204 protein-coding genes and 3 tRNA genes (1 of these 207 only partly in view) are annotated in these 230,686 nt (G+C 36.1%); 115 read left to right on the top strand and 92 right to left on the bottom strand.

Annotated elements, in window-relative coordinates:
- The 15 genes from ACAM30_RS06870 to ACAM30_RS06800 all read left to right on the top strand — a co-directional run.
- A protein-coding gene (locus tag ACAM30_RS06870) for a DUF2586 family protein (protein ID WP_369617805.1) crosses the window boundary here: on the top strand, positions 1 to 25 show its end. Its footprint begins 1,172 nt before the window's first position; 25 of the gene's 1,197 nt are visible here — the last part of the coding sequence; its start codon lies beyond the left edge, outside the window; it ends in the stop codon at positions 23 to 25.
- A gap of 2 nt (positions 26 to 27) precedes the next feature.
- Positions 28 to 441 (top strand): hypothetical protein, encoded by a 414-nt coding sequence (locus ACAM30_RS06865; RefSeq protein ID WP_369617804.1) that lies wholly within the window; start codon positions 28 to 30, stop codon positions 439 to 441.
- Between the two features lie 45 nt (positions 442 to 486).
- A complete protein-coding gene (locus ACAM30_RS06860; RefSeq protein WP_369617803.1) occupies positions 487 to 786 on the top strand; it encodes a hypothetical protein in 300 nt (99 codons plus the stop codon).
- A gap of 157 nt (positions 787 to 943) precedes the next feature.
- Positions 944 to 2,920, top strand: coding sequence for a phage tail tape measure protein (locus tag ACAM30_RS06855; RefSeq protein ID WP_369617802.1), 1,977 nt, complete (start codon positions 944 to 946; stop codon positions 2,918 to 2,920).
- A gap of 1 nt (position 2,921) precedes the next feature.
- Complete coding sequence (locus ACAM30_RS06850) at positions 2,922 to 3,593, top strand: DUF6046 domain-containing protein (RefSeq protein ID WP_369617801.1); 672 nt, start codon at positions 2,922 to 2,924, stop codon at positions 3,591 to 3,593.
- Positions 3,594 to 4,565: a hypothetical protein gene (locus ACAM30_RS06845; protein ID WP_369617800.1), complete on the top strand. Its 972-nt coding sequence runs from the start codon at positions 3,594 to 3,596 to the stop codon at positions 4,563 to 4,565. It abuts the gene before it with no gap.
- Positions 4,562 to 4,816 carry a hypothetical protein gene (locus ACAM30_RS06840; protein ID WP_369617799.1) on the top strand — a complete coding sequence of 85 codons (255 nt, stop codon included), beginning with the start codon at positions 4,562 to 4,564 and terminating at the stop codon, positions 4,814 to 4,816. Before ACAM30_RS06845 ends, ACAM30_RS06840 begins: the two co-directional genes overlap by 4 nt.
- Entirely contained in the window at positions 4,816 to 5,322 is a 507-nt protein-coding gene (locus ACAM30_RS06835) for a hypothetical protein (RefSeq protein WP_369617798.1), read from the top strand. Before ACAM30_RS06840 ends, ACAM30_RS06835 begins: the two co-directional genes overlap by 1 nt.
- A 1-nt stretch (position 5,323) precedes the next feature.
- Complete coding sequence (locus ACAM30_RS06830; protein ID WP_369617797.1) at positions 5,324 to 5,533, top strand: hypothetical protein; 210 nt, start codon at positions 5,324 to 5,326, stop codon at positions 5,531 to 5,533.
- A gap of 2 nt (positions 5,534 to 5,535) precedes the next feature.
- Positions 5,536 to 5,877, top strand: coding sequence for a hypothetical protein (locus ACAM30_RS06825; protein WP_369617796.1), 342 nt, complete (start codon positions 5,536 to 5,538; stop codon positions 5,875 to 5,877).
- Positions 5,867 to 6,157 (top strand): hypothetical protein, encoded by a 291-nt coding sequence (locus tag ACAM30_RS06820; RefSeq protein ID WP_369617795.1) that lies wholly within the window; start codon positions 5,867 to 5,869, stop codon positions 6,155 to 6,157. Before ACAM30_RS06825 ends, ACAM30_RS06820 begins: the two co-directional genes overlap by 11 nt.
- Before the next feature lie 3 nt (positions 6,158 to 6,160).
- Positions 6,161 to 7,024 carry a nucleotidyltransferase gene (locus tag ACAM30_RS06815; RefSeq protein WP_369617794.1) on the top strand — a complete coding sequence of 288 codons (864 nt, stop codon included), beginning with the start codon at positions 6,161 to 6,163 and terminating at the stop codon, positions 7,022 to 7,024.
- On the top strand, positions 6,999 to 7,475 hold the full coding sequence (locus ACAM30_RS06810) for a hypothetical protein (RefSeq protein ID WP_369617793.1): 477 nt from the start codon (positions 6,999 to 7,001) through the stop codon (positions 7,473 to 7,475). Before ACAM30_RS06815 ends, ACAM30_RS06810 begins: the two co-directional genes overlap by 26 nt.
- Positions 7,472 to 8,284, top strand: coding sequence for a hypothetical protein (locus ACAM30_RS06805; RefSeq protein WP_369617792.1), 813 nt, complete (start codon positions 7,472 to 7,474; stop codon positions 8,282 to 8,284). The genes ACAM30_RS06810 and ACAM30_RS06805 overlap by 4 nt, the downstream gene beginning before the upstream one ends.
- 2 nt (positions 8,285 to 8,286) lie before the next feature.
- Positions 8,287 to 10,185, top strand: coding sequence for a hypothetical protein (locus ACAM30_RS06800; RefSeq protein ID WP_369617791.1), 1,899 nt, complete (start codon positions 8,287 to 8,289; stop codon positions 10,183 to 10,185).
- A gap of 122 nt (positions 10,186 to 10,307) precedes the next feature.
- On the opposite strand, the gene ACAM30_RS06795 is transcribed toward ACAM30_RS06800, so the two are convergent.
- The 8 genes from ACAM30_RS06795 to uvrC form a co-directional block, all read right to left on the bottom strand.
- Positions 10,308 to 10,469 (bottom strand): hypothetical protein, encoded by a 162-nt coding sequence (locus tag ACAM30_RS06795; RefSeq protein WP_369617790.1) that lies wholly within the window; start codon positions 10,467 to 10,469, stop codon positions 10,308 to 10,310.
- A gap of 33 nt (positions 10,470 to 10,502) precedes the next feature.
- Positions 10,503 to 11,723, bottom strand: coding sequence for a peptidoglycan DD-metalloendopeptidase family protein (locus ACAM30_RS06790; protein ID WP_369617789.1), 1,221 nt, complete (start codon positions 11,721 to 11,723; stop codon positions 10,503 to 10,505).
- 22 nt (positions 11,724 to 11,745) lie between these two features.
- Positions 11,746 to 12,687, bottom strand: coding sequence for a tryptophan 2,3-dioxygenase family protein (locus tag ACAM30_RS06785; RefSeq protein WP_369617788.1), 942 nt, complete (start codon positions 12,685 to 12,687; stop codon positions 11,746 to 11,748).
- Positions 12,687 to 13,457: a DUF3108 domain-containing protein gene (locus ACAM30_RS06780; protein WP_017497442.1), complete on the bottom strand. Its 771-nt coding sequence runs from the start codon at positions 13,455 to 13,457 to the stop codon at positions 12,687 to 12,689. Before ACAM30_RS06780 ends, ACAM30_RS06785 begins: the two co-directional genes overlap by 1 nt.
- Positions 13,458 to 13,757: 300 nt before the next feature.
- Complete coding sequence (gene hppD / locus ACAM30_RS06775; RefSeq protein WP_369617787.1) at positions 13,758 to 14,918, bottom strand: 4-hydroxyphenylpyruvate dioxygenase; 1,161 nt, start codon at positions 14,916 to 14,918, stop codon at positions 13,758 to 13,760.
- Positions 14,919 to 15,091: 173 nt separating this feature from the next.
- Positions 15,092 to 16,249 carry a homogentisate 1,2-dioxygenase gene (locus tag ACAM30_RS06770; RefSeq protein ID WP_369617786.1) on the bottom strand — a complete coding sequence of 386 codons (1,158 nt, stop codon included), beginning with the start codon at positions 16,247 to 16,249 and terminating at the stop codon, positions 15,092 to 15,094.
- 317 nt (positions 16,250 to 16,566) lie between these two features.
- Positions 16,567 to 18,924 (bottom strand): patatin-like phospholipase family protein, encoded by a 2,358-nt coding sequence (locus ACAM30_RS06765; RefSeq protein WP_369617785.1) that lies wholly within the window; start codon positions 18,922 to 18,924, stop codon positions 16,567 to 16,569.
- Between the two features lie 8 nt (positions 18,925 to 18,932).
- Positions 18,933 to 20,726 (bottom strand): excinuclease ABC subunit UvrC, encoded by a 1,794-nt coding sequence (gene uvrC / locus ACAM30_RS06760; RefSeq protein ID WP_369617784.1) that lies wholly within the window; start codon positions 20,724 to 20,726, stop codon positions 18,933 to 18,935.
- A gap of 111 nt (positions 20,727 to 20,837) precedes the next feature.
- Here uvrC and ACAM30_RS06755 point away from each other — a divergent pair, with 111 nt between their 5' ends.
- A complete protein-coding gene (locus ACAM30_RS06755) occupies positions 20,838 to 21,818 on the top strand; it encodes a succinylglutamate desuccinylase/aspartoacylase family protein (protein ID WP_369617783.1) in 981 nt (326 codons plus the stop codon).
- Entirely contained in the window at positions 21,805 to 22,374 is a 570-nt protein-coding gene (locus ACAM30_RS06750; RefSeq protein ID WP_369617782.1) for a 5-formyltetrahydrofolate cyclo-ligase, read from the top strand. The genes ACAM30_RS06755 and ACAM30_RS06750 overlap by 14 nt, the downstream gene beginning before the upstream one ends.
- Positions 22,375 to 22,572: 198 nt before the next feature.
- On the opposite strand, the gene ACAM30_RS06745 is transcribed toward ACAM30_RS06750, so the two are convergent.
- From ACAM30_RS06745 to ACAM30_RS06705, 9 genes are all read right to left on the bottom strand, one after another.
- Positions 22,573 to 23,322 (bottom strand): tetratricopeptide repeat protein, encoded by a 750-nt coding sequence (locus ACAM30_RS06745; protein WP_369617781.1) that lies wholly within the window; start codon positions 23,320 to 23,322, stop codon positions 22,573 to 22,575.
- Positions 23,323 to 23,376: 54 nt separating this feature from the next.
- The gene (locus ACAM30_RS06740; protein ID WP_369617780.1) at positions 23,377 to 25,131 is read right to left on the bottom strand and encodes a BatD family protein; all 1,755 of its coding nucleotides are present in this window, start codon (positions 25,129 to 25,131) and stop codon (positions 23,377 to 23,379) included.
- Positions 25,132 to 25,229: 98 nt separating this feature from the next.
- On the bottom strand, positions 25,230 to 26,003 hold the full coding sequence (locus tag ACAM30_RS06735; RefSeq protein ID WP_369617779.1) for a tetratricopeptide repeat protein: 774 nt from the start codon (positions 26,001 to 26,003) through the stop codon (positions 25,230 to 25,232).
- Positions 26,004 to 26,045: 42 nt separating this feature from the next.
- Positions 26,046 to 27,080, bottom strand: coding sequence for a VWA domain-containing protein (locus ACAM30_RS06730; protein ID WP_369617778.1), 1,035 nt, complete (start codon positions 27,078 to 27,080; stop codon positions 26,046 to 26,048).
- A gap of 80 nt (positions 27,081 to 27,160) precedes the next feature.
- Positions 27,161 to 28,162, bottom strand: coding sequence for a VWA domain-containing protein (locus tag ACAM30_RS06725; protein WP_369617777.1), 1,002 nt, complete (start codon positions 28,160 to 28,162; stop codon positions 27,161 to 27,163).
- Positions 28,162 to 29,796, bottom strand: coding sequence for a transmembrane domain-containing protein (locus ACAM30_RS06720; protein ID WP_369617776.1), 1,635 nt, complete (start codon positions 29,794 to 29,796; stop codon positions 28,162 to 28,164). The genes ACAM30_RS06725 and ACAM30_RS06720 overlap by 1 nt, the downstream gene beginning before the upstream one ends.
- Positions 29,797 to 29,894: 98 nt before the next feature.
- Complete coding sequence (locus ACAM30_RS06715; RefSeq protein ID WP_369618645.1) at positions 29,895 to 30,152, bottom strand: four helix bundle protein; 258 nt, start codon at positions 30,150 to 30,152, stop codon at positions 29,895 to 29,897.
- 161 nt (positions 30,153 to 30,313) lie between these two features.
- Positions 30,314 to 31,177, bottom strand: a complete 864-nt coding sequence (locus ACAM30_RS06710; RefSeq protein ID WP_369617775.1) for a DUF58 domain-containing protein — start codon at positions 31,175 to 31,177, stop codon at positions 30,314 to 30,316.
- An 80-nt stretch (positions 31,178 to 31,257) separates the two neighbouring features.
- Positions 31,258 to 32,262, bottom strand: a complete 1,005-nt coding sequence (locus tag ACAM30_RS06705; protein ID WP_070906412.1) for a MoxR family ATPase — start codon at positions 32,260 to 32,262, stop codon at positions 31,258 to 31,260.
- Positions 32,263 to 32,474: 212 nt separating this feature from the next.
- Between ACAM30_RS06705 and ACAM30_RS06700 the strand changes: the two genes are divergently transcribed.
- The 3 genes from ACAM30_RS06700 (at position 32,475) to ACAM30_RS06690 (ending at position 35,536) form a co-directional block, all read left to right on the top strand.
- Positions 32,475 to 33,347 carry an aldo/keto reductase family oxidoreductase gene (locus tag ACAM30_RS06700; RefSeq protein WP_369617774.1) on the top strand — a complete coding sequence of 291 codons (873 nt, stop codon included), beginning with the start codon at positions 32,475 to 32,477 and terminating at the stop codon, positions 33,345 to 33,347.
- 182 nt (positions 33,348 to 33,529) lie between these two features.
- Positions 33,530 to 34,282 carry an SDR family NAD(P)-dependent oxidoreductase gene (locus ACAM30_RS06695; RefSeq protein ID WP_369617773.1) on the top strand — a complete coding sequence of 251 codons (753 nt, stop codon included), beginning with the start codon at positions 33,530 to 33,532 and terminating at the stop codon, positions 34,280 to 34,282.
- A gap of 102 nt (positions 34,283 to 34,384) precedes the next feature.
- Entirely contained in the window at positions 34,385 to 35,536 is a 1,152-nt protein-coding gene (locus ACAM30_RS06690; RefSeq protein ID WP_369617772.1) for an ATP-binding protein, read from the top strand.
- Positions 35,537 to 35,617: 81 nt separating this feature from the next.
- Here ACAM30_RS06690 and ACAM30_RS06685 read toward each other — a convergent pair whose 3' ends face one another.
- The gene (locus ACAM30_RS06685) at positions 35,618 to 36,361 is read right to left on the bottom strand and encodes a DUF4163 domain-containing protein (protein ID WP_369617771.1); all 744 of its coding nucleotides are present in this window, start codon (positions 36,359 to 36,361) and stop codon (positions 35,618 to 35,620) included.
- Between the two features lie 105 nt (positions 36,362 to 36,466).
- Between ACAM30_RS06685 and ACAM30_RS06680 the strand changes: the two genes are divergently transcribed.
- Positions 36,467 to 37,609 carry a cystathionine gamma-synthase gene (locus ACAM30_RS06680; RefSeq protein WP_369617770.1) on the top strand — a complete coding sequence of 381 codons (1,143 nt, stop codon included), beginning with the start codon at positions 36,467 to 36,469 and terminating at the stop codon, positions 37,607 to 37,609.
- A 79-nt stretch (positions 37,610 to 37,688) separates the two neighbouring features.
- Here the strand turns inward: ACAM30_RS06680 and ACAM30_RS06675 are convergent, their stop codons facing one another.
- Positions 37,689 to 38,474, bottom strand: coding sequence for a glutamate dehydrogenase (locus ACAM30_RS06675; protein ID WP_369617769.1), 786 nt, complete (start codon positions 38,472 to 38,474; stop codon positions 37,689 to 37,691).
- Between the two features lie 281 nt (positions 38,475 to 38,755).
- On the opposite strand from ACAM30_RS06675, the gene gdhA reads away from it, so the two are divergent.
- The 5 genes from gdhA to ACAM30_RS06650 all read left to right on the top strand — a co-directional run bounded on the left by gdhA (position 38,756) and on the right by ACAM30_RS06650 (position 47,351).
- Positions 38,756 to 40,099: an NADP-specific glutamate dehydrogenase gene (gdhA, locus tag ACAM30_RS06670; protein ID WP_369618644.1), complete on the top strand. Its 1,344-nt coding sequence runs from the start codon at positions 38,756 to 38,758 to the stop codon at positions 40,097 to 40,099.
- A gap of 134 nt (positions 40,100 to 40,233) precedes the next feature.
- Positions 40,234 to 42,516 carry a T9SS type A sorting domain-containing protein gene (locus ACAM30_RS06665; RefSeq protein ID WP_369617768.1) on the top strand — a complete coding sequence of 761 codons (2,283 nt, stop codon included), beginning with the start codon at positions 40,234 to 40,236 and terminating at the stop codon, positions 42,514 to 42,516.
- 163 nt (positions 42,517 to 42,679) lie between these two features.
- Positions 42,680 to 43,393, top strand: coding sequence for a DNA repair protein RecO (recO, locus tag ACAM30_RS06660; RefSeq protein ID WP_369617767.1), 714 nt, complete (start codon positions 42,680 to 42,682; stop codon positions 43,391 to 43,393).
- A gap of 130 nt (positions 43,394 to 43,523) precedes the next feature.
- The gene (gene ileS, locus ACAM30_RS06655; RefSeq protein ID WP_369617766.1) at positions 43,524 to 46,964 is read left to right on the top strand and encodes an isoleucine--tRNA ligase; all 3,441 of its coding nucleotides are present in this window, start codon (positions 43,524 to 43,526) and stop codon (positions 46,962 to 46,964) included.
- Between the two features lie 6 nt (positions 46,965 to 46,970).
- The gene (locus tag ACAM30_RS06650; RefSeq protein ID WP_017497677.1) at positions 46,971 to 47,351 is read left to right on the top strand and encodes a TraR/DksA C4-type zinc finger protein; all 381 of its coding nucleotides are present in this window, start codon (positions 46,971 to 46,973) and stop codon (positions 47,349 to 47,351) included.
- Between the two features lie 259 nt (positions 47,352 to 47,610).
- On the opposite strand, the gene ACAM30_RS06645 is transcribed toward ACAM30_RS06650, so the two are convergent.
- Together ACAM30_RS06645 and ACAM30_RS06640 are read right to left on the bottom strand one after the other, a co-directional pair.
- Positions 47,611 to 47,991: a hypothetical protein gene (locus tag ACAM30_RS06645; protein ID WP_017497678.1), complete on the bottom strand. Its 381-nt coding sequence runs from the start codon at positions 47,989 to 47,991 to the stop codon at positions 47,611 to 47,613.
- A 32-nt stretch (positions 47,992 to 48,023) separates the two neighbouring features.
- Positions 48,024 to 48,380, bottom strand: a complete 357-nt coding sequence (locus ACAM30_RS06640) for a roadblock/LC7 domain-containing protein (protein ID WP_369617765.1) — start codon at positions 48,378 to 48,380, stop codon at positions 48,024 to 48,026.
- A gap of 140 nt (positions 48,381 to 48,520) precedes the next feature.
- Here ACAM30_RS06640 and ACAM30_RS06635 point away from each other — a divergent pair, with 140 nt between their 5' ends.
- The 6 genes from ACAM30_RS06635 to ACAM30_RS06610 all read left to right on the top strand — a co-directional run bounded on the left by ACAM30_RS06635 (position 48,521) and on the right by ACAM30_RS06610 (position 58,479).
- Positions 48,521 to 48,775: a hypothetical protein gene (locus tag ACAM30_RS06635; protein WP_369617764.1), complete on the top strand. Its 255-nt coding sequence runs from the start codon at positions 48,521 to 48,523 to the stop codon at positions 48,773 to 48,775.
- A 124-nt stretch (positions 48,776 to 48,899) separates the two neighbouring features.
- Positions 48,900 to 49,499, top strand: coding sequence for a lipoprotein signal peptidase (locus ACAM30_RS06630; protein WP_369617763.1), 600 nt, complete (start codon positions 48,900 to 48,902; stop codon positions 49,497 to 49,499).
- 140 nt (positions 49,500 to 49,639) lie between these two features.
- A complete protein-coding gene (locus ACAM30_RS06625; protein ID WP_369617762.1) occupies positions 49,640 to 52,798 on the top strand; it encodes a UvrD-helicase domain-containing protein in 3,159 nt (1,052 codons plus the stop codon).
- A gap of 80 nt (positions 52,799 to 52,878) precedes the next feature.
- The gene (gene kbl, locus ACAM30_RS06620; protein ID WP_369617761.1) at positions 52,879 to 54,072 is read left to right on the top strand and encodes a glycine C-acetyltransferase; all 1,194 of its coding nucleotides are present in this window, start codon (positions 52,879 to 52,881) and stop codon (positions 54,070 to 54,072) included.
- Positions 54,073 to 54,186: 114 nt separating this feature from the next.
- Complete coding sequence (locus ACAM30_RS06615; protein WP_369617760.1) at positions 54,187 to 55,650, top strand: OmpA family protein; 1,464 nt, start codon at positions 54,187 to 54,189, stop codon at positions 55,648 to 55,650.
- Positions 55,651 to 55,713: 63 nt separating this feature from the next.
- The gene (locus tag ACAM30_RS06610; protein ID WP_369617759.1) at positions 55,714 to 58,479 is read left to right on the top strand and encodes a PD-(D/E)XK nuclease family protein; all 2,766 of its coding nucleotides are present in this window, start codon (positions 55,714 to 55,716) and stop codon (positions 58,477 to 58,479) included.
- Between the two features lie 364 nt (positions 58,480 to 58,843).
- On the opposite strand, the gene ACAM30_RS06605 is transcribed toward ACAM30_RS06610, so the two are convergent.
- On the bottom strand, positions 58,844 to 59,620 hold the full coding sequence (locus tag ACAM30_RS06605; protein ID WP_369617758.1) for an alpha/beta fold hydrolase: 777 nt from the start codon (positions 59,618 to 59,620) through the stop codon (positions 58,844 to 58,846).
- A gap of 167 nt (positions 59,621 to 59,787) precedes the next feature.
- Positions 59,788 to 60,591 carry a TIGR00266 family protein gene (locus tag ACAM30_RS06600; RefSeq protein WP_369617757.1) on the bottom strand — a complete coding sequence of 268 codons (804 nt, stop codon included), beginning with the start codon at positions 60,589 to 60,591 and terminating at the stop codon, positions 59,788 to 59,790.
- 179 nt (positions 60,592 to 60,770) lie between these two features.
- Between ACAM30_RS06600 and ACAM30_RS06595 the strand changes: the two genes are divergently transcribed.
- Together ACAM30_RS06595 and ACAM30_RS06590 are read left to right on the top strand one after the other, a co-directional pair.
- On the top strand, positions 60,771 to 61,127 hold the full coding sequence (locus tag ACAM30_RS06595; RefSeq protein WP_017497689.1) for a hypothetical protein: 357 nt from the start codon (positions 60,771 to 60,773) through the stop codon (positions 61,125 to 61,127).
- An 89-nt stretch (positions 61,128 to 61,216) separates the two neighbouring features.
- A complete protein-coding gene (locus ACAM30_RS06590) occupies positions 61,217 to 61,738 on the top strand; it encodes a ferritin (RefSeq protein WP_369617756.1) in 522 nt (173 codons plus the stop codon).
- A gap of 58 nt (positions 61,739 to 61,796) precedes the next feature.
- Here ACAM30_RS06590 and ACAM30_RS06585 read toward each other — a convergent pair whose 3' ends face one another.
- Complete coding sequence (locus ACAM30_RS06585) at positions 61,797 to 63,089, bottom strand: aminopeptidase P family protein (protein WP_369617755.1); 1,293 nt, start codon at positions 63,087 to 63,089, stop codon at positions 61,797 to 61,799.
- A gap of 467 nt (positions 63,090 to 63,556) precedes the next feature.
- On the opposite strand from ACAM30_RS06585, the gene ACAM30_RS06580 reads away from it, so the two are divergent.
- Complete coding sequence (locus ACAM30_RS06580; protein WP_369617754.1) at positions 63,557 to 64,594, top strand: hypothetical protein; 1,038 nt, start codon at positions 63,557 to 63,559, stop codon at positions 64,592 to 64,594.
- A gap of 261 nt (positions 64,595 to 64,855) precedes the next feature.
- Here the strand turns inward: ACAM30_RS06580 and ACAM30_RS06575 are convergent, their stop codons facing one another.
- A complete protein-coding gene (locus tag ACAM30_RS06575) occupies positions 64,856 to 65,254 on the bottom strand; it encodes a helix-turn-helix domain-containing protein (RefSeq protein ID WP_089077430.1) in 399 nt (132 codons plus the stop codon).
- Positions 65,255 to 65,443: 189 nt separating this feature from the next.
- Between ACAM30_RS06575 and ACAM30_RS06570 the strand changes: the two genes are divergently transcribed.
- From ACAM30_RS06570 to ACAM30_RS06560, 3 genes are all read left to right on the top strand, one after another.
- On the top strand, positions 65,444 to 66,787 hold the full coding sequence (locus ACAM30_RS06570) for a polymer-forming cytoskeletal protein (RefSeq protein ID WP_369617753.1): 1,344 nt from the start codon (positions 65,444 to 65,446) through the stop codon (positions 66,785 to 66,787).
- Entirely contained in the window at positions 66,784 to 67,374 is a 591-nt protein-coding gene (locus tag ACAM30_RS06565; RefSeq protein ID WP_369617752.1) for a hypothetical protein, read from the top strand. Before ACAM30_RS06570 ends, ACAM30_RS06565 begins: the two co-directional genes overlap by 4 nt.
- 136 nt (positions 67,375 to 67,510) lie before the next feature.
- A complete protein-coding gene (locus ACAM30_RS06560) occupies positions 67,511 to 67,948 on the top strand; it encodes a GNAT family N-acetyltransferase (protein ID WP_369617751.1) in 438 nt (145 codons plus the stop codon).
- A gap of 83 nt (positions 67,949 to 68,031) precedes the next feature.
- Here ACAM30_RS06560 and ACAM30_RS06555 read toward each other — a convergent pair whose 3' ends face one another.
- The gene (locus tag ACAM30_RS06555) at positions 68,032 to 68,214 is read right to left on the bottom strand and encodes a hypothetical protein (RefSeq protein WP_369617750.1); all 183 of its coding nucleotides are present in this window, start codon (positions 68,212 to 68,214) and stop codon (positions 68,032 to 68,034) included.
- Between the two features lie 183 nt (positions 68,215 to 68,397).
- On the opposite strand from ACAM30_RS06555, the gene ACAM30_RS06550 reads away from it, so the two are divergent.
- The 5 genes from ACAM30_RS06550 (at position 68,398) to ACAM30_RS06530 (ending at position 73,253) form a co-directional block, all read left to right on the top strand.
- A complete protein-coding gene (locus ACAM30_RS06550) occupies positions 68,398 to 69,138 on the top strand; it encodes a LytTR family transcriptional regulator DNA-binding domain-containing protein (protein WP_369617749.1) in 741 nt (246 codons plus the stop codon).
- A 101-nt stretch (positions 69,139 to 69,239) separates the two neighbouring features.
- Positions 69,240 to 69,830 carry a hypothetical protein gene (locus ACAM30_RS06545; RefSeq protein ID WP_369617748.1) on the top strand — a complete coding sequence of 197 codons (591 nt, stop codon included), beginning with the start codon at positions 69,240 to 69,242 and terminating at the stop codon, positions 69,828 to 69,830.
- A 43-nt stretch (positions 69,831 to 69,873) separates the two neighbouring features.
- On the top strand, positions 69,874 to 70,245 hold the full coding sequence (locus ACAM30_RS06540; protein WP_369617747.1) for a hypothetical protein: 372 nt from the start codon (positions 69,874 to 69,876) through the stop codon (positions 70,243 to 70,245).
- A gap of 387 nt (positions 70,246 to 70,632) precedes the next feature.
- Entirely contained in the window at positions 70,633 to 71,901 is a 1,269-nt protein-coding gene (locus ACAM30_RS06535) for a hypothetical protein (protein WP_369617746.1), read from the top strand.
- Positions 71,898 to 73,253 carry a hypothetical protein gene (locus ACAM30_RS06530; RefSeq protein WP_369617745.1) on the top strand — a complete coding sequence of 452 codons (1,356 nt, stop codon included), beginning with the start codon at positions 71,898 to 71,900 and terminating at the stop codon, positions 73,251 to 73,253. Before ACAM30_RS06535 ends, ACAM30_RS06530 begins: the two co-directional genes overlap by 4 nt.
- Positions 73,254 to 73,502: 249 nt before the next feature.
- Here ACAM30_RS06530 and ACAM30_RS06525 read toward each other — a convergent pair whose 3' ends face one another.
- Entirely contained in the window at positions 73,503 to 74,864 is a 1,362-nt protein-coding gene (locus tag ACAM30_RS06525; RefSeq protein ID WP_369617744.1) for a hydroxymethylglutaryl-CoA synthase family protein, read from the bottom strand.
- Between the two features lie 320 nt (positions 74,865 to 75,184).
- On the opposite strand from ACAM30_RS06525, the gene ACAM30_RS06520 reads away from it, so the two are divergent.
- The 3 genes from ACAM30_RS06520 (at position 75,185) to ACAM30_RS06510 (ending at position 78,703) form a co-directional block, all read left to right on the top strand.
- On the top strand, positions 75,185 to 75,850 hold the full coding sequence (locus ACAM30_RS06520) for a succinate dehydrogenase cytochrome b subunit (RefSeq protein WP_369617743.1): 666 nt from the start codon (positions 75,185 to 75,187) through the stop codon (positions 75,848 to 75,850).
- A gap of 15 nt (positions 75,851 to 75,865) precedes the next feature.
- Positions 75,866 to 77,866 (top strand): fumarate reductase/succinate dehydrogenase flavoprotein subunit, encoded by a 2,001-nt coding sequence (locus ACAM30_RS06515; RefSeq protein WP_369617742.1) that lies wholly within the window; start codon positions 75,866 to 75,868, stop codon positions 77,864 to 77,866.
- Positions 77,867 to 77,956: 90 nt separating this feature from the next.
- Entirely contained in the window at positions 77,957 to 78,703 is a 747-nt protein-coding gene (locus ACAM30_RS06510; protein ID WP_369617741.1) for a succinate dehydrogenase/fumarate reductase iron-sulfur subunit, read from the top strand.
- A gap of 226 nt (positions 78,704 to 78,929) precedes the next feature.
- On the opposite strand, the gene ACAM30_RS06505 is transcribed toward ACAM30_RS06510, so the two are convergent.
- Positions 78,930 to 81,233 carry a family 20 glycosylhydrolase gene (locus tag ACAM30_RS06505; RefSeq protein ID WP_369617740.1) on the bottom strand — a complete coding sequence of 768 codons (2,304 nt, stop codon included), beginning with the start codon at positions 81,231 to 81,233 and terminating at the stop codon, positions 78,930 to 78,932.
- A gap of 189 nt (positions 81,234 to 81,422) precedes the next feature.
- On the opposite strand from ACAM30_RS06505, the gene ACAM30_RS06500 reads away from it, so the two are divergent.
- Positions 81,423 to 82,199: a DeoR/GlpR family DNA-binding transcription regulator gene (locus tag ACAM30_RS06500; RefSeq protein WP_369617739.1), complete on the top strand. Its 777-nt coding sequence runs from the start codon at positions 81,423 to 81,425 to the stop codon at positions 82,197 to 82,199.
- Here ACAM30_RS06500 and ACAM30_RS06495 read toward each other — a convergent pair.
- The 11 genes from ACAM30_RS06495 to ACAM30_RS06445 all read right to left on the bottom strand — a co-directional run bounded on the left by ACAM30_RS06495 (position 82,196) and on the right by ACAM30_RS06445 (position 98,269).
- Positions 82,196 to 83,266: a dipeptidase gene (locus ACAM30_RS06495; RefSeq protein ID WP_369617738.1), complete on the bottom strand. Its 1,071-nt coding sequence runs from the start codon at positions 83,264 to 83,266 to the stop codon at positions 82,196 to 82,198. The genes ACAM30_RS06500 and ACAM30_RS06495 overlap by 4 nt on opposite strands.
- Before the next feature lie 91 nt (positions 83,267 to 83,357).
- Positions 83,358 to 84,473, bottom strand: a complete 1,116-nt coding sequence (locus tag ACAM30_RS06490) for a D-TA family PLP-dependent enzyme (protein ID WP_369617737.1) — start codon at positions 84,471 to 84,473, stop codon at positions 83,358 to 83,360.
- A 3-nt stretch (positions 84,474 to 84,476) separates the two neighbouring features.
- Positions 84,477 to 85,124, bottom strand: coding sequence for a bifunctional 4-hydroxy-2-oxoglutarate aldolase/2-dehydro-3-deoxy-phosphogluconate aldolase (locus ACAM30_RS06485; RefSeq protein ID WP_369617736.1), 648 nt, complete (start codon positions 85,122 to 85,124; stop codon positions 84,477 to 84,479).
- Positions 85,125 to 85,133: 9 nt separating this feature from the next.
- On the bottom strand, positions 85,134 to 86,165 hold the full coding sequence (locus ACAM30_RS06480) for a PfkB family carbohydrate kinase (RefSeq protein WP_369617735.1): 1,032 nt from the start codon (positions 86,163 to 86,165) through the stop codon (positions 85,134 to 85,136).
- A gap of 192 nt (positions 86,166 to 86,357) precedes the next feature.
- Positions 86,358 to 86,825 (bottom strand): RidA family protein, encoded by a 468-nt coding sequence (locus ACAM30_RS06475; protein WP_264531558.1) that lies wholly within the window; start codon positions 86,823 to 86,825, stop codon positions 86,358 to 86,360.
- Between the two features lie 4 nt (positions 86,826 to 86,829).
- Complete coding sequence (locus tag ACAM30_RS06470) at positions 86,830 to 88,149, bottom strand: GntP family permease (RefSeq protein ID WP_369617734.1); 1,320 nt, start codon at positions 88,147 to 88,149, stop codon at positions 86,830 to 86,832.
- A gap of 17 nt (positions 88,150 to 88,166) precedes the next feature.
- The gene (locus tag ACAM30_RS06465; protein WP_369617733.1) at positions 88,167 to 89,696 is read right to left on the bottom strand and encodes a SusD/RagB family nutrient-binding outer membrane lipoprotein; all 1,530 of its coding nucleotides are present in this window, start codon (positions 89,694 to 89,696) and stop codon (positions 88,167 to 88,169) included.
- A gap of 11 nt (positions 89,697 to 89,707) precedes the next feature.
- Positions 89,708 to 92,863, bottom strand: coding sequence for a SusC/RagA family TonB-linked outer membrane protein (locus ACAM30_RS06460; protein ID WP_369617732.1), 3,156 nt, complete (start codon positions 92,861 to 92,863; stop codon positions 89,708 to 89,710).
- A gap of 363 nt (positions 92,864 to 93,226) precedes the next feature.
- Positions 93,227 to 94,726 carry a SusD/RagB family nutrient-binding outer membrane lipoprotein gene (locus tag ACAM30_RS06455; protein ID WP_369617731.1) on the bottom strand — a complete coding sequence of 500 codons (1,500 nt, stop codon included), beginning with the start codon at positions 94,724 to 94,726 and terminating at the stop codon, positions 93,227 to 93,229.
- An 18-nt stretch (positions 94,727 to 94,744) separates the two neighbouring features.
- A complete protein-coding gene (locus ACAM30_RS06450) occupies positions 94,745 to 97,981 on the bottom strand; it encodes a SusC/RagA family TonB-linked outer membrane protein (protein WP_369617730.1) in 3,237 nt (1,078 codons plus the stop codon).
- Positions 97,982 to 98,146: 165 nt separating this feature from the next.
- Positions 98,147 to 98,269, bottom strand: coding sequence for a hypothetical protein (locus tag ACAM30_RS06445; RefSeq protein WP_369617729.1), 123 nt, complete (start codon positions 98,267 to 98,269; stop codon positions 98,147 to 98,149).
- A gap of 240 nt (positions 98,270 to 98,509) precedes the next feature.
- Between ACAM30_RS06445 and ACAM30_RS06440 the strand changes: the two genes are divergently transcribed.
- Positions 98,510 to 99,277, top strand: coding sequence for a nitrilase family protein (locus ACAM30_RS06440; RefSeq protein WP_369617728.1), 768 nt, complete (start codon positions 98,510 to 98,512; stop codon positions 99,275 to 99,277).
- Between the two features lie 15 nt (positions 99,278 to 99,292).
- Here the strand turns inward: ACAM30_RS06440 and ACAM30_RS06435 are convergent, their stop codons facing one another.
- Together ACAM30_RS06435 and ACAM30_RS06430 are read right to left on the bottom strand one after the other, a co-directional pair.
- Entirely contained in the window at positions 99,293 to 99,736 is a 444-nt protein-coding gene (locus ACAM30_RS06435) for a cytochrome c oxidase assembly factor Coa1 family protein (RefSeq protein WP_369617727.1), read from the bottom strand.
- A gap of 24 nt (positions 99,737 to 99,760) precedes the next feature.
- Entirely contained in the window at positions 99,761 to 101,455 is a 1,695-nt protein-coding gene (locus tag ACAM30_RS06430; protein WP_369617726.1) for an Ig-like domain-containing protein, read from the bottom strand.
- 173 nt (positions 101,456 to 101,628) lie between these two features.
- On the opposite strand from ACAM30_RS06430, the gene ACAM30_RS06425 reads away from it, so the two are divergent.
- The 5 genes from ACAM30_RS06425 (at position 101,629) to ACAM30_RS06405 (ending at position 106,291) form a co-directional block, all read left to right on the top strand.
- Positions 101,629 to 102,633 carry a hypothetical protein gene (locus ACAM30_RS06425; protein ID WP_369617725.1) on the top strand — a complete coding sequence of 335 codons (1,005 nt, stop codon included), beginning with the start codon at positions 101,629 to 101,631 and terminating at the stop codon, positions 102,631 to 102,633.
- Positions 102,593 to 104,950, top strand: a complete 2,358-nt coding sequence (locus ACAM30_RS06420) for a hypothetical protein (RefSeq protein WP_369617724.1) — start codon at positions 102,593 to 102,595, stop codon at positions 104,948 to 104,950. Before ACAM30_RS06425 ends, ACAM30_RS06420 begins: the two co-directional genes overlap by 41 nt.
- Positions 104,951 to 104,972: 22 nt before the next feature.
- On the top strand, positions 104,973 to 105,377 hold the full coding sequence (mce, locus tag ACAM30_RS06415) for a methylmalonyl-CoA epimerase (RefSeq protein WP_369617723.1): 405 nt from the start codon (positions 104,973 to 104,975) through the stop codon (positions 105,375 to 105,377).
- A gap of 147 nt (positions 105,378 to 105,524) precedes the next feature.
- Positions 105,525 to 105,598: transfer RNA gene (locus ACAM30_RS06410), tRNA-Ile, on the top strand.
- Positions 105,599 to 105,904: 306 nt separating this feature from the next.
- Positions 105,905 to 106,291, top strand: coding sequence for a helix-turn-helix domain-containing protein (locus tag ACAM30_RS06405; RefSeq protein ID WP_369617722.1), 387 nt, complete (start codon positions 105,905 to 105,907; stop codon positions 106,289 to 106,291).
- A 78-nt stretch (positions 106,292 to 106,369) separates the two neighbouring features.
- On the opposite strand, the gene ACAM30_RS06400 is transcribed toward ACAM30_RS06405, so the two are convergent.
- From ACAM30_RS06400 to ACAM30_RS06390, 3 genes are read right to left on the bottom strand one after another with little or no spacing between them, the layout of a single operon-like run.
- Positions 106,370 to 108,865: a TonB-dependent receptor gene (locus ACAM30_RS06400; RefSeq protein WP_369617721.1), complete on the bottom strand. Its 2,496-nt coding sequence runs from the start codon at positions 108,863 to 108,865 to the stop codon at positions 106,370 to 106,372.
- On the bottom strand, positions 108,855 to 109,811 hold the full coding sequence (locus ACAM30_RS06395; protein WP_369617720.1) for a FecR family protein: 957 nt from the start codon (positions 109,809 to 109,811) through the stop codon (positions 108,855 to 108,857). Before ACAM30_RS06395 ends, ACAM30_RS06400 begins: the two co-directional genes overlap by 11 nt.
- A 2-nt stretch (positions 109,812 to 109,813) precedes the next feature.
- Positions 109,814 to 110,395, bottom strand: a complete 582-nt coding sequence (locus ACAM30_RS06390; protein WP_369617719.1) for an RNA polymerase sigma-70 factor — start codon at positions 110,393 to 110,395, stop codon at positions 109,814 to 109,816.
- A gap of 138 nt (positions 110,396 to 110,533) precedes the next feature.
- Here ACAM30_RS06390 and ACAM30_RS06385 point away from each other — a divergent pair, with 138 nt between their 5' ends.
- On the top strand, positions 110,534 to 111,121 hold the full coding sequence (locus tag ACAM30_RS06385) for a hypothetical protein (RefSeq protein WP_369617718.1): 588 nt from the start codon (positions 110,534 to 110,536) through the stop codon (positions 111,119 to 111,121).
- A 273-nt stretch (positions 111,122 to 111,394) separates the two neighbouring features.
- Here the strand turns inward: ACAM30_RS06385 and ACAM30_RS06380 are convergent, their stop codons facing one another.
- From ACAM30_RS06380 to ACAM30_RS06370, 3 genes are all read right to left on the bottom strand, one after another.
- Positions 111,395 to 113,578, bottom strand: coding sequence for a TonB-dependent receptor plug domain-containing protein (locus ACAM30_RS06380; protein ID WP_369617717.1), 2,184 nt, complete (start codon positions 113,576 to 113,578; stop codon positions 111,395 to 111,397).
- A 143-nt stretch (positions 113,579 to 113,721) separates the two neighbouring features.
- Positions 113,722 to 119,760, bottom strand: a complete 6,039-nt coding sequence (locus ACAM30_RS06375; RefSeq protein WP_369617716.1) for an Ig-like domain-containing protein — start codon at positions 119,758 to 119,760, stop codon at positions 113,722 to 113,724.
- Between the two features lie 27 nt (positions 119,761 to 119,787).
- Positions 119,788 to 120,237, bottom strand: coding sequence for a hypothetical protein (locus tag ACAM30_RS06370; RefSeq protein WP_369617715.1), 450 nt, complete (start codon positions 120,235 to 120,237; stop codon positions 119,788 to 119,790).
- Between the two features lie 831 nt (positions 120,238 to 121,068).
- On the opposite strand from ACAM30_RS06370, the gene ACAM30_RS06365 reads away from it, so the two are divergent.
- Positions 121,069 to 121,281 carry a hypothetical protein gene (locus ACAM30_RS06365; protein WP_369617714.1) on the top strand — a complete coding sequence of 71 codons (213 nt, stop codon included), beginning with the start codon at positions 121,069 to 121,071 and terminating at the stop codon, positions 121,279 to 121,281.
- A gap of 35 nt (positions 121,282 to 121,316) precedes the next feature.
- Here ACAM30_RS06365 and ACAM30_RS06360 read toward each other — a convergent pair whose 3' ends face one another.
- Complete coding sequence (locus ACAM30_RS06360; RefSeq protein ID WP_089077199.1) at positions 121,317 to 121,907, bottom strand: riboflavin synthase; 591 nt, start codon at positions 121,905 to 121,907, stop codon at positions 121,317 to 121,319.
- 57 nt (positions 121,908 to 121,964) lie between these two features.
- Here ACAM30_RS06360 and pdxA point away from each other — a divergent pair, with 57 nt between their 5' ends.
- The 13 genes from pdxA to ACAM30_RS06295 all read left to right on the top strand — a co-directional run bounded on the left by pdxA (position 121,965) and on the right by ACAM30_RS06295 (position 130,737).
- Entirely contained in the window at positions 121,965 to 123,014 is a 1,050-nt protein-coding gene (gene pdxA, locus ACAM30_RS06355) for a 4-hydroxythreonine-4-phosphate dehydrogenase PdxA (RefSeq protein WP_369617713.1), read from the top strand.
- A 106-nt stretch (positions 123,015 to 123,120) separates the two neighbouring features.
- On the top strand, positions 123,121 to 123,663 hold the full coding sequence (locus ACAM30_RS06350; protein ID WP_369617712.1) for a DUF177 domain-containing protein: 543 nt from the start codon (positions 123,121 to 123,123) through the stop codon (positions 123,661 to 123,663).
- Between the two features lie 9 nt (positions 123,664 to 123,672).
- Positions 123,673 to 123,867, top strand: a complete 195-nt coding sequence (rpmF, locus tag ACAM30_RS06345) for a 50S ribosomal protein L32 (RefSeq protein WP_129434012.1) — start codon at positions 123,673 to 123,675, stop codon at positions 123,865 to 123,867.
- A 175-nt stretch (positions 123,868 to 124,042) separates the two neighbouring features.
- On the top strand, positions 124,043 to 125,041 hold the full coding sequence (locus ACAM30_RS06340) for a beta-ketoacyl-ACP synthase III (RefSeq protein WP_264531533.1): 999 nt from the start codon (positions 124,043 to 124,045) through the stop codon (positions 125,039 to 125,041).
- A gap of 23 nt (positions 125,042 to 125,064) precedes the next feature.
- Entirely contained in the window at positions 125,065 to 125,556 is a 492-nt protein-coding gene (gene accB, locus ACAM30_RS06335) for an acetyl-CoA carboxylase biotin carboxyl carrier protein (protein WP_369617711.1), read from the top strand.
- A gap of 85 nt (positions 125,557 to 125,641) precedes the next feature.
- The gene (gene accC / locus ACAM30_RS06330) at positions 125,642 to 126,991 is read left to right on the top strand and encodes an acetyl-CoA carboxylase biotin carboxylase subunit (RefSeq protein WP_369617710.1); all 1,350 of its coding nucleotides are present in this window, start codon (positions 125,642 to 125,644) and stop codon (positions 126,989 to 126,991) included.
- A gap of 298 nt (positions 126,992 to 127,289) precedes the next feature.
- Positions 127,290 to 127,586 (top strand): hypothetical protein, encoded by a 297-nt coding sequence (locus ACAM30_RS06325; protein WP_369617709.1) that lies wholly within the window; start codon positions 127,290 to 127,292, stop codon positions 127,584 to 127,586.
- Positions 127,587 to 127,659: 73 nt separating this feature from the next.
- Entirely contained in the window at positions 127,660 to 127,956 is a 297-nt protein-coding gene (locus ACAM30_RS06320; protein ID WP_369617708.1) for a hypothetical protein, read from the top strand.
- 29 nt (positions 127,957 to 127,985) lie between these two features.
- Positions 127,986 to 128,276: a hypothetical protein gene (locus ACAM30_RS06315; RefSeq protein WP_369617707.1), complete on the top strand. Its 291-nt coding sequence runs from the start codon at positions 127,986 to 127,988 to the stop codon at positions 128,274 to 128,276.
- A 29-nt stretch (positions 128,277 to 128,305) separates the two neighbouring features.
- The gene (locus tag ACAM30_RS06310; protein WP_369617706.1) at positions 128,306 to 128,602 is read left to right on the top strand and encodes a hypothetical protein; all 297 of its coding nucleotides are present in this window, start codon (positions 128,306 to 128,308) and stop codon (positions 128,600 to 128,602) included.
- A 46-nt stretch (positions 128,603 to 128,648) separates the two neighbouring features.
- Positions 128,649 to 128,954: a hypothetical protein gene (locus ACAM30_RS06305; RefSeq protein WP_369617705.1), complete on the top strand. Its 306-nt coding sequence runs from the start codon at positions 128,649 to 128,651 to the stop codon at positions 128,952 to 128,954.
- Positions 128,955 to 128,965: 11 nt separating this feature from the next.
- Positions 128,966 to 129,259, top strand: coding sequence for a hypothetical protein (locus tag ACAM30_RS06300; protein WP_369617704.1), 294 nt, complete (start codon positions 128,966 to 128,968; stop codon positions 129,257 to 129,259).
- Positions 129,260 to 129,387: 128 nt separating this feature from the next.
- On the top strand, positions 129,388 to 130,737 hold the full coding sequence (locus tag ACAM30_RS06295; protein ID WP_369617703.1) for a sigma-54-dependent transcriptional regulator: 1,350 nt from the start codon (positions 129,388 to 129,390) through the stop codon (positions 130,735 to 130,737).
- Here the strand turns inward: ACAM30_RS06295 and ACAM30_RS06290 are convergent.
- Both ACAM30_RS06290 and ACAM30_RS06285 read right to left on the bottom strand, forming a co-directional pair.
- Complete coding sequence (locus ACAM30_RS06290; protein ID WP_369617702.1) at positions 130,734 to 133,175, bottom strand: hybrid sensor histidine kinase/response regulator; 2,442 nt, start codon at positions 133,173 to 133,175, stop codon at positions 130,734 to 130,736. The two genes, ACAM30_RS06295 and ACAM30_RS06290, sit on opposite strands and share 4 nt — an antisense overlap.
- A gap of 177 nt (positions 133,176 to 133,352) precedes the next feature.
- On the bottom strand, positions 133,353 to 135,254 hold the full coding sequence (locus ACAM30_RS06285) for an alpha/beta fold hydrolase (protein WP_369617701.1): 1,902 nt from the start codon (positions 135,252 to 135,254) through the stop codon (positions 133,353 to 133,355).
- 272 nt (positions 135,255 to 135,526) lie between these two features.
- Here ACAM30_RS06285 and ACAM30_RS06280 point away from each other — a divergent pair, with 272 nt between their 5' ends.
- Genes ACAM30_RS06280 through ACAM30_RS06265 form a run of 4 tightly spaced genes read left to right on the top strand, consistent with a single transcriptional unit; the run spans position 135,527 to position 143,361 of the window.
- On the top strand, positions 135,527 to 136,639 hold the full coding sequence (locus ACAM30_RS06280; protein ID WP_369618643.1) for an NAD(P)/FAD-dependent oxidoreductase: 1,113 nt from the start codon (positions 135,527 to 135,529) through the stop codon (positions 136,637 to 136,639).
- A 51-nt stretch (positions 136,640 to 136,690) separates the two neighbouring features.
- Complete coding sequence (locus ACAM30_RS06275; RefSeq protein WP_369617700.1) at positions 136,691 to 141,589, top strand: choice-of-anchor J domain-containing protein; 4,899 nt, start codon at positions 136,691 to 136,693, stop codon at positions 141,587 to 141,589.
- Positions 141,590 to 141,644: 55 nt separating this feature from the next.
- Complete coding sequence (gene mtgA, locus ACAM30_RS06270; RefSeq protein WP_369617699.1) at positions 141,645 to 142,415, top strand: monofunctional biosynthetic peptidoglycan transglycosylase; 771 nt, start codon at positions 141,645 to 141,647, stop codon at positions 142,413 to 142,415.
- Positions 142,405 to 143,361: a lipid A deacylase LpxR family protein gene (locus ACAM30_RS06265; RefSeq protein ID WP_369617698.1), complete on the top strand. Its 957-nt coding sequence runs from the start codon at positions 142,405 to 142,407 to the stop codon at positions 143,359 to 143,361. Before mtgA ends, ACAM30_RS06265 begins: the two co-directional genes overlap by 11 nt.
- Positions 143,362 to 143,515: 154 nt before the next feature.
- On the opposite strand, the gene ACAM30_RS06260 is transcribed toward ACAM30_RS06265, so the two are convergent.
- A complete protein-coding gene (locus ACAM30_RS06260; protein WP_369617697.1) occupies positions 143,516 to 143,896 on the bottom strand; it encodes a hypothetical protein in 381 nt (126 codons plus the stop codon).
- Positions 143,897 to 144,164: 268 nt separating this feature from the next.
- Here ACAM30_RS06260 and ACAM30_RS06255 point away from each other — a divergent pair, with 268 nt between their 5' ends.
- Positions 144,165 to 144,341, top strand: coding sequence for a hypothetical protein (locus ACAM30_RS06255; RefSeq protein ID WP_369617696.1), 177 nt, complete (start codon positions 144,165 to 144,167; stop codon positions 144,339 to 144,341).
- A gap of 108 nt (positions 144,342 to 144,449) precedes the next feature.
- On the opposite strand, the gene ACAM30_RS06250 is transcribed toward ACAM30_RS06255, so the two are convergent.
- From ACAM30_RS06250 to ACAM30_RS06240, 3 genes are all read right to left on the bottom strand, one after another.
- Positions 144,450 to 144,698, bottom strand: coding sequence for a GIY-YIG nuclease family protein (locus ACAM30_RS06250; RefSeq protein WP_369617695.1), 249 nt, complete (start codon positions 144,696 to 144,698; stop codon positions 144,450 to 144,452).
- A 60-nt stretch (positions 144,699 to 144,758) separates the two neighbouring features.
- Positions 144,759 to 144,832 (bottom strand) — tRNA-Ala (locus ACAM30_RS06245).
- Positions 144,833 to 144,847: 15 nt separating this feature from the next.
- A tRNA-Ser gene (locus tag ACAM30_RS06240) sits at positions 144,848 to 144,922 on the bottom strand.
- 105 nt (positions 144,923 to 145,027) lie between these two features.
- On the opposite strand from ACAM30_RS06240, the gene ACAM30_RS06235 reads away from it, so the two are divergent.
- The 4 genes from ACAM30_RS06235 (at position 145,028) to ACAM30_RS06220 (ending at position 147,415) form a co-directional block, all read left to right on the top strand.
- Positions 145,028 to 145,792 (top strand): enoyl-CoA hydratase/isomerase family protein, encoded by a 765-nt coding sequence (locus ACAM30_RS06235; protein WP_369617694.1) that lies wholly within the window; start codon positions 145,028 to 145,030, stop codon positions 145,790 to 145,792.
- Positions 145,793 to 145,917: 125 nt separating this feature from the next.
- A complete protein-coding gene (locus tag ACAM30_RS06230; RefSeq protein ID WP_369617693.1) occupies positions 145,918 to 146,094 on the top strand; it encodes a hypothetical protein in 177 nt (58 codons plus the stop codon).
- 31 nt (positions 146,095 to 146,125) lie between these two features.
- The gene (locus ACAM30_RS06225; protein ID WP_369617692.1) at positions 146,126 to 146,578 is read left to right on the top strand and encodes a 6-pyruvoyl tetrahydropterin synthase family protein; all 453 of its coding nucleotides are present in this window, start codon (positions 146,126 to 146,128) and stop codon (positions 146,576 to 146,578) included.
- A gap of 93 nt (positions 146,579 to 146,671) precedes the next feature.
- Entirely contained in the window at positions 146,672 to 147,415 is a 744-nt protein-coding gene (locus ACAM30_RS06220; protein WP_369617691.1) for a UDP-2,3-diacylglucosamine diphosphatase, read from the top strand.
- A 42-nt stretch (positions 147,416 to 147,457) separates the two neighbouring features.
- Here the strand turns inward: ACAM30_RS06220 and ACAM30_RS06215 are convergent, their stop codons facing one another.
- The 7 genes from ACAM30_RS06215 to ACAM30_RS06185 form a co-directional block, all read right to left on the bottom strand.
- Complete coding sequence (locus tag ACAM30_RS06215) at positions 147,458 to 147,814, bottom strand: hypothetical protein (protein WP_017496256.1); 357 nt, start codon at positions 147,812 to 147,814, stop codon at positions 147,458 to 147,460.
- A gap of 143 nt (positions 147,815 to 147,957) precedes the next feature.
- On the bottom strand, positions 147,958 to 148,539 hold the full coding sequence (locus ACAM30_RS06210) for a hypothetical protein (protein WP_369617690.1): 582 nt from the start codon (positions 148,537 to 148,539) through the stop codon (positions 147,958 to 147,960).
- Positions 148,540 to 149,823 carry an MFS transporter gene (locus ACAM30_RS06205; protein WP_369617689.1) on the bottom strand — a complete coding sequence of 428 codons (1,284 nt, stop codon included), beginning with the start codon at positions 149,821 to 149,823 and terminating at the stop codon, positions 148,540 to 148,542. It abuts the gene before it with no gap.
- Positions 149,810 to 151,513 (bottom strand): single-stranded-DNA-specific exonuclease RecJ, encoded by a 1,704-nt coding sequence (gene recJ, locus ACAM30_RS06200; protein WP_369617688.1) that lies wholly within the window; start codon positions 151,511 to 151,513, stop codon positions 149,810 to 149,812. The genes ACAM30_RS06205 and recJ overlap by 14 nt, the downstream gene beginning before the upstream one ends.
- Before the next feature lie 81 nt (positions 151,514 to 151,594).
- Complete coding sequence (locus tag ACAM30_RS06195) at positions 151,595 to 151,939, bottom strand: HopJ type III effector protein (RefSeq protein WP_369617687.1); 345 nt, start codon at positions 151,937 to 151,939, stop codon at positions 151,595 to 151,597.
- Between the two features lie 134 nt (positions 151,940 to 152,073).
- Entirely contained in the window at positions 152,074 to 152,793 is a 720-nt protein-coding gene (gene rsmI, locus ACAM30_RS06190; protein ID WP_369617686.1) for a 16S rRNA (cytidine(1402)-2'-O)-methyltransferase, read from the bottom strand.
- 127 nt (positions 152,794 to 152,920) lie between these two features.
- Positions 152,921 to 154,051: a hypothetical protein gene (locus ACAM30_RS06185; protein ID WP_369617685.1), complete on the bottom strand. Its 1,131-nt coding sequence runs from the start codon at positions 154,049 to 154,051 to the stop codon at positions 152,921 to 152,923.
- Positions 154,052 to 154,287: 236 nt separating this feature from the next.
- On the opposite strand from ACAM30_RS06185, the gene ACAM30_RS06180 reads away from it, so the two are divergent.
- Both ACAM30_RS06180 and ACAM30_RS06175 read left to right on the top strand, forming a co-directional pair.
- Complete coding sequence (locus ACAM30_RS06180) at positions 154,288 to 154,878, top strand: thymidine kinase (protein ID WP_017496250.1); 591 nt, start codon at positions 154,288 to 154,290, stop codon at positions 154,876 to 154,878.
- A gap of 32 nt (positions 154,879 to 154,910) precedes the next feature.
- Positions 154,911 to 155,339: a hypothetical protein gene (locus tag ACAM30_RS06175; protein ID WP_369617684.1), complete on the top strand. Its 429-nt coding sequence runs from the start codon at positions 154,911 to 154,913 to the stop codon at positions 155,337 to 155,339.
- 276 nt (positions 155,340 to 155,615) lie between these two features.
- Here ACAM30_RS06175 and rpoN read toward each other — a convergent pair whose 3' ends face one another.
- The 3 genes from rpoN to ACAM30_RS06160 all read right to left on the bottom strand — a co-directional run bounded on the left by rpoN (position 155,616) and on the right by ACAM30_RS06160 (position 161,381).
- Positions 155,616 to 157,076: an RNA polymerase factor sigma-54 gene (rpoN, locus tag ACAM30_RS06170; RefSeq protein ID WP_369617683.1), complete on the bottom strand. Its 1,461-nt coding sequence runs from the start codon at positions 157,074 to 157,076 to the stop codon at positions 155,616 to 155,618.
- Between the two features lie 140 nt (positions 157,077 to 157,216).
- Positions 157,217 to 158,665: an asparagine--tRNA ligase gene (gene asnS, locus ACAM30_RS06165; protein ID WP_369617682.1), complete on the bottom strand. Its 1,449-nt coding sequence runs from the start codon at positions 158,663 to 158,665 to the stop codon at positions 157,217 to 157,219.
- Positions 158,666 to 159,014: 349 nt separating this feature from the next.
- Positions 159,015 to 161,381: an RND family transporter gene (locus ACAM30_RS06160; RefSeq protein WP_369617681.1), complete on the bottom strand. Its 2,367-nt coding sequence runs from the start codon at positions 161,379 to 161,381 to the stop codon at positions 159,015 to 159,017.
- Positions 161,382 to 161,559: 178 nt separating this feature from the next.
- Between ACAM30_RS06160 and ACAM30_RS06155 the strand changes: the two genes are divergently transcribed.
- The 4 genes from ACAM30_RS06155 to ACAM30_RS06140 all read left to right on the top strand — a co-directional run bounded on the left by ACAM30_RS06155 (position 161,560) and on the right by ACAM30_RS06140 (position 165,951).
- A complete protein-coding gene (locus ACAM30_RS06155) occupies positions 161,560 to 161,889 on the top strand; it encodes a multidrug efflux SMR transporter (protein WP_369617680.1) in 330 nt (109 codons plus the stop codon).
- 38 nt (positions 161,890 to 161,927) lie between these two features.
- Positions 161,928 to 162,686, top strand: a complete 759-nt coding sequence (locus ACAM30_RS06150) for a sensor histidine kinase (RefSeq protein ID WP_369617679.1) — start codon at positions 161,928 to 161,930, stop codon at positions 162,684 to 162,686.
- Positions 162,649 to 163,368 (top strand): LytR/AlgR family response regulator transcription factor, encoded by a 720-nt coding sequence (locus ACAM30_RS06145; RefSeq protein WP_369617678.1) that lies wholly within the window; start codon positions 162,649 to 162,651, stop codon positions 163,366 to 163,368. Before ACAM30_RS06150 ends, ACAM30_RS06145 begins: the two co-directional genes overlap by 38 nt.
- Before the next feature lie 312 nt (positions 163,369 to 163,680).
- Positions 163,681 to 165,951, top strand: coding sequence for a cation:proton antiporter (locus tag ACAM30_RS06140; RefSeq protein WP_369617677.1), 2,271 nt, complete (start codon positions 163,681 to 163,683; stop codon positions 165,949 to 165,951).
- A 154-nt stretch (positions 165,952 to 166,105) separates the two neighbouring features.
- Here ACAM30_RS06140 and ACAM30_RS06135 read toward each other — a convergent pair whose 3' ends face one another.
- The 3 genes from ACAM30_RS06135 to pyrH form a co-directional block, all read right to left on the bottom strand.
- Positions 166,106 to 168,601 (bottom strand): DUF5686 family protein, encoded by a 2,496-nt coding sequence (locus tag ACAM30_RS06135; protein WP_369617676.1) that lies wholly within the window; start codon positions 168,599 to 168,601, stop codon positions 166,106 to 166,108.
- A 120-nt stretch (positions 168,602 to 168,721) separates the two neighbouring features.
- On the bottom strand, positions 168,722 to 169,285 hold the full coding sequence (gene frr / locus ACAM30_RS06130; protein ID WP_369617675.1) for a ribosome recycling factor: 564 nt from the start codon (positions 169,283 to 169,285) through the stop codon (positions 168,722 to 168,724).
- 246 nt (positions 169,286 to 169,531) lie between these two features.
- Positions 169,532 to 170,239: a UMP kinase gene (gene pyrH, locus ACAM30_RS06125; RefSeq protein WP_369617674.1), complete on the bottom strand. Its 708-nt coding sequence runs from the start codon at positions 170,237 to 170,239 to the stop codon at positions 169,532 to 169,534.
- A gap of 188 nt (positions 170,240 to 170,427) precedes the next feature.
- On the opposite strand from pyrH, the gene ACAM30_RS06120 reads away from it, so the two are divergent.
- Together ACAM30_RS06120 and ACAM30_RS06115 are read left to right on the top strand one after the other, a co-directional pair.
- Complete coding sequence (locus tag ACAM30_RS06120) at positions 170,428 to 171,042, top strand: thioredoxin family protein (RefSeq protein WP_369617673.1); 615 nt, start codon at positions 170,428 to 170,430, stop codon at positions 171,040 to 171,042.
- 1 nt (position 171,043) lies between these two features.
- Positions 171,044 to 171,781 carry a phytanoyl-CoA dioxygenase family protein gene (locus ACAM30_RS06115; protein ID WP_369617672.1) on the top strand — a complete coding sequence of 246 codons (738 nt, stop codon included), beginning with the start codon at positions 171,044 to 171,046 and terminating at the stop codon, positions 171,779 to 171,781.
- Between the two features lie 549 nt (positions 171,782 to 172,330).
- Here the strand turns inward: ACAM30_RS06115 and ACAM30_RS06110 are convergent.
- From ACAM30_RS06110 to ACAM30_RS06090, 5 genes are all read right to left on the bottom strand, one after another.
- On the bottom strand, positions 172,331 to 173,629 hold the full coding sequence (locus tag ACAM30_RS06110) for an Ig-like domain-containing protein (protein ID WP_369617671.1): 1,299 nt from the start codon (positions 173,627 to 173,629) through the stop codon (positions 172,331 to 172,333).
- Between the two features lie 84 nt (positions 173,630 to 173,713).
- A complete protein-coding gene (gene truB, locus ACAM30_RS06105; RefSeq protein WP_369617670.1) occupies positions 173,714 to 174,409 on the bottom strand; it encodes a tRNA pseudouridine(55) synthase TruB in 696 nt (231 codons plus the stop codon).
- On the bottom strand, positions 174,409 to 175,206 hold the full coding sequence (locus ACAM30_RS06100) for an undecaprenyl-diphosphate phosphatase (protein WP_369617669.1): 798 nt from the start codon (positions 175,204 to 175,206) through the stop codon (positions 174,409 to 174,411). The genes truB and ACAM30_RS06100 overlap by 1 nt, the downstream gene beginning before the upstream one ends.
- A gap of 64 nt (positions 175,207 to 175,270) precedes the next feature.
- Positions 175,271 to 175,522: a DUF3098 domain-containing protein gene (locus tag ACAM30_RS06095; RefSeq protein WP_369617668.1), complete on the bottom strand. Its 252-nt coding sequence runs from the start codon at positions 175,520 to 175,522 to the stop codon at positions 175,271 to 175,273.
- 75 nt (positions 175,523 to 175,597) lie between these two features.
- The gene (locus ACAM30_RS06090; protein ID WP_369617667.1) at positions 175,598 to 176,473 is read right to left on the bottom strand and encodes a cell division protein FtsX; all 876 of its coding nucleotides are present in this window, start codon (positions 176,471 to 176,473) and stop codon (positions 175,598 to 175,600) included.
- Positions 176,474 to 176,932: 459 nt separating this feature from the next.
- Here ACAM30_RS06090 and leuS point away from each other — a divergent pair, with 459 nt between their 5' ends.
- The 5 genes from leuS (at position 176,933) to ACAM30_RS06065 (ending at position 183,197) form a co-directional block, all read left to right on the top strand.
- Entirely contained in the window at positions 176,933 to 179,848 is a 2,916-nt protein-coding gene (leuS, locus tag ACAM30_RS06085) for a leucine--tRNA ligase (protein ID WP_369617666.1), read from the top strand.
- A gap of 618 nt (positions 179,849 to 180,466) precedes the next feature.
- A complete protein-coding gene (locus tag ACAM30_RS06080; protein ID WP_369617665.1) occupies positions 180,467 to 181,312 on the top strand; it encodes an alpha/beta fold hydrolase in 846 nt (281 codons plus the stop codon).
- 5 nt (positions 181,313 to 181,317) lie between these two features.
- Positions 181,318 to 181,791: an RNA polymerase sigma factor gene (locus tag ACAM30_RS06075; RefSeq protein ID WP_202703224.1), complete on the top strand. Its 474-nt coding sequence runs from the start codon at positions 181,318 to 181,320 to the stop codon at positions 181,789 to 181,791.
- Complete coding sequence (locus tag ACAM30_RS06070) at positions 181,778 to 182,374, top strand: hypothetical protein (protein ID WP_369617664.1); 597 nt, start codon at positions 181,778 to 181,780, stop codon at positions 182,372 to 182,374. The genes ACAM30_RS06075 and ACAM30_RS06070 overlap by 14 nt, the downstream gene beginning before the upstream one ends.
- A gap of 136 nt (positions 182,375 to 182,510) precedes the next feature.
- The gene (locus ACAM30_RS06065) at positions 182,511 to 183,197 is read left to right on the top strand and encodes a zinc metallopeptidase (protein WP_369617663.1); all 687 of its coding nucleotides are present in this window, start codon (positions 182,511 to 182,513) and stop codon (positions 183,195 to 183,197) included.
- Between the two features lie 185 nt (positions 183,198 to 183,382).
- Here ACAM30_RS06065 and ACAM30_RS06060 read toward each other — a convergent pair whose 3' ends face one another.
- The 3 genes from ACAM30_RS06060 to ACAM30_RS06050 all read right to left on the bottom strand — a co-directional run bounded on the left by ACAM30_RS06060 (position 183,383) and on the right by ACAM30_RS06050 (position 185,534).
- Positions 183,383 to 183,853, bottom strand: coding sequence for an Lrp/AsnC family transcriptional regulator (locus ACAM30_RS06060; protein ID WP_017496220.1), 471 nt, complete (start codon positions 183,851 to 183,853; stop codon positions 183,383 to 183,385).
- 248 nt (positions 183,854 to 184,101) lie between these two features.
- Entirely contained in the window at positions 184,102 to 184,851 is a 750-nt protein-coding gene (locus tag ACAM30_RS06055) for a uroporphyrinogen-III synthase (protein WP_026109960.1), read from the bottom strand.
- A gap of 14 nt (positions 184,852 to 184,865) precedes the next feature.
- Positions 184,866 to 185,534 carry a DUF4271 domain-containing protein gene (locus ACAM30_RS06050; RefSeq protein WP_369617662.1) on the bottom strand — a complete coding sequence of 223 codons (669 nt, stop codon included), beginning with the start codon at positions 185,532 to 185,534 and terminating at the stop codon, positions 184,866 to 184,868.
- 105 nt (positions 185,535 to 185,639) lie between these two features.
- Between ACAM30_RS06050 and ACAM30_RS06045 the strand changes: the two genes are divergently transcribed.
- The 3 genes from ACAM30_RS06045 to ACAM30_RS06035 are packed head-to-tail and all read left to right on the top strand — an operon-like array spanning position 185,640 to position 188,187.
- Positions 185,640 to 186,365 (top strand): polyprenol monophosphomannose synthase, encoded by a 726-nt coding sequence (locus ACAM30_RS06045; RefSeq protein WP_369617661.1) that lies wholly within the window; start codon positions 185,640 to 185,642, stop codon positions 186,363 to 186,365.
- A 10-nt stretch (positions 186,366 to 186,375) separates the two neighbouring features.
- Positions 186,376 to 187,716 carry a dihydroorotase gene (locus tag ACAM30_RS06040; protein WP_369617660.1) on the top strand — a complete coding sequence of 447 codons (1,341 nt, stop codon included), beginning with the start codon at positions 186,376 to 186,378 and terminating at the stop codon, positions 187,714 to 187,716.
- Positions 187,717 to 187,725: 9 nt separating this feature from the next.
- Positions 187,726 to 188,187, top strand: coding sequence for a DUF4296 domain-containing protein (locus ACAM30_RS06035; protein ID WP_369617659.1), 462 nt, complete (start codon positions 187,726 to 187,728; stop codon positions 188,185 to 188,187).
- Here ACAM30_RS06035 and ACAM30_RS06030 read toward each other — a convergent pair whose 3' ends face one another.
- Complete coding sequence (locus tag ACAM30_RS06030; protein WP_369617658.1) at positions 188,188 to 189,189, bottom strand: NAD-dependent epimerase/dehydratase family protein; 1,002 nt, start codon at positions 189,187 to 189,189, stop codon at positions 188,188 to 188,190.
- Positions 189,190 to 189,344: 155 nt separating this feature from the next.
- On the opposite strand from ACAM30_RS06030, the gene tyrS reads away from it, so the two are divergent.
- The 3 genes from tyrS (at position 189,345) to ACAM30_RS06015 (ending at position 191,746) form a co-directional block, all read left to right on the top strand.
- Positions 189,345 to 190,640 (top strand): tyrosine--tRNA ligase, encoded by a 1,296-nt coding sequence (tyrS, locus tag ACAM30_RS06025; protein ID WP_369617657.1) that lies wholly within the window; start codon positions 189,345 to 189,347, stop codon positions 190,638 to 190,640.
- Between the two features lie 241 nt (positions 190,641 to 190,881).
- Positions 190,882 to 191,097: a helix-turn-helix domain-containing protein gene (locus ACAM30_RS06020; RefSeq protein WP_369617656.1), complete on the top strand. Its 216-nt coding sequence runs from the start codon at positions 190,882 to 190,884 to the stop codon at positions 191,095 to 191,097.
- 58 nt (positions 191,098 to 191,155) lie between these two features.
- A complete protein-coding gene (locus ACAM30_RS06015; protein WP_369617655.1) occupies positions 191,156 to 191,746 on the top strand; it encodes a uracil-DNA glycosylase family protein in 591 nt (196 codons plus the stop codon).
- Between the two features lie 65 nt (positions 191,747 to 191,811).
- Here the strand turns inward: ACAM30_RS06015 and ACAM30_RS06010 are convergent, their stop codons facing one another.
- The 4 genes from ACAM30_RS06010 to ACAM30_RS05995 all read right to left on the bottom strand — a co-directional run bounded on the left by ACAM30_RS06010 (position 191,812) and on the right by ACAM30_RS05995 (position 197,563).
- Positions 191,812 to 192,792: an acyl transferase gene (locus tag ACAM30_RS06010; RefSeq protein ID WP_369617654.1), complete on the bottom strand. Its 981-nt coding sequence runs from the start codon at positions 192,790 to 192,792 to the stop codon at positions 191,812 to 191,814.
- Positions 192,793 to 192,945: 153 nt separating this feature from the next.
- Positions 192,946 to 193,284: a T9SS type A sorting domain-containing protein gene (locus tag ACAM30_RS06005; RefSeq protein ID WP_017496209.1), complete on the bottom strand. Its 339-nt coding sequence runs from the start codon at positions 193,282 to 193,284 to the stop codon at positions 192,946 to 192,948.
- A 107-nt stretch (positions 193,285 to 193,391) separates the two neighbouring features.
- Positions 193,392 to 194,573: a hypothetical protein gene (locus ACAM30_RS06000; protein WP_026109957.1), complete on the bottom strand. Its 1,182-nt coding sequence runs from the start codon at positions 194,571 to 194,573 to the stop codon at positions 193,392 to 193,394.
- A gap of 215 nt (positions 194,574 to 194,788) precedes the next feature.
- Positions 194,789 to 197,563, bottom strand: a complete 2,775-nt coding sequence (locus ACAM30_RS05995) for a TonB-dependent receptor (RefSeq protein WP_369617653.1) — start codon at positions 197,561 to 197,563, stop codon at positions 194,789 to 194,791.
- A 230-nt stretch (positions 197,564 to 197,793) separates the two neighbouring features.
- Between ACAM30_RS05995 and ACAM30_RS05990 the strand changes: the two genes are divergently transcribed.
- The 3 genes from ACAM30_RS05990 to ACAM30_RS05980 all read left to right on the top strand — a co-directional run bounded on the left by ACAM30_RS05990 (position 197,794) and on the right by ACAM30_RS05980 (position 201,278).
- Positions 197,794 to 198,477 (top strand): response regulator transcription factor, encoded by a 684-nt coding sequence (locus tag ACAM30_RS05990; protein WP_133526253.1) that lies wholly within the window; start codon positions 197,794 to 197,796, stop codon positions 198,475 to 198,477.
- A 239-nt stretch (positions 198,478 to 198,716) separates the two neighbouring features.
- Positions 198,717 to 199,796, top strand: a complete 1,080-nt coding sequence (locus ACAM30_RS05985) for a sensor histidine kinase (RefSeq protein ID WP_369617652.1) — start codon at positions 198,717 to 198,719, stop codon at positions 199,794 to 199,796.
- Positions 199,797 to 199,970: 174 nt separating this feature from the next.
- Positions 199,971 to 201,278 carry a porin gene (locus ACAM30_RS05980; protein WP_369617651.1) on the top strand — a complete coding sequence of 436 codons (1,308 nt, stop codon included), beginning with the start codon at positions 199,971 to 199,973 and terminating at the stop codon, positions 201,276 to 201,278.
- Here ACAM30_RS05980 and ACAM30_RS05975 read toward each other — a convergent pair.
- The 5 genes from ACAM30_RS05975 to ACAM30_RS05955 all read right to left on the bottom strand — a co-directional run bounded on the left by ACAM30_RS05975 (position 201,275) and on the right by ACAM30_RS05955 (position 207,222).
- On the bottom strand, positions 201,275 to 202,351 hold the full coding sequence (locus tag ACAM30_RS05975; protein WP_369617650.1) for a glycosyltransferase: 1,077 nt from the start codon (positions 202,349 to 202,351) through the stop codon (positions 201,275 to 201,277). The two genes, ACAM30_RS05980 and ACAM30_RS05975, sit on opposite strands and share 4 nt — an antisense overlap.
- Positions 202,352 to 202,590: 239 nt before the next feature.
- Entirely contained in the window at positions 202,591 to 203,181 is a 591-nt protein-coding gene (locus ACAM30_RS05970; protein WP_369617649.1) for a hypothetical protein, read from the bottom strand.
- Positions 203,182 to 203,244: 63 nt separating this feature from the next.
- The gene (locus ACAM30_RS05965; RefSeq protein ID WP_369617648.1) at positions 203,245 to 206,676 is read right to left on the bottom strand and encodes a hypothetical protein; all 3,432 of its coding nucleotides are present in this window, start codon (positions 206,674 to 206,676) and stop codon (positions 203,245 to 203,247) included.
- 100 nt (positions 206,677 to 206,776) lie between these two features.
- On the bottom strand, positions 206,777 to 206,947 hold the full coding sequence (locus tag ACAM30_RS05960) for a hypothetical protein (protein ID WP_369617647.1): 171 nt from the start codon (positions 206,945 to 206,947) through the stop codon (positions 206,777 to 206,779).
- A 50-nt stretch (positions 206,948 to 206,997) separates the two neighbouring features.
- Complete coding sequence (locus ACAM30_RS05955; RefSeq protein ID WP_369617646.1) at positions 206,998 to 207,222, bottom strand: DUF5808 domain-containing protein; 225 nt, start codon at positions 207,220 to 207,222, stop codon at positions 206,998 to 207,000.
- Positions 207,223 to 207,600: 378 nt separating this feature from the next.
- Here ACAM30_RS05955 and ACAM30_RS05950 point away from each other — a divergent pair, with 378 nt between their 5' ends.
- On the top strand, positions 207,601 to 207,933 hold the full coding sequence (locus ACAM30_RS05950; protein WP_369617645.1) for a helix-turn-helix transcriptional regulator: 333 nt from the start codon (positions 207,601 to 207,603) through the stop codon (positions 207,931 to 207,933).
- Between the two features lie 294 nt (positions 207,934 to 208,227).
- On the opposite strand, the gene ACAM30_RS05945 is transcribed toward ACAM30_RS05950, so the two are convergent.
- Entirely contained in the window at positions 208,228 to 208,617 is a 390-nt protein-coding gene (locus tag ACAM30_RS05945; RefSeq protein WP_369617644.1) for a hypothetical protein, read from the bottom strand.
- Positions 208,618 to 208,749: 132 nt separating this feature from the next.
- Here ACAM30_RS05945 and ACAM30_RS05940 point away from each other — a divergent pair, with 132 nt between their 5' ends.
- Positions 208,750 to 209,124, top strand: coding sequence for a helix-turn-helix domain-containing protein (locus ACAM30_RS05940; RefSeq protein WP_369617643.1), 375 nt, complete (start codon positions 208,750 to 208,752; stop codon positions 209,122 to 209,124).
- Between the two features lie 69 nt (positions 209,125 to 209,193).
- Here ACAM30_RS05940 and ACAM30_RS05935 read toward each other — a convergent pair whose 3' ends face one another.
- On the bottom strand, positions 209,194 to 210,453 hold the full coding sequence (locus ACAM30_RS05935) for an aspartate kinase (RefSeq protein WP_369617642.1): 1,260 nt from the start codon (positions 210,451 to 210,453) through the stop codon (positions 209,194 to 209,196).
- 123 nt (positions 210,454 to 210,576) lie between these two features.
- Positions 210,577 to 211,065, bottom strand: coding sequence for an N-acetyltransferase family protein (locus ACAM30_RS05930; protein ID WP_369617641.1), 489 nt, complete (start codon positions 211,063 to 211,065; stop codon positions 210,577 to 210,579).
- Between the two features lie 171 nt (positions 211,066 to 211,236).
- On the opposite strand from ACAM30_RS05930, the gene fbp reads away from it, so the two are divergent.
- Entirely contained in the window at positions 211,237 to 212,244 is a 1,008-nt protein-coding gene (gene fbp, locus ACAM30_RS05925) for a class 1 fructose-bisphosphatase (protein WP_369617640.1), read from the top strand.
- A gap of 186 nt (positions 212,245 to 212,430) precedes the next feature.
- Here the strand turns inward: fbp and ACAM30_RS05920 are convergent, their stop codons facing one another.
- Positions 212,431 to 212,862: a TerB family tellurite resistance protein gene (locus tag ACAM30_RS05920; RefSeq protein WP_369617639.1), complete on the bottom strand. Its 432-nt coding sequence runs from the start codon at positions 212,860 to 212,862 to the stop codon at positions 212,431 to 212,433.
- 170 nt (positions 212,863 to 213,032) lie between these two features.
- Here ACAM30_RS05920 and ACAM30_RS05915 point away from each other — a divergent pair, with 170 nt between their 5' ends.
- From ACAM30_RS05915 to ACAM30_RS05900, 4 genes are read left to right on the top strand one after another with little or no spacing between them, the layout of a single operon-like run.
- Positions 213,033 to 213,626, top strand: coding sequence for a HupE/UreJ family protein (locus tag ACAM30_RS05915; protein WP_369617638.1), 594 nt, complete (start codon positions 213,033 to 213,035; stop codon positions 213,624 to 213,626).
- A 5-nt stretch (positions 213,627 to 213,631) separates the two neighbouring features.
- The gene (locus tag ACAM30_RS05910) at positions 213,632 to 214,063 is read left to right on the top strand and encodes a dCMP deaminase family protein (protein WP_017496187.1); all 432 of its coding nucleotides are present in this window, start codon (positions 213,632 to 213,634) and stop codon (positions 214,061 to 214,063) included.
- Positions 214,064 to 215,641 carry a S41 family peptidase gene (locus tag ACAM30_RS05905; protein WP_369617637.1) on the top strand — a complete coding sequence of 526 codons (1,578 nt, stop codon included), beginning with the start codon at positions 214,064 to 214,066 and terminating at the stop codon, positions 215,639 to 215,641. It begins immediately after the preceding gene.
- Between the two features lie 17 nt (positions 215,642 to 215,658).
- Entirely contained in the window at positions 215,659 to 216,024 is a 366-nt protein-coding gene (locus ACAM30_RS05900; RefSeq protein ID WP_369617636.1) for a nuclear transport factor 2 family protein, read from the top strand.
- A 50-nt stretch (positions 216,025 to 216,074) separates the two neighbouring features.
- Here ACAM30_RS05900 and ACAM30_RS05895 read toward each other — a convergent pair whose 3' ends face one another.
- From ACAM30_RS05895 to ACAM30_RS05885, 3 genes are all read right to left on the bottom strand, one after another.
- A complete protein-coding gene (locus ACAM30_RS05895; protein ID WP_369618642.1) occupies positions 216,075 to 216,680 on the bottom strand; it encodes an FAD-dependent oxidoreductase in 606 nt (201 codons plus the stop codon).
- 4 nt (positions 216,681 to 216,684) lie between these two features.
- On the bottom strand, positions 216,685 to 216,885 hold the full coding sequence (locus ACAM30_RS05890) for a hypothetical protein (RefSeq protein ID WP_017496183.1): 201 nt from the start codon (positions 216,883 to 216,885) through the stop codon (positions 216,685 to 216,687).
- A 107-nt stretch (positions 216,886 to 216,992) separates the two neighbouring features.
- Positions 216,993 to 217,571, bottom strand: a complete 579-nt coding sequence (locus ACAM30_RS05885) for a MarC family protein (RefSeq protein ID WP_017496182.1) — start codon at positions 217,569 to 217,571, stop codon at positions 216,993 to 216,995.
- Between the two features lie 556 nt (positions 217,572 to 218,127).
- On the opposite strand from ACAM30_RS05885, the gene ACAM30_RS05880 reads away from it, so the two are divergent.
- The 9 genes from ACAM30_RS05880 to ACAM30_RS05840 all read left to right on the top strand — a co-directional run bounded on the left by ACAM30_RS05880 (position 218,128) and on the right by ACAM30_RS05840 (position 230,353).
- The gene (locus tag ACAM30_RS05880) at positions 218,128 to 218,697 is read left to right on the top strand and encodes a DUF3109 family protein (RefSeq protein ID WP_173965948.1); all 570 of its coding nucleotides are present in this window, start codon (positions 218,128 to 218,130) and stop codon (positions 218,695 to 218,697) included.
- Positions 218,698 to 219,033: 336 nt separating this feature from the next.
- Complete coding sequence (locus ACAM30_RS05875) at positions 219,034 to 220,011, top strand: ribonucleotide-diphosphate reductase subunit beta (RefSeq protein WP_369617635.1); 978 nt, start codon at positions 219,034 to 219,036, stop codon at positions 220,009 to 220,011.
- A gap of 252 nt (positions 220,012 to 220,263) precedes the next feature.
- A complete protein-coding gene (locus tag ACAM30_RS05870; RefSeq protein ID WP_369617634.1) occupies positions 220,264 to 222,657 on the top strand; it encodes a ribonucleoside-diphosphate reductase subunit alpha in 2,394 nt (797 codons plus the stop codon).
- A gap of 358 nt (positions 222,658 to 223,015) precedes the next feature.
- Entirely contained in the window at positions 223,016 to 224,413 is a 1,398-nt protein-coding gene (locus tag ACAM30_RS05865; protein WP_369617633.1) for a DUF1800 domain-containing protein, read from the top strand.
- 11 nt (positions 224,414 to 224,424) lie between these two features.
- On the top strand, positions 224,425 to 225,591 hold the full coding sequence (locus ACAM30_RS05860) for a DUF1501 domain-containing protein (RefSeq protein WP_369617632.1): 1,167 nt from the start codon (positions 224,425 to 224,427) through the stop codon (positions 225,589 to 225,591).
- A 595-nt stretch (positions 225,592 to 226,186) separates the two neighbouring features.
- Positions 226,187 to 227,014: a prephenate dehydratase gene (locus tag ACAM30_RS05855; protein ID WP_369617631.1), complete on the top strand. Its 828-nt coding sequence runs from the start codon at positions 226,187 to 226,189 to the stop codon at positions 227,012 to 227,014.
- Positions 227,015 to 227,155: 141 nt separating this feature from the next.
- Positions 227,156 to 228,301 (top strand): pyridoxal phosphate-dependent aminotransferase, encoded by a 1,146-nt coding sequence (locus ACAM30_RS05850; protein ID WP_369617630.1) that lies wholly within the window; start codon positions 227,156 to 227,158, stop codon positions 228,299 to 228,301.
- 99 nt (positions 228,302 to 228,400) lie between these two features.
- Positions 228,401 to 229,258 carry a prephenate dehydrogenase gene (locus tag ACAM30_RS05845; RefSeq protein ID WP_369617629.1) on the top strand — a complete coding sequence of 286 codons (858 nt, stop codon included), beginning with the start codon at positions 228,401 to 228,403 and terminating at the stop codon, positions 229,256 to 229,258.
- 12 nt (positions 229,259 to 229,270) lie between these two features.
- The gene (locus ACAM30_RS05840) at positions 229,271 to 230,353 is read left to right on the top strand and encodes a chorismate mutase (protein ID WP_369617628.1); all 1,083 of its coding nucleotides are present in this window, start codon (positions 229,271 to 229,273) and stop codon (positions 230,351 to 230,353) included.
- Positions 230,354 to 230,686 lie beyond the last annotated feature (333 nt).

The following is a 230,686-nucleotide window of genomic DNA, read 5'->3' as shown; positions in this document are numbered from 1 at the left end:
AATCGGATTTAATACAGGTCAATAATTATGAGTTTCACATCGAGAGAATACGAATGGGCAGACTTAACGCTCGTTTTAGGTGGCCGCGATATCACAGGTTTTCGCGGTATTAAATATACCGAAAAGGCAGAGAAAGAAGCCATTTTTGGTAAAGGTCGAAATGCGCACAGCATCCAGACTGGAAATGTAACTGTAGAGGGTGAGATCACAATTTTACAATCAGAAGTAATCGCACTCGAGAAAGCCGGCAACGGATCTATTTTGGGGTTGAATCTTGATGGTGTTGTTTCTTACGGTGATCCCTCTACCGGAAGTGCTATGATAACCGACAGAATCGTTGGTATTTCTTTTACTGAAGCCCCAAAAGAATTGAAGCAGGGTGACAAATTTATGGAGGTCACAATTCCGTTTATAGCCCTGGCAATCAAAAAGCAATCTTAATTAGAACACTCCTTCGGGAGTGTTGTTTTAAAACACAAAAAATAAATGAAAACAGCTACACCAGAACAAATATCCGAATGGAAGAAAGAACATATTTATGTATATGGACTTAAAAGCAAAGCGGCAGATAAAATATGCTACTTGCGTAAACCAACACGTCAAGAATTAAGCTACGCTTCAACAGTAGGAACAACTGATCCGTTAAAATTCAACGAACACATTTTAAACTCATGTTGGCTATTTGGTGACGAAGAAATAAAAACTAACGATACTTTGTTTTTAGGTATTTGTCCGCAGCTCGATACAATCTGCTCCTTTGAAGAGTTTGAGTTGGAAAAGTTGTAGAGTCATTAGCAGTCGACAAAAATGACTGGCTCAGAATAGCGAACGCCCAATTAAGATACTATATGGGTCTTAATCCTGATGACTTGACAGATCATGAATGGGCATCAAGATACGCCGAACTAATTTACATCCGAAAATCTGAATACAATCAATTACAATGAGCAACACTTTAAGCTACATGATTCAAATCAACAGTAATGTTGATAAGGCCGCTGCCCGATTTACTAGCTTTTCGAATAAAGTTCAAAAGGAAGTTGATAAAATTCAAAAGAAACTCAATTCCATAACACTGGAATCCTTCATTAATAACGTGAATTCCGCTGCGGCTGGAATTACCAGCTTCAATGAACCAGGAATGAAGCTGAGCACGAGCATGTACGATTTACAGGCTATTACGGGAGTGGCCGGAGCAAAACTAAAAGAAATAGAAGGTTATGCCCGTCAAAATGCTAAAACTTTTGGGGGTGATGCTGCCGAATCCGCAGAATCATACAAATTAATTCTATCACAATTATCTCCTGAAATTGGTAAAGTTCCAAAGGCTTTAAAAGCAATGGGTAAAGAGACTTCTGTCACTTCTAAACTTATGGGAGGTGATGCCGTAGCCGCTACAAACGTTCTTACAACTGCTATGAATCAGTACCAGGTTTCCCTTGAAGACCCAATAAAGGCCGCTAAGGAAATGGGTAAAATGAACAATGTGATGGCAGCTTCGGCCAAAGAAGGTTCTGCCGAGCTTCCACAAATTGCGCAAGCTTTAGAGCAATCCGGATTGGCAGCCAAAACAGCGAATGTATCTTTTGAAGAAACAAACGCGTGGATTCAGGTGTTGGATAAAAACGGTAAAAAAGGCGCTGAGGGCGGTGTTGCACTTAGAAACGTAATGGCAACTTTGGCACAAGGAAGATTTTTACCAAAAGATGTAAAAGCAGAATTAAAGGCAGCAGGTGTAAACATTAATACCTTAACAAACAATTCTCTTTCGCTTGCTGATAGAATTAAACCTTTAAGAAATATAATGAATGACCAGGCATTGGTTACAAAATTATTCGGAAAGGAAAATAGTAATGCCGCAATTGCAATGATCTCCAATATTACTGAGGCAGAGCGATTGACAACCGCCGTAACCGGAACAAATGTTGCTTATGAACAGGCTGCCATTATAATGGAAAGCCCACTGGAAAAAAACAAGAGACTTCAGGCACAAATCGACGATTTTAAAATTTCGTTGTTTAACGGCACAAACGGTTGGTTAGGTTATGCCAATGTAGTAGGCACGACTGCACAAGATTTTGCTAATCTAATGCCGCTGATTTCAGGAGCCGGCAAAGTTCTATCAGTAGTGACTAGTGCCACAAAGTTGCAGGCACTATGGACTACAATTATGACCGGAGCAACTACAGCCTGGACTGCTGTACAAACAGCTTTCAATGCTGTTATGGCCATGAACCCAATTGTATTGATTGTTGCGGGTGTTATTGCTTTAATTGCTGTGATTGCGTTGGTGGTCTCTAAAACAGAAGGTTGGGGAAAAGCCTGGAAACATACCATCAATGGAGCAAAATTATTGTTTCTGGCCTACATACAAACCATTAAGGCAAATTTTAATCTGATGATCAACGGTTTTATGATTGGGATCAACAAAATACAAATAGCCTGGTACAAATTTAAAAATGCCGTTGGATTAGGAAACAAGGCAGAAAATAACGCTCAGATTTCGCAGTTAAACGCTCAGGTTGAAGCCCGAAAAAAATCAATTGCTGATGGCTACAAAAAAGCATACAACACTACAAAGCAGGCCGCAGGAGAATTTAAAGCTGCCTTTGATTCGGTAAAGTGGAAAAAGAAGCCCAAGGAGGAAGAAGAAGGCGGTATTTCAAGTCCAGGTATTCCGGGAGCTAACTTGGGAGGTGGTCAGAATACCGGTCAGGGAGGTGAAAGCATGAAAAAGAATAATGAAGCGGTTGCCACCGGAGGAACTAAGCACAATTACATCACTATAAAAGTTGAGCAGTTAATTGGACTTAAAGCCGATACGGTGAGCGGAGGAAAAGATACGGCAAAACAATCAGGCGAAGGTGTAGCCGATGAAATATTAAGAACATTAGCAATGGCCGCAAGTGCCACAGGATAATATGACTTTAGACAATCAAGATTTACTATTTGCGTCTTTAATGGGAAGCCGCGCAGTTAACCTACTTCAGAACACCAATATCATTAATAATGATTTAGCTAGTAAGGTTCTTCCGGTTATTCCTTTTGTCCCGGTAAAGAATAATCCAAATAACGTTTCCATTAAGCCAGGACACGCAATAAATGCAGAAGGCAACTGGACAGTTAATGATGGTGTTGAGGAACAAAAGCAGTTTTTTCCCCTAAGTTTTTCATTCACTGAAAATGGTCAAAGATGGCTTTTCCCGTATGAACCGATGATTAATATCAGTTCAGGAAACAATATTATAAAACGAAATGTTGCCAAACAGGGAGACAAGCTGATCGGAACAATAAAAGAACGTTGGAACAGAAAAGACTTTGAAATTACAGTAACTGGGGTACTCATTGGTAGCATTATGCAGGGAAAACCGGAAGATTGCTTTCCAAGAGAGCAGTTTGTAAAATTGTTTGAATTTTTAAAGTATGCGAAAGAAATTCACATTTCATGTCATCCATTGGAGTTGTTAGGTATTAATAAAATTGTTGTTGATGATTATAGTTTTCCATTTACCAAAGGCGAAAATGTTCAAGCCTATGAGTTAAAATTAACTAGTGATTATTCTTATGAACTTTTAATACCGGAAGATTTTTAAATGTATTTGATTAATTGGAATATCAGATTTAAAACAGAGGGTAAAGTTTATTCTCTTCAGACAGTCGAATCAATTGACATTGAATGTAGTGTTGATAATTTAAGTGACAAAGCAGTTATCACGCTTCCTGAAGCTTTCATGAACCAGGTATTCAATATTGGAAATGAGGTGAAACGCGGTTCTGAAGTAATCATAAAAGCAGGATATGACGATGATTTAAGAACTGAATTTGTGGGATATGTTGAAGATGTTACCAACAAAGACAATTCTTTAAAAATCAATTGTGAAGATGCTCTTTTTCTATTTAGAAAAACGGTCAAGGATGTCGTTTTAAAACCTACCTCCCTGCCAAAGCTCGCGCAGCTTTTAATTGATCAGATTGATCCATCGTACAAACTAATGTGTGATTATGACATTACCTATGAAAAATTTACCATTCACCAGGCAACGGCATACGATGTTTTGAAAAAGCTTGCTGAAGAAACAAAAGCAAACATCTATTTCAATACAGAAAAGAAAGAACTGCACATACACCCACCCTATATTGAAAAAGGAGGTGAAGCAATTTACTCAATGCAACGCAACATTGAAAATAGTGCCCTGGACTATAAAAAGGCTATCGATCGAAAGGTCGAGGTTACTGTTGAGAAAACAAACCTTTCCGGGAAGATTGAAAGTTATACAACTGGTACCACCGGAGGTGATAAGATCACCTTAAAAGTAGGTTCTGTCAGTACTGCTGATTTAAAGAAAATAGCAAATGCTGAGCTTATAAGACGTTCAGCAGATATGTACGAGGGAAGTATTGACGGTTGGGCAATTCCATTTGTACAACCAACATATTCAGTTAAAATAAAAGACGAAGATTACCCGGAAAAGGACGGAAAATATTACGCAGTAGGCGTTACAACCTCAATCAATGAAAGCGGTTTTAAAAGAACAGTAAAGTTAGGAGTAAAACTAAGTGTATGATAACAGAAAAAACTTGGGAAGAATTTAGAAAAACAGGTTTGCTATTACTAGTAAATCAGTTTCTACACATTTTCGGATGGGCAATTGTGATAAATGTTTCTGAAGAAGAAAAAGAGAAAATAGTTTCGGCTTATCCGGCACGAGTTAAATTTCGTGGATTTGATAACAAATCAACTTCTGAAGCATACAAAAATGTTTCAAAGTACATGACTGATAACTCAAAACAGTTATTGCAAGAATCTGAAGAGTAATGGACAAACCGGCACAAATAAAACAGGCGTTACGTGATGCTTTAGGCGTTAATCAAAATCTGCCTTTTACTGCTGAAGTAGTATCAGTTGAGAATACAACATGTACGGTGAAGTTGGACAGCGGACTTGTTATTGATGATGTACGGCTATGTGCGACAATAAATGAGAGTGAAGATGTTTTTCTAATGGTTCCTCAAATTGGTTCGTTTGTAGTACTGATCAGTCAAACAGGTGAGCTTTCAGGACTCATTGTAATGAAAGCTGATCACTTTGACAGCATGTTATACAAAAAAGGAAATTTTGAATTTAAAATTGATGCCACTGAAGGGAAATTGACTTTAAAAAATGGTAGTGAAAGTTTAGGCAAATTGGTTTCTTCTCTGATCAGTGAAATTCAAAACGCGATCATTGTTACACCTGCCGGAAGCGGCAGTATATCTCCAACAACAAAAGGTAAACTAATTGAATTGGACAACAAATTTAAAACCCTTTTAAACAGCAATTAAAATGGCATTAAACAAAGCAGGATTAAAAACAGCAATTAAAGCATTAATGACCGACATGCTTTCAAAAGAAGAAAATTCAATTGATGAGTTTGCAACCCGTCTAAGTGATGAAATTGAAACATTTGTTAAATCAGGAACGGTGACAGTTACAGTTTCAACAACGGGTACGGCACTCGCTCAGACTGGAACCGGAACCGGAGGTATAAGTTAATCATGAAAGATCGAGGCATTCAGTTAATTGATAATAATGACCAGGGAACTGTAATGGATTTAAAAATAGTTCCTGTTCGAAATACAGACAACAAAATTGTTCGCGGTCTGGTAACCGGTAAAACTTTGGAGCAAAATATCGCAATAATGCTTATGTCGCATCAGGGAGAGTTGAAATTCAGACCTGATCTTGGTGTGGGTATTCAGGATATTGCTCTAAGTGAAGATTATCTGGTTTTTAGACATCGAATCAGAGAACATCTAAAAAAAGACAATCTTATTGTGACAAAGCTTGATCTTTTTGAAAACAAACCTTTTAAAATTGAAGCTGAATATGGAAAGTAGTATTTATCAAGGTCAAAGTTTACTGGATAAAACAGTTGAAATGACAGGTACAATCGACAATATTTTTGAAATGTCCTTAGAAAACAATTTATCAATAACTGATAACTTGAAAATTGGTGATACTCTAAAATATCCGGGTAAACAGTTAAAAGTAATCACTGATTTGTTTAACAATAAAAACAGATGTGCTACTATGGTAACAGAAAAAGATTTCGAAGTAATAATCATAGACGATGGCATTGGGGCAATGGTGATTGAAAAAACATTTATAGTAAGATAAGTAATGGCACGAACAAAATCACAAATTAAAGCGGAAATGACCATGTCTTTTATGGCAAATTCAACTTTATCGAGTATTTACGGTTTCACACCAGGAACATCTTTTGAAGCTGAGTTCTCCCTTGTGAGTTTGGAGAATATTATTTTCGAAATTGTTGCTTTAATGGTTGAGTTGCACGAAAAAATGTTTGATCAGAATGTTGTTGAAGTGCTCGAAATAATTGAAACCAAAATGCCCCACCGCGCTTCCTGGTATCGAACAAAAGCTTTATCATTTCAGTATGGTTTTGATTTGATTACTGATACTGATAAATATGACAACAATGGTTTTACAGATGAACAGATCGAAGCCTCAAAAATTATTAAGTATAGCGCAGTTACCCAAAATGGCGGTCAGTTATTGATTAAAATAGCATCGGAAAGCAATGATCTATTAGCCCCAATTACTCCGCCACAAAAACAGGCATTTGATGCTTACGTACGTGAGATTGCAGATTGTGGTGTTAAATACATCGTGATTAATAATCCGGCAGATATTTTACTACTGAATATGAAAGTTTTTTGTGATCCCCTTGTTTTAGACAGTACAGGAATGAGCATTTTATACGGTAATTATCCAGTTCAGGAAGCAATACTTCAGTATATGAAGGAACTTCCTTTTAATGGGGAATTGGTTTTGTTTGATTTGGAAACTAAAATTAAAGCAGTTGACGGCGTAAAAATCCCGGATATTTTCAATGCACAAAGTCAAATATACGATATTGGTTCAGGTACTTATCAACCCGCACAACCAATCACGGTTAAAATTGTTCCTGACAGTGGATACTTTAAAATTCTAAATTTTGATAATATTACTTATGTGGTATAAGGTAGATTGGGATAAACTCATTTTGTTGCTATTGCCAACATTCTTACGAAAGCCTGTTTTGTTTGGTTATGTGCGATCGTTAATCACTCCAATTGCAAGCCTGCATTACAAGTGGTCAAGGATACGAGAGGATAACTTAAAAAAGCTTAGCTACAACGGTCAGAGATGTTATTTAAGAGGCGCACTAAATGATAGATGTGATTCTGAGTTGAGACGTATTTATATAGACGAAGTTCCGGAACCAAATTTGAACTATATCTATCAACCCGAAGAAAATTTAGACTATTATCTGGACACGATGTATCTCGACTTAGATTTCACAGAAGGTGGGGAAATAGTCGACTTTGTAGTGTATGTCCCAAATGATTTAATGAACAAAATAAATGAGATTAAAGCAACTTTGGAGTTTTACAAACTTGCCGGAAAACTCTATAAAATACAAACAATATGAATAAGCAAGATTTTACCCTTATCAATGGTTATCCCTTAAATCAGGCATCACTTGACAGAATGCAAACGGCTTATACTATTTTCAACGCACTTGGAAATATTGTTGGAGATAAAACCATTATCTCAGGTTGTACTGTTAGCGGTTCTGATGTAAGTAATGGGGTAGTTTATGTTAACGGTGAAGTGTACGAATTTCGCGGAGGTTTGGCGCAAACAAAAGTGATTATTAAAGAAGAAACGACCAACTTAATTTATAAAAACAACAACTCTTACCCTGCTGTTAAAACTCGTTATGTGACTTTTGGAACAGGCATTGACGCGATGAATTGGTCAGACTTTAAGCCAGGCTTTCCAACTAAAGATATTGTAGCAGGACTTGCAGGAAAAGCAGATCAGACTGCATTTGATTCTTTGGCTAATGCTTTCGCCATTGTTGCAACAAAAATGGCAACCATTGAAACGGGGGCTCAAAAAAATGTACAAGCGGATTGGAACGAGGCAAACAATGGCAGTAATAGTTTTATCAAGAATAAACCAAATATTTCGAATCCCTTTTTGCACAAAGATAAGTATGACATTGGTGATGTTTTTGATGAAGATTTGCTGACTGTGACCTTTTCTGATGTTGGTACCGCTGACTATATAGTAAGTGGCGGTTTAGTCGGAACTAATAGCGACTTTACTCAGGACGCTAATGTTTACTTTCAAACGCGAGAACATACCAGAACTTCTTTTAAACTGGTACTTACCGAACAAGCAGGGGGAAGATTTCAAAAATTGTGGCTCCATTATGCATTAATACCTTTATAAAAATGGCACTTAAAGAAACAGTAAAACAATGGTTTAAGACCGGTTTAAAACCAACAGAATCGCAGTTCTACCAGTTTTTCGATTCTATATGGTGGAAAGAAGAAAAGATTCCGGCTAATAAAATCGAGAATTTACAGGAGATACTGGATGATAAGGCAGATTTTGATTGGGTTCAAAATAGTTTAGTACAAGCAAAGGATAGAGCATCACATACCGGTACACAGCTCAGCAGTACAATTTCGAATTTCAATGAGAGTGTAAACGCGTTACTGGCAGTATTTAAAGCGGAAAACTACCTTGATGCTACAAGTAGCATTCAAGGGCAAATAAACGCCATTAATAACCTACTTTCTTCCGATGATGTCAATTTGGATCAGTTACAGGAAATCGTTGATTACATTAAGTCTATACAGGCAAATATTGATACTTTATTAGTCAATGACTTGGTTACAGGTGGTACATTGAAAGCGTTGACGGCTGAAATGGGAAAAATGATAAATAATCGTTTGTTGGATTTAGAGGCGCGACCAATTCCTGAAGGGTTTTATGTCACCACTTTAATTGCAAGTTCTAAACTTTTATATTTTTCTGATCAGTTTCGGGAAGTAGATTTGCAGTCGGTTCTTCCAACAACAACTATCGTAAACACAAACGAAATAGTTCGAAATGGTAATGATTTGTTTATTGTTGGAAACTATTCACCCGATGGTAGCTTGACAACTTTTATAATGCGTTTAGTGAACTGTAGGTTAAGAGATAATATACTTGTATGGGAGAAATCGAACGCTATTGAACTTTCCGGACAAATTCACGGATTAATATGTCACAACGGATTTCTCTACGCAGCAACAATTACAACGGTGACCAAAATAACAAAAATAAATCCTTACGACTTTACAGATGTTAGAACGCTTACCATGCCTGCAACAGCAGAGTTTGACGGTCTTACTACTGACATTGTTGGTTATAAAGATAAACTTTACATTTTAGTGGCAACCGCCTATTATCAACCATCAAAATTTATTGAGATTTCGGATGATTTGACACGTTATCGCCAGGTATTTTCTCAAACTTCAAGTACAAGTTACAGAACCGCTCCGGGCATTCCTTTTCTGATATATAACGACGAGTTGTACATACCATTTTTTCAGAATGCTACTAATATCTCAGTAAGAGTTTATGATCTACAGGGGAATATTAAGAGAGAACGCACCGGTATAACGATTAATACTATAGTTGGTGGTGGTTCATTCGCTGTACCACACTGGATAGGAATATTTAACAATAAATTACTAATAACAACAATATACGGTAAATCGTTGGTTAGATTGGATTGCCAAACCTTAGCAACTGAGGAAAGTGTAGCCCTCGCGACATCGGTTACAGATGATAACACAGTTTCAGCAGATGGATATGTTTTTTTAAATGGTGAAAAAAGTAGCTTTGATACAGCAGCTCCGGTACAACTGTTAAAGGTTAAGTACAACAATTTTACAGATAAGACTATCTTACTTGCTGATTCTGCTTTTAATAATGGAAACGGCTCGTATGGCTCAATCAATAACAACATTGATAAGTCTGGTCTGAACTTAAATGCAAAGAAAAATAACTATTTGACCAAAACGGCAGACTACACAATTGTGTTAAATGATTTTCCAAACAACAACTGCCTGTTGATTTTCGCAGATGCGACTACCGCAGCGTTTACAATTACGCTGCCTACAGCTTTGAGCAGCAACGGTTACGAAGTGACAGTTATCAAAACTGACGCTTCGGCAAATAGTGTAACGGTGAAAGGAAACGGAAGCCAATTGATAAACGCATCAAACACGCAAGTTTTAGCAGCGCAATATGATAAAATCAATGTAAAATCTAACGGAGTTCAGAACTTCATAATTTAAACGTTGGTTAAATAGTGTTTAAACAGTAACAAAAAGCCTGTACGTTATTCGTGCAGGCTTTTGTGTTTTTGCTCAGAAAATGTACATTTTATATAAAAAAACGGTACATTTCATTTTTGCGATTATATACCAATAAAGGACATGTCCGTAAAGTCTTTTTCTTTTAATACTTGTCCAACCTGATAAACGGCAAGTAAATTATCGTCTAAAGTGGTGTCTCTGTAGAATAGTTTTAAATCTGAAAAAGTTTCATCAAGAATATCTTTAATGCGTTTATTTTTCATGTTTGTTTCTATATTAAGGATAAAAACAGATTTTTATAGATTCCCAATACTGTCCAGTTCTCTTTTCAAAGGTTCAATTTGCTGAAAGAAACGCGTTTTGTAATTTCCGGTTAGAGATTCTCCTGTTGGTAAGTTAAGTCTTAAAGCATCTACCTGAACGCCATTTTTCCAGAAACGATAGCAAACGTGAGGCCCTGTCGCAAGACCGGTGCTGCCAACTAATCCAATGGTTTGTCCCTGTGTCACACGCTGACCGCGTCGAACTAAAATTCGGGACATGTGTAAATATTGAGTAGAATAAGTTCCGTTGTGTTTTACTTTTACAAAGTTTCCGTTTCCAGCGGTGTATCCTGTTGCTTCTACAACTCCCGAAGCAGTTGTTGAAATTGGTGTTCCGGTTGGGGCGGCATAATCCGTTCCTTTATGAGCTTTCCAGGTATGTTGTACCGGGTGGAAGCGGTTCGCAGTAAATCTCGAAGTGATTCGGCTGAATTTAATCGGGGTTTTTAAGAAAAAGTTTTTCAACGTTTTTCCCTGATCGTCATAGTATTCTATCTTTCCTGAAGTGGTATCTTTTTCAAATGGGAAGGCATAAATGATTTTTCCTTTATATTCAAAGAAGGCTGCTTCGAGATCTTCAACGCCATCGTAGGTTTTGCCGTTAATAAAACGTTCCGTGAAAATTAATCCATAACGATCTCCCTTTTTTAGTTTGAAGAAGTCAATCGACCATGAAAAAACTTTGGTAATTCTGCTGGCAAGAGCGGCTTCCACGCTTTCGTTACCCAGAGTTTCGGATAATGAGCTTTTTAGAACTCCTCCGATAATTTTACGTTTTAAAGTGACAGGTTTTATTTTTTTGCTGGCTTTTGCAATGCTGTCTCTTAAATCTATGACATAATAAGTCAGCGGGTCCGGCTGATATATAAAAACCTGTAACTTGTTTGTTTTGTTTTTTGAACGAAGTATCGTATAAGGTTTGTTGTAGCGAATGGTTCTTACATTAAAAGAATCTTTAATCTGTTCTACAACATCATAGACTTTTTTGTCTCCAATATTCTGACTCTGAATGATGGATCCAAAGGAATCTCCTTTTTTAATAGTATCGTGAATAACATTGAAATCAGCGTAATTAAAACCAAATTCTACTTTTTTAGTTTTTGGCTTAGAGATTTTAGTTTCAACTTTTTCGGCAGTTTTATTGCATGAAAATATTGAGAATAAAACGATTATGATTACGAATGCTTTTTTCAAACTTTTAAATTTTTTTAGGAAATTAATTGGTTGTTTCATTTCCCCAATTGGACAATTCTTCTTCGGTCCACAATTTAGGAAAAAAGATGCGTCTTTGGTATTTTGGGTGCATATATTTTTGCCAGTCACTTCCTCCGGTAGCTTCTCCGTTTCCTTTTCCGCTTTCCAGTATGTATTTTCTTGCAGTGTTCAGATGCTGCATTACCCAGGTGATGTTTACCGTTTTGTCATAATGACGCATTGCATCAATTAATTCTTGATTTTGTTGGTCATCTAAAGGTAGCTGAGTAAATTTCTGCCAGATGTTTTTTGATTTAAAAGTTGACATTTGTCTTAAGAACTGATCTTTATACTTGTTTTCAAATTCCTGAAGCAAATATGATTTTTCTCCGGTTTGGTAGTCTTTTCCCGCAGCCTGCCAATATAAATGTTCGAAACTGGTTTCTAACGGAGTATTTTCGTCAAAGTTTGGTTTGTATCTACGATCGGTTAAATTGATCACATCGGTTGATGCAAATTCGATTAATCGATATTGTGCACTTTGAAAGCCACTGGCAGGAGTAAGTGTATTTCTGAATTTCATGTATTGATCAACTTCCATTCCGTTTTCCATGATGCTAAACGAATTGGTCAGCATGTCAAAGTATCGTGTGATTCTTGATAATCTTTCACTGAAAAAGGCAACCTGAATGTTTTGTGTGTCAGCGATTTGGTCAATTTCCCACAAAATCATTTTAAAGATCAATTCGTTTACCTGATGGTACATGATGAAAACCATCTCATCAGGAAGCGTAGTGCGTTGGGTTTGCAAACTTAACAGGGCATCGGTTTGAATGTAGTCCCAGTAGGTGATAGGTTTTGACCAAAGTAATCCTTCTAAATGTACATCAGTTTTTTGATTTATGGCTTGGAATTTAAGGTCAATTTCTTTTAAAATTGATTCTGAATGATCAGTAGGGTTCATTATTTTTTTGCTTTAAATGGATTTTTTAATCCTTTATATTCGTCAAGGTCGGCTTTAAGTGATCCAACAGCCAAATCTGCTTTTATGCGTATCGGAACTTTGTTTTCGTCGTCTGTAATCCAAAGGGTTACGCTTTCTTTCTCTTTGAAAACCCTCCCCGTTTGCACCAGTGGTTTGAAAACCATGGAAGAAACGGTGCCAAATTTAGTTGTAATATCCTGTCGGCCTACATATTTTAACTTAAATTTTGTGATTTCATCATCAAAAAACATATCAATGGTGATGGCTTCGCCTGATTTGAGTTTGTCAATGTTTGGATGGTTTCTCAAATAATAAAAGGAAGAGATGATATCCTGAACATTGTCTGTAATTACGATTGTTTTTTCTGTTTTGCGCTTATAATCTTTTACTAAAACTTTTTTCTCAGACTGGTCGAAAAAGCCTTCCTGATTTTTGGTGTAACCTCCTTCGTTTATTTTTCGAACGTAGCGATAAGGATCTCCGTTTTGCTTGTCAAAATAACTTTCATAAAGATCTTCTACTTTAAAGAAAAATTTCGACATTCCGGTTGTATATCCTTTTCCTACGGCATGAAATACTTTTTTATTGTTGATTGTCGCGTCTTTAATTTCGAGAGTAGCGTAACCGGCGTTTATAATTCCGTAATGAATTCTGAATTTGAAATATTCTCCGGTGTCGAAAGCATCTTCTTTTTGAGTGTCAAAACCTAAGGTCGTAAGAACTAATATGAGCAGGACTATTTTTTTCATAGTACATTTTTTACATTTCACTATTAAAGGTATATAAATGCAAATTTTATTCCAAATGTATCAAAACAAAAAAACTCCGTCAAGGAATGACGGAGTTTTTATGCTATTAACTAACCAAAAAACTATAAATTATGAAATTTATATCAATTCGGAAGGAAACCACCCCTTCCTGATTTGCGAGTGCAAAGATAGATACAAAGTTCAAAAAATAAATGTTAAAAAGTGAGTTTAACATAACATTTGCATAAAAACCATCGTTTTACAGAGAATTTTTTTGCATAATGTAAAAAAAATGCATTTTTACAGCGTTCCTCTCAATTCCTGTTCTCTTTCGATTGACTCAAAAAGAGCTTTAAAGTTTCCTGCACCGAATCCTTTTGCCCCCATTCTTTGTATAATTTCGAAAAATAGTGTTGGTCGGTCCTGAACAGGCTTCGTAAATATTTGTAACAAGTAACCGTCTTCGTCTGCATCGACCATGATGGCTAGTTTTTCGATTTCGTTAATGTCTTCTTTCATCATGTCCATGTGTACGCCCAATCTCTCAGGAATCGCTTCATAGTATGTATGAGGAGGAGGAGATAAAAATTCAACACCTCGTGCTCTCAATTGGGATACCGTTTTGATGATGTCATCTGTAGCAATGGCTATGTGCTGAATTCCGGGACCACCATAGAAATCTAAATACTCTTCAATTTGTGATTTTTTCTTTCCTTCTGCAGGTTCGTTAATAGGGAATTTAATTCTTCCGTTTCCGTTTGACATTACTTTACTCATCAATGCTGAGTATTCTGTGGTAATCTGTTTGTCATCGAACGATAAGAAATTGACGAATCCCATTACTTCTTCGTAGAATTTTACCCAAATATTCATTTCGTTCCAGCCTACATTTCCAACCATGTGGTCGATGTATTTTAAACCGGTTGGCTCCGGATTGTAATCCGATTTCCATTCCTGATACCCCGGAAGGAAAATACCATTGTAGTTTTTTCTTTCCACAAAAATGTGAACTGTCTCTCCGTAAGTGTAAATTCCGGAACGAACCACTTCTCCAAATTCGTCCGATTCAACTGTTGGTTCCATAAAAGAGCGGGCACCACGTTTTATAGTTTCCTCATAAGCACTTCTGGCATCTTCTACCCAAAGAGCGGCTACTTTTACACCGTCACCATGTTTTTTAAGGTGTTCGTGAATTGGTGAATCCTGTGTTAACGGAGTTGTTAGAACAATTCTGATTTTGTCTTGTTTTAAAACATAAGAAGCTTTGTCTTTTACTCCGGTTTCTAATCCGGCATAAGCTAATGACTGATATCCGAAAGCTGTTTTGTAATAATGTGCCGATTGTTTTGCATTCCCGACATAGAATTCTACATAGTCGGTTCCTAATAACGGAAGAAAATCCTGTGCTCCTTCGAAGATTTTTTCCAATCCGTATTCTACTGATTTTACTTCTTTACTCATGGTGTTTATTTGTTTAATCGGTTAAACGTTAATTTGTTTAGCCGAAAGAGTTATTTTTTTTGAATGTTTTTTTACCGCAATGTGCGCAAAGGCAAATTGCAAGGTTCGCAAAGTTGGAATAGGAATCTTAGCGTAAAATCCTTGCGGACTTTGCGGTTAGATTGAAAGTGAAATTACTCACACCAGGATTTGTAATACTGACCGTCGTCAAGTCCCATGGCTTCTTCTGTAACCATAAGCGGACGGAAAGTATCAACCATAACGGCTAATTCCTGTGTTTCTGTGTGGCCAATGCTGCGTTCCATTGCGCCTGGCGCTGGACCGTGTGGGATTCCTTTTGGGTGTAAAGTGATATGACCCTGCTCAATATTGTTACGGCTCATGAAGTCACCATCTACATAATATAAAACTTCATCAGAATCTATATTACTATGATTGTATGGTGCCGGAATTGCTTTCGGATGATAATCGTAAAGTCTTGGGCAGAAAGAACAAACGACAAAAGTGGCCGTTTCGAATGTTTGGTGTACCGGAGGTGGTTGGTGAACACGTCCCGTTATAGGTTCAAAATTATGAATCGAGAATCCGTATGGGAAATTGTAACCGTCCCAGCCCACAACATCAAATGGATGTGTAGCATAAACCACTTCGTGAATCATGCCTTCTTTTTTGATTTTAATTAAAAAATCACCTTTTTCGTCATGTGTTTCCAATTCACTTGGCAAAATAAAGTCGCGTTCGCAAAATGGCGAATGCTCTAAATGTTGTCCGGATTGGTTTTTGTAACGTTTTGGAGTGTAAAAAGGAGAGTAGGATTCGACATAAAAAAGTCGGTTTTCTTCGGTCTCGAATTCGATTTGGTAAATAATGCCTCGTGGAATAATCAGGTAATCGCCATATTCAAATGGAATGTTACCCAACATGGTTCTTAATTTTCCTTTTCCTTTGTGGATGAAAAGCATTTCATCAGCATCGGCATTTTTGTAGAAATAATTTCGAAGTGATTCTTTAGGAGCTGCCAGTCCAATGATACAGTCTTTATTAACCATCATGGCTTTACGGCTGTCCAGAAAATCATTTTCAGGTTTTAATTCAAAACCTTTAAAAAGTAATGATTTTATATTTTTTCCGATGGCAATTTTTGGCTCAACGGAATAGGAATTTAAAATTTCTTTTACCTGAGTAGGTCTGTGAACATGATACGATAATGACGAGTGTCCATGAAAACCTTCGGTTCCGAATAATTGTTCGTAGTAAAAACCTCCGTTAGGTTTTTCGAATTGTGTGTGTCTCTTTTGAGGGAAGTCTCCAAGTTTGTGATATAATGGCATGGCTTTTCTATTAGATAATTTTAAAATTAGATAATTTGAAAATTTGAATTGTGTGAACAGATAACCAGCTCAATTTCTTAAAATTGACTAATTATCTCAATTCGATAGCTTCACTCAGGATTTCTCTTGATGAGGAATTGAAGATACTCTAATAAACCTGTCCATTTTGTTTTCATTATAACAAATGTCGTAATTTTTGCTCAGTAAAATTATAAATTATATCATTTATAAACGTGATTTATTTTAATTTTTTTTGATATAATTTTTAAAAGGTAAAAAAATAGCACCATTTTGTTGAACTATTCTTCGCTTTAATGCTAAAATAAAAACCCAATACTGAACCAAGTGTAGCTTTTAGACATTTCAGGAGACCAGGATTGTTTAATCTCGATTGGACCAATGATGGTTTCCAATCCGTAACCAACAGCATATCCGGTATATTTTGGCATTGAAATCCAGTCAACCTTCGTGAAAATATCATCTCCCAAGTTGGCAAAGTTAGCAGAAAGATTTACGTGATTCTTTTTGAAAATTTCATAATCGAGAGTAATTCCCGTTTTTATAAAACTGTTTCCGGCTATACTTAGAAAATCGTATCCATAAAAATAATTGAAGTTGTTGATTTTGCTATAGCCGTATCCTCCGAGTATAAAGTCGAAAAACGGAACACTGTCGCTGCCAATGTTAAACCCCGCGTCGGCATCAATTTTGATAGTTGCTTTTCTAAAAAACGTTTTTACAAAAGAAATTTCGGCCTTTGCAATCGAGAAAGGTTTAAATTGTCGCGTATAATCAGATGACGCTAAGTAGGTTTGTAAATCGGTAGAGAAGTACAAGCCGGAGCGAGGGAAACTTTTACTGTCGAATGAATCGTATTTTAAATAACCAAAAAGACTAAGATAGCTGCTCTTTTCGATAGTGTTTACTGTGTTGGTAAGTGTTGGAGAGTCTATTTTTAAGTATTTGTACTCAAAGCCTCCACCCATTAAAAATTTTTGTACAAAGATGGTTTGAAAATAGGCCTGATTGGTAATGTCTAAAAAGTCAACATTAATCAGATTTACATTTGGATTCTGCGCCGTTAAGGTATTAATACTAGTAGTGACATTTCGATTGAATTGATTTAGACGGGACTGAAATCCAAAACTGATATTAAAACCGTTTTCTATATAATAGTTGAAGTCGTACCTGAAGTTATCTCCCAAAATAACGTCAAGCGAGGTAACATCATTTTTTAAAAAGGTCTTTTTGTGGGTAAGATTGAGCAGAATTCCACTTTTGTAGAGTCCGTCATAGTGCAGACCTAGTTTTAAAAAAGTCTGAGTGGGATTTTCTTTTAAAACTATATCAAGATCGTCCTGTTGGTCATCCGGTTGCAGGCAATAGGAAATGGTACTGAAGTTCTGGGTAGCATTCAGGTTATTGATTCCTCTTTTAAGATCGTTATAGGTTATAGTACTTCCGGGTTTAAAACGCAGCTTTCCACGAATGTATTCTTTCGTGTAATTCTCAAGATTTTCACTGTTTATTTCTTTGATCTGTAGTGTATCACTTGCGATTTTTAATTTGGGTTTTTTATAAAAATGAGCTTCATCGGTTAAAGATTTGATTCTTTCATAGACCGCAAAAGCTGCTTCTTCTCCTTTTCGGATAATTTCTTCTCCTTTGTCAAATGAAATGACACCATAATCACGAATGTCCGGTTTGATATAAACATCGGTATCCTTGATTTTGCTTTTCATTTTATCAATAGACTGCAGATTGGTAATTTGTACGAGTATCTTGGTGGCGTTTTTTAGGTTTTTACGATTCATAAGATCATCCTGAACATCGACACCAATGATAATATCAGCGCCCAAATTACGAACTTCTTTTATGGGATAGTTGTTGACCACACCTCCATCTACCAATAAATTTCCGTCGATTTCAACAGGGGTGAAGAGGGAGGGGAATGCTGAACTTGCCATCATCGCCTGAACGAGATTTCCTTTGTTTAGCAAAACTTCTTCTCCGGTTTCAATGTTCGTTCCAATACATAGAAAAGGAGTTGGAAGCTGATTGAAATCACGTACATGACGTACATTTCGGGTAAGATCGCTTAACAAATTGTAATTGTACATTCCTTTTGACAGGGCTTCCGGAATCCCGATTCTGAATTTACTGAAAGGCAACACAACGGCATACAACTCATCATTTTTTTTGCCATAAAAATTTTTGGACGATCGCGGAATGTAATCGTTGATGAGTTCATCAAAGTTGGTTTTCTTGAAGATAGAGTCGATTTGGGAGGCATTGTAACCGGAAGCGTAAAGTCCGCCGATTATAGACCCCATACTGGTACCGCCAATATAGTCGATTTTAATTCCGGCTTCTTCCAGAACTTTTAAAACTCCAATATGGGCGAATCCTTTGGCACCGCCACCACTTAAAACCAATCCGATTTTAGGCCTTTTAATAGTGTCCTTTTTCTGTTCCTGCGAAAATGTTTTTTGCGAATTGATCAGCAATAGCAAAAAGAAGAATAGAGTTGCACTGGAGATTGAAATAGAGAACTGCGAAATACAAAAGGCTTTTGTTTTCTGAAAAAACGGAATGACTCTAGAAGCGTCTTTTTCTAGTGGAGAAAAGAAACGTTCTAATGTGGTATTTTTGTAAAGCAGTTGATCTGTAGGCATAAAGATAACTAGTTGGTTTTGTAAAAGTCGACAATTTTTTTGGCTTTTGATACTCCTATTACATCAGATATTTCTTTTTCGGTTGCCAGTTTTAATCTTTTAACACTTTTAAAATGTTGTATTAACGTAAGCATTGTTTTTTCGCCAATACCGGGTATGCTTTCTACAGACGAGTTCAGTGCAGCTTTGCTTCGTTTGTCTCTGTGAAAAGTGATCCCGAATCGGTGCGCTTCATTTCGCAGCTGCTGAATCACTTTTAATGTTTCGGATTTTTTATCGAGATACAACGGAATTGAATCTCCCGGGTAAAACAATTCTTCAAGACGTTTTGCAATTCCGATGATCGCAATTTTGCCGCGAAGTTCAAGAGCGTCGATACTTTTTAATGCTGCAGAGAGCTGTCCTTTTCCACCATCAATGATAATTAATTGTGGCAATGGTTCATTTTCGTCCAGTAATCTTTTGTAGCGACGGTATACAATTTCGGTCATCGAAGCAAAATCGTCTGGGCCTTCAACGGTTTTAACGTTAAAATGGCGATAATCTTTTTTACTTGGCTTCCCGTCTTTAAAAACCACACAGGCGGCTACCGGATTTGTTCCCTGGATATTCGAGTTGTCAAAACACTCAATGTGACGGGGTTCAACAGGTAATCGCAGGTCTTTTTGCATTTGTGCCATGATTCGATTAGTGTGTCGGTCAGGATCTACGATCTGCAATTGTTTGAGCTGTTCAATTCGGTAGAATTTTGCATTTCGGATGGATAGCTCTAATATTTGTTTTTTGTCTCCTAATTGAGGAACGGTAGTTTTGATGTTTTCACCCAAATCAATTTCAAACGGAACGATGATTTCTTTAGACAATAACTGGAAGCGTTCGCGTAATTCGATAATGGCAAGTTCTAATAATTCTTCATCCGTCTCCTCCAGCTTTTTCTTCATTTCTAAAGTATGCGAACGGATGATTGATCCGTGTGAGATTTGAAGGAAGTTAACATAAGCTGCAGTCTCATCGGAAACAATCGAGAAAACATCAATGTTTGTAATCTTCGGATTGACAATGGTGGATCGCGACTGGTAATTCTCCAGAATTTCGATTTTTTCTTTTATTTTCTGGGCTTCTTCAAAACGCAAATCTTTTGCATATTGGGTCATCAGTCGTTTGAAGTCTTTCATACTTTCTTTAAAATTTCCTTTTAGAATTTCGCGGATTGCATCAACCTGTCTTTGGTAGTCTTCCAGAGATTCAAGTCCTTCACAAGGTCCTTTGCAGTTTCCGATGTGATATTCCAAACAGACTTTAAATTTCCCGGAATCAATATTGGATGGACTCAAATCAAAATTACAAGTTCGCAAAGGGTACAATTCTTTGATGAGATCTAAAATAGTATGTACGGTTTTGAAGCTGGTATAGGGACCAAAATATTCAGAACCGTCTTTGACCATTCTTCGTGTAGAAAATATTCTTGGAAAAGGTTCTTTTTTGATACAGAGCCACGGATAGCTTTTGTCGTCGCGCAGCAAAACATTATAACGCGGCTGTAATGTTTTAATTAAATTATTCTCCAGTAAAAGTGCATCCGTTTCTGTGGGAACTACGATGTGTTTTATGGTTACAATTTTCTTCACCAAAACGTTGGTCTTGGCAGTATCGTGTATTTTATTGAAGTAAGAGGAGACTCTTTTTTTTAAATTCTTGGCTTTTCCAACATATAAAATCTTCCCGTCTTTATCATAATATTGATACACACCGGGATTGTCCGGCAAGGTTTGGATTTGAAGATCTAAGGAAGGTTTTTGCATTCTGTTGTGTTTCTGGAGATGGTGTTGTGCTTTAGAAAGCTTAACATTGATTTAGTTTCAAATTTACTAAATCAAAAGAATAATTTCTATATTTAGATTTTATAATTCTACATGAAAAATAGTAAACCCCTGATAATTTTTGGCGAAGCAATTCTGCCGGGAGAGAGTAAAACAATAAACGTTGAAATTGCACGTCTGCATACCACTACAAAATTGAATATTCCGGTTATCGTACGCCGTTCAAAAATCGAAGGTCCGGTCGTTTTATTTTCTGCAGGAATTCACGGTGATGAGATTAATGGCGTTGAAATAGTTCGACAGCTTATCAGCAAAAAAATCAACCGTCCTGCTAAAGGAACTATTATTTGCATTCCTATTATCAATATTTACGGTTTTGTAAATAAATCCAGAGAATTTCCGGACGGACGTGACTTAAACCGCGTTTTCCCGGGAAGTAAAAAAGGATCTTTAGCAAGTCGTTTCGCTTATCATATTGTAGCAGAAATTTTGCCGATTATTGATTATGCTGTCGATTTTCATGCCGGAGGAGCGAGTCGATTTAATGTGCCGCAAATCAGGATTACGGAAAATAATCCGGAGCTGAAAGAACTTGCCGATGTTTTCAATGCGCCTTTTACGTTGTATTCTAAAAATATTAGCGGTTCATTCCGAAGTACCTGTGAGAAAGCCAATATAAAAATGCTGCTTTTTGAAGGCGGAAAATCTTTGGATATTAATGATACGGTAGCAAATGAAGGAGTGATGGGAGTGAAGCGTTTGCTGCATTATTTGAATATGCTGGATTCTAAACATCTTGTCGAAGCAGCGGAAGATCCTTCTATCTACATTAGAAATTCGGTTTGGCTGCGTGCGAAGTGCTCAGGATTGTTACATGATTACAACAGGATTGGACGTTTTGTAACGAAAGGTACTATCCTGGCCATTATTACCGATCCGTTTGGTAAATTTGAACAAAAAGTAAAAGCACCGCACGACGGATTTGTGATCAATGCCAATCACTCACCCATCGTGTATGAAGGAGATGCGATTTACCACATGTCTAAAAACAGAGACGAGTATGCCGACGAATAAAAAAGAATTAAGAGTACACTATAAAAATCTTCGAAAAGAACTTTCAGAAAATGATCTCGAAGAGAAAAGTCTGGCTATTGCCAATAATTTAATCCAATTGCCCATTTGGGATAAAACCTATTATCATGTTTTTCTTCCGATTGAAGAACAGCGGGAAGTAAATACAGAGTACGTATTGCATTTGCTTTCCGGAAAAGATAAGGAAATAGTAGTTTCAAAAAGTGATTTTGACACTCGGGGTATGACGCATTTTTTGTTGACGGATAATACCAAAATTAAGAAAAATGAATACAACATTCCTGAACCTGTAAATGGTTTGCAAGTTCCTTCTGAAACGATAGAGGTGGTTTTTGTACCGCTTTTGGTTTTTGATGTTTCTGGGAATCGGGTAGGTTACGGAAAAGGGTTTTACGATAAATTCCTGTCAGAATGCAAACCGGAAACCATTAAAATTGGACTTTCTTTTTTTGAAGCTGAAGATCAGATTGAGGATGTCTTTGAATCAGATGTGAAACTGGACTATTGTGTGACGCCTTTAAAAATTTATACTTTCTGATTATAAGTCATAAATATGGTATAAATAAATTTAAATTTTGCGTGATCTTGAATTTAATTTTGCTTATATCATGAACACAATTTTGAATGGATTGATACAGATATAAAAAATCCCAAATGCCATTTTAAGATCGGTATTTGGGATTTTTTTATTGTTTGTATTCCAGGTTTTAGAATTTGATTTTTTTTTAATTGGAATTTAATTTTTTACTTCTCGAATGGTCGAGGCATCAATCCAGCCTTCCGTTCCATCAGTTAATTCGATTTTTTTCCAGCTTCCAACGGTTTCATTAACATAAACTTTTGCACCTTCGTGTAATAAGAATATGGCTGAACCAGATTTTTGAGGCTCACTTCGAACTTCACTTAATTCAGCAAAAACAATGGCAGGGCGATCGTTATCGAAATGATTTTTTTCAGACATTCCTGCCGAAACACTTAAAAGCAAGGCAATCAAAAGAACAAACATTCCAATGAAATAGATTCTTTTTGACAGTGTAAGCTGTGAGAAGTAATATCCGATAAAAGTCAGTAAGAAAGCAAATGCGATTGCGATAGAAATTATTGCCCAGGTATTGTAATCGAAAATTCCGGTAAAATTCTGAATCAGTTTTGCAAAACCTACTTTTGGAACTTCTTTAATTTCATCAATAGTTAGCTTTTTGGCAAATTTTAAGTTGTTTAAGGTCTCCGGATCATGTGGTTTTAAAACCAGTGCCTTTTCGTAATTATAGATCGAAGGAGCTACTTTATTTAATTTATAGTAACTGTTCCCTAAATTAAAATACAACTCTGCCGATTGCTGCTTATCTTCTTTGATAATACTTTCATAAACATCAACTGCTTGCTGATACTGCCCTTTTTGATACAGCGCATTTCCTTTTTCAAAGCTGCTTTGAGCAAAGAAGACTTGAGTAATTAATAAAAAAAGGTATACTATGTTTTTCATTTTATGGTCATTAAACCTAACAGGCCGTTTAGAGCCATCGGGTTTTGTTTTAATTTAAACGATTTGTTTCTCTAAGTCCGAAATGATCAGAACAGCTTTGTCAAAATCCTGTTGGATTGATGTACTCGATGCCGGAGCATATCTCGCAAATTCACAGTTTTCAGTAAGATTAATAAAACTTTGAACCGATTCAGGATTGGCATTTCTGGACAGCAGCAATTCGCTAATATTATCTTTGCTCATTTCTGAGGTCTCGATATGCAGTTTTGCTTTTAGGAAATTGTGCATTGCTTTCTCCAGAGCAATATAAAATGCTTCTTTGTTGTTAAGTTGTTTTTTAGCTTCAGATAAATACTTCTTCGCCAGTTTATTGTTCATTTTAATACGGTTTCCGGTCACGTCACCGTCAATCGCTTCTTTTCGTTTCTTAGCCAAAATGATAATTGGCAGAATTACGAAAGGCAGGAACAATAGTGTGTAATACAGATTAGAACCGTAAAAATCTTTCTTAGCAATCGAAACTAAAGTTGTTTTAGGTTTGATGTATTTAAACTGTTCTGTTTTGGCAATGACATTTTTAGACGCATGTGCAGGAGCATTCGCTGCCGATGGCATTGGGCCGTCCAGAACGTCAATCATGATTTCTTGTGAAGTGATCGTTTTGTACGAACCTGTGCTCAAATCAAAATAAGAAAACTGCATTGGTTTGATTGCATATTTTCCTTTGTATTGCGGAATAATGGTGTACTTGTCGCTTATTTTTCCGGACATGCCTGAAAGTGACGTGGTTACTTTTTCATCGTGAACCGGATCGTACATTTCTAAAGCATTAGGAACGACAGGTTTTGGCAAAGTAAACAATTTCATGTTTCCGTTTCCGGCTGCACTCACAAACAGGTCAAGACTTTCTCCGCTCTTTAAGGTTGTTTTAGAAGGGGTCACTGTAAAATTAAATTTACCCACAGCACCTCCAAAACCTTCCGGTTTGGTAGCTTCCGGTAAAGGTCGAACGTTGATTGTTTTGGCTCCGGCCGAAACTACTTTGTTGTCGTCGCTTACAATCATCTGACCAAACATATCACGACGGTTGGTAGGCAATTGCACACCTATGTCCAGTGAAAGCGGTTCGATGGTAAGTCTTCCTGATTTTTGTGGGTATAGAATGGTCTTTTTCAAGACTACATAATAACATCTTTGCCCTTGATAACTTCCCTGCTCAACAGCAAGTTGTTTGATATCGATATTCTGATTCCAGAAGTCGTTGTATTTAGGTTTAGCCAGCTCTTTGAACCCGGTTACATTGATATAGTTGAAATACAATTTGTAAACAACAGTGATCGGCTCATTCAAATACGGATTTGTCTTTGAAATTTCAGCTACAAGATGCAGCATTTCATCACCTGTACTCGATCCCTGAGGTCTGTCATTAGGGTCTCTTTCCTGTGCAACGGCATTGGTTACCACAATTTTTAAAGGTGCCGTTTTGTAGATTTGACCATTGTACTCGATCGCAGCCTGTTTGATCGTTACAGTCCCTTTGTGGTCGGGCTGTAAAATATAAGAATAGATTTTTTGAAAAGAACTTCTTCCATTAATCCAGGATTGGCTTATTTGCTGGCTTGGTCCGGCTACAACTTTAAAACCATCAAAAGAAGGCTGGTCAAAGTTGTCTCCATCAACATTCATGATGAAGTCAATACGGAGCCTTTCATTTACTCCAAGCGTATTCTTGCTTACTTTGGCTTCAAATTGAACTTGAGCCATAAGCCCCTGAAAAGTGAATAGTAATAGAATTAAATATCTTTTCATTACTTGTTTAATCGGTTTGTTGTTTATGGTTTGTCGTTTGTTGTTTTTGGTTTACTGTCAGTTTAATAACGATGAACAATAAACTACAAACAATCTGTCTACCAGTCTTTTTCTGTTTTTTTCGGGTTACCTTTTACTTTTTGAGCGTTGACTTTGTCCTGAATTTTCTTTTCTTCGTTGTTTACGGCATCCAGTAAATTCTGAACTCTTTCTTTAGATATACCTCCAGGCATTGGTTTTGGCTCCCCTTTGTTGTCTGATTTGTCATCTTTCTTAGGGTCGTTTTTACCGTCTTTTTTATCTTTGTCTTTATCGCCTTTGTCGTCTTTTTTCTGATCGTCTTTTCCGTCCTTTTTGTCTTTGTTGTCGCCGTCTTTTTTCTGATCGTCTTTTTTGTCGTTCTTTTTGTCTTTATCCTTGTCCTTGTTTTTGTCGTTTTTCGGAGGATTTTCTTTTAGTTTCTGTTTTGCCAAAGCATAATTGTAACGAGTCTCATCATCGGTAGGATCGTTACGTAAGGCTTCTTTGTAAGCTTCAACGGCCTGTGTGTAATTTTTCTCTTTCATGAAAACATTCCCTAAATTGTGAAATGCTTTGTGTTTATCTGGTCTTGCTTTAGCATTTTTTATCGCTTTAGCGTAAGCGAACTGAGCTTCAGAAACCTGATTTTGTTTATAGATAGTGTTTCCCAGATTATAAGGGGCAGCTGCACGTTTTGGGAATTTTGATTCTGAAATTCTATAATTGGCTTCTGCGTCCGTAAATTTATTCTGCTTATATTCTTCATTGGCCTCAGGCAATGTCTTGTCTTTCTCCTGAGCAGAAACTGCTAAAGAAAATGTGAGTAAAATATAAAGAAGTAAATTTTTCATTCTAATTTTTTTATGTTTTGTTTCCGGTTTTATGGAAAACAATTATTTCTTTTCGTTAAATAAATTCAACTCTTTAATCCAGTTTGTTTTTCTTTCCAAAAGGAAAATGTCTAAAAACAACAACAGAAAAGCAAACCCGATGAACCATTGAAATTGTGATTGAAAATCGGCCATTTGAGTCGCTTCGAATTCTGTTTTCTGAATATTATTTAAGGCATTCTTGATGTATTCCAGAACTTCTTTGGTATTTCCGCCGTAAACATAACCACCTTTGGTCGCTTTTGCAATATTTTTTAAATCTTCCTGATTTAATTTTGTCGTAACGGTTTGCCCGTTTTGGTCTTTTTGATAACCTCTGACTACGCCATTTTCTTTTAATGGAATGGTAGCTCCTTTTTCAGTTCCAACGCCAATGGTAATGATTTTCATCCCCATTTTATTGGCCTCTTCTGCAGCGGCTGTGGCACCTTCAGAATGGTCTTCTCCGTCAGAAATCAGAATCAGTAATTTACTGGTTTTGCTTTTTTCGTCAAAATAAGTGGAAGATAATCTGATGGCCTCATCCAAAGAAGTTCCTTGTGAAGAAACCATATCAGGAGTCATGCTTTGCAGGAACATTTTGGCAACACTATAATCTGAAGTAATCGGTAAAACCGGAAAGGCGCTTCCGGCATAAGCAACGATCCCAATTCGGTCACTACCTAAATTGTTGATGATTTGAGAAACCAGCTGTTTACTTTTCTCTAAACGGCTTGGTGCCACATCTTCGGCAAGCATACTTTTTGAAACGTCAACGGCAAAAACAATATCGATACCTTCGCGTTTTACAGTTTCCATTTTAGTCCCAATCTTAGGATTTACCAATCCGATAATCAAACAGGCAAGTGCCAAAAGCAATACCGATAATTTTAAGACAGGTTTAAAAACAGAGCGCTCCGGGCTAAGCCTTTTTACCATTTCAAGATCACCAAATTCGCGCTGCTTTTTCTTTTTCCAATACATATTGAAAAGAAAAATGCACGCCACAATTGGGAGTAAGAATAAAAGGTATAAATATTTTTTTTCGTCTAATTCCATTTTTTGATTCTAGTTCTCAGTCGCAGTTTTTAGTCGCAGTTTTCAGCTGTAAACTGAAAACTGTGACTGCGACTAAAATATTATATAAAGCTTCTGTAAACTGTATTTCTTAATCCTACTTCTAATACCAACAAAAAGGCAGCGAGTAAAACAAATACTCTGTACTTTTCGTCGTAATCGTAGAATTTTAGTTCCTGTATTTCGGTAGTTTCGAGTTTATTGATGGCACTGTATATTTCGGCTAATCGATTGTTGCTGGTAGCTCTAAAGTAAGTTCCGTCTGTTTTACGGGCAATACTTTTCATCAATTGTTCGTCGATTTCTACTTTTTGCATTTTAAACAGGAAGCCTCCGTTTGGTGCGTATGCGTATGGAGAAGGAGCCATTCCGTTGGTACCAATTCCGATAGTGTACACCTTTATTCCGTATTGTTTTGCAATGTCAGAAGCCGTTTCAGGCTCGATAAAACCGGCATTGTTCACTCCATCCGTCATTAGAATAATCACACGGCTTTTTGCTTTACTGTCTTTTAAACGGTTCACAGCGGTTGCCAGTCCCATTCCAATTCCCGTTCCGTCTTGTAGAACCGTATCGTATTTGATTCCTTTGATAGCTTCTAAAATAATGGCTTTATCACTTGTAACAGGAGTTTTGGTGTAAGCTTCTGAGGCGTATAAAACCAATCCGATTCTATCGTTAGGCCTTTCCTCAACAAAATCTGCCGCCACTCTTTTTAAAGCTTCCATACGGTTTGGCTTTAAATCTTTGGCAAGCATACTTCCCGAAACGTCAATTGCCATTACAATATCAATTCCTTTTGTGGTTTTGGTCTGATTGCTGATGTCTACTGTTCTTGGTCGTGCTAAGGCAATAATTAAAGAGCTTAAAGCGATAATCCTGAAAACATATAAACAAGGTTTTAATTTGGTCAATAGCGATTCGCTGTTTTTGAAACCCTGAGTTGAACTCATTTTTAAAGTCGCCGATTGCTGGTTGCGTTTCCAGAAAAACCAAGCGATCGCAATTGGGATTAACAGAAACAACCAAAAAAATTCCGGATTTAAAAAAGTTATCTTATCCATTAGTTACTCGCTTTTCTAAGTTCTACAGAATTTAATATTCTGGTTGTAATATCATTGGCATAGGTGTCTCCTTCTTCGTGTAAAATCAAGATCTGTTGTAATCCCTGATCTTGTTTAAAAAGTAAAAGTTCATAATATGCTTTTGCACTTGTTTTGTCAACCGGATTGAAAACGGTCATGGTTCCGTATCCTTTTAGTCCCTGAACACCTTCATTGGTTTGAAAATCTTCTTGTTTTACAATAATGTTTTGTCCGCCCTGAGCCTCAATAACTTTCAAAGAACCTTCTAATGCTTTGGCCAGGTCTAGTTCTACAGGATTTTTAAACTTGCTGGTGGAAACGGTTATGTAGAAGTTTCCAACCATGCTTCCGTAAGCAAAAAGCTGCATTTCTTTAATCAGAGCCATGGTTTCTTTCGGAAGGACTTTTTGAGTATCCATACGTTTTAAAACCTTTGGCGTTTCAATCAGAATGCCCGGATTTCCATACTCACTTTTTACCCATTCTCCTTCTAATAATTCTTTTGAAGGATGTCCGATTATATTATCTTTTACATAATTGAAACCTTTTGTAACGATAAAGAAGGCAGTAGTGGCAATTAGTAAAAATAAAACAGATCCTACTGAGATCGCAATACGTTTGTTGCGTTTCTTTAACAGCTGAAGTTTTATTTGTTTTTGTTTTTGTGCTTCGTTCAACAATTGATCCTCTTCTTCTGCCGTCACTTCGGTTGGAATAGCATTATCAAGTGTCAGGATTACTTTCTGAATTTTATTTCGGTCTTCTGTAATTTCGAATTCTAAAGGTTTAGATTTTGCAAATTTTACCAAATCCGCCTGACGTAAAACACGTTCTAAATTTTCAACGGTTTCCGGTGTCAGCGTCATTTTCTTTTTGGTAGAAGCGGTTCTAATTGCTTGAATCAATTCTGAAGTGGTACTTTCCATTGCCGGAATATGAATGGCCTCCTCGATATAGTTTCGGGCAATATCCGTCAATTCACTGTAATATTCTTTAATTTCTCCTTTTTGTACGAGTTCTTTTTGCTCCAGATTGTTCAGTAAACTTGTCGCTTTTTCGATAGGAGTTTTATAAACTTCCTCTTCGATCTTTTTCTTTTGGTGTTTCTTAAGATACCAATAAACAAAGGCTCCGATGGCAAGAATTACAATCAGAATCAAAACATAAATCCACCAGTTGCCAATCCCATTGTCTGCCGGAGTAATGTCTTTGATGTCGTACATTTTTTGTTGTAACGTATCGACTTTTACATTGGCCACTTCAACACGAATTGAATCTGTTGCGTAAGGCTTCTTGTCAATTAAAATTTTAATAGACGGAATGGTATATTTTCCGGAATCAAATTGGGTTAATCCGTATTTTTTGATCAGTTCATAAGTGTCATTTTTCTTAACCGTATCGATAGGATAGGATTGAATAACCTCTAACGGACCAATGTTTTTTAGTTTAGGAAAAACAACCTTAGATTTTGAACTTACAACTGTTTTAAGAGTTAGTTTAAATTCGGCACCAATTTTATTTTTTGTAGTATCAATGCTTGTCTCAACTTGTTTTTGTTGCGCAAAAACAGCTGAGGAAAGTAAAAATAAAAATATGTAAAATTTTAATTTCATTGGGATTAACGATTGCAGATTAACGATTTTTGATTTCGGATTTTGTCCGAAACGGATAGGGATGTACTATTTTCCTAAAAAATCTAATCTTTTATTTTTTATGAACTATTTTTTGATGTTTTGATGCTTGTTACAAATATTGAAATTAATTCATTTACTTCTGTCTTTGCTTTCGTTAGATTTTCTAAATCTGTTGATAAATTTGCTTTTTCAATTATTTTCAGACAGACGTAGGTTTCTCTTAGTTCTTTCAGGCAAATTCCCATTTTATGAACAAAATCTTTTTTGCTTTCTGCACTTTGTGCTTCACCATAATTTAAAGCTGGTGATGTACTCGATCTTGTTATTTGTGTCAGTAAATGGTTTCCGGCGTAATTTTTTTAAAATTTAATAGTTAATGATATTATGCTTGCTGCAAAATCAATAAGTCTGTTTTCTAATTCTTGTTTAGTCATTTCTTGAATCTTAGTTATCCCACCCCTTCATAAATCAAAAATCGTTAATCAGATATCTAAAATCACCTTGATTTAAAGTAGCCTAATAATTTGGTCACGTAATTTTCGTCGACTCTTGTATTTACGACGCCAGCTCCGGATTTACTAAAAATATCCTTGAAATAATTCACTCTGTCCTGATAGTGTTTTTCGTAATTCAGTCGTACTGTTTTTGAGCCGGTATTCACCAATTGAATTTTCCCTGTTTCAGCATCGAGCATACTTACCATTCCTAGATTCGGAATTTTTTCCTCGCGGATATCGTACACACGAACCCCGGTGATATCATGCTTTTTAGAAGCAATTTTTAAAGTCTGCTCATAATTTTCAGACATGAAATCGGAGATCATAAAAACGATGGCTTTCTTTTTTTGAGTTCCGGACAGGAATTTCAAAGCTTGCGAAATATCAGTTTTATGACTCTTTGGTTCAAATTCAATTAACTCACGAATGATTCGAAGCACATGAGAGCGGCCTTTTTTTGGGGGAATATACAACTCTACATTGTCAGAGAATAATATTAAACCAATTTTATCATTATTTTGTGTAGCCGAAAAAGCCATCGTTGCCGCAATTTCGGTGACGATGTCTTTTTTAAATTGACTTTTTGAGCCAAAACCTTCAGAACCCGAGATGTCTACCATTAAAACCATGGTTAGTTCACGTTCTTCTTCAAAAACTTTTACGTGAGCTTCGTTGTAGCGCGCCGTTACATTCCAATCGATGTTACGAATATCATCGCCATATTGGTATTGACGTACTTCACTAAAAGTCATTCCTCGTCCTTTGAAGGAAGAGTGGTATTCTCCCGAAAAGATATGATTACTCAGTCTTTTGGTTTTGATTTCTATTTTCCGTACTTTTTTTAAAAGCTCTTTTGTATCCATTTTATTTGTTTAAAGTTTAAAGTTTAAAAGTTTCAAGTTAGTCTTGCGACAACCTGAAACCTGAAACTTGAAACAAATTTTTAAGGTACCTCAATCTCGTTTACGATTTTGTTGATAATGTCTACAGAAGTAATGTTTTCGGCTTCAGCCTCATAAGTGATACCAACTCTGTGACGCAGAACATCGTGTACAACTGCACGAACATCTTCAGGAATTACATAACCACGACGTTTGATGAAAGCGTAACATTTTGCTGCATTAGCTAAATTGATACTTCCACGTGGTGATGCTCCAAAGCTGATAAGAGGTTTTAAGTCGGCAAGCTTGTACTTTTCCGGATAACGGGTAGCAAAGATGATATCTAAGATGTATTTTTCTATTTTTTCGTCCATGTAAACTTCACGAACAGCTTCCTGCGCACGCAAGATTTGTTCAACAGAAACTACTGGATTTACTTTTTCGTAACTCCCTTTTAAGTTTTGACGAATTACAAAACGCTCCTCGTCAATTTTTGGATAATCAATTACAGTTTTAAGCATAAAACGATCGACCTGTGCTTCAGGAAGCTGGTAAGTTCCTTCTTGTTCCACCGGGTTTTGAGTAGCAAGAACTAAAAACGGACGATCTAGTTTGAAGGTGGTATCGCCAATAGTAACCTGCTTTTCCTGCATTGCCTCTAAGAGTGCTGATTGCACTTTTGCCGGAGCACGGTTAATCTCATCGGCAAGAACGAAATTAGCGAAGATAGGACCTTTTTTAATGGAGAATTCGTTGGCTTTAATGTTGTAAATCATTGTTCCGATAACATCGGCAGGTAATAAGTCAGGAGTAAACTGAATACGGCTGAACGATCCCTGAACGGCTTGCGACAAAGTATTAATCGCTAAAGTTTTGGCTAATCCCGGAACACCTTCAAGTAAAATGTGTCCTTGCCCCAAAAGTCCGATTAGTAAACGCTCGACCATATGTTTTTGGCCCACAATAACTTTGTTCATTTCCATTGTAAGAAGGTCTATAAAAGCACTTTCTCTTTCAATTTTGTCATTTATCGCTCTAATGTCTAAAGTCGTTGTATTTTCTTCCATATAAATATTTTTAAAACCTTGAATTTTATGCCTAACTTTTGAGAGTGCAAATTGAATATTTTTTGAGAAGTAAGATGTTAAAAAATGGTTAAAACTTCGACCAAAGACCTAATTTTAAGGACGAATTGGGAATCTATTTTTATATTTTTAAGAACTTTGGTGATTATGCTTCAGAAAAGCATATTTATTACCAAAAATAACGCAATAAAACCATGAGTAAAACAGCATTATCGCCTATTATTTCGGGCACTATGAATTGGGGTGTATGGGATAAAAACCTAACGCTTAAAGAAATGGAAAACATGATACAGATCTGTATCGAAAACAAAATTACTACTTTTGATCACGCTGATATTTACGGAGCTTATACTACTGAAGCGGATTTTGGAAAAGCATTTCAGGCCAGTAAAATTTCGCGTGAAAAATTACAATTAATCACCAAATGCGGTATTCAGATGATTGCCGAAAGCCGTAAAAATACAATCAAACATTACGACTACTCTAAAGAATATATTGTGTGGTCTGTCGAAGAATCACTGAAGAAATTAAAGACAGATTATGTGGACGTTTTTTTACTGCACAGACCTAGTCCGTTGATGCAGGCCGATGAAATTGCGGAAGCCGTTGAAAAGTTAAAATCGGAAGGAAAAATTATTGATTTCGGACTATCGAATTTTACAAGTTCTCAAACCGAATTGATTCGCCAGAAAACCGAAGTGAGTTACAATCAGGTGCAATTTTCGGCTACGAATTTCGAACCGATGGTGGACGGAAGTTTTGATTATATGCAGACTCACGGAATCCGTCCGTTGTCATGGAATCCGCTTGGAACAGTTTTTAGAGAAGACACCAAAAAAACACGTCGTTTAAAAAAGCTGTTTTCGGATTTAGTGAAGAAATACGGATTTGGCTCGGATACCCTTTTATTGGCTTGGATTTTAAAACACCCTGCTAACGTAATTCCGATTGCGGGAACAGTTAATATCGCCAGAATTCAGTCGTTGATGAAAGCAGTGGAATTGGAAATGGATAAAGAAGACTGGTTTGCGATCTGGACAGAAAGTATGGGTGATGATGTTGCTTAATTTTTTTAAGTTTTCAGTCGCAGTTTTGAGTATTCAGGGAAAATGCTAAAAATATTTTGCCACAGATTAATGGATTTGAGATGATTGATTAGTTATTGAAAAACTTTTAATCTGTGCGATAAAAAAATAAACACATAGAAACATACGATCTATGCTTCTATGTGTTAAAAAAAACAGTTAAAATGAAAAAAACAGTTTTAATTACTGGAGCCACAAGCGGAATTGGAAAAGCAACCGCGCAAATACTGGCTAAAAATAATTATAAAGTAGTACTTTGTGGAAGACGTATCGAGCGTTTAAACGAACTCGAAAAAGAACTTTCGGAGTTTACGGAAGTACATTCTTTAGCATTTGATGTTCGGGATAAAAAGGATGTTCTTGAGAAAATCGCTTCTCTTCCTGTATCCTTTTCAGATATTGATGTTTTGATTAATAATGCCGGAAATGCTCATGGTTTAGATCCGATTCAAACCGGTGATTTAGACGATTGGGACGCCATGATTGATATCAATGTGAAGGGACTTTTGTATGTTTCAAAAGCGGTGATTCCGATAATGACAGCCAAAAAATCAGGTCATATTATAAACATTGGTTCAACAGCTGCAAAAGAAGTGTATCCGAACGGGAATGTATATTGCGGCAGTAAACATGCCGTTGATGCGATTACGGCCGGAATGCGAATCGATTTAAATCCTTTCGGAATCAGAGTTGGAGGAATTCATCCCGGTATGGTCGCAACCGAATTTAGTGAAGTACGTTTTAAAGGAGATGTTGAAAGAGCTTCAAATGTGTATAAAGGTTTTGATCCGCTACAAGCAGAAGATATTGCAGATATCATTCACTTTGTAGTTTCAAGACCGTATCACGTTAATATTGCTGATTTAGTGGTCATGAGTACGGCGCAAGCTTCATCGACAATTGTTAAAAGAGAGTAAATTAGACTTGCTTAGATTTTTAGATTGTTGGATTATTAGATCTTTGGACTAAGATTAGTAATCCAATAATCTAATAATCCAACAATCCAACAATCTAAAAAAATGATCAACAAACGCCTTTTAATAAAAAACCTGCTCGCTCATAACGACGAGAGCAGTTTTTATGATAAGAAAAGGCAATTGAATCTGCATTCTCGGGAAGGGAAAGGGAAATTCCTGAAGCATATCTGCGCCTTATCCAATTCAAACCCGACCAATAATTCTTATATCGTGGTGGGGGTGGAAGATCATGACAACGAAATCGTTGGGGATGATTTTTTTGATGACAGTCGAATCCAGAATCTCGTGAATGCCTTTTTAGAAAATCCGCCTAAAATTCAATACGAGAATGTTCCGTTTCCCAATCTCCCAAAAGATAAAGTAATCGGATTGGTAACGATTAAGCCGAAAAGGAAAATCTCTTATTTTAAAAAAGGAATTCACACCATCCTTGCGAATAGTATTTTTATGCGACGGGGAAGTAATTCGGTTCCTGTTGAAGGTGAGGTCGAAAAGAACTATCAAAATACAGAAACAGTAATCGGGATCGAAAACAGCTCAAGAAACAGTATCCAGTACACACTTGATGGGGTAATTGATTTTATGAATTTCAGGCACAAAGACATGTCGCCGAAGTACCATGTTTTTAAAGAATTGTTTGTGATCTGTTGGGCAGGAGTTCCTAAAAAATCCAGAGATAAAACGTTCTTATCGCGTGTTGATATTGAGTTGATAAACGAACAGATTAAGCTTTTTTATTCTGCTCAGGATGTGGTTACTATTGTTTATGACGAGGATAGTTTTACCATAACTGAATATGTTCCGCTGGGGTTAAATGACAAGACCAGTTATTATCCGTTGGAAAAGCAAACCATTCATTTTTTTGACAACGGCTATTATAAAATTGAAAGTGAAATGCTTTTTCAGCCCCCTGAATTCAATCGGAAAATGTTGTATCATATTTACAATTCAAATATCGCTCTGCTCCAAAAACTTCAGAAAGGAATCACTTTATCAGGGCGCGAATTAAAAGATCTGGAGAATCTGCCTTCTACTTTTATGATCTGTCATCTGAACGGTTTTGAGGATGCCAAACAAAAATTGATTGATGCCAAATTGCTTTTAAAACCTTTCGGGAATATTTACCTATCGTTTAAAGAAGCACTTCGGGTTTTGCGTAAGATGAAATATGATGTTCAGGAAGGGGCTAAGTAGAGGTACAAAGGTACAGAGTGGCAAAGGTGCTAAGGTTCTGAGATTCTAGGGCTTTTTGGCACGTACAGTTTTGGCTTAAAATTAGTGATATTTTAAATACTTGCTGACTTCATCGTACGGAAATAAAAGCTCTTTTGGGCCGTCGGCATAAGAAGCGGCTTCGTACGAGTTGTAATATAAGAGCAATCCTTCTTTCGTATAAAAAATGTTCTGTGGCAGGTGGAATTTGTCATTTTCGAACATTAGACCTGTTGCATTGATGTTTGATTTTTCAGGAATTTTATATTTTTTACGGAATTCTTTTTCGGCATAAGCTATAAATTCTTTTTCGTTTTTAAAGAGCTGATCGGTAAAGATTGTTTTTCCGGTTTTAGAATGAAACAATAAAGAACGATATCCCTGATAGCCGTGTGCTCCGCCTGTAAAGGTATAATGGTCAATTTTGATATTGATGATTTCGTCTGATTCAAATTCGACATTCCCTTTTACGGTTGCTTCCCATCCGAAAGTTTCTGTTGGGAATTTTTTATGCATTTCTTCGTAAGAGGCGATAAAAGAGGCTGCCAAAGATTTGTAGTCGTTAGCTTTTTTGGGATCTTCTTCAAAATAGACGATCTCTTTTATCACTGAGAAAACTTTTTTATTAATACTGTCCGCTACAACAGGAATATTTTTTGCAATGGGAACGTCGATTGTTATTTTCGGACAGTCCTTTTCGCAAGGAATTGTCGATTCTTTTTCAAATGACTCATTTTCAAATGACAGTTCTTTGCTGCAGCTTACAAATGTTAAAAGCAAAAAGATTAAAAAGGGATAATGTTTCATATCGAAAAGTGTTAATTATATACAAAGGTAAGAAGTTGTATCAGGATTAAAATAAATTAAACGGTAAATTTGTACCAGAATTAAGGATTTAAAATTTATAACCATATGAAATTCAATACTAAAGTAATACATGGGGGTCAGCATCATGATCCTGCTACAGGAGCAGTTATGCCTCCGGTGTACCAAACTTCAACTTTTATACAAACGAGTCCGGGTAAGCCTTTGGCAGATTATGAGTATAGCCGTGCTTCAAATCCAACGCGTTCAGCTTTAGAAAATGCTTTGGCCAGTATTGAAAATGGTACTCGTGGATTGGCTTTTTCATCAGGTTTGGCGGCAACAGATTGTATCTTGAGATCGTTTAAAGCCGGTGATGAGATTATCGCAATGGATGATTTGTATGGAGGAACGTACAGAATGTTCTCCAGAGTATATAAAGATTCAGGAATTAAGTTCCACTTTGTTGATATGACAGATATTGAGAAATTGAAATCATTAATCAATGAAAATACGAAACTGATCTGGGTGGAGACACCAACCAATCCGTTGATGAAATTAGCGGACATTCAGGAGGTAGCCAAAATTACAAAAGCCAATAATATTTTATTTGCTGTCGATAATACTTTTGCAACACCTTATCTACAAAAACCTCTTGATTTGGGTGCGGATATCGTAATGCACTCTGCAACAAAATATTTAGGAGGTCACTCAGATGTAATTGCCGGTGCTTTAATCGTAAAAGATGAAGCTTTAGGAGATCAGCTGCATTTTCAGCAGTTTGCAACGGGAGCGACATTGGGGCCAATGGACAGTTTCTTGGTTTTGCGAGGAATCAAAACACTTTCATTAAGAGTACAGAGACATTGTGAAAACGGAGAGAAAGTGGTAGAATATCTATGCAATCATCCTAAGATCGATACGGTTTATTATCCGGGTTTAGAAAGTCATCCTTTTCATGAAATTGCCAAAAAGCAAATGAAAGCTTTTGGAGGAATGGTTTCTTTTACTTTTAAATCAGGAAAGAAAGAAGATTCGATTGCGTTTTTAGAGAAGTTGAAAGTTTTTACTTTGGCAGAGTCTTTAGGCGGTGTAGAATCTTTGGCCAATCATCCGGCTTTGATGACACACGCATCGATTCCGGCAGATAAAAGAGCTGAAGTGGGTATTACCGATGATTTAGTTCGATTGAGTGTTGGTATTGAAGATGCCGAAGACTTAATTGCCGACTTAGAGCAGGCTTTAGCATAAAAAAAAGGTATAAAAAAAATCCCAAATTCCAATTTGTATTATTTTGGAATTTGGGATTTTTTATTTGGGATTTATAAAATTATAAGTATTGAATATATCCTATATTAAACCAAATCTGAGCGTCGTTTGATTTGTTTTCTTTGTAAATTTTCTTATTCGGATTTAGACCGTCCACCCAGTCAGAGCTAAAAGCTTGAAAACGACCTTCAAGCATTAAATCGCTCATTTCATTTAATTTATAATGAACACCAATTCCGGCAGTACCCGATAAAACGACACCATTTTCACTTGAAAAGCCAAATTGACGGCCATCTGAAGGAGTCAGGTATTTAGGAAATGTAGCTTCGGGACTTCCCAACTTGCCAAGACTCGAACTAACTTCTGTAGTATAATAACTTACCAAGAAACCTAAACTTACATAAGGACTGAAAGCACCTACGGAATTTTCATAATAATGTATTTTCAGGGGAGAAAATTCCAGTTGGGATCCAAGACTTATTACAGTCGATTTTCCTTGCATGGCTTTGAGTTGTCTAACGCCTAGTGTTTCAGGTTTTTTCTCTGTCCATTTTCCAAAGTGATTCAGTTTTGTGCTATTGAATGATAGTTCTGATCTGACTTTGAAATGTTCCGAGAAGAATCTTTCTCTGTTACTGTTGCTGGAAAAATTGATAAAGTGAACCAATCCAACTCCAAATCCGGTATTTCCAAGATTAGTGTCCAGATCGTTTCTTTCTCCAAAATCAGACTGAAAAGTTACAGGGCCGAATATTAAACCAACTTCGTGAGCCAGTCTTGATTGTGCAGTCGATATTGTTGAGATGCCCAGAAAGGCAAATAACGTGAGTATTATAGGTTTGAGCATAGGTTTGGGCTTTCAAATCCCGGCAAATATATAAAAAGAGGAGCAACTAAGAAGTATAAAGAGCTGTATTGATGAATATTTATTAAAAATATTAAAATATTAGATATATCGGTAGTAATTTACTTTAAAAAGCAAAACCTAAAATGTCTTTTTTCTTGGTTTACTGTATATTAAATAAAAGTTTAAGAGAATCGTAAAAAAATATTCAATAAATGTCATTTTCGATTACCTTTGTCGTAAATAACGAAAACGTTTTCTTAAATGTTAATAATCTAATAATCATGTCACAAAGTATTACCGCTTTTATGGATTCGGTTAGTCAAAAAAACCCGAATGAATCAGAGTTTTTACAAGCAGTTTTAGAAGTTGCCGAAACGGTAATTCCTTTTATTGAAGAAAATAAAAAATACCAGAACAAAATGCTTTTAGAGCGTATGGTAGAACCTGAACGTGTTATCTTGTTCAGAGTGAACTGGTTAAACGACAAAGGAGAAATCCAGGTTAATAAAGGATATCGTATCCAGATGAACTCAGCAATCGGACCTTACAAAGGTGGTTTGCGTTTTCACCCTTCTGTTAATTTAAGTATTTTGAAGTTTTTAGCTTTCGAGCAGACTTTCAAAAACAGCTTAACAACATTGCCAATGGGTGGTGGTAAAGGTGGATCTGATTTTGATCCAAAAGGAAAATCAGATAATGAAATCATGAAATTCTGTCAAAGTTTTATGACGGAACTTTCAAAACATATCGGAGCTGATACTGACGTTCCTGCCGGAGATATCGGAGTAGGTGGTAGAGAAGTAGGATATATGTTTGGTCAATACAAAAGATTAAGAAATGAATTTACGGGAGTTTTAACCGGAAAAGGAATTTCTTTCGGAGGATCATTAATCCGTCCGGAAGCTACAGGTTACGGAGCAGTTTATTTTGCTCAAAGTATGTTGGCAACTAAAGGAGATGACTTTAAAGGGAAAATTGTTGCTGTTTCCGGTTCTGGAAACGTAGCGCAGTACGCAACTGAAAAAGCTACTCAATTAGGGGCAAAAGTAGTTACATTGTCAGATTCTGCTGGATATATCTATGATGCAGACGGAATCGATGCTGAAAAATTAGCTTTCGTAATGGAGTTAAAAAATGAGCTTAGAGGAAGAATCAGTGAGTACGTGGCGAAATATCCAAATGCGAAATACGTAGAAGGAAAACGTCCATGGGAAGTTAAATGTGATGTAGCATTACCATGTGCAACTCAAAACGAATTGAATGGTGATGAGGCTAAAGTTTTAGTGGCTAACGGTTGTATTGCTGTTGCAGAAGGAGCAAATATGCCATCTACGCCAGAGGCAGTTGCTGTTTTCCTTGATGCTAAAATTTTATTCGCTCCTGGAAAAGCTTCTAATGCTGGTGGTGTTGCTACTTCAGGTCTTGAAATGTCGCAAAACTCATTGCGTTTAAGCTGGTCTTCTGAAGAAGTTGACGAAAGATTAAAAGGAATCATGTTAGCAATTCATGCTTCATGTGTAAAATACGGTTCGGATAAATCAGGTTATGTTGACTACGTAAAAGGAGCTAACATTGCAGGATTTGTTAAAGTTGCCGATGCTATGCTTGCTCAGGGTGTAGTATAATTTTTTAGTTATAGTTTTTTAGTGCCTCCATTTGTCTTTTTTAAAGATAAATCGGAGGCATTTTTTATTTACAGGAGAACAAAAATCAAATACTTTCGTTTGTAGTATATTTGTCTATCTGAATTTATCAAATAATGAAAAGAAAGTTTTTGTATGTTTTGCTTTTGTTGGTAGTACAATTTTGTTTCTCTCAGAATAAATTGTCCTGGCAGGGGTATTTTTCGTTCAACGAAATAAAAGATATCTCGCAATCTTCAACAACCGTTTTTGTGGCTTCAGAGAATGCTCTTTTCTCTAAAAATATAGCTCAGAACGCCACCAAAATAACCACAACAGTCGATGGACTTTCAGGACAGACTATTTCTGCTTCATACCATAGCGAAGGATTTAAGAAAACCATAATTGGATATGAGAACGGACTAATGATTGTAGTAAATGAAACCGATGGCAGTATATTAAAGGTCATTGATATCATAAATAAACAATTGCCTGCCAATCTGAAAAAAATTAACCATTTTATGGAGTATAATGGAGTGGTTTATGTTTCGTGCGATTTCGGAATTGTACAGTTCAATTTAACCAGTCTCAAATTTGGAGATACTTATTTTATAGGTGATAATGGTGTCGAAGTTAGAGTAAGACAAACGGCTTATTTTAATGGGTTTTTCTACGCGGCAACTTCAAACGGAATCAAAAAAGCCAACAGCACAAATGCCAATCTTATTGATTTTAACCAATGGAGTCTGGTAAATGCAGGTGACTGGAGCAGTATTGAGTCGCTGGATTCGGAGCTGATTGCGATAAATTCTGCAGGGTTTATACACCGATACAACTCCAATTCATTTGTTGGGTTTTTACAGCTCCCGAAATCTTCAGTTGATATGCGGGCTGCAAATCATAATTTAATAATCACGACGCCGGATGTTGTTTATGTGTATAACAATCAAATGGTATTGACACGTCAGATTACCAATACGCAGGTTTTGGATAATACGCTGATTTTTACCTGTTCTAGTGTTATTGGAGATCAGATCTATATAGGAACAAAAGAACAAGGGCTGTTTTCATCAACACTTTCAGGAGCTTCCGCTTTTCAGGGAAATACACCATCAGGACCGGTTCGAAATAATATTTTTTCTTTGGATGCAAGTCCTAATGCGCTTTGGGCAGTATATGGGGATTATGACTCTTTTTATAATCCGTACCCTTTAGATAGTTATGGAGTGAGTAAATATAGCACTTCGGGCTGGCTAAATATTCCTTACTCGCAAGTTTTGGATGCTAAGTCAATTACACGGGTGATCGTAAATCCCGGTAATGAGAAACAGGTTTTTGCCAGTTCTTTCTTTTCCGGATTGCTAAAAATAGAAAACGATACTCCGGTCTTATTGTACAATGAAAAAAATAGTGGATTAGAATCGATTTCGTTTGCGGGACCCAACTATATTGATGTTCGTATTAATGGAACTGCTTTTGATAAAACGGGAAATTTTTGGGTCACCAACAGTAGGATTAAGAATGGCTTAAAAGTTTTGAAAACCGATGGAAAATGGCAAAGTTATGCGACAACTTCAATTCTTAAAGATGCCGAAACAACCAATTATGCCGGGATAGTGATCGACAAAAACAATACCAAATGGATCGCAACGAGTAATGACGGAGTAATTGCTTTTAACGAAAGTAACAATACTTTTAAAAAGATTACTTCCGGTGCTGATTTAGGGAATTTGCCAATTGAAGATGTGAGAGCTGTGGTACTTGATACGAAAAATCAACTTTGGATTGGTACTACAAAAGGACTGAGAGTTTTGTCTAATGTCGGAGGTTTTCAGACTGAAAGTCAGTTAAAAGCGAATCCAATTATAATTATGGAAGACAATTTGGCTCAGGAGTTGCTTTACGAGCAATTTATCACATCGATCGCAGTAGATGGAGCAAATAATAAATGGATAGGGACAATTGATTCCGGGATTTTCATGGTGTCGCCAAACGGTCAGGAAACAAAATATCATTTTACAATAAATAATTCACCTTTACCAAGTAATGTTATAAACGATGTGAAAATCAATAGTGCTACGGGAGAGGTTTTTATTGCGACCAACAAAGGAATGATTTCATTCAAAGGAGTTGCAACAGGAGCAAGTGAAGACTTGAATAATGTTTACGTTTATCCAAATCCTGTGCGTCCTAATTATGCAGGAACCGTGAAAGTTGCCGGGCTTATTGATAAAGCTAATATTAAAATTACAGACATCGAAGGTAATTTAGTATACGAAACTACTTCGTCGGGAGGAACAATCGAATGGGATACTACCGCTTTCGGAAAGTATAAAGTTGCTTCCGGAGTATACATGGTTTTTATTTCAGCCGAAGATGGAAGTGAAACTAAAGTAAAAAAGGTGATGATAATTAGGTAATTTGTTAATTGAGATAATGAGATTTTTAGATTGCTGGATCATTAGAAAGAACTAAAATCTAACCAGCCCAACATCTAAGTAGTCCGACAATCTAAAAATCCAACGATCCAAGAATCTAAAAATCTAAGAAGCCCAACAATCTAATAATCTAACAATCTAAATCTTGCTAGTTAAAACCAAAGCAATAGTAATTTCATCGTTAAAATTTCAGGAAAAAAGTCTGATCGTAAAGTGCTTTACACTTTCACACGGACTAAAATCCTATTTTGTACGAGATGCCTTTTCGAGTCGGAAAGCAAGTCAGAAAATTGCTTATTTTCAGCCCTTGTCTGTTCTTGAGATTGAGGCGATGCATAAGAATAAAGGAACTTTAGAAACTTTTAAAGAGATAAAAACTGCAGTGCCTTTTCAAAGTATCCACACCGATTTGGTAAAAAGTACGATGGTTATGTTTTTGTCCGAGATGCTTCATTATTCCATTCAGGAAGAAGAAAAAAATGAAGCCTTTTTTGTGTTTTTAGAGACGGCATTGAGTTGGCTGGATCATCATGATGAAATTTCGAATTTTCATTTGATTCTGCTTTTGGAAGCTACAAAATATTTTGGTTTTTATCCGGATGTGTCTGAAGTTGAATTTTCTTATTTTGAAATGATTGACGGTGTTTTTACTTTGTTTCATGGAACGAATACTTTGACGGAACATGAAACCAATCTTTTTAAGAAATTAATTGATCTTAAATTCGAAAACGATCAGAAGGTTTTTCATGTAACTGAAAGACAAATTTTACTGAAAATTCTCATTGATTACTACAGTTTTCATTTAGAAGGATTCAAAAAGCCAAAATCTTTAGAGGTTTTAAAGGAGATTTTTTCTTAAATTTTTAAAATCGGCAATCTTTTTTACAAGATCTATTAGAAATTTTCTGTTCGGACGCTTTTTTTAAACATCTTTTATCTATATTCCTCAAAATTCCTTACTTTCGCACCTCGTTTAAGAAAAGTATAAAATGAGCACAAAATTTACTGAATACAAAGGACTTGACTTGCCAACAGTAGCGTCAGAAGTACTTGATTTTTGGAAGAAAGAAAATATATTTGAAAAGAGTGTAAGTACCCGTGAAGGTGCTGAGCCTTATGTGTTTTTTGAAGGTCCGCCTTCAGCAAACGGATTGCCGGGAATTCACCACGTAATGGCTCGTGCAATTAAAGATATTTTCTGTCGTTACAAAACTCAAAAAGGTTTTCAGGTAAAAAGAAAAGCCGGTTGGGATACTCACGGATTGCCTGTAGAATTGGGTACCGAAAAAGAACTTGGAATTACAAAAGAAGATATTGGTAAAACCATTTCTATCGAAGAATATAACGAAGCGTGTAAAAAAACCGTAATGCGTTATACTGATGTATGGAATGATTTGACCGAAAAAATGGGATATTGGGTAGATATGGAAGATCCGTATGTAACTTACAAACCTAAATATATGGAATCTGTATGGTGGCTTTTGAAACAAATCTATGATAAAGGTTTGTTGTACAAAGGATACACGATTCAGCCTTATTCACCTAAAGCCGGAACAGGATTGTCTTCTCACGAAGTAAATCAGCCCGGAGCGTATCGTGATGTTACGGATACTACGATCGTAGCGCAGTTTAAAAGTGTTTCAAAATTTGAAGAAGGGGCAAATGAAGTTGAAAGAGCTTTTAATCTAGATAAAGCTTCTTTCGGATATAATAATGAATTTTATTTCCTTGCATGGACAACAACTCCCTGGACATTGCCATCGAATACAGCTTTGACTGTTGGACCAAAGATTGATTATGTTTTAGTCAAAACTTTCAATCAATATACTTTTGAACCTGTAAATGTAATTTTAGCTAAAAATCTAGTTGGAAAACAATTCTCAAAAGGATATTTCTTAAGTGAAGATGATGCTGATTTTGACAATGTGAAAAACGGCGATAAAAAACTTCCGTACAAAATTTTAGCTGAAACAAAAGGAACAAGTTTGGTTGGAATTCGTTACGAGCAATTACTGCCTTATGTATTACCATATCAAAATGCTGAGAATGCATTTAGAGTAATCGCCGGAGATTTCGTTACTACCGAAGACGGAACAGGAATTGTGCATACCGCTCCTACTTTTGGTGCTGATGATGCTAAAGTTGCAAAAGAAGCAAAACCGGAAGTGCCGCCAATGTTAGTTTTAGACGAAAATGGGACAGCAGTTCCTTTAGTTGATTTGCAAGGAAGATTTACTTCACATGTAGGTGATTTGGCAGGAAAATATGTGAAAAATGAATATTATGATGCAGGTCAGGCGCCGGAGCGTTCTGTAGATGTTGAAATTGCTATTCGATTAAAAGAAGAAAATAAAGCCTTTAAGGTTGAAAAATACGTACATAGTTATCCACACAGTTGGAGAACTGATGAGCCGTTATTATATTATCCGCTAGACTCATGGTTTATTAAAGTAACCGATGTCAAAGATAGAATGTTCGACCTGAACGAAACTATCAATTGGAAACCTAAGTCTACTGGTGAAGGACGTTTTGGAAACTGGCTGAAAAATGCTAACGACTGGAACTTATCTCGTTCTAGATATTGGGGGATTCCGTTGCCAATTTGGAGAACAGAAGACAAAAAAGAAGAAGTTCTTATTGGTTCTGTTGAAGAATTGTATAATGCGATCGAAAAATCTATCGAAGCAGGTTTTCAAAAAGAAAACCCATTCAAAGGTTTTGAAATCGGAAATATGTCTGAATCAAATTATGATTTAGTTGACCTGCATAAAAATGTAGTTGACGGAATTACTTTGGTTTCAGCTTCAGGCCAGCCAATGAAACGTGAAAGCGATTTGATTGACGTTTGGTTTGATTCGGGAGCGATGCCTTATGCACAATGGCATTACCCTTTTGAGAATAAAGATAAAATCGATGAGAATAAAGATTTCCCTGCGAATTTTATCGCAGAAGGTGTCGATCAGACTCGTGGATGGTTTTATACACTGCACGCAATCGGAACTTTAGTTTTTGATAAAGTTGCGTACAAGAATGTAGTTTCGAATGGTTTGGTTCTGGATAAAAACGGACAAAAAATGTCGAAACGATTAGGAAATGCAACAGATCCTTTTGAAACAATTAAGGAGTACGGTCCTGATGCCACACGTTGGTACATGATCTCTAACGCAAATCCATGGGATAACTTAAAGTTTGATATTGAAGGAATTGCTGAGGTTCGTCGAAAGTTCTTCGGGACCCTGTATAATACGTATTCCTTCTTCTCGTTATATGCCAATATTGATGGGTTTAAATATGCTGAAGCTGAAATTCCGTTAAACGAAAGACCGGAAATCGATCAGTGGATCATGTCGGAATTACATACTTTGATAAAATTTGTTGACGAATGTTATGAAGATTATGAGCCTACGAAAGCAGCAAGGGCTATTTCTGACTTCGTACAGGAAAACCTGAGTAACTGGTACGTTCGTTTGTGTCGTCGTCGTTTCTGGAAAGGTGAATACGCTCATGATAAAATTGCAGCCTATCAAACGCTTTACACTTGTTTATTAACGATAAGTAAATTAAGCGCTCCGATCGCTCCTTTTTTCATGGATAAATTATACCGCGATTTAACAGGTTCGACGCAAACAGAGCAATTTGCCAGTGTTCACTTGGCAGAGTTCCCGAAATTTGTCGAAAACTTTGTTAATAAAACGTTAGAAAGTAAAATGCAGAAGGCGCAAACTATATCGTCTTTGGTTTTGTCACTGCGTAAAAAGGAAATGATTAAAGTACGTCAACCTTTGCAAAAGGTAATGATTCCGGTACTTGACGAGAATCAGAGGGCCGAAATTGAAGCGATTTCCGAACTTGTAAAAGCAGAAGTTAACGTTAAAGAAATTGTGCTTTTAGACGATGATTCAGGTATTTTGGTGAAACAAATTAAGCCTAATTTTAAAGCTCTTGGGCCACGTTTCGGAAAGGATATGGGATTGATTTCCAAAGAGATACAGTCTTTTTCGGCAGATCAGATCAATCAATTGGACAAGCAGGGAGCATTGGATATTGTAATTGCAGGAAATACCGTAACTTTATCATTAGAAGATGTCGAAATAACATCTCAGGATATTGAAGGCTGGCTGGTTGCAAATTCAAATGGAATTACGGTTGCACTTGATATCACAATTTCAGAAGAATTGAGAAACGAAGGAATCGCGAGAGAATTGGTAAACAGAATTCAAAACATTCGTAAAGATTCAGGATTTGAAGTTACCGATAAAATTAAAGTTCAAATAAAAAGAAGCGGCCTTTTAGAAGAGGCAATTCTAAAAAATGAAGACTATATTAAGTCTGAGACACTGACTGATGATTTGGTTTTTGTTGACGCTTTGGAAAACGGCACAGAAATTGAATTTGATGACATTAAAACAATGATATTAATTTCAAAATAATATAAGATGATAGATGAAATTACAAGATACTCTGATGCTGATTTAGCAGAGTTCAAAGAAATAATTCAAAGCAAAATACAAAAAGCACAAGCTGATCTGGATTTGATAAAGAGTGCTTATATGAATGATTTGAATAACGGAACAGATGATACTTCTCCAACTTTTAAAGCATTTGAAGAAGGAAGCGAAACAATGTCTAAAGAAGCAAACTCACAGTTGGCGATCAGACAGGAAAAGTTCATACGCGATCTAAAAAACGCATTATTCCGTGTTGAAAATAAAACCTATGGTATTTGTAAAGTAACAGGTAAATTAATCAGCAAAGAAAGGCTTAAAATCGTTCCTCATGCTACAATGAGTATCGAAGCTAAAAACTTGCAGAGATAATTTTCAGTTTTATATAACAATAGGCAAAACGCTCCTTTTTAGGGGCGTTTTTTTTGTTTAATGTTTAAATCGTTTTGTTTAAGGAATGATAGGATGTTAAACAAGGAATTGTATTACAAATTGTGTAAATGTAGTAGAAAAATACAGTTTGTTTTTGTAGGAATTTTTAAAGCCATAGTTTAGAAGGCTCTAAAGGAGTAAAAATAATTAGAACTGCCAAGTTTGGAAGGCAGTTCTAATTAAAAAAGATGGCTTTTGATTAAGCCAGATTTTTTTCCAGTTCTAATTTGTGTTTTCTTAAAACAGCTCTTGTCATTCCTAAATTTGCTTTAGTTGAATCTGCAGCAAGATAGATCATGAATTTTTTGTTTGGTGAAATATCGATGATGTGAATTTGATTCGAAAGTGTAATCAAAATGTCTTCGATTTCCTGGTTTAAATTTAAAGCTTTTACTGCACTCAATTTTGCTTTAACAACTTCGAGGTTGTATGCTGCTGCAAGTTCAGGATCGAATGCCGGATCTGTGGTCAGGTTTCCAAAGCTTAATCCTGATTCGATTTCTGTTACAGCCACTGCAATAAAGCCGTTTACGTTAGTTTTCATTTCATTCAAAAAAACGTTTAAAAAGTCATTACTCATAGTTTTCGGGGTTTGGTGTTAATAGAAATATGTTATTTTAACAGTGAATTTTTGCTTAACTCGGCAGCAGTTTCTTCAGTCGATCGTAGTAATAAACCCAGATTGCTTCCGTCTTTTGAAAATGTAATAATGAAATTTGTGCCGCTTATTTTGTTTCCGATAATAACTCCTTCGGCAGTTTTTAAAAAGAGTTGTTTTAATGAGCCTTTTTCGAGATCTAATAATAATTTGTCGCTCATCGATACTATGGCAGAACTCATTGCGGCAATACTGTCTGCATAGTCTAAGTGAAGTGATGTGATTAGTTTTCCTTTTCCATTGATGATTAATGCTGCGGAAGATTTGGTATTAAGGAGAAAGTCGTTTAGAGTAGTTGTGATTTCATTCATATTTGTAGGATTTAATAAAGTTGTTAAATTCTTTTCGTTTTAATACCGTATAAAGGGTAAATATGATCTTTTAATCTAAACAAGTGTTAATTTTTATTAACAAATATAAATTAAATTATGTATCATTGTAATACCAAATCATGAATAATTTTATTTATTTAACATTAAAATCTTGTAAAATGGCTAAAGTGTTGAAATTTAAAGAGGTAAGCTCTGATGTGGAGCACAGAATGAAAGAATTTGAAAAAATTCGTATTCAGTTTAAGACTCAGGTCAAGAAAGCTGAGGCTAAGAATGCCGCAGCAGGAAAAGAAGGGAAAGGACTCTTTAAGTCGATTTCAGAATTTTTTGCTGATCCTCCTAAAAAATCAGCTCAGTCAAATGTTAGAAAATAGATTCTCCATATAGGTGATAAATTGATGTAATACCTGCTGGTTTGTCCCTGAAAACAATTAACGCTCCATTGGGAGCGTTTTTTTTGATTAAATTGTTATTTTTGCCGCATCAAAATTTAATAAAATGTCATTACGAAAAGCGTATTTGCTTATATTCTTAGTTTTAATTGTTGATCAGCTTTCAAAAATCTATGTAAAAACAAACTTTGTTTTAGGCGATGAAGTGGTAGTTTTTGACTGGTTTAGAATTCATTTTATTGAAAATGAGGGAATGGCCTGGGGAACTAAAATTCCCGGAGAATATGGTAAATTGATTTTAACCGTTTTCAGAATCTTTGCCGTATTCGGAATTGGATACTGGTTAGCCGATTCGGTTAAGAAGCGCTATTCTAATTATTTAATCGTTGCTATTGCTTTGATTTTTGCCGGAGCAGCCGGAAATATAATCGATTCAGTATTCTACGGAATTATTTTTGATGCCAGTCATGGTAATTTGGCAACTCTTTTCTCGCCGGAACCTTACGGAACATGGTTTCATGGTTTAGTTGTAGATATGTTTTATTTTCCAATCTGGAGAGGTACTTTGCCAGCCTGGTTTCCTTTATGGGGAGGTGAAGAAGTTTCTTTTTTTAATGCGATCTTTAATGTTGCCGATGTAGCAATTTCTACAGGAGTGGGTATATTGTTGGTTTTTAATAAAAGAGCATTTCCTAAAACAGCATAATTTTTATAGAAAATTTAAATATTTTAAATTCCAAATTCCAATAGCAGTATGCCCTGTTGGAATTTGGAATTTTACATTATTGGGATTTAGAGCCTGTTTAAAATTAATGTGTTATTTTTACCCTACGAAAAACCAAACTTATGCAAAGTCCGTCTTTCTCTATCTATGATGCATCTGCAGGCTCCGGAAAGACCTATACTTTGGTAAAAGAGTATCTTAAAATTATTCTTTCTTCTCCAAAGAACGATGCTTATCGCAACATTTTGGCCATTACATTCACCAATAAAGCAGTTCATGAAATGAAAAGCCGTATTGTTGGAAGTTTGTCTGAGTTTGCAAAAGAGGATCCTTCTGCAAAAGCAGTCGATTTGATGGAGGATTTGTCTAGAGATACAGGCCTTTCGATTATTAAGATTAAAATAAAATCTCAAAATATTATCAAGCACTTAATTCATAATTATGCTGCTTTTGATATTTCTACCATCGATAAATTTACACACAAAGTAATTCGTGCTTTTGCGCATGATCTTAATCTGCCAATGACTTTTGAAGTCACTTTGGATACAGAGAATTTACTGGTTGAGGCGGTTGATGCTATAATTGCACAAGCCGGTCAGGACGAAACATTGACTAAGCTGCTGGTTGATTTCACGATGGAAAAAACCGACGACGATAAAAGTTGGGATGTTTCTCGTGAGATCTTAGAAACAGGAAGATTGGTTCTGAATGAAAATAATCGGAATGAGATTTCTCATTTTCAGGATAAATCGATCGAAGAATTTATTGTGATTAAGAAGAAAATGCTCGCTCTGTGCAAAGAACTTGAATCCGAGAGCGAAAATTTTGCCATTGAGGCACTTGCTTTAATCGAAAAAAATGGAATTGATCTGAAGTCATTCTCCCGCGGAACATTTCCAAACCATTTAGAAAGTATTCGTGACGGGAAATTCAACCCACGAAATAAAACTTTCCATGAATTCGATGATATTGCTATTAATAAAACGGCAAAAGACCGTGCGTTAATTGAAAATATAATACCTGAACTGCTTCAGATTTTGGTAAAAATCTATAAGAATTTCGAAAAAAGAGATTTTTATAAAGCCTTTCTGAAAAACATTACGCCACTTTCGCTGTTGAATACCGTTAGTAATGAATTGGCTAAAATTCAATCGGAACAAAATGTATTGTCAATTTCTGAATTCAATGCCATTATTCACCGTGAGATTCAGAATCAGCCTGCGCCTTTTATTTATGAGCGTTTGGGAGAGAAATACCGCCATTTTTTTATCGATGAATTTCAGGATACCTCCGAGATGCAATGGCAAAATCTGATTCCGCTGATTCATAATTCCCTTTCCGGAGAAGATGATTTTGGAAATAAGGGAACGCTGATGATTGTGGGAGATCCGAAACAATCTATTTACCGATGGCGAGGAGGAAAAGCAGAGCAGTTTATAGAATTAGGAAAAGAAGAAAATACTTTTTTCAACCACAAAAAAGAGGTTAAGCACTTAGATACAAATTACCGCAGTTATAGTGAGGTAATTGAATTTAATAACGATTTTTTTAAATTAATTTCGGCAGAATTTACCAATGAAGATTACAAAGATTTGTATGAAAATCATAGTTTTCAGAACATAAATTCAAAGAAGGGAGGATATGTCAGTATTGCCTTTCTGCCTGTGATCGAGAAATCAGATTACGCAGACGAAGAAGAAGTAGTTGAAAAATCGGATCTGTATGTTTTAGCAACTTTAAATACCATTCAAAAAGTCCTTCGGGAAGGTTTTGAGTACAAAGATATTGTAATCTTAACCCGAAAAAGAGGGCAGGGAATTGCTATCGCGAATTATCTAACGGAGCAAAATATCCCGCTTTTGTCGTCTGAAACCCTGATGATTCAAAATGCAACAGAGGTGCGTTTGATAGTTTGTCTGCTGAAATATTTAAACAACAGCGCTGATTTAGAGTCGAAAGCTAATTTTCTTCATTTTTTGGGATCCAATAAAGAAGTTCAGATGCCGATTCATGATTTTATCGCCTCAGGAATGTCTCAAAAAAAGGAGGATGATTTTGAAAAATGGCTTTTAACTTTTGATGTTTCGCTTTCTTTTGAAGATGTTCGTAAAAAATCCTTGTATGAGGCGGTTGAAATTATAATTGCGAAATTTATTCTTCCTGATGAAGGAAATGCATACGTTCAGTTCTTTTTAGATATTGTTTTAGAGCGAGATATGAGAAATCAGGCAGGAATAGCTGACTTTTTAAGTTATTGGGATAAAAATGCGGAGAAATTTAGCATTCCGTCTCCTGAGGGAAATAATGCTGTTAGAATCATGACGATTCATAAATCAAAAGGATTGGAGTTTCCGGTTGTGATTATGCCATTTGCAGAAGAAGACTACAATCGAAAACCAAAAGATAAATTATGGCTTGACACTGAAGATGTAAATTTAGATGTTCCGAAAGCTTTGATCGATAATAGTAGTGCGGTTGAAGGCTTCGGTGAGAGTGCTTCGGCTGTTTTTAATTTGAAAAAACAGGAAGAGCTGCTGGATAATATAAATGTTTTGTATGTAGCTTTGACACGTGCTGAAGAGCAGTTGTATGTGATATCGCAAGGAATGAAAGAACGGAAAGATGGTGAATTGCCCAGTAATATGGCTTCCTTTTTTATTCGATATTTAATGCATAAAGGGGTTTATGATGCGGAAAGATTAGAGTATGAGTTTGGTAGTAAAACTAGACTTTCGAATGCTGTAAAATCAGTTGATTTGGTAAAGACGATTCCTGTTGTTTCAGAAGTTTTAAATCCAAAAAATATTAAAATTGCACAGCGGGAGGCTTTAATGTGGGGAACGCATCAGCAGGAAGCAATTGCTTACGGTAATATAGTTCACGAAATTCTGGCTTTTGTTAAGGACAGGTCAGATGTGGATCTGGCCATTGCAAAGGGAATTGAGAATGGATTGATTACAAACGACCAGGTTGATATGGTGGCAAAGACACTTCAGGAAATAGTGAATCATCCGGAGCTGAGTATCTGTTTTGATGGGAATGCAACTATTTTGAACGAACAGACAATTGTTCAGAAAGAAGGCAGGATTTTAAAACCCGATCGTATTGTTCTGACTTCAAACAAAGAAGCCTATTTGTTAGATTATAAAACAGGAGCGATAAATTCAAAATATACCAGGCAAATTCAGGAGTATGAGGAAGCTATAGAGGATTTGGGATATAAAGTGTTAAAAAAGGCGTTGGTATACATCGGATCAGAAATCGATGTAGTAAATTTGTGAAAAAATTAATCAGATGTTAAAGGTTTGACTAGGTGTTTTTGTCTTAAGTTGTTAATTTTTAACGTTTTAAATAAATAGAAATGTACGGTAAAATAAAAGAACATTTGCAAAATGAGTTGCAAACAATTGAAGAAAACGGAATTTTCAAGAAAGAACGCATTATAACTTCGGCGCAAGATGCTGAGATAACGATTTCTACAGGAGAAAAAGTGTTGAATTTTTGTGCTAATAATTATTTAGGGCTTTCATCACATCCAGAAGTAGTAAAAGCAGCAAAAGATGCTATGGATACACATGGTTTTGGAATGTCATCAGTACGTTTTATTTGCGGAACACAGGATATTCATAAGACCTTAGAGAAGAAGATTGCAGATTTCTATGGTACAGAAGATACTATTCTTTATGCAGCAGCTTTTGATGCCAATGGTGGTGTTTTTGAGCCTTTGTTAGGAGAGAACGATGCTGTTATTTCAGACAGTCTGAATCATGCGTCTATTATCGATGGGGTTCGTTTGTGTAAAGCGGCGCGTTACCGTTATGAAAATAGTAATATGGAAGATTTGGAGCAGCAATTAATTAAAGCAAATGAGGCAGGTGCTCGTTTCAAATTAATTGTTACTGATGGAGTTTTCTCTATGGACGGTCTGGTAGCGCCTCTTGATAAAATTTGTGACCTGGCAGATAAGTACGATGCTATGGTGATGGTGGATGAATGTCATGCTGCAGGATTTATCGGGGCAACCGGAAAAGGAACTCTCGAGGCAAAAGGAGTTATGGGAAGAGTTGATATTATTACCGGAACCCTTGGTAAAGCTTTAGGCGGGGCAATGGGAGGTTATACAACTGCTAAAAAAGAGATTATAGAATTGCTGCGTCAGCGTTCAAGGCCATATTTATTCTCAAATTCACTGGCACCGGCTATTGTTGGAGCCTCAATTAAAGTATTTGAATTATTGGAAAAAGATACTACGTTGAGAGATAAATTAGAATGGAATACAAATTACTTTAAAGAAGGAATGAAAAAAGCCGGTTTTGATATCATTGACGGAGATTCGGCAATCGTTCCGGTGATGTTATATGATGCGAAATTGTCGCAGACTATGGCGAATGAATTATTGAAACAAGGCATTTATGTAATCGGATTCTTCTTCCCTGTAGTACCTAAAGAAAAAGCAAGGATTAGAGTGCAATTATCGGCTGCGCATACAAAAGAGCACTTAGACAGGGCTATAGATGCTTTCACAGTTGTCGGACAAATGTTAAAAGTTATATAATTCCCACTTTGGTCGAATTTTTGTAGGTTTTTTTTAACATTTCATTTTGTATTTAAAAATTTTGGTGTTACTTTTGCTTGTAATTAACTAAATTGTAATTAAAAAAAATTAAGTATGAAACATCTTAACAAACTTTTAGTTGCTGTGATGATGGTGATGGGTTTAAGTTCTCACGCACAAGACAGCAACAATCCATGGGCTATCTCTTTTGGAGTTAATGCCGTTGATACTAGAACAAGTTCTGGATCAGGAAGTGGTTTCTTCGATCAACACTTTTCTCAGCCATTCGCTGTAAAAGACAACTGGAATATTCTTCCTTCTCTATCTTACATTGGTGTGAGTAGATATGTAGGTGATGGTTTCTCTGTTGGTTTGCAAGGATCTGTGAACAAGATTGATAAGTATGTTACTTTCAACCCATCTGCTGCAGGGCATGACGGTAGAGGTAACGTAGTAACTAATCCTGGTGACTTGATGTATTACGGAATTGATGCTACTATTAAATATAGCTTCCAGGAATTAATCAAATCTAAAGTAATCGATCCTTCGTTATCTGTTGGTGGAGGTTACACTTTCTTCGGAGATAGCAGCTACGGAACTGTTAACCCAGGTGCTGGTGTTACTTTCTGGTTTACTGATGCTATTGGTCTTGAACTTGCTACAAGATACAAATGGTCAGTTAGTGGTGACAGACAAGATAAAGCTGGTGTTCCAGATGCTCCATCTCACTTTCAACACACTGCAGGTCTAGTTTTCAAATTCGGAGGTAAAGATACTGACGGAGACGGAATCTACGATAAAGATGATGCTTGTCCAGATGTTGCTGGTTTAAAACAATTCAACGGATGTCCTGATACTGACGGTGACGGAATTGTTGATGCTTCTGACGCTTGTCCAGATGTATTTGGTTTAGCTGCATTAAATGGATGTCCTGATACTGACGGAGATGGAATTGCTGATAAAGATGACGCTTGTCCAGATGTTGCTGGTTTAGCTGCTTTAAAAGGTTGTCCTGATACTGACGGTGATGGTATTGCTGATAAAGATGACAAATGTCCTACAGTTGCTGGTCCAAGAGAAAATGGTGGTTGTCCTTTCTTAGACGCTGACAAAGATGGTGTAGCTGATAAAGATGACGATTGTCCTACAGTTGCTGGTCCTGCTTCTAACAGAGGTTGTCCTGAAGTAACTACTGAAGCTTTAGAAGATCTTAAAGTTCAAGCTAGAGCGGTTTACTTTAACTCAGGAAAAGCTACTTTCAAAACTGGTGACAAAGAAACTCCAGCTAGATTAGATGCAATTAAAGAAATCCTTAAAAACTATCCAAACGCGAAATTCTCTATCGAAGGACACACAGATAGTACAGGTTCTGCAAAAATCAACGACAAACTTTCTCAAGAAAGAGCTGACGCTGTGAAAAATGCATTAATCGAAAGAGGTGTAAATGCTGAGAACTTAGAGTCTAAAGGATTCGGATCTTCTCAACCAGTTGCAAGCAACAAAACTGCTGCAGGTAAAGCACAAAACAGAAGAACAGAAATTAAACACATTGGTTCTAAATACCAAGGTAAAATCTAATTTACTGTCTAAATAAATACTAAAAGCCATTCTTAATTGAATGGCTTTTTTTATTTTTATCAAATGATAAATACTTCTTTTCTCGGGAAAATAGCGACGGTTATAATTCTGGATTATTCAGATAAACTTGCTGAAACAACGATTATTTTGCCTAATAAAAGAGCGAAAGTTTTTTTAATTGAGGCTCTGAAAAATGAGACAAAGAAAACAATACTTTCGCCTGAAATTATTAGTATTGAAGATTTTGTACAAGACGTGGCCTCGATCAGATCAGTTGATTCAATTGAGCTTTTGTTTGAGTTCTATGAAGTGTATCTTTCCGTCACCGAGAAACAACACCAGCAGTCTTTTGAATTATTTGCTAATTGGGCAAAAACACTCCTGCAGGATTTTAATGAAATCGATCGTTATCTTTTAGATCCTTCTCACGTATTGTCTTATTTGAGTGATATTGAAGATATCAAAAAATGGGGGATTGAAGTCGAAAACAAAACCAAGCTTTTAGAGAATTACATCGATTTTTGGAAACTTCTTCCATTGTATTATGACTCATTGTACAATCACTTACTGAATAAGTCAATTGGATACCAGGGACTGATTTATCGCGAAGCCGTAAACAATCTCAATCACTTTTCAAACACCGTTTCAAATCGAAATTTCATTTTTGCAGGATTTAATGCCTTGAATGCGGCTGAAGAAAAAATTGTTCAGCATCTTTTGGCTTTAGATCAGGCTAGAATTTATTGGGATGTTGATCAGACTTTCTTAAATGATCCTTATCACGATGCAGGTCTCTTTGTGCGACGTTTTAAAGAAAATTGGAAACACTATAAAGCCCATCCGTTTGAATGGATTGTAGATGATTTTTCGCAGTCTAAAAACATTCAGATTATAGGGACACCTAAAACAATTGGTCAGGCAAAATTAGCGGGTAGTATTATCGGAAATATGATCACCGAAAACCCAACTACAGCTTTAGATAAAGTGGCTATTGTGCTGGGTGAAGAGAATTTACTGATGCCGGTTTTATATTCTTTGCCTTCTTCGGTTGGAAGTTTGAATATTACAATGGGTTATTCAGGGAAGAACAACCCATCGCAGATCTTAATTGCGAAATTGTTTCGAATGCATACCAATGCGCTTTCGCGTAAAGGAGAAAGTTATGTTTTTTATTATAAAGATATACTTGATATCCTAACACATCCGTTGGTTGAACCTTATGCCAATGCCAGTAATTTGGTTCGAATTATTAAGGAGAATAATTACACTTTTATTACACATAATCGGGTTTTAGAACTCAATTTGAATCCAACACCATTGTTTGATCTGCTTTTTCAAAAGTGGGAGAATGGGTCGATTGCTGTTCTTGAAAATGTTTCGGCACTTTTACTTTTGATAAAAGAAAATTTCAGCAATGACAATGAGGAGGAAAAAATTGCGAAAGCTTTTGTTTATGCCGTTTTTAAAGTAATTAATAAGCTGATCAATTATTACACAAAACACAATCATATTGATAATATAGATACACTGCATGCAATCTATAAGCAGATTATTGATGTTGCTGAAGTTTCGTTTGAAGGAGAGCCTTTACGTGGACTTCAGATTATGGGGGTCTTGGAAAGCCGCGTACTTGATTTTGATACCGTAATTGTAACCTCGATGAATGAAGGAAAGTTTCCGGCCGGAAAATCTCAAAATTCATTTATTCCCTATGATGTTAAAAACGAACTGGGTTTGCCTACTTTTAAAGAGAAGGATGCCATTTATACCTATCACTTTTATCATTTGTTGCAAAGAGCAAAAAATATCTATTTGATTTACAATACAGAAAATGATGGATTGGATGCAGGAGAACGAAGTCGTTTCATCACGCAATTGGAGGTAGAGAAACAAAAGAAGCACAACTTAATGTTTGACATTTATAATCCCGTTTTACCAACAACGGCTTATCAGCCGATGGTGGTTCCCAAATCTGAGGCTGTGATGGATCGTTTAAAAGAAATTGCATTGGCTGGTTTTTCACCTTCGGCTTTGACGAGTTATATCCGAAATCCCATAGACTTTTATTTTCAAAAAATACTTCGAATCCGGGAGGTGGAAGAAGTTGAAGAGAATATCGCACTGAATACTCTTGGGACTATTATACACGAAACGTTAAAAACGCTTTATGAGCCTTTTATCGGGAAGTTCATTTCGGAAACAGATCTCGAAAATTGTTTCAAACTATTAGATGCCGAAGTTTTGAGCCAGTTTAAATTGGTTTATAAAGAAGGTGAGATCAAGAAAGGGCGTAATCTTTTAGCTTTTGAAGTAGCGAAACGAAATGTTTCTAATTTTTTGAAAATGGAATTAGAATCTCTTAAAAATGGAGATGCGGTTCAGATCATAGCTTTGGAGGAAACATTTGAGCGCGAATTGAATCATCCGGATTTGCCGGTTCCTGTTTTGATTAAAGGGAATGTGGATCGCATCGAATTACGCAACGGAAAAATCCGAATTGTTGATTATAAGACCGGAAAAGTAGAAAAGACTAATGTAATCCTGAAATCATGGAATGGATTGACTCAGGAGCTTAAAAATGACAAAATCATACAGGTTTTGGCTTATGCCTTTATGTTTGAAACCAAAGCGAAAGAAATTCCGATGGAAGCGGGTATCATTTCGTTTAAAAATCTTAAAACAGGTTTTTTACCTTTTACATTCAAAGAAGATAAAGAGATTACTACCACAGTTTCAGGTGAAATTTTGAGTAAGTATTTAGAAGAAATTGTAGTATTGTTAAAAGAGATTTTCGACAGTACAATTCCTTTTGAAGAGAAAATAGATTAATTCTCTTTATTCAGAATAGCAGCTTTTATGTTTTCATGACGAAAAAAGCGATCTCATTTCTGAAAGTAGATAAAAAAGAGACTTTTTTTAAATGAATTTTATGAAGTAAAATGTTATAATTTTTATGGAGTATATTTCTTTTTGATGAATTTGTTTACAAATATTACCCTTTAAACTATTAAAGTATAAACTATAAATAAAAGTGATTCAAGGGGTTATAATTAGTGCATAAAAGAAATAACTTTGCCGAAATTTTTAGAAAGAAATTTTTAAAAAAGTATAAATTTTTGCCCCCAACAAAAAGAAGAAAAGGCTGTTTCGATAATTTTTCGGAACGGTCTTTTTTTATGTTGAAGGCTATGATTTAAGAGAAAAATTGAGACAAAACGGTTTTTAATTCCTCTCTGTTTTCAATATGACTCATGTGTCCGTCTTCGAATGAAATCAGTTCTGCTGTAGTATCGTCTACCTGAGTGCGGGAATCTTCATAATCTAAAACAGGATCTTTTTTTCCTAAAATCAATAAAACCGGAAAAAGGTTTTGTTGTAAAAGTGCTTCCCTGTCTTTTCTAACTTTCATTCCTTCCAGCGAAGCGATGATTCCCTGCAAAGGTGTTTTTAGGGCTTGTGTTTTTACTTTTTCAATTTCGTCTGTTAATCGGATTCGGTTGTTCTCACTAAACAAATTACCAATAGCCAGACTCACAAAGGTTACGTAATTTTGTTTGACGGCTTTGATTGCTCGTGTTCGGTTAAGTTTTCTCTCCGGACTGTCTTCCTTTGAAGTAGAGTTCAGTAAAACCAGTTTATGAATGTTTTTGGGGAACAATTCGGCGAAAGCCAGACCAACATAACCACCCATTGAATGCCCTACAATTGTTGCTTTTTCAATTTTTAAATGATTTAGGACTTCCTGAACGGCATTGGCATTGTCTTCCATCGTATGCACATATCCCAAAGAATCCGATTCGCCATGCCCTAATAAGTCTATTGTAATGACACGATGTTTTTCGGAGAAAAAATCAACATAGTCTTTCCACATTTTTTTGTTTTCCAGAAAGCCGTGAAGGAATACAATTGCATTTCCGGTTCCCGAATCTGAGTATGATATTTTGGTATTTTTGTATAAAAGCGTTTTCAAAATGAACTTTTTTTGTTGTCAGCTCCAAAGTTAAGAAAGCTGAAGTAAAATATCGAGAGGTATCAATTTAATTGGGAAATCTTTAAAACGGGAATAAATTTATTTATAACAAAATGCGGTTTGTGAACGAATAAAAAATGGCTTCCATTCCTGAAAGCCATTGTAAGTTAAAATCGGTTATCACCATCCAGAAGATTTCCTAATCCGCCTAGCAGGCTTCCTTCATCACGACTGTTTCCACCAGATTTTGGCGCCGATGCAATAATGCGGTCAGCCAGTCTCGAGAATGGCAACGATTGTATGTAAACGGTTCCGGGACCTTTTAATGTGGCGTAAAATAATCCTTCGCCGCCAAAAATAGAATTCTTAATTCCGCCAATAAATTCAATATCATAATCTACATCTTTGGTAAAACCAATGATGCATCCGGTATCTACCTTTAGGACTTCGCCGGGACCTAATACTTTTTTGGCCATTGTTCCGCCCGAATGTACAAATGCCATTCCGTCTCCTTCGATTTTCTGCATAATAAAGCCTTCACCGCCAAATAAACCACGTCCAAGTTTCTGCGAAAATTCTATTCCAACAGAAACACCTTTGGCAGCGCATAAAAACGAGCTTTTTTGGCAGATAAATTTGCCCTGAAATTCTGTTAAATCAATTGGTAGGATTTTTCCGGGATAGGGCGACGCAAATGAAACTTTGCTTTTGCTGTTGCCTTGGTTTAAAAATGCGGTCATAAACAAACTTTCGCCGGTAAGAACTCTTTTGCCAGCGCTTAAAAGTTTGCCAAACAAACCAGAACCTTGCTGTTGAGAACCGTCTCCAAATATCGTTTCCATCTGGATATTGTTTTCCATCATCATGAAACTGCCGGCTTCGGCAATTACAATTTCCTGCGGGTCCAGTTCTATTTCGACATACTGCATTTCTTCTCCAAAAATCTGATAATCTATTTCGTGTGCTTGCATAATTTCTAAGTTTTTTGTTTATAAAATTAGACTAATAATACCTTAGAATGTTACACTCTTTAGTGAGTTACCGTTGTTTTTAAGAACATTAAGCAAAATTGTTATTTTAAATTAGTCTTAATTATGTTTTTTATTGCTTTGAATTTTATATTTTTGTCACGTTATTATATTTTATCAGAATGGCATTAGTTAGTGATTTGACCACCAAAGTATTGTTTGAAACCGAAAAAGGATACAGTTATCAATGTGATTTGACCAATAGTATTATTATCAATTTTGTTGATACAGTGTCAAGTTACAAAATTCATGATTTTTTGATTTTTCAAAGAAAGGTTAATAGCGTTGACATTCTTAACATGCTTTATGACTTATCTGATCGGTCAGACGCACAATTGATTGAAACCACCAAAAGAAATTTTTCCAGAAATCTTACTATCTGTGAAATAGTGCAGTTAAGAGATTTATTAAACGGAACTAAATTTACCCTCACTTTACATTCTATGCTTTGTAATATTGTCAACGTAGAGCTTATTTAGATTCTTACTTAGATCAAATCCAAATTTTCAAGGACTTAGAGCAGCCTTCTTTAATTTTTGTAATTTTACACATATAAAAATTAGAGGATATGAAAGATTTATTAAGAACACGTACTTCATTAGTTGAAAGTGTAGAAAATATATTAAACTTACAAGCAAAATTAGAAAGTGACGCTTCTAACAAATATTTGGCTATGGCTGCATGGTTAGATAGAAACGGTTATGCTAATACAGCATCTTATTTGTACAAACAAGCCGAAGAAGAAAGAGAGCATTTTCTAAAAGTTTTCAAATATATTACAGATATGGGAGGGATTGCCATTACGCCGTCTGTTCCGGAAGTGCAGCAGGAATTTGCTTCTTTGAGAGAAGTATTTGAAATTGCTTTGCAAAATGAAATTGCAGTTACACAAGCAGTGAATAAAGTAATTGCAAAATGTAGAGCTGAAAATGACTATGCTACAGAAGATTTTATGATGTGGTATGTTGCTGAGCAGAGAGAAGAAGAGAAAAATGCAAGAAGAGCTTTAGAGCTTTTTGATTTGATCGATGAAAGCGAAGCTGCCGGTAAATTCCAGTTGGATGTGCAAATCGCAAAAATCGGAGAGTAATTGATATATAAAATTGGAAAAGCCCTTAATAAATTTTTATTAAGGGCTTTTTTCTTATCTATTGATTCATCAAACTTTCAATCTCGTCAGCTTCAATCGGAATGTTACGCATTAGGTTAAAAGGTTCTCCTTTTTCCTGAATTACTACATTATCTTCCAGACGAATTCCGAAACCTTCTGCCGGAATGTAGATTCCCGGTTCAACGGTAAAAACCATATTGGCTTTCATTGGTTCGTGAAGCAATCCGTAATCGTGCGTGTCCAGCCCCATGTGGTGAGACGTTCCGTGCATGAAATATTTTTTGTAAGCCGGCCATTCCGGATTTTCATTCTGAACATCGGCTTTGTCGATCAAACCTAAACCTAATAATTCAGAGGTCATTACTTTTCCTACTTCAACATGGTATTGTTTCCAAAGTGTTCCCGGAGTCAACATTTTTGTGGCTTCGTTTTTCACTCTTAAAACAGCATTGTAAACTGCTTTTTGTCTTTCGTTATATCTTCCCGAAACCGGAATAGTTCTGGATAAATCACTGGAGTAGTTCGCATATTCGGCAGCTACATCCAATAAAATTAAATCTCCTTCTTTACATTGCTGGTTGTTTTCGATGTAATGCAAAACATTGGCATTATTTCCCGAAGCAATAATTGGCGTATAAGCAAAGCCTTTAGAGCGGTTGCGGATAAATTCGTGAATCAATTCCGCTTCGATTTCGTATTCGGTAACATTTGGTTTTACAAACGAAAGCAATCTGCGGAAACCTTTTTCGGTAATATCACAGGCTTGTTGAATCAGATCAAGCTCTTCGCTTTCCTTTACTGATCGAAGACGTTGTAAAATTGGGTTACTTTTTGCCACATTGTGTGCCGGATAACGCTCTTTCCACCATTTTACAAAACGGGCTTCACGGGTTTCTGTTTCTACTGTAGCGCGGTAATGTTCGTTGGTGTTGATGTACATCGTATCGGCATACGTCATCATTTCGTTCAAAATCTTATGAAAATCCTGTAACCAATACACCGTTCTGATTCCTGAAACCTGAAAAGCACGTTCTTTAGTCAGTTTTTCACCTTCCCAGATCGCAATATGTTCGCTGGTTTCTTTTAGAAAAAGAATTTCTTTTTGATGCTCATATGGTGCATCCGGAAACAAAAGCAAAACACTTTCTTCCTGATCTACACCACTCAGATAAAAAATATCTCGGTGTTGTGCAAACGGCAAAGTACTGTCGGCACTAACCGGGTAAATGTCATTAGAATTAAAAACGGCAACTGAATTAGGTTTCATTTCTGCCGTGAATTTTTTGCGGTTTTTTACAAAAAGAGCGCTGTTTATTTGGTGATATTTCATAATAATTCGGTTTTTGAACTTCGAATTTCAAAATTACGTTTTTTCAGCAAACAGCATGAAATTGATTTCTTAAAGTTTTATTATTTGTTTTGTGTCTTCCTGAGCGAAGTCGAAGGATAACCGCAAGGACGCTAGGGCATACGCAAAGAGCGCTGTTTTTTTTCGCAAAGTCGCAAAGCCACAAAGTTTTATTTGTTTCTGTCTTCCTGAGCGAAGTCGAAGGGTCAACGCAAAGTAACCACAATCTTGTCATTCTGAGGAACGAAGAATCACACTCGAAACTCTACAGAGATTGGCGGTTTTGTTTCAAATAAACTTTAGGAATAAACTTTTCTTGAATTCATCGAAATGTATAAATTGAAATATTACTTTAGCCGAAAATTTAATAATGTAAGCAGATTCATTCAATTGTTTAAGTGTAGATTTATAATTGATTTGATCTGTTTGAATAAACGAACAAATACTATATGAAAACTAAAGGCTTACTTACTCTTTTTACGCTGACATTGTTTCAGTTTCTTACCGCACAAACTTATGAATTACATAATTCTATAAATTTTAACGATGTTAATGATGGGCGTAATGTTCCTGATGGAATTACTTGGTTTAAACCAGGACCTTTACGTTATGGTATATATAGAACAAGTGGCTCTTGGGATGCACCATATTATCAACAATTAAAGCTAGCTTTTGATACAGGTATTATTATTGACGGTGGATCTGAACATTCTAAAAGTGGGACAATTTTACAACCAAATAATGGAAAAGTTGGTATTGGTGTCGATAGTCCTAATGCGAAACTTGAAGTACGTGGTAATTCTGCTGTGTATAGTGATTTTGCATCTTATTCCGGGACAACAGTTAATGGTTTTCTTCCTAATGGTAAGGAACCAACATTGGTAATTAGTGAAAAAATTTCTGGTGCATTTATTCCAGCTACTGGAGGACAAGTTACTTATAAAGGAGGACTAAGTTTTGGAAGAGGGGGTTCTGGAATTTATTCTGTAAATCCTAATCCTGCAGGGAGTGCTTATTATGGAGATATTCGTTTTCATACTACGGATTGGAATGGTTCAGATTATACTAATTTTGATAGAATGGTTATTACGGGGGGAGGACTTGTTGGGATTGGGACAATATCTCCAGCTTATAAACTAGATGTTTGCGGAACAATTAGAGCAAAAGAGGTAAAAGTTGATTTATTGGGAGGTTGTGATTTTGTTTTTGAAGATGATTATAAATTGATGGATTTGAATAAGTTGGAAGAATTTGTAACTCGAAATAAACATCTTCCGGAAATTGCATCTGAAAAAGAGATGATTGCAAACGGACTTGAAATGAAAGAATTTCAAATGAAATTATTACAGAAAATCGAAGAACTTACTTTATATACGATTGAGCAGAATAAAAAACTTGAAATTCAAAATAAGAAAAGTGAAAAACAGGAGAAAGAATTGAAGTTAATGAAACAAAAAATAAAGAGGTTGGAATCATCAAGAAAATAGAGATTTTGATTTAACCGCGAAGCGCGCTAAGATTTACGCGAAGCACGCTAGTTTTTTTCGCAAAGTCGCAAAGTCGTAAAGTTTTATTTGTTTTTGTCTTCCTGAGTGAAGTCGAAGGATCAACGCAAAGTAACCAGAATCTTGTCATCTCGACGAAGGAGAGATCTTCGCAAGTAATTCTACAAAGATTAGCAAGTTTAATGATCAAAAAAAACCGAAGCAATTCAAAAAGCTTCGGTTTTTTCATTTATAAATAAGTTTCTATTTCAACAGTTTTTCCAAAAGAGCCACTTTCTCCCTTTCCGCTTCAACCAATCTTTCGTAAAGTTTTTTATTCTCTTCAAAAGCCTCAAGGAGTTTATCTAACGGATTAAAAGTGCAATTGTTATGATTGATGGTAGAAGAGGCATTATCGTAAGTATTCCCCATAATATTAAAAACTGCCTCATCAGAAAAATTTCTGATTACTTCGGCAGGTACACCTAAAGCTTCGGCGATTTTTTTTAGTTTTTCGTCGTCAACGCTTTCGCTTCCTTCAATAATAGAGATAGATTGTTGCGTTGTACCGATTGCCTGTGCAAGAGCTTCCTGCTTCATATCTCTCAATTCTCTTATTCGGCTTATGTTTCGGCCGATATGTTTTGGTTTTGCTGTGCTCATGATTCAAAGATATTTAAAATTCTTTTACATTTTTGGTTTAGGTAGAAAACAAATAGAAGTTTGTGCGTTACAATTTGTGAACTATCACTGGTAGTAAAAATACAATTTTTCTGACTATTTTTGATTTTGATGGCAGAATTGTGTAATCTTGGTATTCAAAAAATCAACTTCGATTAATTAAAAGTAGCAATGCAGACTTCCAGTTTTAAACTTATTACCATAGCAGAAATAAAAAAGAATTATCCCTTTTTAGCAGAAGACGAAAAGTTCGATTATTTTGAGGATTGGGAAGACACTGACCATTTTGTAGTTGCCGATGGAGAAGTAAATTTTGACGGGAATTTTTATCTGGATCTTTACGAGGATAAAGAGAAGAAGGGATTGGCTAATTTGTTGAATCTTCCGGTAAAAAAGATGGAAGAAATAAGAATTGAGGGGGTATTGATTGATGGGGATTTTTCTACTACGGGATCTATTATCAATGCCGAAGGCGATTATGGTCCGTATGTTTTTGTAAGCGGAAATGTGAATTGCCAAAGTCTTTTATCAGGCGGAGCTAATGTTCAGATAAATGGAAATGTCGTGGCTAAAGAAGTGGTCATGACTTTTTACAATCATGGTAGTTTTAATTGTAAAGGACTGATAGATGCCCCTGTTTTTATAGTGACCGATCATAATACAACATTTTCAGACAGAAAAAACCAACTATTTTATTATAATGACAGAACCGACGATACGGAGCCTCAAAATGAATGTAAATATGACGATGAAACCGACGAGGAGATTATCTCGAATGAACTTCGGAAATTATTGGAGAATCCGCTGATCGAAACATTTGAAGAATTAGAACGGGATTTGGCGAGGGGAGAATTAGTTTTAAAACACAATAATCCTCCTGCAAAAACATATGAATACTGGCGTGAACGTGTTTTGGCAAATTATAGAGATCTTAAATTGGTTCCGATGGAATTTAAAACGGAAGAACTCTGTACTCTGGCGTTGAATAGTACCTTTCATGCGCTGCCTTTTGTCCACCAGGATTTAGTAACGGCAGAACTCTGCGAAAAATTAGTCACCAAAGATGGTTTCGCAATTCAGGTAATTCCTGATGAACGGATCACAAAAGAACTTTCTTTTAAAGCAGCTCAAAGTGGTACCATGCTGCGATTCATTCCGACTGAATTTTATTCGGAAGAATTGATTGTATTGGTTTTTAAAAATGGCAAATATGAACCGGATATCAACGATGTTCCTTCTCCATTTATTACAGCTGGTCTTTTGGTAGAATATGTAAAAATAGGAAAGGGACTTTGGCTTGACAAAGCCTGCAAACAAAGTGGAATTGATAAATTGATGGTTTTAAAACAAGTGATTGATTCCGGAATAGAATATTTGGAGAATATTTTCGGAAATCATTTTAGTAAAGAAGTTGCTGATTATGCTGCTTCTGTTTATGATAATGAAATTTATAAAGTGGAATGGAATGCCTATGTTGTGAAATATAAGCAGAAATTTGAAAGACTTACAAAATGAAAAAATTACTCATTGAGAGCAAAGGGATAAAAACCGATCAGTATTTTATACCACCTTTTGAGGTAAGAGAAGGCGATTTCATTTTTGTTCATCTTGAAAATCACATAGCATCTTGTGATGTTGAAGAAAAAGTAATTGCAATTTTTACCGGAAAAGAAAAACATGAAAGTGTTACGATAATTAAACCGCATACTTTTGTGAAATATGTAAGGGAATCAAAGTTTAGAAGAAGGTTTTTCCCAACAACTGTAGGGGAATATCTTTTTAGAAATATGAAACGCAAAAGTAAGTTTGCTAAAAAGATTTATGAAATAGATTGGATTAATAAAAATACACAATTAATCAAACTGCCAGGAAATCCGAGAAAATTAATCTCGTTGTATTCTGTATTGTCAAAAACAAATCATATAATTTTTGATTTGGCTGCACAGGATTTTGAAGGAATTGAGCATGCAGCTAGAATTGTAAAAGACGAAATAGGAAATAAAGGATCGGCTATTTTAACGGATAGATGTGATATTTTGAAGAAGTTTTGTACTCAATACATAAGAATTGAATGGCTAATTGATTTGAAAGAGGACGCCTAAAGGGTTTCATTTCTAAAATGAATAATTTAAAAAAGTGCCCATAAAAAAGTAAGGATACCAAGATGATAATCTACTTTTGAATTCTCGGGTAATAAAATCTTAAAATTGACTTATATCAGTTAAATTAATAGTAAAGATGAACTCAAACATTGGAATAAGAAAAATTCAAAACCTCGATTTAGATTTTGTCTACAAAGCCATCTGCGAACTCGAAAACGAGACCTTAAATTTTGAAATTTTCGAAGCGATTTTTAATGAAAATATTTCAAATGCAAAGAATCTCTATTTAATTGCTGAAAACGAAACAGAAGGTTTAGGTTTTATTAGTTTTCATACCCAAAATCTTTTGCATCATTGCGGATTGGTGGGTGAAATTCAGGAGTTCTTTATTCACCAGAAACATCGCGGGGAAGGGGTTGGCAGGTTATTAATAAATGAGGTTTTAAATTTTGCAGAACAGCATAGTTTAAAAAGTATTGAAGTTACGACCAATAAAAGACGGGTTGAAAACGTGTTGATTTACGAGAATCTTGGGTTTACTTTAAGTCATAATAAGTTTACGATTTATAAGTAAACTTTGCAGTGATGGGAAGATTCAACATAAAAAAAAACTGCTATTTTGTTGATAGCAGTTTTAATAAATTGAGGAGTATGTTATTAGGATAGTCCGTATTCCATGCAAGTACTGTTTGATGCTGTTTTATATAAATACCAGCCACATGAGTTTTGTCCGATAGGTGTAACTTGTTCACCGTTGCATAAAGGGAATGCTATACATTTTCCGGTACCGGCATTAATGGATTTTAATTCTTCTTTGGTTAATTTTTGGAAATTTTTCATAAATGGTTTTTTGTTTTTTGATTTTCCTACTCTATAAGTTTTTCGGATACGACTTTGATAAAAATATGAATTATTTTTAGATAAATACTTACAAAGGGAAGTTTTCGATTCGGAATGATTTTACTTGATGAAAGTGGAGGTAAAAGTTTAATATTGTAAATTAATAATTTGCCTAAAGAAAAAATGCAGCAATTAAATACGTCCATAAAACATCATTTGATAGTTGGCGCACTAATTAGTGTTTGGCTATTTGTTTTTGCTTTCATCATTAGACCTTTTGACGACGGAACTATAAATTTTAAAGCCTGGCTTTTGATTAGCTTAGGTTTTAGTGTTTTGGCATTTTTATGTTATTCAATTGTCGGATTTATTCAAAAGAGTATTTACAAGAAGAGATCAAAATGGAATGTTAGTTTAGAAGTCACAAGTATAGTTTTCTTTTATTTGATTTATCTTTTTGGAACTTACACCTATTATAAAAGCCCAATTTTAAACGGAGGATACAATTTTACAGCATTTTTCTCAATCATTTTTATTAAAGTAGCGCTGATTTTAACTCCTGTAATTGTTTTGGCAAGACGTTATTTGCTGAAACTGATTCCGGTAAAAGAAGATTTTTTGGTTATTAAAGGAGAAAACAAATTAGATGTTTTAAAAATCAAAAAGGAAGATCTGGTTTGTATTTCGAATGCGCAAAATTATGTCGAGATCTTTTATTTGGAAAACAATCAGCTTCGGGCCAAACTGATTCGTTCTTCGCTGAAAAAAGTTCAGGAAGATTTTGATTTTTTGCTTCAAATTCATCGTTCGCATTTGATAAATCCAATGCATTTTAAATCGTGGAGAAATTCAAATACGATCCTTCTTACTCAGATAGAACTTCCGGTTTCCAAAAATTATAAAGAAAGTATTTTGGCTTTGTAATTTCGTACCTAAAACACTAAGTTTTATACCAAAGCCAATAGAATGGGCATTTGGGCGGATTTTAAAAAATAGTTTTGCTTCATCAATTTTAAAAATAAATTATGAAACCAAAACACATTTGCCTACTTGGATTGCTATTTTTTCTCATCAGTTATCTTTTCTTTTCTAAGATTCTGCCAACCTTTCAAATGCCAATCGATTTTGCGCATTGGTTTAATTTAGTTGGTGCCTGCTTGTTGTTGTCATTCAATCATGTGTTTCCGAAAAGCAAATTGAATTCGATTGCATCAGTATTGACCATTTTTGGTGTCATTGCCCACATTGGTCTTTGTACAATCGATTTTATAATGTGGAGTTTCGGGGATAACGATCTCGCAAGAGAGGCATTAGGTAAACAGATTCGCACTACACCCTCTGTTCTCTATCCTTTTGTGATTGTTGGGCCTTCACTGCTTTTTGTTGGCTTGACGGTTCATGCATGCACTTTTATAAAAACGAAAACTATGGCTGTTGTGACGGTTATTTTTTCTGCTGTTTCTGTTGGTTTTTCTTTTTTTATATTGAAAAATGGAATCGTTATGTTCTTAAGTTGTTTGATTTTTGTTTCAGGATTAGGATTACTGCTTTTTCAAAATAAGAATAAAGATTTTACTCAGAAAATTAGTATCTCAAAATGGAAACGTCTGTGTTAATTTGTATTTTTGAAAGATCATTCGGAATCCAAATTAAAATCAATTGAAAAAACATCTAAAATACTTAATTGCACTCTTTCTGACTTTTGTCGTGATTGCAGGCGACGGTACTTTATATGTTCCATCAAAATCGGCTGAATATTACCAGTCTTCATTCGTGGTTTCAAGAACAGGATTGGATCTCAAAAGTTTTCGTTCCTACCAATTTGGACGAATTACTTCTCGCGTTAAATCTGTTTTTTCGATTGTTTTGATTTTTTTGAGTGTTGAAAATGTTTTTAGTTTTCAAAATGGAATCGTTTTCAAACTGCAGCAAAAGCTTCATCAAAATCTAACTTCATTTATAGAACAGAGCGTTTTTGTAAATGAAATGATGACTTCGGGTAACTTCAGAGGAAGTTTAGACATTATTTAAGGAATTTATTTTCTGAGTTTTTATGCTGATTAAGGCGTAAAACGACTCAAAATGTCTAATCATTTATTGTTTACCAAATGTATAAACCTAATAAAACACGTTTAGAGCCATCTAAGCGGCCACTTCTTTATTGGATAAAGAGAAAACTAATTTTAATAATGACCGCTTTCATGCTCGGAATGGCAAACGGAATGCACACTGAAGATTCCCAACTGAAAGGGAATCAAAATTATACAGAACAGCATAAGAAGGATTGATTATTGATTTCTTAGTATTTGCCTAAAAGACCGTCTGTTTTCTTGAAAAAAAATAAAAAGAAAACAGACGGTAAATGTTAATTTTTTTAATAGTTTTGGGCAAATTCCTACGCAACTCTTAACCCAGTTTATGAATAAAAAAACTAAGTTTTTTAAAAACGTATTATTACTTCAGTTTATCCCCGTTTTTTTATTAGGTGTTTTTATACTTTCTAATCCGAAAAGTCAAAAAGTAATCAGAATTAGAGAAATTCATCCTTATGAGTTTAATTATGGTGAATTGCTGCCTTTAATTTCTTTTGCTGTCTGCTGTATCGTTGCCCTTTTTACTTTGTTTCCAAAAACTCCAAAAACTCCAGAAGATGATGAAGAAATTGTAAAAAGAAAGCGTAAACAGAACTTTTGGAAATTTGCTTTCTATTGCAACGTTTTTTTATTGTTGGTCATTGGTATATTTTCAGTATTGGTTTTTCAAAAGGATGCTTTAATTATAGATCAGCCGGTTCATTTTTATGCAATTATATTTTCTAGATTCCTGCTTGTTATTGTAATTAGTTTGGTTGTTGCTTCTTTTTTATTAGCGGCTGGTATTTATTGGAAAACAAATAAATCATTAGCTACGGCTATTTTGGTATTTAGTTTCTTAATTCTAACCGTTTCGAGTGTTTTTGAATTGGCATTTGTTTCAGTATTTATAGAAAATTCAGAAAGACATTTTATTGCTAAAGGACAAAAACAAACAGGAAATCAAGAAGAAGTTTATGAAGATTATGGCGAGAGCGACGAAGGTGACGACGAAAGCGAAGACACTGCAGTTTTGTTGTATGATTCATGGATTTCTTTAATTGAGAATTGGGGCGGAACAAAAGGAGAGCATAATTTTTTTGGTGTTAGACAATCGATAGATTATAGTATGCAAAATCATATTGTAGAAAATGAAAATTATTATCTCGTACAATTCATTGATAGTTTAAGAAATAAGCCAGATAAGCTTTATTCTGAATTTGAAATGTATAAACGAGTATTTTATAGTGCTGTATCGGATGAAACTTATCGAGAAGCTAATTTTGATAAAATAGTAAACGGATTATTATTAGCCTATGAGGATATTGGAAGTCAAAAAGATAAATTGATTGAAATATATCGAGTTATGGGAACTGAGCAAAAAAATGGTCCGTATCAAGAAGAATATTTTTTAAAATTTGAAAGCTATTTTTCTCGGGAAACCATTCAAAAGATTAAAGATTTAAAAACTTCTGCAGATCAAGATGATTATACTAAAGCAGATTTGATGTGGTTCTATGGTTTTTGGGCCAGAAGAAATAATGAAGGGAATTTAAAAGAAGTAGCCTTGATTTTAAAAGAAATAAAAGAACATTATGAAAATTCTGAAGAATGATAAAATCTTATAAAATAATTTTAATCGTTCAGTTTTTTGTACTTATCGCATTAGGTTTTATCTTTTCTAAGGTAGAGTATGGGGAGTATTTTTCTATAATTACAAAAATTCCATTATTCTTAGTTGGCTTTTTTCCTCTTATTTTATTGGGAGTTTCTATTCTAGTACAGCGATTAGTAATAACAGTTATTTATTCGGACTTATCAAAAAATCATTCTGAAAAAGAAGGTGAAGATAAATTTTGGACCATTTCTTTTTTTACCTATGTAATTTTTGCGAGTTTTATGTTTTTAACTTCTCTCATTTGTGTTGCTTTAAGTTTCAGAAGTGCAGCAGAAGAGTATAAAGTTTTTATTTTAAAGCTCTGTATTTTCGTAGTTCTTTTAATGGTAGTAAGCTTAATTATTGGTCTTTTTTTTAAGGTAAAAGAAAAGGTTAATGAGGTAAGTAAAATGCTTGGTGCTTTAATGGTTTTTCTTTCGCTAATTTTTTTTGGAGGAGCTTTCTTTATTGGGGTTGGAAGCATGGCTACTCCGGAATGCTATTTAAATGTAATGTTTGACGCTATAAAAGTAATGCCGTTAGTAGATGAAAGACTGGCTTTAGTTGATAGCAGTACTGTAGAGGAAACTGAAGTAATTGGAGATGGAGTGAAATATGTAGAGGATTATTATGGTTTTAGAGATATGAATACCTCTAATGTAAAATCTACTGGATTTTTGAGGAATCGATATGATGAAGACTATAGCGATTCTAGAATAAGTAACGAGATAAAATTTTTCTTTAGAGATTTTTTGTATTTAAGGAAAAACCAGTCTTTAACAGGTTATAGAAATGAAACTGAAATTGGGTTACATATTGATGAATATGTATATGAAACTAAGCTTCTTACGGATAAGTTAAGAGAGAATCCTGAGGAGCTTAGAGATGCATATGAAAGTTATAGACCGATTTTGTTTGCGCTCTTATCAAGAAATATATACAACGATTCAAATCTAGATTTACTTATAGAGGTCTTGATCTCGAGCAGAGATGATATTTCTCGTGCTGAAAATGAAAATAAGGGTGAAATTGAAGTAATAGATATGATTTATAAAATAATGATTTATGGTGCTGAAAAAGAGTTTCCAAATCATCATTTTAATGAAATCAGTCCTTTTGTTTCAAAAAAAACGTGGGGTTTGATTACTAGAAATTCTAAGCAAAATATAAAAACTGATTACAAAAATAAAGCGACAGCAGTTTGGATTTACAGCTTTTGGGCAAGAAGAAATCAGGAAGGAAATATGGATGTCGTTTATGCGATATTGAAAGATGTTAAACGGCATTATCAAGTTTTTGATTCTCAATGATTTATATAAAAGACTGCTCTGCGTAATTAAAAAGGTTTCTGTAGCTTTTGACAAAGTTTTTAGCGCAATCTTGTCATTTTGACCGAAAGGAGAAATCTTCGCGAGTAATTCTACAAAGATTGGTAACATTCTGTGTGGAGTTTTTGGTGTGATTTCTCGTACCTCGAAATGACAAATAGGCGTGAAAAAGAAAGCCGAAGCAGTTGCTTCGGCTTTTGTTTGGAATTTGGAATTTCAAAAATTGAAACTTTAATTTACCCATTTATAATATCTCGCCCCAATCAAAACAGGAATCTCTTTTTCAATTCGATCTAAAACCCATTCGTTTTTAGGAGTTCTGATGCTTTGTTTTTGTTCTTTTTTATGAAGACTTTCGTAGGTATTGAAATCAATTTCTGTGCTTTCTTTTAGGTTTTCAAAAAGCTTTACATTTTCTAAAGCTGATTTCCATTCCGGTTGAATTGTACCTTCAAAAACTTTTGATTTTGATCCGCTTCCGTAAGCTAAAAAACCGAATTGAGTTCCGGTGATTTCTTTATCGGTATCGTAAAAATGAGCCAAAGTCGATAACAATCCCATGAAAATAGAACCGGTGTAAAGGTTTCCAATTAAAGACGAAGCCAGCTCGGCAGGCTGTAACTTCTCGGTTACAAATTCTTTGTATGCATTGGATTTTGCCACTTCTTTAATTTTAGCCTGATAATCTGCCGGATCAGTGTTTTCTGAAATGATTTTTTCGGCACTGTCTAAAGCGTAGATTTCAGATAACATGCGTCGCCCCTGAAACGAATAAGGAAGGTGCATGATAATACTGTTCCAGGAATTGTATAAAGTTTTGGTAGTGTTTTTTAGTTTCTTGAAGGAGAAATAAGCATTACGGGTACGATCCATGTAACATTGGTTGGAGTACTGACCGTCAAAAACAGGCTGGTCTTTATGGATTTCTATTTCGGCTTCTAAATTGTCAAACCAAAGATCGTTGTTGGTGTTTTTGGTGATTTCTTCCTTAGAAATGGTTCTGTACGGTTTAAAGAAGTCAAAAACTCCTTTGGTGCTCGTTGCCCAGTTTTCATCAAAAGCAATAATTCTAGGATTGGCTTTAATTAACATTGCAACCGCTCCGGCACCCTGGGTATATTCTCCGGTGGAGTTTAAATCGTATTTTGCAAAATCGGTTGTCACGACAATTGCTTTTTTGGCCGGATTCAATTTTACAAAGTCGATGCAATTTTGCAAAGCGTCGACACCACCAATACAGGCAAAAGTAAAATCGACTACATCACATTCTGCCAAAGTATCTTCGCCAAATTTTTGCTCCATCAAACTAATTAAAAAAGAACTGATCGGTTTTGAGCTGTCGATACCACTTTCGGTTCCCACATAGATCCGACTAATTTCGTTTAGGCTGATATTGTTGTCAAGAATAAGTTTCGTCAAGGCATTGGCTCCAAATACTACCGCATCCTGATGAACATCCGGTAAAGTCATTTTAATTAATCCAAGGCCTTTCTCTAATTTTTCGGGTTCGATATTTCTGGCAGCAGCCAAAGTTTTTATGGGTAAATGTATGTTGGCTACATCAAAAGAAATAGCGTCAATTCCTGTTTTCATTATCATTTTTTTTGAAGCCGATAAAGGTAAAATTATGCTCTTAAAATTCAGTTGTTTTCATTCAATAAAATTCGGGATCGCTTTACTTTTGAGGAAAACAGAGCAAAAAGGGGTGAAAAATAACAATTTGGTAATTATATAAAAATCAGTAATTCGTTAAAATGACTTGAGAAAAAGTTCTACTTTCTTGTTTTTAAATAATTTGCAATAATATCACCGAAAGCTCTTTAAAATCATTATAAATAACAACGAAATGGTTGTAGTTCATGTCTAATTGCTTTATTTTTGTCTAATTTTTTAAAACAAACTATTTAATACTTATGGCACAATCTGCACAGTTGAATGCTTCCATCTTAAAGAAAGTGGCTATGGCTCTTTCGGGAATATTCTTAATCACGTTTTTAGCGCTGCATGTTTCCTTAAATTTTATTTCTATTCTAAGCGAAGACGTTTTTAACGAAGCCTCGCATTTTATGGGATACAATCCGCTGATTCAATATGTAATGCAGCCAGTTTTGGCATTTGGAGTAATTTTCCATTTCGTAATGGGATTTGTACTTACAGCTCAGAACAGCGCAGCAAGACCAATTGCATACGCTAAATACAATGGAGCGGCTAACGCTTCCTGGAGTTCTAGAAATATGATTATTTCCGGACTGGTTATTTTAGCTTTCTTAGGATTGCACTTTTATGATTTCTGGTTTCCTGAAGTTAGCTACAAATATATAGCAGGAACAGCACCGGATGCTACAAGATATTATGGTGAGTTAGTTCACAAATTTCATGACCCAATCCGTACAGGTTTATACTGTATTTCTTTTATCCTTTTAGGATTTCACTTATGGCACGGGTTTGCATCTTCTCTACAATCTATGGGAATGCACAACAAATATTCCAGATTTTTATCAAAAGTAGGTTACGGGTTCGCAGTTGTCGTTCCGGCACTTTTCGTAATTATCGCTTTATTTCATCATTTCAAACAATAATTAATAGTAATTATAATGGCATTAGATTCAAAAATTCCAAATGGTCCTATAGCGGACAAATGGACAAATTATAAAGATCATATTAATTTAGTAAACCCTGCTAACAAACGTAATCTTGATATTATTGTGGTTGGTACAGGTTTGGCTGGAGGTTCGGCTGCGGCTACTTTGGCAGAGTTAGGATATAACGTAAAAGCATTTTGCTTTCAGGATTCTCCACGTCGTGCGCACTCTATTGCAGCACAGGGAGGTATCAATGCAGCAAAAAATTATAAAGGTGACGGTGACTCTGTTTACAGATTATTTTATGATACTGTAAAAGGAGGGGATTACCGTGCACGTGAGGCAAACGTACACCGTTTGGCTGAAGTTTCTGCAAATATTATCGACCAGTGCGTGGCTCAAGGGGTGCCATTGGCTCGTGAATATGGCGGATTATTGGATAACCGTTCTTTTGGAGGAACTTTGGTTTCTCGTACATTCTACGCACAAGGACAAACCGGACAGCAATTATTGTTAGGAGCTTATTCTGCAATGAACCGTCAGATTGGTCGTGGAAAAATTAAAATGTACAACCGTCACGAAATGTTAGACATTGTGATCGTGAACGGAAAAGCGAGAGGTATTATCGCTCGTAACTTAATCACCGGAGAAATAGAAAGACATTCTGCTCATGCGGTAGTAATTGGTTCAGGTGGATACGGAAACGTATTTTTCCTTTCAACAAATGCTATGGGATCAAACGCAACAGCAGCTTGGAAAATACATAAAAAAGGAGCCTTCTTCGCAAATCCTTGTTATACACAAATTCACCCAACTTGTATTCCGGTTTCAGGAGATCATCAGTCAAAATTGACTTTGATGTCTGAATCGTTACGTAATGACGGTCGTATTTGGGTTCCTAAAAAATTAGAAGATGCTCAGGCAATTCGTGAAGGAAAGAAAAAAGCAATTGATTTATCTGAAGACGAAAGAGATTATTTCTTAGAAAGAAGATACCCTGCTTTTGGTAACTTAGTTCCTCGTGACGTTGCGTCTCGTGCGGCTAAAGAAAGATGTGATGCCGGATTTGGTGTTAACAAAACAGGTGAAGCAGTTTACTTAGATTTTGCTGCCGCTATCGAACGTTACGGAAAAGAAGCTGCTCACGTAAAAGGATTGAATGAAAATGACAAAGCTTTAGTTACTAAATTAGGAACTGATATTGTAAAAAGTAAATACGGAAACTTATTCCAAATGTACTTGAAAATTGTTGACGAAGATCCTTATGTAACACCAATGATGATTTACCCTGCGGTTCACTACACAATGGGTGGAACCTGGGTTGATTATAACCTTATGACTACCATTCCTGGATGTTTCTCAATTGGAGAATCTAACTTCTCTGATCACGGAGCAAACAGACTTGGAGCTTCTGCTTTAATGCAAGGTTTAGCTGATGGATATTTCGTATTACCATATACTATTGGAGATTATTTAGCTCCGGATATTAAAATGGGACCAATTTCTACAGATTTACCTGAATTCATTGAGGCTGAAAAAGCAGTGGTGGATCAAATTAATAAATTCATCAACAATAACGGTAAACATTCTGTAGATTATTTCCACAAAAAATTAGGAAAAATCATGTGGAATAAAGTTGGTATGGCTCGTAACGCTAAAGGTTTAACTGAGGCTATCGAAGAAATTGCTGCTTTACGTGAAGAGTTTTATAAAGATGTAAAAGTACCGGGAAGTGCTAACGAATTTAATCAGGAATTAGAAAAAGCAACTCGTGTTGCCGATTTCTTAGAATTAGGAGAGTTGTTCGCGAAAGATGCTTTACACCGTAATGAATCTTGTGGTGGTCACTTCCGTGAGGAATACCAGACAGAAGAAGGAGAAGCACTTCGTGATGATGATAACTTTGCATACGTTGCAGCTTGGGAATACAAAGGAAAACCAAGTGATGCAGTATTGCACAAAGAACCTCTTAATTACGAAAACATTAAATTAGTTCAAAGAAGCTACAAATAAGACTTAGTCGAAAGGCGAAAGTCAAAAGTCTTAAAGTTTAAGAATTTGACTTTATGACTTTAGACTTTAAGACTTTTAAACTTATAAAAGATGAAACTTACATTAAAAATATGGCGTCAGAAAAACGCCCAAGATAAAGGAGGGATTGTAGAATATCCTATCGATGGAATCGAACCGGATATGTCTTTCCTTGAAATGCTTGACGTTCTTAACGAAGAACTAATCAACAAAGGAGAAGAGCCGGTAGCATTTGACCACGATTGTCGTGAAGGAATCTGTGGAATGTGTTCTTTATTCATCAACGGTGAAGCACACGGACCGGACAGAGGTGTTACTACTTGTCAGTTACACATGCGTATGTTTAAAGATGGTGATACGATTTTTATCGAGCCATTTAGAGCAAAAGCTTTCCCGGTAATTAAAGATTTAGTGGTTGACAGAAGTTCTTTTGACAGAATCCAGCACGCAGGTGGGTTTATCTCTGTAAATACTTCAGGAAATACAATCGATGCGAATGCAATTCCAGTACCAAAAGACGACGCAGATAAATCATTTGATGCTGCTGCTTGTATCGGTTGTGGTGCATGTGTTGCAACTTGTAAAAACTCTTCAGCGATGTTATTCGTTTCTGCAAAAGTTTCTCAGTATGCCTTATTACCACAAGGTAAAGTTGAAGCAACAGATCGTGTTTTGAACATGGTTCATCAAATGGATTTAGAAGGTTTTGGTAACTGTACCAATACAGGAGCTTGCGAGGTAGAATGTCCTAAAGGAATCTCTCTTGAAAATATTGCACGTATGAACCGTGAGTATTTGGCAGCAAGTTTGAAAGGATAATTTCAAAATAGTTTTAAATAAAAAAAGGATCGTAACGATCCTTTTTTTATGCGTAATAAATTAGATAATTAGGAAATGAGATAATGATCTGAATCTTTCTGACCAACCTCATTCCGAATAAAGTAAAGCAAATGACAACATAGGTCTTTAGGCTCTTACTTCTGAATTAGACAATCAGATAAGATTCTAAAATTATCTCATTTTTAATTATCACATTACCCTCATTTTATTCGTAAAACAATTGCGAAGCGCTTATTTCCTGTTTTTCTTTTCCTTCGGGCTGAATGAAACAGTTTAAGGTGGTTCCGCCTATCTGATCAAAATAGCTGATGTTGAACTTATGAAATCCCTTTTCGAGTTTTACAGCTCCATAGGCCTCATTGAGCCAATGAATCCCATCGTTGTTTACAATTAGCTCATTGTCGATGAAAAGCTTAGATCCGTCGTCTGAGAGCGTTGAAAAGGTATAATTTCCGGTTTCGGGTATGTAGATATATCCGTCGAATTTTAGGCCAATATAGCGCTCTTTTTTTGTTTTCCATTTTTCACTGCTCACAGTCCCTTCAAAGATCCCCGAATTCACCGGTTTTACTAATTCTAAATCCTGAACCTGCTGAAATAAGGTTCCGATAAAGTATTCGTATTTTAAACCTTGTTTGGTTGGTTTTACCGCTAAAGCAGGTTTTAAATCCGGATTTCGGATTATTATCTTGTTGATAGAACTTTTTCTGCCGCCAGGGCTAATCTGAACTGTTTTTATGGTTCTGAATTCTCCTTTTGGAATGTGTATCGTGACAGGTTTTTCATAAAGGTTTGCGGTTTCATCAGGATTATAGCCATCAATCGTGTAGAAAATTTGACCATTTTTAATGGTAGGTTTTAGATCCAGTACATATTCGGAGGCAATTAGAGCCGTTTCATTTGCTCCAAACGGTGTCGGGACTTTGTATAGTCTCTTTTGTAATTCCAGTTTTTCTAAATGATGGGGCATGCGGTTCAGGACAAAATTATTGTAATTCTTTTGCTGAGGGTGAGTCCAGGCAGTTTCTGCCAAAGCAAACATTCTGGGATAAAGCTGATAGTTTAATTTGGCAGGACTCGTTAAGTATTCCGACCAAAGATTAGACTGAACGCCCATAATGTATTTTTGTTCGTCGATCGTCAAACTGTCAACAGGAGTGGGGTTGTAGTTGTAAATTTTTTCTACAGTAACTAATCGCCCCACAGTTAAAGGTTCGTTTGGGGAATAGGCTTGGTTATAATCGAGATATAAAACCTGTTCCGGATTCATGATTACGAAATGTTTTTGTTTGGCAGCTGCAATTCCGCCAGATTCTCCACGCCAGGACATAACGGCCGCGTTTGGAGCTAATCCGCCTTCAAGCATTTCGTCCCAACCGAGAATTTGTCTCCCATTGTTGTTCAGGAATTTTTCTATTCTGGTGGTAAGATACGTTTGTAATTCATGCTCGTTTTTCAATCCTAGTTCTTTGATCTTTTTTTGACAGTTTGGGCATTCTTTCCATCTGGCTTTCGGGCATTCGTCACCACCAATATGAATGTATTTGCTGGGGAATAATGCCATGACTTCGGTTAAAACATCTTCGAGAAAAGTAAAAGTTTCTTCTTTTCCTGCACAGAAGATATCTTCAAACACTCCCCAGTATTCAATCACTTTATAAGGACGATCCGGAAAACAAGACAGGTTCGGGTAAGCAGTAACAGCTGCAGTGGCATGTCCGGGCATTTCTATTTCAGGGATTACATTGACATAATGTTCTTCTGCAAATTTCACAACATCTTTGATTTCTTCCTGTGTGTAAAAACCTCCGTAAGGATTTCCGTCAAAAAAATACGGAAATCTTTCGAACTTGTTTCCTACGAGAGTCTGTGCTCTTTTGGAGCCTATTTCGGTTAGTTTTGGATATTTTTTGATTTCAATTCTCCATCCCTGATCGTCAGTGAGATGCCAATGGAAATTATTTAATTTATAGCTGGACATCTGAGCGATAAAATCTTTTATAACATCAACGCTAAAAAAGTGACGACAAACGTCTAAATGCAGGCCTCGGTAATCGTATCTTGGTTCGTCTTCTATCGTAACACAAGGAAGTTTTATTTCCTGACTTTTAGGTTTGTTCGGAAGCATTTGCAATAAACTTTGAACGCCATAAAATAGTCCCTCTTCACTTCCGGTAACGGTTATTTTTTTTGGAGTGATGGTAATTTTATACCCTTCCTTTTTTAGAGAGGAAGCTGGGTTTTGTGTGATGAATAAAACATCTACATTGCTTTTCCTTTTTGAGGCGTTAGAATTTATAGCAGACTCCAACAGATTGGCTGTTTTTTGTTCTTTAGCACTGAATTTATTTTTCTCAAAAAGGACTTTAATCTGTCCGTTTAAACGAATACTGTCTCCGGTGGCTTTGTAGAAATTGGGAGCCGGAATGATCGAATTACTAGGTGAGGAAGTTTGGGCACTTCCAAAAGAATAACAAAATATGAAAAGAAGAAGAATATTTTTTCGCATGGTTGCTTTTTGGGTTAGTTAAACAAATGTAAGGTTTGTTGGGTGGTTTGCATTTTTTTTGCAGGGCCTATTTGTCTTTAAAAGTCTTTATAATAGATGAATTAACTTTTTTATTACATTGTATTCTAATTTGTTTCGCAATAATATTGCATTAATTGTTTACATTTGCTTTACTAAAATTGAACTTGGATGAATAATGATAATGAATTGGTTAATTACACTAAGGAAGAACGTAAAAATCTTATTTTAAAAGAAATTAACCTGCACACCCGCGTAAGTTTTGAAACCCTTTCGACTAAATTATTTGTTTCAGAAGATACGGTGAGACGAGATATTAATGAACTTGAATCAGAGTCTTTATTGATTAAAGTAAAAGGTGGTGCGATGACAAAAGCTTATCACCATTCTTCTTCCAATCAAACTTATGCAGGTGAAGCAAAACAAACCATTGCACAAAAAACTTTAGGTTTACTTCGTGATGGTATGGTTTTATTGCTTGGTGGCGGAACAACCATCAGAGAGTTTATCCGATTGATTCCCGACACCTTAAATCTAACCATTTTTACAGTTACTGTTTTATCGGCGGTTGAACTTTTGGACAAACCCAATGTTAAAATTATCATGATTGGCGGCAGTATTTCGTCGTACAGCCAAATGTGTGTGAGCGGCGATGTCTATAATCAGCTGGCTAATATTAAAGTTGATTTGTTAATATTAGGAACCAATGCCTTGGACATCGAAGGCGGTTTTTCGGATTCTGACTGGGAAACGGTTCAGGTTAAAAAAGCAATGATTCAGGCTTCCGAAAAAACAGCCATTCTTACGATTTCTGAAAAACTGGATACGGTCCTAAAGATGAAAATTGCCAACTTATCCGAGGTTGATTATGTGGTGACCGAAGTGGATCCGGATCACGAAAAATTACAGGCGTATAAGAAGGCAGTTCCCAGTTTAGTTTTTGTTTAATCCCAGTTTTTTAGTAAAAAGTTGATCCAGTTTTGATGAAAGATCTTATTTAAATCTTCGTCAGAATATCCATGATTTTTAAAAATCAGAACTAGTTTCTGCAAATCGGCAATGGTGTTCAAATCGTAGGGAGATTGCTCTGTACCAAAAGCACCATCAAGATCAGAACCTACGCCTATATGATTGGCGTTTCCGGACAATTGACAAATGTGATCCATGTGTTGGAAAACAGTTTCAAGATTGCAATTTGTTCCTTGTGGAGTTGAAACTCCTCTTTCCCAATCCGGAACCAGCATCCAGGCATCTAAAGCACCTCCAATAACTGCTCCTCTTGAAATTAGAGCTTTAATCATTTCGTCGCTGTATTGACGGTTGTGATCTACCAGACTTCGGCAGTTGTTATGACTTGCCCAAACAGGACCACTGTAATGATCTAATGCCTGCCAGAATGCATCATCACACAAATGAGTGGCGTCCAGAATAATGTTCAGACGTTCCATTTCTTTGAGTAAATCAAGTCCGTTTTGCTGCATTTTTCCGGTAGCGTCCGTTCCGTTTGCGTATCGTCCGGGACCGTAATGTGCAGGTCCGATAGCGCGCAAGCCATACTGATATGCTTTTTCTAAATAGGAGATATCAATAATAGAATCGGCTCCTTCTAAACTTAAAATGTAGCCAATTGGTTTTTTATCATTTGGGGTTCCGTCATTCCATAAATCAATCTGTTTCAGTAATGATTTTTTGTCTGTAATGGGGGTTATTTCTCCGGCTTCTTCCATGGCTTTGTACCAGGCAAGCTGACCTTGTGTTTGTGCCCATGCCTGCTCAGGAGAATTCCAGCCGGGAATAAGGCTGTCGGGTTTTACAAATCTTGCAATTTGAGTGGCAACTACAATTCCGATATTTCCTTTTCGCAAATCAGGAAAAGAAACAGTGGCACGTTCGCGATCCGGTTTGTCTGTCATGCCTTTTTCTAAATGGCGTAAAGTGGCAACGTCGTTTCGCAGGTCTCTGTTCCATTCCATCGCATTCATGCTAAGGTCTAAATGGGCGTCTATTATAAACATAGTTTTTTAAGGTTCTAAGGTTCAAAGAGACAAAGATTCAGAGGTTTTCTTTAAAGTCTATAATCTTTATTCTATTCTCTTTCCTCTATTTCTAGATATTAATTTTTCTACTGCGGGCTGTAATGAGCCATTGATCACAAATCTGATGTTCGCTATTGACAACCTGAACGGAATCGTACAGTGCGCAAGTGGGACAAACGTGGTAAGGCTGTGCGTAAATGATATCGCCAATCGCATACTTATTTTTGCCGCGATTTTCGATGATCAGATGTTCCTCAGAATGTGAAATCGGGATTAGGTTGTCGTCATTTAAAATGACAAGCCTTTTATCGATAGGATTTTCGGAAGCAACCGCTTTGTAACCAATGTCGATACAAAAAGTAGTATCGGTTGGTTTGGAAATAATGGTTCCGACGATCACCAAAGCAGGTTCAAAATTTTGCTCCGGTAAGTGGATCTGATAGTTGGAATCCCAGAAGACAAAAGTTCCGGGGCTGCATTCTACATTTTTCTGTGTGGCATAGAAGGGAAAGGTGTTGGATCCTCCGGCTACAATTTTTAATTCATAGCCTAGTTTTTTCTGTATAGCCTCAATTTCTTCATTTATGCTAAAGAAAATATTTGAGGCGACCGAATTTCGATGTTCAACATCCCCTTTCAGATGACCATCATACAGATGAACACCTGCAAAATGAATGTTTTTTAATTTGACAATTTCATCAATCAGAGCTTCCCAGTTTTTAGAAATTGAAATTCCCGTTCGGTTCATCCCGGAGTTCAGATCCAAATAAAGGGTAAGTTTCAGATTGCTTTTATGTGCAATGGTATCCAATGCTTTCGCCGATTCGTAATTGTCAACAATGGTAGAAAAAGCGGTAGCAGGATATTTTTTAATTAACGAAATCCATCGCTCTTTTTTATTGCCCACAGGCTGATAGGCGAGAAGTACGTCCGCAATTTCATGTATGGCGGCAAGTTCTGCTTCGGCAATGGTGGCACATTTAACTTTGTTGATGTTGTAGGTTTTAAATAAGTCCAGAATCTCTCCAATTTTGTGAGTTTTAATGTGTGGCCTTAATTTTTGAGTATTGCCGTTCACAGCTTCTATCAAGCGTTCAATGTTGGCCTGAATGCGGTCTTCGTAAACGGCCAAAAATGGAGTGTCTACACGGATTTCGGAGCTAATTTTCCACCAATTGTTTTGCATAATTTAGTTTCTTGTTTTTTTTACGACTTCAATTAAATTTTGAAAAGCCTGAAGTGACTGCTCATAACTTAAATCGAGCATCATTTCTTTTGTAAATAAATTAGAGCCAATTCCAACACAAACCACTCCTGATTTGAACCATGATTTCAGATTACTTTCTTCTAAGGTTACTCCGCCGGTTGGCATTATTTTTAAGTTTGGAAAAGGAGCTCTGATGGCTTTTACATATCCGGGACCACCAATTTTATCGGCAGGAAAAAGTTTTACAATTTCGGCACCTAATTTATTAGCATGAAGTATTTCGTTTAAGGTCGCGGCTCCGGGAATCCAATAGATGTTGTTTTTGAAACAGTAGTTTCCGATTTCCGGATCGGTATGTGGACAAACAATACAATCGGCTCCTAACTGATGAAAGGTTTCTGCATCCTGAACGCTTAAAATAGATCCAACGGCTATCTTAACATCTAAATTGTTTGCTTTTTTAAAATGGATCATTTGGCTAAAAACTTCTTTAGCATCAGTTGCGCGAGCAGCAAACTCTATAATTTTTATGCCAGCATCAGCCGCCGATTGCAAGACTATTTGGGCTGTTTCAATGTTGATTTGTGTCACTAACGGAAGTACACCTTGCGTTTTTAATATGCTGTACATGTTTTTGTTTTATCTGTTAATTCTGTTACTTGAGCCATTTTTAATAAAATGATTTACTTCGTCAGGAGTGCTTATAGCAAAATCTCCGTGAATACTTTGTTTGATTACTCCACAGGCAGTTGCCCATTCGATACATTCCTGACCGGATAATTTATGGGTCAGTCCGTATAATAACCCTGCGTTGAAGGCATCTCCGGAACCTATCTGGTCGGTTACGACCTGTATTTTATGTTCGGGTGTTTGATAGAAATTGCCTTCATGAAGCAATAATCCTTTGTATAAATGCGCCAGTCCGTCGGACTTTCTGAAACTCATGGCGAGTGTTTTTAGAAAAGGCATTTTTGCTTTTAACAATTCGAATGTTTTTTGGAAACGATCGGCATCCGATTCTCGTGCGTCGGTTTTAATTCCGAAATAAATTTCAATTGCATCTAAATCGGCTACCGTGATTGTGCTGTATTGAAGCAAATCAGGCATAACTTCTGACGGATGTTTTCCGTATTGCCATAGTTTGGAACGGTAGTTAAAGTCAGAAGAAATAGGGAGGCCTTTTTGATGTGCCGCGAGAATGGCTTCTTTGCAAACGTCAGCCGCTTCATGCGAAACTCCCGGACTTATTCCCGACCAATGAAAATGGGTTACATCGGCTAATGCCAGATCCCAGTTAATCTGATCTTTTTGTATGGTCGCAAAAGACGAATTGCTTCGGTCGTAAATAACTTGTGATTGTCTGATTTGATTTCCGGCCTCGACGAAATATAAACCTAAACGGTCTCCGCCATAAACACATTTCGAGGTATTTACTTTGTATTTCTGAAGTTCGTTTACAGCCAATTGTGCTAAGTCATTTTGAGGTAATCGGGTAATGTAATCCGTAGGTATTCCAAGTTGGGAAAGTAAAACACAAACATTTGCCTCGGCACCGCCCACGTAAACTTTTATTTCGTTGGTTTGTGTAAATCGATTTCCGTTGGCAACATTCATTCGGAGTAATAATTCACCGAAAGTTGCGATTTTTGTTTGTGAGGTATTTGTATTCATATTTTTTGTTTTTTTGCCACAGATTATATGGATTTCAAGGATTTATTAAAGGTACGGTTAATTTTTTTTAGCCGCGAATTGCACTAATTTTCGCGAATCAATATGGTAAAAAATAATTAGTGTAAATTCGTGAAATTTGTGGCAAACAAAAAAATAATCCTTTTTTAATCTTATAATCTGCGGCATAACTTTTTAGTATAATTCGAAAACGGCTTCAACTTCAACAGGAATGTTGTCTGGTAAAGATCCCATTCCTACAGCGCTTCGTACTCCAATTCCGTTTTCCTGTCCCCAGACTTCAGCAAATAATTCGCTGCAACCATTTATTACATAGGGATGCCTTAAGAATTCACCATTACAGTTCACCATTCCGAGTACTTTTATAACTTTTTTTACTTTATTCAGGCTTCCAAAATTGGTTACAATTGTAGAAAGCATGGTTAATCCGACTTGTCTTGCTGCTAACTTTCCTTCTTCGATGTCCATGTCATCACCAATTCGGCCGATGATTAAGGATTTGTCGTCTCTTACAGGCCCGTGACCTGAAAGGTATAAATATTTACCATCAACTAAATAGGGCTTGTATATTCCTAAAGGCTGAGGCGCCGGAGGAAGAGACAATCCAAGGGTTTCAAATTTTTCTTGTGGTAATAAATTCATGATATTAATGTATTATAGAGTTTAAAATAAAAACGAAAATGATTCCTAAAACGGATACTAAGGATTCCATAACGGTCCATGATTTGAAAGTATCTTTCAGGCTGATGTTAAAATATTCTTTGAACATCCAGAAGCTTGGGTCGTTTACATGAGAGCACATTAAGCTTCCTGCTCCAACTGACAGTACTAATAAGTTAGGATCAAGTCCGGCAGTTTGCAATAAAGGTAATAGAACCGTGGCGGTCATTAATCCGGCTGCTGTTGCTGAACCTACGCAAACACGAATGATCGCTGCCATCATCCATGCTAATAAGTAAGGATGAATGTTTATTTGTGTTAAAGCTGTAACGATAGTTTCGTTTACACCGCTCACAATCATAACTTCTTTCAGACCGCCGGCTCCTCCAACAATTAAAACGATTAAGGCAACATCTTTAATCGCAACGGCATAATCCTCCATTACAGAGGTGATGCTGCGGTTCATTCTAATGCCTAAAGTATAAGTACAGATCAGTAAAGAGATCAGCATGATCATGCTTGGTTCTCCAATTGTTTTGCAGATATCTCCTAAAGTTTCATTTTTAGAAATCATTGGTAATATCGAAGTCACCGTTAATCCGAAAACCGGAAATAAAGCAGAAAACAGACTGAGTGAAAAACTTGGAAGTTTGCCTTCGTTTACAACTTCTTCAACGTTTAAGATTTCATGATCGGATTCGGTTTTGATGTTTTTGAGTAAATTCGAAAACAGTAAACCTGCAATAAAAATGGTTGGTATGGCAATGATAATTCCGTAAACTAAAACGAGTCCAAGATCGGCATTAAAAATACTGCTTAAGGCCATTGGAGACGGATGTGGGGGCAAGAAACCGTGTGCTACTGAAAGCGACGCCAGCATTGGAATACCGAGATATACTTTTGAAAGCTTAAATTGATGGGCTACTGAGAAGATTAAGGGTACTAACAAAACAAAACCAACACTATAAAATAGAGGTATCCCAACAATAAATCCGGTAATCATTAAGCCAAGGCGAACGTATTTTTTACCCGTCCATCCCATAACAGTTTTGGCAATGACATTGGCGGCACCTGATGAAACGGTAAGTTTACCGATACAGGTTCCGAAAACAATAATCAGCGTAATCGATCCTAACATTTCGCCCAAACCTTTTTGTACGGTTTGTGACAGAGTGTTTATTGGCAGGCCTAAAAAAAGGCCTGCTAATAAAGCTGTTATGATAAAGGCAATAAACGGATTGATTTTAAGCCAGGCGATCTGGACGATTAGAAACGCAATGCATGCCGTAAGAATTAATATGCTCATTTATCTTTTTTGTATTATTATTTATCCCACCAGATTCTTGTAGTAAAAGTATCAGGTCCCTGACGTTTAACTGCTTCAGCTAAGTTAGTTGAATTCACGGAATATTCGCTTACCGGGTATTTGATACGTCTTGGAATGGTTCCGTTAGTAACGTTGCCCGGAAAGTTTACTGGTGTTAAAACCGGGTAGCCTGTTCTTCTCCAGTTGGCATAAATTTCCTGCTCGTCTACAAATAGCGCTATCCAGATTTGGCTGTGTATCTGATTCATCTTTTGATCAAAGGTTCCAGTCACATTATAAGGATTTGCTGTTAGATACGGTGTTGCGTCTGTAATTGCATAGTTTGCACCGTAAATTCCCATATTCAGGAAAGATGCTTTTACGGCTTTCTCATATAAATCTTTATCGTTCTCAGCGGTGTACCATCCTCTTATGGCCGCTTCGGCCAGATAAAGGTTGGTTTCAGCATTACTCAGGATCATCATAGGAGCATCATATCGGAATACAGTACTTTGGTTAGGCTCAGAATAAGTGCCTTGTTCTGCCGCAGACGGGGCAGTTTTAGTTCCGTTAGGGAAACCTTTTTGTACAGCAGGATCTGTGTTTTGTACAGTTCCCTGCCAAACACCAGAATAAACACTAAGTCTTGGATCTGAAGTAGCTTTTAGTACATCGATAAAAGTTTTGGCTAGCTTCCCCCCCTCTGTATTTTTTTGTCCAAAGGAATCTTTTGCAAAATCAAGACTTCTGGAGTCAATACCGGCAGGATTTCTGTTGAAATCATTCGGGCCATCCGTATATTTAATGAGTGCATTGTCCGTTGCGTTTACGATTACTCCTCCGGTAATGGCTTTTGTTACCCAGGTTTTGGATAATGCAGGATCAACTTTTGAAAGTCGTAAACCAAGACGAAGCATTAGAGAGTAAGAAAACTTTTTCCATTTGGCTATGTTGCCTTCATAGATAAAATCGGCTTTACCAAAACTTGCTTTGGCCGGATCTAAGGCAGCGGCTGCTTCATCAAGTTCTTTTAGTAAATCTTTATAGATGAATTCCTGACTGTCGTATTTTGGAAGAAAATGCTCGTTTGTATAGGCTTTTGATGCTTCAGTATAAGGGATATCTCCGTATAAATCGGTCATACGATGGTAGATATAGGCCTTCCAGATTCTTGCGATGTTGAGTTTGTTGCTCTCGACCGGATTGTCCTTTAAAGTATTAATTACCGTTTGGATTTCATTGACAGCAGTTGGATAACCTCTGTTGAAGTAAGCAGAATAGTAAGACTCATTGTTTAGGTACTTGTCTCCCACACCTGATGCTTCTTTGTAGGTTGCATAATGCTGCAACATACCGCCACATTGCAACACATTGGTAAAAAAGTAATTGTTGTTTAACCCATCAAGCTGTGACTGACTAAAAATAAAGGTAGCATTTGGTACTTCAACAGAGTTGGGGTTGGTGTTGATTTCTTCAAAATCTTTGGTGCAGGCTGTCATACTTCCTAAAAGTATACCTGCCATATATAAAATGGTTCTCTTTTTCATGGTTTTGTTCTTTAAAATTTAACATTTAAACTTAATCCGAAACTTCTTGTTCTAGGTACTCCAAATTGTTCTATACCCTGAGCATTTCCGGCACTAAATATAGATTCAGGATCTACATTTGGTGTCTTCTTGTAAAGAATGAACAGGTTTCTTGCGATAAAAGAAACTGAAGCTCCCTGAAGTTTGGATAAAAAACCGAATTTTTCAATTGGCAGCTGATAGCCAATAATTACTTGTCTTAGTTTTATGAAACTGGCATCGTAAACAAAATAAGAAGAGATATTTCTTAAACCGTCATAATAAGTTCTTAGATCTGCCGGTGCAATAACCATATTTACAGGATTTCCTTTAGTATCAACACCCGAAATTGGTAATCCGTTCTCACGACCTTCCAGTGTCATTTTGGTCAATCCCATACGGGTTCCGTACAAGTCTGTTCCAGAGTATAAATCTCCACCAAATTTACCATCAATTAAAAAGCTGAAGGATACTGATTTGTATTTGAATTCATTACTGATACCTGCCGACCAAGGATGAACACCCTGTCCTAGTTCTTCAAGAGGACCTTGTGCAACAGTTGCAGTATTGCCACTTACATTATACACGGTGTTACCATTGGCATCTTTAAGAGGTTTGTATCCTTTTATAATACTGTAAGGACGACCAACGTCGCTGTTAACGGTAACATATCCGTTTACAGAAGTTGCCATCGTAAGCGAATTTAACTGACCTGTAAGTGATTCAACGGTATTTTTGTTATAAGATCCGTTGATGCTGGCTTCCCATGAAAAATTATCGTTGTTGATGATCTTTCCGCTCAGCAAAAGTTCAACTCCGGTATTTTTCATTTTTCCAAGGTTCAGTAAAGCGGTTCTTGCTCCTGATGCATTTGAGATGGTAGTTTCTACAATGTCATTAGTAGTTTCTCTGTTGTACCAGGCAAAATCAAGATTTAAGCGGTTGTTAAAGAACCCCATGTCTGTTCCAACTTCTACTGTTGTTGAAGTTAATGGACTTAGTGTTGAATTTGGAACTCTTGAACCTGTTGTGCTTTGTAGGTATTGACCGTTGTGTCCGCCCTGAATCATAGAGTATGATTGGTTTAAAGCATACGGATCCGGAGTAGCTCCACCCACTTGTGCCCAGGAAGCTCTTACTTTACTGAATGAAATCCATTCCGGCATTTTTACGATGTCTGAAAGAATAACACTGGTACCTACTGATGGATAGAATATCGTATTGTTGTCTTTTGAAAGAGTAGAAAACCAGTCCTGACGTCCTGTGAAGTTTAGGAAAACCACATTTTTGTAATCTAAATCTGCTGCGGCATATACAGAATTTGTTTTTGTTTTTCCGTAAGGATAGGCATAGGTTATAGTGGCAAGATTAGTTAAAGAGTAGAAGTCGTCTAATATAAAATTAGATCCGTCTATTCTAACTTCATCTCTTACATTGGTACGAGAATTGACCCCAATTAAAGCGTTCAAAGAGAAATCTTTGTAGATGTTTTTCTTAGTGTAGTTCAGAATGGCTTCTGAGTTTAAATTGGATAATTTTACTTTTGAACCCTGCCCGTATCCAACAGGATTGTTTAAACTTGTTTTAGGAATGTACGCATAAAAATCGTAATTAGTATAATCTTGCCCAATTCTTCCCTGAAGGAATAATTCAGGTGTAAAGTTCACTTTTACATTTAGCATTCCGATAAAGCGGTTTTTAGTATCGCTGTTCTTAATTTTATTGACAGCGAAGTAGGGATTTGTTGCCACTGCAACGGGATTCCAGGCTACCTCTCTGCCATTTGCATCATAACCCGGAGAAAGATTTCTGATGTCGACGGTATTGGCGATCATATAAGTTGCCCAGTTAGGATTTGCTTCTGCATCAGATACTGTAGTTCTATTCTCTGTTTTGTCGATATTGTATTGGGCTACAACGTCAAATTTTAACCAGTTTGTCAGGTTAACATTACTTGCAATGTTGACACTTTTTCGATTAAAAGAAGTATTAGGTACGATGCCCTGATTGTCCATATTCATAAACGAAAGACGTCCGGATGCTTTGTCGGTTCCTCCTGATAAGGCAAGTGAGTTGATAAAAGTAGTTCCGGTTTGGTAGAAGTTTTTAATGTTGTCTTTTTGAGGAGAGTAAGGTCTTTTTACACCGTCGAACTGAACCACGTCTGTTCCGTCCATTTTTGCTCCCCATGACCAGCGGCCATAATCTACCGCCTCAGCTTGAGTTGTAGGTTTTTTGCCCAAAGCTCCTGCGCCATATTCATATTGCCAGTCTGGTTTAATAGCCGGAGTTTCAAAAGTAAAGGAAGTGTTGTATTCTGCACCAATTCCTTTTTGAGCCGATCCTCTTTTAGTTTGAATTAAGATCACACCGTTTGCAGCATTTGCACCATACAGAGCGGCAGCGGTCCCTCCTTTTAATACCGTGATGCTTTTGATGTCATCGGGATTGATAACAGAAGTTCCATCACCTCGGTCTACGTTAATTCTTGGTGATCCCGGTGCATTTCCGGTACCCGGTAAATTTAGTTGTGTATTGTCTATTGGAAGGTCGTTTACAACATACATGGGTTGGTTATTTCCGTTTAAGGAACCGTTTCCGCGAATTACAACTCTGGTTGATCCGGTTGGACCTGTTGCAGTACCACTCACGTTTACACCGGCAATTTTTCCTGCCAGGGCATTGGTGATATTCGTTTCTTTGGCTTTTGTAAATTCAGTTCCTTTAAGTTCGGTTACTGCATAAGAAATTGCTTTTGTACTTTTTTTAACTCCCAGTGCAGTTACTAAAACCTGTTCCAATACATTTTCCGCAGGTTTTAAACTTATGACTACATCTGTTACCTTATCTAGTTTATATTCTAAAGTTGTATAACCCATGTAAGAAATGATGATGTGAGTTTCATTTTCCGGAACATTTAATTTAAATTTTCCTGTTTCATCGGTTATAGTAGCTGCTTTCGAATTGCCTTTTGCGTAAATAGTAGCTCCGGCAATTGGCATCCCATCGTCCTGACCAATGATTTGGCCTGAAATTTCAATCTGATTGCTTTTTTGTTCAAAGAAGTGCGTTTTAATTGCAGCCTCTTTTGCATTTGCTGAGAAGATTACTCCCCCAATAAATACTAATGAAATTAGCTTTGCTTTCATAATACTTTGGTTTTCATGTTTTATTTTGGTTTTATTGGCGATCAAATATATAGATAATTTTTATTTGTTTGCATTTTTTTTGCATAAAGTGCATTTTTTTTGCAATATTTTTTTCTGAAATGTTTTTATAATCCCAAAGAAGTGAGGTTTCTAAGGGTGTTCTGAGAAAATTTTGCAGAATGAGTTTTTTGGGGAAGAATTTATTTTAATCTTAAAATTCGTATTTTTAGAATAGTAAGAATAGGCGATTCGGTCTGTTTTTGATCGGAAAAGTCTAAAAAAATACCACTCGCAATTCAATACAAATTACGAATGGTATTAGGATCAACATGAAAGGAGTGGTATTGGGTTAGGGTTAATCGTTTAATCTACATCCCACCATAGTTTAGCGAACCAGCTGTTGTTGTTGTATTTGGCACTGGCGGCAAGGTAGTTCTCTTTGTTAGCGGTAGATTCTTCAGGCGGATAAGGCAATCTTGAAGGCATAATTCCGTCTGTTGTTGATCTTACAGTTGTTATTTTAATTAAAATTGGAAAATTTACACGTCTATGATTGCTGTAAGCTTCCATTCCGTTTAAGAATAAAGTGAGCCATTGTTGGGTTGCAATTTCTTCAAGTTCTTTTCCCGGTGTAAGGTTTTTTGTGGCTAAAAAGGCAGTAATAGCATCATTGTCAATAATGCTGGCATCTTTAAAAATAATCCATTGTCTGATTCCGGCTTCAATTCCTTTTTTGTAGAGAGTTTTGGTGTCTCCGGTGTATAGATTTCTGAAAGAAGCTTCTGCTAAAAGGAGTTGTGTTTCGGAGTAAGTAAGGTGCAGGTATGGGGCACTGTTTTCGTATAAGTAAGGTTGTATTCTAGACAGACCATTGCCTCCTCCGGGTGCGAATTCGTATCCATATATGTTTGGGTCAATACCAACATAATTGCCATTTACGGGTAGGAACCATATTTTTTTTCTCGGATCATCTCCCAGTGCATTAAGTATCGTGATGGTAGCACGGTCGTTCAATTCATTACCTTTGAAGGCATGAGAAAGTCCATTACCGTTGTTGGTGGCGCCATTTGTTTCCGGAAGAGTCGAGTCGTGTTTCATGAAACAATTGTCATCATTGCTGGTAAATATACCATTGGTAACGGCTTTTTGAATTTGCTCTTTGGCAAGGGCAGGATCTACTTTTGAAATCCTCATCGCACAGCGTAATCTCAATGAATTAACCATTTTTTTCCATTTTGAGATATCGCCGGCATAAAAAATATCTCCTTTTATTGGGTCGGTACCGGATTGTAGTTGACTATAGGCTTCGTCCAGAAGTTTAAAAAAGTCAGTGTAGATATCCTTTTGGCTGTTGTATTTAGGATAGAGAATTACTTTGTGATAGCCTAAACCTGCTTCAAAGTAGGGGATGTCTCCATATAAATCTGTGAGACGCTGGAAAGCCATTACCTTCAGCGTTTTTGCTAAGGCATTCATATTTTTGTATTCCGGTTTTCCGTTGGTTTTTTCGGTGAGATCTACTACATTGCGTATTAAGCCTCCGCCATAATTTGCGTTCCAAAGTGCTCCCTGATGTTCTGTACTGGCAGCGTAGAAAGAGCCGTAAGTTGTAGTTGCCCATGCTGCGCCCAGATGCTGCACAAATCCTTCTCCATATATAAGATTGGCTCTCCACTGTTCAAAGATTCCGCCGGAAAGGGCAGCCTCGACTCCGGTTAATTGTAAGTGAGGAGCTACACTTAAGAAAGATTCCGGATTGGTATTGGTTTCTCTAAAAAGCTCATCGTCTGCGCAATTGGTTGTGCTAAGCAATAAAATTACACCCAGCATACAGTTCGTTAAATGTGTTATATGTTTTTTCATTAGGATCAAATTTGAGTGTTAGAATGATAATTGTAAGTTAAAGCCATAAGATCTTCGGTAAGGTAAAGAACCATATTCGAAACCTTGTCCATTTCCGTTTGTATAGGTAGATTCCGGATCGATGTTTGGAACTTTAGAGTATACATTCCATAGGTTTCTGCCGATAATAGAAAATTTAAATCTTTCGAATCCAGTACCTTTTAGCCATTTTTTTGGAAAATCGTAACCTATAGAGACTTCTCTCAGTTTTACGTAGGAGGCGTCATAAACAAAAGGTTCCGGTGTAGTGTTGTCGCCATACAAACTTCTCCAGTACGTTTGTGGGTTTACATATCGGGTGTTATTTTGATATCCGGTTACATTACCCGTATTATCTCTAACTTCGGTTACTCCTGGAACAATAAGACCTGCAGTTGGAGTTAGCTGACCTATTTGATTTAATGTTTTTCCCGCTGCGACCTGTTCGGCAACCCATGCGTTGTACCCGTCTCTTCCTTCTAAGGTCTCATTTGTTAGCCCGTTATAAGCAGCATAAGCATTGGTCATTGAATAAACTTTGCCTCCAAATTTCATGTCAAAATTAGCTCGAAGACTAATTCCTTTGTATGAAAATTCATTTGTTACACCGCCAATCCAGTCCGGAGCAGTTCTTCCTAAACTCTCATAACCATCAGTTAAAAGAGGAAGTCCGTTCGATCCGATAATGACTTGACCATTTGGGGATCTCTGGAACTTTCTTCCGTAAATTTCGGTAGAACTTTCTCCTACTTTGGCTACAATTTGTGCGCCGGCCCATCTTGCATTAGATACTACCTGAAGATCAGTTTGATCGGTTAGTTCAAGTAATGTGTTTCTATTTCTTGCAAAATTTAGAGTCATGTCCCAATTGAATCCATCAGGATTTCTAAAAATTCCTCCAGTTATTAAGGCTTCAAAACCTTTGTTTTCAACTGCACCGGCATTGGCATTAATCCCTACAAAACCAGAGGCCTGTGAAACGTTTAATACGATTAGCTGGTTTTTAGTTCGGGTGTAGTAATAAGATAAATCAAGTTGTAAGCGATTTTTGAAAAAACCTAAGTCGGCTCCCACCTCGTAACTTGTAGTAAATTCTGGTTTTAAGTGGTTGTTCGGAAGGATGCTGTTTGTTATGGAGCCTATTGAATTGCCGTATAAAGGTTTGGATTGTATGTTATAATAAAGAGCTGTATTGTAAGGTGTTTCCAATGCTTTTGCAGTACCGGCCCATGAAGCTCGGATTTTTCCAAAAGTCAGTACATCGCTTTTAATGTCGAAACCATCAGTAAAGATAAAACTCGAAGATATTGACGGATAAAAGTAGGAGTAATTATTATTGCCTGATGTGCCAACAGCTGTGGCTAAAGTGGAGTTCCAGTCGTTACGTCCGGTAAAGTCTAAAAACAGATAGTTTTTATAGTTGGTTCTTAAGTACGAGTATAAAGAACGTACGAGTATTTCGTCGTTTGTTTTTGGATTCAGAATACTGGATACGAAATTAGCTTGTTTGTTGATTCCATTTGTAATCATATCGCTAAGTGCTACCCCTGAAACTATTCTTTGAGAGTTTCTTTGATTGGCTCCAACACCAAAGGTTACGTTAAAATCTCCAAACGATTTTTGAGCGTTCAATAAGGCTTCTGCGTTGTATTCCTGAAAGGTGGTGTTGCTGTTAATCAGAGAACCATTTTGTCTGGAGTTCCAGGTGCTTCCGGCGTTAACAAAATCGGAGCTTTCAAATGTAAAGCGGTCAATTCCGGCTCTTGCAGTAGCGCTTAACCAGCTGGTAAGGGCATAAGTGGCGCTGAAATTTCCGAGAATTCGGTTTTTTTGCGTTTCGTTTTTATTTTCGTTTAGTACAAAATAAGGATTTAGTCGGTTAGGGTCTGAGTTCCATGGATAATATATGCCGTTTGGGTCTTCGTAATTTTTTAACCAGGCCTGGTCAATATTTGGTGCTATTGCAGCTACAGATAATCCAAGGTTGCCGGCATCGTCGGATAACGAAGGTCTGTTGTCGGTGTTCTCGGTGATATAGCTAAATTTTGCATCTAGGGTCAGTTTCTGTATTTGTGAATTAACGCCCAGTGTAAAAGTATTTCTTTTTAAACCGCTTTTAGGAACGATGTCAGTAGCGTCAAGATTGGAGTAATTTAATCTAAAGCTGGTATTGTCTCCTCCTCCTGATAAACTAAAGCTATTATTAACGGTTACTCCAGTTCTGAAAAAATCTTTAATGTTATTTTTTACATTTTCATAAGGTTTGTAAGAGCCGTCAAAAATTCGTGTTGTAGTATTGCCAGCCGATCCAAATTTAGGTCCCCATGCACTTGTAGTGGCATTTTTTGCATTCGCAATATCATTTGGATTTGGGAGTAGACCATTTGAGCCCGTACCATATTGTCTCTGGAAATCGTTATAGGTTGTGTTAATTTGGTCAAAAGTGGTTGTTCCGTTATATTCTGCTTTTAATGAGTTTTTTTTTCCTTTTTTGGTGGTAATAACGATAACTCCGTTGGCACCGCGCTCTCCGTAAAGTGCACTGGCGGCTCCCCCCTTCAGCACAGAAATGTTTTCGATGTCGTCCATGTTTAAGCTGGATAATCCATCCCCATTATCGACTCCATCTGAATATCTCCCTGATTTAGAATCAGTGACCGAGGCTAGTCCGGTATTGCCTAAAGGAACTCCGTCTACAACAAATAGAGGCTGGTTGTCACCGCTAATAGATCGGTTTCCTCTTATGACAATGCGGGAACTGCTTCCAAAACCCCCCGTAGTTTGTGAGATGTTAACCCCTGCGACTTTTCCGTATAAAGATTGTGCTACGCTTAGTGTGGGATTATCTGCTAAATCTTTTCCTTTTACATCCTGGAAAGAATAGCCCAGTTCTTTTCTTTCTCTTTTTATGCCTAATGCAGTAACTACCACGCCGGAAAGGGCTGTTGCGGCGGCTTCTTTCATTTTTATGTTGAGGTTGTTAGAGTTGCCTACAAGGATATTTTGTGATTCTAATCCTAAAAAGGAGATCGTCAGTGTTTTTCCTTCTTGTACGTCGATAGAGAACTTGCCGTCAAAATCGGTCGTGGTACCTCTTTTTTCTTCTTTTATACTTATGGATGCTCCCGGTATCGAGATGCCATTAGTGTCGGTCACCGTTCCTTTGATGGTTTTTACTTGCGCCTGGGTGACCTGTATCGCAAAAAAGAACATAAATAATAAAATAGTTTGTTTCATTCTTTGGGTTTTTAGTTAGTTGAGGTTTATTGATTGGTTGTTTTTTTGTCTCACTGGTGAGGTGAGAGAATTTCTTAATTCGTTTCCTGAAGACGAATTATTGCAAATAGAATCCTGTTACTTTTACTACAGTTGTGGTCTTTGTTGTGGCTTTAGTAGTATGATTTAAAATGATAAGGAATCTACTTGTGTTGTTTTAGTTTTTTGCTTTTTTATTGCAAATGGTTCTTGGTGGTTTGCAAGAATCGTTGTTGGCGGTGCGCCCTTTAAAATAGGGTGTTTTTTCATAATTAAGTGTTTTTTAGGGTTTTATATTTTTTTAATCAGCGGTCAAATATATATAAATTATATTCATTGCTAGCAATATTTTCGCATAAATTGTGCAATATTTTTGCATAATTTTTTTTGATAATGTTTTTTTATTCTGAAAAATCCGATATTTACTGGGTTTGCAGCTATTTGTAGGAGGGTTTGTGAAAGTCAAAACTTAATTGGTCATTTTGTTTTAAAAAAAAGTACTTTTACCATATGAAAATCGCACTTATACAATCAAATCTTTATTGGGAGAATGCTTCAGAGAATAGAAAGCAATTTGAAGCCAAAATCAGTCTAATCGATACTGACGTTAATCTGATCGTGCTGCCGGAGATGTTTTCAACGGGATTTACCATGAATGCTGCTGCAGTTGCCGAAACAATGCAAGGGGAAACGATTTTCTGGCTGCAATCTTTAGCAAAACAAAAAAATGCAGCTATTGTGGGAAGTCTTGTTATTGTTGAAAACGAGAAGTATTACAATCGAATGGTATTTGTTTTTCCGTCAGGTGAAATTCAATTTTATAACAAACGTCATCTGTTTTCACTTGCGGGAGAAGATCAGTTTTACACCGGCGGAAGTGAGAAAGTAATTGTGGATTATCTGGATTGGAAGATTTGTCTGCAGGTTTGTTATGATCTGAGATTTCCGGTTTTTGCCAGAAATGTCGAGAATTATGATGTATTGTTGTATGTGGCCAACTGGCCGAAAGTGAGAACCAATGCCTGGGATGCCTTACTTAAAGCACGTGCCATCGAAAATCTCAGTTATGTGATTGGAGTTAACAGAGTAGGGCTGGATGCGAATAATTTTGAACATATTGGGCATTCACAAGCGGTCGATTTTTTAGGAAATTATATTCTCGAACCACAGGAAACCGAGGATACTTTTGTGGTGGAATTGGATAAAAACGCCATGCTGGAAACCCGAAAAAAACTCGATTTCTTAAGTGATAAAGATGTCTTTAGAATCGATTTTTGATTCTAATTCAGAAGATTATTTTTGAGGTTCTTCTAAGACGATAATTTCGTTCTTAGGATTTTTGGTGCGGACAGCAATTTTTTGGTACACCCATTCTGTTCCTTTTTTGAAGGCGGAAATGTTTAGTTTACCCTTTCTTTTGGCTCCGTTGACTCTTACCGATAAGTTGACGGTATTGTGGTTGTTAGAATATATAACGGTTCCTTCCAGAATAGCCAGTCTGTCAATAGGTTCAATTCTGCCAATATTTTCATGTATGTCAGGATTCCTATTAGCTTTTTCAATTGCTTTTTCAAAAAGAAGATCGTCTGAATAGGCTTTGGCAATATCAGTGATGCCTTCTTGAGAGGTTGATGCAGCTGCGAGCCCGATTAAAAGTATAGATAGGAATACTGATGGTAAAAACCATTTCCAGTTTCTTTTGAACCAGCTTTCTTTTTCAACCAAATCATTTTCCATAGCGCCGCGTTCAGATGCTAAAATTTAAAAGGCTTTCCTTTTTTTCTCGTCGTCTTTTTTCTTCTTTTCTGCTTGTTTTTTCTCTACTTCAGGATTGAATGGGATACTTAAATCAATAGCCTGATCGACATCCCAATTGGTACGGACATCTACAGGGGTTTGGTAATAGAATACTTCTTCGGCGTACTTTTTATTCAGAAAGTCTCCCGAGTCGTAAATTTTGTTCTTATTGTCGTCGTAGATTATTCTGATGGTAAATTTTTCAGGGACTAATAAATTGAATTCAATTTTAGTCTTGCCTTCAGAGTAGTCACTGGCGTATACAACATCACCTTTTGCGTTAGTCGCTTCAACAATAATGGGGAAACGTTTTACATTTTTTAGGTTCAGAACCAGGTTTCCATAATCGGCAGGTTCTTTTGTGCTTAGTTTAATGGCCAGAGTGTCATTTGCTTTGTCGTAAAAATCAGTCAGTGCGCCCGGGAAAAATGTTATGCTGTATTTTTCAACTGGTTCTTTTTTGAAATCAACGTAGAGTTTTTGCTCAAATTCATCGTATTCTGTAGTAAAATCTACAGCAGTAGAATCTTTGTTGACCAGTCGAATTTTCGATTTGTCAAATTTTACCAGCGGGGTAGCTGATTCTAAGGTAAATCGATCTCTGAAATTGATGATTCCGTTTTGAACTGCGGTTATGTTTAAAGTGTCTTTCTTTTGGTCCTTAATCTTTACGCTAAATCTTTTGTTGTATTTTTCTTTACTAACCTCTACTGCCAAAGAATCTGCTTTAGCTTTTAGAGGTTTATACCAGATTTGCAGGGAATCCTTTTTAGGAAAAGCGGTAACAATTGATTCAATTGTTTCGTTTCCGTGTTTCAGGACTACTTTAGGTTTCGAAAGTTTAAAGTTTTGTTTGCTTTCATAAGGGAGGTACAACCTGTTTCCTGAGGCTTGTACAGGTTTTACAGCTTTAAATGGAAGAACTTCTTTGAACAATTCCAATTCGAAAACAGTATCATTTGGAACGGTAATATAGTGTTTGATAAAACCGATTTTATCATCTTTAGGATTGTATCGGTTATTGTTTCCTTTGTCTTTCAGAGCCATCAACAGGTATTTTCCGGCCTTTAAATTTTCTAATTTGAAAGTACGTAAACTGTCCAGTGTATTAGTGATGTAGCGTGGGCTTTTCTTGTAAATTAAGGAGTCCTGGTAGGTGTCGTTTATCTCATAAAGCATCACCGAAACAAAATTATCTACTTTTTTTTCATAAGCGTCTTTAATTTGTCCACTGATCGAAAGCGAATCAATAGAAGGGCCCGTTGAAAAAATATATTTGAACTGGTTTATTGAGTTCCCTTCGTTGTTGTCTGCTATACTTTGTCCGAAGTTAAAGCTATAGGTAGTGTTCGGTTGTAAAGTGTCTTTTATTTTAATTGTGATTACTTTACTTGCGGTAGTAGGTAAAATCAACGGCTCATATTTCATTGGTGGTGAAATAATAAGCTGCTTGTTGAGGTTTTTAAGTTTTACATACTCGTCAAAACCCAGAATAATTTCGTTGCCTTTAAAATCAGTGCTAAAATTTTTTGGCGAGCTGTATTTTAGCACCGGTGCCAGAGTGTCTTTTAGTCCGCCGGTAATGCTGCCGCGTTTGGCACAGCTTAACATAAAAAAGACCAGTAAAAATGCAATATATCTAAAGTTGTTTTTCAACATAACGGTTTCTGAATTTGATTGCACAAAATAACAATTATATTTGCTTTAATTGAAACTTTTTAGCCATTTATTAGGATTTGCAGCTTTTGCAAATTGCGCTTTTTTTAAAATTTCAAAACCATAACAGCGAAGAATTTCTTACTTTTGGGTTAAAATATAATTTCTCCTAAGTTTTGATCAAAAGATTTTTTATTGGTTTCCTGATTCTTTTTCTGATTTCCTGCAGTAAGAATGAAAAGCCGGTTGTTGCTTTTTATTATTGGAAAACCATTTTGAAATTATCTGAAACCGAGAAGCTTGCTTTGAAAGATAATGAAGTTACTAAACTTTATATTCGGTATTTTGATATTGGCCAGCATCCCCAGACCAAACAGCCCATTCCGCTTAGTCCGATTCGTTTTCAGGATGATGTAACCAAGTTCGAAATTGTACCCGTAGTATTTATTCAAAACAAAGTCATGTTATCGGCTCAACTTGATGTCGAGGATCTGGCACAGAAAACAGTTCATTTGATTAAAGAAATCAGTACGAAGAACAAAATTACATCTCAGGAAATTCAGATCGATTGCGACTGGACTCTTAAAAGTAAAGACAACTATCTTAAGTTTATTGAGAATGTTAAAAAGCTTTCCGAAAAAAAACTCTCTGCGACAATTCGTTTGCATCAGGTGAAATATTTTAAGAAAACCAAAATTCCGAACGTAGATTCCGGAGTTTTGATGTACTACAATATGGGGGCAATTGCTCCCGATTCCTTAAATTCAATATACGATCAGAGAATTGCGGAACGTTATTTAAAGAGCCTGAAAAAGTATCCGCTGCATCTTGATTTTGCTTTGCCTATATATTCGTGGGGGATTCACATCCGAAACCAAAAAGTGATTGGTTTGCGTTCTAAAATGAATGTGACCGAACTTAAAAGTGATCCAAATTTTCAACAAGTAAGTGGGATCTTTTTTAAAGCGAAAAAATCCAATTATAAGAATGGGGTTTTTTACGAAGAAAGTGATCTCTTAAAAATAGAGGGAATTACGGCAGAAGATTTAAAACAAATGGCGGATGAGCTGGGTGAGAATGTAGCACAGCAGCCAAAAGAAATTATATTTTACGATTTAGACGAATTCAATTTAAAAAACTATGAAAAGAATATTTTTGAACAAGTTATTTCTTGTTTCTAGTGCGGTTTTACTTTTTGTATACGGAGTAATTTATGCCTGTGCAGATGGCGATTGGGATTATTTTGGATCGTACAGTTCTAATTTTACTCCCGAAACTTTTGCAGACAAATCGTATGCACCGCTTTTTTTATCGGGTGGGATTTTCTACGGAATTGGTTTTGATACCGAGCACAATTCCCGTTTCAATAAAGATATTAAGTCTGATTGGGGAATCTATCTTAAAGGAAAAATCGATACCACTACCGTAAATTATTTTTTAATTGGAGATGAAAAACCGGATTATTATTCGGAGAATAAAAGTGCGATAAAGAACAAGGAAGAAATCAAAGATCTTCATGTGTATTATAAAAGCAAAAAAGAAAATAAATCCTCTTTGAAATGGGGGAAAAAGATCTCGCTGAAGGATGATAAAGTAAAAAGCTTTGTTGAGTTTTTGTATCTGGCACAAAAAATAGAAACCGTTTCGATCAACAGAGATTACTGGAGTTACGATCCGGTGGTGGCAAAAACGTTCAACGATGCCAAAATGATTCAGTCTATCGAGAATGTTTATAATACGACTTCGGACCCTTTTCTGAAAAACAGGTATTGGTTTCTGACCATGAAAGCTCGTTTTTACAGCAACAACAAACAAAAAGCAATTGATTTTTTTAATAAAACAGAAAAATCAGTTCCTAAAAATGTGTTGTATTACCGTGCGCTTTCCTATGTAGCGGGAGTCAATCATAAGCAAAATAAATATGCAACTTCAAATTATTTGTACGCACAGGTTTTTGATAAATGTCCGGAGTTAAGAATAGTTACTGCTTATAGTTTTAGTCCAAAAAATGAAACCGACTGGAATAAGGCTTTAACGATGGCCAAAAACAATAAAGAAAAAGCAGCGCTTTGGGCTGTTCGCGGTTATTATAAAGATGAAAAACAGTCCATCGAAAAGATATATGAATTAGATCCTAAAAGCGAGCATCTGAATTATCTGGCAACGCGATTAGTGAACAGACAAGAGGAGGCGATAAATAATTCTTTCCAAAAGGATGGGGGAGAAAATCAGCCGATGAAAAAACTTACGGTGGCTGAAAACAAAACCGAAAATCAGGTTAAGGTGGATCAAAAGACATTGGATTTAATTGCTAAAATTTCGGCAGCAGGGAATACAGACCGACCTTACTTATGGGATTTGTCTCTGGGGTATTTGCAGACTTTAAAAGGAGATTATGCCAATGCAGATAAGAATTTTGATAAGGCGGTAAAAACGCTTCCTAAAACAGAACTGGCAGGAATGCAGCTTCGTTTGCTTCGTTTTGTAAATAACTTAAGCAAAATAGATAAACTTACGGATAAAAACGAAAAAACAATTCTCGCCGATTTGAACTGGCTGTATTTTGAACTTCCAAAAAATTACAAAGGACAGGAATTTCGTTATCAGAATGCTTCTTCGTGGAGCAGAAGTTATTTGTCGACGCTTTACCGAGAAAAGGGGAATCCGGTAATGGCTGAAATTTATGGCGAATCGCGCTATAGTTATTGGAACGATGGAAATTCATTTTATGACAATGAAAAAGTTTTATTAGACATGAAAGCTTTCTTGTCTAAATCCAATAAATCTGAAATTGAAACTATCGGAGCAGGAATTTATAGTTTGAAACTAAAAGATATCAATAATTTTCAGGCGGTACAGGCAACCTTTAAAAATAAAATTCCGGAAGCCATTGAGTACATGAAACAAACCGATTCGGTTCAATACAGCAAGTTCCTGGGGAATCCGTTTAACGGAAATATAAAAGATTGTCACGACTGCGATCACACGGCGTATCAAAAAAGAAAATATACTTTTATGGATTTCCTGACAACCATAAAGGAAATGCAAGGCAAACTGGCTCAAAAAGAAGATGTGTATACGAACAGTTTATTGTTAGGTAACGCCTTCTATAATATTACGCACTTCGGAAACGGAAGAACTTTTTATGAAATAACGATTGTAGGTTACGGTTCAAGTCCATATTCGTTCAGGGATTCGATGAAGCGAATGATAACCAATTGCGATCTTCCTAGAATGTACTACCAAAAAGCGTTGGAAGCGGCCACAACAAAAGAGCAAAAAGCAAAATGTATTTATATGCTGGCGAAATGCGAACGAAACGAATATTACAATAATAAGTACAATAACCTTAAAAACTGGTGGGAAGCTGACGACGATAAAATTAATTTTATTGCCTGGAGCGGTTTTAAAGCGCTGCAGAAAGACTATTCGGATACAAAGTATTATCAGGATGTTATTGCCGAATGCGGTTACTTTAATACGTATGTAAATCAATAATTGAAACTAAAATTTAGAGGTTATGGTAAATAAAATTGAGCATATCGGAATTGCCGTAAAGAATATGGAGGACGCCAATGTGCTGTTCGAAAAATTATTGGGCGTTCCGTCCTATAAAATGGAGTCGGTAGAAAGTGAAGGAGTTTTAACCTCGTTCTTTCAAACCGGAACCAATAAGATCGAGCTTTTGGTAGCTACAAACCCTGAAAGTCCAATCGCAAAGTTTTTGGAGAAAAAAGGAGAAGGAATTCATCATATTGCTTTTGATGTCGAAGATATTCATGCCGAAATCGACCGTTTGAAAAACGAAGGTTTTGTACTGATTAACGACGTTCCTAAAAAAGGAGCCGATAATAAATTAGTGGTTTTTCTGCATCCAAAGAACACAAATGGGGTTCTGGTGGAACTTTGTCAGGAAATTAAATAAAAAAAAATCTTTTTCTGATTCGAAATAAGCAGTTGAAAATCAATTGTGTTTTAGGAAACACAGGCTGTTGTTTGAAATTAAATGCAAATCATCTCCCAAAATATTTGGTGTGAATGAAAAATAGTAGTAATATTGCATCCTCAAACCGGTCCTATAGCTCAGCTGGTTAGAGCACCTGACTCATAATCAGGTGGTCCCTGGTTCGAGCCCAGGTGGGACCACAGAAATTCAAGCCTTTACAGCAATGTAAAGGCTTTTTTTTATTTTATCAATTAATTCGGATCAATAGTATAAACCGGACAGGTTTTTAAAACCTGTCTGGTTTATTTGTTTACAAAGAGAGAAAACCTATTTGGTCATTTCGGGAGCAGCTATTAAAAAAAGAATATACTGTAACTTTTTTTGTAAGAAAAAGAATATATTTGTAATCTAAAGTGACAACGAACCACCTTCTAGGGGTAATCTACATTACTGAATATGTTTTTTACCTGTTGCTGGTTATAAAACTTAATTATTATCTTTGAATTATGAGCACACTAACAAAACCAAATCACATAGGGCGAAAAATTAGCCGTATTCGTGAACTTCGTGATATGAAACAGGAAGCATTGGCGCAGGCTTTAGGTACAAGCCAGCAGGCGGTTTCGAACATTGAAAACAGTGAAACACTGGATGATGACAAGCTTTTGGCAGTAGCCAACGCTTTAGGAGTTACTGTTGAAGCAATTAAAAATTTTTCAGATGAAGCTATGATCAGTTATTTTAATACTTTTAATGATAGTCCAAATAATAATTTTGGCAACCACCATTGTGCTTTTAATCCTCTCGATAAAGTGGTTGAACTTTACGAGCGTTTGCTTCAGGCTGAAAAAGAAAAAGTAGAATACTTAGAAAAAGGGCAAAAAGGGAAATAACCTTTAATCGATTTAGATGAGACCGTTTCATATAGTGAAGCGGTTTTTTTATGCTTTGTTTTTCAGAGATTCCGGAAATTAGTTTAATTTTTCTTTACCCGTACCAAAAGTATAAGTATATCCAACGTAAGGAAAATATTTAAACATTCTGACCTGTTCTAAGTTAAAGGTGCCATTACTTAAACTTGTTTCAATGATAAACGGTGGAGATTGTCCTATGAGATTGTTAATTCCAAAATACAATCTGTTTTGGTTGCCGGATTTCGTTTTTTTTGTTTTTGAGACGCCAACATCTACATTGTAATTTCTCGGTAAACGGTAGTTATTAGGTCTTGATATTTCGTTGCTTTGGTTTGGATCTACTGGGTACGAGTCTTTTTTGTCATTATAGGAAAAAGAGTCTGGCGCCGAGATTAAAACACCGGAACTATAATTAAACATGGTGGATATGACCCAGGATTGATTAATATTCCAGATAACAGCTCCTTTTATTTGATGGGTTATATCGTTTGGAGAATTAAACGTCTGACCATTATTTATTGCGGGAAATCTCAATGTCGATTTGCTCAGGGTATACGATGCCTGTACATCAAACTTTTTGAACTGCTTGGAAAATTCAAGTTCCAGGCCTCTTGAATTGCCAAACCCGATTAGAGGGGATTCTGTTTTGTCCTGATCTGAAGCATCATAAAGGGGTGGGTACATTAAAATATTGGATACTTTTTTTTGGTAAAATTGTAGTCTGATGTATCCTTTGTCTAAAGTTTTTTCATAGCCTGCCTCATAAATAAAAGCTTTTTCCGGAGGTAATAGATCGGTACTCGGCATGCGTAAATCTGAAGGTAAGGCATAGGTGTTCCTGGCAATTTGATGATAAAATTGCTCCATTATGGCATAGGAGGCAAAAAGACTATTAGAAGTGTTGTATTTATAAACCAAACTGGTACGAGGCTGAAAAGATTTATAAACCTTGTTTTTAGTTAAAAAAGTTGCGTAATGAAGACCCGCTTTTATTCGAACTTTATCAGACAGCGTTATATCATTGTCCCAGTAGGTTTTGAAATGTAGTGACTTTATCAATTGATCACGCTCAATAGTGTTATTGGAAAAATAGGTCATGTTTATTCGTAAACCTATCGCACTATTTAGGAATGACGACCAGTGATAATTCAGGTTGTTTTCGATACCTATATCTGTAATGCGAAACTTTCTGGTTCCTTTTTCATCTTCATTGGCAAACAGGTTGTTGTAGTTGCTTAGCATTAGAACCGAATTCTGAAACAGTCTGGGATTGTATACCCTGTTCCAGCGCAAAGAAAGTGTTCTGTTGTTCCAGGTAAGCTGAGGTGCTTCGGAAGAAAAGAAATTTACACGAATAAGATCTCCGCCGGTATAGGCGCCAAGATACAGTCGGTTGGAGGAATTAATAAAATAGTTAATTTTAAAATAGGCATCATACATCCGGTATTTAAAATTAATATCCTGATCAAAAATCGCTTTGGTCAAAGCATCAATCCAGCTTCTTCTTGCACTAATCATAAAGGACATCTTGTCTTTTATGATAGGTCCTTCAATCATCGCAGAACCCGTTAGTAAGCCAATATTGGCAGCCCCATGGTAGGATTGCATGTCGCCATCTTTTGTTTTAACATCTATGACCGACGATAGCCTTCCTTCGTAACGAGCTGGAAAGCCGCCTTTGAAAAAACTTATTTGTTTGATGGCCTGCGAATCGAAAATAGATAATAAACTCGTAAAATGATTGTAATTGTAAATAGGAACACCATCTAATAAAACCAGATTCTGATCGCTCGAGCCTCCTCTTACATTTAAAGAAGTGCCATAGGTGCCCGGTTTTAGAGTAAGAAGTTTTAGCGGGTCTGATTGCCCCATTAGAAAGGGAAGAGTGTTAACATGCTGCGTATCGACGATACTGGAAATCTCATTTAAAGGTTTTTTGGATGACTTAATTTCAACCGGAGCAAGGGATAGTCCCATTTCAAGATTGAAGTTTTTTTTAATGGTTTTGTTTACCAGTATCGTATCTGTTTGTGAAGTAAAACCGGTATAACTCGCATTTATGATGTACTTGTTTTCGGGCAATGTTAGCGTATAATAGCCGTAATCATTACAATTAACAGCTATATTTGTATTTAACACCCGAACGGTAGCGTAGGGTAGTGCTTCTTTACTGTCTCCAGCATAAACAAATCCGCTAATAGTAAAGGGGGAAGGAGCTCGCGAAACGGTGTAAATAATTATTTTATCATCTCTCTCCAGAAATTTTACTGATTCTGTTGCAAAAAGAAGATTTAGCAGTGTCCCTAATTTATAAGTTCCTTTGCTGATCTTTATCTTTTTGCCAAGATGAAGTTTGTTATTGCTTAGGGATAAATTTGCGCCTTGTGCTATAATGGCAGTAATATAGGCTCCGATACTATCATTTTCTATTTGGATAGTGATCTTTTTTTCCAGCAGGCTTGTTTTTTGTGCTTGTACAGATCCGGCACAAAAGAAAAAGACAAAAGAGCATATAATGATTAACCCGTTATTTATAAAAGAATTACTTTTCACACGATATGTTTTTCACCCAAACAGTATTGCCTTTTTGGGTATAACTAAGTCCAAACAATAAACGGAATTCTTCCAATATTTCTTTTATGGATTCGTTCTTGAAATTTGTGGTAACGGTGCAGGAATCAGAGATTTTGCCTTCCACCTGTATTTTAATATGATAACAATCTTCAATATCCTGAAAAGCTTTTTGAAGTGGAGTATTTTCGAAAGAAAGTGACTTTGTTTTCCAGGAGAGTAAGTTTTTGTTGGCTGTGTCACTTTTAATTAATCTGTTGGAAACATAATGAACCGCTTGTTTTTTCTCCAAAATGACTGTTTGACTGGTAGGAGTGGCGGTAACCTTGACTTTTCCTGTAATTACTGCTACCGATTTTTCTTTTTCTTTTGTTGTTACAACAAAAGAGGTTCCTAAAACTTTTACTGATAGAGTGCCTGTATTTACAGAAAAAGGCTTGCTCTCGTCGTGTTTTACTTCAAAGAAAGCTTCTCCATTTAAGCTGACAGTACGGTTGTTCCACAGAAATCTTTTATAGGTAATACTCGAGTTGTCATTCAAAGTAACTAAAGAACCATCACTCAATTCGATACTTTTTACCTGTCCATTAGCGGTTTGAACAGTTATCTCGGTATTTGCATACAAGAAGGCGAACGTACTTATTAAAATGAAAACGGCGGCAACTGCCGTTGCGTAGATGTATTTTTTGTACAACTGAAATACGGTTGGCTTTGTGGATGATAAATTTGGCGCTATGCGGTTCCAGGCATTCCCTGTTTCAAATAACTGAGGAGAGTCTAATGGCTGACTTTCTGCAAAAAAAATCTTAAGCGAAATATATTCGTCAGGATTGTTTTTTATCCAATTCATTAATACAGCTTCTTCCTCAGGTTTAGTTTCTCCTGAAAAATGTTTTGCTAACAATACATTAATATCTTGGCTGTCCATGGTTATACCTCTTTTAAATAAAACACAAATTCTTTTAAAACCCCCACTATATAATAACTAAAATACCATATTTTAAAGAAAATAATTAAGTTGGGATGCTGTTTAACAAACTCTCGTATATGTCTGATGGCTTTGCCCATCTGATTTTCTACTGTTTTTACTGATATTTCTAATTTCTCTGCAATTTGTTTATAGCTTAATTTTTCAATACGGCTCAGTTTAAAAATTTCAAGACATTTTGGAGAAATTCCTTTAAATGCATCTTCTATAAGTTGGTTTGCTTCTGGTAAGGGCTTCGTTTCTTGGATTTCTTCGGTAATATCGATAGACATTTCATCAATGTCAAGCATATAGGTTTTTTTTCTCAGAATGGATATACATCGGTTCTTAACAGCTATATACAGGTAATATTTGAGACTCTTTTCAGAAAGTAAATCCTTGCGGGTTTCCCATATTTTTATCATCAGTTCCTGCACCACATCTTCACTTTCATCCCTATCCTGAAGATACTTATAGGCATAATTGCATAAGGGCTGATAAAGCTCGCTGAACAATTGTTTAAAATGCTTTAGGTCCTCATTCATATCATAAAAAGTAGGGGTATTTTAAAATTTTATAGCAGCGTATAGGGGTATTTTAATTTTTAGCGTATTAATAATAAGGCAATATAAAATATTCTTGCCGCGATTTTAAATTTATTAACTATAAAGTAATTAAAACAAATGAAAAAGTCAATTATTGTATGCGCAATTTTTTTAACAATCAGTTCAATTGCAGTAAATGCACAAGAAACTGGTAAACATGAATTAAATGTAACCTATAGCGACGGTATACCGATGACTTTTAGAGAAGGTTTTACGGAGATACTATCTTCTGCATTTTTAGGGCAAAAACCAGATAGGATAACATCTTTTGGAAACGTAGGCTTGGGTTATAGAAATCAAATCACCGAACGAATAAGAGTAGGGGGGGATCTTGCTTTTCAGCAGGAACAAATCGAACAAATCGATAAAAACAACAAACCTGTTGCTAAGAGAACCAATCTCTATTTTATGGCCATGCCAGTATTGTCGTTTAGTTACATAAAAACAGAATGGCTGGATTTTTACGGTTCGGCCGCTGCAGGTGTTATTTTGAACAAGTATACTAAAAAAGCACCTAACGAAGTAATCACTAAAGACAATACTATAGATTTTGCTTTTCAGGTTAATCCTGCAGGTCTTCGCATAGGTAAAAAATTTGGTGGATTTGTAGAAGCAGGATTTGGACATAGAGGAATTATCAGTGCAGGGTTAAACTATAAATTTTAAACAGTAGTTTTTAGAAAAAACAAATTGCATAACTTGTTCATAGATGGCTAAGTATTAAAAGTACTTAGCCATTTACTTTTACAAAAAGATAAGTTGTCTAAAAAAAACAACTCCCCCTGTTTTATTTATAGGAATAGATGTCTTTTTATTCAAGGGAACAACAAATTACTTTTTTGTGTTTTTACATCACATCGCTTTTTTTAAAATTATGCAATCCTTTTATTGTGGTGAAAGGAGTTTAGATTTGTAAAAAACAGAAATGGGAATTTTGTATTAGAAGTGATATTTTGCTGCCACAGATATATTTCTGCCCGATGCATTGATACCCGATGCAAAAACGCGATACTGTAGGTCTAAAATATTTTCAATTCCGGCATAAACCGACAGATTTTTATTGATAAAAAAGGCTGTTTTAAAATTAATCGTTTGCCATGCAGGCATACCTCCTTTAGGAGCATATTTTTCGTTGTCCTCACCATTCATAGAATAATCACTGATGTCTTTCTTACCATTAAATAACGTATAGAAATCCAGAAGCATCACTTTATTTTCATATTTCAATCCTGCTTTTCCATACATTGGAGAGATATGATCCAAAGGAGTATTCCCCGCACGGTCCATTATTTCCCCTTTGGTAAAAGTTACCGTACCATAAACTCCAAGTGGTTTTGTGATAGCCATTTTCAGGGTGGAAGAAAGACCTCCTATGTAAGCATTTCCTTTGTTTTGCATAGCAAACACCTCGCTTTGCACTCCTTCGTAAATCACCGAACTCTGTCCATTATATAAAAAATGATCGGTAACAATGGCATCAAAAAGGCGGGTATAATAAACCGTATTGTCAAGCTGAATTCTCTTTCCCTGTCCGAATGTTACAGTTAAATCGGCGGTTACTGATTTCTCAGGAGCAATATTTCGATTAGGGACAATCAAGGTTCCGGGCACTGATTCGAAAAGTTTTCCTAAATCATCTACATTTGGGACTCTGTAGCCCGAAGCCAAATTGAAAACCAATTTAGTACTCTGAATATTCTTCGCAATTCCGGCAGTAGCGCTATACGTGAAGTTGTCCTGCTTGATGATATCATATGGAAGTTGGAAAAAAGAATTATTGGCAATAGTGCTTTTTAAGGCAGAATAACCGGTACGAATACCCAAATTATAGAAAGTAGTTTCGTTTATTTTTTCATTATAAGTTGCAAAAACATCTGCTCTAAAGGTATGATTTATACCGTTTGGGTAACGAGTATCTGTCGGAGTCACAATACCGGTGATACGGTTTGAACTGGTAGCAGTCGAGTTCAGATTATCATAAAAGAATTCGGTTCCGTAAAGCAAATCACCCTTGCCCAGTTTTCTTCTGAAATCTGCATTAAAAGCAAATACATTTACTTTTTCGACCTGGCTTTTAGTTTTATCATCGTTAAATTTTCTTGAGATTCTGCTTTCTTCAATATTTTGATAGCTCACTCCAAGATTCATATCACTGTCGAACAAGGCTTTTTGTTTCGAAAATTTATAAGCCGAAAGGAATCTTTTTTGCGGACCATAATTCCAAACAGCATATTTCAGCCCCGAACACGATGGATCTGTAAGGCGATCGTATCTAGGCACATCTGAAGAAGACGAATACTGCAGATTCAAGCTGTGCTGTGTATCTTCATCCTGTTGAAAAAGGATCTTTTGCATGGCATTATATTGCTTATATCCGGAAAACTTCTGAATAAGCGGATTCTCATTCTGTATCAGATTATCTACATTATTCGTAGTTTCAACATATTGAGGACGCTCGCCAAAAGATCCATTTTTTCCATTAGCATTGGCCCCCATTCTCAAATCGCCGTAATTATTATACGAGAAAGAGGATAGAGAACTCCATCTTTTACCTGCAAAATTAATATCAAAATGTTGTGTAAATCCCATATTGGCACTGTTGTATCTTGACATTACATTTCCTGAAAACACTTTGTTATCAGTTTGGGACAGAAACATGGGGTTTTTGGTTCTCATATTGATGGCACCACCCAACGCATCGCTCCCAAAAATAGTAGATGCAGGTCCGAAAAGAACATCAATCTGTTCCAGCGAATTTTCGTCAACTGTAATGATATTTTGTAGATGTCCCGCTCTGTAAATAAGGTTGTTCATTCTGATTCCGTCCACCAGAAGCAGAATCTTATTGGCTTCAAACCCTCTTAGTATTGGGCTTCCTCCACCTTGTTGCGATTTCTGAACCGCTACTGTACCAGTGTTGGCTAGTAAATCGGCAGTATTTTGGCTTTTTTGAAATTCTATTTCCTTTTGCGAAATGCGTTCCGTATCCTGCGTCGACTTGGCGTAACGTTCTTTAATGATCTGTATCTCTTTTAATTTTTTGGGCGCTGTAGTGTCGGCAGTTTGTTGCGAATAAGCTGTAAGAGCACCAAAGAATGCGATTAAAAAATGTATTTTTTTCATTTAATTTGGGGTTTATTTAAACTTTTCTACTGAATAGAAAAGTTGTTGATGTGATATTTTAAAACGTCAGAATTGCATAACTCCTAAAATCTACGAGCATTAATTATTGTTTTCTGTGCAATATAAAATGAGAATAAAAAGCATTATTTCTTTTTCTTATACATAGAAGGCTTTTCTATGATAATTATTTTTTCGCTATATATCCTCTCATCTAAATGAATGTGTACTATGTATGTTCCGGAAGGTAATCCCTGGATGGTTACTTCTTTCTCAAATACAGCATTGTTGATAGGTTCGCTTTTTTGCTCTCTTAAGATTCTGCTGTTTACATCCATTATGCTATAGTAAAAACTCTTCCCTTCGCAATCAATAAATTTGATATTGAAATGGGTAGTGCATGGATTTGGGTATAACATGTATTTAGGTTTAACTACAGGAGGATTTTTAACTGCCAGATTTTCACAAACCCCTATCTTAGACCAAGTGGATTGATCCTGATCAGGTCGTTTGTTTTGGTTAATTATCAAAGCCCTGTAAATAATGTCCTGATAGATTACCTGATCCCCAATTAAATAATCAGTTGAGGTATTCCATGTCATACTTTTGCAATTTTTACTCACTATATTCAAACTTGCAAATGTGTATTCAGTGCCATTTTCAAGAACAGCAATTGCTGTAAAATAATGGTCTCCCGAACTTATATTAGTAAGAACAAATGAATAAGGAGATTTGTTTATTGTTGAAATTATTTCCCCGTTGTCTTTAATGACAATAGATGATAATACAGCATCAGGATCAGTTACATTAAAATTGAACAAAATGTCCTTTCCGGTATCTACCACCTGATTATTTTCGGAAGAAGAAATCATACTAATAGTTGGACTGGTTTTTACAACAATAGTTACAGGAGTAGAGCTGGTCTCGGTTCCATTATTATCTGTGGCTTTTGCGACTATCTGATAAGTTCCTGCAGGCACATTTTTCCAATTGTATGTATACGGACTGGTTGTCGAAGTCGATAATAAAGTTGCTCCGTTATAGAATTCTACTTTAGAAATTGTTCCGTCTGAATCGGCTGCTGTGGCATTGATCGTAATACTTGGAGGAGCAATGAAGGTAGCATTGTTAACAGGAGAAGTAACATTCACCGTCGGAGCCTGATTATTAGTAACGACTATGTTTACCACAGCTGATGTTGCGGTTGCATTTGCGTTATCGTATGATTTTACCGTTATGGCATACGTTCCTGCAGCCACATTTTGCCAATTGTATGTATACGGGCTGGTTGTCGAAGTCGATAATAAAGTTGTTCCGTTATAGAATTCTACTTTAGAAATTGTTCCGTCAGTATCGGCTGCTACAGCATCGATTGTAATACTTGCAGGAGCAGTAAATACAGTATTATTAGCAGGAGCAGTAATGGCTGCTGAAGGTGATTGATTAACGGGAGTATTTACTGTAATTGCAATCGCAGAAGAAGTAGTACACATACCGTTATCATCACAGGCTTTGGCTGTCAATGAGTAAGTGCCTGCAGGAACACTTGTTAAATTACAAGTGTAAGGTCTGGTGGTTGAAGTAGCTATTAAATTAATTCCATTATAGAATTCTACTTTGCTCACAGTTCCATCTGTATCCGCAGCTGTAGCATTAATGGTAACAAAAGCAGGGGCAACATAAATTGCATTGTCTGCCGGAGCGGTAATACTTACAGTAGGGGATTGGTTTACTTTGACCGAAACTGCGGAAGAAGTGGTAACACCGTCATTATTATCGTAAGCTTTGGCCGTTAAGGTGTACGTTCCGGCAGCTACGTTTTTCCAATTGAAAGTATACGGACTTGTATTAACGGTTTCTAATAGTGTAGTACTGTTATAGAATTCTACTTTGCTGATACTTCCGTCGGTATCGTTAGCTGTGGCTGATATATCAATAGAGGCTGGAGCAGCATAAATTGTATTGTCAGCCGGGGAGGTAATACTTACTGTAGGGGGTTGGTTTACTTTGATTGAAACTGGAGAAGAAGTAGTAGTAGCTCCATTATTATCGTAAGCTTTGGCGGTTAACGTGTAGGTTCCGGTAGCTACACTTTTCCAATTGAAAGTATACGGACTTGCATTAACGGTTCCTAATAGTGTGGTACCATTATAGAACTCTACTTTGCTGATACTTCCGTCAGTATCGTTAGCTATAGCTGATATGTCGAAAGAGGCTGGAGCAGTATATATTGCATTATCGGCCGGAGTGGTAATGCTTACTGTTGGAGCAATGTTATTAGTGACAGTAAAGTTTACGGGAGCTGAAGAAACAAACAATCCGTTGTAGTCATAAGCCTTTGCTATAAGAGTATACGTTCCGGTACCTATTCCTGTCCAGTTATAATTGTAGGGACTGTTAGTGGACGTGCCAATTAAAGAAGCTCCTATGTAGTATTCCACTTTGCTTACGGAACCCTCTACATTGGCAGTAATATTAATTGTTGCCGGAGCAATATAAACAGCAGCATTAACAGGAGCAGTAATGTTTGTTTTTGGGGTGTTGTCTAACCCACAAAATTCAATTTCCGCGACATTACAATATCCCCCCGCAGGAGATAAGTATCTTACATACCTGAATGCAGTGCTATTGGAAACAGTAACCTCGTTCCATCCCAGAATAGGAACAGAAGGAATGGTGTACAGATCCACTACCCCGCTACTAAAATCAGCAACATTGCTCCCTTGGAATTTCCCTCCTGTCATTCTACTTTCTCTAGTTGCCCTTGGATAAAAACGTATCCCTTTAACAACTTTTGCTGTTCCAAGATCTAATCCGGTATAACCATTATTAGTTGTACTGGCTTGAAAAGTGGTGCTTAAGTCTCCGTCAAATGCTTTATCATATGTAGAATAGGAGTAATAAGGAGCAGTACCAAAAGAGCTGCCTGAAAGCGGTGAACAAGGAAAAGTAACATTAACGGTTATAGGGGAAGAGTTTGTAGTTCCACCGTTATTATCATACGCTTTAGCGGTGATCGTGTAAGTTCCTATAGGGGCATTTGTCCAATTATAACTGTATGGATTGGTTGTTGAAGTCCCTAACAAAGTAGTGCCATTATAAAACTCCACTTTACTGACAGAGCCATCAGAGTCAGAGGCTGTTGCATAAATAGTAATACTTGCAGGACTCTTAATGGCAGCATAATCCTCAGGTGAAATAATGGAAACTGTTGGGTTTTGATTTCCCACTACAACGGTAATAGTAGAGGAAACTGCTGCAGCATTTAGATTATCATAAGCCTTTGCATAAAGTTGATAAGTACCGGCAGGAACTCCTGTCCAGTTAAACGAATAAGGACTTGAAGCATCAGTGCTAAGTAAAGTGGTGCCCTGATAAAATTCAACTTTACTTATTGATCCGTCTTTATCAGAAGCAGTTGCTGTAATGTTTATATTCGCGGGAGCAGTAGTATAAAGTTCATTATTGAGTGGTGTTGTAATGTTTACCGCCGGAAGCTCATTAAAAGTACAGAACTCAATTTCAGCCACATTACAATTACCGTCGACTGGCGATAAATACCTGTAATACCTGTAGGCAGTACTGTTAGGTATGCTAACGTCCTGCCAGGCATAATCCGGCTGGGTTGGGATGGTATACAGATCCACGAAACCAGCGGAAGTAGACGTGTTGGAACCCTGAAATTTTCCACCTGTCATCCTTCCTGTCCATGATTTTCTTGGATAATATCGGATATTTGTAACCACTTTTGCTGTTCCAAGATCTAATCCGGTATAACCTGAATTAGCTGAATTAGCATCAAAAAAAGTAGTTATATTTCCGTCAAATGCTTTATCATATTCGCTGCCTGCCGCATAAGGAGAAGTACCAAAGGGAGTCCCTGTGGCTTTATTACAAACAAAAGTCACTGTAACAGTTACTAAAGCAGAACTTTTCTTATTTCCCAGATTATCATAAGCTACAGCAGTCAGATCATATTTTCCGGACGCTACTCCGGTCCACGAATAAGTATAGGGAGAGGACAGGCTTGTACCTAGTAACGTAGTCCCGTTATAGAATTCTACTTTGCTAATAGTTCCTGAACTTACAGAAGCGGTTGCATTGAGATTGATAGTAGCAGGACTGCTAAATGTTGTATTGTTGACAGGTGAGATCATAGTCACCATAATGTTACTCGGAGGAGGGACCAAATCACTCTGCCATACCCCTCTTCCATAATAATAAACATTCAGTAGACCTTTAGAAATACCGTCATTGTAAATATCCATATCTTTCATGTTGCAGATTATAGGAAGTCCCGAAGAGTAATTTATCCAGGAAGGTTTAGTATTATCCTTATAATAAACACCCAAAGCATAAGAAGCGTAGACAGCCTCATTCGTACTTTGATTATCAGCTACCACCTTTAGCACACTTGCTGCAGGAAATCCTTTTGTAGCGGTCCATGTTGTTCCTTTATCTGCAGAGCGATAAACAGTAGTTCCAAGTCCTAAGTATAAAATATCCGAATTTGGTATGGGAGCAATAGAACCATTGGTTGATGTAGAAGGAAGTGTTGTCTGAACAAAGGCAGCATCAGTTCTGGCATTGTCTGATCTGTATAATGCAGGTGTATCTGTAAATACATATAAACGATCTGCATTACCAGGATCTATCTGAAGGTCTTTTATAGTACCAGACGGTACGGTGTAAATAAGTGTCCAGGAAGGAGTAGCTGAAGTCAGATTCAGGCAACGATAAATTTTTCCGGCATTAGCGTGGTAAGCAATATCGGCATTTTCCGGAGTGAAGGCAAATTTTCCGCCCACTGGAGTTTCTGGCAGATTCAAACTTGAACCGGACCCCGAAGGATAAGGGCGTCTGCCTCCGTCTGATTCAGAGTAAAAATTGCCTGAATAATCAAACCACATATACGGACCGAAGTCACCACCTCTGTTATTATAAAAGATGCCTTTATTATAGTAAAATCCGCCGTTATCCTGTGTTCCTATGTAGAGTACATTTCTATTCGTTTTGCTAATGGCTCCATGATAAATTTCGGTGGCTGCTATACCGTCAGACTTTGGAGTCCAGGGACCTGTTCCATTAGTGGTGTTGCTCCAGACTCCGCCATCGTTGGCATTCCAGAGCTGACCGCTAACATAGGGATCAAATAAAATATGGTGTTGGTCGGTATGAAGGTCGGAAGCCCATGATGGCTGTTGCTGTACCCATGTGGCACCTGCATCTGTAGAACGCCATATTACATGAGCACATACATAAAGTTCATTTGGATTAACAGGATTGACCTCAAAATCAAAATTATAATTTCCCTGGCCACTTGAAGTTGCCGAATATCCGGCAAGATGTTCCGTAGTCGAACGCATGTTGGTAAAGGTACTTCCTCCATCCGTAGATCTGTAAATTTCTCCTATAGCATCAGCACCAACATTAGCAACATAAACAACATTTGGATCGGCTTCAGAAACGGATACTCTTGTTCCGTTAACGGCAAGTACAAAAGCGGGAGAAGTGATTTCAGTCCAGCTTTCTCCGGCATCAAGAGAACGATAAAAACTTTGAGAAGCCGCGGCATAAATTATCTGACCATTTGTACCTGGTTTGTAGCAGATATCCAGAAATTTAGTATTAATATCAGATTTTAAGGTCCAATTAGCACCCGCGTCTGTCGATTTATACATACCTTGAGTTGTAGCTGCAATGATTGTATTGTTGTCTGTAGGAAGAAAAAGCATGTCGATAACCACTCGGTTGCCCATTCCGGAATTAGATACTGTCCAGGTGGCTCCTCCATTGATCGTTTTATAGACACCCAGACCATTAGTAGAAGAATAATTCGCTTCACCGGTTCCCCAATACATCACCTGATCGTTGACAGGATCTATGGCTATGGAGGCAGATTGTATCTTAGCAACCTGATCAGTTCCTAATGACTCCCAGTTAAGACCTTTATCATTACTCTGGTACAATCCCCCTGAAGCGCTGGCAACATACATTTTGTTAGGGTCTGTGGGGTGAAATTTAATCTGACTACAACGTCCAATACCGTGTACCTGACCAATGGTTTTCTGCGGAAAGGGTATAGGACCAATATTTTTCCAATTAGGAGTAGGAGTTTGGGCACTTGTAAGGTTAAAAAAAAGAGAGCATACAAGTAACACTGTAATATGTAGATTTGTTCGCATAGATTATTTTTTAAGATTGTCGGGGATTTATTTCTTCGTTTCCTGCCTTCTTTGCATCTCTTGCCGGGCCATTTCCTGAATTTCATCCTCAGTCATTACTCTTCCGTCAGATTTTACAAAACTTTCGCTTTGGCTTTGCCAAAATTTAAATCTCTTAAAATCTTCAGTGTACTGAAGCGATTCTTTTTTTAGTGCTCTGTTGCTTTTAAAGAGTTTGGAAATGAATGATCTTTCTTTCAATTCTTCCAGCGCTTCTTCTTCTCCCTCCATCAATTCTAACGGATTGGGTTTTCCTTTCCAGAATTCCTCAAAAGCAATCTTAGTTTCATTGAAGTTGGTATTAGGATCATTCATCATTTCTTTCCATTTCGGATTTTTACGAAACTCTTTCAATTTTTCCTTTCCAATCTGTGATTGGGCAATTGACAGTTGCAAAAAGAACAACAATGGAAGCAGTATAATAGTAGTTTTCCTCATTTGATAATAGATTTAAGTTAATTGTCTGCTTTTAGGGGGCTAAGCAAGCAAAAATGTAAATGAACTTTTTTCGGTTTTTCTTTGTATATGAATCTTTTCTAAATAAAAAAACTTACTATAAAAAGATATAAGTTAAGTTGTCGGAATTGAGTTAGTTTTCTTTAAATCAGGTGTTTTTGTTTTCTTATAATAGCTGATTTGTTCCCTGATTTAGAATTCAAAGAAAACTCGGTTTAAAACTTACTTTGATTAGAAACAGACTCAAATTTTTGTCTTATAATAGGACAAAAGTATCGCTTTGGTCTTGCTTTTAACGGGCTATTGTAACAACTGTAATTTGTGTGTAATGGGAGGTCATTTGTGGTTAATATCTGGTTTTTTGAATATAAAGCAGTTGCTCGTGTTTTAGATTGGACTTTTGCAAAAACAAAATGTAGCCAGCTAGAAAAAAGCATCATTTTTTTGAGGTTTAATTGCACCAACATAGTGTCCGCTTTTTTTTGGCAGTTCATTATTTGAAACGATCCTTTTTTGGGAAATTACGTTGTCCTGTTTTGTTGTGATAAAAAAGAGTTTGATTTTAAAAAACAGAAATCTAATAGGTAGAAATATACGTAAATAGCAGTGGGGTATTAATGTTTTAAGGTTTATTCTTACGGTAAAATGGGCAGATTATTTTTGTTTCGCTTTTTTTGTTTTAAACCTTGTGTTTCTGTAAAAATCTTATACATTTGTCGCACAATTCGCTGTAAGCCCCTTTTTTTGTAAGAATTGTATTAGATGAAAATAAGTTTAACAACCTACCTTGCTGTTTTGCAGCATGTTAAAATTATGAAGACAATTAAGACCGTTTTTTTTACAGTTTGCCTGACCTTGATGAGTGGTTTTAGTGCTTTGGCGCAAAAACCTCCGCCTCCACCAGATGATCCGAATGATCCGGACATAGTGCCAATAGACGATCACTTAGTGTTTTTGGTAATAGTGGCGGTTGTTTTAGGGATCACAATTATATATCGAAATAAAATAAAAAAAGCTTCAGCGTAAACTGAAGCTTTTTTTTTATGGGTATATTCTGTAAATTATTTGTTTATAGCATAAAGTCTTGAAATGTATTTTCCAACAACGTCAAATTCAAGGTTTATTTTAGTCCCAACTTTGAAGTTTTTAAAATTAGTATTTTCAAAAGTGTAAGGAATAATCGAAACGCTAAATTCGTTTGTTTTTGAGTTTACTACCGTCAGGCTTACTCCGTTTACCGTAATAGAGCCCTTTTCGATGGTAATATTGCTGAGGTTTTTGTCGTATTCAAAAGTGTAATTCCAGCTTCCGTGTGCTTCTTCGATTTTAATGCAGGTTCCGGTTTGGTCAACGTGACCCTGTACGATGTGTCCGTCCAGACGGTCTCCAAGTTTCATTCCTCTTTCCAGATTTACAATATCGCCTTCTTTCCAGTCGCCAATATTGGTTTTTAAAATGGTCTCATCGATAGCGGTTACGGTATAAAATGAATCTTTTATAGCTACAACCGTCAGGCAGATTCCGTTATGAGAAACGCTTTGGTCAATTTTTAATTCATTAGTGATTGTGGAGTCAACTGTGATGTGAAGATTGTTTTGATCTTTTTTTATTTCGTGAATCCTTCCTAGGGTTTCTATAATTCCTGTGAACATTTTGGTTTTATTTTACTAAATTTGCACATCAAAATTAGTAATAAATAATCTGAGCTCATGAATAAAAAAGCAGAAAATATAATTGTTGGAATTTCAGTTGGAGATTTAAACGGTATTGGAAGCGAAGTTATATTGAAAACATTCGAAGATTCTCGTATGTTGGAAATGTGTACGCCAGTTATTTTTGCAAACGCCAAAATACTTTCTTTTGTTAAAAAAAGCTTTACATCTACAGTTCAGTTTCACGGTGTAGATAAACTAGAGCAGGTTTTACCAGGAAAAGTTAATGTTTTTAATCTTTGGAAAGAAGGAGTTGATATTAACTTTGGTAAAAATGATGAGAAAATTGGCGAATACGCAATTAAATCATTTGTTGCGGCTACCAAAGCGCTAAAAGAAGGTTTGGTGGATGTTTTGGTAACGGCACCAATAAACAAATACAATATTCAATCGGAAGATTTTAAATTTCCGGGACATACCGATTATCTGGACAAAGAATTAGAAGGGAATGCCTTAATGATGATGGTTCAGGATAATTTACGAGTAGGTTTGCTTACCGATCATGTGCCGTTGAATGAAGTTTCTTCATATTTGACAGAAGAATTGATCATTAGAAAGATTGAAACTATCAGAAAATCACTGGTTCAGGATTTTAGTATTGTTAAACCAAAAATTGCCGTTTTAGGATTGAATCCGCATAGTGGTGATGGAGGTGTGATTGGGAAAGAAGAAGATTTGATTTTGAAGCCTGCTTTGAAAAAGATCTTTGATAAAGGAACTATGGTTTTTGGGCCATTTTCGGCAGATGGTTTTTTTGGAAGTGGTCACTATGAAAAGTATGATGCTATAGTAGCTACCTATCACGATCAGGGATTGATTCCGTTTAAAACATTGTCGTTTGGGAAGGGAGTGAATTATACAGCTGGTTTGAATAAGGTTAGAACTTCTCCAGATCACGGTACGGCTTATGATATTGCAGGAAAAGACATGGCAGATTTTAACTCATTTAAGGAGGCGGTTTATCTTGCAATAGATGTTTTTCGTTCGCGTAATCAGTATGAGGAGATTACTGAAAAGCCACTTAAAATAAAAGAAAAACAGTTATAAACAAAAAAAGGTGAATAAGATTATTAGTTTTATAATAATTTTATATCTTTGCACCCCAATTCAGGTATCTGAGTTTTAGATACGGATTGGACAAATTGATGTTGAAATGAGCAAAACAAAAGAATTTTTAATCCCTTTCGTAGGATTAAAACTAGGAAAACACCATTTTGAGTATCAAATAAGTAACACGTTCTTTGCGAACTTTGATTACGACGAATTTCAAAGTTCGGATATCAAAGTAGGTTTAGTTTTAGATAAGAAAAGCAACATGTTAGAGTTGGAATTCAAACACAAAGGAACAGTAAATGTACCATGTGATCTAACAAGCGAAGATTTTGATTTACCATTAAAAGGTAAAATGAAATTAATTGTTCGTTTCGGAGAAGAGTTCAATGACGATAATGAAGAGCTTTTAATCTTACCGCATGGAGAGCATGAAATAGATGTTGCACAGTACATTTATGAAATGATTGCGCTTTCGGTACCGCTAAAACGAGTTCATCCGGGGGTGAAAGATGGAAGTCTGCAAAGCGAAGCTTTGACCAAACTAAATGAACTGACTGCAAAGGAGCAAAAAGAAGAGAGTAAACAAGAAGAAGATACTGACCCGCGTTGGGACAAATTAAAAAAACTATTAACGGATAAATAATATAGTAAAATGGCACATCCTAAGAGAAAGACCTCGAAAACAAGAAGAGATAAAAGAAGAACGCACTATAAAGCTACTGTAGCTCAGATCGCTACATGTCCTATTACAGGTGAAGCGCATTTATACCACAGAGCTTACTGGCATGAAGGTAAAATGTACTACAGAGGACAAGTTGTTATCGATAAATCTGTAGCGGTTGCTTAATACATTTCTCTAAATGATACTGGAACTCTCACATAGTGAGAGTTTTTTTTGTTGGTTATACTTTTCTTTTTTTAAGAAAATAGCTGCAAATTAATTTCGTTTTTTTTTGTAATTTTCAAGTCTTTTAAAAATTTTTCAAATGCGATAGGTATTTGAAACGAAATAATAGAATATAATGAATACAATCACAGCCGCAATTACCGCTGTTGGAGCTTACGTTCCCGACTTTGTACTTTCGAACAAAGTTTTGGAAACGATGGTCGATACCAATGACGAATGGATTACTACCCGTACCGGAATTAAAGAAAGAAGGATTTTAAAAGATGCTGATAAAGGAACATCGTTTCTTGCTATAAAAGCAGCACAGGATTTAATAGCAAAAGCTAATATTGATCCGTTAGAGATTGATCTGATTATTATGGCAACAGCTACAGCAGATATGCCGGTAGCCTCTACAGGAGTTTTTGTTGCAACAGAAATTGGAGCTACCAATGCATTTGCTTATGATTTGCAGGCGGCATGTTCAAGTTTCTTATACGGAATGTCTACTGCTGCAGCTTATGTGCAGTCAGGAAGATATAAAAAAGTACTATTAATTGGTGCCGATAAAATGTCATCAATTGTAGATTATACAGACAGAGCAACTTGTATTATTTTTGGTGACGGAGCAGGAGCCGTTTTATTCGAACCAAATTACGAAGGCTTAGGCTTACAAGATGAATACTTACGAAGCGACGGTGTAGGACGCGATTTTCTTAAAATTTCTGCAGGAGGTTCTTTAACTCCAACTACAGCGGAGACTGTACAAAACAAACAACACAATATTATTCAGGACGGAAAAACCGTTTTTAAATATGCTGTAACCAATATGGCTGATGCCAGCGAATTGATTTTACAAAGAAACAATCTTACGAATCAGGACGTGAACTGGTTAGTGCCACATCAGGCAAACAGACGTATCATCGATGCTACTGCAAGCAGAATGAATCTTGAGGATTCAAAAGTATTGGTGAATATTGAAAAGTATGGTAACACCACTTCAGCTACGTTGCCATTAGTATTAAGCGACTTTGAACATTTGCTTAAAAAAGGAGATAATATTATTTTTGCCGCTTTCGGTGGTGGATTCACCTGGGGATCTATTTACTTAAAATGGGCATACGATAAAAAATAAATCAAAACTAAAAACGAATCATTATGGATTTAAAAGAAATTCAAAACCTAATCAAATTTGTAGCAAATTCGGGTGTTGCAGAAGTAAAGTTGGAAATGGATGATGTGAAAATCACGATCAGAACAACTTTAGAAACGAATGTAACTGAAGCTACTTATGTACAGCAATTACCAGCTCAGGCAGCATTGCCACAAGCAGTTGTTCCTCAACAAACAGCTCCTGTAGTTGTAAATGTAAGTGCAGAAGCACCTGCAGCTGCTGTTGAAGATTCTAAATTCATTACTATTAAATCTCCAATTATTGGAACTTTTTACAGAAAACCGTCTCCGGATAAGCCAGTATTTACTGAAGTTGGAAGCACTGTAGCAAAAGGTGATGTTCTTTGTGTAATTGAAGCAATGAAATTATTCAACGAAATCGAATCGGAAGTTTCAGGTAAAATTGTAAAAATTCTTGTTGACGATATGTCTCCTGTAGAATTTGACCAACCTTTATTCTTAGTTGATCCATCATAGTTTTTAAAAATTCCAATAGAGAAATCACAAAATCCAAATTATTGGAATTTGGAGATTGGAATTTGTAATTTTTAATATAAATAAGATGTTTAAAAAAATATTAATTGCAAATAGAGGAGAAATTGCACTTCGTGTAATTCGTACATGTAAAGAAATGGGAATCAAAACTGTAGCGGTTTACTCTACAGCCGATGCTGAAAGTTTACATGTTAAGTTTGCTGATGAAGCGGTTTGTATTGGTCCCCCTCCAAGTAACTTATCGTATTTGAAAATGTCAAATATAATTGCTGCTGCCGAAATTACTAACGCAGATGCAATACATCCAGGTTATGGATTTCTTTCTGAGAATGCCAAATTTTCAAAAATCTGTCAGGAGCACGGAATCAAATTTATTGGTGCAGCTCCTGAAATGATTGACAGAATGGGAGATAAAGCTTCTGCAAAAGCGACGATGAAAGCTGCAGGAGTTCCATGTGTACCAGGTTCTGACGGATTATTAGAATCTTTCGAACAAACACAAAAGTTAGCTAAAGAATTTGGTTACCCGGTAATGCTTAAAGCTACTGCCGGCGGTGGTGGAAAAGGAATGCGTGCGGTATGGAAAGAAGATGAATTGTTGAAAGCATGGGAAAGTGCACGTCAGGAAGCTGCCGCTGCATTTGGAAATGACGGAATGTACATGGAGAAACTTATCGAAGAGCCACGTCATATCGAAATTCAGGTTGTTGGAGATTCATACGGAAAAGCATGTCACCTTTCTGAAAGAGATTGTTCTGTACAACGTCGCCACCAGAAATTGACAGAAGAAACACCTTCGCCTTTCATGACAGACGAATTACGTACTAAAATGGGTGAGGCTGCTGTAAAAGCTGCTGAGTTTATTAAGTATGAAGGAGCTGGAACAGTTGAGTTTTTGGTGGACAAACACAGAAACTTCTACTTCATGGAAATGAATACGCGTATTCAGGTGGAGCACCCAATTACAGAACAGGTAATTGATTACGATTTGATCCGTGAGCAAATTATGGTAGCAGCTGGAATTCCAATTTCAGGGAAGAACTACTTGCCACAATTACATGCTATCGAATGTCGTATCAATGCTGAAGATCCTTATAACGATTTTCGCCCTTCACCAGGAAAGATTACTACACTTCACATGCCAGGAGGACACGGAGTACGTTTAGATACTCACGTATATTCTGGTTACAGCATTCCGCCAAACTACGATTCGATGATTGCAAAGTTAATTACAACTGCACAATCAAGAGAAGAAGCTATCAGTAAAATGAGAAGAGCTTTAGATGAATTTGTAATTGAAGGCATCAAAACGACAATACCATTCCATAGACAATTGATGGATGACCCAAAATATATTGCAGGAGATTATACTACTGCTTTTATGGATACATTTAAAATGAAACCTATTGAGGAATAAAATTAAAGGCTGTTGATTTTTCAACAGCCTTTTTTTATGTTACCAACTGGTAAACCCGATAGGTTTTAGAAACTTATCGGGTTTGTTTTTTGGTGAAGTAAACACTTGATGTGTGTATTTTTTATACAGGTTTTACCTGAGTTACACACTTTTTGTAAATTTTAAATTTTGGCATAAATGGTTTAATCCCTTTAAAAATAAGGATTTAAGTAATTGCAGGTACAACGTTTTCGTTACGGCATAATAATTTCATTATCTAAAGCGTAAACAACTATTAATAATTTAAAACGTACACATTATGAAAAATTTATTTTTATCAGCCGCAATTGTTTTAGGAGGTTTAACATCATTCGCATCAAATGCTCCAATTGCAAACACTATCGTTAAAACGGTTTCTGTTGCAGACGAATATACAGAGATCAAATTAGAAGAATTGCCAGTTGCAATTACTGAAGCTTTGAAAAAAGCATATCCAAGCGCTGTGCTTACAAAAGCGTATAAAAACGAAAAATCCGAGTACAAATTAGACGTTACAGTTGGAGAAAAGGTAGGTAACCTTTTTGCTAATGCAGACGGAACCTGGATTAAAAAATAAGGTAAAGCCGTTCTTATGTTTATTCAGATTAAGAACATTAAAATAAAATTAAGAGTACTAAATTATACACACTATGAAAAATTTATTTCTATCAGCCGCAATCGTTTTGGGAGGTTTAACATCATTTGCTTCAACTTCTCCAATATCAAATACTATCGTAAAAATAGCAGTTATCCAGGAGGAGTACACTGAAATTAAAGTGGAAGAAGTTCCTGCTGCTGTAATCGATGCTCTTAAAAAAGCGTATCCGGATGCAATACTTTCAAAAGCATTTAAAAATGAAAAATCGGAGTACAAACTTAGTGTCACAGTAGGCGACAAAGTAGGCTCTCTTTATGCAAATGCAGATGGAACCTGGATCAAAAAATAATTAGTAAAGAACCATAAAAAAGGATCATTATGAAAAAGTTAATCTTATCGGCAGCTATCTTGTTAGGTAGTTTGTCTGTGCAGGCAGGAAATGGAACAATGACAGGTTTATTGGTGAAAACTGTAAGTGTTCAGGATGAATATAAAGAAGTTGATGCAGTTCCGGCTGCGATCAAAACGGCACTAGATGCTGCTTATCCGGGTGTAAAGCTGGACAAAGCTTATGTAAATGCAAAGAAAGAGTATAAAATAGAGATCACCGTAAGAGGTGAAAAATCTATAGTTTATACAGATGCTTCCGGAAATATTCTTAAAAAATAACGATTAGTAACCCATAAAAACCATTTATTATGAAAAAATTAATTTTATCAGCAGCGATTGTTCTTGGAGGTTTGTCAGTTCAGGCATCGACTCCGGTAGTACAAACTTCAGACATTCAATCTGTAATTGTTCAGGATGAATATAAAGAGATCGGTACGGATGCAATTCCGGCTGCAGTTAAATCAACAGTCGAAAAATCTTTCCCTAACACAAAACTTGAAAAAGCGTATAAGAGCGAGAAGGATGAGTATAAACTGGAAATTTCCAGCGGAGATAAAAAATACACTGTGTTTACAGATGCTTCCGGAAATATTCTTAAAAAATAAATTCCTAATTTTATCAGCTAATAGTAATTAAAAAAAGCAAGTACTTATGAAAAAATTAATTTTATCAGCTGTAATCATTTTAGGAGGTTTATTAACAAATGCAGAAGCGACTACATTAAGAAAATCAGTTTTGAATGTTATTAAATTTCAGGACAATTTTAAGGAAATAAAACCAGAAGCGCTTCCCGCTGAAGTTAAAGCGACTTTAGAAAAATCTTTCCCGGGTTCAAAGCTTGTAAAGGCTTATGTAAACCCGAAAAAGCAATACAAATTAGAACTTAATTCGGGGAAAGATAATGACAAACATTTTGTTTTCACAGATGACAAAGGAGTCATTGCTCCGAAATATTAAAAAAGAATAATATGAAAAAGTTAATCTTAGCAGCAATAGTTTTAGGGAGCATGTCTATTTATGCTTATAAAATGACAGCCCCTAAAATGGAGAATATAACTGTTTCAATTCAAACAGAATATACAGAAGTTACTGCAGATGCTGTACCAGCTGCTGTAAAAACGGCACTGCAAACCGCTTATCCGGGGGCTAAACTTGTTAAAGCATGGGTAAACGAAAAAAAGGATTACAAACTTGAGATATCAGTTGGGGACCAAAAGGCTACTGTTTTTTCAGATGTCAATGGCAACTGGTTGAAGATATAATTAGGTGAATTTTAGATTTATGTTTTTGGTGAAAAAGAGATTGCGATAAGCAATCTCTTTTTTTTACATAATTTTGTGAAAAGACAATTTTATTAGTATTATTTTAGCAAAAAAGTCCTCAGAAACAAATGCCAAAGATATTACTGATAGAAGATGATATTTCGTTTTGCAAATTATTAGAGAAATTTCTAATCAAAAAAACATACGAAGTAACTATTGCTTTCTCTGCTGCTGAAGCCAGAGTCGCAATCAAAAAAGAATCTTTCGATTTGATTTTAACAGATCTCCGTTTGCCTGATTCTGATGGTATCGGACTTATGGCTGAAATTAAAACGGCACACCCCCAGGTTCCGGTAATTTTGATGACGGGCTACTCTGATGTTAATACTGCAGTTAAAGCCATCAAAAATGGCGCCGCCGATTACATTTCAAAACCCTTCAATCCGGATGAAGTTTTACTGGTCATCACAAATGCTTTAAAAGCTTCAGAAGAGGAGACGGAAGAAGTAGTGGTGAAGGAGAAGAAAACCACAAAAAAACAAACTACTGCCGACAACGAATTTGTAAAAGGAATTTCTATAGCGTCTAAAAAACTTTTGGATCATATTCAATTGGTAAGCCCGACAGATATGTCGGTTTTGATTATTGGAGAGAGTGGAACCGGAAAAGAAATTATTGCCAAAAGTATCCATCAGCAAAGTTTAAGGAAAAACAACAATTTTATTGCGGTCGATTGCGGAGCTATTCCAAAAGAATTGGCAGCAAGTGAATTCTTCGGACATTTAAAAGGATCTTTCACCGGTGCGATTAGCGACAAAATGGGTTATTTTGAAGCGGCCAATGGCGGAACTCTTTTTCTGGACGAAATTGGGAATCTTTCTTATGAGAATCAAATCCAACTTTTAAGAGCTCTTCAGGAACGAAAAATTAAACCTGTTGGAAGTAATAAAGAAATAAACGTCGATATACGCATTATTACGGCTACGAATGAAGATTTGCGTGAGGCAGTAAAAAACGGTGATTTTAGAGAAGATTTATACCATAGAATCAACGAGTTTTCCATACTGTCGCCTTCTTTGAAAGAGCGGGAGGAAGATTTGATGGTTTTTGCAGATTATTTCCTCGAAAAAGCAAATCAACAGCTGAACAAGGAAGTCATTGGATTTTCGCCGGAAGTGGTTTCGATTTTTCAAAATTATAACTGGCCGGGAAATTTACGTGAACTGCAAAATTGTGTCAAACGTTCGACATTGCTGTCCAAAGGTGAGTTTATAGAAAGTGACGTTTTGCCGGCAGAGTTTTTTCAGATACAAAAACCGACAGGTTCCAACGATAATTTTTCGTTATCTGAAAATGAAAGAGAAGCCATTATTCAGGCGTTGTCCAGAGCGCAGAACAACAAATCGGAGGCAGCCAAACTGCTTAAAATTACCAGAAAAACGCTTTACAATAAATTAAAGCATTACAATATAGATTAAGCTATTTCTTGTTGTAAGGCGTCAAAAAGGACATTAGTTTTAGATTTTAAAGTATTCAGGATGCTGTCTACTTCAGAAATATCAAGATTTGTACTTTCTAAAATTTTTAAAATTTCACTAATTTCCTGTGTCTGAATCTGTTTAAACATAGGAGCCATTCGATGTGCAATGGAGTTAATTTCGGCCGTGTTTTTTGCCTTAAAGGCATTTTCTAAAGAGTTCAGATTCTCAGAACTGTTTTCGATAAACGATTTCAAAATTTCCTTTAGTTCGTTATTGTCGTTGCCTAGAAATTCTTTCAGGGTATCCAGAGAATACAATGTTGAATTTATAGTTTCTTCATCTTTGTTAATATCAATATTGGGCAATGTGTCGTTTTCTAAAATGAGATGAATCGTCTCCAACAGTACTTTTGGGGAGTAGGGTTTTTGAATTACTGTGGTAAAACCTGCCTTGGTATAAATAGCAGCATCCAGATCCGTTCTTCCGGTTAGGGCAATTACAGGCTGGTTTTTAAAAGTGGAGTAACCGCTGTTTTTTAGTTTTTCCAGGAACATAAAACCATCCATTTCCGGCATTTGTATGTCTGTTATAATAAAGTCGAAAGGAGTGTTTTCAATGACTTTCAAAGCTTTTCCCGCGCTATTAAAAGAAAATACCTCATGCTTTTCCTGTCTCAAAACACCACTCGTTAAATTCAGAAGATTAATATCGTCGTCAAGAACGATAAACGTTTGTTTTAGAGTATTCAGTATAATGGATTCTTTTTCTTCTACTACTAAATTGGGACTGTTGTCGAACAATAGAGGAAGTTGAATTTGAAAAGTACTTCCTTTTCCAAAAGTGCTTTCAAGATTTAAGCTTCCGCCTAGAATCGAAATTATTTTTTGGCAAATGGATAAACCTAGACCAGTTCCACCGTATTTTTTTTCAATTCCCTCATTCGCCTGAGCGAATTCTTCGAAAACTAATTTCTGATTCCCTTTCTCGATTCCAATCCCTGAGTCCTGAATGGAAACAACAAAAAAATCATCATTTTCTATGGTATAAGCACTTATTTTTATGAAGCCTTCTTCGGTAAATTTATAAGCATTTCCGATGATGTTACTTAGGATTTGTTTTAGTCTAAAAGGATCTCCAACAATTCGGGTGTTCAATTTTTCATCGACATTAATAATCAGGTCGATTTTCTTTTGTTTGTAAACAGTTTGAATACTCTTGGCTACTCCGTCGATTATTTCCGGTAATAAAAACGGGACCTTTTCAATGGTAATTTTTCCCGCTTCGATTTGAGAAAAGTCCAACAAGTCCTGAACCAGCTGTGTGATGTATTCTGAAGAATTTTTAATGTTTTTGATAAAATAAGACTGTTTAGAATTTACATCAGAATTACCCAGCAGTTCTGAATATCCTACAATTGTACTGAGAGGTGTTTTCAAATCGTGACTCACTGTCGAAATAAGCTGTTCACGGCTTTTCAGTAAGTTTTTGGTTTTAAAATTCGCAATCTCCAGCTTCTTTTTATAAACCTGCGATTTAGAGTAATCACTCACAATTAGTATCGAGAAAAATAAAGTCAGCACCAAGCCAATAATAGCCGAAGCCGTAACAATGTCATTTACTTTTTTAAGTGATTTCTCTTTTAAAGAATTGTTCTTTATCGAGTTGATGATGATTTCTCTTTCGATAATTCGAAGTACTTTTCGGAGTTGTTCTGAAATTGCGATTTCATTTTTTAATAGTTTGTTTTCTTCGAAGTTTAGTGATTCTTTTTTCTTTTCGGCTTTCAGTTTTACGTTGCTTAAAAGTTTTTTGGAATTGGCTAAAATCGAATCTGAGGCTTGCTTGCTCAAGGTATTGGTACTGTCGTCAGGAATATTCTGATTGAGATAATCCACATATTTTTGAAGTACACTGCGTTGATAGCTCCCCAATTGATTCGGATTCTTGTTGAAGTCCTGAAGTTCTAATTTACGGAGTTTAAATTCCATTTTGGTAATTTCATCAATGGCCGTATTTACCGAAACTTCATCGTCGGCTTTATTTTTTATGGTTTTTAACTGTTTGATGTTTTTCGTCTTTTCCGACAACAGGTAGGTAACACTGTCCAGCAGTGTCTTTTGATATTGCGTGGTAACAATTTGTTTTAAGGTGTCGATTCTGGATTTCAAAGAATCGGTTTCAATAAGGTAGCTTTTGAAATCAGCTTCAGAATTGGTCTGGATAGTTTTTCTTGCTAAACTTTCGGTCTTGTAAACATTAGAAAACAATTTGCTTACTTTTAGAATCTTGGTTTTCTCAAAAGCAATTTTACTTTCGAGTTTATTGTAAACCACATTTTCTGAATACAAAAACCAACCTACGGTAGCCACCAATCCCAGTAAAGCAATATAACTGAAGAGTACTTTAATCGGCATGTAACTTTTTTTACTCTCCATGGGGTAATGTTATAGGTTTTGGGATGTTTATAGTAGAAATCAATGCAATTTATTTAAAATTTCGGTTTTTGAAATATAAAATAATGCTAATGTTTTATATAATTAAGAGGAGGCGGAAAACAAAATAGCCGCAGATTCTGAAAATCTGCGGCTATTTTTTGATCTAAATATTTCGGTTTAAAGTGTTTCGTTCAGCCATTTGAAGAATTCACCTTGCCAAACCTGAGCATTTTGAGGGTGTAGAACCCAGTGATTTTCATCAGGGAAATACACAAATCGGCTTTTAAGTCCTCTTAATTGAGCTGCCTGAAAAGCTTCTTGTCCTTGTCCGATTGGTACACGGAAATCTTTTCCTCCCTGAAAAATTAAGATCGGTCTGTTCCAGTTTTGAACCATTGTTGCAGGATTGAAAACAGTATACGATTTTTGAGCTGCTGCATTGTCTTTCTCCCAGTAAGGACCTCCAAAATCCCAGTTATTAAAGAAAACTTCTTCGGTAGTTCCTAACATACTCACAGTATTGAAAACACCGTCATGAGCGATAAAAGTTTTGAAACGGTTTTTGTGAATACCTGCTAAATAAAACACAGAATATCCTCCGTAGCTTGCGCCTACACATCCTAAACGGGATTTGTCTACATAATTTTCTTTAGATACATCGTCGATTGCCGAAAGGTAATCGTCCATAACCTGTCCGCCCCAGTCTTTACTAATCTGTTCGTTCCATTCTACACCATGCCCCGGCATTCCGCGACGGTTTGGTGCAACCACCACATAACCTTTTGCAGCCATTAATGAGAAATTCCAGCGGAAAGAATACGATTGTGTTAAAGCACTTTGTGGCCCACCTTGACAGAATAATAAGGTTGGGTATTTTTTAGAAGCATCAAAATTTGGAGGTAAAATTACCCAAACCAACATTTTTTTACCGTCTGTAGTAGTTACATAACGTTTCTCTGTTTTGCTAAGCGCTAATGTTTTGTAGGTTTCTGTATTTACGTTCGAGATTTGTTTCCAGGTGTTTTTCTTTAAATTAAAAGAATAAATCTCCGGAGCGTGATTCATATCATTTCGGGTTACAATAATATCATCACCGGCAAAACCTACTAAATCATTCACATCAAAATCCCCATTAGTCAATTGACGAACCTGAATAGCGATTTTGGTCAATCCTGGAAAGTTAACTATAAAAAGTTGTTTTGTCCCATCAACCGGAGCGACAAAGTATACATTTTTACCGTCTTTACTCCAGATAAAATTATCTACTGTTCCGTCCCAGTTTGCTGTTAAGTTTGTTTTGATCCCTTTAAATTCAACAATCAAATCATTTTTATCCGCTTCATAACCATCGCGTTTCATTTGCAGCCAGGTTAAGTTTCCTGTTGGAGAAAATTGCGGCGCTGTATCATAACCTAAATTGCCCTCGGTTCTGTTTATTGTTTTTTGAGTCTCTAAATTATACTCATAAATATCAGTATTGGTAGAAATCGCGTACTGCGTTCCTGCCTTTTTCTTGCACACATACAAAATGCTTTTTCCGTCAGGAGACCAGATGTAATCTTCGTCACCACCAAAAGGTTTTTGCGGAGAATCAAAATTTTCACCTTTCAGGATGTCAATACCTGCGGCACCTTCTTTGTTTTCCTTGTAAAAAACGTGATTGAATTTACCTTCGTTCCAGGTATCCCAATGACGATAATCCAATCCGTCATAAATTTGAGCGTCTGATTTGTCCAGTTTTGGATAAAAATCTTTACCTAAAACCTTTTCCAGTTTTACCTCTTCATTGTACACTAAAAACTTTCCGTCAGGCGAAACGTTTTTGTCTGCCAAAATTTCTTTAGTGTCTTTAATTTCGGTTGCAGTTCCACCACCTACAGGAATGATGTAAAATTTAGAAGACGATTTGTTTTCTTCAACTGAAGGGGTAGAAACCTTAAAAACAACATTTTTTGCATCTTTCGAAAGTCCGAGCGCGCTCACTCTTCCTAATTTCCATAACAATTCCGGAGACATTACATTCTGTCCGATAGCGTTTAAACTCATCATTATTAAGGTTGTAAATAATACTTTTTTCATAATAAAATTCTAATTTTTCGTGAGCTAAAAATACAATAATTAAATACCAATTAGTTAAAATCCAAATTCCAAAAATTGTTAAAGTTTGAGGGGGGATAAATTCCAAACTTTGCTGTGGATTTTTAAAGGCCACGAATTCACAAATTTTTATCCTCAAAGATTATCAAAAATAATTCGTGCATTAGTGGCAGAAAAAAAAGTAAGAGTTCTGGGATATCTACCTTAAATTTATTACCTAAATTGGAATTTTGTAATTTGAATGTATTATAATGATGGAACTAAGCTACTGGGAATTAAAAAACTGGTTTACAAATGTTGATTATACTATTGTTGGCAGCGGAATTGTAGGACTGCACACGGCACTACGCTTACGCGAAAGATTTCCGACCGCAAAAATTCTGATTCTGGAAAAAGGAATGCTGCCACAGGGTGCCAGTACGAAAAATGCCGGTTTTGCATGTTTTGGAAGCCTTTCTGAAATTATGGAAGATCTTAAAACACATTCAGAAGAGGAAGTGATCCGACTTGTAGAAAAAAGATGGAAAGGGCTGCAGCTGCTGAGAAAACGATTGGGCGATACCGCAATAGATTTTAAACCGTACGGAGGTTATGAATTGTTTTTGAAAGAAGATGATTTAAATTTTGAGGCATGTATTGCAAGGCTGCCTTTTGTCAATGAAATTTTAAAACCACTTTTTAAAACTGATGTTTTTGCCAAAGAATCGGATCGGTTTGGTTTTGGAAACAGTCATGATTATTTGATTTTTAATCCGTTTGAAGCGCAAATTGATACCGGAAATATGATGGAGGAATTGCTGAGACAGGCCATTTATGAAAACATTTTAATTCTCAATCAGCAAACTCTTACTGCTTATTCCGATTTAGGAAATGAGGTTGAACTAGTGTTGAACGATTTTAGTTTTAAATCAAAAAAAGTGCTTTTCGCTACCAACGGTTTTGCAGCTCAGCTGACAAATGGGGCGGTAAAGCCTGCCAGAGCACAGGTTTTGATTACAGAACCCATTGCAAATTTAGCCATCAAAGGGACTTTTCATCTGGATCGCGGGTATTATTATTTTAGAAATATAAACGATAGAATTTTACTTGGAGGCGGAAGAAACCTTGATTTTGAAACTGAAACAACTACAGAATTTGGTCAGACGAAAATTGTACAAAATAAATTGGAGGATTTACTTAAAAATGTAATTTTACCGAATCAGGATTTCCAAATCGCCCATCGTTGGAGTGGTATCATGGGAATAGGAAACAGTAAAAATTCTGTTGTTACTCAATTGTCTGAAAATGTGTTTTGTGGAGTGAGATTAGGGGGGATGGGAGTCGCAATTGGAAGTTTAATAGGAACAGAATTAGCAGACTTATTATAATTTTGAAAGAATTTAATCCAATAATACCACAACCTAAAAAACAGATAATACATGCAAAAAACTACTTTAGTTGCTCTTTTTTCTTTTTTTTTCATTCTTTTTGCTCATGCAAATCATAAGACAGAATCAAATATTGCGGATGCAAATTTTGATGTTACCGTTTCGTTAACGGGGGAAGTTTTGGTTGAATACCATGATTATAATGTTTATAAAACCTCTCAATGGCAATTTGAATATGGTCCTAAGGGGTTCAAGCCGGGTCAGGGTAAAGTTATAAGTGTTTCAGGTACAGGTATTAATTTTTATCGCTTTACCTTAACAAATCCTCTGATTGGGTATGATTTCAGGGTAAGACAGTTATATCTTTTAGATGATCTTTCTGGTTTAGCCTGGACAGACTGGTCACAAATTAAAACCATATTTGCTTCAAGCGATAAAGTCTTTTCTGTAGGTTATACTACAAACTTCAATGATAAAAAAATAACAGATTCAGAATGGAGAGGCCTTATCTATAACAACAGTAGCAGTGCAGCCGGTGTATTTCATACAACCTATAAGAATCACAGCGAAAACAATGCAGCAGGTTCTTCGATGACAATGTCCAGTTACAACTATGACGATAAGAGTCATATTGGTTTGATATCTCCGAGATTTAATGATTTGGCCACAGATCGAAAAATAAAATTCTGGTTAAACGGACTTTATGATTCGGGAACAGAATTGTTAGTAGGAACCATGAGTGATCCCAATGACAAAAACACATTTCATCTTCTGCAGAAAATAGAGCCGAAATCATCGTCAGAATGGAAGCAGGAAACGGTTTACTTTACAAATTATAACGGTACAGACCAATATGTGGTATTCTTCTTTAAAAGGGGGTATTATGGGAGTAACAGTACCGATTTATATATAGACGACTTTAGTTACGAAAAAGCGTCAGACTGTTTCAATCAGACTAATTTCGCAGTAACAAATGTTCAGCAAAATAGCACTCAGATAAGTTTTGATGCTCCCAATCAAAATAACTTTCAGGTGAGTCTGACTAATACAGTTAAGAAGACTACGGAAATTTTTACGATTCAGAGCACCTCTTTTACTTTAGATAAATTGGTTGGAAATACAGATTATGAAGTAAAGGTACGTGCCAATTGTATTGATGATCTGTTCTCTAACTGGACTAAGACAATAAGTTTCAAAACACCTTGTACCGTAATTACAGGAAGTTACAGCACCTCTTTTGAAGGAACAAAATATGTTGATCCATGCTGGAGTGTTATTGCAGGGAAATGTTTGGTTCAGAGTAGTTTTGAAAATACGGGTTGGACCGGAAAACCTGCACCCAAAACAGGTACAGCAACGATTGTAATATCGAAATTTGTGGGTGCCCTGAATGTTGACAAAGCTTATCTTGTAACACCTTATATTGCGGACCTTGATGCTGATAAGAGAATAAGATTTAGTCTTTTAGCTTATAGCAGTGACAATGTGTATAACAAAACTTCGCTGACTATTGGAACAATGTCTGATCCTAAAAATGCAGCTACATTTGTTGCTTTAAAAACAATTTTGCCTTCAGAGATGAACGAGACTGAAAACTTAAATAAGTCTTCGCAATGGAAAGAGCATACTGTTTATTTAGATAATTATGTAAAGAGTAATAACCATAATTATATTGCTTTGAGATACAATAATGAGAGCGATTCTTATTTTAGTATTGATGACTTTACCTACGAAAAAGCACCTGTATGTGTAGAACCTCTTGACCCTAAAACCATCAGTTTGAGCTATGATTCTGCCATTGTAAGTTGGGAAAATTATAAACCGGCATCACAATTTCAAATAGAGTATGGGCCAAAAGGATTTGCTCATGGCTCGGGAAAGATCGTTGATGCGGCAACAATTCCGTTTAAGTTAGAGTCTCTTCAGGACGATACGGATTTCGATTTTTATGTTCGTGCTCAATGTGGAAACGAATACAGCGCATGGTCTGACAGAGGTAATTTTAAAACCAAATGTTTGGGACTAACGGCAGGTTATACTGAAAATTTTGAAAATACCGTTTTTGAAAAAAACGGATGCTGGACCAGAATTGTTCCGTATATCAATCAAAGATACTGGGATAAAAATAATTTTATAAAAGTAAACACACTGAGTCAGGGATCATCGACAGTTCATGGCGGTACTGCTTCTATCTTTATGCTAAATCAATTAGATGCTCCGTATCCGGCAGGTAGCAAAGGAGAGAAAACCGACAGAGTAGTGCTGGTTTCTCCGAGATTTAAAGATTTTGATCATTATAAAAAAATCGCTTTCTGGATGCTTTCGCCAAAAGATAATGAAAACCTTGCGGTAGAAATGATTGTGGGTACAATGTCTGATCCGGAAGACTATATGTCTTTTACATCCTATAAAGTCATCGCTATTCCTGTTGAAAATATTGGAAAATGGATTAGATATGAAGTAGATTTTTCGAACTACTATGGTACAGATAAATTTATTGGAATAAAACAAAGCGTAAAAAACGCGAGAAACAGAAGAATATTTATAGATGATTTTGAATATTTCCAGAACGGATGCCCAATTCCGGGAGTATTAGGAGCGAGACAATCAGGTCCCGAAAGTGTTGCACTGGATTGGAAAGACAATAATACTGTAAAACCATCCCAGGGTTATGATATTGAGTATGGCCCTAAAGGTTTTGTAAACGGTTCAGGAACGATAATTAAAGTCACTGCAAGTCCGTACAATTTGACGGGATTAGCTCGTGGCACTTACGAGTATAGAGTAAGAGCATATTGCGATACCAATATTACCTCAGACTGGAGTGATAGATATACTTTTAAAACTTCTTGTTCCAAAACAGCACCTTTTGTGGAAAATTTTGATGAACATGGTAGGAATTTAGATCAGAGCGCTACTTTTTGCTGGAACTACAATATTCAGCTTTATGCACAGTTAGCAGAATTCAATCTGACTAATATTACCAGTGCACCTTATGCTTTTTCACTGTACACCAACAAAGACAGTGCAATATTAATTTCTCCTTATCTGGATGATTTTGATAAAAATAAAAAAGTAAAATTTTGGCTTAGAGGTATGCAGACGGGTAGTTATGCAAAAGCAGGAACTTTAATTATAGGAACGATTAAGAATGCTGCCGATCTTAATACTTTCGAGCCTTATATGACCATCACGGAGCAGGAAATTAATAGCTTGCCACTGTACGGAAAAGAAGTTAATATTGACTTTTCTCAGTATCAGGGAGCAAACAAACAGATCGTTTTTAAATATGTGACCGAATCAGCTAATGGAGATTACACACGAAATAATGTTTTGATTGACGATTTTCGTTATGATCAGACTTTATCATGTTACGAACCAATAGATGTGATTTTCTCTAATATTAATCATAATTCAGCACTTATAAACTGGACTTCTAAAAATCAGGCAACAGAAAATGTTCAGATAGAATACGGATTAACCGGTTTTACTAAAGGTACAGGGACTATTGTAAACACTAACAAGAATGAGATTCTGATTTCGAATCTGCAAACCGGAACTTCATATGAGTTCTATTTCAAAACCACTTGTGCATCCGGTAATTCATTAGAAGCAGGACCACGAAAAATAGAAACGACCTGCGAAGCACTGGCTTTACCGTGGAAAGAGAAATTTACCAATCTGAGTCGTTACGGAAAAAATGTACTTCCGGATTGCTTTAAGTTTTTAAGAGGAGAGTTTATTTTAGAAAATAAAGCTCAGAATGATGTTTATTATAATTTCAATCCGGACAATATAAGAACCGGATTTGATGATACCGGTTATTTATATCTTACCGGTGGATTCTGGACTCAGATTATGACTCCTATGTTTTACTTAAATGCAGGGACTACTTATAAGTTTAACCTGAAAGGGAGAAACAGTTATGAATACCGTGTTCAGGGTGTTGGACTGTATGTTGGAAAAGGACAAAACGACTACAATATGTCTCTTAACATTAGTCAAACCGGAAGCGGTAGCCTGACCGAATACAACTATAGAGATGTATCCTATTATTTTACGCCTTTGGTATCAGGTGATTACAGCTTTTTGATGGAGTTTGCCAATTCAGGCGGTTCGCGCTTACTTGTTGATGATTTTGAATTGAAAGAAGGATATACGTCTTCAATTGATGGAAGCGGAAAAACAATAACATATGACTTTACAAAAATACCTTCAGAAGAATTGATTTTAGAAGGAGGTTATAAGAGCATTGTTTTAGATTCCAACAATAATGTCTTGGTGATGAAAGGAAATAGCACTCCGTCAGCATGGAAGGAGGCTAATGAAACTTCTCCGATAAAGAAACAAGCCGCCGTTGACAATTCTTCGGTATGGGAAAGAAATGAAAGTAGTATTACCAAGATAAATACAAAAGTAAATGCCGCAAATGCGAGCAGCTTATTTATGCATTTTGATCTGAAACAAACCTTTGTCTCTTCAAATACAGAATCAATGTTTAGAGTAATCGTAAATGGAAATGTCATTGGAGATGTAATAAAACCACAGTCGGCCAACGGAGATGATTATAAAAAATACACGGTTGATTTGACGCCGTATATCGGAGCAGATATTAAAATATCATTACAGCATATTGGTAAATCTGATGCCGGAGATAATGCTTATCTGGACAATCTTGTATTTGATAAAACGTCGTCACTGGGTGTTGACGGAACTCATTTTACCAATTTTAAATATTATCCAAATCCGGTGGAAAATGTTTTACATATCGAAAGTAATTCGGTACTTTCGAAAGTAGAAGTTTATACTTTAAACGGACAGTTGCTTTCTAAGAATAATTACTCAGATTCTAAAGTTAGTATTGATTTTAAAAATCATGCTTCAGGAGTATATTTGTTGGTTGTAACTCAGGATGATAAAAAAGAAACGTTTAAAGTAATAAAGAAGTAATGTTCTAAGTTGTACTATTTTTAGCATTACATTTTAGATTAACAGATTTTATATAATGGCAGCACCCAAAAAACCGGCACCAAAAAAAACAACCGCCAGTAAACCAAAACCGGCACCAAAGAAAAGTAATCGCTCCTTTGGTGAAAAAGTAAAGTGGTTTTTTATCAAATTATTTTTATGGTTCTTCGGAATCTCGATTGCGTCTGTCGTGTTCTTTAAATATGTGCCAGTACCTTTTACACCTTTGATGATCATTCGCGCAATCGAAAATAAAATGGCCGGTAAAGAAGTCTATTTTGATCATGACTGGGAGCCGATCGATAAAATCTCAATGAATTTGCAAAAAGCGGTTATTGCCAGTGAAGACGGAACTTTTCTAAAGCATAATGGGTTCGATTTTAAAGCACTTCAAAAAGCCTATAAAAGCAATGAACGCGGACGTCGTATTCGTGGTGGAAGTACCATCTCGCAGCAAACAGCCAAAAATGTGTTTTTATGGCAGGGGAAAAGTTATTTCCGTAAAGGCTTAGAAGCGTATTTCACTGTTTTAATTGAACTCATTTGGGGTAAAGAACGTATTATGGAGGTTTACCTGAACAGTATCGAAATGGGAGATGGAGTGTACGGCGCTTATGCCGCTACCGAACATTGGTACCGTCGTGATGCTTCGAGTTTAACACCAATGCAGGCAGCCGGAATTGCAGCCATTTTGCCCAACCCAAGAAAATTTAAAGCAACAGGATCTTCCAGTTATATCAACCGAAGAAAAGAACGAATTGTTCGTGAAATGCGCTCGGTTGGGAAAATAAATTACAATGCAGAATAAAAAAAGTTTTCTCGGATTCTTGTTATTGACGACGGTTTTGAGTTTTGGACAGGCAAAAACGACAGAAATAGGTTTAATTACAGATAACGATTTATACACTTCGTCTAAAAACGATATGTACTATACCAATGGTCTGGAGCTTTTTTATCGTTTTTTGTCGAAGAACAATAACGAAAAAACCAGTAAGAAAATCACCGAGTTTCGCATTGGGCAGTATATCTATAATCCGAGATTTATAAACAAAGAGGCCGTTACAATCAACGACCGTCCTTTTACAGGTTATCTTTTTGCCGAAGCAGGACGAAGTTTTTTCTATAAAAGTGAATCGGTTTTAAAGGTCGATTTTCAGTTGGGTTTTATGGGACCTAATGCACTTGGAAGAGAAACTCAGGAAAGTTTCCATCATCTTATTGGGTACAAAACGGTTTATGGCTGGGAAAATCAGCTGCACAACGCATTCGCCATTCAGGCGCATGTAATGTATTCGAAGAAATTATTCCCGGCAAAGCATAATGATTTTGTCGATCTCCATTTTCAGTCAGAAGCCAATGTAGGGACAATCTTCACGGGTGTTTCAACAGGTTTATTGACCAGAATTGGTTTTAAAAAACTGCTCCCGGTTTATGCTTCCAATTTACACGATGCTTCGGTAAGCAATACACCTCAATATAATATTCGTGAGTTTTACTTTTATGCGATGCCAAGTATCAATTACCAGTTTTACGATGCTACGATCGAAGGCAGTATGTTTAGTAATACCAGTCCACTAACGTTTGATTTGGAACCCCTTCGTTTCAATGCCGAGGCAGGTTTGAAATACCGACACAATAACTTCAACATGTCGTACACTTTTATGTACCGAGGCCGAGAATTAAACGACCCGAATACCAATACCAATTCGGGATATTTTTATGGGTCAATTCGATTTGGGTATTTGTTGAAGTAGGCTTTCGTAATTTCGATTTTTAATGATTTAAATGTGTTTTAAGGACTTTGTGAATCTTTGTGTGTACTTTTGTGGATCTCTGTGTAATATCCAGACCAGGATGATGACTTTTATTCTGATTGTTATAAAAAATACGTGATAAAAGTATGGTTAACTATAATCGGGTATAATTCCCGGGTAAATGACCTTTTGACTCTATTGTGTTGTCACTCTTTTTGAAAAAGTTAAATCGGATTAATGATCCTTCAAGGGGCTGACCAAAATCTACAATATACAGATTATCAGTTTTGGCTATTTGCTGGGGGATAAATTTATTGGATCCGGTTCTAATTTGATTTTTACTGAAAGAATAAACACTTCCGTTGGAATTGTATTTGATATCATTTTTGGTAAAAGTAAGGATCGCACCTGTTGTATTATCTTTCCAGCTTCCTTGTATCCAGGAAGGAGAATAGAAAACACCTTGGGTGTCTTCGTCGTTTGACGAACAAGAGGTAAGTAAAACTAAGCTTAGGAGTAAAATTAAATTCTTCATTTTTTTGGCGTTTAAAGTGGTAAGCACCAAATCTAGTAAAAATCAGTTTTGATCTCTATTCTTCAGGAGGGTTTAACTTATATTTATGGGTTTAGCTCCGGTTTTTATGAAAATATTAAAATAAATCTTTCTAACTTAAGAGATTGAATTGTAAGAAGATTGTTCTTTTGTGAGCAATTTTTCGATTCTGGATTTTTAAGTTAAGGTTTAACTTTTTGGTAATGTTGTAAAACTTCTAAATTTTTATTTTTAACTCAAAATTAAAGTTATGGAAATCAATTGGATAGTAATAGGAGCCGTAGTGCTCGTTGTAATCATCGTGGTCGTATTTACAGTCAGAAAGAATCAAAAGGAGAAAAAGAAACTGACGGATCTCTTAAATAATGATTTTAAAAAGGCTAAAAAAGACAGAGTAGATGCCGAAGATTCTGCAAATGAACAATAAGAAGTTTTCTTTGAAACGAAAAAAAACCGTATTCCAATGAAGTAATACGGTTTTTTTGTGGAGAATACCGGATTCGGACCGGTCACCTTCCCGATGCATCGGGATACTCTAGCCTTTTGTTTCAATTAGAGTTTCAATATATTTTCGACTTTTCATTTTCTTGATTTGTAATTCTCTTTTGCAGGCTTCACTTCTGGTTGGAAAAGTTTCATAGTATTTTAGTTTCCAATCTTTGGCAACTTTTGTGTAATTACTTCTACTGTTTAAATGATCCTGAAGCCGTTTTTCAACATCCTGACAGGAACCGATATAATATTTGTCAAGCGCTTTTGAGTATATGATATAAGTGTAGATCATAATGGCTGTAAACAAAAATACCCAAACAGACGTTTGGGTATTTTTTAGTGAAATTAGTAGTGGAGAATATCGGATTCGAACCGATCACCTCTACGCTGCCAGCGTAGCGCTCTAGCCAAATGAGCTAATCCCCCGTGTGTTTTGTTTTGTGAAGAATATTAGATTTGAACTATCACCTTCCCGATTTCTCATCGGGACGCTCTAGCCAAATGAGCTAATCCCCCAAAGCGATAGCAAATAAAGTCAATTAATTTTCAAAAAGCAAATTTCAAATCACTTCCGATGAAAATATTTTTCAAAACCGTAACTTTACGATCAAATTTATTTTTATGAGTGCAGAAAAACTTGAAGGTTCTTTACAGACTACTTATCATAATGCTGTTGCAACGGTTGAATTTGGACATCCGGCCAGCAATTCTTTTCCAAGACAATTATTAGATCGTTTAACTTCAGAAATTAATACTCTAAGTCAGAATGAAGCCGTTTCGGTTATTGTTTTGCAAAGTTTAGGAACTAAAGTTTTTTGCTCAGGAGCTTCTTTTGACGAGTTGTTAGCGGTGAAAAATGAAGAGCAGGGAGCACATTTTTTCTCCGGTTTCGCTCATTTGTTGAATGCAATGCGAAATTGTTCTAAAATTATTGTGGCTCGTGTTCAGGGAAAAGCAGTTGGTGGCGGTGTGGGAATTATTTCGGCTTGTGATTATGTTTTTGCTACTCCTGAAAGTGCCGTGAAACTGTCGGAACTGGCCATCGGAATTGGTCCGTTTGTGATTGAACCTGCGGTCTCGCGTAAGATTGGAAAAGCCGCAATGACAGAAATGACCTTAGCGGCACATGCATGGAAATCGGCGGCATGGGCATTAGAAAATAAACTGTTCACAGAGATTCATAATGCTGAAAACTTAGATGTGGCGGTAGCAGATTTTGCTCAACAGTTAAGTTTGTATAATCCTGATGCTTTGTTCGAAATGAAGAAAATTATTTGGGAGGGAACCGAACACTGGGAATCTTTACTTATCGAGCGTGCATCCATAACAGGAAAATTAGTTTTGTCGGACTTTACGAGAAATGCTTTAGAGCAGTTTAAGAAATAGTGGAATCCTAAATTTTTATCTGATTCCTTTCAGAGATTTTCGATTATGATATTTGTCATTGGATGCAGTGCCAGACGTGCATAAATTTGAAATGTTTTTTTAGTGAAACATAAAAATAAATCAAGATGAGGATTATTTCATTGTTGCAGCAAGTTGATGTTGCAGAGAAAATTAAGACTGCTCCGGATAGCAGTTATCAGATAGGAGTGGTGATCGGATCCTTTATTCCTTTCGTTGTTTTAGTCGGAATTGCATATTGGATGTATAACAGAGCCAAAAAAAGAGACGAGAACGGTTATTAATTTGTAAATTTGCAACCTAAAATTCAAATCGATGAGTAATATCAGAATTACAAAACAATTTAGTTTTGAAACCGGACATGCTTTATACGGTTACGACGGGAAATGCAAGAACGTTCACGGACACAGTTATAAATTATCGGTAACAGTTATTGGTTCGCCAATTACGGACCGGTCGAATGTGAAATTCGGGATGGTAATTGATTTTTCGGATCTAAAGAAAATTGTAAAAGAAGAAATCGTCGATCAGTTTGATCATGCGACGGTTTTTAATCAAACAACGCCACACGTTGAATTGGCAAATGAATTAAAGAATCGCGGTCATCATGTAATCTTGGTGGATTATCAGCCTACAAGTGAAAACATGGTTGTTGATTTTGCAGACAGAATTATTGCCCGTTTGCCCAAAGAGATTTCTCTTTTTTCGCTTAAACTACAGGAAACCGAATCTTCGTTTGCCGAATGGTACGCTTCAGATAATTTGTAAATTGTAAAAAGTAAGTTGTGAGATGTAAAATGTCGAAAAATTAGCGTTTCACATTTCACAAATAACATTTCACATCTCACAATAAATAAATAAATGAAAAAAGTATATTTTGCTTCAGATCAGCACTTCGGAGCACCAACGCCAGAGTTGAGTTTGCCACGTGAAAAGAAATTTGTAGCCTGGCTGGATGAGGTGAAAGAAGATGCAGAAGCTATTTTTTTACTGGGGGATTTGTTTGATTTTTGGTTCGAATATAAAACCGTTGTACCAAAAGGTTTTGTTCGTATTTTAGGCAAGCTGGCTGAAATTCGTGACAGCGGTATTCCTGTCTATTTTTTCGTGGGAAATCATGATTTATGGATGGATGATTATTTTGAAACCGAGTTGAACATCCCAGTATATCATGACAACAAGGAGTTTACTTTTAACGGAAAGACCTTTTTAATTGGTCACGGTGACGGAAAAGGACCGGGTGATAAAGGCTATAAACGTATGAAAAAGGTTTTTACAAACCCGTTTTCAAAATGGCTCTTTCGCTGGCTTCATCCTGATGTGGGCGTAAGTCTGGCACAGTATCTATCCGTTAAAAACAAATTGATTTCAGGAGCCGAAGATGTAAAATTCCTGGGAGAAGAAAACGAATGGCTGGTTTTATACGCCAAACGAAAACTGGAAACCAAACATTACAATTATTTTATTTTCGGCCACCGCCATTTACCAATGGTTCTTCCGGTTGGAGAAGATTCTAATTATGTGAATCTGGGAGACTGGATTGGTTATTTTACCTATGGAGTCTTTGACGGCGAAAATTTCGAGCTTAAAAAATTCGAGAAATAACCACTTTGTTTTTGTTATAAACGAATGATTTGGAGTGTTTTTTTAGTTTAAACCAACTCCGTAAACATATTCATCCAGTTCGATTCTGAATAAAGAACCTTCAACTAAATCTTTGATTGATTTTAATTCTTTGATAGAAACCGCCAAATCTATTGCAGCGCATGGAGTTTTGAGCAGGAATTTATGACAGGAGTTTTTCAGTTCGCAAGCTTCACAACAAGCATTTTCAATCATACTGTCCTCAATTAAATCACAAAAATAATTCAGTTCCTGAACCGTGAAGTAAAATCCGGTTTCTTTAAAAACCAATTGTACCTTGTCAGTGATGGTTTCGTTTTCCTTTTTCCAGTAAAAGGCAATTCCAAAATTATTATGATATAATTGTTCTATTTCTCTCATTACAGATTCTTTTATTTCAACAAATATAGATATTATTTATATTTGTTCTAAATAAAAAAGGCTTAAAATTTGAAAAAAATAATTGTCGTAAGTTTATTTGCGTTTGAAGTTTTAGTTAGTCTGTTGTTTCATTAAATCTAAATTTACTTTTTTAAAGTAGTATAGATAACAGTGTCCTTTGCGATGTATTGATCTTTCCGAGAGTCATAATCTTTTAACATTAGATGCATTTGTAAAATGTTATCTTGAATTATGATGTCATTTTTTCTAAAATAAAGATTTTTTTCAAATTGAAATTCAGCAACATTCCTTTCGAAGACAAAAAACTTTTTTTCAATTACTTCATATTTGCAGCATGAACCTAGTAAACCTTCAATTTTTTTATTGATTTGTATTTGATCATTTTCAAATCGAGTATCATTTGGAAGAAAGAAAAGAAGAAAAATGGATGATAACATAGCACCAAAAATTCCATCGATTAACCAGCTTATAAAAATAAAAATGGGCGAAAAGACATAGAATGAAAAATATAAAGCTCTTTTTTTAAATGGCTTAGCATAATAAAAGAATAGGGGGCAAGCCGAAATATAGAACAGAACTTTAAGAATTAGACGTAAATTGTTAATTAAGCTAAATTCAAATATAAAATTAATTAATACATTTATTATAAGTATGATTAATGTTGTTACATGAATTCTTAAAAAGATCCTTTCAAATTTGCTCATTTACTCCATATTATGATGATCGTCCATGTCTTTTTGAAGATCCAGATTTCTAAAAGTAGGAGAGATTAGTCCAAAACCTAAAACAGTTAGAAGTGTGACACTACCTCCAAAAATGACTGAAGTAACAGTTCCCATTAATTTGGCAGTTGCGCCACTCTCAAAGGCTCCCAGCTCGTTAGAAGATCCAACAAAAATAGAGTTTACTGCACCCACGCGTCCGCGCATATGATCCGGAGTTTTAAGCTGTAAAATAGTCTGACGGATTACGACCGAAATTCCATCGGCAAGTCCGCTTAGGAATAAAGCAAAAACAGAGAGCCAGAAATAGGTAGAAAAGCCAAATAAAATGATCGATAATCCGAAAATAAATATGGCAGTCAAAAGTTTTTTTCCTGCGTTTTTATAGAGAGGTACGTAAGCCGAAACGAGCATTGTTATAAAAGAGCCTACAGCCGGAGCGGCTCTTAGGATACCAAATCCTTCTGAGCCCACTTTTAGAATATCCTGAGCAAAAACAGGCAATAAAGCTACGGCACCTCCAAAAAGTACTGCAATCATATCCAGAGACAAAGCTCCTAGTACAATTTGGTTTCGGAATACAAACGTTAAACCTTCGGTAAGACTGTCTTTTATTGATTCTCCAATTTTCGGATTTATGATAGGTTTTTTACTGATTTGCGATAAGGCAATTAAGGAAAGGACAGAGAATCCGAAAACAAGACACATCGACCAGTGAACCCCGATCCAATTGATTGAAAAACCGGCAACGGCAGGACCTAATACAGCGCCAATCTGCCAAACCGTACTACTCCAGGTTGCGGCATTGGGATATGCCTTTTTAGGAATTATCAAGGATAAAAGAGAAAAAATAGTCGGCCCAAGGAAAGCTCTGACTAATCCGCCCAAAAAGACTAAGATATAAATAGAATATAAAATTACATCTGAAGATAAACCGCTAACAACTCTTGGCCAGGTTACCAGAAATAATCCAAAACTGATTACTGAAAAGCCCAGAATACATTTTACCAACAATCCTTTCTTTTCTCTCTGATCGACAATGTGTCCGGCAAATAAAGCCATTGAAACAGCCGGTATAACTTCCATTAAACCAATAATTCCAAGCGATAGCGGATTTTTAGTAATGCTGTAAACTTCCCACTCAATTACAATAAACTGCATTGCCCAGGCAAAAACCATCGCGAAACGCAATATTAAAAATACGTTGAATTCTCTGTAACGTAATGCCTGATACGGATCAGGTTTGTTTGAATTATTTTTTTCCATTTGTTCTGATATCTTTAAGCATAAGTTGGTTCGAAACGGTTCCGTTCCATTCATTTTCAGCCAAAGAATAAGCCAGCTGAAATGAATTTTGATTTTTTGCGAGGTCTAATTTTTTTCCAAGTCCAAAGCCTATCGCAGCAATTCCATCTGAATTATTCTGTTTTACAAAAAGCCTCAAATGTTCCTCTTCGGCACCTAAAGTTTTGGCATATCCCGTGTCTTTTATATCCGAAGTCATAAAAACCGGTGTCATGTTCTGTGGGCCAAAAGGCTCAAATTGTTTTAGGATACGGATTAGTTTTGGAGTGATGTCGCTGAAATTTATTTCGGCGTCAATTTCTATTTCCGGAGTTCGCATTTCCGGAAGTATGGTTGCAGAAACTTGTGTTTCAAAGGCTTCTTTGAATGTTTTATAATTTTCGGCTTTTAGAGTCATTCCTGCGGCATACATGTGTCCTCCAAATTGTTCCAGATGTTCAGAGCAGGCATCAAGCGCATTGTAAACGTCAAAACCTTTTACGGATCTTGCCGATGCAGCATATTTGTCCCCGCTTTTGGTAAAAACCAAAGTAGGACGATAGTAAGTCTCGATTAACCTTGAAGCCACAATTCCGATCACACCTTTGTGCCAGTCTTCCTGAAAAACAACGGTTGAAAATCGGTCTTGTTCATTGTTTTCTGCAATTTGCTGAAAAGCTTCTTTTGTGATCTTTTTGTCCAGATCTTTTCTATCTGCGTTGTATTGTTCAATTTCTGAGGCAAATTGCTGTGCTTGTTCAAAATTAAACTCGGTGAGTAGTTCAACAGCATGATTGCCGTGTTTGATTCTTCCTGCCGCATTGATTCGCGGAGAAATAATAAAAACAACATCGGTTATGTCCAGCGTTTTCTTTTTTACCTGATGTACCAAAGCCTTAATTCCGGGTCTTGGGTCAGAATTGATTACCTGTAAACCATAAAAAGCCAGGATTCTGTTTTCACCCGTTATGGGTACAATATCTGCAGCAATTGCCGTTGCAACTAAATCCAGGTAGGGAACGAGATCCTGAATGGTTTCGTTTCGGTTTGTTCCTAAAGCCTGAATCAGTTTAAAACCAACACCGCAGCCGCATAATTCATCATAAGGATAAGAACAATCGTCTCTTTTTGGATCTAGAATGGCAACAGCCTCCGGAAGAGAATCTCCGGGTCTGTGGTGATCGCAGATGATAAAATCAATATTCCTTTCTTTTGCGTAAGCGATATGATCAATCGATTTTATACCACAGTCGAGAGCAATGATTAATGAAAATCCGTTGTCATCGGCAAAGTCAATTCCTTTAAAAGAAATTCCGTAACCCTCATCATAACGATCCGGAATGTACGTCGCAATATTGGGATAATGCGATTTTAAATAAGAAGAGACCAAAGATACAGCCGTTGTTCCATCGACATCATAATCGCCAAAAACCAAAATATTTTCCTGATTTTTAATCGCCAGTTCTATTCTTGAAACCGCTTTATCCATGTCTTTCATCAAAAATGGGTCGTGAAGCTGTTCTAATTGAGGACGAAAGAAATCCTTTGCCTGATCAAAAGTCTCTATGCCACGCTGAATTAAAAGTGTTGCGACAAAATCTTCTACATTTAAGGCTTGCGCTAAATGTTTGATTTTTTCTTCGGAAGGTTTTGGTTTTATGGTCCAACGCATGGTTGATTTTAGATTTTAGATTAATGATTTTAGATTGCTGATTTCTGAAATCAAAAATCGTTAATCAAAAATATTAGATAGTTATTTTTGCTCTAAAGCATTTCCTTCAAACTGAATTCCGTCCCAGCCTAAATTGATGAAGTTTCTGATGTTTTGATGGTTAGTTCCGTTGGGATCGCCCAAAACTTCATCAAAATAGAATGCTCCAAAACAGGCCAAAGTTTCGTCTTTAGTTAAGTTTTGCAGTTTTGCGAAAGAGAATAATTTGCAGGAACCGGAATTTTCTCCGGCAGCATTATGTTGTGTTCCGTTTTGGAAAGCTGTTGGAGTGAAGTTGTAGTTTTCTTCAATTACTGCAATGGTTTCCGGGAATGTTATTTCGTTTGGAGTTTGTTTTACTTTTTCTATAAAGGCTTGTATGTTCATGATGTTTATGCTTTGCTAATATGATGTATAATTTTGTTGTACGTTCGGGCTAAGTCGAACGCCAGTTTGAATGAAGTCAAGCATCAGTTCGTGCGAAGTCGAGTGTCAGTTCGAGTGGAGTCGAGAACGGGTTTTTATGCTTCTTCGTCTTTAGAATATTTACTTTTCTTCGTTTCTTTCTCTATTGTTTTTCCCGCAACGACTACTACAATCTCGCCGCGTGGTGCTGTTTTTTCAAAATGTGTTAAAACTTCCTTAGCCGTTCCGCGTACGTTTTCTTCATGCAGTTTCGATAATTCTCTGGAGACGCAAACTTGTCGGTCTTCTCCAAAATATTGAACGAATTCAGCTAAAGTTTTGACCAGTTTATGCGGTGAAACATATAAAATCATGGTTCTGGTCTCCTCGGCTAAAGTCAGAAAGCGAGTCTGACGTCCTTTTTTATCAGGTAAAAAACCTTCAAAGACAAATTTGTCATTCGGTAATCCGCTATTGACTAAGGCCGGGACAAAAGCGGTAGCTCCGGGAAGGCACTCCACTTCAATTTTATTCTCAACACAGGCACGTGTGAGTAAAAAACCGGGATCTGAAATGGCAGGAGTTCCTGCGTCTGAAATCAGGGCTATGTTTTCACCCGCTTTCAGACGTGCAATTAAATTTTCGGTTGTTTTGTGCTCGTTGTGCATGTGATGGCTGTGCATGTGTGTGCCAATCTCAAAATGCTTCAACAGTTTTCCACTGGTTCTGGTGTCTTCAGCCAAAATTAAATCGACTTCTTTCAGAATCCGGATGGCACGAAAAGTCATGTCTTCAAGATTGCCAATTGGCGTGGGAACGATATATAGTTTAGACATAATTTTTGTGAATTCTAACTTGAGTTATTAGAACACGAATTACACTAATTGACACTAATTTTAAGTGTCTTTAAAAATTTCAGAAAGAAAAAATTTGTGCTAATTCGTGTAATTTGTGTTTTACTTTTTATGAAAATTTCTTTTCTATAATTCCTAAGAAACGTTCTGCATAATCATCTTTTCCATCCCAGTTGTTGTAATCCGGTTTTACCATATCCTCAATAAATTCCTTTGCTTCACCGTAAGTATCAAAAGTCAGTAACTGGTTTAAAACGCGGCTGTAATCTTCCGAACTGTTTCCGAAAAGATTTTTAGTGAAGGCAATTCGGTCGTTTAAATCAATGTGGAAACCTTTTGCCAGTTTTTCATTTAGAGTGGTGGCTTTAGGTTCAGCACGAGTTTCTAATACAGTTGTTTCAACTGCTTTTTGCTCTTTGAAATCATTGATTGACGGCGTTGGAGTAGGAGAAACAGCTTCGAAACTGTCTACTTTTACAAAATGGGTATCGGCGTAATTTACACCTAATATCTCTTCAAAAGAAATGTGAACAGGCTCCGGTTTTGACGGGTTTTTTGCTTTCGGTTCTTCTTCTGATTTCTTTTTTTCCTGTACCTCTTCTGATTTATCCAGTTCAAAAGCCGGAATAAAATCAGGAATCGGTTTGGCATCACTAACAGTTGTAAACGAAAGTTCTGCTATAGTTTCCGGTTCTTTTGCCGTTTCTGAAATTGGTTCTTCAGCTTCTTCAACAATTGGTTCCTCGGTGATTTCCGCTACCGGTTCAGTAATCGTTTCAATAATTGGTTCAGCAGTTGTTTCTTCAGGAATTTCCGTTGCTATCTCTTCAAAAATCTCAGGCTCGGGATTTATATCTTCCGAGGGTTCTCCAATTGCTTCTTCAGGAGTTTCAGGATCCGGATCTGTTTCTTCTGCAGACTCAGCAGTAATTTCTTCAGCAATTACGGGCTCTAAAGTTTCTTCAGCTGCTATTTCTTCAACGATTATTGGAGTTTCAGCCTGAACTTCTGTTGGAATTACTTCTTCTTTTTCAAAGATAGCTTCAATTTCAGAATGGATTTCGCTGTGGCCAATTGTAGGCTTCAGAGTGTCGAAATTCTCGTCTACAAATTTTAAAACCGCTAGTTTTTCATATAATTTCTGCGTTTCAAGATACAATTGATTGATATCGGATTTGTTTTTAAGCTTTAAAATTCGATGAGCAATGCTGATTAAATCGGCTTCCAATTTTTTTTTCATAACTGTTGAAATTATAGTGAATAGGGTATTTTAGTATATTTTGTATTTGAATGTCTTTATTCGTCGCCGAAATCTGAAAGATATTTTTTTATTTCTGTTAATACGCGTTTGCGAATCTTCGATTTGATAAAAATTTTCTACTTTTGAAAAAGTGTAAAATCGCAATTTTTCACGTCGATTTATTACCAGTACAAAGTAATAAAAACTATTCATTTTTAAAGGTAGAAAAATACAAAATGTTTCTCGAAAATACAGTAAATCACAAAGAACAATTTGGTTGGATTGAAGTTATTTGTGGGTCAATGTTTTCGGGTAAAACCGAGGAATTAATCCGCAGATTAAAGCGCGCCCAATTTGCTAAACAAAGAGTTGAAATCTTTAAACCCGCTATTGATACCCGCTATCATGACGAAATGGTGGTGTCTCACGATGCCAATGAAATTCGTTCTACTCCGGTTCCGGCGGCTGCCAATATCTCTATTTTAGCACAAGGTTGTGATGTGATCGGTATTGATGAAGCACAATTTTTTGATGATGAGATAGTGACAGTATGCAATGACCTGGCCAATCAGGGAATTCGTGTGATAGTTGCGGGACTTGATATGGATTTTAAAGGAAATCCTTTTGGACCCATGCCGGGACTTATGGCAACCGCCGAATATGTCACTAAAGTTCATGCAGTTTGCACCCGTACAGGAAATCTTGCCAACTACAGTTTTCGTAAAACGGATAATGATAAGTTAGTGATGCTTGGGGAGACTGAAGAGTATGAGCCATTAAGCCGTGCAGCCTATTTTAATGCCATGAAAAAGATTCAGGATAAATAAAATTTTCTATTCTTAACAAAACAAACAAACAGATGCAGCAACTAACTAAAAAAAAGAATTCAACCATTTTAATAGTATCTGTAATTGCAGCATTATTGCTGGCTTTGATTGTGTATTATTCTTTTAAAGAGCCGGTGACAGATAAAGCAATGATTGAATTGGTTGCAAAATACAATGATAATTGCCCTTTGAACATTCAGGAGGGAATTCGTTTGGATAACGTTACGCTGCCTAAAGATAAAGTGGTTCAATACAATCTGACTTTGTTGAATGTTGAAAAAGAAACTGCCGAAATTGAAGTAATTAAGCGAAATATAGAAGAAAGTCTCTTAAGTACGGTTAAAGCAAATCCGGGGCTTAAAGCTTTTCGGGATAATGATTTTACCCTGATCTATAATTACGATGACAAAAAAGAAAATTATTTGTTTCAGATTACGATAACGCCAAGTCAGTATAAATAATTGAAACGGTTTAAAAAACAAACCCGACAGGTTTTTGAAATCTGTCGGGTTTGTTTTTTTCGAAAACGACTGTCAGGCTGAGCGAAGTTGAAGCCCTATGCGCAAAGCTTCGACTTCGCTCAGCCTGACAGAACGATAAATTTGATAAAAACAGTTATAAAACAAAAACCTGTCGGGGTTGTTGTTTTTGAGGTATAAAAAAACCTAACAGTGTTTAAAAAGCTGTTAGGTTTGTTTAATAGAATATTTTTTTCTTCTTGTAAAAAGATTAAAAACTTAAATCTTCTTTCTCATTCTTGCTACCGGAATGTCTAATTGTTCGCGGTATTTTGCAATAGTTCTTCGGGCAATCGGGTATCCTTTTTCTTTCAGGATTTCTGCCAGTTGATCGTCCGGTAAAGGTTTCTTTTTATCTTCTTCTTCAATAGTATTTTGAAGGATTTTTTTAATTTCTAAAGTAGAAACATCTTCTCCCTGATCATTTTTCATGGCCTCAGAGAAAAACTCTTTAATTAGTTTTGTGCCGTATGGTGTTTCAACATATTTACTGTTGGCTACACGGGAGATCGTCGAAATATCCAAACCAACCATATCTGCAATGTCTTTTAAGATCATTGGCTTTAGTTTGGTTTCGTCACCGTCCAGAAAGTATTCTTCCTGATAATGCATGATAGCGTTCATGGTAACAAAAAGGGTTTCCTGACGCTGTCTGATAGCATCGATAAACCATTTGGCTGAATCCAGCTTTTGTTTGATAAACTGAACAGCGTCTTTCTGTGCCGATGATTTATCGCGGGAATCTTTATACGTCTGCATCATTTCCTGATAATCTTTAGAAACGTGCAGAGAAGGAGCGTTTCGTCCGTTTAAGGTAAGTTCCAGTTCTCCGTCAACGATTCTGATGGCAAAATCGGGAACAACGTTCTCTGTTACTTTATTGTTTCCTGTGTAAGAGCCTCCCGGCTTTGGATTCAGTCTTTCAATTTCGTGAATGGCTTTTTTAAGCTGTTCGTTCGAAACACCGTATTTCTGTAATAGTTTGTCATAATGTTTCTTGGTGAAAGCATCAAACTGATTCTCGATAATATCAATCGCTAAATCAATATATTCGGTCGGAGTTTTGTGCTTTAACTGCAGTAACAGACATTCCTGTAAATCACGTGCTCCAACTCCCGAAGGTTCGAGTTCATGAATGACATGAAGCATTTTTTCGACCATTTTCTCATCGGTGTAAATTCCCTGGGTAAAAGCCATATCGTCTACAATATCCGGAACACTTCTGCGGATGTAACCCATATCATCAATACTTCCAACAAGGAATTCAGCGATTTCGCGTTCTTCATCGTTTAGAATAAAAGTATTCAGCTGATTGATTAAGTCCTGATGGAAACTAATTGGCGAAGCAAAAGGAGTTTCGCGTTCTTCGTCTTCACTGTAATTGTTCATCTGAGTTTTGTAATCAGGTGTATCGTCGTCGCTTAGGTATTCGTCAATGTTAATGTCGTCTGCTTCGATTCGGTCTGATTCAGCATCATCGTAATCGTCGTAGTCTTCATTGGCAAATTCATCGGCTTCGTATTCGTCTTCTTTACCGGCTTCGAGGGCCGGATTCTCGTTCATTTCTTCCAATAAACGTTGCTCAAAAGCTTGCGTAGGCAATTGAATTAACTTCATCAGCTGAATTTGCTGTGGAGATAATTTTTGGGATAATTTTAGATTTAAAAATTGCTTTAGCATTTGTTTTTGTTAAAAGTTTCAAGTTTCAGGTTTCAATGTTGAGGAACAATCGACAACTTAAAACCTGAAACCTGAAACAAATTTTATGATATTTAAAAAAAGCTTAGAACCTTAGTATCTCAGTACCTTAGTGCCTTTTTTTAAAACTCTGCATTTCCTGGAGTTCTCGGGAAAGGAATCACGTCGCGGATGTTTGTCATTCCGGTTACAAACAATACCAGACGCTCAAATCCAAGTCCGAAACCTGCGTGAGTTGCCGATCCGAATCTTCTGGTGTCTAAATACCATGATAATTCTTCTTCGTCAATTTCTAAGGCTTTCATTTTTTCAACCAAAACGTCGTAACGCTCTTCTCTTTCAGAACCGCCAACGATTTCTCCAATTCCAGGGAAAAGAATATCCATGGCACGAACGGTTTCTTTTCCAGGCTCCGTATTGTCATTCAGACGCATGTAGAACGCTTTAATGTTTGCAGGGTAATCAAATAAAATTACCGGACATTTAAAGTGTTTCTCTACTAAATAACGCTCGTGTTCTGATTGTAAATCAGCTCCCCATTCGTTAATGATATACTGGAATTTTTTCTTTTTATTTGGAGTTGAATCTCTTAAAATGTCAATTGCTTCAGTATAAGAAACACGTTTGAAGTTGTTCTCTAAAACAAAGTTTAGTTTCTCTAACAAAGCCATTTCGCTTCTTTCTGCCTGAGGTTTTGATTTTTCTTCGTCTAAAAGTCTTCCTTCTAAAAATTTCAAATCATCCTGACAATGGTCTAAAGCATATTTAATAACATACTGAATAAAATCTTCAGCAAGATCCATGTTGTCATCCAGATTATTGAAAGCGACTTCCGGCTCGATCATCCAGAATTCTGCAAGGTGACGGGAAGTATTTGAATTTTCGGCTCTAAAAGTTGGTCCAAAAGTATAAACCTGACCTAAAGCCATTGCGTAGGTTTCACCTTCTAATTGTCCGGAAACCGTTAAGTTCGTTTCTTTTTCGAAAAAATCTTCTTTGTAGTTTACTTTTCCGTCTTCTGTTCTTGGGGTATTGTCAAAAGGCAAAGCGGTAACTTTAAACATTTCTCCTGCACCTTCTGCATCAGAACCGGTAATAATTGGAGTATTTACGTAAACGAAACCTTTGTCCTGAAAATATTTATGAACAGCATAAGACAATACCGAACGCACACGCATGATAGCACCAAACATATTGGTACGTACACGTAAATGTGCATTTTCGCGCAAGAAGTCTAAACTAGGTTTGTTTTTTGGCTGTATTGGGAATTTCTCCGCATCCGAATCTCCTAAGATTTCCAGTTTGTTTACCTGAATTTCGTATTTCTGACCCGCACCTTTACTTTCGATCAAAGTACCGATTACAGAAATAGCAGCACCGGTAGTGATTCTTTTTAGAGTTTCATCAGGTGTATTTTCAAAATCAACAACACATTGTATATTATTAATGGTAGAACCGTCATTAAGCGCGATGAACTGATTATTTCTAAAAGCTCTCACCCATCCTTTTGCATTCACTTCCTGTAACGTCGTCGTACTGTTTAATAAGTCTCTAACTTTTGTGTGTTTCATTTTTATATATAATTGATATTAAGTAATATTCATTTTGAACAACTGCAAATATAATCGATAATAATTAATTTTTGAAGCTGATTCCCGCTCTTCGCTATATCTTTCTGTTTTTAAAGGAAAAATAGAAAGGATGCCGCTTCGATCGGGGCTAGTGCTCTCGATTTCAAGAGAAGCAATTTTTTTGTCATTCCGAGGAACGAGGAATCACACCAGTGATTTCGCAAAGAAATTCGTCAATCTTTGTCGAGTTTCTCGTGAGGATTTCTCCTTCGTCGAAATGACAATATTGTGTTTTAATCCGTCATAAAAGTCTAAGTTATCAATCTGTGATAATTAGTGAAATTGGTGTTTATCCTCCCAAATTCTCCAAATCCTCTTTCTTAGCTTTTTTCTTCTCAAAAGTCAATACCAAAGCAGGTAAAACTAATAGATTTGCAAACATGGCAAACGCTAATGTACAGGAAATTAATCCTCCTAATGCAATGGTTCCGCTAAAACTGGAAAGCGTGAAAGTGGCAAATCCTAAAATTAAAACCACCGAAGTGTAAAAAGTACTGATTCCGGTTTCTCTTAAAGCACTGAAAACTGATTTTTTTACCTTTCCGTTATTCTGCAACAAATCATGATGGTACTTCGCCATAAACTGAATCGCATTGTCTACCGAGATTCCGAATGCAATACTAAATACTAATATCGTTGAAGGTTTTAATGGAATGCCAAAATATCCCATCAGTCCCGAGGTGATACAAAGCGGTAAAATATTCGTAATTACCGATGCAAAAACCATTTTGAACGATCGGAACAAGTAAAGCATCAATACAGCAATTACAAGTATCGCGAAAATTAAAGATTCAATTAGATTGTCAACCAGATAAGAGGTTCCTTTTTGAAATACCAATGCCTTTCCGGTTACGGTAACTTCATAACGGTCTTTCGGGAAAATCTCGTCAATTTTCTTATGCAGTTCTTTTTCCACTTTTGCCATTTCATCCGTACCAATGTCTTTCATAAAAGTGGTGATTCGGGCATATTGTCCAGTCGAATCTACGTAAGCTTTCATCAGGTTTTCTTTGCTGTTTTTCGTTGCATTTTTAGCATACGACAAAATAAAAGTTTGTTCCTGCGATGTTGGCAATTGATAATATTCCGGATTTCCGTTGTAAAAAGCCTGTTTCGAATACTTCACCAGGTTCACTATAGAAACCGGTTTCGCTAATTCGGGCATTTCTATAATGGTGTTTTGTAATTCATCCATTTTGCGGATAGTAGAGGCTTTCATGACACCCTTTTTCTTCTTGGTATCAATCATAATCTCAAGCGGCATTACACCATTGAATTCTTTTTCGTAGAAGATAATATCTTTAAAGAAAGAGGCGCTTTTTGGCATTTCACCAATTAAACTTCCTGAAACTTTCATTTGAGTAACTCCAATAACGCTGAAGGCTAACAATAAACCGTAAATGATATAAATTACTTTTCGTTTATTTTTTACCACATTTTCAACAAAATTCAATAAGGTTGAAATGTATGTTTTGGTGAGGTGATACAAATGTTTTTCGCCCGGAACCGACATAAAACTGTAAATGATCGGTACAATTAAAAGCGTCAGTAAATACACAGAGATTACATTGATAGAAGTCACAAGACCAAATTCAAAAAGCAAATCATTTCCGGTAATCATGAAGGTCGCAAAACCTATCGCAGTCGTCAGGTTTGTCATTAGGGTCGAAACTCCAATTTTCGAAATGATACGCTGTAAAGCCTTTGCCTGATTGTTATGAAGTTTAATTTCCTGTTGGTATTTATTGATCAGGAAAATACAGTTCGTAATTCCGATTACAATAATTAATGGCGGGATGATCGCCGTTAGAATCGTGATTTTATAATGAAACAAGCCTAAAGTTCCGAAAGACCAGATTACTCCAACAATCAAAATACAAATAGAGATGAAGGTGGCTCTGTACGAACGAAAGAAGAAAAAGAAAATCAAGGAAACCGTTAATAAAGCCGCACCAATAAAAAGCCCGATTTCGCCTTTCATATTGTCGGCATTGATCGTTCTGATGTAAGGCATTCCGGAAACGCGCAAGTCGATTCCCGTGGTTTTTTCGAATTTATCAATTTTAGGAACCAGATTTTCCAGAATGAATGTTTTTCTTTCAGCAGTATTTACAAGCGCTTTGTTCATGTAAATGGCCGAACGAATGCTGCCGCTTTCTTTGTTGTAAAGCAATCCTTCGTAAAAAGGTAAATTATGAAACAAGTCATATTGCGCCTTTTTTAAATATTCAGGATCTGCTGCTTTGCTTTGATCAATAAATGGAGCCAGAACAAATTTTTCGTTTACTGTATCTTTTTCGAGTTTCTTTAAATCGTTTAGAGAAACTACTAAATCTACTTCTTTCGATTTCTTAAGACCCGTCATCAGCTCATTCCAGGCGGCGAAATTTTTTGGTGTGAAGAATTTTTTATCCTGAAAACCAATCACAATAAGGTTTCCTTCTTCACCAAATTTATCCAGAAATTTTTGATAGTCTTTGTTTGCAATATGATTTTTAGGAAGCAAGTTTGCTTCGGTATAAGTCATGGAAAGGTTTTTCCATTGGTAACCAAGGAAAATTGTCAGGGCAGCGACCCCAACGAGTATAGAAATTCTATTTTTAAGTATGATTCGGGCCAATTTTTCCCAAAATCCAACTTGTGCAGCGTTTTTCATAAAATTTGTAAAATGGATGCAAATGTAGTGAAAAGTGCTCGAAATCATAAATTTTCGGCTTGGTTTTTACGGTTTGTTAACACAATTGGAATGTTCGTAAAGTCTAAAAATGGGATATTTTGTAGCATTCTACGTTAGCTTTTCTCATATTTGTATCTCATTTAAAAAGGCGTAGAAAATGAATTGGATTTTATTGATTATCGCAGGACTTTTTGAAGTTGCATTTGCCTCTTGTCTGGGCAAAGCCAAAGAAACGACAGGAGTTGTTTCAACTTATTGGATGATTGGATTCTTTGTTTGTCTTTCTATCAGCATGTTTTTGCTGTATAAAGCCACGCAGGTGCTGCCCATTGGAACAGCATACGCAGTTTGGACCGGAATTGGAGCAGTTGGAACTGTTCTGGTTGGAATCTTAATTTTTAAGGAACCCGCTACTTTCTGGAGAATATTTTTTCTTTCCACTTTAATTGCTTCGATTATCGGGTTGAAATTTGTTTCCAGTCATTAATGGATGCAGGTAAAAGAAATTTAAACTTTACATAAACAATGCAAGACAATACCATCACTTTTATTTTTCTGGCGATTCTTTTATTGCTGATCGTCATCATCTGTTTTTTGATGTATCAACTAATGCAGTTCAAAAAAGCAAAAGATGATGCGGAGAAAAGTTTCTATGCACTCGAAATGAAAGTCAACGACCTACAGTTAGAAACTTTAGAGTCTAAACTGAATCCGCATTTGTTTAAGAATATTTTAAATTCGATACAATCTCATGCCTATCAAACGTATTTTGCTTTAGATAAACTGGCCAACGTATTGGACTATATTCTGTATGAGAGCAAAAAGAAATTTGTTACTGCCCGGGAGGAAATTGACTTTGCATTGAATTTAATTGAAATTAATAAAATCAAAATCAGTCCGCTTTTTGAATTGAAAATTAAAACCAACATCAATAAAGAAGATAAATTATACGAACAGCCTTTATTGGCACCGTTAATTTCGATTGACTTAATCGAAAACGCGTTCAAGCATGCTGATTTGCAGAGTGCTGATGCCTTTATCTCGGTAGTTTTTGAGTTTAGAGACAATGCTTTTTTTATGACAGTTTCGAATAAAATATCAAATAAAAAAGTCTTAAAAAAAGAACGAAGCGGTTTTGGTCATGCGACTTTAGAGCATCGATTAAGAATTATTTATAAAAATAACTTCAAACTCGAACGGTTTGTCGAAAATGACGTTTATATTGCTCATCTAAAAATAGATTTACTTGAATACAAAACTGAAATGCTTGCTGCTGGACGATGAGCTGCCGGGCTTAACGTATCTGAAAATGCTTTGTGAACAGGTTCCTGAATTGGAAATTGTAAAAACATTCAACAATCCCGAAAAACTCCTAGCCGAAATACCGAATCTCGATTTTGATCTGTTAATATCGGATATCGAAATGCCGGGTATTGATGGTTTACATCTGGCAGAAATGCTGGACAATAAGCTGGTTATCTTTTGTACCGCCTATAAAGAATATGCTGCCGAAGCTTTTAATATCGATGCGGTAGATTACATTACCAAACCGGTAAAGCTTGAACGTTTGCAAAAAGCGATTTCGAAAGCCCTGGAGCGTTTCGATAAACCTGATGCAGCAAAAAAGTTCATTCAGTTAAATACAGACAAAGGCAAAACATTACTTTACTTCAATCAGATTCTGTACATCAAAACGGCGGTTGGTGACAGTCGTGATAAAACCGTACTTCTTACTGACGGCAGTTTGCTGAACTTAAAAAATGTGAAATTCGATACCCTTTTGCAGGAACTTCCCGAAGCCGATTTTTGTCGTGTCAATAAAAAGGAAATCGTAGCAGTAAAGGCGATAAAGTTTTTTAATCACAATGAAATTGTTTTGCACCACCAGGAAAAAGAGGGTAAAAACAGTGCATTGATTCTAAGTGAAACCTATCGTGCCGAGTTTTTGAAAAGAGTGAAACTATAAAACTATTAGCTAATGCAGAGGTGCAATCAAGCTGAGCGAAGCCACGTCAGACTAAGCGAAGTGATGTCAGACTGAGCGAAGTCGAAGTCAGGCTGAGCAAAGTCATGTCAGGCTGAGCGGAGTCGAAGCCCCCCCCTTTTTAGTTACACAAGCTTTTGACTTTGCCCACAATTCCAATTGGTTATTGTGAAATAAATAAGTTATTACAAAGTTTTTCGGACTTGTTACATGGATTGAAAATTAGCGGTAAATTTACTTTTGCACTACAATTGGAGTGTTGATATTTGCAGCAATAAATCAAAAAAACGAGTTATGAATAATCTTAAAAACTCCTTGTTTTACATTACGGTTATTGGCGGTTTTACAGGTCTGATCTACTGGGTAATTGCTAAAGGGGTTTCACTTGAGGCCGGACGCGGAGTCGTTCATAAAAAAATAGAAAGTAATCATTGGAACGATTTTCTTCACTCGATGATAGAAAATCTACAGCACCCTCTGGCAATTTTATTAGCACAGATCGTGACTATTATTTTAGTAGCACGTTTGTTTGGGTGGTTTTTTAGAAAAATAGGACAGCCTTCTGTAATTGGAGAAATGATAGCCGGAATTGTTTTAGGACCTTCTTTGGTCGGAATGTATTTTCCTGAATTTTCTGCCGCTTTATTCCCAAAAGAATCTTTAGGGAACCTGCAATTTTTAAGTCAGATTGGTTTGATTCTTTTCATGTTCGTGATTGGGATGGAATTGGATTTGAAAGTTTTGAAAAATAAAGCACATGATGCTGTAGTTATAAGTCACGCAAGTATTGTAATCCCTTTTGCCCTGGGTCTTTCATTAGCTTATTTTATCTACCATACTTTTGCGCCGGTAGGGGTTGAGTTTGCCTCTTTCGGACTGTTTATGGGAATTGCGATGAGTATTACGGCATTTCCGGTTCTTGCGCGTATAGTGCAGGAACGCGGAATGCAAAAAACAAGACTAGGAACCATTGCCATTACTTGTGCTGCTGCCGATGATATTACCGCATGGTGCCTTTTGGCTGTAGTAATTGCTATTGTAAAAGCAGGTTCATTTACAAGCGCTTTGTATGTAATTGGATTGGCTATTTTGTATGTAATTATCATGCTGAAAATAGTTCGTCCGTTTTTAAAACGTGTAGGTGACTTGAATTCAACACGTGAGAGTTTGAACAAGCCTGTAGTTGCCATCTTTTTTCTGACATTACTTTTCTCTGCTTATGCTGCTGAACTTATCGGAATTCACGCTTTGTTTGGTGCTTTTTTAGCCGGAGCCATTATGCCTGAAAACAATACCTTTAGAAATATTTTTATCGAAAAAGTAGAGGATGTTGCGATCATCGTTTTATTGCCATTGTTCTTTGTATTTACCGGTTTGCGTACACAAATTGGTTTATTGAACGATCCGTATTTGTGGAAAGTAACTGCCGTAATTATCGGGGTAGCCGTAGCCGGAAAGTTCTTCGGAAGTGCTTTTGCTGCAAAATTTGTCGGACAAAGCTGGAAAGACAGTTTAGCGATCGGAGCTTTAATGAATACCCGTGGTTTGATGGAACTTGTAGTTTTAAACATTGGTTATGACTTAGGAGTGCTGTCGACAGAAATTTTTACCATGATGGTGATTATGGCTTTGGTAACTACGTTTATGACCGGCCCGGCACTTGATTTAATAGATTTTATATTTAAAGATAAGGTAACCGCCATTCCGCAGGAAATTGGCAATAAAAGCAAGTATAAAATTCTGCTTTCTTTTGCAACGCCTGAAAAAGGGAAAAAACTGCTTAAACTGGCTAACAGTCTGGTTAAAAAACAAGCCGATAATTCGGTTGTGACTGCCATGCATTTGTCGTTAAGTACCGAAATACATTCGTTTGATGTAAAAGACCACGAGCGCAAAATGTTGTTGCCGGTGGTCGAAGAATCAGAACGTCTGAATCAGAATATGGTTAGTGTTTTTAAAGTAACAAACGATATTGATACCGATATTATTGATACCGCAAATCAGGGAGAGTATGATTTATTACTGGTTGGATTAGGACAGTCTATTTTTGAAGGAACCCTGTTGGGTAAAATTCTTGGATTCACAACCAGAATCGTAAATCCGGATCGTTTAATCGATAAGTTCACAGGAAAAGAAGGTTTGTTTGAAAATTCTCCTTTTGATGAAAGAACACGTCATATTATTGCAAAAAGCAAAATGCCGGTGGGAATTTTTATCGATAAGGATCTGGAAGAGATCAACCAGGTTTTCATGCCGGTTTTTAGTAAGGAAGATGCTTTCTTAATTGATTATGCCAAAAAGCTAATCAACAACAACGGCTCTCAGATTACCGTGCTGGATGCCAGCGGAGAAGTAAAAAGCACCAGAGATATTCAGGAAACAATTCGTTCTATCGAACAGATTGCACCAAATCACATTATGATCATGCACGATCGAACGATTAAGAAAGAGTTTTTAGAGACTCAAAATTTAATGATTATCAGTTTAGACAGCTGGAAAAAGTTAATCGAATCTCAAAGTACCTGGCTGAACAATACACCTTCGGTATTGATCTTAAAACCATAAAGGAATTAAAATCCAATAATTTAAATCCCAAATTCCAATTTTGTTGGAGTTTGGGATTTTTTGCTTTCTTATTTCTTTGTGGTTTTCCTTTCTGCTGAAACAAAACTAAGTCTCCATTTGGAATTTGGAATTAAAAAAAATGGGAATTTTAGACTTAAAGACCTAAATCCAGCACATAAGAAATCTTAACGGCAATGTTATCCTCAAATCTCATTAACTGGTTAGGGCCATAGCGATAAAAGCCGCCTAAACCAATACCCTTGTAAATTTTGTTTAGTTCAATTCCAGATTCAAAAAAGCCTCTGTCTAAAGTTTTATAGAGTGGGCCTACATGCTGTTGCGGATTTTCCATATTTCCCCATGCCATTCTTGTTACCAGTACTAGAGAAGGACGCACTTTTTTGAGAATTTTGATTCGGTCAAAACCATGTTTAAGTTGAAAAAAGACATATTGACTGGAGAAAAACTCATTGAAAAACATCGTTTCAAAACTGTTTCGTCCGGCAAAAGTAATACGCTGGATAATGTTCTCCTTTGTTAAGTTGTTGGGCATGGTATTGTAAAGATGGGTAATGGGAACATCGCCCGTAGCATAACCTCCCTGTAGAAGCAAACTCGTTTTTTGACCGTTTAAGTATTTCTTCTCATATTCCGCTTTGAAATCTATTTTTCCAAAAGTAAAATCATTCTCCATCACATTAGGTAATGATTGGGTGTACTGAAAAGTGAACCTTGGAAATCTTTTATCGGTTTCAGTTCTCCCGGTCGGAGTCTGCATAAAAGCGCTAAAAGGAGCCCAGACGATCGAAACCATTGCCGTAGTCATGATATAATCCGAATACAGCTTTCCATTGTAATTAAAAAGATAATCAAATTTAGGCTCGACATAAGTTCTTGAAAATTCCAGTACAGCTTCCGTTTTAGGAATAATTTTAGTCTGAATATTAGCTTTCCAACCCACATATTGATAAAAAGTACTAATGTTAATCGGACGCGGATCGTAAATTTTGAAGACACGTTTGTCAACGGCAAAAATGGTACTTGCAATCTCTCGAACATCATCGGTATAATATCCGTTTACCCATGTATTGGTGTTTTTGTCTAATAAAAATCCTGCTCCCAGGCTGTATTTGTGCTGACCGTCTTTTGTTCCGTAAGCCGAGTATCCCTCGATTCTGAAGTTTTTAGAAAAACGGTCGTTGGTAATACCGCCAAGCCCTAATCTGAAACCTTCGTAGTTGTTGTAACTGATAATCTTTTTTAAATCCAGATCTATAGGACCAATCGGTAAATACCCATTGATGATTTTTCGTCCAAGCCCCAGACGATTTTCGATTCTTTTTTTTATCGAAAGGCTGTCAATCAACTGATAGGTTCTTTGGCTCTTTAAGTCCAGATCTTCTTTTCGGTATTCTTCCCAGAAGGATTCCGGTTTTTTGTTGGCATCGTCTTTAATTTCAATATAAAGCGCTGGATCTTTTATAGGGGCAGTAGTGTTGTAGTGGATGTCAAAGTTGTTACTCTCAGAAAGCAGATAAGTAAAATCGGAAGCCGACTTTTTTCGGGGTTCGAAATTATCCTCAACATCTCCGTCAAATTGAATTGTACCACCTAAAATCTTAATATCGTCATCGTTTTTCCCTTTTACAATTTTAAAAGTAGTGTTGCTTTGGAACCATATTTTTTCACTGGGTACGTATTCAAATTCATGAATTCCGCTAATATCCAGAACCCCTTTGATACGCATTACCGCTTTAGCTACAGCAAAGTTCTCCTGATCGATATACAAAACTCCTTCTAAACCGGATGATTTTCTTCTTTGTTTGTTTTTGAAGTAAATCATATAGGTGTCCCGGCCTTTGATGTTCACAGTATCCAGAATCTTGTAATTGTAACTTTGAGAAGCACTATTCGAAATTGGGTTTTCATATTTAGTTTCAAACAGTTCGTATTTCGGATCGTAAATCGAAATCGATTGGAGATTAAAAGCGATAACCTCATAAATAGGCTGTTTAAATCCGGACATTTTCGTGCCCAGTATCGTTTCTTTCAGTCTGTTGTTACCAAACTGATATTGTGAAACTTTTTCGGTTTGAAACAAGTGCTGCTTGCTGATGATTTCTTTGAATTTATAATCGGAAGAATCAATGTTAATACGTTTCTTGTCGAGATTTTTATAGGTTGCTGTAGAGTCAATTCTACCGTCAATAGAATCAGGATTGGCTGTTACTATAAGTTTATTGTAGCTTTTGTATTCGAAACTGCTCAGCTTTTTTTGCGGATTGTTTTTGTTTTTATTCGCAATGACCTTTTTGATGATCGTAAGAGCCGGATTTTCGTTGGAGACCACAACTTCTTTTAAATCATCAGTCTTTTGAAAAAGAAAAACGGGGTAAAAGGTTTTGTGATCAGTGATTATAATTGTCTTCGTTTGAAAACCAATGTAGGAAACGGTAAAAGATTCCGGTTTTGAAAGAGCTTTCAGAATAAACTTTCCGTCGACATCCGTGATGGTATTATTGCTATCGGAAGTTGTAATGGTAGCAAAAGGAAGAGGTTTGTTATTAGAGTCCGTTACAATTCCGTTTATTTGAAATTGTGCCTGAATGGTAAGCGTGAAAAACAAAGTCAACAAACAGAATAGCTTCATAGAGAATGTCATAGTTTTCAAAAACGGACTAATTGTACTTTTGGTATGCAAAAATAACAATAAAAAAATCCGCTCAGTTATAATTTAACTAAACGGACTTTTATTTTGTGTTGAATAGGATTACACCTTCATGATTTCGGCCTCTTTCGCAGCCAGTAACTCATCGATTTTTTTGATGTAAGTATTGGTTAAATTCTGAACCTGCTCTTCAGCTGATTTGCAAATGTCTTCAGAAGTTCCTTCTTTTTCTAATTTTTTGATATCTGTATTGGCGTCTTTACGTACGTTACGAACACCAATTTTAGCATCTTCAGCTTCAGCTTTCGCTTGTTTTGCCAGTTCTTTACGACGTTCCTCTGTCAAAGGCGGAACACTGATGATAATAACGTCTCCGTTGTTCATCGGATTAAAACCAATGTTGGCAACCATGATCGCTTTTTCAATTACAGACAACATGTTTTTTTCAAAAGGCTGTAATGTAATTGTTCTGGCATCAGGTACACTGATTTTTGATACTTGAGAAAGTGGTGTTGCAGCTCCGTAATAATCTACAAAAACACTTCCCAACATAGCCGGAGAAGCTTTTCCCGCACGAATGTTAAGAAATTCTTTCTCTAAGTGCGCAATCGAACCGTTCATAGATTCTTCCGTACTGTCTAATATAAATTCTACTTCTTCAGTCATTTTTTTAGATTTTTAGATTTTTAGACTATTCGATTTTTTAGATTTCTAAAAAAGGAACTCACTAAATTTACTAACTAATATTTTTTTAGATTTTTAGATGGTTACATTTTTGGATTACGAGAAATTCAAAAAAATGCAGATCTAAAATTTTAATCAACAGGTATTCTTTTTTGTCTGATTGTCTATGTTAAGAGTATTACAACTTTTAAAAATCGAATAATCTAATATTCCAACAATCTAAGTAGTCTAGATATTAACTACTGTTCCAACGTTTTCACCTTCACAGATTTTCAAAAGATTACCAATTTTGTTCATATCAAAAACAACGATTGGCAATTTGTTCTCCTGGCTTAAAGTAAAAGCTGTAGTATCCATCACGTTTAGTCCTTTTTTAAGAACATCATCAAACGAAATAAAATCAAATTTCACAGCTGATGCATTTTTCTCCGGATCAGAATCATAAACACCATCTACACGAGTTCCTTTTAAGATCACATCTGCATTGATTTCGATACCTCTTAAAACGGCAGCTGTATCAGTTGTAAAATAAGGATTTCCGGTTCCGGCACCAAAAATTACGATTCTTCCTTTTTCAAGATGACGGTCTGCTCTTCTTTTGATATATGGTTCTGCGATAGATTCCATTTTCAAAGCAGTCTGCAAACGCGTTTTCATTCCTTTGTCTTCAAGTGCTCCCTGCAAAGCCATTCCGTTAATTACAGTAGCAAGCATTCCCATATAATCGCCTTGTACTCTATCCATACCGGCACTTGCACCTGCAACGCCTCTAAAAATATTTCCTCCTCCAATTACAATAGCAATTTCTACTCCTTTGTCATGAATCTGCTTAATCTCATCTGCATATTCGCCTAATCTTTTCGGATCAATACCGTATTGTAAATCACCCATTAAGGCCTCTCCGCTAAGTTTTAGAAGAATTCTTTTATATTTCATGTTTGTGTTGCATTAATTTGTGCAAATATAGACATATTCTGATTTTTAGAAATAATGTTTTAAAAAAAATAATAGTTCTTTTCGTTTTAAATTTATAGTGATTTTTCGGATTTCTCCGAATGTGACAAAAGTCATTCTTTAAGTCCTTTTAAAAGTTGTAATTTTATAGAATTCAAAAAATCCTAAACATGAAAAGTAGTATAGCCAAAGCATTATTCAATAGTCATTCGTATACCGAATATCGAAAAATAGTTACCGATTTATTACTGGAAGGGAAATCAACAGGCAATGAACAATCTGAAAGCTTAACCAATTACACTAAGCTGAATGAGGCCAGGATGAACCGACTAGAGAAAACCATGAAAGTTTCGGATGAAGTAGTTTCCGAATTAGAAAACTTAAAGTACAATTACATCTGGCTGGTGATTTCTGAAGGCTGGTGTGGCGATGCGGCACAGATACTTCCTATTATTAATAAGATGGCTTTAGCATCGCATAAAAAAATAGACCTGCGAATCGTTTTTCGTGATGAGAATGACGCATTAATGAATCAATACCTGACCAATGGCGGAAGAGCGATTCCAAAAGTGATTGTGATTTGTAAAGAAACCGGAATAGCCCGTGCAGATTGGGGACCGAGACCAAAAGAAGCCATCGAGTTAGTGATAAATTATAAAAAGGAATTTGGTGTAATTGATGAAAAAATTAAAACCGATTTGCAGTTGTGGTATTTGACCGACAAAGGGCTAAGTACTCAAAATGAACTTATGGATATCATGCGCGTGCTGGAAATCAGGGAGTAATATGAATAGTTTTGAACAAAACGGATACGTATTTCTGGAGAATTTCTTTTCTGAAAATGAACTGGCAGTAATTGAAAAAGGATTAGTTAAATTCCATGAAATTTGGTTGCGTGATAATGAAATAAGCTATGAAAAAGGAGTTTTAAACAGTCACAGTCTAACCAAGGGTGATGGTTTAACTGAGGAAGAAAAAACAAGTCTTTTTGAATTTATTGCCCAGGACAAGTTTGAAGAAATACTAAGTGTTATCTTTCCTAAACCTCCTGTTTTTTTGAATACCCAGCTTTTTTTTGATCCAAAAGATGAAGCCCGGAAGAATTATTGGCACCGTGACATACAATATACGGGAATGTCCGTCGAAGATCAAAAGGAGGCCATCAAAACTCAAAATGTAGTTCATTTCAGAATTCCCATGAAAACTGAACGTGGAATTGAACTGATTCCAACAACACATCGCGAATGGGATTTGCCGGAAGAGTTTGAGGTTAGGAATTCTTTGAAAGGCCGTCTCCAAAGTGACGATTTAAAACGTGGAGAAATTGTAAGATTGAATCGGGGAGATTTATTGATTTTTTCTGCCAATATGATCCATCGTGGTATTTATGGAAAGGATAGATTTTCTCTGGATATTATTTTTTGCGATAATATTCCCCAAATGAAAGCCTTTATAGACAAAGATAATTTACCATCAGCAAAAATCTTGGAGAAGCTTAAAAACAAACCGCTTTTTGATATTTAGTAAGTCGATAAATGTGATTAAGATGGTTGGATTAGATTCCTTAAGTTTTTAAGAAATATATCGTCGAACAGCCTTATTTTTCGGGTATCCTGCTGTGAATAAGAATTTTAGTAATAAAAAATATGCTAAAATATTTTGTGTTGCTTCAATTTTTTGTAACTTGCAGGAGTAATCCCACTTCTATTATTCATTTTCTTATTTACTCTTTTTATTGGTGTTTATTTAATGTTTAACAATTAAAAAATACACTAACATGAAAAAGTTATTCGAAAGATTTTACGATTTTGTTTCGGGCTTGTTGTTTGGAGGAAAGAGTATATCTCATTATTAACTTCAAAAAAACAGAGCTTATGAAATAGAACTACTTTGTAAGAAGTCGGCACATTGCTATGGGGATTCCTGAAGTAATGTGCTTTTTGTTTTTAACGTTTTTTATAGAATGCTTTTGAAATATATTGCTCTGAAAGAGCTCTGGCTATAGCATAGTGCGTTGCACCATGCTGATGTTCTTAGGCTTTCAGCCTATTTAATAAAATTGGTTTCGAAATTTTACTCCGCCGTTTTAAAATCGATTAAAAAAGGTTTTAGTCTCACTCCGTTTTGTTTTCTGAAATTATCCGAAATTAAAATTTGGTAATGTTGGCCGGGTTTTAGATCAGCTTTAATAGTCCAGGATTTCATATCAGCAGACCAGATTCTGTTTGTGTTTATTTTTGGGAAAAAGTTCTCTCCAAGTGGACCAAAATCGATTCCCGTACTGCGCCCGTTTAACGGTTCCGAAAAAGTAATCGTGATTTCAGTTTCGCCCGATTTTACTTTTTTACTCCCGTTTTTAAATGCAGAGATGGATACAACGCTAGGTCTTTGTTTTTCGTAATTCTGGCGTAGTTTTTTTAGATTTTGCGGAAACAATTTGGTACCGTCTACAATACGTGCGACTTCTTTTTCATTGTGGTAATCAAGTTCAATTAGAGTCTTTATTGCTTTCGTTTTGTCTTTGGATGAATTGTAGTAACGTTCGCAGATCTCGTAACCTATATAATATCCCAGATCTCTAACTTTTAAATGATTTCTGTTTTCGCCCCAGATCCAGTTATAATTGTTGCTTTTGATATACAAATCCACGATAAACTGTTCGATCACTTTTGGTTGATTGCTTTTTCCAAATTCAATTGCAGGCGAGCTTGATTTTTTGTTGGTTACTTTACAGGAAACAAACTCGGCAACACCTTCATAAAGACACATCAAAAGTAGGTCTTCTACCAGTTCTTTTTGCTGTGTATGTACATATTCGTGCGTGCAGAGCAATGCAATGTTTTTTCTCGGCTCGTATTCTTTGTAAAAGGGTTGTCTCCACGCCGGAAGTTCATCAATAACGGTAGTTTCGTCTGCAAGGCTCAGTTCGCTCCCAATTAAAACCCGATCTTCCTGAATGGTTCCGTTTGTTCGAAATGCTCCAATCGAAAAATAAATAGTGGATGGTTTTAAATCGGGATAAGCTTGTTTCAGTTTGTGAATATCGGCATCAATTTCCGGATAAAGTTCGGCAGCATTTAAAGTGTTTGGTTTTAGCGAATTCCAGAATTTAGGATATTTATTTATGGCATTGATGTAGTCTTTGGCAGTATAATTTCGGACCTCGAGTAAGCTTTTTAGCCCCGGAGTAGCTTTGTCGAGATACAGTTCTTTTAAAAAAGAGTATTGTTTGATGCTGTCTTTTTCGGTGACAATTTTATCGTAAGCCTTCCAGAAATTATCAATATCAGTAGAAACAATTTTTTGATTAACGGTTTGGCTGTTTGATGAGATTGTGAAGACAAGCAATAGCAGCAGAAAGTGGTTTTTCATGTTTTGGTTTTTAATCTTACGACTAAAGTACAAAAAAGAAAAAGACACGACCTCACTAAAGGGCGTTCAAAAAAATGTTATGCTTTATTCCTGCTGAAGACTTTCTTCAAAAAGGGTAATGTCAATAGCATTTTTTACATCGTAATCGCCAATTTTAGTTCGGCGTAAAACGGTTAAATGCGATCCGGAATTCATCGCTTTTCCAAAATCAAAAGCCAGAGAGCGAATATAAGTCCCTTTGCTGCAAACCACCCTAAAATCTACCTCGGGTAAGGCTATTCGGGTAATTTCGAATTCATGAATGGTGGTTTTTCTAGTCGCAATTTCTACAGTTTCTCCTGCACGCGCATGCTCGTACAAACGAACACCGTCTTTTTTTATGGCAGAGAAAATGGGTGGTTTCTGATCGATTTCGCCCAGAAATTGTTTCACTGTTTCATGAATCAGTGCTTCGTTAATATGATCAGTTGGAAAAGTCTGATCGATTTCGGTTTCTAAATCGTAAGATGGAGTAGTAGCTCCAATGTAAAATGTTCCCGTATATTCTTTGGCCTGACCCTGTAGCTCAGAAATTTTCTTGGTGAATTTTCCGGTACAGATTAGCAATAGGCCGGTTGCCAAAGGATCTAAGGTTCCGGCATGACCAATTTTGAACTTTTTCGGAAGTCCGACTTTGTTGATTAAAAGGTATTTTAGTTTGTTGACAGCTTGAAACGAACTCCATTTTAAAGGTTTGTCAATCAGTAAAACCTGTCCGTCTAAATATTCTTCAGGAGTCATTATATAATCGTAAGAGGATGAATGAAAAAGTGAATCAGCAACAGAATGATTCCTGCAATGATTCGGTAATAGCCAAAAACTTTAAAACCGTTTTTAGTCAAAAATCCAATAAAGGATTTAATAGCAAGAAGTGCTACAATAAAAGCAACGACATTTCCAATTACCAGTATGTTAATCTGATCGTGAGTCAGTTCGAATCCGGATTTGTAATAATCGTAGCATTTTTTTACGGTTGCACCTAACATGGTTGGAACAGCCAAAAAGAAAGAGAATTCTGCGGCTGTGGTACGGGATAATTTTTGAGACATTCCGCCAACAATACTGGCGCCGCTTCTTGAAACTCCCGGAATCATAGCAATACACTGGAATAAACCAATTTTAAAAGCTTGTAAATAGGTGATTTCAGAAGAGCTTTCAGTTGTATTTGGATTGTTGAACCATTCGTCAACTTTTAGTAAAATTAAGCCTCCTATCAAAAGAGAAATAGCAACGGTAACAGGATTTTCTAACAAACCATCGATAAAATCACTTAACAATAAGCCTAATACGACTGCCGGAACAAAGGCAACCAAAAGTTTAAAGTAAAAATCAAGTGTTTGAAAGAATCGTTTGAAATACAAAACCACTACCGAAAGTATCGCGCCAAGCTGAATGACAATGGTGAAAAGTTTAGTGAAATCTTCATGAGCAATTCCGAAAAAGGAAGAGGCAATAATCATGTGACCGGTTGAAGAAACAGGCAAAAATTCAGTGATGCCTTCAATAATAGCAAGAACGATAGCTTGTAATGTATTCATTTATTATGATTGTTAGATTATTAGATTTCTTAGACGTCTTAGACGTCTAAGTTTTCTAAAGAGTCTATTTAGATTTTTTGAAAATAGAATAAATGGTGATTCCAAAACCGATTAAAACTGTGGTTGGAGCCAAACGAATACGTCTGAAGTTAAATACGTCTTCATTAAAAACATTCGGATCGTTGCTTCCTCCGCCAGACATTAGGATAAAGCCTAAGGCAATAACTCCAATTCCGATTAATAGAATTTTGTAATTAATTCCGTCAAAAAGGAATTCTTGTTTTGGTGTTTGTTCTTCTTTATTGTTGTTTTTCATTTTGTCTTTTTTGTGACCCTGAGTACAGTCAAAGGCCTTTTTTTTAATCTAAAATCTACAGTCTAAAATCTAAAATTAATAAAGATCGTCAGTTCTTAAATTTAGGAAACGCTGTGTAGCAAAGTGAGTACTTACCCAGGTAATCAAAACTCCTAATCCGAATACGGCTAACAATACCAATCCGATTAAGGCTTTATCTTCTAAAATACCCAAGCCCGGGAAATTAGTTTCTACATAGAACAGAAGTCCGATCAGCGCAATGATAGCAAGACCTGCACCTAACATTCCTAATTTTACACTGCGCATTACAAATGGCTTACGGATAAACGATTTTGTGGCACCCACCATTTGCATGGTTTTGATGATAAAACGATTCGAATGAATAGATAAACGTAGGGAACTGTTGATTAACAGAACAGCAATAACCGCAAGGAAACCACTGATAATCAAAATCCACATACTTACTTTTTTGATATTGTCGTTTACCAGATTAACCAATTGTTTGTCGTAAACAATATCTTCAATCATGGTGTTTTGACGTAGTTTGCTTTCTATTTTAAGGATGCTGTCTCTTTCAACATAATCCGCTTTTAAGTGAATGTCGTAAGAATTCAATAATGGGTTCTCACCTAAGAAAGTCAGAAAATCTTCTCCGATAATGTCAGTGTGTTCTTTTGCCGCTTTTTCTTTTGTTACATAAACGAATGATCTTGCAAAAGGCGCTCTTTTTAGTTCTGTATGGAAAGCTTTTATCACGCTGTCATTAGCCTCGTTTTTAAAGAAAACCGTCATTGCAATTTTTTCTTTAAAATCATTAGCCAGTTTCTTAGAATTGATAATGAATAATCCTAGTACCCCTAGTAGGAATAAAACCAGAAATACACTTAATACAACCGAAAAATAAGAGGAAATTAACCTGCGCTTTTGAAATTTATCAAAGTTAGAACTCATAGTTTGCTTAAATTATGGGGTAAAAATAATAAAGAATTTCTTTATATGAAGTTAATAACGGCCAAAGTTTTAACTTTCGTACAATATAAGCAATTTTAGACTTGTATTTTATATTGATAAAAATGAAGAAATTGTAAACCGCTGGATTAATAACAAAAAAAAATAATTTAACACATAGAAACATAGATTGTAGGTGTTTAAAATATTGTAAAAGAAACATGTTTCTAACACATAGTGGTCTCTGTATGTTTTAAACAAGTGAAACGCCTTTTCGAGAGTTTTAAATCTATGTTTCTATGTGTTTAAAAATAATTATAGCCAATTAGGTAAATTATAATTTATTTTTATGTATTAAAATACTTTTGTTACAATCTGTAATAAATGTAAATTTGCGATCTTATTTACATAATGCATTAACACTTAGCAACTCAGTTACACCGTAACTCAGCAACTCACAAAATGAAATACAATCCAAACGAAATAGAAGCCAAATGGCAAAAATATTGGGCCGAAAACCAAATTTTTGCAGCAAAGAATAATTCTGAAAAACCCAAACATTATGTGTTGGACATGTTTCCTTACCCTTCCGGGGCAGGATTACACGTAGGACATCCGCTGGGTTATATTGCCTCAGATGTTTATTCTCGTTTCAAAAGACATCAGGGTTTTAATGTTTTGCATCCAATGGGGTACGACAGTTTTGGATTGCCGGCAGAACAGTATGCAATTCAAACCGGACAGCGTCCGGAAGATACCACGCGTGTTAATATTGACGGTGGAGTAGATAAAGAAGGAAAACAAATTGCAGGATATAGAAAACAGTTGGATAAAATTGGATTTTCATTTGATTGGGGGCGTGAAGTTCGAACTTCAAATCCGGACTATTATAAACATACACAATGGATTTTCATTCAGTTGTTCAATTCCTGGTATTGTGAAAGACAGGAAAAAGCATTTGATATTACAGAGTTAATAGGTGTTTTTGAAGAACAGGGAAATAAATTAGTAGAAGCAGTTTGCGACGATAATATTGCGATTTTCACAGCAGAAGAATGGAAATCGTATTCTGATGATCAAAAAGAAGAAATTCTTTTGAAGTACAGAATGACCTACCTGGCAGAAACAGAAGTAAACTGGTGCCCTGGTTTAGGAACCGTTTTAGCTAATGATGAAATTGTAAACGGCGTTTCAGAACGTGGAGGATTTCCGGTAATTCGTAAAAAAATGACCCAATGGAGTATGCGTATTTCTGCTTATGCAGAGCGTTTGCTTCAAGGTTTAAATGAAATTGACTGGAGTGAGTCTATCAAAGAATCCCAAAGAAACTGGATTGGGAAATCGGTTGGAGCATTAGTGAAGTTTCAAGTTTTAGGTTCCAAGTTTCAGCTTGATGCACAAAGTCAGGAAACTTTAAACGTGAAACCTGAAACAAATTTTATTGAGGTATTTACCACTCGTCCTGATACCATCTTTGGAGTGACTTTTATGACTTTGGCACCGGAACATGATTTGGTGGCTAAAATTACAACTCCGGAACAAAAAGAGGCGGTTGAAGCCTATATCGAAAAAACAGCAAAACGTTCCGAGCGTGAGCGTATGGCCGATGTAAAAACCATTTCGGGAGTATTTACAGGAGCTTATGCAGAGCACCCATTTACGAAAGAGCCAATTCCGGTTTGGATTGGTGATTATGTTTTGGCCGGATACGGAACAGGTGCTGTAATGGCTGTTCCTTGCGGAGATGAAAGAGATTATGCTTTTGCAAATTTCTTTAAAGGTCAGAACGGAATGCAGGAAATCAAAAATATTTTTGCCAACGTTGATATTTCTGAAGCCGCTTATGGTTCGAAAGACAACGTTGAAATTGCCAATTCTGATTTCTTAAACGGATTAAATTATAAAGAAGCTACTCAGGCTGCTATTACGGCGTTAGAAAAATTAGGACAGGGAATTGGAAAAACCAATTACCGTTTGCGTGATGCAGTTTTCTCCCGTCAGCGTTATTGGGGTGAGCCATTCCCTGTGTATTATGTGAATGGTCTTCCAAAAATGATTGATACACAGCATTTGCCAATCATTTTGCCTGAAGTAGAGAAATATTTACCAACCGAAGACGGTTTACCTCCATTAGGAAATGCAGCGGTTTGGGCTTGGGACACAACAAATAATAAAGTTGTCAATACCGATTTAGTAGATCATGCAACGGTATTTCCATTAGAATTGAACACCATGCCGGGTTGGGCAGGAAGTTCATGGTACTGGATGCGTTACATGGATGCACACAACGAAAATGAATTTGCAAGCAAAGAAGCCTTGGCTTATTGGGAAAGTGTTGATTTGTATATCGGAGGAAGCGAGCACGCAACCGGACACTTATTGTATTCCCGTTTTTGGAACAAATTCTTAAAAGACAAAGGTTTTGCTCCAACCGAAGAACCATTCAAAAAACTGATCAATCAGGGAATGATTTTAGGGACGACAGCTTATGTGTATAGATTAGAAGGAACAAATACTTTTGTTTCGAAGAATAAAATCGGAGATCAGAATGTACAGCCGCTTCGTGTGGACGTTAATTTTGTAAATTCTTCGGATGAATTGGACGTAGAAAGATTTAAAAACTGGAGAGAAGATTTTAATACGGCAGAATTTATTTTTGACGAGAACGGAAAATATATCGTTGGACGTGAAGTCGAGAAAATGTCGAAATCATATTACAATGTGGTAACGCCGGATGATATTTGTAACGAATACGGAGCCGATACCTTGCGTTTGTACGAAATGTTCTTAGGGCCGTTAGAGCAGGCAAAACCTTGGAATACGGCTGGTATTTCGGGAGTATTTGGTTTCCTTAAAAAGTTATGGAGATTGTACTTTGATGATAATGGTTTAATCGTAAACAACGACGAACCAACAAAAGACAATTTAAAATCATTGCATAAAACCATCAAAAAAGTAGCAGAAGACATCGAGAGTTTTTCTTTCAATACCTCTGTTTCTCAGTTTATGATTTGTGTGAATGAATTGTCTGCGCAAAACTGTCATTCGAGAGCAATTTTGGAACCGTTAGCAATTTTAGTTTCTCCTTATGCACCGCATATTGCAGAGGAATTATGGTTGCAATTAGGGAATAAAGAATCAATAGCAGCAGTTGATTTTCCTGTTTTTGAACCTAAACATTTAATAGAAACCAATAAAGAATATCCGGTTTCTTTCAATGGTAAAATGCGTTTTACGATCGAACTGCCTTTGGATTTAACGAAAGAGCAGATCGAAGAAATTGTCATGAAAGACGAAAGAACTTTACGTCAGTTAGAAGGAAGAACACCAAATAAAGTAATTATTGTTCCCGGTAAAATCATTAATCTGGTAGGGTAATAATTTTAAATCCCAATATTTTTAAATCCCAAATTCCAACTTCTGTTGGGGTTTGGGTTTTTTTTTGTGCTTTAAATTTTGCTGCGAATTACATGAATTGTTTTTTGCGTTTAGTTTGTCTTTTCGGCCGAAAGGAGACTCGAGCGATAGCGAATAGACGGAGTAAATCACACAAAAGATTCGACAAAGATTGGAGATATTTTTTGCGGAGTTTCAAGTGCGGTTTCTCCTCCGTCGAAAGGACAAAAGCTAGGGGTGAATGCTTTTTTGAAACAGCTCCAGCGGAGCGAAATATCTGTAGAAAATGCAATTTTCCGGCATCAAAAAGCTCCAGGGGAGCGGAACATACATATTTTAGGCAAACCCCGTTTTATAGTTTTTTGTGTTGACCCGAATTGATACAGCAACGTGAAAAGATAATTTTTTAAAAAAAAAAATAACTAATGTTCTCGAGTGTCTTAGCCTCAGTAAAAACGGAGGGTTCGAGCTTGTGAACTGAGGTTAAAATCTGAATTTTTGAGAGTGAAATTTATTTTTTTCAAAATAATCTGTAACATTTTAAAACATCTCGTATCCAAAAGGCGAATTTAACTATTAAACCATTTAAAATTATTTATCATGAAAAAGTATATCATCTTAGTTATCGCCTTATTATTTTCAGCAGTATGTTTAAATGTATTTGCACAAAACAAACAATATCCGTTTGAAGTTCTTAAAACCGGAAAAGGAAAACAAGCCGTAGTATTTATCCCTGGATTTGCTTCATCAGGAGATGTGTGGAAGGATACCAGAGCTAGTTTAGAAAAAGATCATACTTGTTACACACTTACGATGGCAGGTTTTGCCGGAGTGAAACCACAGCCAAATGCAAGCTTCAAAAATTGGGAAACTGAAATTGCAGACTTCATTAAAACAAATAAAATCGAAAAGCCAATTGTAATTGGTCACAGTATGGGTGGGGGATTTGCATTGGCTTTAGCAGCAGATTACCCGGAATTGGTAGGTAAAATTGTTGTAGTAGACGCACTTCCGTGTATGGCAGCTCTGATGGATCCTAATTTTAAATCAAAAGAAAATAACGACTGTTCGTCAATGGTGAACCAGATGACAGCTATGACGGAGCCTCAGTTTTTAGACATGCAGAAAAAAACAATGCCAAGACTGGTTCAGGACGCTTCAAAAATCGATATGATAGTAGACTGGAGTGTAAAATCAGACAGAAAAACATTTGCCGAAATGTATTGTGATTTTTCTAATACCGATTTAAGAGAAAAAATCTCACAAGTAAAATGTCCTTCATTAATTTTACTGGAATCTTATTTTGTAAATTTAAAACCTGCTATTGAAGGACAGTATCAAAATTTAAAAAAGGCTAATTTTCAATATGCCGGTAAAGGGTTACACTTTATTATGTATGATGATGCAGCGTGGTATTTAAATCAGGTGAATAATTTCGTAAAATAGTACTAATGGAATTTGAAGTTATCTATAAAACGTATTGGGATAGAATTTTCAGGCTTTGCATGGGTTTTGTCAACGATTATGATATTGCTCAGGATTTGGCTCAGGAGACTTTTGTTATTGTCTGGCAAAAACTGGACACTTTTAGAAATGAGTCCGGCATAGGAACATGGATTTTTAGGATAGCTTCTAATAACTGTTTGCGGCAAATCGAAAAAGAAAAACGTTTTCTTAAATCAGATCTTCCGGTGAATTTGCAGGAAGAGAAACAACAATCGTTAGAACCGCAAATCCAGTTTTTGTACCAGTGTATTGCTGAATTGCCTGAAACGGAACGTATTATTATTTCGCTAGAACTTGAGGAGGTAAAGCAGGCGGAAATTGCTAAAATTGTGGGGCTTTCGGAAGCAAATACAAGAGTGAAAATTCACAGGATAAAGGAAAAACTGACTCAAAAATTTAAGGAAAATGGACCAAAATAACAATATAGACTTCAAAGATTTGTGGAAAAAACAATCCGTAAATCAGCCCGATATGAAAGACTTATTGGGAAGATTGAAAGAATTTAAAGCGGCTGGCCTTCGCCATCTGTGGATTACCAATATGCTGCTTTTCGCAACTACCGCATTTATTGTTTTTGTCTGGTATTATTATCAACCGGAATTTATTTCTACGAAAATAGGAATTGTACTGGTGATTTTGGCGATGATAATGTATGTTGGTGTTTATAACGGATTGCTGGCTGGTTATAAAAATATCGATACCACACAATCCAATCAGGAGTATCTGCAACGCTTGATTCTAATCCGAAAAAAGCAGCAGTTTATGCAGTCGACGATTTTGAGTTTATACTTCATTTTATTGGGTGTCGGGATTGGCTTGTATATGTACGAGTATACTTTGAGAATGACTCTTGTTTATGCGTTGCTAACATATGGAGTGGTATTGCTTTGGATAGGAGTGAACTGGTTTTACATTCGTCCGAAACAAATTAACAAACAACAAGCAAAAATCAACGATCTGATCGGGAAATTTGAAGAAGTCAATAAGCAACTGGAGTTGTAGAGAGGTTTTTTAGTTTTTGTAAAGTTGCTTGAGAAATATCCTGACGCTAAAATGTCAAAATGACATTTTTTGAATTTGGTTCAGAATTTGCGGTTTGTTCTGTAAATTTAGTAATCAATCAAAAAAAAACAAAGATATGGGAAGTGGATATTTAATTCTTGCCGGAGCAATTATGTTGTTCAGCTGGATAGTGAGTTCAAGGCTCAAGAGTAAATTCGAGCAGTATTCTAAGTTACAATTAAGAAATGGAATGAGTGGCGCCGAAATCGCCGAAAAGATGCTGGTAGATAATGGAATTAGAGACGTTCGTGTTATTTCGACACCTGGTCAGTTAACAGATCATTATAATCCCGCAGACAAAACCGTAAATTTAAGCGAGGTAGTTTACAACGAACGCAATGCGGCTGCGGCTGCTGTGGCTGCACACGAATGTGGTCATGCGGTACAGCACGCTGTTGGTTATGAGTGGTTGACAATGCGCTCCAGATTAGTGCCAATTGTAAGTGTTGCATCCAATTATGTACAATGGATTTTATTAGCCGGAATTTTAATGATCAGAACCTTTCCGGGGCTACTGCTGATAGGAATTATCATTTTTGCTGCAACAACGTTATTTACGATTATTACGCTGCCGGTAGAATATGATGCCAGTAACAGAGCATTGGCCTGGCTGAAGAATAAAAATATGCTGACGCAGCAAGAACAGGCGGGAGCTAAGGATGCGTTGAAATGGGCTGCCAGAACTTATGTTGTAGCTGCTATTGGATCGATCGCAACGCTGTTATACTATATCTCGATTTATTCCGGAAGCAGAAGGAATTAAAGATATAAAATTCAAATTTTTAAAAATCCAAGTTCCAACTTTGTTGGGTTTGGATTTTTTTTTTTTTTTTTTTTTTTTTTTTCGCGCCGAATTCACAAGGAATTTAAATATTTAGTGAATTCGTGGCGGAAACTTTGAGTAAATCACTTTGGAATTTGGAATTTCAAAGATTGGGATTTTGTTTTTTAAAGCTGAATCTGCCTGTCAATCTGTTGATCCAGTGAAATAAAGGTTTCTGTTCTGGAAACACCTTCTATTGCCTGAATTTTGGTATTTAAAAGTTGCATTAGGTGTTCGTTATCGCGACAGATGATTTTGATCAATACCGACCAGTTTCCGGTGGTGTAGTGGCATTCTAAAACTTCGGGGATTTTTTTTAGATCTTTTACCGCTTCAGAGTTTCTGGAGGCTTTGTCCAGGTAAACCCCAACAAAGGCCATGGTGTTGTATCCCAATACTTTTGGGTTAACGGTAAATTTAGAGCCTGAAATAACACCCGATTGTTCCAGTTTTTTTAATCGCTGATGAATCGCAGCTCCGGAAATACCTATTTTGTTGGCGATTTGCAAAATGGGTTTTCGGGCATCGTCCATTAAATAGCGCAGGATTTCTTTGTCAATACCGTCAATTTCGATAATAAGGGAGTTGATTTTCATTGGAGTTTTGATTTGAAACTAAATTCAGTTATTTGATTGTAGTTGTAAATCAAATGTACTCAAAATGATTTGAAAATAAAATTCCAAAGTCTGGATGGAAGCTGAAAATATTGCGCTTTTCTCTTTCTTAAAGTTTTTAAGATTTTGACAAATAGATTAGGGTAGGATTTTGGTCAAAAAGAAAAATTCCAAATCTCAACTCTAAAGTTGAAATTTGGAATTTTAAAAATTGTTATTTTCTAAAAGGATTACTTTCCTTTGTTTGCTTCTGCGATATATTTCTCTAAAGCCATCGTCATTGAAGGCGTTTCAGGAGTTGGAGCAAGAATGTCAATTCTTAAACCGTGATCAAGCGCTTCTTTTTGAGTTGTGCTTCCAAAAACAGCAATTCTCGTATCGTTTTGTTTAAAATCAGGAAAGTTTTTAAACAATGATTTGATTCCGGTTGGACTGAAAAAAGCTAAAACATCGTAGTAAACATCAGCCAAATCAGATAGATCGCTCATTACTGTTTTGTAAAAAACAGCCTGTGCCCAATCTACTTTAAGATTGTTTAATGTTACAGGTGCATCAGCATTTAACTGATCAGACGCCGGTAATAGGAATTTTTCGTCTTTGTATTTTTTGATAAGCGGTGATAAATCTGCAAAGTCTTTTGCTCCCACGTAAATTTTACGCTTTCTATACACAACATACTTTTGCAGGTAGAATGCAACAGCTTCAGATTGGCAGAAATATTTCAATCCTTCAGGAACTTTATAACGCATCTCATCTGCTACTCTGAAAAAATGATCTACCGCATTACGGCTCGTCAAAATGATTGCAGTATAATGATTAAGATCGATTTTTTGTAATCGGATCTCTTTTGCATTAACCCCTTCCACATGAATAAATGGTCTGAAATCAATTTTTATTTTGTGTTTTTGTTGGAGCTCAAAGTAAGGAGAATTTTCCACTTTAGGTTCAGGCTGTGACACCAAAATTGTTTTCACTTTCATATTATAAACATTTACTAAGCCGCCTCTTTTGTAATCCAATAATACATGAAATAATAAGGGGCTATTTCAAGAGCGCAAAGATATAAAATAAAATAAAATAACTTGCTGATTATTGCATTTTGATACGTTTTTATTGAAATAAAATAAGAGTACAGGCTAATACACAGTGAAATAGCGATTATTGCCAACGGTACAATCTGAGGAATATTGTCATAATAAAACAAAACTGCATTGACAGGAAGGATTAAAACGCCTATATAAGTCCTGTAAGTTACTTTTTGTAAGTTAAAAAGTTCTGCAAATTCATCGATGTTGAATGAAGTGGCTACAATTTTTTCAATTAAAAATTTTCCCAGAATAAAGTAAAGTAAAAAAGTAGCAAGCTGAATGAATAAAATCCAGTCTGTTTTTGATGCATATCCAAAAATGTGCATGGTAAGCTGGATGAAAAAAGCATAGGAAACAACCTGTACAAAAAATAAACCAACAGTAAAACTGCTTCTTAGGTGATTGTTGTCGCGATAGATTTTAGCATACTTGTCAGAAAAAATAAGCTTGCTGAATTCGCTAAATCGGGTTTCATAAGCTGATTTAGTCATGGCAACAACCGCAAAGGTCAACACGAATAAAAGTGTCGCCCAGTCTTTGTTTTCGATAATTCGGGGGTGAAGTTGTTCAATCATAGCGATGCAAAATTAGTAATTTTTTGCGTCAATACTTTTATTATATATTTATTATGAATCAAATGCTATAAAAAGTTTACTTTTGCGGTGAAATTACTCAGAAAAATGAATGATTGTATTGTCATAATCCCCACTTACAACGAAATCGAAAATATTGAAAGCATAGTTAGAGCTGTACTTTCGCAACACAAACCTTTTCATCTTTTAATTATTGATGATAATTCGCCTGATCATACTGCCAATAAAGTAGTCGCATTACAGGAAGAATTTCCAGGACGGTTATTTTTAGAGAAGAGAGCCAAAAAATCCGGTTTAGGAACGGCCTATGTTCATGGTTTTAAATGGGCATTGGAGCGTCAGTATAATTTTATTTTTGAAATGGATGCTGATTTTTCGCATAATCCCAATGATCTTGAGAAATTGTTTGATGCCTGCCATTTTGGTGGAGCAGATTTAGCGATTGGTTCCCGATATGTAACAGGGGTGAATGTTGTAAACTGGCCTTTAAGCCGTGTTTTGATGTCATATTTCGCTTCGGTGTATGTGAAATTTATTACCGGAATGAAAATTCACGACGCAACAGCAGGTTTCGTTTGTTACAAACGCGAAGTGCTGGAAAAAATCAATCTCAACAAAATTAAATTCGTGGGTTATGCGTTTCAAATTGAAATGAAGTACAGAACCTACTGTGCTAAATTTGAAATTAAAGAGGTTCCGATTATCTTTACTGACAGAACAAAAGGAGTTTCTAAAATGAGTAATGCTATTATTAAAGAAGCTATACTGGGAGTAATTTCACTTCGATTGAAAAAACTAGTCAATACTTTATAAAGCTATGAAAATGAATAAGGTTCTAATAAAAAATGCCAAAATTGTAAACGAAGGATCTATTTTTGAAGGAGATGTTTTAATCGAAAACGATCTGATTGTTGAAGTGGCAGACAGCATCAGTTTAAAAACATCCGATTGTAAAGTAATCGATGCAGAAGGGAATTATTTAATTCCGGGGGCAATTGATGATCAGGTTCATTTTAGAGAACCGGGGCTAACACACAAAGGAGATATCGAGTCAGAGTCAAGAGCTGCGGTAGCCGGAGGAATTACATCTTTCATAGAGCAGCCCAATACAGTTCCGAATGCTGTAACTCAGGAAATATTAGAAGATAAATATCAGGTGGCAGCAGTGAAATCATTTGCGAATTATTCGTTTATGATGGGGGCAACTAACGATAATCTGGAGGAAGTTCTAAAAACAAATCCAAAGAATGTTGCCGGAATAAAGATCTTTTTAGGATCGTCAACCGGAAATATGCTGGTAGATAATGAGGCTGTTTTAGAGAAGATTTTTTCAAGTACGCCGCTTTTAATCGCAGTACATTGTGAAGACGAAACAACGATAAAAAATAATTTACAGCTTTACAAAGAACAGTATGGTGATGATATTCCGGTAACGGCACATCATTTAATTCGTAGTGAAGAAGCTTGTTATATTTCTTCTTCAAAAGCGGTAGCATTAGCAAAGAAAACGGGAGCGCGTTTGCATATTTTCCACCTTTCGACCGCGAAAGAAATGGAATTGTTTACGAATAAAATTCCACTTGAAGAAAAGAAAATTACTGCTGAAGTTTGTGTGCATCACTTATGGTTTACAGACGAAGATTATAAAACCAAAGGGAATTTTATTAAATGGAATCCTGCGGTAAAAACAGCAGACGACAGAAAAGCATTGTGGGAAGCTTTGAATGACGGACGTATTGATGTAATTGCAACCGATCATGCTCCACATACTAAAGAAGAAAAAATGCAGCCTTATGTGAATGCTCCATCCGGCGGTCCGCTTGTGCAGCATGCGGTTGTGGCTATGTTTGAAGCGCATCACCAAGGAAAAATTACGGTGGAGAAAATTGTGGAGAAAATGTGCCACAATCCGGCTAAACTTTTCAAAATAGAAAAAAGAGGTTTTATCAAAGAAGGTTATTTTGCCGATTTAGTGATTGTAAACCCAAGTTTGCCATGGAGCGTGAAGCCTGAAAATATTGTGGCGAAATGCGGTTGGTCACCTTTTGAGAATTTTACCTTTAAGTCGAGAATTACACATACTTTTGTAAACGGTGAAATGGTTTATAATAACTTTAAAGTAAAAGACATTCGCGCAGGAAAACGTCTATTGTTTGACAGATAAAAAGCTGAAATGAAAAATTTTATAGTAATAATATTGGTATTGTTTCTTTCTGTAAGTTGTAAAAAAGAGCTGGTCAAACAGCCTGCAAAGCTTATCGAGAAAGATAAAATGATTGATATTATGTATGATTTGTCTATCCTTGAAGCTATGAAATACCAGCACCCGGTTTCGGCAGATTCAGTTGAAACCAGTCCTACTGCTTTTATTCTGAAGAAATATAAAGTGGATAGTGTGCAATTTTCACAAAGTAACCGTTACTACGCAGCCGATTACGAGAATTATAAAAGTATATTCGACGAAGTAGGAAAGCGTTTGGCTGTTAATCAAAGAGCTACAGATTCGATTGTGAAAATTGAAGAGAAGAAAGCAGCAAAAGAAAAGAATAAAGCTGTAGCGAAAGATACGATCAAAAATAAGCTGAGTAAGACAAGTCTGGACTCTATCCGAAAAACAACACGATTAAAGAGATAATTAAAGTCTCGAAACATCTTTTATGTACTCATGTACATCCTGAAAAACCGTTCCCAGAGCGGTTTTTATTTTTTCATTAGAATACAAATTAGTTGAATAGGAAGCCTTTGCAGTTGCTTTTGTGAGACGTCTTTTTTGAAAAAATAAGGTTGAAAAAACTCCGTCAGCAACCCAGAGAAAATTCATGAATAATGGCGTGGCATGAATAGTAGGTCTTTTTACTTTTAAAGCATCGGCGATCGTATTCAGGATGTTCTTAAAAACAATATTGTCGGCGATTAAAGTAAAGCGTTCGTTTTTAATGTCGCTTTTCATTAATTCACTGGCAGTTTTCACAACATCAGTTATAGTAACAAATCCGGTACTTCCAAGAGTGTAAAAAGAAAGACCGTTTGCAACTTTGATATAAAGTTCTGCGCTTCCTTGTATATGGGTTTTCTTCTTTGGGATTGGCCCTAAAATAACACCCGGATTTAAGATAATTACATCTAAACCTTCCTGTAAGCCACGCCAGACTTCCATTTCGGCTCCATATTTAGAAATCGCATAATCACTATGAGGTTTTTCGGGATTCCAGTCCGTTTCTTCGGTGATGTAAGTTTCGTGAGCTGCTAAATCACCCAAAGCAGCGATAGAGCTTATAAAACAAAACTTTTTTACTTCTTTGGCGATAGAAAAATTAACCATATTGGCAGTTCCTTCGATATTAGTCTTTCGAAGCAATTCTTCGTCTTTTGGATCAAATGAAATTAAAGCAGCACAATGATAAACGTAATCAATACCTGAGAATGCAGTTTCCAAAGAGGGAACATCCAGAATATCGGCTTCAAGCCATTCTATTTTTTCAAACAAATCTGCTTTTTTGTACAGCTCAAAAACCGATTTGGTTTTTTGAATGTTATTTTGAGTTCTGTAAATAGCCCGAACGTTTTCTTCATTCTCAATCAGATGAAGTAATAAATGTGCGCCAACTAAACCTGTACCTCCAGTTACTAATACCATGTTGTAAAGATAATTTTTTGCTTTGAAGGTGCAAAGGCGCAAAGGCTTAAAGTTGCAAAGGTTTTTATTAGCCCTATTGATTTGTAGTTGGGATTATTATTTGCTTTTTGATATTGCAGTTCACAATCCTTATATTTGCACAAATTATTTTAAAAATGAAGAATCTAGTTGAAGAATTAAAGTGGCGCGGGTTATATCATGATAGCATGCCAGGAACGGAAGAACAATTGCTAAAAGAGGTAACTGCTGCTTATATAGGTTTTGACCCAACAGCAGATTCGCTGCACATTGGCAGCATGGTTCAGATTATTTTATTGGTTCACTTAAAGAATTTCGGACATCAGCCTATCGCTTTGGTGGGAGGTGCAACCGGTATGATCGGGGATCCATCGGGAAAATCTGATGAAAGAAATCTGTTGAACGAAGAAACTTTGGCTAAGAACGTTGCCGGTATCAAAAGTGTTTTGTCGCGTTTTCTTGACTTTAATTCAAAAGAAGCAAATGCTCCTGTTATGGTAAACAACTATGACTGGATGAAAGAATTCTCATTTATTGATTTTGCACGTGAAGTTGGAAAACGTATCACGGTAAATTATATGATGGCCAAGGATTCTGTTAAAAAGAGATTTGCCGGAGACGGTGTAGGAATGTCTTTTACAGAGTTTACTTATCAGTTAATTCAAGGTTACGATTTTTATCATTTATATAAAAATAACAATTGTGTACTTCAAATGGGAGGTTCGGACCAATGGGGAAATATCACCACCGGAACAGAATTAGTGCGCAGAATGGGAGGAGAAAGTGCAAAGGCTTTTGCATTGACAACACCATTAATCACAAAAGCAGACGGATCTAAATTCGGAAAATCTGAAGGTGGAAATGTTTGGCTGGATGCTGATAAAACTTCCGTATATAAATTTTACCAGTTTTGGGTGAATTCTACTGACGTTGATGCAGAAAAATACATCAAAATCTTTACTTTTCTAGATAAAGAAACGATTGAAGCTTTAATTGAAGAGCACAGAACGGCTCCGCATTTAAGAGTTTTACAAAAGAAACTGGCAGAAGAAATTACCATTTTTGTTCACTCTGAGGAAGAATTGGAAAAGGCAATTCAGGCGTCGAATATTTTGTTTGGAAATTCTACAGCCGAAGATCTGAAAAAACTGGATGAAGCTACTTTTTTAGAAGTTTTTGACGGTGTTCCTCAGGCTGAGATCGCAAAAGCTGATTTAGAAAACGGATTGGAGATTATTACAGTTTTAAACGAAAAAACGGGTTTTTTTAAATCAAACGGAGAAGCGAGACGTGCTTTAACTGCAAATTCGATCTCGGTGAACAGAGAGAAAATAAAAGAGGACTTTGTTTTAACCACAAATGATCTGATCAACAATCAGTTTGTGTTGTTGCAAAGCGGAAAGAAGAATTACTTTGTGATTAGAGTAGTGTAAGTCGTTTAATTGTTTAATTGTTTAATGGTTTAATCGAGGAGTATGAAATCCGATTAAACCATTAACCAGATCAACGATTCAATTTTTAAAGACCGTTTCAATACTAAATTTTGAGACGGTTTTTTTTATCTGTTTTTTTTAGGTATTTTTTTTGCTTAGCAGCGTTTTTTAAAATTGCATATCCGATTTTCGGTATAATTGTTCTTTTTTACTAGATTTATGTCTATAAAAGCAGATAATAATGACAGAATTAGGATTATTTTTTTCTAGAAAATCAGTAAATCGTTCAGATGTTTCCCGTAAAACCGAAATTAGTAAAACTCGCTTGAGTGAATTAGCGAATAACACTAGTACGAAATTACGAGCAGACGAATTGTATTTGATTGCATTGGCAATTGATGTAGATCCATGTGAATTATTAAAGGATGTTTGCAAAGGACTTAAACTTGTCGATTAAGGAAAAAGGGTAGCAGAGTGATCACAGGAAGGTGTTTTAGTTTAAATGATTGATCATTATGGAAGAGCTTTTGGAACAAATTAGAAACTGCCGTGTTTGTGAAGATTATCTGGAAGACGGTGTCAATCCCGTCGTTGCAGCCAGCAGAAATAGCAAAATTGTAATTATTGGACAGGCACCTGGACGGATTGTGCACAATACTAATATTGCATGGAATGATAAAAGCGGGGATAATTTGAGGAATTGGCTGCAAATTGATAAAGTAGTATTTTATAATACGGATAAGATAGCATTGATGCCAATGGGGTTTTGTTTTCCGGGTACAGGAAAGACTGGAGATCTACCTCCACGACCAGAGTGCGCACCATTATGGCATAAAAAAGTATTGAGATTAATGCCGGATGCAGAACTTGTTTTATTGATAGGGCAGTATTCGCAGAAATATTATTTAGGTGATAATGCCAAAAGTACACTGACCGAAACGGTACGAAATTTTGAGGATTATTTACCGTACTATTTTCCCTTGCCGCATCCGTCACCAAGAAACAATGTCTGGCAGGCTAAAAATGAATGGTTTCAGGAAAAGGTTTTACCTCAGTTAAGAGAAAAGGTCAAAGTTATATTAGATGACAGCTCTTTAAAGAAATAAGTTTCATCTTAGAATGTATTTTTTTTTTGCGATTAAACGATTTCAACAAATCAACAATTAAACCTTTACAATACCATCAAATTACAGCCGCGAATATCAGAATTATCAAAACGTCCCAATACTTCGAAAGAGTTGTTGGGATTTTTTTTGCCTAAATCCTGAGTAGCGATAAAGGAACATGAGTTAATGTTGGCCAAATCAATCACATTGATTCCACCGGTTTTTCCGTCTTTTAGATAGGTTAAGGCATCTTCAGGATCACGAACCAAAATGTGCATCCATGAAGGGCATTCAAATACGCCTTCGCCTAAAGAATACGCCTGAGCTAAAAGTTCGGTCATGCCATATTCTGAATGAATAGCCGAAACGCCAAAACCTGCACAAAGCTGTTCGTGTAATTCCTCGCGAATCATTTCTTTTCGTTTACCTTTCATGCCGCCCGTCTCCATAATAATAGTATTCTGAAGATTGAATTGGTGTTTCTCAATCAAATCGAGTAAGGCATAAGTGACACCAATTAAGATTACATTTTGACCGGATTCGTCCAAAGCAGTCAGTTTTTTGATAAGGTCGTCGTGATTATGCAGGTAAAACCCACTTTCAGGCTGATTGGAGAGTTTTATTAAATCTTCGACCATGTAGATTAACGAAGAGCCATCACGTTCGAGATAAGACGGTAAAAGCGCTAAAACAACGTAATCTTCGATATTGCCGTAAAATTGTGAAAATCCGTTACGGTAACTCTCTTCATAAAGATTTACATCGGTAACGATATGCCTGCTGGTAATTGCGCCCGTAGTTCCGCTGCTGGTAAAAGTTACCTGAGCCGGATCATTGTTGGAAACGACATTATGACTTTTGAAAAACTGAATGGGTAAAAAAGGAATTTGTTCCAATGATTTTACCTGTTGTGGATTTACTTTTAAAAAATCGCAAAAATCACGATAGACAACGTTATTCTCATGTTGAAAACGAAACACTTTTAGTGCTATTTTTTCAAATTGTTTCTGACTCGAAATGGTAAATATATCGTGGGCTGTGATCAAAACTTTTTTTGTGCAAAGATATTGTTTTTAATATTTAGTCACAGTTTTCAGTTACAGTTTTCAGTTGCGGTTTTTACAGTTTCTACGAAACTGAGAACCGGGAATGGGACTGAAAACTAAAAAAGCTCTAATGAAAATTAGAGCTTTTGTGTTTTATCGAATAATGAGTTTTCGTGTTGCCGAAGCATTTTCTTCGCTTATTTTGATGATGTAAACGCCCGGAACGAGATCAGAAACGTTTAACTCTCGGGAACTTAAATGTGTTTGAAGTACTTTTTTACCCAGAACATCAAAGATGATAATCTCTTTTTCTAAATCATTTTTAGAGGAGATAGTTACTTTTCCACCGGTCACGGGGTTAGGGTACAGGCTTAGACCCTCAATGGTTGCTACCTGTTGAGGTTTTGGTAATTGCTTACTGTCTTGTGCCGAAACACTAACAGTAAAGAAAAAAGCCAATAAGAAAGTAATATAAAAGTAATTTTTTGCCATCGCGTTATTTTGGTTACTGTAAATATACAAAAAAAAGTACAAAAATTGCACCAAAAAAAAACATCCTAAATATTTAGGATGTTTTTAACAGTTTATATTGTAAGTGATTAGAAACCAACTGACCATCCAGCAGCCCATGTTGGAGCTAATACTCCATTTCCAGCTCCGGTAGCAGTAGCCGATTCTGTAACAATAGCACTTACGTTAGCAGAAGAAGCGTCTGTTTTCTTTCCTTTAGTTTTTACAGGTACATCATTAGCAAATAATACATTTGATACTTTTAATGCAGTTCCAACAAAAGCAATAGTTTCGTCGTTTTCAACATCGATTCCGGTTGCCCATGCACTTAAAACTACGTTTGAGATAATAGCTTTAGTTCCTCTTCTTAATTTGATTGCTTGGTTTTCAGCGAAGTTAGCAGCAGCTGCAGTACTTCCAGGTCCAACAAGAGTTAAGTTTGTGATAGTAGGATTAGCGATTGGAGTGAAAGCATATCCGAATTCGAAGTTATCGGCTTCAATTCCTCTGTTTCCTTTTCCGAAGTCTAATTTACCATACCAGTTTTCGTTGATACCATTCCATCCTTCAGTCCAGTCAAATTGATCATCTTCGTTACCGATAGAGATTAAGTTTTTAGTATTTACAGATCCTCCGAAGAATTCGAATCCGTCATCAGCACCGTAGTAAGCTTCAACGTTTTCAACGATTGTTCCTGAACCTACTCCAAAGAATGAGATTCCGTTAAATTCTTTTTCAGAGTTGAAAGCAGCTCCAGCGTATTCAATTCTTAAATATTTGATAGATCCAGAGTTATCAGCAGAGTTAGTTCCACCATAAGTCAATTCAGCAACTTCAGATGTAGCAGTACTAGCACCACCAGTTACACGGTTGATTGGAGCTTTACCACAAATTACTAAACCACCCCATTTACCAGCTTGTTTTACAGAAGCAGTCATGATAACTGGTTTTGCAGCTGTACCGTTTACGTTTATTTTTGCACCTTGTGCAACTGATATATATGCCGCAGTTCCTCCAGTACCTTCAATAACCGTTCCTGCAGGAATTGTTAAAGTTGCTCCGTTTTCTACTTTTATAGCTCCTGTCAATTTATAAGTTTTAGTAGCATCAAGTATTACTTCTCCATCAGTGATCTTTCCTTGAAAGTTAGCAGGGTCGGCAACAAACGTCGAAGTAGGTGCTTTTTTATCGTCATCGCTACTTGAACAGCTTGTAAGTAAGCCTCCTGATAAAGCAATAACTGTAACAAAGTTTAAAATTGATTTTTTCATAATCGTTTTAATAATTTTTTTGTGTGTTTAATTTCTTGATGCAAAGATGGATTAGAAATCCTTTCCGGATGTTAAGCAACCGTGATTGTTAGTTTAATAAAATGAAGCTTTTATATTAACTAAATGTTAACTACTTAACACATTGTTTATAGTTGAAAGAACAAAAAAAGGACAGTACGCAGACTGTCCTTTTTTACTAATTCAATTTATATGGCTTAGAACTCGTAGCTAAATTGTAAGCTTAAGTTTAAACCTTTTTTGTAGCTCAAAACATTTACATCACCAGATTGATTTTCCTGAATTCTGTTAACTGTTGGGTCAAGAATGTTTTTTACAACTAAACCAAGACCATAGTTTTTACTCAGTTTTGCTTTTGCAATGAAATCTAATGAACCAACCGCTTTGTCAACCAAGTCTCCTTTTTCAAGTGTACCAATTGCGTTAACACGATCAGAGAAATAATTGTAAGCCAAAGTTGTAGTCAGGTTACTGTTTTTATCATTCCACTCATTGTAGAAAGAGATGTCAGCATTTAGTAAGAAAGGAGAAGCTCCTGTAAATTTACCTGTTGTATTTGTAAAAGTAGTCGGACGTGTTCCTTCAGTTTCTTTCAAAACCTTTTCGTCGTCTAATTGTTGTTTGCTGTACAAGTAAGATAAGTTAATACCTCCCGTTAACTTCTTTGTCTGTTCACTGTCAAAGTTAAAAAGTACTTTTTTGTACTCTAATTCAGCTCCGGCTACATATCCATAATCTCCAGAGTTTACATATGAAATATCATTTGTAGAAGAGTTAATGATTACCTCATTAATTGGATTCAAAATGTATTTTCCAAAAGCCGTTACAGAGAAAACTTCGTCACTTTTTGGAAAAACTTCCCATTTTAAGTCAAAGTTGTAATCGTCTGAAGCGTATAAAAATGGATTACCAACTTTAGCCTGTAAAAAGTCCTCATAAATAAAAGGAGATCTTTCTTTGAACTGAGGTAATGTATACGTTTTACTGAATCCTAAACGTAAATTTTGTTTTTCGTTAAGTTCATACTTTAAAACTACACTTGGTAAGAAAGCTGTTTTTTCTAACTTATCGCTTCCTCCTGCAGGATCTAATTGTGTACTCCATTCCACATTTTGTGTGATAACTTCAGCTCTTAATCCTAGTACTGCTGTGAATTTAGGATTGAATTTGTACTCTGTATTTAAGAAACCACCGTTGATCGTTAAATCTCCACCGTAAGTTTGCGGATCCAATGCGTTAGGAACTTCAGGTCCTCCACGGAAAGTTGAAATTGTGAAATAGTTGTTCGCTAAGTTTTGTTGGTTGTAGAATAAATCTAAGTTGTTTGGGTCAACAATATCACCGGTGTGAGACACTGGAAATGTTGTGGTTTTAAGGTTGAATTGAGTAGCCTCAAAATCTCTGTTTTTAAACCTTCCGTTGTATCCTAAAGTGAATTTTCCTTTGAAATCACCTTCGTCATTTTTGTTAAACTTATAGTTTACAGACAAGTTTGCAGCCAATTCGTTTTCTTTTAAGTCCTGAAAGTAACGGTTGTTGTTTGGTGCAGATTGAGAGTTGATTACATAACCACCATTCACTTTGTTCATAGTGTTGTAAGTTCTGTCTGGAATGTTTTGGTTTACAATATTGTAAGAACCTCCCCAGTTCAGTGTACTTCTTTCGCTTAGTTTGTGCTCTCCCAATAATTGATTTACCCACAAAGCTGTTTTTTCGTATTCATTTCTGCGAATATATCCGTTTCCTTCATTGGCAAGATCGACAATATATCCAGATGACTCTTCTCTCTTTTGTGCAGAAGTATTGATGAATAAAGAGTTGAAGTTAATTTTGTTGCGATTGTTGATTTTGTATCCGGCATTAAACATTCCTGTTGTGTTAGTGCTGTAGGCCAGGTAGTGGTAATCTAAATCTTTTCCGGCAACACCAGCAGCATTTACACTCGCTCTGGCAGTTCCGTTTGTTCTTGACGAATACTCATTTGAGAAAGAAGCAGTTCCAAATACGGTAAGTTTTCCTTCACTTCCAATATTAAACGAATCTCCACCTGAGATTCCGAATGAACCTGCTAAAGGAGTTTTCTTCTCAAATTGAAGCGTGTTGAAATTGTATTGATTCAATGGATTGTTTGGAATTTCAGCTTTACTAAATCCAAAAGCATTTGGGCCTTTTTGCAGGCTAAAGTTGTTTTCACCAAGAGCATTTGTGTTTACTTTTGATTCCACATCAATTTTAAAAAATCCATTTCCTTTGTAATCTTTAGAGATAATATCAACATTTCCTCCAGCAAAATCTCCAAAGAACTTACCGTTGTAAACTTTGTCAATCGATACATATTCGATAATGTCAGTAGAGAAAATATCTAAATTGATGTTTTTCTTTTCAGGATCGTTTGATGGAATTGGCAAACCGTTCATTGTAGTTGAATTGTAACGGTCCCCTAAACCTCTTACGAAAATATTGTTTGTTCCTTCCTGTTTGGTAATACCAGTCGTTTTTACAACAGCATTGGCAACATCACTAACTCCTTTTTTAGAAAGCTCCTGTGCTCCGATAGATTGTTTAATATCAACAGCATTTTTCTGTTCCAATAGCAGTGCAGATTCTTTTTGTTTGTTTACGGCAGATGATTTTACTACAACATCTTTAAGTGTAAAACTTCCTGATGAAAGTACCTGATTTACAGTGATGGTTTCATTTGCTTTTACAGTAACTGGCTTTTCTACAGATTCATATCCAACGAAACTAAAAATAATGATATAATTTCCCGGATTTACATTTAAGGAATATTTTCCCTCAATGTCAGTGTTTGCGCTAATGTTTGTTCCTTTAAGTAAAACATTTGCAAAAGGTAGAGCTTCATTGTTGGTTTCTTTGTCGGTTAATACACCAGAAATCGTACCTTTGTTTTGTGCGATCGAAATCGTACAGATGAATAATGTGATAAATAGAAATTTTAAATTGAATTTCATTTCAGTGTTGTGTTTAAATTTTTGTGCAAAGAAAAAGACGCTGTGTAAAGTTCATGTTAGCCACTTGTTATGTTTTCGTGTTGCGTAGATTATCAAATTGTTACCAGATTAAATTACCGTTAACCGCAATTTTTAACGGTCGTTTTATTAGTATATTTACCATCTCAAATGAAAATCATCGAATGTATAATAAAGAAAATTTGATGTAAAAATCTCAATTTTTGCTATTTATGAAAAAAACACAAACCAAGATTTTACTAGTTGACGATGAACCAGATATCTTAGAAATCGTTGGCTATAACCTTGCTCAGGAAGGCTACCAGATTGTAACTGCCTCTAACGGAAAAGAAGCAATTGCAAAGGCGCAGAAAGAATTGCCGGAATTGATTATTATGGATGTAATGATGGCAGAAATGGACGGAATGGAAGCTTGCGAACACATTAGAAAAATTCCCGAATTAAATAATGTTATCATAACATTCCTTACAGCAAGAAGTGAAGATTACTCACAAGTGGCTGGTTTTGATGCAGGTGCAGATGATTATATCACCAAGCCAATAAAACCGAAATTATTGGTCTCCAAAGTAAAGGCTTTGTTAAGAAGGTTAAAAGAACAAGAAGTCGTAACTGATACCTTAAATGTAGGCGGAATAGAGATTAACCGTGAAGAATATAAGATTATTAAGGGTAATGTTGAGATTGCCTTACCAAGAAAAGAATTTGAATTGTTTTACCTGTTAGCCTCAAAACCGGGGAAAGTTTTTAAAAGAGACGAAATTCTCGATAAAGTCTGGGGGAATGAAGTGGTTGTAGGAGGAAGGACTATTGATGTTCATATTCGAAAACTTCGCGAAAAAATTGGAGAAGATCTTTTTAAAACAATAAAAGGAGTAGGGTATAAATTTGAAGTTTAGCTTTTTAAACTGCTGAGGTTCTTAGAAGTTAAGTTGCTAAGAATTTTGGTTAAGATTTAAATTCATCCAAATTGTTTTAAAAACATTCAATACATTTAAACCATATAAGAATTGAAGTTGGTGTAATCTTCATTTTCTTATATGGTTTTTGAGTTATTCCTTTTTTGCTTTTGCTCAGGAGAATGGAGCTCAAAAACAAAGCTTAATTTTCTTAATCTCTTAATGGTTCAATAATTTCAATGAAAATTAATTTTAAAAAAACATACAAATTTGCCGTAAAGTCGGCATTATACATAAGTCTTTTCGCTACGGGGTTTGTGATGATACTGATGTCTTTGTTTTATAAAAATCAATTAAAGTATCAATTTGTATTCGGGATAATCTTTATAATATCCATTTATGCGTTTTCATTCCTGGTCCTGCAATATCGTGTGGAGCGTTTTATTTATCGCAGAGTCAAGAAGATATACGATGAGGTTTCGCTATTAGAGACCACAACACTTATCAATCAGCCTATAACTACCGACATGGAAACGCTTTCGCGCGAGGTGAAAAAGTTTGCTACCGATAAAAAATTGGAAATTGAAATGCTGGAGATCAGGGAGCAATACCGACGTGAGTTTCTTGGAAATGTTTCGCATGAGTTAAAAACACCTTTGTTTACTGTTCAGGGGTATGTTTCGACGTTGCTGGATGGAGCGATGGAAGATAAGAACATTCGAAAAAAATATTTAAAGAGAGCTGAAAAAGGTGTTGAACGATTGATTTATATTGTAGAAGATCTGGACATGATCACCAAATTAGAATCAGGGGATCTGGATTTAATTATGACTGATTTTGATATCGTAGAACTGATTCAGAACGTTTTTGATTTACTGGAGATGAAAGCCGATAAAAAGAAAATTAAACTGGCTTTTGAGAGTAAGAATGTTAAATCAGTAATCATTCGTGGTGATAAGGACAGAATTCAGCAGGTTTTGGAAAATCTGATCGTAAACTCTATTAAGTATGGTAAAGAAGGTGGTTTAACTGAGGTGGGAGTGGTTAATCTAACCAAGAAAAAAGTACTGATCCGTATCAGTGATAATGGTGAAGGTGTTGAAAAACAAAACATTCCAAGGCTTTTCGAACGTTTTTACAGAGTCGATAAAAGCGGAACCCGATCAGAAGGCGGTTCCGGATTGGGATTGGCTATTGTAAAGCATATTATTGAAGCACATAAAGAGAAAGTATATGTAGAAAGTGAGTTCGGAATTGGTTCTGAATTCTCTTTTACGCTTGAAAAAGCAAATAAAACAGTAAAAGCTGAAGTTAAATAATTGTAAGCTTGTTGGAGCGAAGTGCCATGAAATCTAGTGTTTTAACACTAATGAAATTTACATAACCATTTCGCAACAATTCCTTTTTGTTATAGTAACACCTTGTTAATGATATCTTAACATAGGTGGTGGATCTTTGCATTCGAAAAATTAAGGGATCAGAAAACAAAAAGAATGAAAATAAGACTAATAGCAATTCTGTTGCTAATTACTTGTGTATCAAATGCACAGGATTTAAGTAAAGAAGAGGTGAAAAAAGAAGTAGTACGACTTCTGGATTCAATCAACAAAGCAAAAGTATCGCATACCGAATCCGAAAAGAATGATGAAGATGAAAAGGATAAAGATCGTTGGTACGACAAGATTTCTTTAAGAGGATATGCGCAAATACGGTACAACGGTTTGTTTTCTACAAATGATAAAGTATCGTGTGATCAGTGCGACAGATCCTGGGGGACAACTTCTACAGCCCCGAATGCAAAAGCAAACAATGGTTTATTTATCAGACGTGCACGTTTGGTGTTTTCCGGTCAGGTTCATCCTAATGTATTTTTCTATTTTCAACCTGATTTTGCCAGTTCACCGGTAACCGGAGTTCAGAATTTCGTTCAGGTTCGAGATTTATATTTCGATCTTTCTTTTGATAAGAAGAGAGAATATAGAGTACGTATAGGACAGAGTAAAATTCCATATGGTTTCGAAAACATGCAGTCAAGTGGTCAGCGATTGGCTCTGGATCGTAACGATGCGATGAACAGTGCGATATTAAACGAACGTGATTTAGGAATGTTCTTTTACTGGGCCCCGGCTGAAATCAGAGAACGTTTTGAAATGTTAGTAAAAGACGGTTATAAAGGTTCAGGTGATTATGGTGTTTTCGCTTTTGGAGTTTACAATGGGCAGATTGCAAATAGATTAGATGGAAACAGAGATTTAAATGTGGTGGCAAGAGTAACGTACCCATTTGTAATTGGAAGTCAGATTATCGAACCCGGAATTCAGGCGTATACCGGAAAATGGGCTTTTTCAGGTGAAATTTCATCAGGAGTTAAAGTGAACAATTCACAGCACGTAAAAGATCAAAGGATAGGAGCAACATTTGTACTATATCCAAGACCTTTCGGAATTCAGACCGAGTACAATATTGGTAGAGGACCAAGATACAATGCTGTGACTAATTCAGTAGATGAAACAGATTTAGATGGGGGGTATATTATGCTGAATTATAAGTTAGACATCAAAAAACAACATATTTATCCTTTTGCTAAATTTCAATATTATGACGGAGGAAAAAAATACGAGAAAGATGCCAGAAGTTATGTGGTCAGAGATTATGAAATTGGTATCGAATGGCAGCCTTTAAAAGCCTTTGAACTTACTGCGGAATATGTGATTGCCGACAGAACTTTCATAGACAGCGCACTTCCTGTAAACAGACAGCAAGGAAATTTATTGCGTTTGCAGGCACAGTTTAACTTCTAATTTTCATCCTCAAAAACGGTAAACAGAGCATCCCAGTCTATGGTATCGTTAAATTGAGTCAGACCTTTAAACGACTTTACTTTTGAAAGATCTTCAATCGTAAAGTCGTCTTGCATTGCATAAGGTACTAAATTTTCTTCCTGAAGTTTTATCGCCAGATATTCCTGCTCGTATTGGCCGGGAGTTGGAATGAAAAAGGCTTTCTTGCCTAATTTTGCCAAATCCATTACAGTCGTATAACCGGAACGGCATAAAACAAATTCACTTTCGTTAAAAGTCTGTTCCAACTGTTTAGAGTTCATGAAATTGTAATACGTAACATTTCCGGCTTGCCATTTCGTTTGTATTTTTTCTACAATACCCTGAACAAATACTACTTTGCCTTTATAATTGACAACTTCTTTCTGTAGTTTTTCATCCAGAAAAGTACGTTGAGGTTCAGGTCCTGACAGGATAATCATCAGATCATATACCTTCGGAGTGTCCTTTTTGCGCATTCTGCTTAATGGACCAATGTATTTTAATTTTAGATCATCTGTTTTAAGATGCCCCAATTCTCCGGTTAGATTTACCGTGTCATTGGTGTCCGGAACCCAGCATTCTGTATATTTTTTTATAATATGCTGATGGCATTTACTGGTAAACCAGGTTGTATTTCCGGTCATGACATTCAATTGATGTGTCATAAAAACAGAAGGAACTTTTTTACTGAAAACTCCCAGTCGGTTATCCGAAATAATACCGTCTATTCCGTGTTTTTTAATCCAGCTTTTTACAATTTTCTTTTCGTCGAGAATGGCGGTAATCATTTTTGGAAGATTTTTAATCAGCTTCCATTTGAAATTTTTAGCATTCTTGGCGTATTCGATATGATAAGATGGTAATTCAAGGGTTTGAATGTAGGGAAACTCTTTTCGTAACAATGCTAACGCAACACCGTCAGAAGCAATTATCGGGATGTAATTGTTTTCCTGAAGCGCTTTTATAATAGGGATGCATCTTGTCGCATGACCTAATCCCCAGTTTAATGGAGCAACTAAAATTGTTTTGTTCGCAGAATAGTCAATGCTCATAATGTAACACTTTTTAAAAACGAAGATAAAGAAATATGCTTTTTATGTTATTTCGTGCGTATTACTAAATTATTAACTCTATAAGGCCGCTCAGCCCATATAATTCGTTGCCTAGGCCGTGGAATTAGTAGTGTTTGGAAGGAAAAGTTACTTATATGTTAACGAATATTTGGTTTATTAATAGACAAAAAAAAGGAGTTACTGTAAGTAACCCCTTTCAGATATTGGTAAAATAAATTTTAATCCTGAATATAGGTTTTATTTCCATTTTTATTAATATAGTATTTACCGCCTTTTGGTCCGGTATATACTTTCTTTCCATTGTATTCACCAGTAACTTTATCGGCTACTTTTGGAGCTTTTTCATTTGTTTCTTTTATTGTTTTCGAAGCTGTTTTTTTTGCAGCAGCGGCGTCTTTTTGTGCTGCTTTTGAAGCTTCAGTTGCTTTTGCGGCTGTTTTTTTTGCGTCCGCTTTTGCATTGGCGGCTTTTGTGCTTGCACTTTTTTCAGCAGTTTTTGTAGCTTTTACAGCATCAGTTTTTGCTTTTGTTGCTTCGCTTTTAGCTTTAGCAGCCTCTTTGTCTGCCGTTTTTTTAGCTGCGCTTGCAGACTCTTTTGTTGCTTTTGCTGCTGCTTTGCTGGCGTCGTCAGCTGCCTTTTTAGATTTTGCAGTTTCTTTTTTGGCGTCCGCTTTCGCTTTATCTGCCTCGGCTTTTTTCTTTTTCGCAGCAGCTTCAGTTTTGCTTTTCACTGCTTTTGTAGTTACATCTTGCCCATAGAAATTAGAAGACAGAAGAACTACAAAACAAAGTACTAATAATTTTTTCATAATGTTACAAGTTTAAATTCCTACTAAAATTAAGCAATTTATGAATATGATTTTCGTAAAGTGTTAAAAATAAGCACGGAGCTGTACGTTTCCGGTGTGAACTACAGAGCCAGTCTCACTTTTTCGCCCCTGATAGTTTAAATTCACATCTAAAAACTGTGTGATATTTTTTTGTAAAAGAAACTTCCATACCAGGTTTTGTCCAGCTTGTAGCCCTTCCAGCATCTGAAATCCTACTGATGAAAATTCATTTCCTTTGAATTTATTCTGGTAAAAAGAAAACTCTCCGTTTACCGTTATTTTTTTCTCTCCCGCAAACGAAAAAGAAGTTCCCAATCGATTTTGAACCAGAGTTTCAGAATTTCCTATTTGATTTTCTTTGTTTTGAAACTCAAAAAAGAAATCCAGACTGGTGTTTTTCGAGAACAAATAACTCACTTTGGGAGCCATCTGATAGCCCGTGATATCATAGTTTTTTTCGACGAAATCTTCAGAAACGAGGTCAGTCTTAATTGTTTTGGTAAAGAAGTTAAACAGCCAGCTTTTTCGATAAAGGTGGGTGTATTGCAATTGATGTGAATTGTTCTGAACGTTTTGCGATCCAATCGAAAGCAGGTTTTTACCTTTATTGACCAAATAAGTATAGGTAACGGAATGTTTTTGCTTACCACGATTGTAGTACAAGCTGTTTCTGAAACTTGAATTAAGTCCTAAGATATTTTCTTCAGAAGAATTAAACGGATTCAGTTCCAGACGCTCTCCCCGACTTTTTACCTTGCGATCCATAATGAAGGACGTCTGATTGTAAAAATAAGACAGGAGTTTTTTGAAACCGTTTTCGTTCTGCCACTGCAATGGATTTAAACTCACAGATTGAGAGAACCTATTTTGATTGGTTTTGATGTAAACCCGATTCGGCAGAAAGATTCGGATGTAGCGAGCCTGATCGGGAAACGCAGCAATTTCAAATTCTTCGAGTTCCTGAATTCCGTTTCCATTGTAATCGTTCCAGGTATAAACGCCCTGTCCTGTGGGTACTTCAATATAGGTAAACTCCTGTTGGGCAATCGTTCCGGAGCTGGTTTCGTAAGTGGTTCCAATTTGCAGCAGCTGATTAAAAAAACGATCGTTATAAAGTATTCTGGAGTTTAACGAAGGTTCATTTTTTCGTGTAGCATCTGTAAAATCCAATTTGCGATAGCTGGCATATACCGCCAGATCCGTTTTCTTATTCTGTATTAATTTTGATTTTAAGAAGTAAGTTTGAGAATTGTTTACGTGTTGTAAAAAGCCATTTTGCAAACTATCGTTTCGACGTTGCAAATAACCAATTTCGACAAAAACTTTAGTACTGTCACCACGGCCAATAAAAGCACCATATTCTGAAAACCTTTGGCTTAAAGCCGAAAATTGATTGGTGATTTTATTCCTCTGCTGATTGTCTTCGAGCTGCATACTGGCACCAACCCAGCTTTTACCAAAATGATACTTAGTTCTAGTTTGATTCCGAATAAATTTTGAAGTAGAATTTACAGCATCTGAATTCAGGAAGCTGCTCCGATTTTCGATCGTCCATTGCTGCAATTTAAAGAGTGCTGTTGAGGTATGACGAGATCCGGAATAACTTTCGGAGTAATCTAATTTCTCAAATTGATAGGTAAACAGTCCAATATTGGAGGTTTCCTTCCTGGCAAATAAATCAAAATTTAACCCTGTAATTAACATGTTTTGGTTCCCCAAAAGAGTCTCGGTTAAATTCCAGTCACGGTTAAATTCAATATTGTACAAACGCTCCACAGATCTGAAATCTTTCTGAACGAATTGATAGTTGGCAAAGGCATCCAAGGACCAGCTTCGTGTAAAAAGACGTTTTTTGATATTGGTTTTAATAGCGATACCGTCATTATTAGCGTCATCTATTTTAGAGAATAAGTTTTTGTCGTTGTTGCTTACTGCAATTTCAAAGTCAACCAGAGTCTTCTCGTCCGGATTATATTTTCCTAAAAAGGTAGCGACCTGCAATTTTATCGGTGCAATCAGATTTACAAGCGGTTCATAGTTTCCTTGTAAAATTCCGTTAACAGGAGCTACATATTCATAAATACGCTCTACCGAATTGTTGTTCTGAATGATGTAATTACCGGTATTATTTCCGACAAGACTAAATTTTACGTTATACAAAACAGCACTTGCATCTTTTGAGTACTCATAAATTTCGACAGAATTGACTAATTTTTTTTTGTACAATATTTTAGTATCGGCATAAGTATCTTCATACGCCGAAGGGGCCTTCATTAAATTTGGATCATCTCCGGCCTGACTTAAAATCTGAACTTGCTCTTTTGAAAGATTTTGCTGCAAAGGCTGGTTCTTCATGTCATTTTCAGAATACAGATAACCGCCAAAACTCCAGTTTTTGCTTTCATGTGTTTCGCCTGCGTAGGTCACCAGTCTGTTGTAATTTCGTTCAGAGTATTGATACTCTACATTAATTCGCATTTCGGAAGTAATCGTAAAAAGAGAAGTGAAAGTAATTTCACCGGCATTATAGTCGATCACATAATCGTTATTTTCTCCGCGTTTTAGCAAAATACCATTTACATAAACACGCTCAGAGCCTGAAATTACCAGAACATACAATTCTCCATTTTGACCTTTTAATTTATAAGGTCCCTGATTTCCTTCCTGACCCGTAAAAGTACTTTTGGCATATTGCCCCTTTACAAAAGCCACCGAAGCAAAAATGTTGGTTTTGTTTTCGTCTGTACCAAAATTAAAACTGGCCGAAAGTCCCTGAACCTTTTTGTTGAAATTTAAAAACTGAGTTTTTCTGTTTTCTAAAAAAACATCTCCGGCACGAATGTTCCAGTCGTCTGTGAAAAGTTCCATAAAGATATTATCAAACTGATCCAGTTTTTGAGAATAACCGCCATCCTGAAGCGGGATATTGCTGTCTTGTAAGGAAGCTCGCAGACTAATTTTGTCGGATATTTTTCCTGTGATTTGTAAATCCAGATTGGAATTTAGAACGGTATTTTGATTGTTTCCGACGGTTACTCCTCTTGTAATACTTCCGGAGGTGTTTAAACCATCAAACGGAGTAACTTTTTTGGTGACAACATTATCAATTTTATACAGCTTTTCAGTGCCAATGTCATTGGATACGACCTGATTTGATTTGTATAAGGTGTATTCTCTAGTTAAGAAATCAGGATATTTGAGATAATTTACGATTAAAGTATCAGCAGTTGAGGCTAACTTTTCATTTAGAAGTAAAGTTCCTTTTTTGAAATCAATTTTATAAAAAGTAGAATCGACAGCTTTGTTTTTGGTAGTAAAAATTTGAAAGAACCCTGAATTGATACTCACTTCTTCAAGATGAATGGTATCACAGCTGGCAATTATTTTCCTGGTTTTGTACGATGATACCGTTTCCTGTGCCTGAAGCCCGGAAAACCAGATGAAAATAGTAAGAACCAGTAATTTTTTCAACATAAATACTTTAACTCTCAAAAACCAAAAGTAGTATTTATAATTGGGAAATAAAGAGTCTGCAATTCAGACATATTTGGGATTTGTTTAAGAGTGAATTGTCCTATCTTCCACTCCTGATCTGACAGCACATCGTCATAAAAATAAAAAATGCCAGAACAAGAGCAGTTCCCATTTTGATCATATTTCCGGCGCGTTCTGAATGGTAAAAGAAATAGGCCAGATAAAGACAGCTTATAATAGCAATGCTGTATTTTAGAATAAAAAGTTTCATTTTTTTAAAGATAGTTTAAAAATAATAATCAGCTGTTTGGAGTTCAGGTACTAAGGGTTTCTTGTGAAAATTAGTAATACAGCGATTATTGCTATGGCGATGCATATTGAATTTGGGTTTGCAAAATTTACGGTCCACCCAAGCTGTTTGATCTTTTTTGGAGGGAACAGTCTCTTATCCTGAGGATTGTAATAGAAAATTACCCAAATCCAATGGTTTGGATCACGGCGCCAGTTGTTTTGGGTTTCTTTTGTAGGTTTAGAACTGAAATCCATTATTTTAGAAAGTTAAGTTTTTATCAGAGGAAGGGGGTTTTGATAAAATGAGTTAACTGTTTTTTCTGCTAAAGCGATATCCTAGTGCTATAATAATGATCAAAAGGCAGAGAAATAAGACTGGTCGGATCATGTTTTTTTGGGTTTAGTGGTTTTGGTGTTAATAGATTCCTAAGCGTGGTTAAGCACAAAGAATTGTTTGTTTGTTTTTCGGTGGCGCTAATTTAGCATTTTGTAAGGTTCTCTATTATGTGATTATCGGGTATTTTTAATAAGAAATTAACATATATTTTTTTATTTTAAAAATAATTTGTTTTTTGTGAGTATATATGTGTAAAAGTGTCCTCTATTGTTTTGGACGGAAAAATTTGCTAAACCATGAATGTAATTGTAGGAAACAAGCTTAAAATACTTCGGAAAAATAAGAGATTGTCACAGGAAGAAGTGGCAGATTTTCTCCATATCTCACAATCAGCATATGCCAGAATGGAAAGTGGCGAAAGCAGTTCATGGGCGAATCATATTTTAAGCATCTGCGAAATTTTTGGGATAATTCCCGAAGATTTATTGAAAGTAGAACATAAAAAACAGGGTATGAATGGAGAAGGTTCCGCTACTACCACCGCTCATTTATCAGGCAAAATAATTGAGGAATACGAAGAACGTATAAAAGAGTTGAGGCAAACCATTCGCGATTTGAAGAAGGTGTAGTTTTTATTTTTAGAAAGAGAAGAAAAGTAGTTAAAATAGTATTTTTTTTAGCTTTGTATGGAATGTAACAACCTTAAACAATGGATTCCAGTAAAGAACTTTTGTTCTTTTTTAGTGCATTAGGAGCTTTCAATGGAATTGTTTTAAGCATTTATTTCTTCTTTTTTACAAAGAAAAAGTTTCTTACAAACTATTTTTTAGGAGGCCTTTTGTTTGCTTTAAGCATACGAATCGCAAAATCAGTATTTGTTTATTTTAATCCAACTTTACCCAAAATGTATTTGCAGATTGGGCTTACAGTTTGTTTTTTATTGGTCCTTGTCTGTACTTTTTTTTAAAATCAGCTGCTTTAAAAGCAATTAAATTGCGAACTCTTTTTCCAAAATCTGCGTATCCTGTTTTTTCCTTGGCTTTTGCAAAATCTTTGAAATTTTTAAATTTATTTTGTTCTAAGTCTTCCGTGAATTTTTTATTGGAGGTTTGATTTACATTATCTCTGGGATATTTTATGATATCTTCCAAGTGCTTGCTGTAGGCTTTATCCATTGATTCAAATAGAGGGTCGTTTTTTAATTCTTGTGAAATCTCTCCGTCTTTATTAATCATTTCATCTTTTGCACAGGATAAAAAAGAGAAAGATGACACTAAGAGGAGCATTGTAAATAGTTTGATTTTGTTTTTCATAGTGAAGTAGTTTTTAATTAATATAGAATTTTTCTTTCATTAAATTTAAACTGCTTTTTGGGAAATTCTCAGCCGAAAATCGGTTATTAAAAGTCTGTTTTTTTGAGTAATTGTAAATTAATTCTTATGTTTATGCGCGAAAAAGTAGTGATGATGAACAAGATTATAGGAGAAAAATTAAAGATGCTGCGTAAAGCAAAAAATATGTCACAGGAAGAAGTGGCTGACAGTCTTCGTATATCACCATCGGCTTATGCAAGAATGGAACGTGGAGAAAGTACTTCATGGGCCGCTCATTTTAATAGAATTTGCGAGGTTTTTGAGATAACTCCTGAAGAATTGGTAAGAGAAGAGATAGGGGTTAAAACTTATGAAAGTTTGATGAATCTTGATCAATTGATAGACTATTCTGTGCTTAGTGTTTATCGAAAGATTATCAGGAAATATGAATTAGAGATTGAAGATCTTAAAAGTATAATTAAACATTTGAATAAAGGACAGGAATAAAAAAAAGCTTCACCAATAAAGTGAAGCTTTTTAAGTATATGAATTATATAATTAACGTGTAATACAGATTTAGTTAATCTCTTTAGTAACGATTTGCATCGTTTCGCGGCTCACTTGTTTCAGTAAAACTTCTTTGTTTTCCTCTACCGTTTGCGCTGCTTGTTCCGTAAAATGACGAATGGTGTATAAAGTTACATTTTCGCTAAATTCTACTTTGAACTTTTTTGAAAGAATGGCATTCAGTTCATTGAAGTTTCCGAATTTATCTTCTACACAAACCGAAAAACTAATGGCAGAGTTCTGAATCAGATTTACTTTTATTTTGAATTGGTGAAACAAAGCAAAAATCTCACTGATATTCTCTTCCATAATGAAAGAAAAATCAATCGAAGAAAGAGAAATTAAAAGCTGCTCTCTTTTTACAATAAAACAAGGATATTGCGGCTCCAAATCAACTCCTTTAGAAACGCAGGTTCCTTTTAAAAGCGGATTAACAAAAGATTTTACGTACAACGGAATTTCTTTTTTCTGTAAAGGCTGTAATGTTTTTGGGTGAATTACAGTAGCTCCGTAGAAAGCCAGTTCGATCGCTTCACGATAGGAAATCTGATTTAATAAACTCGCATTTTCAAAATAACGCGGATCGGCATTCATAACTCCCGGAACGTCTTTCCAAATTGTAACACTTTCGGCATTCAGGCAGTAAGCGAAAATTCCGGCAGTGTAGTCAGAACCCTCACGGCCTAAAGTGGTAGTAAAGTTATTTTCATCGGCACCTAAGAATCCCTGAGTAATGTTTAAAACCTTACGAGGAACATTTTTACTGATGTTTTGTTGTGTCACTTCCCAGTCTACCTCGGCATCGCGGTAGTTTGCATTGGTTTTGATGAAATTTCGAACATCAAGCCACTGCGTCTGAATGCCCCTAAAATTCATAAAATGACTTAAGATAGTCGTTGAAATCAATTCTCCAAAACTCACAATCTGATCGTAAACAAAATTATAGTTTGGAGATTTATTGTGCGCCAGGAAATATTCCAATTCAGAAAATAACGCTTTTACAGCAGTAAAAACAGCATGCTCTTCATTCTCAAACAAATCCAGTAAAATCTGATTGTGGTATTTCTTTATTTCCTGTACTGATGAACTCAGTTCTGATGATTTATCAAAATAATTTTTGATTACTACTTCAAGAGCATTTGTCGTTTTTCCCATTGCGGAAACTACTAAAATCACATCTTCATAACCTACTTTTTGTAAAACGTCGTATACGTTTTTAATTCCTTCGGCATCTTTAACCGATGCTCCGCCAAATTTAAATACTCTCATTTTTAATTTTAGATTTTTTATTTCAGATTTCAGACCGGATGAAATCTTGTATATGTTATCATTTTTTCTGCCATGTATTTTAGAATTATCTTAATCCTTACTATCTGTGGCAAAATATTTCTCTTATAATTTTTCTAAAAACGAATTAATCCCCGTTTCGTCCATTTGAACAACTCTCCAGTCTTCAAGGATTTTTGCCCCCGAATTCTCGTAGAACTTTACAGCAGGAGTATTCCAGTCCAAAACATTCCAATCGATTCTGAGAACTTTATCCCGCTTTCCCTGTTTTATGATTTCGGCATAAAGTGCAGATCCTAAACCTGTACCTCTCATCTTTTCTTTAACAATGAGATCTTCAAGATGTATCGCTTTTCCTTTCCAGGTCGAGTATTTGTAATAGTATAAGGCAATTCCAACAATTTCTTTATGATTTTCCTCAGTATCAATTTCTGCAACAAACACATGAAACAATGGTTTTTCACCAAAACCGTCACGTATTAAATCTGCCTCTGTAATCACGACAGCATTTGGTTCTTTTTCGAATATTGCCAACTCCTGTATTAATCCCAGAACCGATTTCATGTCTTCAGGATTCCCTTTTCTAATATTCATATATTCTTATTATTAAACGTTTATTAGCTAAAAAAGTATTCTTTTGCTCAGTACTTTAGGGTTTTATTTAGCAAATATACAATAGTGGCAAACTAACGAAATAATTTTTAAACCATTCTCACAAAAAAAACGATATTTGTGACTTAAAAACAAAACTACAACGATTTAGTAATGGAAGAACGCAATAAAACACTGGGAGAGTTTATTATTGAGAACCAAAAAGCATTTCAATATTCGTCGGGGGAGCTTTCCCGAATTATTAATTCTATACGTTTAGCGGCCAAGGTCGTAAACTATAAAGTAAACAAAGCTGGATTAGTAGATATCATTGGCGCGGCAGGCGAGCAGAATATCCAGGGTGAAGACCAGCAAAAATTAGATGTATATGCAAACGAAGTATTTATTCAGACGTTAATTAACCGTGAGATTGTCTGTGGTATTGCTTCAGAAGAAAACGACGATTTTATTACTGTTCAGGGGAGCGACAACAGTCATAATAACAAGTACGTGATCTTAATGGATCCGCTGGACGGATCTTCAAACATAGATGTGAATGTATCTTTAGGAACCATTTTTTCGGTTTTCAGAAGAATTACACCTATCGGAACTCCGGTTACAAGCGAGGATTTTTTACAGCCGGGAGTAAATCAGGTAGCAGCAGGATATGTAATCTATGGAACATCAACCATGTTGGTATACACAACAGGGCATGGCGTAAACGGATTTACTTTAAACCCTGCGATTGGAACTTTCTATCTTTCACATCCTAATATGAAATTTCCGCAAAATGGAAATATTTATTCCGTAAATGAAGGAAATTATGTTCACTTTCCACAGGGAGTGAAAAATTATATCAAATATTGTCAGAGAGAAGAAGAAGACAGACCTTATACTTCAAGATATATAGGAAGTTTAGTTTCTGATTTTCACCGAAATATGATTAAAGGAGGAATTTATATTTATCCAACAAGTTCAAAAGCACCAAAAGGGAAGCTGCGACTATTGTACGAATGTAATCCTATGGCTTTTATAGCAGAACAGGCAGGAGGAAAAGCAACGGATGGTTTTGGAAGAATTATGGAGATAAAACCAACTGAATTGCACCAAAGAGTTCCGTTTTTCTGTGGAAGCTACAACATGGTCGAAAAAGCAGAAGAGTTTATGGCAGAGGGCAATTAGTAATTTTTTTGAAGAAGAGATATTAATTAAATAGACCCGACAGATTTTGAAAATCTGTCGGGTTTCTTTTTTCTAATTCTGTTCGCACCTATAAAATTAAACCCGACAGGTTTCTGAAACCTGTCGGGTTTGTATTTTTATTTAGTTTTAACGATCAGTTTGAAAACTGAAAATCGCGACTGAATACTATTTATGCATGTGTTGCATTTCGTAAACAAAAGTATCACCGTCTACTTTTTTGTCAACTAATGATAATGCTTTAGAAATGATATAGTTTACGTTACTTGGTGTAAAACCTAAAGCGATACCTAATTTTCGTAACATCACTTCTTGTTGGTCTTCAAGATGGTGATCTACGTGTACCATTCTTGTTAAATCATACAAACGCTCTAGACGCTGTACGTGCAAATAAGGAGGATTGATAGGGTATTTTAAAGGGTCGTTAAGAATTTCTTCGTATTCAGCTTCTGAAATTTCTAAACGTGCAGCCAATTTGTCCAGGAAATTTTTTTCTTCAGGATGTACAATTCCGTCAGCTAGTGCTACACGAACAATAGCAGAAAAGTGACCTTTGTTTCTTTGTTTAAATTCGCTATCAAATAAATCTGAAAATGACATAATTATGGTTTTTTTATCTTACAAAGATAATTTTTATTTTAAATTATTAATTTTAAAGTTCTCATAAAATTTAACTTAATTTTTATCGGTTGTTTTAGTTTAGGACAGCTGTAATTGTTCAAAATAAATCGTAAGTTTACAGCCCCTAATCATTATAATAGAGTACCCTTATGTCAGAATTTTGGATTTATTTTCAAATAGGATTAAAGCATGTTTTAGATATTAACGCTTACGATCACGTTCTTTTTTTAATTGCATTAACAACCCCTTATTTGTTCAAAGACTGGAAACGTATTTTGCTTCTCGTTTCTGTTTTTACAGTTGGTCATACAATGGCTTTATTGCTTTCCGTTTACGGAATTATTGCGATAAAAGTGAATACTGTTGAGTTTTTAATTCCCATAACGATTTTAATTACTGCAGTTTTTAATCTCTTAACAGCCGGAAAGAACTCTAAGAATGATGGTTTGAATGTAGTGTTTTTTGTGACCTTGTTTTTTGGAATTATACACGGACTTGGATTCTCGAATTATTTCAAAACAATTTTAGGAGGGTCACCCGGTTCAAAATTACTACCTTTAGGAGAATTTGCATTAGGAATTGAAGCAGCACAGCTGGTGGTGGTTTTTGTAGTTTTGATACTATCTTATATCGTGCAGACTATATTTCGTTTTTCAAAACGTGATTGGGCACTTGTAATGTCGGCTTTCGTTATCGGAGTAGTTGTGCCGATGATTATTGAAAGCCCAATTTGGAACAGATAAAATAAATGAAGAAAAAAAAATTAAATAAATACGACAAAGCCTATCTGCGGATTGCCAAAGAATGGAGTTTATTGTCGTATTGCAAACGAAAGCAGGTAGGTGCCATCATTGTAAAAGACCGGATGATTATTTCGGATGGATACAATGGTACCCCGTCTGGTTTTGAAAATTGCTGCGAGGATGAAGAAGGATTAACCCGTTGGGACGTTCTTCATGCTGAGGCAAACGCAATTTTGAAAGTGGCGAGATCAACGCAATCCTGTGAAGGAGCAACGTTGTATATTACGCTTTCGCCTTGCAAAGAATGCAGTAAATTAATACATCAGTCGGGTATAAAAAGAGTGGTGTATCATGACGGATATCGTGATGATTCCGGAATTCAGTTTTTAATAAAAGCAGGTGTCGAAGTCGAACATATTCCTGTTTTAGAAGAGTAAATGAAATTTAATTCAAAATATTTACCGCTTGTTATCGGAGCGACTTTAGCTCTGGGTATCGTTCTCGGAAGCCTGATGAATGCTCCCGCGGATGATCAGCTTTTGGCTAAAAATTACTCCAAAACCAAACTGAATAAGCTGATCGATTTTATCAATAATGAATATGTCGACAGTATCAACACCGACTCCATTGTAAATCTTACGGTCGATAATATTTTATCAAAATTAGACCCTCATTCCGTTTATATTCCGCCAACAGAACAAGCCGAAGTGGCCGAAAGTATGAAAGGGGATTTCGTTGGGATCGGGATTAATTTTTACATGTATAAAGATTCTGTTGCCATTATAAAACCAATTGAAAATGGACCTTCGGCAAAAGCAGGAATAAAGTCCGGGGATCGCATTCTATTTGCCGGAAAAACCAAATTGTTCGGGCGCAGATTGTCTTCGGATATCTTATTTTCTAAGTTAAAAGGATTAAAAGGATCTGAGATTGAACTGACTGTTTTTAGAAGATCAGAACAAAAGAAACTTAAGTTTAAAGTAAAAAGAGATATTATTCCAATCAAAAGCGTCGATGCTTCCTTGCTGTTCGGGAATAATGCCGGATATATCAAAATCAATCGTTTTGCCGAAACAACTTTTAATGAGTTTAAGAGTGGTTTGGATCGATTGAAGCAAAAAGGAATCGAGTCACTGGTGATCGACCTTCGTGACAATGGCGGAGGCTATATGGAAGAAGCCATTGCCATTGCAGATGAATTTTTAAAAGACAAACAGCTCATCGTTTTTACTAAAAATAAAAACGGTACAACCGAGAAGACTTACGCGACCAAAGCAGGTAGTTTTGAAACCGGTAAAGTGTATGTACTGATTAATGAAAATAGTGCATCGGCCAGTGAAATTCTAGCAGGAGCATTGCAGGATAACGACCGTGGGACCATTGTAGGCAGACGTTCATTCGGAAAAGGTCTGGTACAGCGTGAAATGGATTTCAATGACGGATCGGCAGTGAGACTGACCGTGGCTCGTTATTATACTCCAACCGGAAGATCGATTCAGAAGCCTTATAAAAAAGGAAATGAAGACTATTTTAAGGAATCCGAAGCCCGTATAAAATCAGGCGAACTTTATGCAAAAGACAGTATAAAAGTAGCCGATTCTTTGAAGTTTAAAACGCCAAAAGGTAAAATTGTATATGGCGGTGGCGGAATTGTTCCTGATGTTTTTGTGCCAATAGAGGCGGAGCATGGGAACGAGAATGTGGCCTACCTGATGCAAACCGGAATTGTGGGGCATTTCGTTTTTGAAGAATTGGATAAAAACAGAACTGTATTTGCCGGACTCCATTTTAATGAGTTTTTAGCAAAGATGAAGAGTTCTGATCTGTATTTTAAAAAGTTCAAAACCTATGTGTTGTTAACTGGTTTAGACTTGAAATTTGATAAAACCAAAGCGTTGGTAAATCGATATATCACTGCTGAGTTTGCCAGACAATTGTACGGCGAACTGTATTACTACGATGTTATTTTAAAAGAAGATGCCATGATCAAGGCTGTTTTGAAACCAAACAAGTAATCCCTAATCTTCATCAGATGAAAATAGAAACTATTGTAAATGCTGAGATTGAATTATTAACGGCCGTGAAAAGTGCTGATGTTCCAACTTTGGAAAAGATGCTGCACGACGATTTACTTTTTAATTTACCGGACGGGCAAACCATTACGAAAGAGTTTGATTTAAATTCGTATCGCTCGGGTAAGATGCAAATAGATGCATTAGAAGCTTCAGATCAGACTATAAACATAATTGATAACTCGGCTGTAGTTGCGGTAACAATTTTATTAAAAGGAAGTTTTAATCATAATCCCTTTAATGGAACTTTCCGATACATCAGGGTTTGGAAACAGTTTGATGAAAATCTGAAAGTAATTGCCGGCAGCTGTATTCAGTTGCAGTAAAGGATAGGGTTCTAGTCTAATAATGCCTTTGTCGGAATTCTTCCGGACGTTTATCGGATACTGTCGTGTGCATGCGTTTGTACGCCGTTGTTCCATAAAGTTAGGATGTCAGTTGCTACGGCAGCACCACTTCCGGCAGCGATAGCTAATTGACTTCTCCAGCCCGCCAGAGTTCCTATAACATAAATGCCTTCGGCAACCTTATGGTCGTCGTTTTTAAGCTGAATGCGTTTTTTTTCTGGAAGTGCTTTTTGGTGTGGCTCGATATATTGCATCAAGCCCTCGATGTCAAAAGTATTCGCCGAACCAATACCGATTACGATACTTTTTGTTTTATAGGAGTTTTTGTTGGTAGTTACGATGAAGTCCGGATAGGAGCCTTCAACTTTAACTACTTTCTCGTTTTCTATCTGAGTGATATGCGGATAAGTTTTGGCTAAATCCTGTGTACTTTCCACCAGTAAATCAGATCCCAGTTTACCGGGTGTAATGCCATAAGCGTTGTAAAAAATGGCTTCCTGTAGAGAAGAGTTTTTTTGATGTGTAAAAATTCCGATTTTTTTATCGGTTACAAAAGATTTCTTTTTGGCCGATCCCAATACAAGAGCGCAGGACATGCCTGAAACACCTCCGCCAATAATTAAAACGTCAAACATAGGATTATCGTCCGTTTGTTTTTTCTTCAATTCTTTTAGAGATTCTGAAAATCAAAAGAATTAAAACGGCGCAAAATGAAGCAGCGATTCCAATAAAAGCAACTACACTATCTCCCTGAAAAGGATTTTTGAAGTCCAGTAACGTAATATTAAAAACGATTAATGCCAATGCCAAAAGCACTAAAATTGAAGTAAAAATTTTCATAATGGTTGTTTGTTTGTCTAAAATAATAAAGTAGAACCGTCAGATGTGAAAAGTATCTTAAAGTTATATTTTAGAAATTTTATGGGGTAAATTTATAAAAATAAATGTTAGACAAACAAACCTTTAACATTAGCAGCAAATAATTTAACAGCAATTGCTAAAAGGATTACTCCAAATGTCTTGCGAACGACGCCAAGTCCGTTTTCTCCTAATAAATTTTCTATTTTTTTAGAAGATTTCAAAACAACGTAAACCAGAATAATGTTTAGTAAAATGGCAATGATAATGTTAATGGTGTGAAACTGAGAGCGTAATGATAATAAAGTAGTCATAGTACCGGCACCCGCAATTAAAGGAAAGGCCAAAGGAACAATCGAGGCCGAACCTGGTTCTTCATCACGATAAATTCGGATTCCTAAAATCATTTCTAAAGCCAGGAAGAACAATACAAATGAACCTGCAACAGCAAAAGAATGCACGTCAATACCAATAAGATGCAGAAAACCTTCTCCGACAAATAGAAAAGTGATCATAATCAGACCGGCTACAATAGAAGCTTTTTCAGATTCAATATGGCCAACTTTTGCTCTTAAATTTAATATAATCGGAATTGACCCTACAATATCGATTACGGCAAAAAGTACCATTCCAACGGTGATAATTTCCTTAAAATCAATTTCTAACATAATTTTTTGTTTACTGTTTAGAGATGTGCAAAAGTAGATAATAAAGTTAGGTGTTTTTTCGATACATTGTATTTTTGTTATAAAAACATGTTTGTTTGGTTAAAAAAGTGATATTTGTAACAATTATGATATTCTTTTAGAGATAGTGAAGGGTATAGCGGGTTTTACCGCAAAGCTCGCAAGGTTTTTTTCTTGTGATGTGTTTATAAATGTCGAAGTAGCTTCATTCTCTTTTGAGCTTTAGGAAGTTTAATGCAAAGCGCGCAAAGATTTTTTCTCTGTAGCGATTAGAAAGGCAAAGTTTGCAAAGTTGTATTTAGACAAAGCTTTGCGATCTATGTGTGTTTTTATAAAACCTTACGTGTAATAAATCTTAGCGCGCTTTGCGTTAAAATGTGAAAGTAATTTCAATACCAATACAGAGTAGCTTTCTTTCGATTTCAACCTGAAAATTTAATGTCAAAGTTTTAAGGACTTTGCCTTTAAAAATTTTAGCGAGCATTATCTGCTTTCTTTGCGTATCTTTGCATTTTATAAATTACAGTATTTCAATATCATGTTTCAATTAGGGAAAACCATTATTTCAGAAGATATTCTTGAGAAAGAATTTGTGTGCAACTTGTCAGCTTGTAAAGGGGCTTGCTGTGTTGATGGAGATGCCGGTGCCCCTTTGAATGAAGCTGAGACTAAAATTCTGGAAGAAATCTATCCGAAAGTAAAACCTTTCCTGCGAAAAGAGGGGATTGCTGCCATCGAAGCTCAGGGAACCTGGGTAAAAGGAACGGATGGTGATCTTGAAACGACTCTGATTGATAATAAAGACTGTGCTTATGTTATTTTTGATGGCAAGACTGCGCTTTGCGGAATTGAACAGGCATACAATCAGGGAATCGTAGATTGGAAAAAACCTGTTTCCTGTCATTTATATCCAATTCGTGTGAAAGACTTTACAGAGTTCGCTGCTGTAAATTATGACAAGTGGGACATTTGCGACGATGCCTGTTCTTTAGGTAAAGAGTTGGAAGTTCCGGTGTATAAATTTGTCAAAGAAGCGCTAATTCGCCGCTTTGGACAGGACTGGTATTTGGAGCTTGAAAAAGTCGCAGAAGAACTCAAAAAATCGTAGAAAAATTGGTAGCCATTACCATTACTGGGAAGTACTCAGATTTTTGCTAAAAAACATAGAATTGGTCAGGTGAAAACTTTTAAAAACATTTAAAATTTTCTTGCTTTTTATTTCAAAAATTCTATATTTTACTTCCAAAAATGAGATGAAATTTAATATTAATTTGCTTGTTTTCAGTATTTTAGTTATTGTATGAAAAATATCTCATTTTCGGCGTGTTGTTAAAAACTACGCCCGATTGTGAATAAGTTTGACTTTTATTTTTGGCGACAAATGACAATCTTTGTAGTCTACTGAATTAGCAAAAATTTAGTATAAAAATTAAAGAAAAATTTCATGTTACAAGTCGAGCCAATATTACAAGAAAACAAAAATCGTTTCGTTATTTTCCCAATAAAACACCATGATATTTGGGAATGGTACAAAAAGATGGAGGCTAGTTTCTGGACTGCCGAAGAAATCGATTTACACCAGGACTTGACTGACTGGAATAATAAATTAAGCGACGACGAAAGATACTTTATCAAACACATTTTAGCTTTTTTTGCAGCTTCTGACGGAATTGTAAATGAAAACCTTGCAGAGAACTTCGTAAATGAAGTTCAGTATGCCGAAGCTAAATTTTTCTATGGTTTCCAAATCATGATGGAGAATATTCACAGTGAGACTTATTCTTTATTAATTGATACCTATGTAAAAGATGAAGCAGAGAAAGCGGAATTGTTTAATGCTTTAGAAGTTTTTCCTGCAATTGGTAAAAAAGCAGAATGGGCTTTAAAATGGATCGAATCAGATTCGTTTGCTGAAAGACTAATTGCTTTTGCAGCAGTAGAGGGGATCTTTTTCTCAGGTGCTTTCTGTTCTATTTATTGGTTGAAAAAACGTGGTTTAATGCCAGGTTTAACTTTTTCGAATGAATTGATTTCGCGTGACGAAGGTGTACACTGTGATTTTGCAGTGCACTTACACAATCATCACCTGATTAATAAAGTGCCAAAAGACAGAATTAAAGAAATCATCGTTGATGCTTTAAATATCGAAAGAGAGTTTGTAACAGAATCTCTTCCGGTAAGTTTAATAGGAATGAATGCTGCTTTAATGACGCAATATTTAGAGTTTGTTGCGGATAGATTATTAGTAGAATTAGGTTGCGAGCGTGTGTATGGATCAGCGAATCCGTTTGATTTCATGGACATGATCTCTCTTCAGGGAAAAACTAATTTCTTTGAAAAACGTGTTGCGGAGTATCAAAAATCAGGTGTGATGAACACAGATAGTGATGCTCAGAAAATTTCATTTGATGCAGATTTTTAGCCAACAGCAATAAATTTAGTGAATACCAAAACACTAAAAAAATAAATCATTTTACAAGATTGAATCTTCATCCCAAATCGTTGATTCAAGTGCAATTTTTAATGCCTTTCAGTTTGTTTTTCAAACTGGAAACAGACAACTATTGAGAATCCTGCAATTCTCAAAAAATAATTTAAAAACACACAATGTTTAAGCCTTGGAAATCGTTATTCCCGAGACTTTCATTTTTTCAATAACTAAAAAAGTAAGCTTATGTATGTAGTAAAAAGAGATGGCCACAAAGAGCCGGTAATGTTTGATAAGATTACAGAAAGAATCAAAAAATTGTGTTATGGTTTAAATGAACTTGTAGATCCTGTTAAGGTGGCGATGAGGGTTATTGAAGGATTGTACGATGGGGTTTCGACTTCTGAATTGGATAATCTTGCGGCAGAAACGGCGGCTTCTATGACGATTGCGCATCCTGATTATGCACAATTAGCGGCACGTGTGGCAATTTCAAATCTACATTCCAATACCAAGAAATCGTTCTCAGAAACGATGAAGGATATGTACAACTACGTAAATCCAAGAAACGGACAAGATGCTCCGTTACTTTCGGATGAGGTATTTAAAGTAATCCAGGAAAACTCTGCTTTCTTAGATTCTCATATCATTTACACAAGAGATTTTAATTACGATTACTTTGGTTTTAAAACCTTAGAGCGTTCTTATCTGCTAAAAATAAACGGTAAAATTGTCGAAAGACCACAGCACATGTTAATGCGTGTTTCGGTAGGGATTCACCTTGACGATTTAAAAGCAGTAATTGAAACGTACGACTTAATGTCTAAAAAGTTCTTCACGCATGCGACGCCAACGTTGTTTAATGCCGGAACTCCAAAACCACAAATGTCTTCTTGTTTCCTTTTAGCAATGCAGGACGATAGTATTGATGGTATTTATGACACTTTAAAACAAACCGCTAAAATCTCACAATCGGCTGGAGGAATTGGACTTTCTATTCATAATGTTCGTGCGACAGGATCATACATTCGCGGGACAAACGGAACTTCGAACGGAATTGTTCCGATGTTGAGAGTTTTCAATGATACGGCTCGTTATGTAGACCAAGGTGGTGGAAAACGTAAAGGAAGTTTCGCGATTTATATCGAAACCTGGCACGCTGATATCTTTGAATTTTTAGATTTAAAGAAAAATACAGGAAAAGAAGAAATGCGTGCGAGAGATTTATTCTTCGCGATGTGGACTTCAGATTTGTTCATGAAACGTGTACAGGAAGATACTACCTGGACTTTAATGTGTCCTAATGAGTGTCCTGGTTTATACGATGTTTATGGAGAAGAATTTGAAGCATTGTATACAAGTTATGAAGCTCAGGGTAAAGGCAGAAAAACGATTCGTGCACGTGAATTATGGGAGAAAATCCTCGAATCACAAATCGAAACGGGAACACCATATATGTTGTACAAAGATGCAGCAAACCGTAAATCAAATCACAAGAATTTAGGAACCATTCGTTCGTCTAACTTGTGTACGGAAATTATGGAGTACACTTCTAAAGATGAAATTGCAGTTTGTAACCTGGCTTCTATTTCATTGCCAATGTTTATTGATAACGGAAAATTCGATCACGAAGCGCTTTATAATGTTACAAAACGTGTAACGCGTAACCTGAATAAAGTAATCGACAGAAACTATTACCCGGTTAAAGAAGCTGAAAACTCAAACATGCGCCACCGTCCGGTAGGATTAGGAGTGCAGGGCTTAGCAGATGCTTTCATCATGTTGCGTATGCCTTTTACAAGCGATCAGGCCAAAGCATTAAACCAGGAAATTTTCGAAACGTTATACTTTGCAGCCGTAACCGCTTCTATGGAAATGGCAAAAGAAGAAGGTCCTTATTCAACTTTTGCAGGTTCTCCAATGTCACAAGGAGAATTCCAATACAATATGTGGGGATTGAAAGATGAAGAATTATCAGGTCGTTGGGACTGGGCTTCCTTAAGAAAAGAAGTTATGGAGCACGGAGTTCGTAACTCATTATTGGTTGCGCCAATGCCAACTGCTTCAACATCTCAAATTCTAGGAAATAACGAAGCTTTCGAGCCGTACACCTCAAACATTTACACACGTCGTGTATTGTCCGGAGAATTTATCGTAGTAAACAAGCATTTACTGGAAGATTTAGTGAAACTAGGCTTATGGAACGAAGATTTGAAACAGGAAATCATGCGTCATAACGGATCTGTTCAAAACATTGATATTATTCCACAAGATTTAAAAGATCTTTATAAAACAGTTTGGGAGATGTCGATGAAAGATATTATCGATATGTCACGTCAAAGAGGATATTTCATTGATCAGTCTCAGTCGTTGAACTTGTTCATGCAGGATGCCAACTACTCTAAACTAACGTCTATGCACTTCTATGCATGGCAATCAGGTTTAAAAACAGGAATGTATTACTTAAGAACAAAAGCAGCAGTTGATGCGATTAAATTTACATTGAACAATGAAAAGAAACAGGAAACAACCAGTTCTTTAGTTCAGGAAACAGAAGCAATCAGTGTGGAAGACTACAAAGCAATGTTGTTAAAAGCACAAGCCGCAGATCCTGAAGATTGTGAAATGTGTGGATCTTAATAATTTTAGATAGTAAATCTGAGAGCTTAGATTTTTAGAATATAAAAGCAGTTATCTATAGGATAGCTGCTTTTTTTGTTCCAGTTTGTTATTTCGAGGAACGAGAAATCCTCGCAAGCAGCTACATAAAGTATTTCGTCAATCTTTGTAGAATTTCTTTCGAAGATTTCTCGTTCTTAGAAATGAAAAATTTTGCGATGATACTTTAAATTTCAAACAACAATATCTCTGTAAAATCTCCGTTTACACCAATACCAAAGATTTTAAAGCCTTAGCGCCTTAGTAACTAAGCATCTCAGAACCTTCTCTTTTAAACCTTTAAGAGAAAGTCAAGTCTTATTGTAATAATTTCTGAATTATGAAAAAAAGTAATCTTTGGTCATTACGATTGGGTTTTTCCGGAAAAGAATCCGATGCGATTGAAAAAATGGGATTAGAAAAATTCCTGAAGCAATCTTATCAATCAAAATTTGATACCCAGATCCCTGCTTTTCTCGAAGATGATCCCAAAACATTATTAGAACTCAAAGAACTTCGGGATTCTATTAAAACGGCAGATTCAGAGGAAAAAAAGAAAGCTCTGAAAAAAGAATTCTACTCTGCTGTGGAGCTGAGAAAATGGTGGATTGGAAAAATGCGTAATGACGAATTTCCATTACGTGAAAACATGGTTTGCTTTTGGCACAATCACTTTGTCTCAACTTCTCAAAAAGTAAAAGTCAATTACTGGATTTACCAGCACAATATGATTTTGCGGGAACATGCCTTTGGAAACTTTAAAGAGCTGACCAAGCAGATCCTAAAATCGAATGCTATGGTGAAATATCTGGATAATGTCGATAATAAAAAAGGGAAATACAATGAGAATCTTAGCCGTGAATTGCTTGAATTGTTTACCATTGGAATTGGGAATTACACAGAAAGCGATATTAAGAACGGTGCAAGAGCGCTGGCCGGACTCAATTATGGCGACAACAGAGCTGGTTACAGACGATTTGCTGAAGATGATACAGACAAAACGTATTTTGGTAAAACCGGAAATTGGAAAGCAGATGATTTGGTCGATATTATTTTCGAACAGAAAAACATTCCTTATCTGATTACCCGAAAAATTCTGGAATGGTTCATTTATGACAATCCACCTGCAAATTTGGTGACGTATTATGGAGATTATTTCAGAGAAGTAAAATTTGAAATACAGCCTTTACTAACCAAAATTTTTACCGAAGAATATAAGAAGGAGAATTCAGGAACAAAAATCAAAGATCCGTTAGTTTATATTTTGCAGCTTTTAGAGGAACTGCATATTGACGATCTTGATGAGGGTATGATTTTGTTTTTTCTGAAGCAGCAAGGAATGGATTTGTACAATCAGGTTAATGTGAAAGGCTGGGAGGGAGGGAATTCCTGGCTGACTTCGCAGGTGTATCTGCAGCGCAACAACACAGCCGACTTACTTTGTTCGGGACGAAGTATTACCCGAAAAGCCTTGAACACAATGACTAGTGAGGCTGAGAAACCAAAGCCGGAGTTTGAAAAAGTGGACGTAAAAATCGACTTTGATACCAATGGAACTAATAAAACGATCATTACAGAGCTGTCAAACAGATTATTGTTTAAAGTAAATGATTCGATGCAAAAAGACATGGAGAATTTACTAAAATACGATTTCGATCCAAAAGAGGAACATGCCAATTTTGCTGTAATTCGTCTCTTCAATTATATTACAAAACTGCCCGAGTATCAATTAATTTAGAAGTTATTATCATGAACAGAAGGAATTTTCTAACGCTCACAGGAACTCTTACCGGCGGAATGCTGGTGCTTCCTGATTTTTTACATGCATTTGGTTCGCAGAGTAGTTTAGTCGTAGGCGAGCAATGTGTGGTGTTTGTTCAGTTAAATGGAGGGAATGACGGTCTGAATACTTTTATACCATATGACAATCCGTTGTATTATGACTATCGTACAAAAATCGCTTTGAATAAAGACGTTGTTATTGGGAAAAATAAAGGAATGGCATTTCATCCGGCATTGAAAGATCTGGCTCAGATACAGCAAAACGGAGACCTGACCGTAATTCAAAATGTTGGTTATCCCGAACCCATCCGATCACACTTCAGAAGCCAGGAAATTTGGCAAACCGCAACAGATTCTAATAAATATAGTAACGAAGGCTGGTTGGGACGTTACTTAGATTTACAATGCAACGGACATCAGGCTACAGCGGGAATAAATTTGGATTCGATCGATAACTTGGCTTTAAAAGGAAATGAACCTAATTTTATAACCGTAAAAGATCCAAATCGATTTAAGGTGAAATCGGATAAAGAAGTAAATGTAACTTTGTCGGATAATCCGCAATTAGATTTTGTTCGAAAAATAGCCAATTCGGTTACAGAAGGATCGGATGAGATTCAGAAGGCATTGGCAAAATCAAAATCCGAAATTAGTTATTCGAAGACAGAATTATCTAAAAATCTCGAATGGATTGGCCGACTGATTAAAGGAAATCTAAATTCGAAAGTATATTATACCTCGCTGGGCGGATTTGACACTCATGACAATCAACTCGCTCTCCACGAAAGAAAATTAGGGGAGCTGAATGACGCCTTGTATAGTTTTTATCAGGATTTAAAACAGGCAAAACTGCTTCAGAATGTAACGGTCGTCGTTTTTTCTGAATTTGGAAGACGTGTTAGAGATAACGGAAACGGTACAGATCACGGAACTGCGGCGCCAATGTTTGTCATTGGCGGCAACAACAGAGGAACGATTCTAGGTAAGAACCCTGATTTATCTAATCTGGATAACGGAGATTTAAAATATGAAATTGATTTTAGAAGTGTGTATGCCTCATTATTACAGCAAAAAATGAATTTCGATTATGCTAAAATTGGGATAAGGAACGCACCAGTTACAGGATTATTTTAAGGATAATGTGATGGCTACGAATTCCCGAATTTTTTATTTGAAAACCATAATAGTTTGAAATCATTCGTGAATTTGTGGCAAAAAAACGTAGCACCTTTGTACCTCAGAATCTTAGTACTTTCAAAGAACGCACCAGTTACAGGATTGTTTTGAGGATAATGTGATGGCTACGAATTCCCGAATTTTTTATTTGAAAACCATACCAGTTTGAAATCATTCGTGAATTTGTGGCAAAAAAACTTAGCACCTTTACGTCTCAGAACCTTAGAACCTTCAAAAAAACCAATTGTAAATATCTCATTTTAAGTGGATATTTTTATATTATCCTACAAAACATCATAAATTTGTTAAGAAATCCTTTTTTGTTTCATAAAAAGTATTATTTTTTTTGGTGCGGTAAAAATAATTTATACATTCGCAAAGAATTTTATTGATAAACACAAACAAAATGACCCATAACCGTTTTTATTTTAGCAACTCTTTTTATTTCTTCTTTAGTAGAAGTGAGGATTGTGCTATGGTTATTTGAGAAAATTAAAAGACAAATAAAACTAATATACAATCCTGATGCAAATCAGGATTTTTTTTTGAATATATGACAACGAAAATTGCAATACAAGGTATTAAAGGATCTTTTCACCATCAGGTAGTGAAGGAGTATTTCTCTGAAAACGTGGATATTGATGAGTGTTTATCTTTTGAAGAATTAATTGACAGTCTGATTTCAGGAAAATCGGAGCAGGCAGTAATGGCCATTGAAAATTCGATTGCAGGGCCAATTATTCCGAATTATGCCTTGATTGATAAGAATAATATTCACATTATCGGAGAGCATTATTTGAATATTCATCAAAATTTAATGGCTTTAAAAGGTCAGAAAATTGAAGATATAAAAGAGGTTCATTCGCATCCGATGGCCTTATTGCAATGCATGGATTTTTTGAAACAATACCCCAATATTAAATTGGTTGAGGATAAAGATACGGCCGAAACGGCAAGGAGAATTCAGGAAAAACAATTGACCGGAATTGCAGCGATTGCGAGTAAGACGGCTTCAGAAATGTATAATTTAGAAATTATCGCTCCTGAAATCCAAACTATCAAAAATAACATGACCCGCTTTGTAATTATTAAAAAGCAAAATTCATTTCTGCCGGAAAATGAAATCAACAGAGCCTCGATTAAATTTGAACTGGATCATAAAAGAGGAAGTTTGGCAGCGGTTTTAAATGTAATGAGTGACTGCAAACTGAATCTGACCAAAATTCAGTCGCTTCCAAAAATCGAAACCCCTTGGAAATATTCGTTTTTCGTAGATGTAACTTTTGATAAATACGAAGATTTTGCAAAAGCCAAATCATTATTAAACATTATGGCAGAATATTTTAAAGTATTGGGAGAATACAGAAATACCAAACCTTAAACAAGGAAGTTCCAATAAAGAAAATCCAAATTCGAAAGGTTTAAAATAAAATTGTCGGGCTGAGCGAAATCAAAGCCCTTAAAGTTAGAAAATTAAAAAAGTGTCTAAAAACATAGAGCTTAAAGTCTAAAACCAAAAAAAATGATCACAACAGCAAAACGATTAGATACAGTTGAAGAATACTACTTTTCCTCAAAGTTGAGAGAAGTTCGTCAGCTGCAATCTGAAGGGAAACCTATCATCAATATGGGCATCGGAAGCCCTGATTTGAGTCCGTCTAAAGCAGTAATTGAAGCGGTAGCCGCGGCGATTATGGAAGAAAACGGGCACGGCTATCAAAGCTATCAGGGATTGCCGGAATTGAGAAAAGGAATGGCTGATTTTTATCAGAATCAGTTTGGTGTTGTGTTGAATCCTAACAATGAGATTTTACCGTTGATGGGTTCGAAAGAAGGAATTATGCATATTTCGTTAGCATTTTTAAATGAAGGCGATCAGGTTTTAATTCCGAATCCAGGTTATCCGACTTATACTTCGGTTACCAATTTGGTTGGAGCGGTTCCGGTTTATTATGATTTGAAAGAAGCAAATGTATGGGAACCTGATTTTGAAGCTTTAGAGAAACTGGATCTTTCGAAAGTAAAATTGATGTGGCTGGGTTATCCGCATATGCCAACGGGTGCAAGAGGAAGTTTGGAGTTATTTGAAAAATTGGTTGCTTTTGCCAAAAAACATAACATACTATTGGTTAACGATAATCCGTATAGTTTTGTTTTGAATGATAATCCAATGAGTTTGCTGCAGGTTGAAGGGGCAAAGGATGTGGCTTTAGAGTTGAATTCATTAAGTAAAACATTCAATATGGCCGGCTGGAGAGTAGGGATGGTTTTAGGAAAACCTGAAACTATCGATGCTGTTTTGAAAGTAAAAAGCAATATGGACAGCGGTATGTTTTACGGAATTCAGAAAGGGGCTGTTGCAGCTTTAAATTGTGATAAAAGCTGGTTTGAAGATCAGAATGTAATTTACAGACGCCGTAGAGAATTAACAGAAAAGCTGGCTGAAAAATTAGGCTGCGAAGTTTATAAAGAAGGAGTTGGCTTATTTGTTTGGGCAAAACTTCCGGAAGGAATAGCATCAGCAGAGAAGTTCATTGATGAAATATTATACGAGAAACATATTTTCATCACGCCGGGAACTATTTTCGGAAGCAACGGTGAAGGATACATCAGATTCTCATTGTGTGTTAAAGAAGAAAAAGTACAAGAAGCGATAGAGCGATTTTAGAATCAAGAATCAAGATTTTTATCCAGATTGTCAAGCTGAGCGAAGTCGAAGCCTTTTTAGTTGCAATTTGGGTTTTAAAATTTTGGAATTAAAAAAAATATGAAAATATACGTAATAGGAATAGGATTAATTGGTGGTTCGATGGTATTGGACATCAAAGACCAACATCCAAATGCAGCTGTCTTTGGAATTGACAGTAACGAAAAACACCTGCAGGAAGCAATTGATTTAGGGGTTATTGATCAGGAAGGGCATTTTGAAGATTTGTCAGGAGCTGATTTTGTAATTGTTTCGGTCCCTGTAGATGTGGCACTAACGATTTTGCCAAAAGTATTGGATGTAGTGGGCGACAAAACAATTGTTTTTGAAGTAGGTTCAACTAAAAAACCAATTTGTGATGCGGTAGCAAGTCACCCGAAACGAAGAAATTTTATTGCCACACATCCAATTGCCGGTACAGAGTTCTCAGGACCTTCGGCAGCAATAAGAGGGTTGTTTAAAGGGAAAACGAATATTATTTGCGAAGTGGAAAAAACCACTTTTAAATTGCAGGAAAAAGCATTGAAGCTTTTTAGCGAAATAGGAATGAGGATTCGATATATGGATCCGGTGTCGCACGACAAACACATTGCTTATGTGTCGCATTTATCTCACATCAGCTCGTTTATGCTTGGGAAAACAGTAATGAATAAAGAAAAAGATGAACAGGATATTTTCGATATGGCGGGAAGCGGATTTGAAAGTACAGTACGTCTGGCCAAAAGTTCTCCTGCAATGTGGACACCAATTTTTGAACAGAATAAAGAATACGTTCTCGAAACTTTAGAAGCATACATTTCAAATCTCAGTCGGTTTAGGGATTTGTTAAAAGAAGAAGATTACAGCGCCATTTTTGAAGAAATGGAAAGCACCAATAAAATTAAAGAAATATTAAACGGATTAACAATTAAAAAATAAACTATAACAAAGATGGAAAATAAGAAAGAAATGAGAAAGTGGTTAGAAGATTTCAATTTAAATCACCCACTTGTGATAGCAGGACCATGCAGCGCAGAAACAGAAGATCAGGTATTGAAAATTGCACGTGAATTGAAAGATTCAAAAGTTAGTGTATTCAGAGCAGGAATCTGGAAACCAAGAACGCGTCCGGGAGGATTTGAAGGTGTTGGAGAAATTGGTTTGAAATGGTTACAAAAAGCGAAAGCTGAAACCGGTTTACTAATGGGAACTGAGGTAGCAACAGCAGCACATTGTAAATTGGCTTTAGAACACGATATCGACGTTTTATGGGTGGGTGCCCGTACAACAGCGAACCCTTTTGCAGTTCAGGAAATTGCAGATACTTTGAGAGGAACGGATAAAATCGTTTTGGTTAAAAATCCTGTAAACCCTGATTTAGCTTTATGGTTAGGTGGTGTAGAGCGTTTACACATGGCGGGAATCGAAAAATTAGGGGTAATTCACAGAGGATTTTCGACTTACGAAAAGACAAAATACAGAAACATTCCGGAATGGCAGATTGCAATCGAATTGCAAAACAAATTCCCTGATTTACCATTAATCATCGATCCATCTCATATTACCGGAAACCGTAACATGATTTTCGAAGTGACTCAGGAAGCATTAGATTTGAATTACGATGGTATGATTATCGAAACGCACTACGATCCGGACAATGCCTGGAGTGATGCCGCTCAACAAGTAACTCCTGATGCGCTGAAACAAATCATAAAAGATTTGACCATCAGAAAAACAGATGATACTACAGACGAGTACAACCAAAAAATGAAGAAATTAAGAGCTAACATCGACGTTTTGGATGCTAATTTATTAGAGTTACTTGGAAAACGTATGAAAGTTGCTGATGAAATCGGACAGGTGAAAAAAGATGCGAACGTTGCGATTCTTCAAAACAACCGTTGGAATGAAATCTTAGGAAAAATGATTTTGGAAGGAGAGAAAAAAGGACTTACTGAAGAATTCGTTTTGAGAATGTTTAAAGCCATTCACCAGGAGAGTATCGGTCACCAGGAAAAAGTTTTCAATGCATAATTTTTTCTAAAGACATATAAGTGATATAGGTTAATCGGAGTTTTTTGAAACTCTGTTCTATGATTTTCTTATGTCACAATTTTAAAAATAGATTGTTTTTTTTTTAATCCTCATCGCTTTGAAAGAAGTGATGGGGATTTTTGTTTTAGGTATAGATTGGTTTTATTCAGTTTATGAAGATAGAGAATGTAACTTTTATGCAGACTTAGCAAAGTGTTTTATTCGTTAAGCGGTATTGTGCTTTTTTATAAAATACTGAATTACGTGTTTGAATCCGTGGGCTGTGGTTAAAATTATTCATTTATCTTTGCAAAGGTTTTAGAGTTAGAATCT

Source organism: Flavobacterium sp. CFS9, assembly GCF_041154745.1.
GTDB lineage: Bacteria > Bacteroidota > Bacteroidia > Flavobacteriales > Flavobacteriaceae > Flavobacterium.
This window is presented reverse-complemented; position numbering and strand designations above follow the sequence as displayed.

Coding starts and splice junctions, on each gene's coding strand:
- ACAM30_RS06180 (WP_017496250.1), top strand. CDS start 154,288: ATGTTTCTCGAAAATACAGTAAATCACAAAGAACAATTTGGTTGGATT.
- ACAM30_RS06580 (WP_369617754.1), top strand. CDS start 63,557: ATGAAAACTAAAGGCTTACTTACTCTTTTTACGCTGACATTGTTTCAG.
- ACAM30_RS05940 (WP_369617643.1), top strand. CDS start 208,750: ATGCGCGAAAAAGTAGTGATGATGAACAAGATTATAGGAGAAAAATTA.
- ACAM30_RS06455 (WP_369617731.1), bottom strand. CDS start 94,726: ATGAAAAAACATATAACACATTTAACGAACTGTATGCTGGGTGTAATT.
- ACAM30_RS06360 (WP_089077199.1), bottom strand. CDS start 121,907: ATGTTCACAGGAATTATAGAAACCCTAGGAAGGATTCACGAAATAAAA.
- ACAM30_RS06305 (WP_369617705.1), top strand. CDS start 128,649: ATGAAAAAATTAATTTTATCAGCTGTAATCATTTTAGGAGGTTTATTA.
- ACAM30_RS06255 (WP_369617696.1), top strand. CDS start 144,165: ATGGAAATCAATTGGATAGTAATAGGAGCCGTAGTGCTCGTTGTAATC.
- ACAM30_RS06600 (WP_369617757.1), bottom strand. CDS start 60,591: ATGCAAGCACACGAAATAGATTATCAGATTTTTGGAGAAGAAATGCAG.
- ACAM30_RS06515 (WP_369617742.1), top strand. CDS start 75,866: ATGGCATTAGATTCAAAAATTCCAAATGGTCCTATAGCGGACAAATGG.
- ACAM30_RS06740 (WP_369617780.1), bottom strand. CDS start 25,131: ATGAAAAGATATTTAATTCTATTACTATTCACTTTTCAGGGGCTTATG.
- ACAM30_RS06430 (WP_369617726.1), bottom strand. CDS start 101,455: ATGTTGAAAAACAACTTTAGATATATTGCATTTTTACTGGTCTTTTTT.
- ACAM30_RS06530 (WP_369617745.1), top strand. CDS start 71,898: ATGATAAAATCTTATAAAATAATTTTAATCGTTCAGTTTTTTGTACTT.
- pdxA (WP_369617713.1), top strand. CDS start 121,965: ATGAATAAAAAAGCAGAAAATATAATTGTTGGAATTTCAGTTGGAGAT.
- ACAM30_RS06650 (WP_017497677.1), top strand. CDS start 46,971: ATGATAGATGAAATTACAAGATACTCTGATGCTGATTTAGCAGAGTTC.
- ACAM30_RS06030 (WP_369617658.1), bottom strand. CDS start 189,189: ATGGTATTAGTAACTGGAGGTACAGGTTTAGTTGGCGCACATTTATTA.
- ACAM30_RS05980 (WP_369617651.1), top strand. CDS start 199,971: ATGAAAATAAGACTAATAGCAATTCTGTTGCTAATTACTTGTGTATCA.
- rsmI (WP_369617686.1), bottom strand. CDS start 152,793: ATGTCTAAACTATATATCGTTCCCACGCCAATTGGCAATCTTGAAGAC.
- ACAM30_RS05845 (WP_369617629.1), top strand. CDS start 228,401: ATGAAAATATACGTAATAGGAATAGGATTAATTGGTGGTTCGATGGTA.
- ACAM30_RS06785 (WP_369617788.1), bottom strand. CDS start 12,687: ATGAACCCTACTGATCATTCAGAATCAATTTTAAAAGAAATTGACCTT.
- ACAM30_RS06405 (WP_369617722.1), top strand. CDS start 105,905: ATGAGCACACTAACAAAACCAAATCACATAGGGCGAAAAATTAGCCGT.
- ACAM30_RS06435 (WP_369617727.1), bottom strand. CDS start 99,736: ATGGAAAATGATTTGGTTGAAAAAGAAAGCTGGTTCAAAAGAAACTGG.
- ACAM30_RS06175 (WP_369617684.1), top strand. CDS start 154,911: ATGCAGCAACTAACTAAAAAAAAGAATTCAACCATTTTAATAGTATCT.
- ACAM30_RS06380 (WP_369617717.1), bottom strand. CDS start 113,578: ATGAAAAAAATACATTTTTTAATCGCATTCTTTGGTGCTCTTACAGCT.
- ACAM30_RS06215 (WP_017496256.1), bottom strand. CDS start 147,814: ATGAGAGAAATAGAACAATTATATCATAATAATTTTGGAATTGCCTTT.
- ACAM30_RS06500 (WP_369617739.1), top strand. CDS start 81,423: ATGAATAATGATAATGAATTGGTTAATTACACTAAGGAAGAACGTAAA.
- ACAM30_RS06230 (WP_369617693.1), top strand. CDS start 145,918: ATGAGGATTATTTCATTGTTGCAGCAAGTTGATGTTGCAGAGAAAATT.
- ACAM30_RS05995 (WP_369617653.1), bottom strand. CDS start 197,563: ATGAAATTCAATTTAAAATTTCTATTTATCACATTATTCATCTGTACG.
- ACAM30_RS06020 (WP_369617656.1), top strand. CDS start 190,882: ATGACAGAATTAGGATTATTTTTTTCTAGAAAATCAGTAAATCGTTCA.
- ACAM30_RS05920 (WP_369617639.1), bottom strand. CDS start 212,862: ATGTCATTTTCAGATTTATTTGATAGCGAATTTAAACAAAGAAACAAA.
- ACAM30_RS06855 (WP_369617802.1), top strand. CDS start 944: ATGAGCAACACTTTAAGCTACATGATTCAAATCAACAGTAATGTTGAT.
- pyrH (WP_369617674.1), bottom strand. CDS start 170,239: ATGAAATATAAAAGAATTCTTCTAAAACTTAGCGGAGAGGCCTTAATG.
- ACAM30_RS05900 (WP_369617636.1), top strand. CDS start 215,659: ATGAAAATAGAAACTATTGTAAATGCTGAGATTGAATTATTAACGGCC.
- ACAM30_RS06685 (WP_369617771.1), bottom strand. CDS start 36,361: ATGAAACATTATCCCTTTTTAATCTTTTTGCTTTTAACATTTGTAAGC.
- ACAM30_RS06575 (WP_089077430.1), bottom strand. CDS start 65,254: ATGAGCACAGCAAAACCAAAACATATCGGCCGAAACATAAGCCGAATA.
- ACAM30_RS06700 (WP_369617774.1), top strand. CDS start 32,475: ATGAGTAAAACAGCATTATCGCCTATTATTTCGGGCACTATGAATTGG.
- ACAM30_RS06550 (WP_369617749.1), top strand. CDS start 68,398: ATGCAGCAATTAAATACGTCCATAAAACATCATTTGATAGTTGGCGCA.
- ACAM30_RS06395 (WP_369617720.1), bottom strand. CDS start 109,811: ATGGACAGCCAAGATATTAATGTATTGTTAGCAAAACATTTTTCAGGA.
- ACAM30_RS06725 (WP_369617777.1), bottom strand. CDS start 28,162: ATGGATAAGATAACTTTTTTAAATCCGGAATTTTTTTGGTTGTTTCTG.
- ACAM30_RS06315 (WP_369617707.1), top strand. CDS start 127,986: ATGAAAAAGTTAATCTTATCGGCAGCTATCTTGTTAGGTAGTTTGTCT.
- ACAM30_RS05970 (WP_369617649.1), bottom strand. CDS start 203,181: ATGAAAAAATTATTAGTACTTTGTTTTGTAGTTCTTCTGTCTTCTAAT.
- ACAM30_RS06300 (WP_369617704.1), top strand. CDS start 128,966: ATGAAAAAGTTAATCTTAGCAGCAATAGTTTTAGGGAGCATGTCTATT.
- ACAM30_RS05955 (WP_369617646.1), bottom strand. CDS start 207,222: ATGGATTTCAGTTCTAAACCTACAAAAGAAACCCAAAACAACTGGCGC.
- rpoN (WP_369617683.1), bottom strand. CDS start 157,076: ATGCTAAAGCAATTTTTAAATCTAAAATTATCCCAAAAATTATCTCCA.
- ACAM30_RS05965 (WP_369617648.1), bottom strand. CDS start 206,676: ATGTTGAAAAAATTACTGGTTCTTACTATTTTCATCTGGTTTTCCGGG.
- ACAM30_RS06375 (WP_369617716.1), bottom strand. CDS start 119,760: ATGCGAACAAATCTACATATTACAGTGTTACTTGTATGCTCTCTTTTT.
- ACAM30_RS06460 (WP_369617732.1), bottom strand. CDS start 92,863: ATGAAAGCAAAGCTAATTTCATTAGTATTTATTGGGGGAGTAATCTTC.
- ACAM30_RS06285 (WP_369617701.1), bottom strand. CDS start 135,254: ATGAAAAAAGTATTATTTACAACCTTAATAATGATGAGTTTAAACGCT.
- ACAM30_RS06595 (WP_017497689.1), top strand. CDS start 60,771: ATGGCATTAGTTAGTGATTTGACCACCAAAGTATTGTTTGAAACCGAA.
- ACAM30_RS06150 (WP_369617679.1), top strand. CDS start 161,928: ATGCAAGACAATACCATCACTTTTATTTTTCTGGCGATTCTTTTATTG.
- ACAM30_RS06590 (WP_369617756.1), top strand. CDS start 61,217: ATGAAAGATTTATTAAGAACACGTACTTCATTAGTTGAAAGTGTAGAA.
- ACAM30_RS06565 (WP_369617752.1), top strand. CDS start 66,784: ATGAAAAAATTACTCATTGAGAGCAAAGGGATAAAAACCGATCAGTAT.
- ACAM30_RS06710 (WP_369617775.1), bottom strand. CDS start 31,177: ATGGATACAAAAGAGCTTTTAAAAAAAGTACGGAAAATAGAAATCAAA.
- ACAM30_RS06495 (WP_369617738.1), bottom strand. CDS start 83,266: ATGTTTATAATAGACGCCCATTTAGACCTTAGCATGAATGCGATGGAA.
- ACAM30_RS06865 (WP_369617804.1), top strand. CDS start 28: ATGAGTTTCACATCGAGAGAATACGAATGGGCAGACTTAACGCTCGTT.
- ACAM30_RS06220 (WP_369617691.1), top strand. CDS start 146,672: ATGAAAAAAGTATATTTTGCTTCAGATCAGCACTTCGGAGCACCAACG.
- ACAM30_RS06280 (WP_369618643.1), top strand. CDS start 135,527: ATGGAACTAAGCTACTGGGAATTAAAAAACTGGTTTACAAATGTTGAT.
- ACAM30_RS06735 (WP_369617779.1), bottom strand. CDS start 26,003: ATGAAAAATTTACTTCTTTATATTTTACTCACATTTTCTTTAGCAGTT.
- ACAM30_RS06185 (WP_369617685.1), bottom strand. CDS start 154,051: ATGAAAAAAAAATTGGAAGCCGATTTAATCAGCATTGCTCATCGAATT.
- ACAM30_RS06465 (WP_369617733.1), bottom strand. CDS start 89,696: ATGAAAAAGAGAACCATTTTATATATGGCAGGTATACTTTTAGGAAGT.
- ACAM30_RS06555 (WP_369617750.1), bottom strand. CDS start 68,214: ATGAAAAATTTCCAAAAATTAACCAAAGAAGAATTAAAATCCATTAAT.
- ACAM30_RS06080 (WP_369617665.1), top strand. CDS start 180,467: ATGAAAAAGTATATCATCTTAGTTATCGCCTTATTATTTTCAGCAGTA.
- ACAM30_RS06310 (WP_369617706.1), top strand. CDS start 128,306: ATGAAAAAATTAATTTTATCAGCAGCGATTGTTCTTGGAGGTTTGTCA.
- ACAM30_RS06155 (WP_369617680.1), top strand. CDS start 161,560: ATGAATTGGATTTTATTGATTATCGCAGGACTTTTTGAAGTTGCATTT.
- ACAM30_RS06035 (WP_369617659.1), top strand. CDS start 187,726: ATGAAAAATTTTATAGTAATAATATTGGTATTGTTTCTTTCTGTAAGT.
- uvrC (WP_369617784.1), bottom strand. CDS start 20,726: ATGCAAAAACCTTCCTTAGATCTTCAAATCCAAACCTTGCCGGACAAT.
- ACAM30_RS06765 (WP_369617785.1), bottom strand. CDS start 18,924: ATGCCTACAGATCAACTGCTTTACAAAAATACCACATTAGAACGTTTC.
- ACAM30_RS05895 (WP_369618642.1), bottom strand. CDS start 216,680: ATGTTTGACGTTTTAATTATTGGCGGAGGTGTTTCAGGCATGTCCTGC.
- ACAM30_RS06520 (WP_369617743.1), top strand. CDS start 75,185: ATGGCACAATCTGCACAGTTGAATGCTTCCATCTTAAAGAAAGTGGCT.
- ACAM30_RS06665 (WP_369617768.1), top strand. CDS start 40,234: ATGAAAAGAAAGTTTTTGTATGTTTTGCTTTTGTTGGTAGTACAATTT.
- ACAM30_RS06090 (WP_369617667.1), bottom strand. CDS start 176,473: ATGAGTTCTAACTTTGATAAATTTCAAAAGCGCAGGTTAATTTCCTCT.
- ACAM30_RS06075 (WP_202703224.1), top strand. CDS start 181,318: ATGGAATTTGAAGTTATCTATAAAACGTATTGGGATAGAATTTTCAGG.
- fbp (WP_369617640.1), top strand. CDS start 211,237: ATGGAAGAACGCAATAAAACACTGGGAGAGTTTATTATTGAGAACCAA.
- ACAM30_RS06480 (WP_369617735.1), bottom strand. CDS start 86,165: ATGAATACAAATACCTCACAAACAAAAATCGCAACTTTCGGTGAATTA.
- ACAM30_RS06325 (WP_369617709.1), top strand. CDS start 127,290: ATGAAAAATTTATTTTTATCAGCCGCAATTGTTTTAGGAGGTTTAACA.
- ACAM30_RS06420 (WP_369617724.1), top strand. CDS start 102,593: ATGAAAAGAATATTTTTGAACAAGTTATTTCTTGTTTCTAGTGCGGTT.
- ACAM30_RS06385 (WP_369617718.1), top strand. CDS start 110,534: ATGAAAAAGTCAATTATTGTATGCGCAATTTTTTTAACAATCAGTTCA.
- ACAM30_RS06755 (WP_369617783.1), top strand. CDS start 20,838: ATGAAAAATAGTAAACCCCTGATAATTTTTGGCGAAGCAATTCTGCCG.
- ACAM30_RS05880 (WP_173965948.1), top strand. CDS start 218,128: ATGTTTCAATTAGGGAAAACCATTATTTCAGAAGATATTCTTGAGAAA.
- ileS (WP_369617766.1), top strand. CDS start 43,524: ATGAGCACAAAATTTACTGAATACAAAGGACTTGACTTGCCAACAGTA.
- ACAM30_RS06440 (WP_369617728.1), top strand. CDS start 98,510: ATGAAAATCGCACTTATACAATCAAATCTTTATTGGGAGAATGCTTCA.
- ACAM30_RS06630 (WP_369617763.1), top strand. CDS start 48,900: ATGTCATTACGAAAAGCGTATTTGCTTATATTCTTAGTTTTAATTGTT.
- ACAM30_RS06835 (WP_369617798.1), top strand. CDS start 4,816: ATGGACAAACCGGCACAAATAAAACAGGCGTTACGTGATGCTTTAGGC.
- mtgA (WP_369617699.1), top strand. CDS start 141,645: ATGGCAGCACCCAAAAAACCGGCACCAAAAAAAACAACCGCCAGTAAA.
- ACAM30_RS06320 (WP_369617708.1), top strand. CDS start 127,660: ATGAAAAATTTATTTCTATCAGCCGCAATCGTTTTGGGAGGTTTAACA.
- ACAM30_RS05930 (WP_369617641.1), bottom strand. CDS start 211,065: ATGAATATTAGAAAAGGGAATCCTGAAGACATGAAATCGGTTCTGGGA.
- ACAM30_RS06445 (WP_369617729.1), bottom strand. CDS start 98,269: ATGAAAAAACACCCTATTTTAAAGGGCGCACCGCCAACAACGATTCTT.
- ACAM30_RS06015 (WP_369617655.1), top strand. CDS start 191,156: ATGGAAGAGCTTTTGGAACAAATTAGAAACTGCCGTGTTTGTGAAGAT.
- ACAM30_RS05945 (WP_369617644.1), bottom strand. CDS start 208,617: ATGAAAAACAAAATCAAACTATTTACAATGCTCCTCTTAGTGTCATCT.
- ACAM30_RS05915 (WP_369617638.1), top strand. CDS start 213,033: ATGTCAGAATTTTGGATTTATTTTCAAATAGGATTAAAGCATGTTTTA.
- ACAM30_RS06115 (WP_369617672.1), top strand. CDS start 171,044: ATGAATAGTTTTGAACAAAACGGATACGTATTTCTGGAGAATTTCTTT.
- ACAM30_RS05910 (WP_017496187.1), top strand. CDS start 213,632: ATGAAGAAAAAAAAATTAAATAAATACGACAAAGCCTATCTGCGGATT.
- ACAM30_RS06690 (WP_369617772.1), top strand. CDS start 34,385: ATGATCAACAAACGCCTTTTAATAAAAAACCTGCTCGCTCATAACGAC.
- accB (WP_369617711.1), top strand. CDS start 125,065: ATGGATTTAAAAGAAATTCAAAACCTAATCAAATTTGTAGCAAATTCG.
- ACAM30_RS06055 (WP_026109960.1), bottom strand. CDS start 184,851: ATGAAAGTGAAAACAATTTTGGTGTCACAGCCTGAACCTAAAGTGGAA.
- ACAM30_RS05990 (WP_133526253.1), top strand. CDS start 197,794: ATGAAAAAAACACAAACCAAGATTTTACTAGTTGACGATGAACCAGAT.
- ACAM30_RS06545 (WP_369617748.1), top strand. CDS start 69,240: ATGAAACCAAAACACATTTGCCTACTTGGATTGCTATTTTTTCTCATC.
- ACAM30_RS06070 (WP_369617664.1), top strand. CDS start 181,778: ATGGACCAAAATAACAATATAGACTTCAAAGATTTGTGGAAAAAACAA.
- ACAM30_RS06795 (WP_369617790.1), bottom strand. CDS start 10,469: ATGAAAAATAAACGCATTAAAGATATTCTTGATGAAACTTTTTCAGAT.
- ACAM30_RS06820 (WP_369617795.1), top strand. CDS start 5,867: ATGGAAAGTAGTATTTATCAAGGTCAAAGTTTACTGGATAAAACAGTT.
- ACAM30_RS06120 (WP_369617673.1), top strand. CDS start 170,428: ATGAAAAGTAGTATAGCCAAAGCATTATTCAATAGTCATTCGTATACC.
- ACAM30_RS05840 (WP_369617628.1), top strand. CDS start 229,271: ATGGAAAATAAGAAAGAAATGAGAAAGTGGTTAGAAGATTTCAATTTA.
- ACAM30_RS06225 (WP_369617692.1), top strand. CDS start 146,126: ATGAGTAATATCAGAATTACAAAACAATTTAGTTTTGAAACCGGACAT.
- ACAM30_RS05890 (WP_017496183.1), bottom strand. CDS start 216,885: ATGAAAATTTTTACTTCAATTTTAGTGCTTTTGGCATTGGCATTAATC.
- ACAM30_RS06585 (WP_369617755.1), bottom strand. CDS start 63,089: ATGAAATATCACCAAATAAACAGCGCTCTTTTTGTAAAAAACCGCAAA.
- ACAM30_RS06815 (WP_369617794.1), top strand. CDS start 6,161: ATGGCACGAACAAAATCACAAATTAAAGCGGAAATGACCATGTCTTTT.
- ACAM30_RS05975 (WP_369617650.1), bottom strand. CDS start 202,351: ATGAGCATTGACTATTCTGCGAACAAAACAATTTTAGTTGCTCCATTA.
- ACAM30_RS06645 (WP_017497678.1), bottom strand. CDS start 47,991: ATGAGTAATGACTTTTTAAACGTTTTTTTGAATGAAATGAAAACTAAC.
- ACAM30_RS05855 (WP_369617631.1), top strand. CDS start 226,187: ATGACAACGAAAATTGCAATACAAGGTATTAAAGGATCTTTTCACCAT.
- ACAM30_RS06135 (WP_369617676.1), bottom strand. CDS start 168,601: ATGAAGCTATTCTGTTTGTTGACTTTGTTTTTCACGCTTACCATTCAG.
- ACAM30_RS06780 (WP_017497442.1), bottom strand. CDS start 13,457: ATGAAAAAAATAGTCCTGCTCATATTAGTTCTTACGACCTTAGGTTTT.
- ACAM30_RS05870 (WP_369617634.1), top strand. CDS start 220,264: ATGTATGTAGTAAAAAGAGATGGCCACAAAGAGCCGGTAATGTTTGAT.
- gdhA (WP_369618644.1), top strand. CDS start 38,756: ATGTCACAAAGTATTACCGCTTTTATGGATTCGGTTAGTCAAAAAAAC.
- rpmF (WP_129434012.1), top strand. CDS start 123,673: ATGGCACATCCTAAGAGAAAGACCTCGAAAACAAGAAGAGATAAAAGA.
- ACAM30_RS06675 (WP_369617769.1), bottom strand. CDS start 38,474: ATGCTCAAACCTATAATACTCACGTTATTTGCCTTTCTGGGCATCTCA.
- ACAM30_RS06825 (WP_369617796.1), top strand. CDS start 5,536: ATGAAAGATCGAGGCATTCAGTTAATTGATAATAATGACCAGGGAACT.
- ACAM30_RS06720 (WP_369617776.1), bottom strand. CDS start 29,796: ATGAAATTAAAATTTTACATATTTTTATTTTTACTTTCCTCAGCTGTT.
- ACAM30_RS06695 (WP_369617773.1), top strand. CDS start 33,530: ATGAAAAAAACAGTTTTAATTACTGGAGCCACAAGCGGAATTGGAAAA.
- tyrS (WP_369617657.1), top strand. CDS start 189,345: ATGAAGAATCTAGTTGAAGAATTAAAGTGGCGCGGGTTATATCATGAT.
- ACAM30_RS06560 (WP_369617751.1), top strand. CDS start 67,511: ATGAACTCAAACATTGGAATAAGAAAAATTCAAAACCTCGATTTAGAT.
- ACAM30_RS06350 (WP_369617712.1), top strand. CDS start 123,121: ATGAGCAAAACAAAAGAATTTTTAATCCCTTTCGTAGGATTAAAACTA.
- ACAM30_RS06140 (WP_369617677.1), top strand. CDS start 163,681: ATGAATAATCTTAAAAACTCCTTGTTTTACATTACGGTTATTGGCGGT.
- ACAM30_RS06610 (WP_369617759.1), top strand. CDS start 55,714: ATGATAAATACTTCTTTTCTCGGGAAAATAGCGACGGTTATAATTCTG.
- asnS (WP_369617682.1), bottom strand. CDS start 158,665: ATGAAACACACAAAAGTTAGAGACTTATTAAACAGTACGACGACGTTA.
- ACAM30_RS06390 (WP_369617719.1), bottom strand. CDS start 110,395: ATGAATGAGGACCTAAAGCATTTTAAACAATTGTTCAGCGAGCTTTAT.
- ACAM30_RS06490 (WP_369617737.1), bottom strand. CDS start 84,473: ATGCAAAACAATTGGTGGAAAATTAGCTCCGAAATCCGTGTAGACACT.
- ACAM30_RS06745 (WP_369617781.1), bottom strand. CDS start 23,322: ATGAAAAACATAGTATACCTTTTTTTATTAATTACTCAAGTCTTCTTT.
- ACAM30_RS06370 (WP_369617715.1), bottom strand. CDS start 120,237: ATGAGGAAAACTACTATTATACTGCTTCCATTGTTGTTCTTTTTGCAA.
- ACAM30_RS06475 (WP_264531558.1), bottom strand. CDS start 86,825: ATGAATTTATTACCACAAGAAAAATTTGAAACCCTTGGATTGTCTCTT.
- accC (WP_369617710.1), top strand. CDS start 125,642: ATGTTTAAAAAAATATTAATTGCAAATAGAGGAGAAATTGCACTTCGT.
- ACAM30_RS06045 (WP_369617661.1), top strand. CDS start 185,640: ATGAATGATTGTATTGTCATAATCCCCACTTACAACGAAATCGAAAAT.
- kbl (WP_369617761.1), top strand. CDS start 52,879: ATGTACGGTAAAATAAAAGAACATTTGCAAAATGAGTTGCAAACAATT.
- recJ (WP_369617688.1), bottom strand. CDS start 151,513: ATGCGTTGGACCATAAAACCAAAACCTTCCGAAGAAAAAATCAAACAT.
- ACAM30_RS06840 (WP_369617799.1), top strand. CDS start 4,562: ATGATAACAGAAAAAACTTGGGAAGAATTTAGAAAAACAGGTTTGCTA.
- ACAM30_RS06470 (WP_369617734.1), bottom strand. CDS start 88,149: ATGAGCATATTAATTCTTACGGCATGCATTGCGTTTCTAATCGTCCAG.
- ACAM30_RS06210 (WP_369617690.1), bottom strand. CDS start 148,539: ATGAGCAAATTTGAAAGGATCTTTTTAAGAATTCATGTAACAACATTA.
- ACAM30_RS06705 (WP_070906412.1), bottom strand. CDS start 32,262: ATGGAAGAAAATACAACGACTTTAGACATTAGAGCGATAAATGACAAA.
- ACAM30_RS06625 (WP_369617762.1), top strand. CDS start 49,640: ATGCAAAGTCCGTCTTTCTCTATCTATGATGCATCTGCAGGCTCCGGA.
- ACAM30_RS06290 (WP_369617702.1), bottom strand. CDS start 133,175: ATGGAGAGTAAAAAAAGTTACATGCCGATTAAAGTACTCTTCAGTTAT.
- ACAM30_RS06110 (WP_369617671.1), bottom strand. CDS start 173,629: ATGAAAAACCACTTTCTGCTGCTATTGCTTGTCTTCACAATCTCATCA.
- ACAM30_RS05950 (WP_369617645.1), top strand. CDS start 207,601: ATGAATGTAATTGTAGGAAACAAGCTTAAAATACTTCGGAAAAATAAG.
- ACAM30_RS06205 (WP_369617689.1), bottom strand. CDS start 149,823: ATGGAAAAAAATAATTCAAACAAACCTGATCCGTATCAGGCATTACGT.
- ACAM30_RS06860 (WP_369617803.1), top strand. CDS start 487: ATGAAAACAGCTACACCAGAACAAATATCCGAATGGAAGAAAGAACAT.
- ACAM30_RS05850 (WP_369617630.1), top strand. CDS start 227,156: ATGATCACAACAGCAAAACGATTAGATACAGTTGAAGAATACTACTTT.
- ACAM30_RS06005 (WP_017496209.1), bottom strand. CDS start 193,284: ATGGCAAAAAATTACTTTTATATTACTTTCTTATTGGCTTTTTTCTTT.
- frr (WP_369617675.1), bottom strand. CDS start 169,285: ATGACTGAAGAAGTAGAATTTATATTAGACAGTACGGAAGAATCTATG.
- ACAM30_RS06050 (WP_369617662.1), bottom strand. CDS start 185,534: ATGATTGAACAACTTCACCCCCGAATTATCGAAAACAAAGACTGGGCG.
- ACAM30_RS06485 (WP_369617736.1), bottom strand. CDS start 85,124: ATGTACAGCATATTAAAAACGCAAGGTGTACTTCCGTTAGTGACACAA.
- ACAM30_RS06730 (WP_369617778.1), bottom strand. CDS start 27,080: ATGGAATTAGACGAAAAAAAATATTTATACCTTTTATTCTTACTCCCA.
- ACAM30_RS05875 (WP_369617635.1), top strand. CDS start 219,034: ATGTTACAAGTCGAGCCAATATTACAAGAAAACAAAAATCGTTTCGTT.
- ACAM30_RS06680 (WP_369617770.1), top strand. CDS start 36,467: ATGAAATTCAATACTAAAGTAATACATGGGGGTCAGCATCATGATCCT.
- ACAM30_RS06295 (WP_369617703.1), top strand. CDS start 129,388: ATGCCAAAGATATTACTGATAGAAGATGATATTTCGTTTTGCAAATTA.
- ACAM30_RS05865 (WP_369617633.1), top strand. CDS start 223,016: ATGAAAAAAAGTAATCTTTGGTCATTACGATTGGGTTTTTCCGGAAAA.
- ACAM30_RS05905 (WP_369617637.1), top strand. CDS start 214,064: ATGAAATTTAATTCAAAATATTTACCGCTTGTTATCGGAGCGACTTTA.
- ACAM30_RS06195 (WP_369617687.1), bottom strand. CDS start 151,939: ATGAACATACAAGCCTTTATAGAAAAAGTAAAACAAACTCCAAACGAA.
- ACAM30_RS06510 (WP_369617741.1), top strand. CDS start 77,957: ATGAAACTTACATTAAAAATATGGCGTCAGAAAAACGCCCAAGATAAA.
- ACAM30_RS06640 (WP_369617765.1), bottom strand. CDS start 48,380: ATGAATGAAATCACAACTACTCTAAACGACTTTCTCCTTAATACCAAA.
- ACAM30_RS06275 (WP_369617700.1), top strand. CDS start 136,691: ATGCAAAAAACTACTTTAGTTGCTCTTTTTTCTTTTTTTTTCATTCTT.
- ACAM30_RS06635 (WP_369617764.1), top strand. CDS start 48,521: ATGAATAATTTTATTTATTTAACATTAAAATCTTGTAAAATGGCTAAA.
- ACAM30_RS06040 (WP_369617660.1), top strand. CDS start 186,376: ATGAATAAGGTTCTAATAAAAAATGCCAAAATTGTAAACGAAGGATCT.
- ACAM30_RS06060 (WP_017496220.1), bottom strand. CDS start 183,853: ATGAAAATCAACTCCCTTATTATCGAAATTGACGGTATTGACAAAGAA.
- hppD (WP_369617787.1), bottom strand. CDS start 14,918: ATGAGTAAAGAAGTAAAATCAGTAGAATACGGATTGGAAAAAATCTTC.
- mce (WP_369617723.1), top strand. CDS start 104,973: ATGGTAAATAAAATTGAGCATATCGGAATTGCCGTAAAGAATATGGAG.
- ACAM30_RS05985 (WP_369617652.1), top strand. CDS start 198,717: ATGAAAATTAATTTTAAAAAAACATACAAATTTGCCGTAAAGTCGGCA.
- ACAM30_RS06250 (WP_369617695.1), bottom strand. CDS start 144,698: ATGATCTACACTTATATCATATACTCAAAAGCGCTTGACAAATATTAT.
- ACAM30_RS06805 (WP_369617792.1), top strand. CDS start 7,472: ATGAATAAGCAAGATTTTACCCTTATCAATGGTTATCCCTTAAATCAG.
- ACAM30_RS06000 (WP_026109957.1), bottom strand. CDS start 194,573: ATGAAAAAATCAATTTTAAACTTTGTTACAGTTATTGCTTTATCAGGA.
- ACAM30_RS05885 (WP_017496182.1), bottom strand. CDS start 217,571: ATGTTAGAAATTGATTTTAAGGAAATTATCACCGTTGGAATGGTACTT.
- ACAM30_RS06365 (WP_369617714.1), top strand. CDS start 121,069: ATGAAGACAATTAAGACCGTTTTTTTTACAGTTTGCCTGACCTTGATG.
- ACAM30_RS06830 (WP_369617797.1), top strand. CDS start 5,324: ATGGCATTAAACAAAGCAGGATTAAAAACAGCAATTAAAGCATTAATG.
- ACAM30_RS06260 (WP_369617697.1), bottom strand. CDS start 143,896: ATGAAGAATTTAATTTTACTCCTAAGCTTAGTTTTACTTACCTCTTGT.
- ACAM30_RS06615 (WP_369617760.1), top strand. CDS start 54,187: ATGAAACATCTTAACAAACTTTTAGTTGCTGTGATGATGGTGATGGGT.
- ACAM30_RS06525 (WP_369617744.1), bottom strand. CDS start 74,864: ATGAAAACAGGAATTGACGCTATTTCTTTTGATGTAGCCAACATACAT.
- leuS (WP_369617666.1), top strand. CDS start 176,933: ATGAAATACAATCCAAACGAAATAGAAGCCAAATGGCAAAAATATTGG.
- ACAM30_RS06450 (WP_369617730.1), bottom strand. CDS start 97,981: ATGAAACAAACTATTTTATTATTTATGTTCTTTTTTGCGATACAGGTC.
- ACAM30_RS06065 (WP_369617663.1), top strand. CDS start 182,511: ATGGGAAGTGGATATTTAATTCTTGCCGGAGCAATTATGTTGTTCAGC.
- ACAM30_RS06235 (WP_369617694.1), top strand. CDS start 145,028: ATGAGTGCAGAAAAACTTGAAGGTTCTTTACAGACTACTTATCATAAT.
- ACAM30_RS06845 (WP_369617800.1), top strand. CDS start 3,594: ATGTATTTGATTAATTGGAATATCAGATTTAAAACAGAGGGTAAAGTT.
- ACAM30_RS05960 (WP_369617647.1), bottom strand. CDS start 206,947: ATGAAACTTTTTATTCTAAAATACAGCATTGCTATTATAAGCTGTCTT.
- ACAM30_RS06100 (WP_369617669.1), bottom strand. CDS start 175,206: ATGAATACATTACAAGCTATCGTTCTTGCTATTATTGAAGGCATCACT.
- ACAM30_RS05935 (WP_369617642.1), bottom strand. CDS start 210,453: ATGAGAGTATTTAAATTTGGCGGAGCATCGGTTAAAGATGCCGAAGGA.
- ACAM30_RS06570 (WP_369617753.1), top strand. CDS start 65,444: ATGCAGACTTCCAGTTTTAAACTTATTACCATAGCAGAAATAAAAAAG.
- ACAM30_RS06535 (WP_369617746.1), top strand. CDS start 70,633: ATGAATAAAAAAACTAAGTTTTTTAAAAACGTATTATTACTTCAGTTT.
- ACAM30_RS06265 (WP_369617698.1), top strand. CDS start 142,405: ATGCAGAATAAAAAAAGTTTTCTCGGATTCTTGTTATTGACGACGGTT.
- ACAM30_RS05860 (WP_369617632.1), top strand. CDS start 224,425: ATGAACAGAAGGAATTTTCTAACGCTCACAGGAACTCTTACCGGCGGA.
- ACAM30_RS06750 (WP_369617782.1), top strand. CDS start 21,805: ATGCCGACGAATAAAAAAGAATTAAGAGTACACTATAAAAATCTTCGA.
- ACAM30_RS06770 (WP_369617786.1), bottom strand. CDS start 16,249: ATGCCATTATATCACAAACTTGGAGACTTCCCTCAAAAGAGACACACA.
- ACAM30_RS06340 (WP_264531533.1), top strand. CDS start 124,043: ATGAATACAATCACAGCCGCAATTACCGCTGTTGGAGCTTACGTTCCC.
- truB (WP_369617670.1), bottom strand. CDS start 174,409: ATGACTCCTGAAGAATATTTAGACGGACAGGTTTTACTGATTGACAAA.
- ACAM30_RS06800 (WP_369617791.1), top strand. CDS start 8,287: ATGGCACTTAAAGAAACAGTAAAACAATGGTTTAAGACCGGTTTAAAA.
- ACAM30_RS06160 (WP_369617681.1), bottom strand. CDS start 161,381: ATGAAAAACGCTGCACAAGTTGGATTTTGGGAAAAATTGGCCCGAATC.
- ACAM30_RS06850 (WP_369617801.1), top strand. CDS start 2,922: ATGACTTTAGACAATCAAGATTTACTATTTGCGTCTTTAATGGGAAGC.
- ACAM30_RS06505 (WP_369617740.1), bottom strand. CDS start 81,233: ATGCGAAAAAATATTCTTCTTCTTTTCATATTTTGTTATTCTTTTGGA.
- ACAM30_RS06095 (WP_369617668.1), bottom strand. CDS start 175,522: ATGAAAAACAACAATAAAGAAGAACAAACACCAAAACAAGAATTCCTT.